At 36.1% G+C, this 230,686-nt stretch carries 202 protein-coding genes, 9 tRNA genes and 1 pseudogene (1 of these 212 cut by a window edge); 87 read left to right on the plus strand and 125 right to left on the minus strand.

Going from position 1 to position 230,686, the window contains the following annotated elements:
* Nucleotides 1–5: 5 nt before the first annotated feature.
* Nucleotides 6–88 (minus strand) — tRNA-Tyr (locus NQ163_RS02225).
* A 408-nt stretch (nt 89–496) separates the two neighbouring features.
* Between NQ163_RS02225 and NQ163_RS02230 the strand changes: the two genes are divergently transcribed.
* Complete coding sequence (locus tag NQ163_RS02230; RefSeq protein WP_268188676.1) at nt 497–1,363, plus strand: diacylglycerol/lipid kinase family protein; 867 nt, start codon at nt 497–499, stop codon at nt 1,361–1,363.
* 58 nt (nt 1,364–1,421) lie between these two features.
* On the opposite strand, the gene NQ163_RS02235 is transcribed toward NQ163_RS02230, so the two are convergent.
* Nucleotides 1,422–2,114 (minus strand): tetratricopeptide repeat protein, encoded by a 693-nt coding sequence (locus tag NQ163_RS02235; RefSeq protein WP_268188677.1) that lies wholly within the window; start codon nt 2,112–2,114, stop codon nt 1,422–1,424.
* Between the two features lie 176 nt (nt 2,115–2,290).
* Here NQ163_RS02235 and recF point away from each other — a divergent pair, with 176 nt between their 5' ends.
* Nucleotides 2,291–3,400, plus strand: coding sequence for a DNA replication/repair protein RecF (recF, locus tag NQ163_RS02240; protein ID WP_268188678.1), 1,110 nt, complete (start codon nt 2,291–2,293; stop codon nt 3,398–3,400).
* Nucleotides 3,397–3,687 (plus strand): DUF721 domain-containing protein, encoded by a 291-nt coding sequence (locus tag NQ163_RS02245; RefSeq protein ID WP_268188679.1) that lies wholly within the window; start codon nt 3,397–3,399, stop codon nt 3,685–3,687. Before recF ends, NQ163_RS02245 begins: the two co-directional genes overlap by 4 nt.
* 327 nt (nt 3,688–4,014) lie before the next feature.
* On the opposite strand, the gene NQ163_RS02250 is transcribed toward NQ163_RS02245, so the two are convergent.
* Nucleotides 4,015–4,434, minus strand: a complete 420-nt coding sequence (locus NQ163_RS02250; protein ID WP_268188680.1) for a nucleoside-diphosphate kinase — start codon at nt 4,432–4,434, stop codon at nt 4,015–4,017.
* Between the two features lie 221 nt (nt 4,435–4,655).
* Between NQ163_RS02250 and NQ163_RS02255 the strand changes: the two genes are divergently transcribed.
* Nucleotides 4,656–5,690, plus strand: coding sequence for a DHH family phosphoesterase (locus tag NQ163_RS02255; RefSeq protein WP_268188681.1), 1,035 nt, complete (start codon nt 4,656–4,658; stop codon nt 5,688–5,690).
* Between the two features lie 209 nt (nt 5,691–5,899).
* Here the strand turns inward: NQ163_RS02255 and NQ163_RS02260 are convergent, their stop codons facing one another.
* Entirely contained in the window at nt 5,900–6,607 is a 708-nt protein-coding gene (locus NQ163_RS02260) for an SAM-dependent methyltransferase (protein ID WP_120241395.1), read from the minus strand.
* Between the two features lie 415 nt (nt 6,608–7,022).
* Here NQ163_RS02260 and NQ163_RS02265 point away from each other — a divergent pair, with 415 nt between their 5' ends.
* Entirely contained in the window at nt 7,023–7,955 is a 933-nt protein-coding gene (locus NQ163_RS02265) for a bile acid:sodium symporter family protein (RefSeq protein ID WP_268188682.1), read from the plus strand.
* Between the two features lie 30 nt (nt 7,956–7,985).
* Nucleotides 7,986–8,750 (plus strand): MBL fold metallo-hydrolase, encoded by a 765-nt coding sequence (locus NQ163_RS02270; protein WP_268188684.1) that lies wholly within the window; start codon nt 7,986–7,988, stop codon nt 8,748–8,750.
* Nucleotides 8,751–8,858: 108 nt separating this feature from the next.
* Here NQ163_RS02270 and NQ163_RS02275 read toward each other — a convergent pair whose 3' ends face one another.
* A complete protein-coding gene (locus NQ163_RS02275) occupies nt 8,859–10,031 on the minus strand; it encodes an MFS transporter (protein ID WP_120241398.1) in 1,173 nt (390 codons plus the stop codon).
* Between the two features lie 279 nt (nt 10,032–10,310).
* Between NQ163_RS02275 and NQ163_RS02280 the strand changes: the two genes are divergently transcribed.
* From NQ163_RS02280 to bglX, 9 genes are all read left to right on the plus strand, one after another.
* A tRNA-Arg gene (locus tag NQ163_RS02280) sits at nt 10,311–10,385 on the plus strand.
* Nucleotides 10,386–10,429: 44 nt separating this feature from the next.
* Nucleotides 10,430–10,504 (plus strand) — tRNA-Arg (locus NQ163_RS02285).
* A gap of 426 nt (nt 10,505–10,930) precedes the next feature.
* A complete protein-coding gene (locus NQ163_RS02290; protein ID WP_268188685.1) occupies nt 10,931–11,671 on the plus strand; it encodes an NUDIX hydrolase in 741 nt (246 codons plus the stop codon).
* A gap of 5 nt (nt 11,672–11,676) precedes the next feature.
* A complete protein-coding gene (locus NQ163_RS02295) occupies nt 11,677–13,296 on the plus strand; it encodes an MFS transporter (protein ID WP_268188686.1) in 1,620 nt (539 codons plus the stop codon).
* 10 nt (nt 13,297–13,306) lie between these two features.
* Complete coding sequence (locus tag NQ163_RS02300; protein ID WP_268188687.1) at nt 13,307–15,736, plus strand: GH36-type glycosyl hydrolase domain-containing protein; 2,430 nt, start codon at nt 13,307–13,309, stop codon at nt 15,734–15,736.
* Between the two features lie 143 nt (nt 15,737–15,879).
* The gene (locus NQ163_RS02305) at nt 15,880–18,939 is read left to right on the plus strand and encodes a SusC/RagA family TonB-linked outer membrane protein (RefSeq protein WP_268188688.1); all 3,060 of its coding nucleotides are present in this window, start codon (nt 15,880–15,882) and stop codon (nt 18,937–18,939) included.
* A gap of 17 nt (nt 18,940–18,956) precedes the next feature.
* Nucleotides 18,957–20,492 (plus strand): RagB/SusD family nutrient uptake outer membrane protein, encoded by a 1,536-nt coding sequence (locus tag NQ163_RS02310; protein ID WP_268188689.1) that lies wholly within the window; start codon nt 18,957–18,959, stop codon nt 20,490–20,492.
* Between the two features lie 80 nt (nt 20,493–20,572).
* Nucleotides 20,573–22,033, plus strand: a complete 1,461-nt coding sequence (locus NQ163_RS02315) for a glycoside hydrolase family 30 protein (protein WP_268188690.1) — start codon at nt 20,573–20,575, stop codon at nt 22,031–22,033.
* Between the two features lie 30 nt (nt 22,034–22,063).
* The gene (gene bglX / locus NQ163_RS02320) at nt 22,064–24,337 is read left to right on the plus strand and encodes a beta-glucosidase BglX (RefSeq protein WP_268188691.1); all 2,274 of its coding nucleotides are present in this window, start codon (nt 22,064–22,066) and stop codon (nt 24,335–24,337) included.
* 225 nt (nt 24,338–24,562) lie between these two features.
* On the opposite strand, the gene NQ163_RS02325 is transcribed toward bglX, so the two are convergent.
* The 3 genes from NQ163_RS02325 to NQ163_RS02335 form a co-directional block, all read right to left on the minus strand.
* On the minus strand, nt 24,563–25,348 hold the full coding sequence (locus tag NQ163_RS02325; protein ID WP_268188692.1) for a hypothetical protein: 786 nt from the start codon (nt 25,346–25,348) through the stop codon (nt 24,563–24,565).
* A gap of 109 nt (nt 25,349–25,457) precedes the next feature.
* A complete protein-coding gene (locus NQ163_RS02330; protein WP_268188693.1) occupies nt 25,458–26,072 on the minus strand; it encodes a hypothetical protein in 615 nt (204 codons plus the stop codon).
* A gap of 378 nt (nt 26,073–26,450) precedes the next feature.
* The gene (locus tag NQ163_RS02335) at nt 26,451–27,914 is read right to left on the minus strand and encodes a hypothetical protein (protein ID WP_268188694.1); all 1,464 of its coding nucleotides are present in this window, start codon (nt 27,912–27,914) and stop codon (nt 26,451–26,453) included.
* Nucleotides 27,915–28,189: 275 nt separating this feature from the next.
* Between NQ163_RS02335 and NQ163_RS02340 the strand changes: the two genes are divergently transcribed.
* The 4 genes from NQ163_RS02340 to NQ163_RS02355 all read left to right on the plus strand — a co-directional run bounded on the left by NQ163_RS02340 (nt 28,190) and on the right by NQ163_RS02355 (nt 30,972).
* The gene (locus NQ163_RS02340) at nt 28,190–28,612 is read left to right on the plus strand and encodes a hypothetical protein (protein WP_268188695.1); all 423 of its coding nucleotides are present in this window, start codon (nt 28,190–28,192) and stop codon (nt 28,610–28,612) included.
* 64 nt (nt 28,613–28,676) lie between these two features.
* The gene (gene sigZ, locus NQ163_RS02345) at nt 28,677–29,321 is read left to right on the plus strand and encodes an RNA polymerase sigma factor SigZ (RefSeq protein ID WP_268188696.1); all 645 of its coding nucleotides are present in this window, start codon (nt 28,677–28,679) and stop codon (nt 29,319–29,321) included.
* 439 nt (nt 29,322–29,760) lie between these two features.
* Entirely contained in the window at nt 29,761–30,741 is a 981-nt protein-coding gene (locus NQ163_RS02350; protein ID WP_268188697.1) for a permease, read from the plus strand.
* A gap of 75 nt (nt 30,742–30,816) precedes the next feature.
* On the plus strand, nt 30,817–30,972 hold the full coding sequence (locus NQ163_RS02355) for a hypothetical protein (protein ID WP_268188698.1): 156 nt from the start codon (nt 30,817–30,819) through the stop codon (nt 30,970–30,972).
* A 47-nt stretch (nt 30,973–31,019) separates the two neighbouring features.
* Here NQ163_RS02355 and NQ163_RS02360 read toward each other — a convergent pair whose 3' ends face one another.
* Both NQ163_RS02360 and NQ163_RS02365 read right to left on the minus strand, forming a co-directional pair.
* The gene (locus tag NQ163_RS02360) at nt 31,020–31,649 is read right to left on the minus strand and encodes a LysE family translocator (protein ID WP_268188699.1); all 630 of its coding nucleotides are present in this window, start codon (nt 31,647–31,649) and stop codon (nt 31,020–31,022) included.
* 109 nt (nt 31,650–31,758) lie between these two features.
* A complete protein-coding gene (locus tag NQ163_RS02365; RefSeq protein WP_268188700.1) occupies nt 31,759–32,601 on the minus strand; it encodes a helix-turn-helix domain-containing protein in 843 nt (280 codons plus the stop codon).
* A gap of 359 nt (nt 32,602–32,960) precedes the next feature.
* Here NQ163_RS02365 and hpf (NQ163_RS02370) point away from each other — a divergent pair, with 359 nt between their 5' ends.
* Nucleotides 32,961–33,245, plus strand: coding sequence for a ribosome hibernation-promoting factor, HPF/YfiA family (gene hpf, locus NQ163_RS02370; RefSeq protein ID WP_268188701.1), 285 nt, complete (start codon nt 32,961–32,963; stop codon nt 33,243–33,245).
* Nucleotides 33,246–33,283: 38 nt separating this feature from the next.
* On the opposite strand, the gene NQ163_RS02375 is transcribed toward hpf (NQ163_RS02370), so the two are convergent.
* Entirely contained in the window at nt 33,284–33,727 is a 444-nt protein-coding gene (locus tag NQ163_RS02375; RefSeq protein ID WP_268188702.1) for a (4Fe-4S)-binding protein, read from the minus strand.
* A gap of 253 nt (nt 33,728–33,980) precedes the next feature.
* Between NQ163_RS02375 and NQ163_RS02380 the strand changes: the two genes are divergently transcribed.
* A tRNA-Trp gene (locus NQ163_RS02380) sits at nt 33,981–34,053 on the plus strand.
* A gap of 136 nt (nt 34,054–34,189) precedes the next feature.
* Here the strand turns inward: NQ163_RS02380 and NQ163_RS02385 are convergent.
* A complete protein-coding gene (locus NQ163_RS02385) occupies nt 34,190–34,336 on the minus strand; it encodes a hypothetical protein (protein ID WP_170150705.1) in 147 nt (48 codons plus the stop codon).
* Nucleotides 34,337–34,579: 243 nt separating this feature from the next.
* Between NQ163_RS02385 and NQ163_RS02390 the strand changes: the two genes are divergently transcribed.
* Nucleotides 34,580–34,855 carry a GIY-YIG nuclease family protein gene (locus NQ163_RS02390; protein WP_268188703.1) on the plus strand — a complete coding sequence of 92 codons (276 nt, stop codon included), beginning with the start codon at nt 34,580–34,582 and terminating at the stop codon, nt 34,853–34,855.
* Nucleotides 34,856–34,937: 82 nt separating this feature from the next.
* On the opposite strand, the gene NQ163_RS02395 is transcribed toward NQ163_RS02390, so the two are convergent.
* Nucleotides 34,938–36,767 (minus strand): ABC transporter ATP-binding protein, encoded by a 1,830-nt coding sequence (locus NQ163_RS02395; protein ID WP_268188704.1) that lies wholly within the window; start codon nt 36,765–36,767, stop codon nt 34,938–34,940.
* Nucleotides 36,768–36,887: 120 nt separating this feature from the next.
* A complete protein-coding gene (purB, locus tag NQ163_RS02400; RefSeq protein WP_268188705.1) occupies nt 36,888–38,225 on the minus strand; it encodes an adenylosuccinate lyase in 1,338 nt (445 codons plus the stop codon).
* Nucleotides 38,226–38,418: 193 nt separating this feature from the next.
* Here purB and NQ163_RS02405 point away from each other — a divergent pair, with 193 nt between their 5' ends.
* The 6 genes and pseudogenes from NQ163_RS02405 to NQ163_RS02425 all read left to right on the plus strand — a co-directional run bounded on the left by NQ163_RS02405 (nt 38,419) and on the right by NQ163_RS02425 (nt 42,749).
* Nucleotides 38,419–39,201, plus strand: a complete 783-nt coding sequence (locus tag NQ163_RS02405; RefSeq protein WP_268188706.1) for an EI24 domain-containing protein — start codon at nt 38,419–38,421, stop codon at nt 39,199–39,201.
* A 74-nt stretch (nt 39,202–39,275) separates the two neighbouring features.
* Nucleotides 39,276–39,971 (plus strand): annotated as a pseudogene (locus NQ163_RS20790) (NfeD family protein); the annotation flags it as partial.
* Nucleotides 39,972–40,022: 51 nt separating this feature from the next.
* The gene (locus NQ163_RS20795) at nt 40,023–40,703 is read left to right on the plus strand and encodes an NfeD family protein (RefSeq protein ID WP_442786017.1); all 681 of its coding nucleotides are present in this window, start codon (nt 40,023–40,025) and stop codon (nt 40,701–40,703) included.
* On the plus strand, nt 40,696–41,121 hold the full coding sequence (locus tag NQ163_RS02415; RefSeq protein WP_268188708.1) for a GNAT family N-acetyltransferase: 426 nt from the start codon (nt 40,696–40,698) through the stop codon (nt 41,119–41,121). The genes NQ163_RS20795 and NQ163_RS02415 overlap by 8 nt, the downstream gene beginning before the upstream one ends.
* Before the next feature lie 9 nt (nt 41,122–41,130).
* On the plus strand, nt 41,131–41,838 hold the full coding sequence (locus tag NQ163_RS02420; RefSeq protein WP_268188709.1) for an MgtC/SapB family protein: 708 nt from the start codon (nt 41,131–41,133) through the stop codon (nt 41,836–41,838).
* Between the two features lie 44 nt (nt 41,839–41,882).
* The gene (locus NQ163_RS02425; RefSeq protein ID WP_268188710.1) at nt 41,883–42,749 is read left to right on the plus strand and encodes a class I SAM-dependent methyltransferase; all 867 of its coding nucleotides are present in this window, start codon (nt 41,883–41,885) and stop codon (nt 42,747–42,749) included.
* A 53-nt stretch (nt 42,750–42,802) separates the two neighbouring features.
* Here the strand turns inward: NQ163_RS02425 and NQ163_RS02430 are convergent, their stop codons facing one another.
* From NQ163_RS02430 to gldF, 6 genes are all read right to left on the minus strand, one after another.
* Nucleotides 42,803–44,599, minus strand: coding sequence for an AMP-dependent synthetase/ligase (locus NQ163_RS02430; protein ID WP_268188711.1), 1,797 nt, complete (start codon nt 44,597–44,599; stop codon nt 42,803–42,805).
* 235 nt (nt 44,600–44,834) lie between these two features.
* On the minus strand, nt 44,835–45,446 hold the full coding sequence (locus NQ163_RS02435) for a fumarylacetoacetate hydrolase family protein (protein ID WP_268188712.1): 612 nt from the start codon (nt 45,444–45,446) through the stop codon (nt 44,835–44,837).
* A gap of 30 nt (nt 45,447–45,476) precedes the next feature.
* Nucleotides 45,477–46,244, minus strand: coding sequence for a 3'-5' exonuclease (locus NQ163_RS02440; protein WP_268188713.1), 768 nt, complete (start codon nt 46,242–46,244; stop codon nt 45,477–45,479).
* Between the two features lie 363 nt (nt 46,245–46,607).
* The gene (dnaN, locus tag NQ163_RS02445) at nt 46,608–47,738 is read right to left on the minus strand and encodes a DNA polymerase III subunit beta (protein WP_268188714.1); all 1,131 of its coding nucleotides are present in this window, start codon (nt 47,736–47,738) and stop codon (nt 46,608–46,610) included.
* Between the two features lie 248 nt (nt 47,739–47,986).
* Nucleotides 47,987–49,699: a gliding motility-associated ABC transporter substrate-binding protein GldG gene (gldG, locus tag NQ163_RS02450; protein WP_268188715.1), complete on the minus strand. Its 1,713-nt coding sequence runs from the start codon at nt 49,697–49,699 to the stop codon at nt 47,987–47,989.
* The gene (gene gldF / locus NQ163_RS02455; protein WP_268188716.1) at nt 49,693–50,424 is read right to left on the minus strand and encodes a gliding motility-associated ABC transporter permease subunit GldF; all 732 of its coding nucleotides are present in this window, start codon (nt 50,422–50,424) and stop codon (nt 49,693–49,695) included. The genes gldG and gldF overlap by 7 nt, the downstream gene beginning before the upstream one ends.
* A gap of 98 nt (nt 50,425–50,522) precedes the next feature.
* Here gldF and NQ163_RS02460 point away from each other — a divergent pair, with 98 nt between their 5' ends.
* The 4 genes from NQ163_RS02460 (at nt 50,523) to NQ163_RS02475 (ending at nt 54,384) form a co-directional block, all read left to right on the plus strand.
* Nucleotides 50,523–51,638: an acyloxyacyl hydrolase gene (locus NQ163_RS02460; protein WP_268188717.1), complete on the plus strand. Its 1,116-nt coding sequence runs from the start codon at nt 50,523–50,525 to the stop codon at nt 51,636–51,638.
* Nucleotides 51,625–52,371 (plus strand): GIN domain-containing protein, encoded by a 747-nt coding sequence (locus NQ163_RS02465; protein ID WP_268188718.1) that lies wholly within the window; start codon nt 51,625–51,627, stop codon nt 52,369–52,371. Before NQ163_RS02460 ends, NQ163_RS02465 begins: the two co-directional genes overlap by 14 nt.
* A 172-nt stretch (nt 52,372–52,543) precedes the next feature.
* The gene (locus NQ163_RS02470; protein ID WP_268188719.1) at nt 52,544–53,644 is read left to right on the plus strand and encodes an acyloxyacyl hydrolase; all 1,101 of its coding nucleotides are present in this window, start codon (nt 52,544–52,546) and stop codon (nt 53,642–53,644) included.
* Nucleotides 53,641–54,384: a GIN domain-containing protein gene (locus NQ163_RS02475; protein WP_268188720.1), complete on the plus strand. Its 744-nt coding sequence runs from the start codon at nt 53,641–53,643 to the stop codon at nt 54,382–54,384. Before NQ163_RS02470 ends, NQ163_RS02475 begins: the two co-directional genes overlap by 4 nt.
* Nucleotides 54,385–54,386: 2 nt before the next feature.
* On the opposite strand, the gene lpxB is transcribed toward NQ163_RS02475, so the two are convergent.
* The 3 genes from lpxB to surE all read right to left on the minus strand — a co-directional run bounded on the left by lpxB (nt 54,387) and on the right by surE (nt 56,698).
* Nucleotides 54,387–55,517, minus strand: a complete 1,131-nt coding sequence (gene lpxB / locus NQ163_RS02480; protein WP_268188721.1) for a lipid-A-disaccharide synthase — start codon at nt 55,515–55,517, stop codon at nt 54,387–54,389.
* Nucleotides 55,518–55,641: 124 nt separating this feature from the next.
* Nucleotides 55,642–55,941, minus strand: a complete 300-nt coding sequence (locus NQ163_RS02485; protein WP_268188722.1) for a hypothetical protein — start codon at nt 55,939–55,941, stop codon at nt 55,642–55,644.
* Complete coding sequence (surE, locus tag NQ163_RS02490; protein ID WP_268188723.1) at nt 55,925–56,698, minus strand: 5'/3'-nucleotidase SurE; 774 nt, start codon at nt 56,696–56,698, stop codon at nt 55,925–55,927. The genes NQ163_RS02485 and surE overlap by 17 nt, the downstream gene beginning before the upstream one ends.
* A 369-nt stretch (nt 56,699–57,067) precedes the next feature.
* Between surE and pheT the strand changes: the two genes are divergently transcribed.
* Complete coding sequence (gene pheT / locus NQ163_RS02495; RefSeq protein WP_268188724.1) at nt 57,068–59,515, plus strand: phenylalanine--tRNA ligase subunit beta; 2,448 nt, start codon at nt 57,068–57,070, stop codon at nt 59,513–59,515.
* A 239-nt stretch (nt 59,516–59,754) separates the two neighbouring features.
* A complete protein-coding gene (locus NQ163_RS02500) occupies nt 59,755–60,429 on the plus strand; it encodes a PrsW family glutamic-type intramembrane protease (RefSeq protein WP_268188725.1) in 675 nt (224 codons plus the stop codon).
* Between the two features lie 122 nt (nt 60,430–60,551).
* Here NQ163_RS02500 and NQ163_RS02505 read toward each other — a convergent pair whose 3' ends face one another.
* The 5 genes from NQ163_RS02505 to NQ163_RS02525 all read right to left on the minus strand — a co-directional run bounded on the left by NQ163_RS02505 (nt 60,552) and on the right by NQ163_RS02525 (nt 64,196).
* Nucleotides 60,552–62,369 carry an endonuclease/exonuclease/phosphatase family protein gene (locus NQ163_RS02505; RefSeq protein ID WP_268188726.1) on the minus strand — a complete coding sequence of 606 codons (1,818 nt, stop codon included), beginning with the start codon at nt 62,367–62,369 and terminating at the stop codon, nt 60,552–60,554.
* Nucleotides 62,370–62,444: 75 nt separating this feature from the next.
* On the minus strand, nt 62,445–62,663 hold the full coding sequence (locus NQ163_RS02510) for a hypothetical protein (protein ID WP_268188727.1): 219 nt from the start codon (nt 62,661–62,663) through the stop codon (nt 62,445–62,447).
* Nucleotides 62,664–62,693: 30 nt separating this feature from the next.
* Nucleotides 62,694–62,960, minus strand: a complete 267-nt coding sequence (locus NQ163_RS02515) for a hypothetical protein (protein WP_268188728.1) — start codon at nt 62,958–62,960, stop codon at nt 62,694–62,696.
* Nucleotides 62,961–63,040: 80 nt separating this feature from the next.
* Nucleotides 63,041–63,802 (minus strand): cyclase family protein, encoded by a 762-nt coding sequence (locus tag NQ163_RS02520; RefSeq protein ID WP_268188729.1) that lies wholly within the window; start codon nt 63,800–63,802, stop codon nt 63,041–63,043.
* Nucleotides 63,803–63,905: 103 nt separating this feature from the next.
* A complete protein-coding gene (locus NQ163_RS02525; RefSeq protein ID WP_268188730.1) occupies nt 63,906–64,196 on the minus strand; it encodes a hypothetical protein in 291 nt (96 codons plus the stop codon).
* Between the two features lie 637 nt (nt 64,197–64,833).
* Here NQ163_RS02525 and NQ163_RS02530 point away from each other — a divergent pair.
* From NQ163_RS02530 to NQ163_RS02540, 3 genes are all read left to right on the plus strand, one after another.
* The gene (locus NQ163_RS02530) at nt 64,834–65,196 is read left to right on the plus strand and encodes a hypothetical protein (RefSeq protein ID WP_268188731.1); all 363 of its coding nucleotides are present in this window, start codon (nt 64,834–64,836) and stop codon (nt 65,194–65,196) included.
* Between the two features lie 121 nt (nt 65,197–65,317).
* Nucleotides 65,318–65,764, plus strand: a complete 447-nt coding sequence (locus NQ163_RS02535; protein WP_268188732.1) for a hypothetical protein — start codon at nt 65,318–65,320, stop codon at nt 65,762–65,764.
* Between the two features lie 136 nt (nt 65,765–65,900).
* Nucleotides 65,901–66,356 carry a hypothetical protein gene (locus tag NQ163_RS02540; protein WP_268188733.1) on the plus strand — a complete coding sequence of 152 codons (456 nt, stop codon included), beginning with the start codon at nt 65,901–65,903 and terminating at the stop codon, nt 66,354–66,356.
* A gap of 60 nt (nt 66,357–66,416) precedes the next feature.
* On the opposite strand, the gene NQ163_RS02545 is transcribed toward NQ163_RS02540, so the two are convergent.
* On the minus strand, nt 66,417–66,875 hold the full coding sequence (locus NQ163_RS02545; RefSeq protein WP_268188734.1) for a hypothetical protein: 459 nt from the start codon (nt 66,873–66,875) through the stop codon (nt 66,417–66,419).
* Between the two features lie 237 nt (nt 66,876–67,112).
* On the opposite strand from NQ163_RS02545, the gene NQ163_RS02550 reads away from it, so the two are divergent.
* The 6 genes from NQ163_RS02550 to NQ163_RS02575 all read left to right on the plus strand — a co-directional run bounded on the left by NQ163_RS02550 (nt 67,113) and on the right by NQ163_RS02575 (nt 70,419).
* Nucleotides 67,113–67,412: an ArsR/SmtB family transcription factor gene (locus NQ163_RS02550; protein ID WP_268188735.1), complete on the plus strand. Its 300-nt coding sequence runs from the start codon at nt 67,113–67,115 to the stop codon at nt 67,410–67,412.
* Nucleotides 67,413–67,425: 13 nt separating this feature from the next.
* Nucleotides 67,426–67,662 carry a thioredoxin family protein gene (locus NQ163_RS02555; RefSeq protein WP_268188736.1) on the plus strand — a complete coding sequence of 79 codons (237 nt, stop codon included), beginning with the start codon at nt 67,426–67,428 and terminating at the stop codon, nt 67,660–67,662.
* A 71-nt stretch (nt 67,663–67,733) separates the two neighbouring features.
* Nucleotides 67,734–68,195, plus strand: a complete 462-nt coding sequence (locus tag NQ163_RS02560; protein WP_268188737.1) for a nitrophenyl compound nitroreductase subunit ArsF family protein — start codon at nt 67,734–67,736, stop codon at nt 68,193–68,195.
* A 7-nt stretch (nt 68,196–68,202) separates the two neighbouring features.
* Nucleotides 68,203–68,907, plus strand: a complete 705-nt coding sequence (locus NQ163_RS02565) for an aromatic aminobenezylarsenical efflux permease ArsG family transporter (protein WP_268188738.1) — start codon at nt 68,203–68,205, stop codon at nt 68,905–68,907.
* Nucleotides 68,908–68,930: 23 nt separating this feature from the next.
* Nucleotides 68,931–69,968 (plus strand): permease, encoded by a 1,038-nt coding sequence (locus tag NQ163_RS02570; protein WP_268188739.1) that lies wholly within the window; start codon nt 68,931–68,933, stop codon nt 69,966–69,968.
* Between the two features lie 25 nt (nt 69,969–69,993).
* The gene (locus NQ163_RS02575) at nt 69,994–70,419 is read left to right on the plus strand and encodes a thiol-disulfide oxidoreductase DCC family protein (protein ID WP_268188740.1); all 426 of its coding nucleotides are present in this window, start codon (nt 69,994–69,996) and stop codon (nt 70,417–70,419) included.
* A gap of 311 nt (nt 70,420–70,730) precedes the next feature.
* Here NQ163_RS02575 and NQ163_RS02580 read toward each other — a convergent pair whose 3' ends face one another.
* Nucleotides 70,731–71,825, minus strand: a complete 1,095-nt coding sequence (locus tag NQ163_RS02580) for a 6-phosphofructokinase (RefSeq protein WP_110360273.1) — start codon at nt 71,823–71,825, stop codon at nt 70,731–70,733.
* Between the two features lie 293 nt (nt 71,826–72,118).
* Between NQ163_RS02580 and NQ163_RS02585 the strand changes: the two genes are divergently transcribed.
* The gene (locus NQ163_RS02585; RefSeq protein ID WP_268188741.1) at nt 72,119–72,616 is read left to right on the plus strand and encodes an O-acetyl-ADP-ribose deacetylase; all 498 of its coding nucleotides are present in this window, start codon (nt 72,119–72,121) and stop codon (nt 72,614–72,616) included.
* Here NQ163_RS02585 and NQ163_RS02590 read toward each other — a convergent pair.
* From NQ163_RS02590 to NQ163_RS02600, 3 genes are all read right to left on the minus strand, one after another.
* Nucleotides 72,613–73,047, minus strand: coding sequence for a rhodanese-like domain-containing protein (locus tag NQ163_RS02590; protein ID WP_268188742.1), 435 nt, complete (start codon nt 73,045–73,047; stop codon nt 72,613–72,615). The genes NQ163_RS02585 and NQ163_RS02590 overlap by 4 nt on opposite strands.
* 113 nt (nt 73,048–73,160) lie before the next feature.
* Nucleotides 73,161–73,628: an HAD family hydrolase gene (locus tag NQ163_RS02595; protein WP_110360276.1), complete on the minus strand. Its 468-nt coding sequence runs from the start codon at nt 73,626–73,628 to the stop codon at nt 73,161–73,163.
* A gap of 122 nt (nt 73,629–73,750) precedes the next feature.
* On the minus strand, nt 73,751–75,388 hold the full coding sequence (locus NQ163_RS02600) for a DUF3078 domain-containing protein (protein WP_268188743.1): 1,638 nt from the start codon (nt 75,386–75,388) through the stop codon (nt 73,751–73,753).
* Nucleotides 75,389–75,974: 586 nt separating this feature from the next.
* On the opposite strand from NQ163_RS02600, the gene NQ163_RS02605 reads away from it, so the two are divergent.
* On the plus strand, nt 75,975–77,354 hold the full coding sequence (locus NQ163_RS02605) for a tryptophanase (RefSeq protein WP_268188744.1): 1,380 nt from the start codon (nt 75,975–75,977) through the stop codon (nt 77,352–77,354).
* A 215-nt stretch (nt 77,355–77,569) separates the two neighbouring features.
* Nucleotides 77,570–77,896, plus strand: a complete 327-nt coding sequence (locus tag NQ163_RS02610) for a hypothetical protein (protein WP_268188745.1) — start codon at nt 77,570–77,572, stop codon at nt 77,894–77,896.
* Nucleotides 77,897–77,968: 72 nt separating this feature from the next.
* Here the strand turns inward: NQ163_RS02610 and trhA are convergent, their stop codons facing one another.
* On the minus strand, nt 77,969–78,652 hold the full coding sequence (trhA, locus tag NQ163_RS02615) for a PAQR family membrane homeostasis protein TrhA (protein ID WP_268188746.1): 684 nt from the start codon (nt 78,650–78,652) through the stop codon (nt 77,969–77,971).
* A gap of 246 nt (nt 78,653–78,898) precedes the next feature.
* On the opposite strand from trhA, the gene NQ163_RS02620 reads away from it, so the two are divergent.
* The 4 genes from NQ163_RS02620 (at nt 78,899) to NQ163_RS02635 (ending at nt 81,668) form a co-directional block, all read left to right on the plus strand.
* Complete coding sequence (locus tag NQ163_RS02620; RefSeq protein WP_268188747.1) at nt 78,899–79,786, plus strand: hypothetical protein; 888 nt, start codon at nt 78,899–78,901, stop codon at nt 79,784–79,786.
* A gap of 126 nt (nt 79,787–79,912) precedes the next feature.
* On the plus strand, nt 79,913–80,668 hold the full coding sequence (locus NQ163_RS02625; RefSeq protein ID WP_268188748.1) for a DUF4197 domain-containing protein: 756 nt from the start codon (nt 79,913–79,915) through the stop codon (nt 80,666–80,668).
* 19 nt (nt 80,669–80,687) lie between these two features.
* Nucleotides 80,688–81,233, plus strand: coding sequence for a GNAT family N-acetyltransferase (locus tag NQ163_RS02630; protein WP_268188749.1), 546 nt, complete (start codon nt 80,688–80,690; stop codon nt 81,231–81,233).
* Between the two features lie 243 nt (nt 81,234–81,476).
* Nucleotides 81,477–81,668, plus strand: coding sequence for a cold-shock protein (locus NQ163_RS02635; protein ID WP_110360282.1), 192 nt, complete (start codon nt 81,477–81,479; stop codon nt 81,666–81,668).
* 192 nt (nt 81,669–81,860) lie between these two features.
* Here NQ163_RS02635 and NQ163_RS02640 read toward each other — a convergent pair whose 3' ends face one another.
* Complete coding sequence (locus NQ163_RS02640; protein WP_120241512.1) at nt 81,861–82,316, minus strand: cold-shock protein; 456 nt, start codon at nt 82,314–82,316, stop codon at nt 81,861–81,863.
* A 251-nt stretch (nt 82,317–82,567) separates the two neighbouring features.
* On the opposite strand from NQ163_RS02640, the gene NQ163_RS02645 reads away from it, so the two are divergent.
* From NQ163_RS02645 to NQ163_RS02690, 10 genes are all read left to right on the plus strand, one after another.
* Nucleotides 82,568–83,017, plus strand: coding sequence for a DUF5362 family protein (locus NQ163_RS02645; protein WP_268188750.1), 450 nt, complete (start codon nt 82,568–82,570; stop codon nt 83,015–83,017).
* Nucleotides 83,018–83,281: 264 nt separating this feature from the next.
* Complete coding sequence (locus tag NQ163_RS02650; RefSeq protein ID WP_268188751.1) at nt 83,282–84,814, plus strand: hypothetical protein; 1,533 nt, start codon at nt 83,282–83,284, stop codon at nt 84,812–84,814.
* Between the two features lie 31 nt (nt 84,815–84,845).
* Nucleotides 84,846–85,559, plus strand: a complete 714-nt coding sequence (locus NQ163_RS02655) for a 3-oxoacid CoA-transferase subunit A (protein ID WP_268188752.1) — start codon at nt 84,846–84,848, stop codon at nt 85,557–85,559.
* Nucleotides 85,553–86,206, plus strand: coding sequence for a 3-oxoacid CoA-transferase subunit B (locus NQ163_RS02660; protein ID WP_268188753.1), 654 nt, complete (start codon nt 85,553–85,555; stop codon nt 86,204–86,206). Before NQ163_RS02655 ends, NQ163_RS02660 begins: the two co-directional genes overlap by 7 nt.
* 19 nt (nt 86,207–86,225) lie before the next feature.
* Nucleotides 86,226–87,572, plus strand: a complete 1,347-nt coding sequence (locus tag NQ163_RS02665; protein ID WP_268188754.1) for an aspartate aminotransferase family protein — start codon at nt 86,226–86,228, stop codon at nt 87,570–87,572.
* A 45-nt stretch (nt 87,573–87,617) separates the two neighbouring features.
* Nucleotides 87,618–88,823, plus strand: coding sequence for a 3-oxoadipyl-CoA thiolase (gene pcaF / locus NQ163_RS02670; protein ID WP_326493312.1), 1,206 nt, complete (start codon nt 87,618–87,620; stop codon nt 88,821–88,823).
* 13 nt (nt 88,824–88,836) lie between these two features.
* Nucleotides 88,837–89,106 (plus strand): transporter suffix domain-containing protein, encoded by a 270-nt coding sequence (locus tag NQ163_RS02675; protein ID WP_268188755.1) that lies wholly within the window; start codon nt 88,837–88,839, stop codon nt 89,104–89,106.
* A gap of 145 nt (nt 89,107–89,251) precedes the next feature.
* The gene (locus NQ163_RS02680; protein ID WP_268188756.1) at nt 89,252–89,524 is read left to right on the plus strand and encodes a hypothetical protein; all 273 of its coding nucleotides are present in this window, start codon (nt 89,252–89,254) and stop codon (nt 89,522–89,524) included.
* Between the two features lie 88 nt (nt 89,525–89,612).
* The gene (locus tag NQ163_RS02685) at nt 89,613–90,815 is read left to right on the plus strand and encodes a multidrug effflux MFS transporter (RefSeq protein WP_120241519.1); all 1,203 of its coding nucleotides are present in this window, start codon (nt 89,613–89,615) and stop codon (nt 90,813–90,815) included.
* A 692-nt stretch (nt 90,816–91,507) separates the two neighbouring features.
* Entirely contained in the window at nt 91,508–92,080 is a 573-nt protein-coding gene (locus NQ163_RS02690) for a hypothetical protein (RefSeq protein WP_268188757.1), read from the plus strand.
* Nucleotides 92,081–92,294: 214 nt separating this feature from the next.
* Here the strand turns inward: NQ163_RS02690 and NQ163_RS02695 are convergent, their stop codons facing one another.
* Nucleotides 92,295–94,775 (minus strand): TonB-dependent receptor plug domain-containing protein, encoded by a 2,481-nt coding sequence (locus tag NQ163_RS02695; protein WP_268188758.1) that lies wholly within the window; start codon nt 94,773–94,775, stop codon nt 92,295–92,297.
* A 288-nt stretch (nt 94,776–95,063) separates the two neighbouring features.
* On the opposite strand from NQ163_RS02695, the gene NQ163_RS02700 reads away from it, so the two are divergent.
* The 3 genes from NQ163_RS02700 to NQ163_RS02710 all read left to right on the plus strand — a co-directional run bounded on the left by NQ163_RS02700 (nt 95,064) and on the right by NQ163_RS02710 (nt 97,313).
* A complete protein-coding gene (locus NQ163_RS02700; RefSeq protein ID WP_268188759.1) occupies nt 95,064–95,579 on the plus strand; it encodes a hypothetical protein in 516 nt (171 codons plus the stop codon).
* 594 nt (nt 95,580–96,173) lie between these two features.
* Complete coding sequence (locus tag NQ163_RS02705; RefSeq protein WP_268188760.1) at nt 96,174–96,509, plus strand: hypothetical protein; 336 nt, start codon at nt 96,174–96,176, stop codon at nt 96,507–96,509.
* 192 nt (nt 96,510–96,701) lie between these two features.
* Complete coding sequence (locus NQ163_RS02710; RefSeq protein WP_268188761.1) at nt 96,702–97,313, plus strand: hypothetical protein; 612 nt, start codon at nt 96,702–96,704, stop codon at nt 97,311–97,313.
* Between the two features lie 171 nt (nt 97,314–97,484).
* Here NQ163_RS02710 and NQ163_RS02715 read toward each other — a convergent pair whose 3' ends face one another.
* Nucleotides 97,485–98,108, minus strand: coding sequence for a class I SAM-dependent methyltransferase (locus NQ163_RS02715; RefSeq protein ID WP_268188762.1), 624 nt, complete (start codon nt 98,106–98,108; stop codon nt 97,485–97,487).
* Between the two features lie 85 nt (nt 98,109–98,193).
* Here NQ163_RS02715 and NQ163_RS02720 point away from each other — a divergent pair, with 85 nt between their 5' ends.
* Nucleotides 98,194–98,787, plus strand: a complete 594-nt coding sequence (locus NQ163_RS02720) for a FecR family protein (protein WP_268188763.1) — start codon at nt 98,194–98,196, stop codon at nt 98,785–98,787.
* 102 nt (nt 98,788–98,889) lie between these two features.
* Here the strand turns inward: NQ163_RS02720 and NQ163_RS02725 are convergent, their stop codons facing one another.
* Nucleotides 98,890–100,047 carry an ATP-grasp domain-containing protein gene (locus tag NQ163_RS02725; RefSeq protein WP_268188764.1) on the minus strand — a complete coding sequence of 386 codons (1,158 nt, stop codon included), beginning with the start codon at nt 100,045–100,047 and terminating at the stop codon, nt 98,890–98,892.
* A gap of 647 nt (nt 100,048–100,694) precedes the next feature.
* On the opposite strand from NQ163_RS02725, the gene NQ163_RS02730 reads away from it, so the two are divergent.
* From NQ163_RS02730 to NQ163_RS02740, 3 genes are read left to right on the plus strand one after another with little or no spacing between them, the layout of a single operon-like run.
* Nucleotides 100,695–101,636, plus strand: a complete 942-nt coding sequence (locus NQ163_RS02730; protein ID WP_268188765.1) for an NAD(P)-dependent oxidoreductase — start codon at nt 100,695–100,697, stop codon at nt 101,634–101,636.
* A 22-nt stretch (nt 101,637–101,658) separates the two neighbouring features.
* The gene (locus NQ163_RS02735) at nt 101,659–102,429 is read left to right on the plus strand and encodes a type III pantothenate kinase (RefSeq protein WP_120241530.1); all 771 of its coding nucleotides are present in this window, start codon (nt 101,659–101,661) and stop codon (nt 102,427–102,429) included.
* A gap of 40 nt (nt 102,430–102,469) precedes the next feature.
* A complete protein-coding gene (locus tag NQ163_RS02740) occupies nt 102,470–102,928 on the plus strand; it encodes a CYTH domain-containing protein (protein WP_268188766.1) in 459 nt (152 codons plus the stop codon).
* Here the strand turns inward: NQ163_RS02740 and NQ163_RS02745 are convergent.
* Nucleotides 102,899–106,009, minus strand: a complete 3,111-nt coding sequence (locus tag NQ163_RS02745; protein ID WP_268188767.1) for a glycoside hydrolase family 3 N-terminal domain-containing protein — start codon at nt 106,007–106,009, stop codon at nt 102,899–102,901. The genes NQ163_RS02740 and NQ163_RS02745 overlap by 30 nt on opposite strands.
* A gap of 896 nt (nt 106,010–106,905) precedes the next feature.
* Between NQ163_RS02745 and NQ163_RS02750 the strand changes: the two genes are divergently transcribed.
* A complete protein-coding gene (locus NQ163_RS02750; RefSeq protein ID WP_268188768.1) occupies nt 106,906–107,439 on the plus strand; it encodes a hypothetical protein in 534 nt (177 codons plus the stop codon).
* Nucleotides 107,440–107,539: 100 nt separating this feature from the next.
* Here NQ163_RS02750 and NQ163_RS02755 read toward each other — a convergent pair whose 3' ends face one another.
* The 6 genes from NQ163_RS02755 to NQ163_RS02780 all read right to left on the minus strand — a co-directional run bounded on the left by NQ163_RS02755 (nt 107,540) and on the right by NQ163_RS02780 (nt 116,380).
* Nucleotides 107,540–108,664 (minus strand): cysteine desulfurase family protein, encoded by a 1,125-nt coding sequence (locus NQ163_RS02755; RefSeq protein WP_268188769.1) that lies wholly within the window; start codon nt 108,662–108,664, stop codon nt 107,540–107,542.
* A gap of 57 nt (nt 108,665–108,721) precedes the next feature.
* The gene (locus NQ163_RS02760; protein WP_268188770.1) at nt 108,722–109,687 is read right to left on the minus strand and encodes a cation transporter; all 966 of its coding nucleotides are present in this window, start codon (nt 109,685–109,687) and stop codon (nt 108,722–108,724) included.
* 630 nt (nt 109,688–110,317) lie between these two features.
* The gene (locus NQ163_RS02765) at nt 110,318–112,252 is read right to left on the minus strand and encodes an OmpA family protein (protein ID WP_268188771.1); all 1,935 of its coding nucleotides are present in this window, start codon (nt 112,250–112,252) and stop codon (nt 110,318–110,320) included.
* 14 nt (nt 112,253–112,266) lie between these two features.
* Nucleotides 112,267–112,581: a hypothetical protein gene (locus NQ163_RS02770; RefSeq protein ID WP_147376046.1), complete on the minus strand. Its 315-nt coding sequence runs from the start codon at nt 112,579–112,581 to the stop codon at nt 112,267–112,269.
* A 259-nt stretch (nt 112,582–112,840) separates the two neighbouring features.
* Nucleotides 112,841–115,705: a PD-(D/E)XK nuclease family protein gene (locus NQ163_RS02775; protein ID WP_268188772.1), complete on the minus strand. Its 2,865-nt coding sequence runs from the start codon at nt 115,703–115,705 to the stop codon at nt 112,841–112,843.
* Between the two features lie 15 nt (nt 115,706–115,720).
* Nucleotides 115,721–116,380 (minus strand): YiiX/YebB-like N1pC/P60 family cysteine hydrolase, encoded by a 660-nt coding sequence (locus NQ163_RS02780; RefSeq protein WP_268188773.1) that lies wholly within the window; start codon nt 116,378–116,380, stop codon nt 115,721–115,723.
* Between the two features lie 249 nt (nt 116,381–116,629).
* Here NQ163_RS02780 and NQ163_RS02785 point away from each other — a divergent pair, with 249 nt between their 5' ends.
* Nucleotides 116,630–119,482: a 2-oxoglutarate dehydrogenase E1 component gene (locus tag NQ163_RS02785; protein ID WP_268188774.1), complete on the plus strand. Its 2,853-nt coding sequence runs from the start codon at nt 116,630–116,632 to the stop codon at nt 119,480–119,482.
* A gap of 25 nt (nt 119,483–119,507) precedes the next feature.
* Complete coding sequence (gene odhB, locus NQ163_RS02790; RefSeq protein ID WP_268188775.1) at nt 119,508–120,755, plus strand: 2-oxoglutarate dehydrogenase complex dihydrolipoyllysine-residue succinyltransferase; 1,248 nt, start codon at nt 119,508–119,510, stop codon at nt 120,753–120,755.
* A gap of 48 nt (nt 120,756–120,803) precedes the next feature.
* Here odhB and NQ163_RS02795 read toward each other — a convergent pair whose 3' ends face one another.
* On the minus strand, nt 120,804–120,941 hold the full coding sequence (locus NQ163_RS02795; RefSeq protein ID WP_268188776.1) for a hypothetical protein: 138 nt from the start codon (nt 120,939–120,941) through the stop codon (nt 120,804–120,806).
* Nucleotides 120,942–121,320: 379 nt separating this feature from the next.
* Here NQ163_RS02795 and NQ163_RS02800 point away from each other — a divergent pair, with 379 nt between their 5' ends.
* On the plus strand, nt 121,321–123,201 hold the full coding sequence (locus NQ163_RS02800; RefSeq protein ID WP_268188777.1) for a helix-turn-helix domain-containing protein: 1,881 nt from the start codon (nt 121,321–121,323) through the stop codon (nt 123,199–123,201).
* 210 nt (nt 123,202–123,411) lie between these two features.
* Entirely contained in the window at nt 123,412–124,152 is a 741-nt protein-coding gene (locus tag NQ163_RS02805) for an energy transducer TonB (protein WP_268188778.1), read from the plus strand.
* A 67-nt stretch (nt 124,153–124,219) separates the two neighbouring features.
* On the opposite strand, the gene hutI is transcribed toward NQ163_RS02805, so the two are convergent.
* Entirely contained in the window at nt 124,220–125,473 is a 1,254-nt protein-coding gene (hutI, locus tag NQ163_RS02810) for an imidazolonepropionase (RefSeq protein WP_268188779.1), read from the minus strand.
* Between the two features lie 349 nt (nt 125,474–125,822).
* On the opposite strand from hutI, the gene NQ163_RS02815 reads away from it, so the two are divergent.
* On the plus strand, nt 125,823–127,418 hold the full coding sequence (locus NQ163_RS02815; protein WP_268188780.1) for a YfcC family protein: 1,596 nt from the start codon (nt 125,823–125,825) through the stop codon (nt 127,416–127,418).
* Nucleotides 127,419–127,542: 124 nt separating this feature from the next.
* Here the strand turns inward: NQ163_RS02815 and NQ163_RS02820 are convergent, their stop codons facing one another.
* From NQ163_RS02820 to NQ163_RS02830, 3 genes are all read right to left on the minus strand, one after another.
* Nucleotides 127,543–129,036: a RagB/SusD family nutrient uptake outer membrane protein gene (locus NQ163_RS02820; RefSeq protein WP_268188781.1), complete on the minus strand. Its 1,494-nt coding sequence runs from the start codon at nt 129,034–129,036 to the stop codon at nt 127,543–127,545.
* A 10-nt stretch (nt 129,037–129,046) separates the two neighbouring features.
* Nucleotides 129,047–132,241: a SusC/RagA family TonB-linked outer membrane protein gene (locus NQ163_RS02825; protein WP_268188782.1), complete on the minus strand. Its 3,195-nt coding sequence runs from the start codon at nt 132,239–132,241 to the stop codon at nt 129,047–129,049.
* Between the two features lie 596 nt (nt 132,242–132,837).
* Entirely contained in the window at nt 132,838–133,008 is a 171-nt protein-coding gene (locus tag NQ163_RS02830) for a DUF362 domain-containing protein (protein WP_120241555.1), read from the minus strand.
* Between the two features lie 169 nt (nt 133,009–133,177).
* On the opposite strand from NQ163_RS02830, the gene zupT reads away from it, so the two are divergent.
* The gene (zupT, locus tag NQ163_RS02835; RefSeq protein ID WP_268188783.1) at nt 133,178–134,002 is read left to right on the plus strand and encodes a zinc transporter ZupT; all 825 of its coding nucleotides are present in this window, start codon (nt 133,178–133,180) and stop codon (nt 134,000–134,002) included.
* A 65-nt stretch (nt 134,003–134,067) separates the two neighbouring features.
* On the opposite strand, the gene nth is transcribed toward zupT, so the two are convergent.
* Nucleotides 134,068–134,727, minus strand: a complete 660-nt coding sequence (nth, locus tag NQ163_RS02840; RefSeq protein ID WP_268188784.1) for an endonuclease III — start codon at nt 134,725–134,727, stop codon at nt 134,068–134,070.
* Between the two features lie 390 nt (nt 134,728–135,117).
* On the opposite strand from nth, the gene NQ163_RS02845 reads away from it, so the two are divergent.
* From NQ163_RS02845 to nadD, 5 genes are all read left to right on the plus strand, one after another.
* Nucleotides 135,118–136,983, plus strand: coding sequence for an ABC-F family ATP-binding cassette domain-containing protein (locus NQ163_RS02845; RefSeq protein ID WP_268188785.1), 1,866 nt, complete (start codon nt 135,118–135,120; stop codon nt 136,981–136,983).
* 81 nt (nt 136,984–137,064) lie between these two features.
* Nucleotides 137,065–138,405 carry an MATE family efflux transporter gene (locus NQ163_RS02850; protein ID WP_268188786.1) on the plus strand — a complete coding sequence of 447 codons (1,341 nt, stop codon included), beginning with the start codon at nt 137,065–137,067 and terminating at the stop codon, nt 138,403–138,405.
* A gap of 69 nt (nt 138,406–138,474) precedes the next feature.
* The gene (locus NQ163_RS02855) at nt 138,475–139,353 is read left to right on the plus strand and encodes a YicC/YloC family endoribonuclease (protein WP_268188787.1); all 879 of its coding nucleotides are present in this window, start codon (nt 138,475–138,477) and stop codon (nt 139,351–139,353) included.
* An 80-nt stretch (nt 139,354–139,433) separates the two neighbouring features.
* Nucleotides 139,434–140,000 carry a guanylate kinase gene (gmk, locus tag NQ163_RS02860; RefSeq protein WP_268188788.1) on the plus strand — a complete coding sequence of 189 codons (567 nt, stop codon included), beginning with the start codon at nt 139,434–139,436 and terminating at the stop codon, nt 139,998–140,000.
* Between the two features lies 1 nt (nt 140,001).
* Nucleotides 140,002–140,583, plus strand: a complete 582-nt coding sequence (nadD, locus tag NQ163_RS02865) for a nicotinate (nicotinamide) nucleotide adenylyltransferase (protein WP_268188789.1) — start codon at nt 140,002–140,004, stop codon at nt 140,581–140,583.
* Between the two features lie 309 nt (nt 140,584–140,892).
* On the opposite strand, the gene NQ163_RS02870 is transcribed toward nadD, so the two are convergent.
* The 11 genes from NQ163_RS02870 to NQ163_RS02920 form a co-directional block, all read right to left on the minus strand.
* Nucleotides 140,893–142,956 carry a M16 family metallopeptidase gene (locus NQ163_RS02870; RefSeq protein WP_268188790.1) on the minus strand — a complete coding sequence of 688 codons (2,064 nt, stop codon included), beginning with the start codon at nt 142,954–142,956 and terminating at the stop codon, nt 140,893–140,895.
* 46 nt (nt 142,957–143,002) lie between these two features.
* A complete protein-coding gene (locus tag NQ163_RS02875) occupies nt 143,003–144,322 on the minus strand; it encodes a M16 family metallopeptidase (RefSeq protein ID WP_268188791.1) in 1,320 nt (439 codons plus the stop codon).
* 255 nt (nt 144,323–144,577) lie between these two features.
* On the minus strand, nt 144,578–145,129 hold the full coding sequence (locus tag NQ163_RS02880) for a 2-oxoacid:acceptor oxidoreductase family protein (protein ID WP_110360338.1): 552 nt from the start codon (nt 145,127–145,129) through the stop codon (nt 144,578–144,580).
* A gap of 34 nt (nt 145,130–145,163) precedes the next feature.
* Nucleotides 145,164–145,937 carry a thiamine pyrophosphate-dependent enzyme gene (locus tag NQ163_RS02885; RefSeq protein ID WP_268188792.1) on the minus strand — a complete coding sequence of 258 codons (774 nt, stop codon included), beginning with the start codon at nt 145,935–145,937 and terminating at the stop codon, nt 145,164–145,166.
* 3 nt (nt 145,938–145,940) lie between these two features.
* Nucleotides 145,941–147,026, minus strand: coding sequence for a 3-methyl-2-oxobutanoate dehydrogenase subunit VorB (locus NQ163_RS02890; RefSeq protein WP_268188793.1), 1,086 nt, complete (start codon nt 147,024–147,026; stop codon nt 145,941–145,943).
* Between the two features lie 52 nt (nt 147,027–147,078).
* Nucleotides 147,079–147,306, minus strand: a complete 228-nt coding sequence (locus NQ163_RS02895; protein ID WP_054716272.1) for a 4Fe-4S dicluster domain-containing protein — start codon at nt 147,304–147,306, stop codon at nt 147,079–147,081.
* A gap of 190 nt (nt 147,307–147,496) precedes the next feature.
* Nucleotides 147,497–148,828, minus strand: coding sequence for a pyridoxal phosphate-dependent aminotransferase (locus NQ163_RS02900; protein WP_268188794.1), 1,332 nt, complete (start codon nt 148,826–148,828; stop codon nt 147,497–147,499).
* Between the two features lie 288 nt (nt 148,829–149,116).
* The gene (locus NQ163_RS02905) at nt 149,117–149,638 is read right to left on the minus strand and encodes a flavodoxin (protein WP_268188795.1); all 522 of its coding nucleotides are present in this window, start codon (nt 149,636–149,638) and stop codon (nt 149,117–149,119) included.
* Between the two features lie 51 nt (nt 149,639–149,689).
* Entirely contained in the window at nt 149,690–150,382 is a 693-nt protein-coding gene (locus NQ163_RS02910; protein ID WP_268188796.1) for a hypothetical protein, read from the minus strand.
* Nucleotides 150,383–150,454: 72 nt separating this feature from the next.
* Complete coding sequence (locus tag NQ163_RS02915; RefSeq protein ID WP_268188797.1) at nt 150,455–150,601, minus strand: hypothetical protein; 147 nt, start codon at nt 150,599–150,601, stop codon at nt 150,455–150,457.
* Nucleotides 150,602–150,613: 12 nt separating this feature from the next.
* Nucleotides 150,614–152,674 carry an acetate--CoA ligase family protein gene (locus NQ163_RS02920; RefSeq protein ID WP_268188798.1) on the minus strand — a complete coding sequence of 687 codons (2,061 nt, stop codon included), beginning with the start codon at nt 152,672–152,674 and terminating at the stop codon, nt 150,614–150,616.
* Between the two features lie 272 nt (nt 152,675–152,946).
* On the opposite strand from NQ163_RS02920, the gene hydE reads away from it, so the two are divergent.
* Together hydE and NQ163_RS02930 are read left to right on the plus strand one after the other, a co-directional pair.
* Nucleotides 152,947–154,038, plus strand: coding sequence for a [FeFe] hydrogenase H-cluster radical SAM maturase HydE (gene hydE, locus NQ163_RS02925; RefSeq protein ID WP_268188799.1), 1,092 nt, complete (start codon nt 152,947–152,949; stop codon nt 154,036–154,038).
* A 279-nt stretch (nt 154,039–154,317) separates the two neighbouring features.
* Nucleotides 154,318–158,115, plus strand: a complete 3,798-nt coding sequence (locus NQ163_RS02930; protein ID WP_268188800.1) for a sensor histidine kinase — start codon at nt 154,318–154,320, stop codon at nt 158,113–158,115.
* A gap of 39 nt (nt 158,116–158,154) precedes the next feature.
* Here the strand turns inward: NQ163_RS02930 and NQ163_RS02935 are convergent, their stop codons facing one another.
* The 4 genes from NQ163_RS02935 to NQ163_RS02950 form a co-directional block, all read right to left on the minus strand.
* A complete protein-coding gene (locus tag NQ163_RS02935) occupies nt 158,155–158,418 on the minus strand; it encodes a hypothetical protein (protein ID WP_268188801.1) in 264 nt (87 codons plus the stop codon).
* Between the two features lie 87 nt (nt 158,419–158,505).
* Nucleotides 158,506–159,939, minus strand: coding sequence for a [FeFe] hydrogenase H-cluster radical SAM maturase HydG (gene hydG, locus NQ163_RS02940; protein ID WP_268188802.1), 1,434 nt, complete (start codon nt 159,937–159,939; stop codon nt 158,506–158,508).
* Between the two features lie 204 nt (nt 159,940–160,143).
* The gene (locus NQ163_RS02945; RefSeq protein WP_268188803.1) at nt 160,144–161,394 is read right to left on the minus strand and encodes a hypothetical protein; all 1,251 of its coding nucleotides are present in this window, start codon (nt 161,392–161,394) and stop codon (nt 160,144–160,146) included.
* A 45-nt stretch (nt 161,395–161,439) separates the two neighbouring features.
* Complete coding sequence (locus NQ163_RS02950; RefSeq protein ID WP_268188804.1) at nt 161,440–162,915, minus strand: DUF4270 family protein; 1,476 nt, start codon at nt 162,913–162,915, stop codon at nt 161,440–161,442.
* Between the two features lie 279 nt (nt 162,916–163,194).
* Here NQ163_RS02950 and NQ163_RS02955 point away from each other — a divergent pair, with 279 nt between their 5' ends.
* The gene (locus NQ163_RS02955; protein WP_268188805.1) at nt 163,195–164,205 is read left to right on the plus strand and encodes a Kelch repeat-containing protein; all 1,011 of its coding nucleotides are present in this window, start codon (nt 163,195–163,197) and stop codon (nt 164,203–164,205) included.
* Nucleotides 164,206–164,527: 322 nt separating this feature from the next.
* Here NQ163_RS02955 and NQ163_RS02960 read toward each other — a convergent pair whose 3' ends face one another.
* The 11 genes from NQ163_RS02960 to NQ163_RS03010 are packed head-to-tail and all read right to left on the minus strand — an operon-like array spanning nt 164,528 to nt 173,284.
* Nucleotides 164,528–165,007 carry an NADH-quinone oxidoreductase subunit NuoE family protein gene (locus NQ163_RS02960; RefSeq protein ID WP_268188806.1) on the minus strand — a complete coding sequence of 160 codons (480 nt, stop codon included), beginning with the start codon at nt 165,005–165,007 and terminating at the stop codon, nt 164,528–164,530.
* A 54-nt stretch (nt 165,008–165,061) separates the two neighbouring features.
* Nucleotides 165,062–166,825 (minus strand): NADH-dependent [FeFe] hydrogenase, group A6, encoded by a 1,764-nt coding sequence (locus NQ163_RS02965; RefSeq protein WP_326493313.1) that lies wholly within the window; start codon nt 166,823–166,825, stop codon nt 165,062–165,064.
* Between the two features lie 22 nt (nt 166,826–166,847).
* Nucleotides 166,848–168,641 carry an NADH-quinone oxidoreductase subunit NuoF gene (locus NQ163_RS02970; protein ID WP_268188807.1) on the minus strand — a complete coding sequence of 598 codons (1,794 nt, stop codon included), beginning with the start codon at nt 168,639–168,641 and terminating at the stop codon, nt 166,848–166,850.
* Nucleotides 168,642–168,658: 17 nt separating this feature from the next.
* On the minus strand, nt 168,659–169,057 hold the full coding sequence (locus tag NQ163_RS02975; protein ID WP_110360354.1) for a (2Fe-2S) ferredoxin domain-containing protein: 399 nt from the start codon (nt 169,055–169,057) through the stop codon (nt 168,659–168,661).
* A gap of 30 nt (nt 169,058–169,087) precedes the next feature.
* Nucleotides 169,088–169,633 carry an ATP-binding protein gene (locus NQ163_RS02980; RefSeq protein WP_268188808.1) on the minus strand — a complete coding sequence of 182 codons (546 nt, stop codon included), beginning with the start codon at nt 169,631–169,633 and terminating at the stop codon, nt 169,088–169,090.
* A gap of 19 nt (nt 169,634–169,652) precedes the next feature.
* Nucleotides 169,653–170,012 (minus strand): four helix bundle protein, encoded by a 360-nt coding sequence (locus tag NQ163_RS02985; protein WP_268188871.1) that lies wholly within the window; start codon nt 170,010–170,012, stop codon nt 169,653–169,655.
* 40 nt (nt 170,013–170,052) lie between these two features.
* A complete protein-coding gene (locus NQ163_RS02990) occupies nt 170,053–170,793 on the minus strand; it encodes a PHP domain-containing protein (protein WP_268188809.1) in 741 nt (246 codons plus the stop codon).
* A gap of 1 nt (nt 170,794) precedes the next feature.
* Nucleotides 170,795–171,136, minus strand: a complete 342-nt coding sequence (locus NQ163_RS02995; RefSeq protein WP_120241581.1) for a DRTGG domain-containing protein — start codon at nt 171,134–171,136, stop codon at nt 170,795–170,797.
* A 4-nt stretch (nt 171,137–171,140) separates the two neighbouring features.
* Entirely contained in the window at nt 171,141–172,508 is a 1,368-nt protein-coding gene (locus NQ163_RS03000) for a [Fe-Fe] hydrogenase large subunit C-terminal domain-containing protein (RefSeq protein ID WP_268188810.1), read from the minus strand.
* A gap of 4 nt (nt 172,509–172,512) precedes the next feature.
* A complete protein-coding gene (locus NQ163_RS03005; protein WP_268188811.1) occupies nt 172,513–172,926 on the minus strand; it encodes an ATP-binding protein in 414 nt (137 codons plus the stop codon).
* A 10-nt stretch (nt 172,927–172,936) separates the two neighbouring features.
* Nucleotides 172,937–173,284, minus strand: a complete 348-nt coding sequence (locus NQ163_RS03010; protein WP_268188812.1) for a hypothetical protein — start codon at nt 173,282–173,284, stop codon at nt 172,937–172,939.
* A 318-nt stretch (nt 173,285–173,602) separates the two neighbouring features.
* On the opposite strand from NQ163_RS03010, the gene NQ163_RS03015 reads away from it, so the two are divergent.
* Nucleotides 173,603–174,409 (plus strand): hypothetical protein, encoded by an 807-nt coding sequence (locus tag NQ163_RS03015; protein ID WP_268188813.1) that lies wholly within the window; start codon nt 173,603–173,605, stop codon nt 174,407–174,409.
* Nucleotides 174,410–174,624: 215 nt separating this feature from the next.
* Here the strand turns inward: NQ163_RS03015 and NQ163_RS03020 are convergent, their stop codons facing one another.
* The 13 genes from NQ163_RS03020 to NQ163_RS03080 form a co-directional block, all read right to left on the minus strand.
* Nucleotides 174,625–176,805 (minus strand): S46 family peptidase, encoded by a 2,181-nt coding sequence (locus tag NQ163_RS03020; RefSeq protein ID WP_268188814.1) that lies wholly within the window; start codon nt 176,803–176,805, stop codon nt 174,625–174,627.
* Nucleotides 176,806–176,848: 43 nt separating this feature from the next.
* On the minus strand, nt 176,849–177,427 hold the full coding sequence (locus NQ163_RS03025) for a Maf-like protein (protein WP_268188815.1): 579 nt from the start codon (nt 177,425–177,427) through the stop codon (nt 176,849–176,851).
* A gap of 51 nt (nt 177,428–177,478) precedes the next feature.
* Nucleotides 177,479–177,835 (minus strand): four helix bundle protein, encoded by a 357-nt coding sequence (locus NQ163_RS03030; protein WP_268188816.1) that lies wholly within the window; start codon nt 177,833–177,835, stop codon nt 177,479–177,481.
* A 17-nt stretch (nt 177,836–177,852) separates the two neighbouring features.
* Nucleotides 177,853–178,806, minus strand: a complete 954-nt coding sequence (locus tag NQ163_RS03035) for a UbiA family prenyltransferase (RefSeq protein WP_268188817.1) — start codon at nt 178,804–178,806, stop codon at nt 177,853–177,855.
* Nucleotides 178,807–178,902: 96 nt separating this feature from the next.
* Entirely contained in the window at nt 178,903–179,430 is a 528-nt protein-coding gene (locus tag NQ163_RS03040; protein WP_268188818.1) for a KdsC family phosphatase, read from the minus strand.
* Nucleotides 179,431–179,451: 21 nt separating this feature from the next.
* Nucleotides 179,452–180,237: a Rossmann-like and DUF2520 domain-containing protein gene (locus NQ163_RS03045; RefSeq protein ID WP_268188819.1), complete on the minus strand. Its 786-nt coding sequence runs from the start codon at nt 180,235–180,237 to the stop codon at nt 179,452–179,454.
* Nucleotides 180,238–180,241: 4 nt separating this feature from the next.
* Nucleotides 180,242–180,742 carry a hypothetical protein gene (locus tag NQ163_RS03050; RefSeq protein WP_268188820.1) on the minus strand — a complete coding sequence of 167 codons (501 nt, stop codon included), beginning with the start codon at nt 180,740–180,742 and terminating at the stop codon, nt 180,242–180,244.
* A 127-nt stretch (nt 180,743–180,869) separates the two neighbouring features.
* Complete coding sequence (locus NQ163_RS03055) at nt 180,870–182,105, minus strand: OprO/OprP family phosphate-selective porin (protein ID WP_268188821.1); 1,236 nt, start codon at nt 182,103–182,105, stop codon at nt 180,870–180,872.
* A 141-nt stretch (nt 182,106–182,246) separates the two neighbouring features.
* Nucleotides 182,247–183,440 carry an OprO/OprP family phosphate-selective porin gene (locus NQ163_RS03060; RefSeq protein ID WP_268188822.1) on the minus strand — a complete coding sequence of 398 codons (1,194 nt, stop codon included), beginning with the start codon at nt 183,438–183,440 and terminating at the stop codon, nt 182,247–182,249.
* A 464-nt stretch (nt 183,441–183,904) separates the two neighbouring features.
* Nucleotides 183,905–184,936 (minus strand): hypothetical protein, encoded by a 1,032-nt coding sequence (locus NQ163_RS03065; protein ID WP_268188823.1) that lies wholly within the window; start codon nt 184,934–184,936, stop codon nt 183,905–183,907.
* Between the two features lie 519 nt (nt 184,937–185,455).
* On the minus strand, nt 185,456–187,171 hold the full coding sequence (locus tag NQ163_RS03070) for an acyl-CoA dehydrogenase family protein (protein ID WP_268188824.1): 1,716 nt from the start codon (nt 187,169–187,171) through the stop codon (nt 185,456–185,458).
* Nucleotides 187,172–187,255: 84 nt separating this feature from the next.
* Nucleotides 187,256–188,275 (minus strand): electron transfer flavoprotein subunit alpha/FixB family protein, encoded by a 1,020-nt coding sequence (locus NQ163_RS03075; protein WP_268188825.1) that lies wholly within the window; start codon nt 188,273–188,275, stop codon nt 187,256–187,258.
* Nucleotides 188,276–188,373: 98 nt separating this feature from the next.
* A complete protein-coding gene (locus NQ163_RS03080; RefSeq protein ID WP_268188826.1) occupies nt 188,374–189,249 on the minus strand; it encodes an electron transfer flavoprotein subunit beta/FixA family protein in 876 nt (291 codons plus the stop codon).
* Between the two features lie 480 nt (nt 189,250–189,729).
* Between NQ163_RS03080 and NQ163_RS03085 the strand changes: the two genes are divergently transcribed.
* Nucleotides 189,730–191,205, plus strand: a complete 1,476-nt coding sequence (locus tag NQ163_RS03085; RefSeq protein WP_268188827.1) for a carbon starvation CstA family protein — start codon at nt 189,730–189,732, stop codon at nt 191,203–191,205.
* Between the two features lie 143 nt (nt 191,206–191,348).
* On the opposite strand, the gene NQ163_RS03090 is transcribed toward NQ163_RS03085, so the two are convergent.
* The 9 genes from NQ163_RS03090 to NQ163_RS03130 all read right to left on the minus strand — a co-directional run bounded on the left by NQ163_RS03090 (nt 191,349) and on the right by NQ163_RS03130 (nt 200,784).
* Complete coding sequence (locus tag NQ163_RS03090; RefSeq protein WP_268188828.1) at nt 191,349–193,520, minus strand: TonB-dependent receptor; 2,172 nt, start codon at nt 193,518–193,520, stop codon at nt 191,349–191,351.
* On the minus strand, nt 193,498–194,265 hold the full coding sequence (locus NQ163_RS03095) for a tetratricopeptide repeat protein (RefSeq protein ID WP_268188829.1): 768 nt from the start codon (nt 194,263–194,265) through the stop codon (nt 193,498–193,500). Before NQ163_RS03095 ends, NQ163_RS03090 begins: the two co-directional genes overlap by 23 nt.
* 519 nt (nt 194,266–194,784) lie before the next feature.
* Complete coding sequence (locus tag NQ163_RS03100) at nt 194,785–195,495, minus strand: ABC transporter permease (protein ID WP_268188830.1); 711 nt, start codon at nt 195,493–195,495, stop codon at nt 194,785–194,787.
* The gene (locus NQ163_RS03105; protein ID WP_268188831.1) at nt 195,492–196,346 is read right to left on the minus strand and encodes an ABC transporter ATP-binding protein; all 855 of its coding nucleotides are present in this window, start codon (nt 196,344–196,346) and stop codon (nt 195,492–195,494) included. Before NQ163_RS03105 ends, NQ163_RS03100 begins: the two co-directional genes overlap by 4 nt.
* A complete protein-coding gene (locus NQ163_RS03110) occupies nt 196,330–197,205 on the minus strand; it encodes a SagB/ThcOx family dehydrogenase (RefSeq protein ID WP_268188832.1) in 876 nt (291 codons plus the stop codon). Before NQ163_RS03110 ends, NQ163_RS03105 begins: the two co-directional genes overlap by 17 nt.
* A gap of 10 nt (nt 197,206–197,215) precedes the next feature.
* Nucleotides 197,216–198,520: a YcaO-like family protein gene (locus NQ163_RS03115; protein WP_268188833.1), complete on the minus strand. Its 1,305-nt coding sequence runs from the start codon at nt 198,518–198,520 to the stop codon at nt 197,216–197,218.
* A gap of 3 nt (nt 198,521–198,523) precedes the next feature.
* Nucleotides 198,524–199,513, minus strand: a complete 990-nt coding sequence (locus NQ163_RS03120; protein ID WP_268188834.1) for a TOMM precursor leader peptide-binding protein — start codon at nt 199,511–199,513, stop codon at nt 198,524–198,526.
* Between the two features lie 616 nt (nt 199,514–200,129).
* Nucleotides 200,130–200,621: a hypothetical protein gene (locus tag NQ163_RS03125; RefSeq protein ID WP_268188835.1), complete on the minus strand. Its 492-nt coding sequence runs from the start codon at nt 200,619–200,621 to the stop codon at nt 200,130–200,132.
* A gap of 16 nt (nt 200,622–200,637) precedes the next feature.
* Nucleotides 200,638–200,784: a hypothetical protein gene (locus tag NQ163_RS03130; protein ID WP_268188836.1), complete on the minus strand. Its 147-nt coding sequence runs from the start codon at nt 200,782–200,784 to the stop codon at nt 200,638–200,640.
* Nucleotides 200,785–201,139: 355 nt separating this feature from the next.
* Here NQ163_RS03130 and NQ163_RS03135 point away from each other — a divergent pair, with 355 nt between their 5' ends.
* Together NQ163_RS03135 and NQ163_RS03140 are read left to right on the plus strand one after the other, a co-directional pair.
* Nucleotides 201,140–202,549: a sensor histidine kinase gene (locus NQ163_RS03135; RefSeq protein WP_268188837.1), complete on the plus strand. Its 1,410-nt coding sequence runs from the start codon at nt 201,140–201,142 to the stop codon at nt 202,547–202,549.
* 14 nt (nt 202,550–202,563) lie between these two features.
* On the plus strand, nt 202,564–203,241 hold the full coding sequence (locus NQ163_RS03140; RefSeq protein WP_268188838.1) for a response regulator transcription factor: 678 nt from the start codon (nt 202,564–202,566) through the stop codon (nt 203,239–203,241).
* A 194-nt stretch (nt 203,242–203,435) separates the two neighbouring features.
* On the opposite strand, the gene NQ163_RS03145 is transcribed toward NQ163_RS03140, so the two are convergent.
* The 22 genes from NQ163_RS03145 to tamL form a co-directional block, all read right to left on the minus strand.
* Complete coding sequence (locus NQ163_RS03145; RefSeq protein WP_268188839.1) at nt 203,436–203,762, minus strand: DUF3467 domain-containing protein; 327 nt, start codon at nt 203,760–203,762, stop codon at nt 203,436–203,438.
* A 318-nt stretch (nt 203,763–204,080) separates the two neighbouring features.
* Complete coding sequence (gene rpoC, locus NQ163_RS03150) at nt 204,081–208,343, minus strand: DNA-directed RNA polymerase subunit beta' (RefSeq protein ID WP_268188840.1); 4,263 nt, start codon at nt 208,341–208,343, stop codon at nt 204,081–204,083.
* A gap of 83 nt (nt 208,344–208,426) precedes the next feature.
* Nucleotides 208,427–212,239 (minus strand): DNA-directed RNA polymerase subunit beta, encoded by a 3,813-nt coding sequence (gene rpoB, locus NQ163_RS03155; RefSeq protein ID WP_268188841.1) that lies wholly within the window; start codon nt 212,237–212,239, stop codon nt 208,427–208,429.
* A gap of 105 nt (nt 212,240–212,344) precedes the next feature.
* Nucleotides 212,345–212,719: a 50S ribosomal protein L7/L12 gene (gene rplL / locus NQ163_RS03160; protein ID WP_054716172.1), complete on the minus strand. Its 375-nt coding sequence runs from the start codon at nt 212,717–212,719 to the stop codon at nt 212,345–212,347.
* 39 nt (nt 212,720–212,758) lie between these two features.
* A complete protein-coding gene (gene rplJ, locus NQ163_RS03165) occupies nt 212,759–213,277 on the minus strand; it encodes a 50S ribosomal protein L10 (RefSeq protein ID WP_110360377.1) in 519 nt (172 codons plus the stop codon).
* Between the two features lie 29 nt (nt 213,278–213,306).
* On the minus strand, nt 213,307–213,999 hold the full coding sequence (rplA, locus tag NQ163_RS03170; RefSeq protein WP_268188842.1) for a 50S ribosomal protein L1: 693 nt from the start codon (nt 213,997–213,999) through the stop codon (nt 213,307–213,309).
* Nucleotides 214,000–214,019: 20 nt separating this feature from the next.
* Complete coding sequence (gene rplK / locus NQ163_RS03175; RefSeq protein ID WP_054716163.1) at nt 214,020–214,463, minus strand: 50S ribosomal protein L11; 444 nt, start codon at nt 214,461–214,463, stop codon at nt 214,020–214,022.
* 25 nt (nt 214,464–214,488) lie between these two features.
* Nucleotides 214,489–215,037: a transcription termination/antitermination protein NusG gene (gene nusG / locus NQ163_RS03180; protein ID WP_110360379.1), complete on the minus strand. Its 549-nt coding sequence runs from the start codon at nt 215,035–215,037 to the stop codon at nt 214,489–214,491.
* 20 nt (nt 215,038–215,057) lie between these two features.
* A complete protein-coding gene (secE, locus tag NQ163_RS03185) occupies nt 215,058–215,249 on the minus strand; it encodes a preprotein translocase subunit SecE (protein ID WP_054716421.1) in 192 nt (63 codons plus the stop codon).
* A gap of 18 nt (nt 215,250–215,267) precedes the next feature.
* Nucleotides 215,268–215,340 (minus strand) — tRNA-Trp (locus NQ163_RS03190).
* A 51-nt stretch (nt 215,341–215,391) separates the two neighbouring features.
* Complete coding sequence (tuf, locus tag NQ163_RS03195) at nt 215,392–216,579, minus strand: elongation factor Tu (RefSeq protein WP_268188843.1); 1,188 nt, start codon at nt 216,577–216,579, stop codon at nt 215,392–215,394.
* A 58-nt stretch (nt 216,580–216,637) separates the two neighbouring features.
* Nucleotides 216,638–216,709: transfer RNA gene (locus NQ163_RS03200), tRNA-Thr, on the minus strand.
* Between the two features lie 11 nt (nt 216,710–216,720).
* Nucleotides 216,721–216,793 (minus strand) — tRNA-Gly (locus NQ163_RS03205).
* Nucleotides 216,794–216,830: 37 nt separating this feature from the next.
* Nucleotides 216,831–216,913 (minus strand) — tRNA-Tyr (locus NQ163_RS03210).
* A gap of 121 nt (nt 216,914–217,034) precedes the next feature.
* Nucleotides 217,035–217,108: transfer RNA gene (locus NQ163_RS03215), tRNA-Thr, on the minus strand.
* Nucleotides 217,109–217,215: 107 nt separating this feature from the next.
* Nucleotides 217,216–217,512, minus strand: coding sequence for a ribosome hibernation-promoting factor, HPF/YfiA family (hpf, locus tag NQ163_RS03220; protein ID WP_268188844.1), 297 nt, complete (start codon nt 217,510–217,512; stop codon nt 217,216–217,218).
* Nucleotides 217,513–217,530: 18 nt separating this feature from the next.
* Nucleotides 217,531–218,409 (minus strand): tyrosine-type recombinase/integrase, encoded by an 879-nt coding sequence (locus tag NQ163_RS03225; RefSeq protein WP_268188845.1) that lies wholly within the window; start codon nt 218,407–218,409, stop codon nt 217,531–217,533.
* 77 nt (nt 218,410–218,486) lie between these two features.
* Nucleotides 218,487–218,678, minus strand: coding sequence for a 30S ribosomal protein S21 (gene rpsU, locus NQ163_RS03230; RefSeq protein WP_110360383.1), 192 nt, complete (start codon nt 218,676–218,678; stop codon nt 218,487–218,489).
* A gap of 183 nt (nt 218,679–218,861) precedes the next feature.
* The gene (locus NQ163_RS03235; protein WP_268188846.1) at nt 218,862–219,851 is read right to left on the minus strand and encodes a ComEA family DNA-binding protein; all 990 of its coding nucleotides are present in this window, start codon (nt 219,849–219,851) and stop codon (nt 218,862–218,864) included.
* A 150-nt stretch (nt 219,852–220,001) separates the two neighbouring features.
* Nucleotides 220,002–221,360, minus strand: a complete 1,359-nt coding sequence (locus NQ163_RS03240; protein WP_268188847.1) for a sodium-dependent transporter — start codon at nt 221,358–221,360, stop codon at nt 220,002–220,004.
* Nucleotides 221,361–221,516: 156 nt separating this feature from the next.
* Complete coding sequence (fbaA, locus tag NQ163_RS03245; protein ID WP_268188848.1) at nt 221,517–222,593, minus strand: class II fructose-bisphosphate aldolase; 1,077 nt, start codon at nt 222,591–222,593, stop codon at nt 221,517–221,519.
* Nucleotides 222,594–222,775: 182 nt separating this feature from the next.
* On the minus strand, nt 222,776–225,166 hold the full coding sequence (gene tamL / locus NQ163_RS03250; protein WP_268188849.1) for a translocation and assembly module lipoprotein TamL: 2,391 nt from the start codon (nt 225,164–225,166) through the stop codon (nt 222,776–222,778).
* 82 nt (nt 225,167–225,248) lie between these two features.
* Here tamL and NQ163_RS03255 point away from each other — a divergent pair, with 82 nt between their 5' ends.
* A complete protein-coding gene (locus tag NQ163_RS03255; protein ID WP_268188850.1) occupies nt 225,249–226,091 on the plus strand; it encodes a TrmH family RNA methyltransferase in 843 nt (280 codons plus the stop codon).
* A gap of 220 nt (nt 226,092–226,311) precedes the next feature.
* Here NQ163_RS03255 and NQ163_RS03260 read toward each other — a convergent pair whose 3' ends face one another.
* The 4 genes from NQ163_RS03260 to purL form a co-directional block, all read right to left on the minus strand.
* Nucleotides 226,312–227,883 (minus strand): NAD(P)/FAD-dependent oxidoreductase, encoded by a 1,572-nt coding sequence (locus NQ163_RS03260; RefSeq protein ID WP_268188851.1) that lies wholly within the window; start codon nt 227,881–227,883, stop codon nt 226,312–226,314.
* Nucleotides 227,884–227,931: 48 nt separating this feature from the next.
* Entirely contained in the window at nt 227,932–228,636 is a 705-nt protein-coding gene (gene porT, locus NQ163_RS03265; protein WP_268188852.1) for a type IX secretion/gliding motility protein PorT/SprT, read from the minus strand.
* 42 nt (nt 228,637–228,678) lie between these two features.
* Entirely contained in the window at nt 228,679–229,422 is a 744-nt protein-coding gene (gene ubiE / locus NQ163_RS03270; RefSeq protein WP_268188853.1) for a bifunctional demethylmenaquinone methyltransferase/2-methoxy-6-polyprenyl-1,4-benzoquinol methylase UbiE, read from the minus strand.
* Nucleotides 229,423–229,575: 153 nt separating this feature from the next.
* Nucleotides 229,576–230,686, minus strand: partial view of a phosphoribosylformylglycinamidine synthase subunit PurL gene (purL, locus tag NQ163_RS03275; RefSeq protein WP_268188854.1) — the 3' portion only. 1,046 nt of this gene lie beyond the right edge of the window; only the last 1,111 of its 2,157 coding nucleotides appear in the window; the start codon falls outside the window, past its right edge; the stop codon is at nt 229,576–229,578.

Here is a 230,686-nt window from a genome sequence, read left to right on the forward strand (position 1 = left end):
TTTTGTGGGGAGAGCAGGATTCGAACCTACGAAGACGAAAGTCAGCGGAGTTACAGTCCGCCCCAGTTGGCCACTTTGGTATCTCCCCAAAAGCAATCGCTATGTAAAAGAACTGTTGTTTGTTTCTCGATTGCGGTTGCAAATATAGGGGCTTTGGTAGAATATACAAGGGCTACCAAGCTTTTTTTTGAAAAAATATTCAGTTTTTTATGTAAGTGTTTGATTTCCTAGCGAATATTTTTGACATTTTTTTTTAATACTTTTTTCATGTCAATATTACACCACCTCAACTCTAGTTTATAGTCACAATATCAGCATATTATATTGAAATTTTTAAGTTTGGAATTATACTGGCAAGATTCTAAAGCATTGAATGCTAAGCATCGGAGCATTTAGAGTTCTTTTAATGATTATATTCGATGATGTAATTGTGAATCGATATTAAAAAAATATTGAAGCTGATTTAATAATTTCATTTCTGAGATATGAATGTGACATGAAGAAAATTCTATTCATTATAAATCCAATTGCAGGCAAAAAAGCAGGTAAAAATATCCATCAGGATATTATTCGATATTTGGATACCGATAATTTTAAACCTCATTTTAAGTATTCGGAATATGCCGGACACATTACTGAGATTGCAAAACAAGCTTCGGTTGGAGAATACAAAGCTATTATTGCTGTTGGCGGTGATGGTACAGTAAATGAAATCGGAAGGTTTTTGGTGCATTCTAATATCCCAATGGGTATAATTCCGCTAGGATCCGGAAATGGACTCGCCAGGCACCTTAAAATTCCCTTATCGGTAAAAAACGCGATAAAACTCATTAATAAAATGCATAGCCTGCAAATGGATGCTATTAGAATAAACGACATGTATTCCTTTTGTGTTGCAGGCATAGGTTTCGATGCCGAAGTCAGCCGAATGTTTCAAAATATGAAAGCCAGAGGACTTTTCTCATATATCATAGCCTGCTTACGCTGTTTTAATCAAAGTAAAAACCAAAATTTCATTGTACAGACCAAAGAGAAAGATTATCAATTAAATGGGTTTATGATGTGTTTTGCTAATGCCAGTCAGTTTGGCAACAATGCCTACATTGCCCCTGGTGCAGATGCTTCTGATGGAATTATAGACCTGGTATTGCTTAAAAAACCATCCTACCTACAAATTCCTTTGCTTGCCTTTAAAACTCTAACTGGTACTGTAGAAAATCACTCTTTGTATAGAAGAATAAAAGGAAAGGCATTTGAAATCACTCAAGAGAATAATTTCGCCCATTTAGATGGAGAACCAATAAAGGTGGGAACAAAATTTACAGTAAGCATTGAAGAGAAATCTCTACATGTAATTTGTTGAAGCAAAAAAAAACGGAAACCAATTAAGATTTCCGTTTTCAAATATCTTATAAAGATAATTACTTCATCATTGCTTTCGCTCTTGTAATGTATTTTTCAATATCACGAGCTTCTGCTGATTTGGCAAAATCTTTCTCAATTTTTTCGTAAGCAGTCAATGCTTTTTTGTAATCTCCCATCATTTCGTAAGCTAAACCAGCTTTTTGCAAGTAAATAGGAGTTGTAAAATCATTAGCGTTAATTGTGCTTGCATCCATATAGTTTGAAGCAGCTTTAGCATTTTCTCCTAATTCCATATAAGCATCACCTGCAGCAGCTTTAGCTAAAGAACTTAAAAGGAAATCATCCGAACTAAAAGATTTAAGTTTATCAATCGCATTTTGATACTCACCAATTCTTAAATATGAAATACCAGCATAGTACTTAGAAAGATTACCAGCTGCAGTTGAACCAAATTCGTCAACTATTTCCAAGAATCCAGGATAGTTTTCGTCACCATTTAAAGCCAATTTAAATGAATCTTGTTCGAAATATCTTTGAGCCTGGAACAATTGATTCTGAGCTTTTTCTTCCAGAGGAGTTTTGTAATACTTTTGATAAGCAAAAATTGCAACAGCAACCAAAATAACAGCAAAAGCAATGCTAGTCAATTTCTTTTGGTTCTTCTCTATATATTGTTCAGTTTTACTTAACGCCTCTTCTAGATTCTCGAAATTATCCGCAGTTTCCGGATTGTTTTTGTTCTTCGACATACTCAAATAATTAATAGGTTTATTTTTTCTAACGCAAATGTAATTTTTTTTACCAAATATTAAGCATGATTAATATAAAAAATGAGAATAAATTAGAACTTAATTATTGCAAAGCTTTCGCTGATTTGAATTGATTTTATTTCGTAATTTTGCAGCGTTACCTTAAAGTTTTGCACATGCATCTTGAAAAACTATCTCTTATAAACTACAAGAACATACTTGAGTTGGAATTAAATTTTTCTCCAAAAATCAATTGTTTTATCGGCAATAATGGAATGGGAAAAACCAATCTTCTCGATGCAGTTTACTATTTAAGCTTTTGTAAAAGCTTTTTTTCTTCTACCGATCAGCACAACATCAATCATGATGCTCAGTTCATGGTTTTAGAAGGAAATTATCATCGTAAGGACTTGGAAGAAGTAGTGTATTGCGGTGTAAAGCGTGGACAAAAGAAGAATTTCAAGCGAAACAAAAAGGAGTACAAAAAACTATCTGAACATATTGGCTTGCTTCCTATTGTTATGGTCTCTCCTGCCGATGGCAGATTAATTACTGATGGCAGCGAGGAACGCAGAAAGTACATGGACAGTGTAATATCGCAATACGACAGAAAATACCTGGATGATCTGATTCGCTACAATCGAGTTATTCAACAACGGAATAAATTATTGAAAGATTTTGCTGCAGGAACCAAATACGACGAAGACACCTTAAGCATTTGGGATGAGCAGCTAATAAATTTAGGTGCCGAAATCTATAAGAAGAGAAAAGATTTTCTGCACAAATTAATGCCAGTTTTCCAGGAATACTATTCTATTATTTCTCAGGGAAACGAAATTGTTAGCCTGGAGTACAAATCGCAATTGCACGAACATGGAATGCGTGAATTATTGGACAATGCACGTTGGAAAGATCAGGTAATGCAATATACAACAGTAGGAATTCACAAGGATGATTTGGTCCTAAACTTAGGAAAGTTTCCAATTAAGAAAATGGGTTCTCAGGGACAAAAAAAGACTTATTTAATTGCGCTAAAGCTGGCTCAGTTTGAATTTATAAAACAAATTGCAGGCTTTACCCCTATCCTTTTGTTAGATGATATTTTCGATAAACTAGATTCAAATCGCGTTGAGCAAATTGTTCGTTTGGTTTCAGAAGAACGATTTGGTCAGATTTTTATTTCTGATACCAATCGCGATCATTTGGATGAAATCCTATCAGGATCAGCTCTGGAGTATCAACTTTTTACCATTGCTAACGGTGCTATTGTAAATTCGGAATCATGAGAAGAAGCAACACTCAAAAAATAGATGAATTGATCAAGGAAGTTCTAAAAGAATCGAAACTTGATGTGAAATTAAAGGAATATGAGTTGGTAAACTCATGGGAAAAAGTAATTGGTAAAACAGTAGCCAATGCAACTACCGACATCTACATTCGCAACAGAAGATTGTTTGTTGCGGTTCGCTCATCTGTAATTCGAAATGAACTCATGATTATTCGTGATGGATTGACAAAAGCATTAAATCGAGAAGTTCAGGCGAATATTATCGATGAAATTGTGGTGAGATAATTATTAATGGAAATAAAAAAATACACACTAATAATATTTCTATTGGTAGTATCCTCTACTTTTAACCTCTTCTTTAGAGATGTTAGTATTAACATTGCATTGGGTGCAATTTTATTTCAATTTTTAGCTTCCTTAGTTCTAGGATATGTAATATCTATGATTATGGCCAAGTATAGAAATAATGATTGGGTAAAATATTGGAAAATAATGTACCTGGTGATGATTTCAATAAATATATTCACTCATTTCATTAATTTTAAGCCACCAAGTTAAATTGAAACCATTAGCAAAAGGCCAAAAGCCAATTGCTAACAGCTAATATCTTATTTAAATCACTTCAGTTGCAGAGAAATAAAATGCTCCTTCGATACAAGCATTCTCATCGCTATCTGAACCGTGTACAGCATTTTTCGACATCGACTCTGCAAATTCTTTACGAATTGTACCCTCTTCTGCTTCGGCAGGATTTGTAGCACCAATCAGCTTTCTAAACGCTGCTACAGCATCTTCCTTTTCCAAAATTGCAGCTACAATCGGACCAGAGCTCATAAAATCGGTCAATTCATCGTAAAACGGACGGTCCTTATGAACTTCGTAAAACTTCTTAGCTTGTTCTTTTGTTATTTGAGTGTATTTCATGGCTGCAATTCTAAATCCAGCTTCGTTAATTTTTGCAAGAATTGCTCCAATATGACCTGCTGATACTGCATCAGGCTTAATCATTGTAAAAGTTCTATCGCTTCTCATTCTTTAATTTGTGTGTATAAAATTTAATGTTCGTACACAAAAATAACATTTCCAATTAGGCATGCAATAGAATCCCAGTAAATTATTTGGAATAATTCTAATTAGCTTTTTTTTGTTTTTAAAATGACTTTACATTGTTATCTCAGCTGATATGATGAATATCTGCATCGCAATCTTTATCTTTACCCACTAATTTTTGAATCATCTTTACTCTTAAGAGAATGAATAATATAAAGAATAGAATTGATAGTGATTTGATTAAGAAAGCAGAGATCCTGTTAGAGGAATCAAAACAAATTGCGATAATCCCCCACTCTGGCCCTGATGGCGATGCCATAGGTTCATCCTTGGCATTATACCAGTATTTAAAGAAAAAAGGCAAAGCTCCTAAAATTATCAGTCCGAGTGCGTATCCTGTATTTTTGAATTGGTTGCCTCAAAATTCGGAGGTGATGATTTATACCAGTGGCAAAAAAGCTGCTGAGGATTATTTAAAATCATCCGATTTGGTATTTATTGTCGATCACAATTCATTTAAAAGATCGGGAGATTTAGAGAAAGTTCTGCAAAACTTGCCAGCAAAAAAGATCATGATTGATCACCATCCGGAACCTGAGCAAATTGTTGATTTGATGTTTTCGGATACAGCAATGTGTGCCACTTGCGAGTTAATGTATGAATTTATCGAAGCTCTTGGCGATGAAAACCTAATCGATACTCACATAGCAGAATGCTTATACACAGGAATCGTTACGGATACAGGAGGCCTAAGTTATAATTCCTCTAACCCAAGAACCTACCAAATTGTTGGAGATTTGTTGGCAAGAGGAATAGATAAGAGTAAAATCCATTCAAATGTTTACGATAATTTCTCTACCGATAGAATGAAATTATTAGGTCATTGTTTGGATCAAGGACTTGAGGTTTTAAGCGAATACCAAACTGCAATTATCACTTTAACCAAAGAGGATTTATTGAAATTCAATTACAAAGATGGCGATACCGAAGGCTTTGTAAACTACCCTTTATCAATTCAAGGCATGTTGGTTTCGGTTATTTTTATCGAAAAGGAAGACATGGTGAAGATTTCATTCCGATCGAAAGGCAATGTACCTATAAATGCTGTGGCTTCAGCTCATTTTAATGGTGGAGGTCACATGAATGCTGCAGGAGGAAGAACCACAGATAATCTTAAGGCTGCCATTGACAAATTTAAAGCTGTATTACCTACTTTTTATAAGAGTATAAACGTCTAATTTAGACAACAAAAAAGACTTGATGGTATGATATTTGCATTATTTCAGGCGACCAAAGTCTTGTCTTAAATAGTGGTTTTGTAAATTTTTAGAGATATTAAGACGAAGTCAAGAAATGATCCCGGTTTTAGGCGGTCGGGATTATGCCTAAATTTTTAACTATGATGTTCGCAGCGCAGGTTTTACAATCTGCGCTGTTTTTACAGATATTATTTTTCTCTGTGCATTAGGAAAATAGCTGGTTTCTTATGCAAATCGATATCCATTCCTTTCCATGCTTTTACCGGAAGAGTTTTAATAAACTCACTCTCCATGGTAATATCAACTGCAATACACAGTTTTGTGCCACCACTACAGTTTGCAATTAAATCTTCAACCAATTTATTGTTACGATATGGTGCCTCGATAAAAATTTGCGTTTGATTTTCGCTTAAAGATCTTGAATCTAACTGCTTTATTTTCTTGGCTCGTTCATTGGATTTTATTGGCAAATATCCGTTAAAGGCAAAATTTTGACCATTAAATCCTGATGCCATCAGCGACATTAAAATTGAAGATGGACCAACCAATGGTACTACTTGAATATTCTTTTCGTGAGCCAATTTTACAACGTCTGCTCCCGGATCGGCAACACCTGGACAACCTGCTTCCGAAATAATTCCGATATCAAAATCTTTAATCGCATTCAGATATCCTGAAATTTCGTTAGGCGAACTGTGTTTATTTAATTCGTAAAAGCGAAGTTCATCAATATCAATAGCTGAATTTACCTTTTTAAGATATCTGCGTGCTGTTCTTATATTTTCCACAATAAAATGCTTAATCGTAGGAATCAGTTCTTGAATATCCTGAGGAATTACCTGATTAATGGATGTGTCTCCCAAAGTTGTTGGGATAAGGTATAACTTGCCTTTCATGATGATTTAATTTTCGGCAAATGTACAAAATAATTGAATGTATGAGTAAAGAGGTGAAAAAGTGAGTACATGTCATCAACGTGAAACCTTTGGCTGTCTCTCCTTTTGATCTTAACAAAAAATCAACTCTATTTGAATTACTGTGGGCAAGTAGCTTGACCTTCCAATACCCCAAAAGACCGCTCGAATTGAGCAGTTTATTTTAGATCACCTCACGATGCCTTTTATCTCTAACATTTTCACTTTAAATACTGCAAGTATTCCAAGTATTTTAGGCACTTATGGTATTTACCCACTATAAATCATACAGAGCCATTTTTCATCACCACTTTCTATCTGGAATAATTCTAAATAATTTTGAAACCATTCAAAAAAGTTTCATCTTTACATCTAAATCATCGTTTATCATTACAAAATGAAAGAACTTGCTACAAAAATCATATTAAATAGAAACTTCATCTTGGTATTGGCAGTCATTTTAGGCTTAGCCATTGGCCAGCATGCATCCCTGTTTAAAAATTACACTTTTTACGTATTGGCCGTGGTTATGACCTTCTCTACAACAGGAATTTCAACCAAAGCCATGTTTCCATTAAAAAAAATGATCAAACCAATGATTATTGGTTCCCTTCTAAATTATGTGGTTTTTGGAGCAGTAGTTATTTCTCTTTCTTATTTCCTAATGCCTACCCCCGAATTGTTTTTAGGATTTGTAGTGATAGCCTCTACACCTCCTGGCGTTGCTGTTATTCCATTTTCTCATATTCTGGATGGTGATTTGAAATATGCCATTGTAGGAACTTTAGGTGCATTTATATCTTCATTATTTTTTGCACCGCTAATCGTAGGCCTATTCTCAAATGTTGACGGGGGCATAAACCCTGCAGATTTATTCATTGCAATGGTTCAGCTGGTAATAATTCCCTTATTGATTTCCAGACTTCTACTGTGGAAGCCTATAAAACCAACTGTAGAAAAAGTAAGAGGTAGAATTGTTGATTGGGGCTTTGCACTCATAATTTTTACCGCTGTAGGTTTAAACCGACAGGTATTTTTTTCTAATTTTGAAATACTCTTACTGGTTTCTTTGGTTTTATTTCTGGGGATATTTGGTTTAGGATGGACTTTTGAGAAAATAAGCAAAAAAATTGGAGTTGCTGCTCCTGTTGCAATGACTCAAAACTTATTGGTAACGGTAAAAAGCTCTGGTTTTGCTGTGGTTACAGCATTAACTTTATTTGGCGAAAAAGCTGCAATTCCATCTGCTGTTTTGGCAGTATTTGTATTGGCCTATTTACTATTTCTATCCATCCGAAAAGAACTCAGAGATTCAAAAAAATCAAATTAGGCAAGAGTTGAATTCTGATTAGAACAAAACATGGTAAAACTAACTTTTCTTGGAACTGGAACTTCTCAAGGCGTGCCAATTATTGCATGCAAATGCCCTGTTTGCTTATCTGAAAATAAAAAGGACAAGCGATTACGAACTTCTGTATTAATTCATGTTGACAATCAAAACATTGTGATTGACAGTGGTCCTGATTTCAGGTACCAGATGCTGCGCGCTGGTGTAGAAAATATTTCCGCCATACTATTTACCCACGAGCATAAGGATCATACTGCAGGTTTGGATGATATTAGAGCATTCAACTGGGTAAACAAAACTGCAGTAAATATTTATGCAGAGAGACGAGTTCAAGAATCTCTAAAAAAAGAATTTGCCTATGTTTTTGCAGAATTTAAGTATCCGGGCATTCCTCAAATGAATTTGATCGAGGTAACCAAGCAGGCATTCAGAATAAATGGAACAACGATTCAACCCATAAGAGCCATGCACTTAAAACTTCCGGTTTATGGATATCGAATAGGAGATTTGGCTTACATCACTGATGCAAATTATATCCCGCCAGAAGAAATGGAGAAGCTAAAAGGCATAAAAGTATTGGTAGTTAATGCTCTTAGAAAAGAAAAGCACATTTCACATTACAATTTGTCAGAAGCTCTTGATCTGGTAAATGAATTAAAACCAGAAAAGGCCTACTTTACTCACATCAGTCACCAAATGGGATTCTATGATGATGTTCAAGCCGAACTTCCTGCAAATGTTTATTTGGCTTACGATGAACTTACGATTGAAGTCTGACAGTCGAAAAGTAGAATGGTAAAATGCTTGTACCTAAAAACTTAAATCTGCAACCTAATTTCTCCCCTTTAAGGTAGATTAATTGGGGGTATCTGGAAGAAAAATCAATTATCTCTCAACTTTTCTCATAAAAATCACACTCATCCCACCCAGAACAAAGAAAATGCTTCCTGCTAACATTAAGGCCGATGAAATGCTGTAATGGTCGGTATACCAACCAAGGAATGGCCCTATTGCAGCAAAACAAATCCTGATAATAAAATTGCGCACCGATAAAACAGTTGCTCGCATATCAGACTCGGTAATTCTGTTGATATAATCTTTCAACACAGGAGTAGCAATTCCTCGCACAAAATAAAAGAAAAACAGAACGCCAACTCCAATTAAAGAGTGAAACCAACCCGTTAAAATAAAGCCACTTGAAATACCAATTACAATAAAAACTGAAGTTCCTATTTTTCCCAAATATCCTTCAACCCGATGAGCCAACAAAGCCACAAAACCAACCGTTAAATTCAATAGAGTCCAAATCACTCCAATGGTGCTCACTTCCATATCTAAATCTTTTAAATAGGGCTGTATAAACCAAGCCAAAGTTAATGTAGCACAACCTATTACGGATGAAAGCATAATATTCCAACGAAGTTTTGCACTATCCCAAAGGGAGAACTTAACAATTGATAGGATGTGCTTGAAGCCTGCTTTCGATTTTTTAGAATCCTGATTGGGATCTAAAAGTAAAAATGCTGCTGGTATTGCAATAAAGGCGATAAACGATTGCAATACAAAAGGAGTTCGCAAACTAATCAAAGCCAAGCTACCTCCTGCAATTCCGGCGATAGCTTCTGCAAAATTCCCAACTGACATTACTCTACTTTCCTGTTTTAGATATTCTTTTTCACGTTTCATTTTTAAAAGACTATCGTAAAGCATTGCCGAATCGGAACCAGAAATAAAACTACTCCCTATTCCAAGAATTAATTCAGCTGCAAGAAAACCTGTAAACCCATAACTAAACGAGTAAACAACAAATCCCAAACATCCCAATATCGCACCAAGAATCAGTGATTTTTTGCGACCCCAGACATCGGCCAAATATCCCGAAGGAATTTCAAGAATTACTACAGCAACAGAATAAATCCCTTTTAGGGTAAGTACATCTTGCATGCTTAAACCATTTTCCTGATAAAACAGAACAATGATGGGCATGGTTAGCATGAACCACTTTGCAATTTTAATAGCATATAGCTTGGGGATATTTCCTGCGTACGTTCTTGACATTTTTCTAAATTGAATTGCAAAGATAATTTCTCTATTCAAATCTTAAAACACCTTAAAAAAGAAGTTTTCTCTGAAAGAAAACCAAACTTCATCCAAACTTTGCTCCAGAATTCCACACTCCCATTAAAAAATCTTTGCCCACCATAAAAAATATTGAAAATTATTCTTTCTGAAACCTAAGCATTTAGTGCGTTTCAGCTATTCTTTTCAAAAAAAAATCACAAAAACATTTGCTTAAACGCGCAATTAATCCCTATATTTGCATCGCCTTTTAAGGATGGTCCAGTAGCTCAGTTGGATTAGAGCAACAGCCTTCTAAGCTGTGGGTCCCAGGTTCGAATCCTGGCTGGATCACAAAACTTTCTTAAAAGTTAAAATTTTAATGTTTCTATAAGGCCGGTCCAGTAGCTCAGTTGGATTAGAGCAACAGCCTTCTAAGCTGTGGGTCCCAGGTTCGAATCCTGGCTGGATCACGAAAGGGTAGCAATTTGCTACCCTTTTTTGTTTTACATCCTCTCAACTTAAAACACCTGACCTAAGCAATAAATAATAAAAGAACATCTGCTGTACCAATCTCTCAATGATTGCATACTCATTATCAAACACCCTAAAAATACAGCCAGACAAGTTCTCTTATTAGAGAACATTCAATTTTATTCGACACTATTTTTAATCATTATAAATAAAAAGCTTAAGAGCTGATTATTCATCCATCCTGTATCACTAGTAAATACAAATTACTTAGTGTACTTTTCACAATTAGATTATCGAATACGATTGCTGAAAATTGAAAAACACTTTTTGTCAATATCAAAAAAGGTTATACATTAGCATCATAATACACTTAGTGTAGTTTTTACACATATGAACTATAAGACTAATACACCGACAAATACAAAATGGCAAATCGAATCTTAAATGACTACATATCTGTAGACTGTGTAATATTTGGCTACAATGACAACGAACTTCAAGTGCTACTTGTAGAACGAACACTTAGCAATGAATCTACCAAAGAAATTGAATTTACTGATCTTACTTTAACAGGAAACCATATTTACGAAGACGAAACCATTGAAGATGCTGCTTACCGTGTTTTGTTTGATCGAACTGGTCTCGACAATGTTTACCTGGAACAATTCAAAGCATTTGCTCATCCCGACAGATTAAAAAAAGACAAGGACAGAAAATGGTTAATCCATGATGGTCGGGATCCGGATAAAAGAATCATTTCCATAGGATTCTTCTCTTTAATCTCCACTCGCGATATCATTGTTGAATCAAAATGTGGCATTGCAAAATGGATTCCTTTATCAGAGATTGGTGAATTGGCTTTCGATCACAATCAAATTGTTGATGAAGCACTGAAGGCACTTCGCAACAAAATAAAACACGAACCCATTGGCTTCGAACTTCTTCCTGAAAAATTCACACTTACAGAGTTACAAAATGTTTACGAGGTGGTTCTGGGCACAGAATTAGACAAGCGCAATTTCAGAAAGAAAATTGGTCGAATGAAATATCTAATTCCTTTAGATGAAAAACAAAAAGGAGTTGCTCACAAACCCGCTCGTTTGTACATGTTTAGTCGAGATGTTTACGAGAAAACCAAAAAAGAAATGTTTGATTTTACTGTCTAGATTCTATGAATACATCCCGGAAAATATCAATTCAAGAAAAAATAGCTTATGCCTTAGGTGATGGAGCTGCCAATATCGCCTGGCGCGGGGTAGCGACCTTTCTCTTTATTTTTTACACTGATGTATTTGGTATTGCCCCTGCTACGGTTGGTTTGCTTATGCTGGTAGCACGATCTTCTGATGGCATCAGTGATGTATTAATGGGAATTGCTGGTGACCGAACCAATACCAGATATGGAAAATTCAGACCCTGGGTGTTATTTACGGCTATACCACTTGCTGTTATTTTATCATTGCTATTTACAGCTCCAAATCTAAGCAATACTGGCAAAATTATATATGCCTACACCACATACATACTTTTCACTTTAATTTATACAGCCAACAATATTCCATATGGTGCATTAATGGCTGTAATGACTGGTGATGACAAGGAAAGAACAAGTATTGGATCATATCGAATGGTTGGCGCTTTTGCGGGTGGCATGTTGGTACAGGGAGCTTTGCTTTTTCTTGTTGCACATTTTGGAAACATCAATCCAAGAATCACAGTTGAAGAATTGACAAGCGAAAAGTATCATGTAATTATTTCCACCGAAAGCGATGTTGAAAATGTGAATATCAAGACCAAAGATGGAATTGCTCAATTCGCATGGGATACAAAACAGGTAAAAGATAACACTCCATCTCAAAGTATAAGTTTTAGCATTGAAGCAAATAAGGAATATTCATTTATTGCAACAGGCGAAAGCAATTTAAGTGAGGATAAAATTGTTGTAATTGATCAAAGAAGTGGTTACAGCAATTCCATTTACCTCATGTCTGGATTCCTGGCCATTTTCATGCTGATTACCTTTTTGAACACAAAAGAAAGAGTACAACCTCCCAAAGAACAACAGGATAATCTTTGGAAAGATTTAAAAGATTTGATCCACAATAAACCATGGCTGGTTTTACTAACTATTGGTTTACTTTTCAGCATTTACAATTCCATTAAACAAGGAATTGTAGTGATCTATTTCACTCATTATTTACACAATCAATTGCTGGCAGCATCCTTTATGGTAGCCTTAATGTTTGCATCAATTGCAGGTGCGATGATTACTGCTCCATTAAGCAAAAAAATTGGCAAGAAAAACTTATTTATTCAAGCCCTGATTTTCTCTGGAATTACCAATGCGGCCATATTTTTCTGTGGACCGAATGATACAACAGCCATTTTCACACTAGGTATTGTTTCTGAGTTTGCAGCAGCCATATTCCCTACTCTGTTCTTTGCCATGCTGGGAGATGCAGCCGACTATTCTGAATTTAAAAATGGACGCAGAGCCACTGGCTTAATATATTCAGCTGGTTCCTTTGCTACCAAGTTTGGGGGTGGAATTGCTGGTGCAATTATCGGTTTTATTCTCGCTGCTTTTCATTACAACGGACAAGATCATACAACAATAGAAGGAGCAATCCCAGGCATAAAAATGCTAATGAGCTGGGTACCTGCAACAATAGCCATACTCGGAGCTTTGTTTATGACAATATATCCATTGAATCAAAATAAGATGAACGAAATAACTACAGTGTTGGGCCAAAGAAGACTTGTAGAACAAAATAATAACGTAATTATTTAAACTTAGAATTATGAAGTACGGTTTCTTTGATGATACCAAGAGAGAGTATGTAATTAACTCGCCAAAAACACCATTCCCATGGATTAATTATCTTGGGAACAAGGACTTTTTTGGGTTAATTTCAAACACAGCGGGAGGATATACATTCTACAAAGATGCCAAATTCCGTAGATTAACAAGATATCGATATAACAACGTTCCAGTTGATACTGGTGGACGATATTATTACATCAAAGATGAAGATACAGTTTGGAATCCGGGATTTAAGCCCTGTCAGACCAAACTAGATCATTACGAATGTAGACATGGATTGGGTTATACCAGATTTACAAGTAGTAAAAATGAAATCTCATCAAATCTGTTATGCTTCATCCCTCTGGGATATCATGGAGAAGTACATCTTCTAAAACTAAAGAACAATTCAAATAAATCTAAAAAAATAAAACTGTTCTCTTTTACAGAATGGTGCCTTTGGAATGCCGAGGATGACATGAGTAATTTCCAGAGAAACCTATCGACAGGTGAGGTAGAAATTGAAGGTTCTGCCATCTACCACAAAACTGAATACAAAGAACGTCGCAATCACTTTGCATTCTTTTCTACCAACGCTAAAATTGATGGTTTTGATACCGACAGAGAGAGTTTCATTGGCATGCACAATGGATTCAACAATCCTGAGGCAGTTGAAAATGGAACTGCCAAAAACAGTCTTGCCCATGGTTGGTCGCCAATTGCGTCTCATTATTTCGATTTAGAATTAAAACCAGGAGAAGAAAAGGATTTTGTTTTCATCCTGGGATATGTTGAAAATGAGAAGAACGAAAAGTGGGAGTCCAAAGGAGTTATCAATAAAAACAAAGCAAAGACAATGATGAGTCAGTTTGATTCATCAGAAAAGGTTGAAACTGCATTCCATGAACTCCAAAAGTATTGGATGAACCTTTTGGACAGCTTTCAACTTGAGAGTCATGATCCAAAGTTAAACCGAATGGTAAACATCTGGAATCAATACCAGTGCATGGTTACCTTCAACATGTCGAGAAGCGCCAGTTTCTTTGAAAGTGGCATTGGACGAGGAATGGGATTCAGAGATTCCAATCAGGATTTGATTGGTTTCGTTCACCAGGTACCAGAGCTGGCAAGAGAGAGAATTCTGGATATTGCTGCTACCCAATTCGAAAACGGAGGATGCTACCACCAATATCAGCCCTTAACAAAAATGGGAAATCATGCCTTAGGTGGAGATTTTAATGACGATCCGCTATGGTTGATTCTATCGGTAACAACATACATCAAGGAAACGGGTGATTTTAGCATTCTTGATGAGCAAGTTCCTTTCGACAATGATGAAAGCAGAGCCAAAAGTTTGTTCCACCACCTGCATGTTTCTTTCTATCATGTGGTGAGTAACCTGGGTCCAAATCAATTGCCTTTAATCGGTCGTGCAGATTGGAATGATTGCTTAAACCTGAATTGCTTTTCGGAAGATCCAAATGAATCATTCCAAACCACAGGAAACAAAAAAGGCAATACTGCAGAATCGTTAATGATTGCAGGGCTATTTGTGATGTATGGCAAAGAGTATGTAAAGCTTTGTAATCAAATTAAAAAAGAGGAGGATGCAAATGCAGCCCAAATCCATATCGACAAGATGGCAGAGGCGGTGAAAATCAAAGGCTGGGATGGTGAATGGTATTTAAGAGCCTACGATTATTTTGGCAATAAAGTAGGATCAAAAGAAAATGAAGAAGGTAAAATATTCATTGAATCCCAAGGCTGGTGTAGTATGGCCGAAATTGGAGCAGATGAAGGAATGCCGGAAAAAGCATTGAACAGCGTTAAAAAAATGCTGGATACCCCCTATGGAATTGTATTAAACAATCCTGCTTTTACCGAATACCGCATTGAATATGGTGAAATCTCTACTTATCCTGCAGGATATAAAGAGAATGCCGGAATCTTCTGTCATAACAACCCTTGGATTATCATTGGTGAAAGCCTGTTGGGACGAGGAGATCAGGCATGGGATTATTTTAAAAAAATATGTCCGGCATACCTGGAAGAAATCAGCGAACTGCACAAAGTGGAACCCTATGTTTATTGCCAAATGATTGCAGGAAAAGATGCTTTTAAGCCAGGCGAAGGCAAAAACAGTTGGCTAACTGGTACTGCTGCCTGGAATTATTATGCGATCACACAGCATATTCTTGGCATACAGCCCGATTACAATGGCTTAAGAATTGATCCCTGTATTCCTTCTGAATGGAAAGAATTTAAGGTAATCAGAAAATTTAGAAACGCGACATACAATATCAACATTTACAATCCAAACGGGAATTGTAAAGGGATTACATCACTCTCAATTAATGGAATAAAATTGACTGGCAATCTTATTCCTGTTCATCCGGAAGGAAATTACCAGGTTGATGTTCACATGTAATATCGAATTAGCTAAGCCAAAATGATACCCCAATGAATGATCAAGCAAATTATCAAAATAAAAAATGCCGAAAGGATATGTTGGCCCAATCCAATCGGCAAATAATTCATAACAAATTAACGCTAATGAATCATTTCAAATTTATGAAAAAATCTAACAATTCCAGAGCTACTTTGTCTTTAACAGACAAAGGAAAGCAGACCAGAGGCAATTGGACCCTAAAACCAGCCCTCTTATTACTAACCGTTTTATTAAGCTCCGCTATGGTTTTTTCTCAGGAAAAAACAATTACCGGAAAAATAACCGACTCTAATGGACTTGCTTTACCAGGAGTAAATATCTCTTTAAAAGGCACCACGATTGGTACTGTATCCAATATCGATGGAGAGTACTCTATTGGTGCAAGTTCCGAAAACCTTATCGTATTCAGTTTTATTGGACACACAACTCAAGAAATATTGGTTGGAAACCAAAGCACAATCAATGTAATCATGATGGAGGATGCGCTTAGCGTTGACGAAGTTGTTGTAGTTGGATATGGTGTTAAAAAGAAAAGCCTGGTAACAGGTTCCATATCAAGCATTAAATCTGATGACATTCAAAACGTCCCTGTTTCAAGAGCAGATCAGGCTATTCAAGGTAAAACCGCTGGTGTATCCATCTTATCCACTTCCGGTTCGCCAGGTGCTGGTGCCAAAATCAGAATTAGAGGTGTAAACTCCAATGGAAATTCAAACCCACTGTTTATTGTTGATGGCATGAAAACCGGCGATATTAACAACATTGATCCGGGAGACATTGAATCTATGGAAGTACTAAAAGATGCAGCATCTGCAGCTATTTATGGTACCGAAGGAGCAAATGGTGTGATTATCATTACAACCAGAAGTGGTAAGGCTGGAGCATCTAAAATCTCTTACGACTTTCAATATGGTTTGCAATCATCAAGAAGTGATCTGGATCTGATGAATGCAGAGGAATACAAACAATGGATGGCAGAATCAGGTGCTGGCGAGGTAAGCTTGAATGGAAACGATACCGACTGGTTGGATGAACTTTTTGAAGTTGCCCCAATGCAAAAACATCACTTAAGTTTTTCAGGAGGGAATGACAAAACCACTTTCTTAATTTCCGGATCATACTATTCTCAAAATGGTATTGTAGGTGACGATAAAGCAAAGTATGAACGTTTTACAACCAGAGCAAACATTAAAAGTGAATTAAAAGATTGGATCGAAGTTGGTAACAACATCAGTTTCTCGCATTCAAAGCAAAAATACATTGGTGAAGATGATGAATACAGAAGTCCTGTAAATTCAGCTCTTTTGTTAGATCCATTAACTCCTGTAACCTACAATGGAACTCCAGAAAGAGTACAGTCCTTAATTGACGCAGGAAACACAATTCTTACCGATAAGAATGGAAGATATTATGGATTGCCAGAATATGTCACAGGTGAAATTTCAAATCCATTGGCTTTACTGGACACTTATAGAAACACAATTACCCAGGATAAAATTTTAGGCAATGTGTATGCAAAGCTTAAACCTATAAAAGGTTTGACTTTCACCTCTCGTATAGGTTTGGATTTAACTTATCAAACGGATCACCGATGGGCTCCATTATACTATTTCTCATCTGAAAGTCAGAATTCTGAAACTTACGTTGATGATAACATCAACAAATGGTACACATGGTTATGGGAAAATTTTGCTTCTTATAACAAAGCATTTGGAGATCATGACTTCACGGTTTTAGCTGGTTATTCTGCAGAAGAATCTCAAAGCCCTTTATATACCATGCACTCAGGTCCTCTTGTAAAAGAAGGAAGTCAGTATGCACACCAGGGATATGCAACAGGAAACGAAGCTGACAAAGTTGGCGGATCATATGAAGAACATGCTATGACATCCTTCTTTGGTCGTTTATCTTACAATTACCTGAACAAATACATGTTGGAATTTTCGATCAGACGCGATGCAGCAGATGTTTTCCCTAAAGATAATCAAGCTGCTGTTTTCTCTGCTGTTTCTGCAGGTTGGACAATTTCAGAGGAAGATTTCTTTGATGTAAAAGGTATAGATTTCTTGAAACTACGTGCCAGCTGGGGTGAAAATGGAAGTCGTGCCAATACCCCAGGTAACGAAGGTCAGGAGTTTTATGTATTCAACAGTCAATATCCCGGGGCGGATGATACCTACCAAACAGGTGCTGAAATTGACAAGTTGGTAAATCCGGATTTAAAATGGGAAACTACAGAACAATTAGACCTTGGTTTTGATTTGAGATCATTAAACGGAAAATTATCATTCTCAGCCGATTATTACCACAAGAAAACTAAAGATTTATTGGCGCAAGGTAGTGGTCCTTTATCAGCAGGAAACGATTTTCCAATCATGAACGTTGGGGATGTAACCAACAAAGGATTTGATTTTGAATTGGGCTATACCAACATGGATCATGAATTTAAATACAGCATCAATCTCAACCTGTCTACTCTTGATAATGAAGTAACCAGGTTAGATATTGACAATCCTGTAAAGGGCGATAACCTAAGAGGATACGATTTAACATGGTTTGAAGAAGGATATCCTATCTGGTACTTTAAAGGCTATAAAACCAATGGCATAAATCCAGCCAATGGCGAAGTAAATGTGGTCGATACAAATGGCGATGGAGAAATCACGGATGCCGACCAGACTTATATTGGTGATCCACATGCTGATATTTTATATGGAGCTACCTTCAATGCACAATACAAAGGATTCGATTTTAATTTATTCATACAGGGTTCTAAAGGGAATGATGTTTTTATGGGATGGTTCCGCTCCGACAGACAATTCTCAAACAAGCCTAAATTCATGTATGATGATCGATGGACATCGACAAATACGAATGCGAGTCGTCCGTCTGCTAACAACTCAAGCGACTATGTATACCGTAGTGATTTAATGGTTTCCGATGGATCTTACCTGAGAATCAAGCAAATTCAATTGGGCTATTCATTGCCACAATCCATACTTGAGAAATCAGGTATCGAACGCGCAAGAGTTTTTGTATCTCTTGATGACTTTTTCACTTTTACCGATTATGAAGGATTAGATCCTGAAGCAGGTAGTTCTAACAATACACGACAAGGTGTTGATAGAGGTTTATACCCAGTAGCAGGAAAAGTAATTTTTGGTGTATCTGTTAACTTCTAATATTAAAATCGTAAGACATGAAATTTTCAAAATACTATATATTCATCATAGGATTAGCCTTGACTTTTTCTATTACTTCGTGTAACGAAGATCGTTTCCTGGATAAAGAACCAATTGGTAAATTATCGAGCGAGACCTATTTAGAAACCGACGAAGAAGTAAAAACCGTTATTGTTGGAATCTACAACTCTATGCAAAACAACTTCTCCAGCGGAGCCTGGGCGAGTGTGTATTTTATTAAAAATTTACCTGCCGATGATTGTTTGGCCGGCTCATCACCTGGTGACCAAACAGGCTATCAGAATATTGATGACTTTGCAATTCAAACTACCAACGCAAAGATTGAAGCCATTTGGACCAACTTTTACAAGGCAATTAGTTCTGCCAATACCATTATTAACTTGGTTGAGCCTAATACCGATGCTAAACAAGAAATGATTGCTGAAGCCAAAGCACTAAGAGCATATCAGTATTTAGAACTAGTTACTATGTTTGGAGGAGTACCTTTAATGACGGTTAATCCGGTTAGTTCTGCAGACTATCATCTACCAAGAGCATCGGTAGTCGATGTTTATGCTCAAATTGAGAAGGATTTATCAGAAGCAATTCCTGATCTTCCAATGAAAAGTGAATACAGTGCTGCAGACCGATACAGAATGTCAAAAGGAGCAGCTCAAGCTTATTATGGCAAAGCACTTCTTTATCAGAAGAAATATGCTGATGCTGCCACTCAACTAGCAGCAGTAATTAGTAGAGGCGAGTATGACCTTGAACCTAATTTTGCGGATGTATGGACAAAAGAAACTGAATTTGGACAAGAGTCTTTATTTGAAATCTCTTATACCGCACAAGAGGGATACGACTGGGGTAACTTTCCCTGGGGTGGTGGAAATGAAAACAATATTGAAGTTCAGCTACAAGGTCCTCGAGGCAATTTATTTAATCTTTCCGGATCATCATTGGATATCGTGAATGGTTGGGGATTTAATATGCCATCTGCTAAGATTGGACAGGCATTCATTGATGCAGGTGATACCGAACGCGGAAATGCAACTGTAATATCGGCTGCCGATTTTGAAGCTACAGGAGGTGTAATCGAGGATGAAAACGCACACGATTATGAAGGCTTCATGAGGCTAAAATATGTGACCAGGGCATCAGAAACCAGTACCAATGGAGTTGCAGAATTGAACTATACTACCAACTGGCGTTTATTGCGTTATGCCGATGTGCTTTTAATGGCTGCCGAAGCTTATCACTTTTCGGACCAGGATGGTCTTGCTTTAGTTGAAATCAATAAAGTGAGAGATCGTGCAAGCCTGGCTGATATCGAAGCTTCTGATGATGTATTTCAGGCTATCGTAACCGAAAGACAATTGGAATTGGCTTTTGAAGGCAGCAGATATTGGGATTTGGTTCGTTGGGATCTTGCGGTACAAGAATTAGGCAGTTTAGGTTATTCAGCTAACAAACATGAATTGTTCCCGATTCCTCAGAATGAAATCATTGCAAACAATTCAATTAGTGAAACCGATCAGAACCCTGGATACTAAAATCATATTATTTAATTACCAAAGGCTACCTCATTGTGGGGTAGTCTTTACCTGTTTCGTAACTTAATAGATATATAAACATGAAACGATTTATTTCATTATTAGCGATTCCCCTGTTGGCTTGTATGCAAGCGGGAGAGAAAACAGACCTGACAAAGAAGAGAGATGAGATGGCAGAAGGCAAGAAAGCCAGTATTTATACTACGGCAAAGGATACTGATTTGCGATTGAATAAATCGGGCTCAGTCCAATTTAAGAAGGTGAAACAAGCATTGGAAACCGAAAATTCCATTTTTGTGAATCCCAACAAAACCTTCCAGACCTTTATTGGAATTGGCGGTGCCATTACCGATTCATCGGCCGAAGTATTCGCAGAATTATCCAAAGAAAAACAGGAAGAGTTGCTTCAGGCTTACTATGGTAAAAGTGGCATTGACTATAGCTTAATGCGAACTTCAATTCATTCTTGTGATTTTAGCAAGGGCAACTTCACCTATATCGAAGAAGGAGATAAAGAATTAAAAACATTCTCGATTGAGATTGACAAAGCCTATCGACTTCCAATGATCAAAAGAGCCATTGAAAAGGCTGGTGGTTCTATGCTATTTTATGCAAGTCCTTGGAGTCCTCCTGCATTTATGAAAGACAGCAAGAACATGTTACGAGGAGGTAAATTGCTTCCTGAATACTACGATGCATGGGCAAAATACTATGCCAAATTCATCAAAGCTTACGAGGCAGAAGGAATACCTGTTTGGGGCGTTACCATTCAGAATGAACCTATGGCAACTCAACGATGGGAATCGTGCATTTATACTGCAGAAGAAGAAAGAGATTTTCTTAAAAACCATCTTGGCCCTATCCTGGAAAAAGAAGGATTGGGAGATAAAAACATTGTGGTTTGGGATCACAACCGCGATTTGATTACCCACAGGGCAAATACCATTTTCGATGATCCGGAAGCAGCCAAATATGCCTGGGGAACCGGATTCCACTGGTACGAAACCTGGAGAAAAGGTGATCCAATGTTCGAAAATTTACAAAGAATACAGGAATCATATCCTGACAAGAAATTACTTTTTACCGAAGGCTGCAACGAAGCATTCGATCCTGGGAAATACCAATACTGGCCAAATGCAGAACGCTATGGACACTCTATGATTAATGACTTTAACCGTGGAACGGTAGGCTGGACTGACTGGAATATTCTTTTGGATGAAACCGGAGGACCAAATCATGTAAACAACCTGTGCTTTGCTCCCATTCATGCCGACACCAGAACAGATAGCCTGATTTACACCCCATCCTACTATTACATTGGTCATTTCTCGAAATTTATCAGACCAGGAGCCAAAAGAGTAAGTACAGTTTCGAGCATCAGTTTCCTGGAAAGCACAACATTTGTAAATCCCGATGGAAAAATGGTTACCGTAGTGATGAATTCAACCGATGAAGAAATAACTTATCAGCTATATGTTGGGAGTAGTACTGCAACTAGTATTACCATTCCGGCAAGGGCAATGCAAAGCATTATATACTAAATCATATTATAAACTCAACCAAAACAAAGAATGATCAAATTAGAGCAAATATTAGCAGGATGTCTTATCTTTTTTTCTGCTTGCACCAATAAGGGAGATATGAAGAGTAAGGAAGATCAGTTTGTTGAAGAACTAATGGCAAAAATGACACTGGAAGAAAAAATTGGGCAGATGAACCAATATACCAGTCATTGGGAGATGACCGGACCAGCGCCAAAAAATGCCTCATCGCAGAAACGTTTGGAAGAAATAAAAGCTGGCGGTGTAGGATCTATGCTAAATGTAGTTGGAGCCAAGGCTACTTATGAAGCGCAGAAACTGGCAGTAGAAAACAGCAGGTTAGGAATTCCCTTGATATTCGCTTACGATGTAATTCATGGATACAAAACCATGGCACCAATTCCCCTGGCCGAAGCCTGCGCCTGGGACCCGGAAATTTCCAGAATTTCATCCCAATTGGCAGCTCGGGAAGCTTCGGCTGCAGGATTACATTGGACATTTGCTCCCATGATGGATGTTGGTCGCGATGCCCGTTGGGGTCGCGTAATGGAAGGTTGTGGAGAAGATCCATACCTGGCAAGCGTACTATCTGTGGCAAGAGTTAAAGGTTTCCAGGGTGAAAATCTTTCTAAGGAAAATACAATTGCTGCATGTGCAAAACACTTTGCAGCTTATGCATTTGCCGAAGCAGGACGCGATTACAACACGGTCGACATTGGCACTTACACGCTGCACAACATCGCACTTCCACCTTTTAAAGCGGTTGCAGATGCTGGTGTTAGCACATTCATGAATGCCTTTAATATTATTAATGGTACACCAGCTACTGCAAGTCCTTATTTGCAAAGAGAGATTTTAAAAGGCAAATGGAATTTCGAAGGCTATGTGATTTCCGATTGGGGAAGCATTGAAGAGATCGTTTCCCATGGTGCTGCCGAAGATTTAAAACATGCAGCTGAGTTAGCAGTTAAAGCTGGCTCGGATATGGATATGGAATCGAGTGCTTACCTTCCCTACCTTAAGGAATTGGTAGAAGAAGGAAAAGTTGATGAAGCCTTAATTGATGATGCAGCCAGAAGAATCCTAAAATTAAAATATCGATTGGGATTGTTTGATGATCCATACAAATATTCGAATGAGGAACGTGAAAAAGAAATCATTTATAGCAAGGAAAGTCGTGAACAGGCCCGAGAAGTAGCTCGCCACTCCATGGTTTTATTGAAAAATAACGATCAGTTGTTGCCACTTTCCAAAGACATAAAATCTATTGCTCTAATTGGTCCATTGGCCAATGATAAGAACTCTCCTCTTGGAAGTTGGAGAGCGCAAACAGTAAAGAACTCAGCCGTATCGCTATTGGAAGGAATTCAGAACGCAGTAGGATCAACAAGCAAAATCAACTTTGCCAAAGGATGCGATCTGGCCTTGGGAGAAAGAAACTTCCTTGACGAATTGGTTTATGCTGAAGCTGATGTCCAAGAAATGGCAAAGGCTGTTGCTGCTGCAAAAAAATCAGATATCGTAATTCTTGCCTTGGGAGAAGACTGTTTTCAGTCGGGAGAAGGCCGCAGTCAGACCGACATTCGCTTAAAAGGAGTTCAAATGGACTTGTACAATAAAATCAGGAAACTGAATAAGAAGATCGTTGTTGTACTGATGAATGGTAGACCAATTGCCATTCCTGAGATTGCAGAAAGTGCCGATGCCATACTGGAAACCTGGTTTGCCGGTAGCGAAGCTGGAAATGCCATTGCTGATGTACTGTTTGGAGATTTTAATCCATCAGGAAAATTAACTACCTCCTTTCCATATGCAACAGGACAATGTCCAATTTATTACAATCATATGAATACAGGACGTCCAAACAATACAGGCAATGTATTTTGGTCGCACTACACCGATGCTCCCAACGAAGCCCTTTATCCGTTTGGCTATGGCTTAAGCTACACCTCTTTCGAATATGGGCAAGCAAATGTTGACAAGCAAACTTACAAAATGAATGAAGCGATCCAGTTAAAAGTAAAAGTGAAAAACACTGGCAAATTTACTGGCGAGGAAGTGGTTCAGGTTTACATTCAGGATCCTGCTGCAAGCTATGCGCGACCAGTGAAAGAATTAAAAGCATTTCAAAAAATCAGCTTTAAGCCTGGAGAAGAGAAAGAAATTGAATTCAGTTTAGATCAATCTGATTTGGGATATTATTCTCCTGATGGTGAATTTTTATTTGAAACCGGAACATACCATTTGTATGTAGGAACAAATTCAAGATATGTACAAAAACTTAGTGTTAAGTTCATAGATTAACTCGCTTGGTTAGAGTTTAAAAGCAAGGTTTAAAATAGACCTTGCTTTTTTTATGCTTTCGAATCCAATGCATATCTTTTTTCGTCCCCTTTCATCTTCTAATTCCATTGAAATCTATGCATTAACAAGAGATTTCACTTCAATAACAGTTGCAAATATTGCAATAAAAAACCCGCAGAATTTAATCAACGGGTTCTTTAATCTATATGGTCTGACTAATCAAAACTAAAACGGATACATGTTAAAATTCTGATTTTTAAAATAGGCTATTCTGTGTTTGTTACCAGCCTTAATCTTTTCCAGCACTTTATCATCAATACGATCGGCTTTGAACTCTACCATTAAAAACGTTACAAAGCTTTCTGCTATATCTTCACGATCAGGATAATCCTCGGCATATTTCGAAACGAAAGCTACATCATCACGCTGTGCAATTCGATATGCTTTATTATAATGATATGGATCTAAACTTACATGGCCGGCTTCATGAATCATTGCCTCTTCTAAAACTCCTTCTTTAATATACTCATCGGCCATTCCCGTGTGAACCAAAATATCACCATTGCCACCACCAAAATAATTATTGCCTTTATGGATGGTAATGGTACGAACTTTCTCTCTCAAACAATGCGGAATACGCCCAATTGCCGAAGAATATTTTTCTGCCTCAGCCAATGCCTTCTCTCTCGACCCAAACTCAGGATTAACCTGCGCCTCGCATTTTAATCCATCATCAAAGGTGATATCAAACACATAAGCATGTAACTTCACATCACGATCTACCCTTCTATCAAACATCCGACGATCAAATTGTCCTTTATAAAGAATTGTCTTAAATGCAGATGGATCTTTATCAGTTAGCATGCCTGGCTCCAAATACATGGTTCCCACTTCAAACAAAGGCGGATCTTTTTTCAAACTCGTATCATATCCATCATCATCTTGATCACAAGCTGTTAACATTGAAAAAGACAATAATAACAAAACAATTTTTACTCCTAATTTATTCATAAACAATTTTGACTTTTAGCCTTAAAAATAAATGTAAAATCAACACAAATAAGAAAATTCGTCACTGTCCTAAAACAGTAACGAATTATTCATTGATATAGCTAATATTTTATTCTGTAAACATTTTATATTTCTCGATTTCCTCTTTGCTCATCCAATGTACATCATCAGCATCAGCAGCCTTAATTGTGAAGAAATAGAAGTCTCGTGACCACTCTTTAGAGTAACCTAAATCTTCGTAATATTGAATATTGGGTCTGTGTTCTGAACTGTTTTCAGGAAAATCTATAGCCTGTTTTCCATCTCCATCAGACCAGGAGTGCACACCTAATTTTACAGTTCCTTCTTTTGTACGTTTTACTCCCGCCAAAAAGAAATCAACTCCACCCGATGCAATCCATCCTTTATCGACAATATGAGTGTTAATTCCTTTTTCTCTCAAAAGTTTTCCAACTTTAAAATTCGTTTCATCATCATTTGAACCTGGAACTTCAACCATCTTAATAATTTTAATATTCGGATGCCCTTCCAACATGTGTTTAAAATCGCCAAGTGTGCTCGATTTTATCTCACCCTTCATTAAAACGGTTTTATTATCAGCTTGTACTTCAAAAATATCAAACTTGGATTGTAGCGAATAATCAACATCATCATCTTTGCTACAGGATACAATACTTAAACCTAAAAAAAACAGTAAAATTGACTTTGAAATTATTTTCTTCATTTTGCTCATTGTTAAAAGATTACAGATTTTTTTTTTGAAGTTCATTGTAATCTTATATTGGTATATTGTTTCTTACTATACTTTAGAGACAAATGAAAATGATAATACACGTACAGGATATTCTAATCTTTTAAAGGATTGCATTGTTTTATTTTCTTTTTGCTTACAGACACAAAAAAGGATAAGTAGCTTACTAGTCATCCTTCAAAAATGGTTCTTATCATTTAATAATTCTTAAAGCCGCATAAGATGAATGAGAGCATCATATCCATATGCCTGAAGGTATCACTCCAGGTGATACTCTCAGTGTAGGCTTTCAAAGGCAATAAGAATACATACACTAAGGAATCAATTCTCATTTTGTAAAATGGATTAAGCTTACACCTTCTCCACCTTCTTAATGCCTCGACGGTTAAATATGATACGATAGCGACGATAGCTGGTCTGATCATCCATTTTGAAACGAATCACCATGTTCATGAAATAAACCTTTTCTCCCGCTGTTTTTTCAAACTGATCATCCTTTAGGTAGTAAAGAGGAATTTCAGGATTGTCCATTTTCTGGATAAAACGGGATACATTAAAACGAATGATATCCACAACTCCTGTAATATTGTAGTTGCCATAGGAATTGTCCAACGCCTTTTGATCCAGGCGAAGCAGCTTTCTGTAGAAGATGATTTTCTCGCCCACTCCACGGCTCTCCACGTCCACAATTCTCGATCGGTTTCTGTGTTTCATCACACGAAGTGGAACGGTATCTTCGCGAACAAAGTCGAAACTTTCCTTGCACCAACCAATTTTCTCATCTCCTTTTACACGAATGATAGTCTTGTGATCGAAAAATCGTTTGTTGATCTTTCCCACCAAATAATGGCGGCTAAGGTCTTTGATCCTATCCTTAAGCATATAGATAATTACCAAGGCAACAAACAAAGGAATGGTAAAAGTTCCCAGGCTCTGTTGAAACACAAAAGTAAGAGCTGCACCAATAATCATGGCCAATCCTGCGGCAATGCTATACAGAATCTGAATCATAAATACCCCTTCCTTTTTCTTTCGGGAAGAAAGCAGTAGCTGCCCTTCGAAATATTTCTTAAAGGCTCCTCTGCGATGTACGAACCATCGGTTTTTGTCGGTAGGCTTTTCCTCTACCACCAGGTAGTTTTTGCTTTTTTTGTAGGCAACTTCATCGCGCACCATGTTTAAAATTTCTTGCTTGCGTTTATCGATCTCCGGATCATTCACTTTGCGCAAACCACGGTGCAAATAGTAGGAGTGCTCATCGAATTGGTTGCTCATGAACTCATCTCCAAACAGAAAGTAGTCGAACATCTCCTTTCTTACCGTGGGAACATTAACAATTCTTCTCAGCTCTCGGTATCGCTCCCCAATCTTTCGAACATTGTTCAGGTAATCCTTAATGAGATATTGGCGATCTTCGGCCTGTTCATTTCTAAGGATATGCTGAATTTCACGGCGAAGCGCAGAACGAAGAATGGTATGAAACATGCGAATGTGATACTCGTAGTTTGCTTCATTCTTGGGAGTAGGATAATTGGCCACCTTTTGGAAAGAATCCTCCAAATATTTGAACACCGATTGATCGCCCAAGGCAATTTCCCTTAGCAGGTAAGGCGGGGTAATCAAACGAATATTGGAATTAAAATCGTTGTAAAAGTCTTCTTTCTTGTAGGTGGATGGATTGATATCCAGACTGCTTGGAACGAACAACCAGGTCTTAATCGAAAACTCATTTACCTTCCTATCCTTACTGGATTCGTAACCCATTTTAATCTCTACAGAAAACTTATCGTGTACTTTTACAACTTCATTTATCATTCGCCAGACTTCTTGTAATTTATTATTCGGTGTGCTTTCAATTGTTAAAGATACAGAATTCTCACCAATACCTCTCCCCTTAGAAGTCCCATTTTTAAAGGGATAGCACTTATATCGTTTGCGAAAATAAGATTTATGACATTTCTCCCAACAGGATATTAAAAACTTTACTTCACCAGTAATTTTGTTATCCACTTCACTTTTTTCAAAATTCCTGCATCTTTTCCACCCCCTTCCCGACTCCTATATATGTTACGAATTAAAATATATGGAATATGAAAAGTGATCGATCATCTTTTGCAGGAGCAGGTGCAGCCATTCTTGCTGCCCTGGGAAGTATTACCTGCTGCGGAGCTCCTGTAATTGCTGGCATTTTGGCCTCGGTGGGAATTGGAGCCAGTCAGCTGAATTATTTACATGCCCTGCAGCCTTATCTTATCTCAGTTGCCCTGATTTCCCTGGGTATTGGTTTCTACCGTCTTTACTTTAAGAAGAGAGGTAATTGTTGCAGCATCGAGTCTGCTGGTAAAATAAAAGGCAATGGGAGGTCTAAACTTTTTCTTTGGGTGGTAAGCTTTTTTACCATCGTACTTTTGGGACTGAGCCTTACAAATTCAAATACCAGGAAATCATACTGTTTCAGCCAGGTAAGCCCTGAAAACAGTAGTTGCAATGGCGGATGTTCACAAAATCATTGACTAAAAAAGGCAGGGAAGCAATAAATCATTATAAAATGGAACCTTCATTCTTTTCAATCCGAGAATGAAGGTTTTCATGCTTCTTGATAATGCAATCCCTTTTGCTTATTTTATCATTCACCAAAAAAGTACCAATATGAATTGCGATATTCACAACATATACCAACGATACAGCACCCACCTGCTGGCTTTTATTCGCCAACAGATAAAAGATTCATCAAGTGCCGACGATCTACTTCAGGAAGTTTTCCTAAAAACCATGGAGTCGTGCATCAGTGAGAAGGAGATTAAAAATTTAAAAAGCTGGCTGTTTCAGGTAACTCGCAATACCATTGCCGATTATTTCCGCCTGCAAAACAAAGATTTTCGGGAAGAGGACTACATTAACCTGAACCACATGAACTCGGCTGATTTTCAACAAATCCTATCCGATGATGTTTCTGATATGATTAGCCTGCTGCCCGAAGAGTATGCGCTTCCCCTGAAGTGGAGCGATATTGATGGCATCCCTCAAAAAGAGATTGCCCAAAAACTGGATATCTCACTCCCCGGGGCCAAGTCAAGAGTACAGCGCGCTCGCAAAAAGCTTCGCGATTTATTTTTTGAATGCTGCGATGTGGAACTCGATGCACAGGGTAACATCATCTCCTGCGAGATTAAGGATCATTGCACCCCTCTTCTTGAAAAGAGAAATCTTCGAAAGCGATAAAGGTTCTATCTGATTTTAGTGGGCAATGTTAGGCATAAAGCCAAGTAGCGTGAGGGAACCTAAAACCAGCTGCTTTATTCGAGCGGACTTTATGGGCATTGGAAGGTCAGGCTGATTAGACGCTGAAAACATTTAGAAATCCCGAAAGCTTTCGGGAGGGGAAGCTTTGTCCCGAAATAGAATTTGTAAGCATTCCTCCACATTTGAAATAGATCAAAAAAAAATCACCCCCTCCTGCATCTTTTACCATCCTTCTGCGACTCTATTGTGAAAAACAATATCAGTTTAGGATGATAATGAAAGAAAAGAACAAATCCATAGCCTGGTCAAAACAGGTTTACAGCAGAAGCGGAAAGACTTCTTGCTGTCCCGGTTAATGAATGAGACTTGAATCTAATTGTCAAATCAATTCATCATTAACAATCAACAAGTAGAAATTATGCAAGAAAATATAATACTAGCATTCAAAATTTTATTTTACCACACGCTGGGGGTGGTTCCCACACCTTTTTATGAGGCATTAACAAAATCGCTTGGAAACTTTGTTTTCATTACCCTGGAACTTTTTGTTCTGTTTATAGCCATCACGGCCATCATCGAATTTATCATGATACATGTAAACCAGAACAAACTGAAGAAGTTATTCGAAGGCAAAGGAATACTTGGTAACATTGCTGCAGCCACTTTTGGAGCGGTAACACCATTTTGTGCTTGTTCCACAATTCCAATGACCGTAGGATTTTTAAACGCCAAGCTTCCCTTTGGTTCAGTAATGTCATTCTTAATTTCATCTCCCTTGCTAAATCCAATTATCGTAGCCATGTTAGCCGCTACGGTAGGAGTAAAAAATGCGGCCATTTACTTCTCCCTCTCCTTTGTACTGGCTGTTGCCTTTGGATACCTGCTCCAGAAATTTGGCTTTGCCAAACATGTAAAAACCGTAAAGATAAGTGGCGGAGGACATAGCATTAGCAATGGAATCGACACCAGAAAATCCCTGCCACTGGGACAGAAGGTTTCCATTTCGCTAAAAGCAGGTTGGGATTCTTTGCGCCCCATTCTGCCCTACCTCTTTGTTGGGGTTGCCATAGGAGCTGGCATATACGGATACCTGCCCAAGGGAGAAACCATAGCTCAGTATGCAGGTGAGGGAAATATCTTCGCCGTGCCAATTGCATCGGTAGTGGGAATTCCTTTGTATATACGCGCTGAAACTGCTATCCCCATTGCCATGTCGCTCATCTCAAAAGGTGTAGGCATGGGAACATCAATCGCTCTCATCATTGGTGGAGCAGGAATGGCGATTCCTGAAATGACCATGCTGGCAAAGATTTTCAAGAGAAAGCTACTGATCACCTTCATTGGAGTAATCTTTTTGGTAGCGGTTATCACAGGTTATGCATTCAATATTATCATGTAAGAAATAGCGATTAGCCATTGGCTGCTAGCTGACCGCTAAAAGCTGATTGCTTAGTAGCGTTTAAAATTTAAGATTATGGGATTATTTGGAAAAAAGAAGAAGTCAAGTTGTTGTACCGTTCAGATTGAAGAGGTAAAAGACAACAAGAAAGCAACATCAAACTGTTGCGACATTAAAATTGAAGAGGTGAAAAAGGATACTAAAAAAACTGAGGGCAATTGCTGCCATTAAAACCAATTGTACTGAGGGCATCACTTGAAGTGATTTCCTCAGTACAATTATTTCTCCGACAGAAGAAGCAAACTGGCCAAAACCGACAGTACACCAAACTTGCTCCATTGGGTAATCTTCCAAAATTCCTGACTGTTTAGGTAGCGATTCAAACGCCCCGAAAGAATAGCAATCAAGCTAAAAACAATTAAGGCCTGTATCATGAAAATGATTCCCAAAACAATCATTTGAACACTAATGGCAATACCCGATTTACTAATAAACTGAGGCAAGAATGCAATAAAAAACAAGGAAACCTTGGGGTTTAGCACATTCATCAAGAAACCTTTTCGTACCAGCTTGAATGCATCCATTGGCACTTTTTGCTTTATCGATTCATTCAGGTTTCCGTCGCCTTTACTTCTTAAAGCGGAAATGGCCAGATAGAACAAATAGGCAGCTCCCATATATTTAATTACAGAAAAAACCAGGGCCGATTGCTGTATGATAATAGACAATCCCAAAGCAGCTGCCAAGGTATGAACCAAAACTCCAAGCGATAATCCCAAGGAGATGGCCAGGCCAGTTCTCTGTCCGCTGCCTACACTCTCGGTCAATACAAAAATATTATCGGGACCAGGCATGATTGATAACACCACCGATGCCGTTAAAAAAGAAAGTATCATTTCTAATTCCATTCTACACAATTCTTTCGTTAGTTCTTACCAGCAAATTAAGTAAAAATGGAGCTATTTCGCCTTAGCAATTTTCACATCAAATTGTGCCATTTGCATTTTGGCTCAATACTTATGGATGAATGATTAGCAATTGCTCCTTTAAATCGGAAGGCTTACATCCCAAATGTTTCTGAACAAATCGACTGTAGGAACTCTGGCTATCGAAATTCAACTGGTAAGTGATTTCCTTATGAGTCAGATCTTCAGCCAAGAGCAGACTTTTGATTTCCAGTGCGAGCAACTCATGAATGATTTGCAAAGGTGTTTTGCCCGTTTTCTCCTTCAACTCACCATTGAGCTTACTCAGTGATACATTTAGCATTTTGGCGTAATCGGCTATCAAACGCATTTGCTTAAAATTATTCTCTGCCAAATCGATAAAGCGATCTACCAATGCATCATGTTTCGAACTTTCAGCCTTTTGTGGGAGAATGTCTAAAATCTGAAAAAACACGTAGGCAAACAGATGCCTGATTTGATGCATTTTGTACTCCCCTTCAGAAAAGTACAGCTCCTTTAATTGAGTAAAGCCATTGTAAAGCAGATCGAAATTCTCCGAATTGAGCTGAGTAGAAGGATTCTTTCGAAGCATTTTCATAAAATCGTTTTGAACAGGCAACAAACTGGTTTGCAAAAATTCCCTGGTAAACTGAATGATGATACCATTCTCATCCCTCTTGCGCTTCATCAGGTGCACTTGGTTGGGCATTACCATATACAACGATTTTTCACTAATGGGATATTTTTTAAAGTCGATCAACTGCGATCCGGTTCCACCATTCTCAAACAAAATCATCTCAAAATAGTCGTGCCTGTGAATGCTGGTAAAATCGTACACGGGCTTGTGATCGATTTCTATCATTTGAAAAGACAAATGGTCGTGATTCGCATTTTGTAAGTCCTGTATCTCCATTCGCTCAATTGTATTAAGAAAGGAAATGCAATCTAATTTATTTTTATTAATAATCCTTAAAACCCACGCTAAACAGTATACCGGAGTGTTAAAATTCCTTATCAATTTTAACATTTAAAAAAATATTTTTTTTAGATTGCTTATTTTGAACACTTTGAAAATTAATATTTGTTAAACTTCAATAAAATCGCAAGTTTCGTTTCGTAAGCTTATTTTTTTTGCTTAATTTCAGGGTAGAAAGATTAATCAAAAAGGCTTAACGAAGCCGAATATACGCGCAGAATAAAACCGGTTTACACTTATCAGAATATTAACTTATCCACTTGTGGATATTAAATATAGGAGGAATTGTGATGAACATGAAAATGCAATCCGTAGGTTTTAAAGCAGATAGCAAATTAGAAGCTTTCATTAACCAAAAACTTAAAAAGCTTGAGAAGTTGGAAAACAGTATTACCGCTTACGATGTAATACTAAACGTAGACAAAGCTAGTAATAGGGAGAATAAGGTTGTTGAGGTGAAAATGCAGGTTCCAGGATCGGAACTATTTGCGAAAAAACAAAGCAAAACATTTGAAGAAGCAACAGATTTGGTAGCAGATGCACTTCGAAGCCAAATTCTACGATATAAAGAAAAGAGATAAGCCTAGAACAGAAACGGAGCCAATCGGCTCCGTTTTTTTTATTCTTTAAAACCAATATCCTGATGCGAGCCATCACAGAATGGCTTATTTTTCGAAGCTCCACACCTGCAAAAATAGCAAGCATCTTCCATAACTTCCCGTTTTCCATTCGATCTAACCAATGTGATTGGCCCTTCAATCATCAACGGCCCATTGGTCATTACCTCTACTTTTTTACCTGTTTCCAAAGCTTTAATTGGTCCTTTATCCGCATCATCCTCTTCAGGGGAATTCATGTAAAAGGACAAGGCACGTGATGGACATTTTTGCACCTGCTTAATAATTGATTCCGTATCCGCTCCTTGCATTTTGATCCATGGACGAGTTCCAGGTTGAAAAACTGTTGGCAAACCTTTAAAACAGGCTCCGGCATGAATACAAATAGCCGAATCATAAACCACAGTTACCTCTCCGTTTGAATATTCTTTTTTTGTATTCTTCATGATTTCTTATTTTGATGTTAGATTGTCACCACTTAATTTACCACATTTTTAAAAAATTTGCAGATTTTTATTTCAAAGCATAAAAAAAGTTTTTACAACAATCTCCTCATCCTGAACCACCTGCAAAAACAAGCAAAATTAAGCTGAATAAATTCCTAATTTTAGCATGAAAAAGCTCTTGCAGATCTAAAAAAATGTTCTACTTTTGTCGCAGACTTTTGAGAAACGATAGTCTTGAAGTCTACAAAAACACACGGGTGTAGCTCAGTTGGTAGAGCACTGGTCTCCAAAACCAGGTGTCGGGAGTTCGAGTCTCTCCTCCCGTGCAAGACCTTCCGAATTTTCGGAAGGTTTTTTTGTATCTGGTAAAAAACAAAACCGCCCGAAGGCGGTTCGCTGTTTTTAATTGTTCCTAACACTAATATTGCTAACTCTGGTATGAAGAGTCACCTATCGGTGATTTCACACACGCTCTTTCAATAAATAATTGTCTGCTATTTCCTGATGACTTTCTCGGTTTAAATTGTTTTTAAATCCTCTTTTTGATTTCTTCGATTGAGGTCGTCTTCTCTTTTCCCTGGTCTGTTCAGCTCTAAAAGTTTTAGACATAACATCAAGTTTTTAGTTCTTCAAAAATCATATTGTCAGATATTTTTACGGAATATTTGCCTGGGACGTTACAAAAAAATGTATTTGATATTCAATAACCTTTCTATTTCACTCAAAGACCTACAATCCTACTTCAACTTCCAATGGTTCCTGATCGAAGTCGAAGGGCCGAAAAAAAATAAAAGAGTTATCTTTAGTAAAACCAAGCTCATATAATATGCTCTGCTATACCTACATATTACAATGCAATGGTGGTTCTTACTATACTGTAGTACCAAGAACTTAGATAAACGATTAGAAGAACACATGCTTGGCTTAGGTTCTAAATTCACTAAAAAACACTTATCAGTAAAGTTGGTTTATTTCGAAGAATTTGACAGAGTAGATGATGCTTTCTACAGAGAGAAACAAATAAAAGGTTGGAGTAGAATAAAGAAAGAAGCATTGATTAATAATCAAAAGGAAGAACTAAAATTACTCTCAGCATGTAAAAACAAAACGCACTACAAAAAATTGTAATGCGTTTGATATTGTAATGGCCCTTCGACTTCGCTCAGGGACCTGCTATCCTAATTAATCCAGTAGCTGATCGTAGTCAAAGCTACAGCAGCTGCATATCATACAGCTTCTTATAAGCTCCATCTTTCTCAATTAATTCATCGTGCTTGCCTCTTTCCACAATTTCTCCTTCGTGGAATACACAAATTAAATCGGCATTTTTAACAGTTGACAAACGGTGTGCAATCACCAATGAAGTTCTGTTCTCCATTAACTTATCCAAGGCATCCTGCACCAATCTTTCCGACTCTGTATCCAAAGCTGAGGTTGCCTCATCCAAAATCATAATTGGAGGGTTTTTAAGAACCGCACGTGCAATACTCAATCGCTGACGTTGACCTCCCGAAAGCTTACTACCACGATCTCCAATATTGGTATCGTAAGCATTCTCTGTAGCACTGATAAAGTCGTGAGCATTGGCAATTTTCGCAGCAGCAATTACATCATCCATTGTTGCGTTCTCGACTCCAAAGGCAATGTTATTAAAAATGGTATCGTTAAAAAGAATTGATTCCTGGTTCACATTCCCCATCAGGTTACGCAAATCTTTCATTTTGTAATCACGAATATCAACACCATCAACCGAAATACTACCATCATTTATATCGTAAAATCTTGGTAACAAATCCACGAAAGTAGTTTTACCCGAACCTGATTGGCCAACCAATGCTACTGTCTTTCCTTTCGGAATTTCCAGATCAACATTCTTCAATACATTCCTCTCTCCATTGTATGAGAAAGTAACATTCTTATAATGGATAGAATTGCCAAATTCACTTACTGATTCTGCATTTTCTTTATCGGTAATGGTTGATTTTGCCTCTAACAGTTGATCGATACGATCCATAGCTGCCAATCCTTTTTGAATTGTATATGCTGCTTTTGAAAAAGCTTTTGCTGGAGCAATAATCATATAAAACATCCCTAAATAGGCAATAAATGTAGAACCAGTTAAATTTCCAGTACCATTAAGAATTAACATTCCACCATAGCACATTATCGTTAACATTACCAATGTTCCCATGAATTCGCTCACTGGATGTGCCAACACATAACGGCGCATCATACTATTCATGATTCTTCTATAAGAATTACTTTCTTCTGCAAAACGAACATGCATTTTTTCTTCAGCATTAAAAGCCTTAATAATTCTCAATCCAGATAAACTCTCTTCAATAGTAGATAAGATATCCCCCATTTTATTTTGTCCATCTCTCGAAGATTTCTTCAACGTTTTACCAGTTAAACCAATAATATAACCCGCAATTGGCAACATGATAAATACAAATAGTGTTAGCTGAGCACTAATTGATAACAATCCAATTAAATAAACCAGTATCATTATCGGATTTTTGAAGATCATATCAATTGAGCTCATCACAGAAATCTCAACCTCTTGAACATCTCCTGTTGAACGAGCAATAATATCTCCTTTCTTTTCTGCCGAGAAAAATGGAAGAGGCAATGAAATCATTTTATTATAGATCTGTAAACGCAAATCCCTTACAACTCCATTTCGAATGTTAACAGAATGGTATGAACCCAAAAAAGTAAATAACACTTTAAAGAACACCATAGTTAATGCAACTCCTGCTATAAAAAACAAGGTATACTCTGCACCATACTCATTTTTTACTAAGGTAATGTAGTAATTAAAATTGTGCGCTAGTACATCTGTCTTCAACTCCCAAGGCATTTTTTCAATCACTGAAACATCTACACTTTTATTAAAAAATGTATCTAATACAGGTACAATTGCACCCAGTGAAAAAACACCAAAAACAGCCCCCAACAGGTTGTAAACAAACATCATAATTGTATCTCCTTTGTAAGGAGGTAAGAATCGCTGAAGAACCTTAATAAAATCTTTCATTAATGATTAAATATGTGAAACAAAATCATTGAGAAAACCACAGTTCTCTCAATAAAAATAGGCTGTAAAAGTACAACTCTTACAGCCTAAAAACAAAGTATTAACAAATATTAATGCTTTCTAGATTCCTGTATAATTATCAGGACTAATTGTCTTCAATTGAGCTTTCAAATCATCACCAATCTCAAGTGTATCGATAAATTCAGCAATACTTTCCTGAGTAACGTGAGTATTTGTTCTGGTTAAAGCTTTTAATGCTTCGTATGGATTTGGATATCCTTCGCGACGCAAAATGGTTTGAACCGCTTCAGCAACCACAGCCCAGTTTGCTTCCAAGTCAGCTTCAAAAGCTTCTTTTGAAATTAATAGCTTATCTAAACCTTTCAATAAAGATTTAAATGCAATGATTGTATGAGCAAATGGAACTCCAATATTTCTCAATACAGTTGAATCCGTTAGGTCACGCTGTAAACGAGAAACTGGCAATTTTGTAGCCAGGTGCTCGAATGTTGCATTCGCCAAACCTAGGTTTCCTTCCGAGTTTTCAAAATCGATAGGATTAACTTTGTGAGGCATTGCTGATGATCCAACTTCACCTTTCTTGATCTTCTGCTTGAAATAGTTCATGGAAATATATGTCCAGAAGTCACGGTTCAAGTCAACCAAGATGGTATTGATGCGCTTTAAGTTATCGAAAATCGCACCCATATTATCGTAATTCGAAATCTGAGTTGTTAACTCTTCTCTCTCTAATTTTAAAATATCATTCACAAAGTGATTACCGAACTCTGCCCAATCAACCTCAGGATATGCTACATGGTGAGCATTGAAGTTACCTGTTGCACCACCAAATTTAGCAGAACAAGGAACACTCTTCAATAAATCCAATTGCTTCTTCAAACGGTAAACGTACACTTGAATTTCTTTACCCAAACGAGTTGGAGATGCAGGCTGACCATGAGTACGAGCCAACATTGCAATTTCTTTCCAATCTTCAGAAAGACTTTCCAATTTTGCAATCAACTGATCCAATAAAGGATAATACACATCATACACTGCATCTTTCAAAGAATAAGGCGTTGCGGTATTGTTAATATCCTGAGATGTTAGCCCAAAGTGAATGAACTCTTTGTATTGCTCCAATTTTAAAGCGTCGAATTTTTCTTTAATGAAGTACTCAACTGCCTTTACATCGTGATTGGTTACACTCTCAATATCCTTTACTTTTTGTGCATCCTCAACGGTAAAGTCAAGGTAAATGCTACGCAAATCAGTATATAAATCTTTGTTAAAATCTTTCAACTGTGGAAGAGGAACCTCGCAAAGAGCAATAAAATATTCTACTTCAACCAACACTCTGTATCGTACCAAAGCGTACTCTGAAAAATACTCACCCAATACGTCTACTTTGTCACGGTAACGCCCGTCAACCGGCGAAATTGCTGTCAAACTTTGCATTTCTAAAATATTAAATGTCAATAATGGTTATTTAGAGTCACAAAGGTAATTAAAAGCAATGAAATGAGAGGAGCCTAATGCAATATATTAACCTGTGCCTGATTAAAGATTTTGGATTTAGGTTCTTTTGGGATTACACATTTAATCTTATTTTTGTTAAAGCACACAATTGTTATCATACATCTATAAAAACATGAAACTAATTAAAGATTTTGGATTTGGTTTACGTACTTATTCGGAAGCCCTAAACTACATATTTAGAAAAAGACTGGCTTGGTTCTTTATTTTTCCATTATTACTCAACATTCTTCTATTCTGGGTTGGATGGGATTTTATTAGTTCATTATCGGATCAAACTCAAACCTACTTACAAAATTGGCTGGATCTTGAAAATGCTGATTTTTGGGGTTCAGGATTTTTAAAGGCTACAATTGGAGGATTTATCTGGATTGTATTCAAGGTTCTCTTTTTCTTAATTTTTGCATACTTCGGAGGGTATATCATCATTATCATCATGTCGCCAGTATTTTCTTACCTATCGGAACGAACCGAGAAAATTAAAACTGGTAACGATTATCCTTTTGAATTCAGGCAATTGGTTAGGGATATCATTCGCGGTGTTTTCATTGCCGTCAGAAACCTTTGCATCGAGTTGCTATTGACTGTATTAATGTTTTTTCTAAGCTTTATTCCAATCATTGGTTGGGCGTCAGCCATAATGTTATTCTTCATTTCGGCTTACTTTTATGGATTTTCCTTTTTAGATTATGCCATTGAAAGAAAAAGGCTTAGCATTAAGGAAAGTGTGCAGTTTATGAGAGAAAACAAGGGAATTGTAATTGCCAATGGATTTGTATTTTCTTTATGTCTTATTGTTCCATTCTGTGGTGTATCCATCTCTAGTTTTGCCGCAATAATTTCTGTTGTTGCTGGAACTTTGGCTGTTAATGAGATTTGGGAAAAAGAAAAACATTAAATCTTCTCAGCCACAAAAGAATTATTGCAACTTAATTGTTATCTTATATACAATAAACAACTAAAAGTACTCATATGAATCTTTTCAGAAATATTATTCTCTCTCTGTTAGCATTGCTTATAGGTCTGTCCTCTCAGGCTAAAAGTGCTTCTGATTCCATAGCTGAATCAACGGATAAATTGGTTTACAAATTTGATATCAAAAGAGAAATTGGCCCAGCAGCCTGGCGTCAAACCAAAGATGCATTTCAGGAAGCTGATGAATTAAATGCCGATTTGATTTTAATTCACATGAACACCTACGGAGGCATGGTAATTCATGCAGATTCAATTCGTACTGCAATATTAAATAGTGAAAAACCTGTTTATGTATTTATCGACAATAATGCAGCTTCGGCGGGAGCATTAATTTCCATTGCCTGCGATAGCATTTACATGAGAACTGGCGCCAATATTGGTGCTGCAACGGTTGTAAACCAGACTGGAGAGGCAATGCCTGATAAATATCAATCATACATGAGATCAACCATGCGTGCTACTGCCGAGTCACATGGAAAAGACACCATTATTCAAGCTGGTGACACCATTTACAGATGGAAGCGCGACCCTTTAATTGCTGAAGCAATGGTTGATCCCAGAACCTATATCGAAAATGTAATTGATACAGGAAAAGTGTTGACCTTTACTCCGGATGAAGCCATTAAAAATGGATATTGCGAAGGAATTGCCAACAGTGTTTCTGAAGTATTAGAGAAAGCGGGTGTAAAAGAGTATACCATAAAATCCTACGAACCTTCTGGAATCGAAAAAGTGGTCGATTTCATGATAAATCCTGTTCTTCAAGGAATTCTAATCATGATCATCATAGGAGGAATTTATTTCGAATTGCAAACTCCGGGCATTGGTTTCCCGATTCTAGCTTCTGCAATTGCAGCAGTATTGTACTTCTCTCCTCTCTATTTGGAAGGAATGGCTGAAAACTGGGAGATTATTCTTTTTGGCGCCGGAGTGGTTCTGCTCGCCGTGGAGATATTTGTGATTCCTGGTTTTGGGGTTGCAGGCGTTTCAGGGATCATATTCATCATTACAGGCTTGACTTTAAGTTTGGTCGATAATGTAGCATTCGAATTTGAACCTCGACATATCAAAACCATTGTAGCTTCCCTACTTTTGGTGATTTTTTCGATGCTGGTAGCCATTGTGGGATCTATATACCTGAGTAAGAAATTATTTTCCTCTAACTCCTTCCTTGGACATTTGGCTTTAAGTACAGTTGAAAATACGGAAGAAGGTTATGTAGGTGTTGATATGAGTGCAAAAACCATGGTTGGAAAAATGGGTGTAGCCATGAGTGTGTTACGTCCATCTGGAAAAGTAATTATTGACAACCAGATATATGATGCCAAATCGGAAGATGGTTTTATCGATAAAGAAACCGAAGTAGAAGTGATTCGATTCGAAACAGGTCAGGTATATGTAATTAAGAAAGAAGGTGATGAGTAAAATCAAGATTCGGGAATATGAGACTCATGATTTTGCAGCTGTCCTCGGTTTATGGGAATTGACTGGTTTAGCTGACGAAAAACGTGCTGATTCAGCTCTTACCATAGAAAAGAGTCTGCAGTTTGGAGGTAAATTTTGGATTCTTGAAGATTTAACCAGTGACGAGTGCATCGGAACCATTTGGCTTACCAATGATTCAAGAAGATTGTACCTGCATCACTTGGGTGTACATCCAAACTATCAGCAAAAAGGATACGGAAGATTATTGAGCGAAAAAGCATTACAATTCGCCAAGAAAACGAATATGCAAATTAAACTTGAGGTACATGAGGAGAACAAGTATGCGATAAAGCTTTATCAAAAGCTCGGTTTTAAGTATCTCGACAAATACGATGTAATGATCAAGCGCAAACACTAAAATCAATAAATGGATTATATCAATCAACTCATATCAACTACCGAAATAACAACTGAAACCATTTTTTGGAGATTGTTATTTAGTTTTTTTATTGGAGCAATAATTGGATTAGAACGTGAAGCTCACAGACAGCCAGCAGGATTGCGCACGCATATATTAATATGCATGGGTGCTAGCTTAATCATGTTATTGTCGATTTATATTCCACAAACATTTCAAAATTTTCAAAATGGTGATCCAGGTAGAATAGCCGCCCAGGTAGTATCGGGAATCGGTTTTTTAGGTGCAGGAGCCATTATGAAATTTGGTGTAAATGTAAAAGGCTTAACTACAGCTGCCTCAATTTGGGTAATCGCTGCACTTGGTTTAACAATCGGTGCCGGAATGTATATGGGAGCAATTATTGGAACCGCTATTTTACTGATTTCATTAATTGCAATGGATGTAATTGAAAAGAAATTGTTCCCAGGAAAATTTATTAAACGCCTTCACATCCATGTTAAAAACAAAGAAGTATCGCCAGATGATTTTAAAGATATTTTAAAAAATCATCAGGTTGCCATTCGAACCATTGATGTGGAGCAGTATTACGACGAGAATAAAATTAGCTACTACCTAACCGTTCAAATTTCGGAAAGAGTCAAACTAAATGAACTAACCTCTGAATTGGGTAGTATTCCAGGAATAAAAAGAGTAAAATTGCAACAAATTCTATAAGCATCAGTTTTCATGACTGATTCCTTTTACAAACTATTTGTTTTATGAAGCTATTAAGCGCAGAAGGTCTTCTTAATTTTAATGATCTGGAAAAGATTACAAAGAAACCTAAGCTATTTGCCAAAGATGATGGGAACTTTTGGCAAGATCCATACATATCAGAACATCTTCTTTATGCTCATCTTGACGATGATTCTGATCAAGGATCGAGAAAATACGACAATATTATTCAGGCAGTTAACTGGCTTTGTGCTTACATGAAATTGCCTGAGGATAGCAAATATCTTGATCTTGGTTGCGGACCTGGTTTGTATAGCGAAAATTTCTTTGGACAAGGATTCGATGTAACAGGAATCGACTTTTCTGAAAACTCTATCAATTACGCAAAAGAGCAGGCAGCAGAATTTGGCTATCCGATTAAATACTTGTGTACGGATTATCTTGAGATCGATTATGAGAATGAATTCGATGTAGTAAGCCTTATCTATGGAGATTTGTGTGTGTTATCACACCAAGATCGCGACAAGCTTTTGAAAAAAGTTTACAAAGCGCTTAAACCGGGTGGCTTCCTAGTATTCGATGTATTTACCAAATATTATTTTGAAACAAGAGAACCAGATCAATCTTGGTACATTAGCGAAGAAGACGGATTTTGGAGCGAAAAAGAGCATTTGCTTTTGCAATCGCACTACAAATACAAAAAAGAAAAAGTTCGTCTTGACAAATACACCCTAATTTTCAGAGATGGTGAAATGAGAACTCATCACATTTGGAAACATTATTTTTCGGTAAAGCGAGCCATTACCATGGCCGAAGAGCATGGTTTTACAGTGAAGGATTACTGGGCTAACCTAAGAGGAAAGCCTTATGAAGATGGTAGTCCATGGATTGGCATGATTGTTCAAAAATAAAACAAAACCCGAAGGAAATCCTTCGGGTTTTTATATACAATTCACTGGTAAGTCTATTCTTTGTACATCTTTTCGATAAGATGTTTGTATTTTTCCTGAATTACTTTCCTTTTCAATTTAAGAGTAGAAGTAATCTCTCCCGCTTCAATAGTAAATTCTTTAGGCAATAGCGTAAATTTCTTCACCTTCTCAAATCTCGAAAGTTCTTTCTGTAACTCTTCGAATCGTTTTTCAAAAAACTCAATAATCTGAGAATTTGCTAACAACTCTTCAATTGAATCGAAAACAATATTTTGCTGAATTGCATATGCCTGTAAAGGACCAAACGCAGGAACAGCTAATGCAGTCACATAGTTTCTACAATCCCCAATCACAGCAATTTGCTCAATAAACTGATCGTTAACCAATGTAGTTTCAATCTTTTGTGGAGCAACATATTTTCCACCAGAAGTCTTCATCAGATCCTTAATTCGATCCGTAATCACCAGACGACCATTTTCATCTATTCTACCAGCATCGCCAGTACAGAACCAGCCATCTTTCATTACTTCGGCTGTAGCTTCAGGTTTTTTGTAATAACCGCGCATTACACCCGGGCCTTTCACCATGATCTCGTCATTTTCACCGATTTTAATTTCAGTTCCAATAATGGTATTACCAGCAGTCCCAAAATCGATATTCTTATCGCCATACAAACTAACGGTAGCCATGGTTTCGGTCAATCCATAACCAACTTTCACATTGATCCCCAAAGAATGGAAAAACTCCAATATTTCCCTGGAAACAGGTGCTCCACCACAAGGTGTAAAGTTGATTCTACCTCCCATAATTCCACGAAGTTTACTCAGAACCAATTTATCAGCTATTCTATGCTTAAGCTTCAATCCCAATGGAACTTTCTGCTCAAACATCTGATATTGATTGTAGTATTTTTCGCCAACTTTTACCGACCAGTTTAACAGTGCTCGTTTGGTTGGCGAAGCTTCTGCGGTTTTATCCTTTATGCCAGAGTAGATCTTTTCATACAAACGAGGAACCGTACACATTAATGTTGGTCTTACCTCTTTCATAACCTCAGCAATTTGTTTTGGATCACGATTGAAGTATACCTCTATTCCTCGATGGAAACAAAAGAAACACCATCCACGTTCGTAAACATGACTTAATGGTAAGAAACTAAGAGAAATGTCGTTCTCTGATACATTCAACTCCTTATCGTGAGAAACCAATACACTCGAGATGTTCTTGTGGTCGATCATTACTCCCTTAGGCTCACCAGTAGTTCCTGATGTGTAAATCAAGGTAGCCAAATCATCGAATTGTCCACTGTAAAAACGTTCATCAAATGCTTTTCCTAAGCCAGAGTTTTTCCCCATGATGATAAACTCATCCCAATACATGGATCTGTCATGATCCGTAAGTTTTGTTTTTTTGTCGAAAACAACAACCATTTTCACGTGAGGAACCTCTTTAATCAATTCCATTGTACGATCGTACTGTTCTTGCTCGCCAACAAAAATAACCTGAACTTCAGAATCTTGAACGATGTATTTTGCTTCGCTTGTAGAGTTTGTAGGATATATTGGAACAGAAATGCCGCGAACACTCATAATAGCCAAGTCTGCGGTAATCCATTCAGGCATGTTTTGAGAGAAAATGGCAACAGATTGCTTCTCCTTAACACCCAATTTCATAAGAGCTTTTGATACTTGTCGAATTTGCAAACCAAATTCATTCCAGCTTACACCTATCCACTTATTGCTCTCTTCATCTTTATAGCGCATTGCAATTCGATCGCCGAATTTTTCAATTCTGTCACGAATTAACTTGCCCCAATGTTGATACTCCATAAAAGTATTTTAGTTGTAAATCGCTACAAATATAATCATGTTTGAACGATTTAAAAGGTTTTCACTGTATTGTAACGACTTATAATTTGTTAAACTTTACCATTTTACATCATAATGAAAACCTATCAATTCAACAAACAATCTACTTTTCAACTCCTTACAAAAAAACGACCATCAACATAAGCTAATGGTCGTTAGAAGTATCTTAAATACAGAAATTATACTGTATTGTGCCTTATTTCACATGAAAATCCAATAATTTTTCACCTTCCAAATCTGCAACTAAATGATCTCCAATTTTTACAGGACCAACTCCCTCTGGTGTTCCTGTGTAAATCATATCACCAATTTTTAAGGTAAAAAACTGTGATAAATATGAAATCAGGTAATCAATTGAGAAAATCATATTTGCTGTATTTCCAGCCTGAACTCTCTCTCCATTGATATCCAAATTAAAATTCAAATTATCAACCGATTTAAACTTGTTTTTAGGAATAAACTTACTAATTGGAGCTGCACCATCAAAAGCTTTGGCCTTTTCCCAAGGCAATCCCTTTTTCTTACATTCAGCCTGAATATCACGAGCTGTAAAATCGATTCCCAGACCAATTTCCTCGTAGTAACGATGTGCAAATTCAATAGGAATATTCTTCCCTACTCTATTAATTTTCACCACCACTTCCAACTCATGATGAATATCCTTGGAAAAATCGGGATAGTAAAAATCATTATTATTTTTTAACAATGCAGAATCAGGCATAGAGAATACAACTGGCTCCTTAGGTACCGGATTGTTTAATTCCTTTGCGTGATTTACGTAGTTCCTTCCAATGGCTAATATTTTCATTGCAGTAAATCTGATCAGTTATACAATGGATTATTTATTGAATCCACGAAGTTTAATTTCAGTTAGTATTTTCTTCGTATACAAAGGAAAATCGCTATTCATAACCCAACCATAATAACCAGGCTGTTGCTCCAACACTTCTTCCACAGTTTTTCCTTTGTTCTTGCCAAAATTAAATCTTTCAACTCCTTTCTCATCAATGATAATAAAACCGGCAAAATCAGCATTTTTATTTTGCGATGAGAATTTCGCCAAAAAGTCGATATCATTTTCCAATGAATCGTATTTATCCAATTGCGATTTAAGAACCTCGTAAGTTGCTTTGGTATCAGCCTCAGCACCATGAGCTCCTTCCAATTCCTTATTGCAATAAAAACGGTAAGCAGCTGTTAAAGTACGTTGCTCCATTTTGTGGAATATGGTTTGAACATCAACAAACTTTCTTTTGCGCATATCAAAATCGATATCAGCACGCAAAAACTCCTCTGCCAATAAAGGGAAGTCGAAACGATTCGAATTGTAGCCTGCCAAATCGCAACCTTCCAAACATTTAGCAATGGTTTTACCCAATTCCTTGAATGTTGGCTCATCTTTAACATCCTCATCTTTAATACCGTGAACAGCCGAAGCATGAGCAGGAATATGCATTTCAGGATTAACGCGATAAGTTTTTACCTCTTCATCGCCATTGGGATTAACTTTTACGATACATATTTCAACAATACGATCTTTTGCAACATTAATACCTGTCGTTTCTAAATCGATAAAGGCAATTGGATTCTTTAAATTAAGATTCATCTATATATTTATTCTATTTTATTTAGGATATAAAAACCTGAGCTCGATGTAAAATTCGTCCACAGTTTGATCTGGTTTTGTGTAGAAATTTTCACAAAATCGAGCAGAAATATCGGGATATCTCAAACGATTTTGGGGCAATTTATACCAAAAGCAGGCAAATTAATAAAGGAAAGCTCTCTTCACAACATCTTCACATTAAAAATTCCTTAAAATAGCCCGCTATTATTTCAGAATTTTTAATGCGAATCTATTGCAAATATATCTTTCTGTGGATAGAATTTTACTTCGAAATCAGGTTTAACCTAACAGAAATATACTCTCTGTTAGGTTTTTAATATCATTATTTGGAATTAATACTGTTTATGCATTAATCATCATTGGCATTAACAACATCAACACATCTTCGTCAGCATTTTCGTTATCGTATGGTAAGAAAATACCTGCCCTTGTTGGATCAGACAATTCAACCATCACATTCGATGATGAAATATTTGCAAGGATTTCCAATAAGAATACTGATTTAAATCCGATTTCCAATTCTTGTCCTTCGTATTGACAAAGCAATCTTTCTCTTGCCGAGATCGAGAAATCGATATCCTGAGCAGAAACCACCAATTCATTTGCTTTCAATTCGAACTTAATCAAGTTACTTGCAGGATTCGAGAATACAGAAACACGCTTTAAAGTGTTGTACAACTCTACTCTGTCAATTGTAAGAACATTAGGATTGTTCTTTGGAATTACTGAATTGTAACTTGGATAATTTCCTTCAACCAAACGACAAATCAACTTGTAATTCGATAGTGTAAAGAATGCATTCTTATCATCGAATTCCACTTTTACAGGATTTTCCTCTTTTGGCAAGATATTGCGTAATAAAGAAGCTGGTTTCTTAGGTAAAATGAATGACGACTCCACGTCAGATCTTCCATCCAAACGTTTATAGCGAACCAACTTGTGCGCATCTGATGCTACAAAAGTCAAGTCATTATTACCCAACTCAACAAAAATACCATTCATAACCGGACGAAGTTCATCGTCAGCAGTAGCGAATAAAGTTTTGTTTACACCTGTTAAAAGAACATCACTCTCAACGGTAATATTTACCAAACTACTTTCTTCTTTTTCAGGAAGCTTTGGAAAATCTTCACCATTCTGTCCAACGATACTAAACACTCCATTTTCTGATGTAATTTTCACAGCCAAAGAGGTACTGTCGATATCGAAAGTTAGTGGTTGTTCCGGAAATTCTTTTAAAGTATCAGTCAAAATTTTAGCAGGAAAAGCAATCACCCCTTCACCTTCTGAAGTTTCAAGAGGAATGGTGGTAATTAAAGTAGATTCCAAATCAGATGCAGTTGCTATCAATTCACCATCTTTAAGCTCAAAAAGGAAGTTATCCAAAATTGGTAAAGTGTTTTTACTACTGATAACTCTACTTATGGCCTGTAAGTGACTTAACAATTCTGTACTTGATACTACAAATTTCATTTGCATAATATTTAAAAGTTAACCTAAAATTCTATATTTCAACGCTTAAACAAGTTCAAAACCGAAGCTTATTTTAGCACAGTATTAAGGGGTGAATATACAAATTTATTAAGGATTGACGATATCCTAAAGACAAAAAAGATTTGCCACTTTACTAAATAAAATCAGAATTTTATTTAAAAAGAGGATATTACCAATAATATTTAAGATACGAAGTTATTTTGAAATCATAAATATCTCTCTCATATTTATGATCTTGCAAATTTTCGTTTCCTCATAAAATATCTTAACACTCCAAAAATCAAAAGTAAAAACAAAGGTAAAACCACATTCACTACTTGCCAAAATAATCTTTCCGATCTGATTTTGGTTTTATCAAGCATTCTGAGTTTTACCTCACGTGCTCTTAATTCCATCCAACCTTCGTTATCGCACAAATAATCAATACAATTCAAAAGAAAACTTCTATTTCCATATGTTTTTCTTGAATATCTATCGTATCCCAAAGCTTCAATCTGCCTGTTTTTTCCAACTCCACGAACCCTGTTTTTAATGATATCTCCATCAGAAATCACAATCATTTTACTTGGAGAGCTTTCTGATTTAAATGATTTGCGATCGATTCCTTTCCAGGCTCTGTTCTTAAATGCCGATTGAAATTTCCCTTCAAGCAAAACCGCAATTTTCTTTCTACTCACTGCAAAATCTTCCGGCCTGGGTTGCTGATTCACAATCTCCAAACTTACAATACTTGGCACCTTTTCCAATCGCGTATAATCAGAACTTGTAAGCAGAGTTGTTTTCTTCACATTAGCATTCTCTCCTACCCAATCAATGGAATTGGCAAATTCAGCTTTTACCACATTCAATTTTCGCGTAATCGGATGATGATCCGGTGCGTTTAACAAAGGCGAATAATACCATGGAGCAGGCGTAAATTTCGGTTTTTCTCCGGGCAAAGCAGTTTGAACGGGAATCAGTTGTCCTTGAATATCCATCACCAAATCAGGATTAATCCTAACCCCATAAGTAAATAACTGGTCTTCGATATTTAATGGTTTATAAAAAGCTACTGTACTTTCTTTTACCTGCAGACTATCCATACTCGCCGACACTTCATCCACAAGCCACAGAATTCGTCCTCCATTCATCAAGTATTGATCAATCTGATATTTGGCCTCTCTGGAAAATTCATTTCGTGGCTGTGCAATTACCAGTGCTGAATATTTCTTTTTAGAATGATTCAGTTTTTGTGCTGAAACTCTATCGACCTCATATTTTTGTAGTAAAGAAGCTGTAAAATCGGCAACTTCAAATTCGTTCAATTCTCCTTGCCCAGTTAAGAAAGCAATATTTTTTGGTTGTTTACTTTGCAACATTCGAATGGCTTTTGTTAGCTCAAATTCGATGGTTTCAATGGAATGGTTCAAATTTTCTTCGGCAGATAAACCAGTCACATTTTTCAACAAATGAACCGAAGTTTCCTTTTCCGTATCATGAACTATTATTCCAGGAACAATAATCTTTTGCTTTAAGCTTCCATCGGTAGTTCTTTCCTGCAAACTGGTGGGTTTTAATCCTCGTGCAGCCAACTGTTCGTACATTTGGTTCCTTTGCTTGGGATTGGGAATATCACTGATGTTAATTAAGGCATAGTTGATATTCACATTTGCATAAGCCTCCAATTCGTCAAGCATTTCAATACTTGCTTTCTGAAGCTTTTTAAATCCATGTGGCAAATCTCCTGCAAGGTAAATTTCAAAGTATAAATCTTTATCAAGAGAACTCACCAGTTGTTTGGTATTATCTGATAATGTATATCTTTTCTCGGCTGTAAAATCAATACGAAAAAAATAAACCTGAAGAATAAGAACCAGAACTCCTAATCCAATTAATGAAATCAATAAATTGAGAATATCCTGCTTCCTTCTGTTTTTAATCATAGCTTTCTCTTTTACCATTTTCTACTCTTTAAAACTGTTTTTGTAATCAACAAAAAAGCCACAATTACACTTGTAAAATAAACCAGGTCTCTTGAATCCACTACTCCTCGAGAAATTGATTTATAATGTTCCTGGATTCCTAAATTGTAAATATCTGATTGTATATTCTGAAAAATGATCAAATCGGCTAAATAATCGAAACCGGTATAAAATAAAAAGCACAGAATTAAAGCAAGTAGAAATGCTACAATTTGATTATCGGTAACCGAACTGGAAAAAACACCAATTGCAATGTATACAGCTGCCAGCAAAAACAGACCAATGAACGATCCCCAGAAAGCACCTGAGTCAATGCTCCCAACAGGATTTCCCAAATAATAAATCGAGAAATAATAAATAAGGCAGAACAAAAGAGAAACTGAAATAACCAAAAGGGCAGCAAAGTATTTTGCCACTACAATATCCATCTCCTTTAAAGGTCTGGTATAAACCAGTTCTATGGTACCTTGTTTTTTCTCATCTGCAAACAGTCGCATACAAACCGCAGGAATCAAAAACAGATAAATCCATGGAGACATCCCGAACAGAACATCAAGGTTTGCATATCCTGTATCCAATGGGTTTGTTGATCCGGGAAATACCCATACAAATAATCCTGTTGCAACCAAATAAACTGATAATATCAGGTAACCTGTAAGAGAACTGAAAAAGGTTCGGAACTCCTTTATTAGAAGTGCTAGCATAAAATGTGTGTTGTTTTACTATACTACCACAAATTTGCAAAATTATTTTAGTAGAAAAAATTTGTTTTTCAATTCATTTAATTTACATAAATTTGAACATGAAAAATTGCCTGCTGCTTTTACTCTCTTTATTAATTTTCAAGTGCGGTGCTGCACAAGAAAATGATAATAATGATATATTAATAACAAGTATAAGATATCATTATGGCGTGGTTTTACCTCATCATAAATCAATCCGTTATTTGGTTAATGATCAAGTTAGTGCCATTGAGCTGAATTTTGGTTTTCTTCCATCAAGAAATCGATCATGGTCCAGATTGTACAATCAACCAGAAATAGGTTTGGGATTTTATCATGGAAGTTTGGGAAATGATAAAGTATTGGGAAATACGAATGCAATATTTCCATATATCAATTTTAATCTGAAAGACTACCAGAAAGGGAGTTTACGTTTTCAAACAGGTTTTGGAATTGCACATACAAAAAAACACTTTCACCCTACAGAAAATTATACAAATGTAGCAATAGGATCAGAATTCAATGCTTTCTTCAAAATTCTATTGAATGGTTCATATCATTTCACAAATAAGTGGTCTGCCAATGCAGGAGTAGGTTTTCAACACCTTTCCAATGGTTCCATAAAAGTACCCAACAAAGGACTTAATATGGCGACTGCAAGTATTGGTATTCAATATCATTTTAATGATTTTCACAGTCCTATTAGGAGGCATTCAAATTTAATCCATCCAAAATTAAATGATGAAATTGTAATCATTTGGAACAATGGCATAAAGCAAACAGCAGAAAAAGATGATCATAAATATTACAAAACAGGTTTAAGCCTGGGATATTTAAAAGGCATAAATGCCAAACAGAAAATTGGATTAGGAATCGATCTCTTCTACGATAAATCAGCAAACAGAGGAAAATGGGATTTTGATCCTCAAACCAAATTTAAAGATCGTTTTAGCCAGGCTATTTTTATATCTCATGAACTAGTTGTACAAAAATTTAGCATTATTGCAAATGTAGGAGCTTATACATTTTTCGAAACAAAACCAGAAAAACCTGTATATACCAGAATTGGTTTAAAATATGAGATAAATAAACATTTTTTAGCCAGCTTAGGTTTAAAAGCTCACTTGGGAAAGGCCGATTATATTGAATGGGGAATTGGTTATAAATTAAAAACAAATAATAATGAGAAACCATAGACTACTAGTTATTTTAATAACATTCTGCCTTTCATCATGCAGTTCTTTTAATCCTTTCGAAAGAGAAGGAGAATATATTGAAAAGAGAGTAGATATAAACGGAGTAAGTGCAATTAAAAACTTAAATACATTTCAGATTCAAATCATTCAGGATGATGAAGAATTTATTTTACTGAAAGGCGGAGAAAACCTGGTTTCAAAAACAAATGTTAGTGTTGCAGATCAACAATTGACAATAGACCATTCATACAACAATAATGCTCGTAATTTTGATTTAATTACTGCAGAAATTCATTTAAAAGAAGTAACTAAAATCACTTGTTCAGCTCCGGCAAACATTTCAAGTATAAATAAACTTAGTGGAAATCACCTCGACATTATTGTATATTCGGAATCACAACTAGTTGAAATGAATTTGAATTTAGAATATGACAGCATGAAATTTCACTCATTGGGCTCAGCAACTGGGGGGTATATTTTTTCAGGAATTTGTCGCGACACTCACTATACTCTTAATGGCGTAATTAATATTAAAGCAGGAGATTTACAGAGTGACAACATAAGTCTGGCTCAAAATGGTATTGGAGATGCTCATGTTTGGGCAAAAGATAAACTCAGTGTAACCATATACTCTAGTGGTAACATATACTACAAAGGAACTCCTGAAATTTCCGTAAAAAGAGTTCAGGTAAACAATCAGAATCCAACCGGAGAAGTATTACAAGAAAAATAATATTTTGTTGTTTCACTATTTTGAAGTAATTTAAATAGTGCTACTAACCCGTCCCATGATTAATCCATGAGAAGATTTCCAAAGTAATCTCTCAAATTTCAGGATTAACATTTCACATGTAATGTAATGAGTAATATTTCAACCCGCTTGGAATATTTAATAAATGGACGGTATGAGGTGGATTCTGCTGGTTACACTAATCTATTATTGGAATTGTGGCTTTACTCAGAAAATTCTTGAACAAAGAACTTTAAGTACAAGCTTTATATGTCATCATGGGTTAAGTGTTCCTAAAACTCCGGAACTCAACTACCTCATACAAGACAAGCTCAGCGCCAAAGAATTTAGAATTGGAATTCATCCCAATCCAAATAAAAGTTGGATCAATCAATACTCAGTAAGTGAGATAGGCATAGCCTATTATCAAGGTCCTCTGGGAAATGATGAAGTACTTGGTGAAATAAATTCAATCTACCCATACATTACTTTTCGCTTGAGCAACTGGAGAAACCTAAACCTATTTACAAGCATAGGTACAGGAATGGGTATAGTTTCCAAATCATTTCATCCTGTAGAAAATTATTCAAATAAACTAATTGGATCAAAATACAATGTTCATGTGAATTTAAATTTCCAACTAAAATATAAACTAGATCCTTTTAATCTAATTGGAGGCATCTACTTTAGCCATATTTCAAATGGTTCAACCAAACAACCTAATAGTGGCTTCAACTATATCACAAGTAACATAGGTATTTCAATAGATTGGGGAAAAAGAAAAAAAATCAGAAAGGTTGATGTTTTATTTCCCAAATTAAACAATGAATTCTTCTTGATTTCAAACCATGCTTTTAAGGAAAAAAGTGCTAACGATCCTCACACCTATTATGTAAGCAATCTTTCATCAGGATACTTATGGAGTATTAATTCAATGCAGCGTTTAGGCTTTGGGATTGATATATTCTATGATGAATCCATTAATCGTGGAGATTGGAATCTTTCTCCTGAAACTGATTTTGAAAATAGGATTTACCAAGGAGTATTTATTGGACATGATTTCGTATTTAACCGACTGACATTTTCAGCTCAATTGGGAGTTTACACATATTACCAATCTAAACCAGCTTCCTCTTCTCTTTATAATCGACTTGCTTTTAGGTATAAAATCGATAAACATCTGCTAATTAATATTGGATTGAAAGCATATTTAGATCAATCGGATTATATAGAATTTGGTATTGGATATTATTTTAATAAAACCAAAAAATCATGAAAATCAGCCATTACTTACTCTTTTTATTCTACTTACTTGTTTCATCCTGTTCATTTATCAATCCTTTTGAAGACAGTGGAACAGAAACTGATGTACTATTCGAAACCAAAACATTTAATACAATAGTTCTTGAGGGCATTTTCTCTGTTACCATCATTCAGGACAATAGTCATTCCATTTATTTTAAAGGAGGTGAAAACATTCTTGATAAATTTTCATTTACTGATCAGGAAAACACACTTATTTTAAGGCATAGTTATAGCAATTGGCTGCACAATTTAGAAATTCCAATACTTGAAATTCATTGTTCAAAACTAAATGAAATCAAATTTCATACATCATGCAATCTTCATAGCAAGGGAACACTTTCAGGTGATAAACTAGCAATATACCTGACAGAAGAAGCTGACATTGTAGAAATGAATTTAAACTTGAATTTTGAAACTTTTAACTTTGACAGTAGAGGATCAAGTTCCGGAAAACATACATTTAAAGGCATATGCAACAACGCACATTTTACACTAAATAGCAGTAACAACATACTCGCTAATAAATTGGAAACTGATAAAATGAGAATTGGTCACAACGGACTTGGCAATGCTCACATTTGGGTAAATGATAGTCTGAATGTAACATTCTACAATTCAGGTAATGTATATTATAAAGGAAGTCCTCACATTACTGTTTACAGAGTTCAAGTCAATAACCAAAAAGCTTCCGGCCAAGTATTATCACAGTAATGCTATTGGGCTTTTAAATCCTCAACAATCATCTTGGCAAATCGAGCCGAAGCACCTGCTCCTCCCAATTTTTCATTTAGCTTTTGATAATTCGTAAGCATTTCGGAGCGGTAGTTTCCTTCCTCTAAAATGTTCTTTAATTCGCTTGCAATACTCTTTTTATTACAATAATGTTGGATCAATTCTTTCACAATCAATTGATCCATCACCAAATTAACCAAGGAAATGTATTTTACCTTTAGCAATCGCTTGCCAATTGCAAAAAGAATTTTGCCACCACCTGTGATATAGCAAACAACCTGAGGGATTCTCAAGAGAGCTGTTTCCAAAGTAGCAGTTCCCGAAGTTACCAATGCCGCTTTCGACTGCTGCAATAAATCGTAGGTTTGTCCGTAAACAAATTTCACATCTCTATCGCCCACTACTTGTGAGTAAAATTCCTTTGTAATTGAAGGAGCTGCAGCCACAACGAACTGATGATCCGGAAAATCACCAACAACATCTAACATTACAGGAAGTATTCTTTCTATTTCCTGCTTTCTGCTTCCTGCCAATAAGGCTACAATTGGTTTATTTGAAAGATTGTTTTTAGCCGTGAAATCTTCAAATGATTCATCTTTATTTGGACGATTTTCAATGGCATCCAACAAAGGGTTTCCACCAAAACTCACCTCATAATTGTGCTTTTTGTAGAATTCCGTTTCGAAAGGAAAAATGGTGAACATGCGATCAACATGTGCTTTAATCTTCTTTACTCTTCCCTCTTTCCAAGCCCAAATTTTAGGTGAAATATAATAATGAACTCGAATTCCATTTTCCTTTGCAAACTTTGCCATTCGCAAATTGAATCCAGGATAATCCACAAGAATCAAAACATCGGGTTTGTACTCCAAAAGATCCTTCTCGCACAATGAAAAGTTCGCTCGAATCTTTCCCAAATTCTTTAGCACAGTTAAGAATCCCATAAAAGCAGTTTCTCGATAATGCTTTACCAATTCACCGCCTTGTGCTTGCATAAGGTCGCCACCCCAGAATCGAAATTCGGTTGCCGAATCCTCATTTTTTATTTCTTTCATCAAGTTCGAAGCATGAAGATCACCGGATGCTTCTCCTGCTATAATATAATATCTCATGGAATTCTGAATTATGATCCCGACAGTTATCGGGAATGAGTTGAGAATTAAATCCTCACAATTCAATACTTACTTGTTGATTTGGATTCAATCACCAAATCTTATTTTTCTTCTTTATCAGCGTCTAAAATCCAAAACGGAAAACCATTATGGCAAAAGAATACAATATGGTAGCCAAAAGCACTCCTCTTGCTGCTCTTAACAAATCGGTTTTAATAAACAAAAAGAAAAAAACAATATTACCAAAGTATACTCCCAAAGCCATTACCTTGGTATACACCCTGTAAATTAGCAAACTGTCTATAAACTCCTTAATGGTCAATTCATCCTGGAAACGTACCACATAAGCCAACAAAATTGATAGTACTGGTACAAGCAAACCAATAATGAGTCCTAAAATAGTAGAATTAATCTTCGACTTCATAATCCCAGGTTTTAAGGTCTTCCACCAATTGGTGAGCTGTCATATCAATTTTTGTAGGAACAACAGATGCATAACCATTATTAATTGCCCATTCATCTGTTTCTTCAGCATTCGGTTCTGCATTCTTAAAGTAGCCTGTCAACCAATAATAATCTCCCCCGAAAGGATCTTGTCTGTGATCAAATTCCTCTTTCCAGCGACCATCTGCCTGACGACAAACTCGAATGCCATTTATATCTCCTTTAGGGAAATTCACATTCAAACAAACACTTCTTTCCAGTCCTTTTTCAAGCAAATTGGCAAAAATCTTACGGCCGTATTTAATACATTGTGAAAAATCAGCATCTGCACTAAAATCGTTAAGCGAATACCCTATGGAAGGTATTCCGTTCAAACAACCTTCGATAGTTGCACCCATGGTTCCCGAGTACAAAACACTAACCGATGTATTTGCACCATGATTGATACCTGAAACCAAAAAATCAGGAGTTCGAGGTAAAATCTTGTTCAAAGCCAGTTTTACACAATCAACAGGAGTTCCTTTACAAGAATAAATGTGCAGATTTTCCTCATCGCGAACTTTTTTAATTCGGATAGGCACTTCTACTGTTATAGAGTTTGATTTTCCTGAATTAGAACGGTTTGGAGCAACGACATAAATATCGCCAAATCCTTTAACCATTGCCACCAAAGCTTTAATTCCTTTGGCATTTAATCCATCATCGTTAGTAACAAGTATTATTGGTTTATCGCTCATATTTCAATTTTGATAATTGTACAAATATATCCGAATTTGGGGCAATAAGCAATATTAAATTTAACCACTAAGTACAACTAAGCTAATCTCCAGCTTGCACAAAGAATAATTTCTTTGATTCTCATTAATTCCTAACATTTCGTTTGAGATAAATACCATAAACTTCGTGCTACTTTGTGATGTACTTTGCGCTAAATGAGTAAAACGAATGCCTTGGTGGTAAAATCACAAAAACTTAAACACTTTATCCTTAGATGTTCTTTGGTACTTGAGTCTAAAATTTCTACTTTTGTAAGCTTGTAAACAGTAGACAAACTGCATCTGTTTACAAGTATAATTTGATAATTATCTGATAAAATATACATACAAATGAAGGTATCGTACAAATGGCTGAAAGATTATATTGACATTGATCTTTCTCCTGCAGAAATGGATGAGATTCTAACTCAAATTGGATTGGAAGTTGGCGGAATTGAAAAATTCCAATCAATTAAAGGAGGTTTAGAAGGATTGGTTATTGGTGAAGTAAAGACTTGCGAACCTCATACCAACTCAGATCATTTGAGCATTACAAGCGTTGATGTTAACGGCGACGAACTTTTACCTATTGTTTGCGGTGCACCTAATGTGGCTGCAGGACAAAAAGTAGTGGTTGCCACAGTTGGAACTGTTTTGTACGATGGCGACGATAGCTTTACCATAAAGAAATCGAAAATTAGAGGTGAGCTTTCAATGGGTATGATTTGTGCTGAGGACGAAATTGGTCTTGGACAAGGTCACGATGGAATTATGGTTCTTCCTGAAGATGCTGTTGTGGGAACTCCTGCTGCAGAATACTTCAACATTGAAGATGACTTGACCATTGAAATTGACTTGACTCCTAACCGTATTGACGGAGCATCCCACATTGGTGTAGCTCGCGATATGGCTGCATACCTTAAGCAACAAAAAGAAATTGATTACAAACTTCCTTCGGTAGAAGATTTCAAAGTTGACAACCACAACTTGCCTATCGATGTGAAGGTAGAAAATAACGAGGCTTGCCACCGTTACTCAGGGGTTTGTATCAACGGTGTTAAAGTTGCTGAATCACCAGAGTGGTTACAAAATCGCCTTAAGGCAATTGGTTTGAGCCCAATCAACAATGTAGTGGATATTACCAACTACGTTTTGTTTGAAACTGGTCAGCCATTGCACGCATTCGACTATGCAAAAACAAATGGCAAAGTAGTTGTAAAAACTCTTGCTGACGGAACCTTATTCAAAACCTTGGATGAAGTTGAAAGAGAATTGAACGTGAAAGATTTGATGATCTGTAACGACGAAGCTCCAATGTGTATTGCCGGTGTATTCGGTGGAATTGAATCGGGTGTAAGCGAAACAACTACTGATATTTTCCTGGAAAGTGCATATTTCGATTCAGTATTTGTTCGTAAAACTGCACGTCGTCACGGTTTAAATACCGATGCGTCTTTCCGTTTCGAACGTGGAACTGATCCTAACAACACCATCTATGCAATGAAACGCGCTGCTCTTTTAATCAAAGAGATTGCAGGTGGCGAAATTGCATCAGATGTTATCGATATTTATCCTAATCCTGTTGAAGATTTCAAGGTAGAGGTAAGCGTTGAGCGCATCGAAAACCTGATTGGAAAACAGATTGGAAAAGAAACCATCAAAAACATTCTTACCGCTTTAGAAATTAAAGTTGAGAAAGAAGATGGTGACACATTGAATCTATTGGTTCCTCCATACAGAGTGGACGTGAAGCGTGAAGCTGATATCGTAGAGGAAGTATTGCGTATTTATGGTTTCAACAATATTGAAGTAGCTTCAAAAGTGAATGCTTCATTAAGCTATGCTCCAAAAATTGACGAGCACAAGCTAAGAAATACCATTGCTGATATGTTGACAGCTGCTGGTTTCAACGAAATCATGAACAACTCGTTGACCAAAGCTTCTTACTACGAAGGATTGGAAAGCTTTAAACAAGAGAACACAGTTCGCATCTTCAACCCATTGAGTTCTGATTTGAATGCAATGCGTCAAGGATTGTTGTTTGGTGGTTTGGAGTGTGTAGCTTACAACATCAACCGTAGAAACTCAGATTTGAAATTCTACGAGTTTGGTAAATCATACCAGCACTTCGTGAATCCTGAAAACGAAAACCCAGTTGATAACTATTTCGAGAAAGAACGTTTGGGTGTTTTCATGTGTGGTAACAAAACTGCAACTAGCTGGAACTTGAAAGAAGAGCCAACAAGCTTCTACCACATGAAAGCTTACGTTGAAAATATCTTAAGACGTCTTGGTTTCAATATCGAGAAATTAAGAATCAGAGAAACCGAAAACGATCAGTTTACCGAAGGATTAAGCTACGGTATTAAGAAAAAAGTATTGGTTGAAATGGGTATGGTTAGTGGAAAAATCTTGAAGGCAATGGATATTGACACACAGGTTTACTACGCTGATTTCGACTGGGCTTTATTGATTCAGGAAGCTATGAAAAACAAGGTAAGCTATACTGAATTGCCTAAGTACCCGGCTGTGAAACGTGATCTTGCTTTGTTAATCAACAAATCGGTAAGTTTTGCTGAAATCAAAACCATTGCTTTCAACTGTGAGAAGAAGTTATTGAAATCTGTTTCATTATTCGACGTTTACGAAGGAGAAAAACTAGGTGCAGATAAAAAATCATACGCAGTTAGTTTCATTCTTCAGGATACTGAAAAAACTTTGAACGACAAGCAGATTGACAAGATCATGCAAAAGCTAATTAAGAGCTACGAAAAACAATTGGGTGCAGAATTGCGTTAATTGTTAATAAATAAAACTAAGAAGCCGGTTCCATTGGGAATCGGCTTTTTTTTATGAGTAATTGCTCCTTAAATTCATAGTTCACATAGCTTCCTCAGATTTGCAATCTGATATTTGTGGAACATGAAATTTACAGGAGCATGAGGATTTAAGTTTTTTTTTCTGATTTGGTTTTTGAGACTTGGGGATTGATTGTTCTTTTTCTAAATTTGGTAACTTCATACTGAAATACACAAAACATGAACCTTCTGCTAATCTCTGTAGCTCCCATTGCCATTATTCTATTCTACGTTTACTATCGCGACAAATACGAAAAAGAACCACTTTCTTTATTGGGGAAAGGGCTTCTGGCTGGAATGATCATTACCATACCAATCATATTTGCCGAGAAAGCTGTATCCACTTTTCTTCCGTATATTTTTAATGGAAAAATTGGTTATGCCTTTGGCGATGCTTTTTTAGTAGCTGCGCTTTGCGAAGAGGCCTTTAAACTATTGGCGGTTTACATTTTGGTATGGAAAAACCCAAACTTTAATGAACGATTCGATGGGATTGTATATGCGGTTTTTGTATCGCTGGGATTTGCCTTGGTAGAAAACATCATGTATGTATTTTCGAACGGAATGAGCACCGGAATTGCAAGAGCTTTCACGGCAGTTCCTGCCCATGCCATGTTTGGCATCATGATGGGCTATTACCTCGGATTGGCCAAGTTTTCGAAAGGCAGTAGACTTCCGCTCTTTGTAATGGCATTCTTTATTCCATTCCTGGTACATGGCATCTACGACTTTATACTAATGGTACAAATCAACTGGGTACTTATCCTATTCTTCCCATTCCTAATTTATTTGATGTACAAAACAAATGGGAAAATGACCGAATTAAATAACAAATCAATATTTCGATACAGGTAATTAAAATCAGCCAAAGCTTGCAGCCCAGATTCGGCAGGAATCAAAACAAACACTCCTGCCTAAATATTATTGCTTTATATCTAATCTGTATTACAATCGTAAAAAGCTCGTACAAACAGCGTTCAATAATTCAATTCGAACTTTGATAATATCATAAAATGATCTGAAGGAAAGCCTCCAAATGCAGTAGATACTACCTTCGAACTAATAATAGTAAGCCCCTGCCCTTTGTAATAAAGCTGGTCAATTCTTTCGCCCCATTGATGCGTGAAACCCGGAAATGTATTAACATCCTTGTGCATGGAACGAAAGGCATCTTCAAAGCCATTGTTCAAAAGCTTAACTGAAGCCTTGTTATCTCCACCATCGGTATGAGGAATAGCATTAAAATCTCCACCAAACAAGATAGGCGTCTTGTTGGCATCATTAAATTTTTCTTCATGAAATTCATAAACCTTAGGAAAGGAAGACATGCCATACCAATTCGACATTGCATAAACCTCTTGATTTTTGCTTAAGCTAATTTTTACTGAAACATTCATGAATTCCGTTTTATCCAAAACCTCTAGTTTCTTAATAGGATAACGACTCAATACAGAAATGTTTGATCCTTGAGAACAATAATCCCAATCTGATGTGGTCGCAAAATAATAGCCCAATTCAGCAGCGATAAAATCGCCCGACGAATAAGTTTCTTGCATGAGAACAATATCTGCATTGTACTTTTTTAATAGTTCTGCAATCCGTAACCTGGAATCCCATCCATCCTTTTTCTGAGTAAAATGAGTGCCCCCATGCCATATATTCCAAACAGCAACTGTTAGTGTGTCTATTTTCTCCACTACCGTTTTAGCTTTTGTTTTCCGGTATTTACTATAGTTATCTCTAATGGCTTCCGGGCCTAAAGCTTGCTGATAAAATGCGAGCATGTCGATAGAAAAATCGGAAGGATAAAATTGTTCTTCCCTACCAAATTGCTTTACATAAAAATCATTGATACACAGCTTGCCATTTTGTAAGTAATAAATTTTACTTACCGGCTTTAATGCTGTTAATTCAGGATTTTGACTTACAGTATAGGGGTTGTAATATAAGGAACGATGAATGGAATTTACTTTCTCAAGTATTGCCAGCTTTTTCTCTCTCAAACTACTCCTTTCAGCCTCGTCAACATTGAGTTTGCTCAGATATAACTCTTTCGGATCAACAACCAAACTAAAAAACTCATCCTCGGCAACTTCCCCCACCTTTAATTTGTTGAATTCACAAACCAATTCCTGAAGCTTCTCCTGTCCTTTTTTGATTTCTGCCAACACTTCATTCCCGTAATCAAAGTCGTACTCTTTACTACCAACTACTATTGGGGTGTTACTAAAAAAATCGAACGAAAGCTTGTAAATGGCTATGTTTTCCCCATCAAAATAAAGTCTCACTTCCGATAAAATATCATCATACGTCATCGTAACCTGATGCCACAAGCCATCAGATAATGGTAACTTATCGCCATTATCTCTTTCGTAATTCAATCGGCGTTTGCCAGAGCCAACAGACCAGCCAATGGTTCCTCCCGAGCTATACAAAGCCCATCCTTTATTTTTTTGCGAGCTGATTCCTTTGTTTAGAAATTCCTTTTGAGAAATTAATACCGTAGGTTTTGTAGATTCGCTCCTGACCCAAAACTGAACCGTAAAGCTCGTTTTTTCATCAAAAGGCAGGTTCTTTACTACCAAATGATTAAAATCATTGTCGGTGGGACATATAGATAAACAATGACCGTCTATTCCTTTTTCATACGAAAAACCATCTCCAACAAGATCTAATTCTCTCCTTTTGGTATTATCTTCAAAATCTAATCTCAACCTGCTATACTGACCATAGATTTCCGCATGTACCAGATTGGCAACTATTATTAACAGAGCATAAATTCCGATTCGTTTCATTTGGTATTAAATATTTTGCTTATTGTATTTGTGGGTGATGCGCAAGCTACAAGCTCGCTCTATCTGAAGGAGCTGCTATAACTTATTTTTCTTAATTGATTTTATAAAACTGATAATTTCTTTGCCATTAAAAGCTTCCATTCCTTCACCAATTTTAATGTGCCTTTTTCCATAATCAAAATCAACCGTTACAGGATTCAAATCATATTCTCTCCATTTTTCCGGATGATGTTTGATACCCAAAACTGACACCTCTCCAGATGCTCGATAAGTTTCGGCCTTTTCATTTTTCATGCTTTTATGATTGCTGATTTTACTCAATTCTTATTGTTCACATTTGAAATCAATAAACAGGTTTGAAACCACAGATAAATGATTAGAATCAATCGTAACTCTTTTGTTTCCCACTAGCTTGTTCAGCCATGGAAAGAAATAGATACTCGCAAATACCCCTCCAAATATCCCAAAAAGAATTTCTACATATCCATGATCTGAAAAAAGTGGAGTACATGCAAATGCAAGCAAAACAGGAAAGACCATTACCTCAGAAAGTTTCTTCTTATACTTTATTCCTTCCGAATAAATATTCATTTAATGGTGTTTGTATCATTAATTAAATTGCTTGGCAACCAGGCATGTTCATTTGCTCAAGCCATGGGAACTCCTTACTCTTATTCAAAAATTGCAACAACCCTGGCTGGCGCTGCCGATGCCCCTTCAATTTTAAGTGGGAAAACTGCAACTTTAAAACCCGTGTATGGAAGACTTCCCAAATTCACAAGCTGTTCCATATGGCAATACTCTTTCCTTTGTCCAACTACATGAGCTTCCCAAAACAACTCCGAATTCTTGGTTTCTTTTGCTTTTTTTATCAAATGTTTCAACGGCAAGTCCCAACCCCAGGAGTCAATCCCCATCACTTTTATCCCTTGGTCAATTAACCATTCGGTAGCGTCTGCACTCATACCTGTCCCTTTATCCGGGAAATCTTTTGTGCCATTATAAATGTCTCTGCCGGTATAAATCAAAACAATCATACCTTCCTTGATCGATAGCTTTTCTTTTTCAAGAAAAACCTGAATATCCTCCACACTTATCGCATCAAAATCTTCCTTATGGCTCATATCAATCACAATACCATCGCCATAACACCATTCCAAAGGTATTTCATCTACGGTCTTTGCACGCTCTCCATTTACGGTAGGTGTATAATGCCAGGGGGCATCAATATGTGTTGTAGAATGCACCCCCATATGCTTTATGGTATCATCTGCCCAACCCTTAAATCCTTTAGGGAACAAGCGTTTTGGCAAGCCCAAAAAACGCAATAACAAACCTGCCTTTTTATGTGCCTTGTGTTTAATCTTAACCTTCATAAACCAAGGATCTGACTTATTGTATCGTATGGGTTTTGATAAATCTACTATTTTCATTGTCTCCGTTTTTTTTTACTCCTGTCAAAGTTTATTGCTTAATCTTTATTCTTTTTTGCATTCGCAAAAGACGAGCTGTAGGTTCTCTTTATCAGGGGATTTATTAGCCAATATTGGACATATTCTTTTCTAAAATAAGTCTAATAATCGCTTTTTCCATTGATTTCGCAAAATACTCTTGTTTATCTATAATATCATAGGCTAACCAAAGCTCATTTTTCCTGTTCAAAATTAAATAGATATAACCATTGTCATACATCCCTAGATTAAGATAATCTGGTTCCTTCTTATATTCGGAAGCATGTCTGACAAACTGTTTAACTTCATTAGTCCAGTTAATTTCAATTTCTTTACTTGTCCAAAGCTGAGTGAACTTTGTCTTTCTATTCTTCAAATTCCGGAAGGCTCACTTTGCCATCCAAAAACATGTTAACTTCTTCAAGTTTCATGATTACTAGCCTTGGTTCAGATTATACCCAACTTGTAAATAAATCACATCTATACACTTTACAAAACCATAGTAAAGGTATAAAATGCAGTATTTTATTTTCGTCACTGAAAGTACAAAACAATAATTCCTCAGCAAAGTAAAGCAATAAATATTCTACACTGCATTATAGCCTAACGAAACAAAGGATAATATTGTCATAAATACTTTAATCTCACCTCGAAACATTTCAAAGTGAACTTGAAGGGCTAACTTCTAAACAAGACCTAATAAACTTTAATTAAATGCTGTAACCACACATTTACAATAGCAAAGAAATCATTCAACAAAAATATTCCAAACACCAATCAAACTAACACACAGGGCTTACTAAAAAAGGATATGTAAATTTTAATTTAACTTCAACACCTAGTCTCAACACCTAGCTTACTAGGAATTACACTCAACTTATGACTAACTTTCAAATATCATATTAAATTTTTATGATTATTTTTCAATAATTTTTACGGTTAATTAAAAAATTATTTTTAATTTCGAATCAACCACCAGACCAACCAATCATAAATATTTAAAACCTATTAAAATGAGAAAGACATTCATATTGAAAACAATTCTATTGATGATGCTATTTGCATCAGTAACACTAAGCTCATGTAGTGATGACAATATGGATCTTACCGGTGACTTAACCATCACACTAGATGGTGATTATTACAAGGGAGGAACTTATGAAATTTACACAGAAGAGGCTGCATTAGCGGACAGATCAGGCTCAACAGAGGTCTCTCCTCGTCCTATACACGATGGTTTACTGTATGGAGTACATACGATTACAGACTTAAATCACGGAACATATTACATTAAGTATTTTCCAAAAGACAGTTACAATGATCAAAGTATGTCATTCCAAATTTCGGGAGGCAAAACCACCAAAATATCAATCTAGATTATTTGGTATTAAACTGGAAGAATAAAACTAAACAATTTTTCTCATATCATTTTAGTTAGAACACCTGCACTATCGAAAGACAGTGTGGGTGTTTTTTACGAAATTAAATCTTAAAACATTGAATAAACAACAAAAATTACTTCTCAGACTTTCCTTTTGTGCTTTGTTTTTTTCCAGCATGCTTGGTTTTCGGTACCAAATCACACCAAATATAGAAGCAGTAGATTATTGGTTCAGATTAATACCACTACCCATTCTAGATTACAATGGCATTTCCGATTTAAAACATCTCGACACTAAAATACTGGGATATGTATTTTTTCTTATCAATGCATTAATCCTGTTTTTTAAAGTAAAATACGATAGAATACTATTGCCTGCTTTAATTATTTTCGTTTTCAGTACAGGCTTTGCCATCTTTTTCGAAATTTGGTCTCTATCACAATATTTGTATGGTAGCTACTCAGGACAATCATTGTACATTGGTCCTTTCCTGTTCCTGTTCAACCTATCGATAATAAAAAGCTACCCAAGAAGATTGGAACTTAGAAAATATTCATTGTAAAATAAAGTAAGCGAGCAGGATTCAAAACAAAGAGCATCAACACAACCAGACTAAAGTGACAAATTATATTAATACATAATTGATGTAACAATTACTGGTATGAGTTCGTCACAATCAAATACCAAACAAATCACACATGAAACAAATTAAAATTATCCTTATCGTACTGGTATGTCTTTTTATAAGCATGAACCTTGGTGCACAGACAACAGCAAGCACTCCAAAGAAGCTGACCAAAAAAGAGATGATGAGTGAATTGAAGAAAATTTACGATCAGAGCTTATATCACAACTATGTAATCAGGAAAATTGGCAGACAAGCCTTCAAAACCAAGGCAAATTATTCGAACTTTATTGAATATGCCAAAATTGCTACAAAATCGCGCAGAACCAAACTGCTGATAAAAATTGCAAAGAAAACATCTCGCTTAAAAAGAGAAACCCTCTTGCCGGTTGAAGCTGCTAAACTTGTTGATGACACCTATGTAACAACCAAAGAAGTAAAACGAGCCATACGAAAATCTCATAGAGCTAAAAGCAACAAGCAAAAGAAAAAATTTGACGAATACATTGCCTCACTTGGCAAATGGTAATATAAAATAAGGAGGGCTGAATCTTTTGAATTCAGCCCTTATTGTTACTTTAAATAAAAATCAAGAAGTGAACGATACACTTTTATCCTTTCTAAATCCTAACATTAAGTACAATATCACCCCAAAAAGAAAGGCTGCCCCATGGGCAATTGTAGTAATAAGCGGAAAGGTGAAACCAAAATAAACATCTGCTAATATGACTACTGCTATTGAAACCACAATCATCCATTTTGTTTTCATCAATAAAGACAACCTATGTCTGAATACCACAAGCACCAACATCCCTGCAATAGCATTCCAAATAATCGAAATTCCTTGAGCCCTTAATACAAACCAGAAAGTTGCTTGAACTACAACGGCAACAATCAAAACAATTCCCCAACGTTTCGCAATTGACTGTAACATCGGAAGAAAAAAAGGCAACACGGCCACGACTAACAAGGCATAATTAAGAACAGAAAGTTTCAGATCTCCGCCATAGGTGAATCCATTGAAAAGGGTAGTAATAATATCATTCATACCTATTGAGTTTATAGTTTTGATTTATTTTACTTTGATTAAAAGATTTAGCGAGACCTAATTTAATCAAAAAGAAAATTCCATCAAACCAAGCTAAACTTGAATGATCAAAACACCAAATAAACATCTAAATATCAACCCAAATCTTCCGTAACCAAAACTAAAAACAAGCATATATTTGGAGAATAAAAAAAAAGCCCACACCTTTGTTTCGTAATTTTACGAAATACGAAACGCATGGAAGAAGTAAAACAATTTTATTCCGTTGAAGAAAAAAAACTAGCCAGGTATGCCAAGGCCTTATCACATCCTGTACGTGTTTACATCTGCGGTATTTTATCGAAACAAGCATGTTGCTACAGTGGCGATTTAGCCGAAGAGGTACCCATTGCACGATCAACCCTATCGCAGCATTTGAAAGAATTAAAAAACTCAGGTTTGGTACAAGGAGAAATCAATCCTCCTAAAATCAAATACTGTTTAAATAAAGAGAACTGGGCAGAAGCTCAACAATTATTCAAAGAATTTTTTAAATAATAAACTATTAATCATGGACATTAAAGTATTAGGACCAGGCTGTAAAAAATGCAACACACTTGCAGAAGCTACAAACAAAGCAATTAGCGAATTATCAATCGAAGCAAATGTTGAAAAAGTAGACGATATGGTTAAAATTCTATCGTACGGTGTAATGTCAACCCCTGCTTTGGTAATCAACGAAAAAGTAGTTGTAAGCGGCAAAGTTCCTTCGGTAGCTGAAATTAAGGAATTTATCCAAAAAGCATAAAAAACGCTAAGGCTGTTGGCTATCTGCCAGCAGCTTTTAACCCAATACAATAACACTAAAACACAAACAAAATGAAGAAAACAATAACATTAGGCATACTGGTTTTAGGTTTAAGTTTTGGCGCTTGCCAATCGAACACAAAAAAAGAAACCGCAAAAGCAGAAACAGCTTGCAAAGGAGAATGTACAAAATGTGAAAAATCGGATGAACACAAAGTAGCATCTAACAATGCTGAAGCGGGAGTATATTACTTCCATGGCGACAGAAAATGTAAAACTTGCAAAGCTGTTGGTGCAAAAGCAAAAGAAGTAGCTGCAAGCTTAAATGCTAATTTCTTCGATATCAATTTCGATCAGGAAGAAAACAAAGAGTTGGCTAAAACATTCCAGGCAAGTAGCTCAGGATTGTTCATTAAAAGTGCTAAGTCAGGAGAAATTCAGGATTTAACAACATTTGCTTTCCGCAATGCCATTAACGACACTCCTGCATACATCGAAAAACTGGAAACTGTAATCAAAGCTGAGCTACAATAAGACTATAATGGAATATTTAGATCAACTATTATCGCAAAGTAGCTTTCCAATATTATCGGCATTTTTACTGGGAATTATGACAGCGATTAGTCCTTGCCCCTTGGCAACAAACATCACTGCCACAGCCTACATTAGTAAAAACCTTAGCGATAAAAAAAGAATCTTTTTTAACGGATTGGTTTATACATTGGGAAGAGCAATAAGCTACACTGTTTTGGGAGTAATTCTGTTTCTTGGTGCAAGTAAATTCGATATTTCAAGTTTTTTCAACACCTATGGAGAAAGGCTGTTGGGACCATTGCTAATCATTATCGGAGTTTTTATGCTCGATATTATTTCCATTAATTTCCCAGGTATTAGTTCCCTTACCGATAAGTTGAATGGGGAGAAAATGAGAGGAAAGTATTGGGGTGCCCTACTAATGGGTATGATTTTCGCACTGGCTTTTTGCCCATACAGCGGCGTTTTATATTTCGGCATGTTGATTCCATTAACCGTTTCGCAAGCCGATGGATTATTACTTCCTATTGTTTTCGCAATTGCAACCGGACTGCCTGTAATTATTATTGCCTATTTGTTGGCATTTACCTTATCGGGTGTTGGCAGTTTTTACAATAAAATTAAAAGTTTCGAGTACTGGTTTAGAAAAGTAGCAGCGGTAATATTTATAGTCGCAGGATTGTATTTCTCTTACATTTTCTTTATCCAATAAACGAATAGTTTTTATAGACAATCATGATCAAATCAATTCAAATCACAAACAGAAATCAGATAATATTGGTTCTATTATCATTACCAATTTGGTATTTTTTATATGTGAACCTTCAGAATATTGTTGATTTTCTAACCTATACGGTTTTCGGAATGAACAAAGAGGCTCACTTAACTGAAGCTGTTAACTTTTTCATATTCGAAACCCCTAAAGTTTTTATGCTATTGGTTTTGGTTATTTTTGGTGTAGGAATTATTCGCAGTTATTTCTCACCAGAAAAAACGAAAAACTTTCTTGCTGGAAAATCAACATTTTTTGGCAACGTAATGGCTGCTTTACTTGGTGTTTTAACTCCTTTTTGTTCTTGTTCTGCCATTCCTTTATTCTTAGGTTTTGTTGAAGCAGGAGTACCTTTAGGTGTAACTTTCAGCTTCCTGATTGCAGCTCCTTTGGTAAACGAAATTGCTTTAGGAATGCTGGCAGAAGCTTTCGGATGGCAAACTGCACTTCTTTATACATTTACAGGTTTATCAATTGCCATTTTTGCAGGTTGGTTAATTGGAGCTTTAAAACTTGAAAAGTATGTACATGAGTGGGTTTACGAAGTTAAAACAGGACATACTGAAATTGATACGACCAAACTTTCTTTTTCGGAACGTATTCAATCAGGCTTAAACTCGGTAAAAGAAATTGTTGGTAGAATTTGGATATACATTGTTGCCGGAGTAGCAATTGGCGCCGGAGCTCATGGTTATGTACCTGAAGATTTCATGGCCAATCTAATGGGAAAATCAGCATGGTATTCAGTTCCATTGTCCATTTTTATTGGAGTTCCAATGTATTCTAATGCTGCAGGGATTATTCCAATCGTAGAAGTATTGGTTGCAAAAGGAGCTGCTTTAGGAACCACTTTGGCCTTTATGATGTCGGTTATCGGATTATCATTGCCTGAGGTTATTATCCTGAAAAAAGTACTTAAAATGCCGTTAATATTGGCATTTGTAAGTATTGTTGCTATCGGAATTCTTATAGTTGGATTTATTTTTAACTTTATCTACTAAGATTTGGTATGAGATAAAGAAAGCAATGCATAGTCATTCAAAAAATATAAGTAACTCAAACCCTATCGTACTGTTCGATGGGGTTTGTAATTTTTGCAACACCTCTATTCGTTTCGTGCTTGCATACAACCGGGCAGAAAACATTCACTTCTCTCCTCTACAATCTGATTTTGCGAAACAATTGCTTGCTGAACACAATCTATCTTTCGATGAGATGAATACCGTAGTCTTCATCGAAAACAACGAAGTTTACACCAAAAGCTCTGCAGCTTTTAAAATTGCAAAACATCTAGTCTACCCTTGGAGAATACTCTATTACTTCAAATACCTACCTAATGCTATTACCGATTGGGTTTACGATCTGATTGCCAGAAACAGATATTCCTGGTTTGGTAAAAAGAACCAATGCATGGTTCCTAAGCCTGAATGGAGGAAAAGGTTTTATGAGTAAAATTTGGAGTACTCAATATTGAAATAGTCTCTCGCTGATCTTCGCAGGTTAAGTAACGAAGGTATTAAATTATATCATCAAACAGCTTAATTTATTAATAGAATTTGACTGCTCAAGCCGCAAGGCTCTTACTTTCTGCACATAAGCAGCTTGTCCTTCCAATGCCACTCAAACCAAATAGTACATTAAATAAAGTATACATTCACACTTTCTAATCTGCGATAATCATATCCTTCATAAAAATCAGTATCTGAAAACAAAAAAAGCCGGAATCCCTATGAACTCCGGCTTGTAGTATCTTTTGACTTAAATTAGTCTCCAAATGCAATACCAACACCTTTTGCAGTAGCAACAAGGTTCGATTTTGGATCAACCAAGTTTTGCTGGCCAATAGCCTCAGGAAGAGGAACACCAACAACTTCTGGGTGACGGTAAGCTACCATCTGACCAAATTTACCTTCCAAAACCATTTCGAATGCCTTAACCCCGAATTGAGTTGCTAAAACACGGTCGTAGGCTACAGGAATACCTCCACGTTGAAGGTGACCCAATACAGTAGTACGAATATCAGCTTCAACACCAGCGGCTTTTAATTCAGCTGCCAAACGATCAGCAGCACCACTCAACTTCAAGTTAGGGTTTCCAACTTCAGTACTTTCTTCAGCTAAAGCTTCACCACCTTTTGGCATAGCACCTTCAGCAACTACGATAATACCGAATCCTTTACCTTTCAAGAAACGAGTATCCAATTTCTCTTTTACTTTCTTGATATCGTAAGGAATTTCAGGAATCAAACAAGCTTCTGCACCACCTGCAATAGCAGCACTTAATGCAATCCAACCCGCATCACGTCCCATAGCTTCCAAAATGAAAACACGGTTGTGAGAAGCAGCAGTAGTTTTCAACTTGTCAACAGCTTCAGTACAAATTTGTACAGCAGTTTGGTAACCGAAAGTAAAATCGGTAGCCGAAAGGTCATTATCGATAGTCTTAGGCACACCAATAATGTTTAATCCTTTTTCGTAAAGAGCTTGTGAAATTTTCTGAGAACCATCACCACCAATGCTAATAACTGCATCGATTCCCAAATATTGTAATTTACGGATCATTTCATCCGAACGGTCAGCTGATCCCCAAGAACCATCTTTGTTTTTCACTGGCCAGGCAAAAGGACCTCCTTTTGTAGTTGTTCCGATAATTGTACCCCCTTGGTAGTGGATACCTTTAACCGCAGCATCATCTAATATCTTAATTTCAGTAGGTTCCTTCAAAATACCGTCGAACGACTGAATACTTCCTACAACTTCCCAATCTTTTTCTTGAGCTGCACGTTTCACAACGGCGCGAATCACAGCATTCAAACCAGGGCAATCACCACCTCCGGTCGCAACTAATACTCTTTTCATAATTGTCAATTTAATATTTCAATCAATTTGCTTGGCTAGCGCGGCTAAAATAAAAATATTTTTCCAAACCGAAACAAACAATTTCACTGTCAATGAATTGCAATCGATTTCGAAATTGTTTTTTATAATGAATTTGAATTATTAATTTTAAAATACACAAAATTGATATTTAGTATAAATCGAATATCTGTGTAAAGATTAAAATAAAATAATCATTTGGTTCAGAGGTGAAAGATCACCACACAATTTAGGATAATTAACAGGGATAGAAAAGTAAAATTAAACTAGCAATCATGAAAATTAAAATATTTAAGGGAAATATTACCAAACTGAAGACAGATGCCATTGTAAATGCAGCAAACAGAAGTCTACTGGGAGGTGGTGGAGTTGACGGCGCAATACACAGAGCTGCCGGTCCTGAACTATTGAAAGAGTGTCGCACACTTAATGGGTGTTCAACAGGAGAGGCCAAAATCACGAAAGCATATAATTTGCCTTGTAAGTACGTTATACATACCGTTGGCCCAGTTTGGAGCGGAGGCAAATATGACGAAGATCAATTGCTAAAAAGTTGCTACAAAGAAAGCATCAAGCTTGCTGAGAAGTATAAATTGCAAAGTATTGCTTTCCCAAATATCAGCACAGGTGTTTATCGCTATCCTAAAAAGGAAGCTGCCGAAATTGCCATTAAAACCGTTCGGAAACACTTGGAAAAATGCAAGTACCTAAAAGAACTTGTGTTTTGCGTATTCGATGATGAAAACTTAAAACTTTACAATGAGTTGCTTTAAATGGAAATGGTTTCTTCTACTGTTTCTTTATGATTCCATCGCTTGTATTTGCCCCAGTTCAACATTTTTGCATATCCTTTTTCTTCTAAAAAGATGATTACATTTTGTGTTTTAATGGTTAAATCACAATACAATATCAATGCCTTGTCTTTAGGAATTTTGTGGTACCATTTTTCTACATCATGATGCGGAAAACTTTTGGCATTGGGAATATGTCCCATTAAGAAGTATTCCTCTTCCCTTACATCCAATATCCATATATCATCTTGTTCTTCCTGCGTAAGTTCCAAAAGTTTATCCGGATTCAAAAACTCTTTCAAACCCTCTCCTTCTGAAGATGCATAAGCGAAATAATTTGGCACATGAATAAAATACCAATACACGCCAAACCCAAGAGCAACAACTGATACAATTAATAAAATTAAATTCATAGGCAGTAAATCAACACCGAAAAAATAGTCTGTTCTAATGTGATTTGCAAAAAAAAATCCCCTTTAAGGAGATTTTAATTTTATTCTGTTTAATAAATTGACATCGTATACAATTATCTTTTCATTGTAGCAATAAAGGTATCACTATCAAGGAAAAAGTCAAGTGCATCATTGATTGATGGCAAAATTACATCAACATGATCGATAATATCTTTATGAATTCCTTCTGCCTGAAGCGTAGCTACAGAAATTAATGATTGAACGAACAATCCTATATCTATACGAGCATTACCAATAGCTGCAACATTTTGACTTCCCAAAGAAAGCAGTACATCTTCTTTTTCTCTGGAGTTGCTTGCTTCATAATAAGCTATACCACTCGACAAAGCCAGATCTCTTGCATTTCCGCGTTGGTCTGATGAAATCATAACCACGTTAACTCCCAACATTTGTAAACGATGAATTCTTTCCACCACACCAGGAACCATCTCCCCTTTAACGGTTAATGTTCCATTCGAATCTACCACCAAGGTATCGATAGTAATCGTTCCAACACCTGGAACCGCATAATTTAAACTCATAGATTAATGTTTTAATTTCAATTACAAAATAATGTTTTTTAAACAAATTTCACAAGTTTAAAAACACAATAGATTGCCCCCAACTCCTGCAAAATGGGTATTTATACCATTTTTATATTGATTTAAAATCGGTAACTAAGACCAATTGAAAAGTTCTCTTTAAACTGAACTTTCGACCCAGTATCATCATCAGAAATTAAATGGGTTGAAAATTTCGATAGCAAATACTGATTTATTGGCATAGTTAGACTCACTTCCCAATCTATATCAACATTCTTAGGCTTTTCACTATAATTTGAATAAAGTGTAAGCTTATTGATTAATTCCAAATCATCCCAAAATTTCAATTTATGAGAAAGGTTTACATACGACCCCACCTCTTTTTTAACTTTCTTATCTTTATCCACACCATAAGCCGTTTGATCGATAATTGCCGTATCCTTTACGATAGTATATTTGGCTGAAAGTGGTGAAAGAAGAACTGAAAAATTCTTATTGGGTTTGTAATCCATACCGACAGAAGCAATGATGTAAGCTGGAGCAAAAAAGTTTGATTTTAACACTCGTGGTCCATCACTTGGATACGAATAACCTTTCACCATTTGAGTTTTTAAATTGAACTGAGCTGAGTAATACCAATTCTTCACCGCTTTTTGTCCATATTTGGTATTAAACTCAATTCTATCTTCATTCTTTCTAAACCCATCTTCACCTGATTTTAACAAACCATATTTTACTTTCAGGCTGTTATCCCAGGTATGCTTCCCTCTTTTGTAGTTTGCAAATGCCTCAAGTGTTGAAGTAGTAGCCATGGAACTTTCTCCACCTCGCGACCAACTATCACTTACATGACCTTGATTAAAAGCCATACCAACAGTTGCTCCAACTTTCCAGATTTGAGAATAGCGTTTGTATTTACCCAGTTTGGCTAATGCATATTGATCTGCTCTTTCTTTTTTCTCTAACAATACTCTTGTCCCCCGAACTTTTGAACGCTGCACCGATTGTTGATAAACATCATCATCAACCAAAATTCTCACCGAACGATCCGAGGTATTCTGTATCCAGATACCGATAGAATCTCGTTTATTCTTTTTCAGCCAAAATCTCTTGTAGTCCTGTTTTCCATTGTTGATCCAAAACTTTACAGAGTCATTCATAAAGTTACGAACCCCCAGGAATACAGAGTCTCGGCTAATCTCTCTTATCCATTGGTGTACCGGATCATGTTCCACGTAATTATAAAGTTCATCCAAAGCTTGAGTTTTCCAGGTCTCATGACTTTCATTTTCGTCTATAACTGGCAAATCAGGCTGATAGCTTAATACCTTTTCAAGTTCTATTTGCTTTTTAACTTCTCTTAAAGCCTCTTCTGTTTTTCTCTTTTCTATATAATCCTTAAGGTAAAAAACCATATTTCGGATGCTATCATTCCCCACATACTGAAGCAATGTATTTACCGCATTACGAACAGAATCTGTTTGATGTTGATTTGGAGCATAGTCCACTGCCAGTTCACGAACAATAAACCTGAAGCCAACATTTTCAATATGATTTAAAGGATCTTTTATAGGATGTAAAACAGAATCGTGCGTAAAGTGTTTTAGCGAATCGGTTCTATTGTGTTTTATTTTATAAACCGACTCTTCAAACCGAATGGTATCCAGAAGCAAAGAGTCTTTTTGCAACTGTGTTGTACTTTGAGATAACAAAACAAATGGCTGAATTACAATCAGCAATACAAGAAAATATCGAATCATTGGGCTTAGCTCTGTTCGGATTAATAATATGGGCTTTTGGAACATACACTAACCAAATACAATTCTATCATATTTGGTTTGTGCAAAAATGTCAAATTTATTTTGTTCTTAAAAGCATTTGTGCGGGCAATCTATTCAAAAAATGGACCAAAATATCGTTTGTATATAAAGGCTCCCCCAATTCAATCGTTTGCATATTTTTGGCTTGTAATTTTTGTTTCAAACCAAAAAGTTTTAATTTTGACCAACAGTAGAAAAATCAGAAAGCATGGAAATTCAATATCAACTTCCTAAACTGACACACAAAGTCTACCTTAACATCAAAAACAGAGACGAATTTCACTTCTAATCCGTCTCGGGACACTCCTGTCCCATTTTTTTTTAATACGATAGCAATTTTTTGATCAGATTACTACAACTGGTCTGTTCTTGTTGCATATCTGTATTTCATTTTTTGGCTAACTCAATATCACAACAATGTAATTGACTGATTTGCAGTATACACAAATATTTCGGGTACCATAAATCGAACCAAAGCCAATACTAGTAACGAACAAAACATTAAGCAATTAAATAAAAAATTATCATGGAAATTCCATTTGCAGAATCATACAAAATCAAGATGGTTGAAACCATCAGAAGAAGTACTCGTGAAGAAAGAGAACAATGGTTAAAAGATGCCAACTACAACTTATTTAATCTTAAAAGTGATCAGGTTTTTATTGACTTATTGACTGATTCAGGTACAGGTGCAATGAGTGACAAACAATGGTCAGCTATGATGTTAGGTGACGAAAGTTACGCAGGTGCTCGTTCATACTACAACATGAAAGAAGCATTAAAAAACATCTTGGGTTTCGATCACTTCCTGCCTACTCACCAAGGACGTGCTGCTGAGAATGTATTGTTCTCTGTTTTGGTAAAAGATGGTGATGTGGTTCCTGGAAACTCTCATTTCGACACAACAAAAGGTCACATCGAATTTAGAAAAGCAAAAGCAATCGACTGTACTATTGATGAAGCTTTCGATACTGAAATTGATCACCCATTTAAAGGAAACCTTGATCTTGTTAAATTAGAGTCTGTTCTTTCAACTTATCCAAAGGAGCAAATTCCTATGATCATTGTTACTGTAACTTGTAACACTTCAGGAGGCCAGCCTGTTTCTATGGCCAATATTAAAGCGGTTAAAGAATTGGCAGACAAATATGAAGTTCCGGTATGTTTCGACTCAGCACGTTTTGCTGAGAATGCATACTTCATTAAAACTCGTGAAGAAGGTTATGCTGACAAAACAATTAAAGAGATTGTATTGGAAATGTACTCGTATGCTGATATGGCAACCATGAGTTCTAAAAAAGATGCAATTGTGAACATGGGTGGTTTCATTGGTATGAAGAGTGAAGAACTTTGGAAAAAAGCTTCTACTTATAACATCATGTTCGAAGGATATGTTACTTATGGTGGTATGTCAGGTCGCGACATGAATGCATTGGCTCAAGGTTTGGATGAAGGTACCGAATTTGATTACCTTGAAACCCGTATCAAACAGGTTGAATACCTTGGAGGAAAATTGGAAGAGTATGGCATTCCATTCCAAAAGCCAATTGGTGGTCATGCTATTTTCGTGGATGCTAAGAAAATCTTATCTCACATTCCAAAAGAAGAATACCAGGCACAAACTTTAGGTTGCGAATTATATTTGGAAGCTGGTATTCGAGGTGTTGAAATTGGAACCATTTTAGCAGATAGAGATCCTGAGACCAGGGAAAATCGTTACCCGGATTTGGAATTGTTGCGTTTGGCTATTCCTAGAAGAACCTATACCAACAATCATATGGATGTAATTGCTGCAGCTCTAAAAAATGTTTACGATCGCAGACATGAAATCAAGCATGGTTTCAAAATTGTTGACGAAGCTCCAATCATGAGACATTTTACTGTGCAGTTGGAAAAGATCGACTAAGACAAAATCACAACTACATATATGATCAAGGCTCCCTTCGGGGGGCTTTTTTTATGCGTTCGAATAAAGAAATCATTCTTTAATAATTTTTATTTTTTCAGAACTTCAAAATTGCTTAATTTTAAGAAAGATCAATATATCAATAAAATAAGAATACTAATCCTTATTTTGAATAAAGAAAAAAAGAAGCAAACTCTAACCTAAATTAACGAACTATGACTACAATTGATCTTAAAGTAACTTTACAATTAAACGAAGAGGATTACTTTAAAGTTGGTGATCACATCTTCACGAAAAATGACAAATTAAAATCTATCGAAGAAAGATTACACTTCTGTGGATCATCCGCAATTAAAGCCTTCAAAGAGTACGAAAGTTTATTGACTATGGAAATCATGGACAATTGGTCAAAGCTAATCAAAGCTTTAAATCAAACCACTTCGTGCTGTGCCGTATGGGATAATCGAAAAATTATCCAGGAATTGGTTGAAAAGAGAGACCACTCTGTATCGTGGTATGTTGAAAATTGTAGAATCTGCTAACTGCCCAAAAACTAACAATTGAAAAGACTTTCCTTAAGGAAGGTCTTTTTAATTTAAACAACTCCTAAAGCTTTATGATACTGCATAATAAACTGCAACAAAATGCGATAAACTCCCACCAAACACAAACAAATGCCAAATGAAATGATTAAAAGGCAATCTCTTCCACACATAAAAAATCACACCTAAGGTATAGAATACACCTCCAATAATGATCCATTGCAAACTTAGAATAGGAAGAACCGCACTAAATGCATCAAAATTAAAAACAAGAATATAGCCCATAAACAAATACATCAGCAGGGAAATCCATTTGTATCTTCCCAATAGGAATAGTTTATATACAATGCCGAATCCAACCAAAACCCACAAAGTTGCCAGGTAAATTTTACCTACCATATTATCCAGGTAAATTACCAAAAAAGGCGTGTATGTTCCTGCAATCATCACAAATATACTAATGTGATCCATTTTTCTAAACATGCTCCTTTTAGGATGATCAATCATATAATGATACAATGCAGAAGAAAAATATAGCAGAAGAAAACCTAGCAGAAAAATAAAAACAGCCAACAGTCCTTTCCAGCTTTGGGTTTCCCATGCATGATACATCAACCAGGTCCCAGCAGGAATGATAAAGAAAACTCCGGCCAAATGAGAAATCCAGTTCCATAGTTCATGAAGAGATTCCTTACTGTTTAAAAACCTCTTCTTATCCTCCTTAATTCGACTTGTTATTAGTAGCAACCACTTCATTTGTCAACTCCATTTTGATTGGAAGACTAAATTTCCGAAAAATAGATGAAGACACAAAGTATTCCCAATACAATTTAATTTTAATTCAAATAACTCTACACCCTAATATTTACAGCACATCTGTCACAAATTAAATTCAATACAATTGCTAAAAATATAAAATATTCAACATGACACATTCTAGATGTTTTCATATTTATATATTGCAAACTCTAAACATCTTTATAACTACAAATAACTAATCAAATGAGAAACATACTATTATTATTAAGCTTTTTTGCAGCAGTTCAAACTGGAGCTGCACAAAAATCAACACTTTCGCCTTTCCTAAGAGTTGGAAAATCAACAGAAAATATAGCTATATTAACTGAAGATATTAAAAACCAACTAAAGGCTAGTGATTTTGAAATTGTAGGTGAATATGCACCAGAATCAAACAACAACCTACATGTTGTTTGTTTTACAAGAAATGATTTACAGGAGCTTTGCTTAGAATCAAAAGACAGAGGTGCCCTGGCAAGTGTATTAAAACTTGGCTTGGTGAAAAAAGGAGAGCAAACTACAATAAGTATGCTAAATCCTGACTATATGTTTTGTGCTTACCTTAGCAATTACGAAACAGACAAGAGTGCCTATAATAAAGTTACAACAGATGTAAAAAATGCTCTTAAAAATTTCGGAAACGAGTTTACAGCTTTTGGTGGGGAAGTAAAAACTGTTGCTTTAAAAAAATATCATTATAAAATAATGATGCCTTATTTTAAAGATCCGGTAGAACTTAACGAGTTTGAAAGTTTTGAAGCTGGAGTCGCAAAAATTCGTAAAAACCTAAATGCAGAAAAAGGTAATACCAAGTTGATTTATGAACAGGTATTCACAAATGAAAACGTTGCTGTTTTTGGTGTAGGATTGCTTGATCAGGAAAGTGGAGAAAAACACTTCCTGCCAATTATTGGTGAAGACCACATTGCTGCTATGCCATATGAAATCATCCTTCAGAACAAGGAAGTTACCATGCTACATGGAAAATACCGTTTCGCATTGTACTGGCCTGAACTTACCATGGGTACTTTCATGAAAATTATGAGCACCCCAGGTGATGTTGAAGATTTTATGGAAGCTTTAACTGAATAATCCATGTTTTATAAATCTCTCCCCTAGAGATTTACATCCCTTGTTCACACAAGGGATTTTTTATTGTTTCAATTTTTGATACCTTGGAGCTTCAATTATTACCAGGAACCAAAATTTAATCACAGAATGAAAAAATACTTTTATCTAATTATAATTTCTACAATGCTTTGGTCTTGCGCCGAAATGCAAGCCGTAATGGATCAGTATAATTTGGAACAGTACCGACCTCTAACCGACGGTGAAGTATCCACTGGTTTAAAAGAAGCCTTAAGAGTAGGAAGTGTGAATGCGGCCAATATTTTGTCGGTTGAAGATGGCTTTTACAAAGATGAATTGGTAAAGATTCTTCTTCCTCCCGAAGCACAAAAAATATCGAAGAATATTAGCATGATTCCTGGAGGCAAGGATTTAATTGAAAAAGTAGAAATAAGATTAAACCGTGCTGCCGAAGATGCAGTAAAAGAAGCAGCACCTATTTTTGCTTCGGCCATTACAGAAATGACCATTGCAGATGCTTTTGGTATTTTAAAAGGCAGTGATGATGCAGCAACCCAATATCTAAAAGGCAAAACATCCGATAAGCTAAAAGATTTATTCATGCCAAAAGTTAAGGCTTCACTCGATAAAAAACTGGTAGCAAACATTTCTACCAACGAATCGTGGAACCTGCTTACCAGCAATTACAATAAGGTGGCAGGTAGTTTTGCCGGTAAATTGGCAAATCTGCAACCTGTGAATACAAAATTAGATGATTACGTTACCCAAAAAGCTTTGGATGCCCTGTTTTTAAAAGTTGCAGAAGAAGAAAAACAGATTAGGAAAGATCCTTTAAAACGTGTCAGCAATATTCTGAAAAGGGTATTTGGAGAGTTAGATAAGTAACAGTAAAACCTAATCTGAAATGAAACTTGAAACAAAACGTCTTGTGCTCGAAAAACTGGAGATGAAACATGCCGAAGCATTCTACTCCTACCGATCGGATGCGGAAACCAATAAATACCAAGGCTGGATTCCATATGCATTGGAAGATTGCCAGCACTTCATAAAAAACAGGATTGCCGAAGAGTATAACGAAACAGGAACCTGGTATCAATTTGCAATTATACTTAAAGAATCGAATGAAATGATCGGCGATTTTGGTGTTCACTTTCTGGATGGCGACAATCACCAGGTAGAAATTGGATGTACCATAAATAAAAAATACCACCGAAAAGCTTATGCAAGAGAAGCTGTAAGTGCTATAATCAACCATTTAATTTGCAATTTGAAGAAGCATAGAATTTCCGCTTCGGTTGATCCGCTAAATACAGCCTCAATTCGACTAATGGAAAGACTTGGTTTTAGAAAAGAAGCCCATTTTAAGGAAAGTATTTTAATCAATGAAAAGTGGGTAGATGATGTAATTTATGCCATTTTAGACAAAGAATGGTTGGCTATAAACGGTTAATTCTTTCAACCTTCTCATTATCTAATCTTTATAAAATTAATCAATTTAAAAGTTTTTTCTTTTAAGTATCATTTTTTTACCTACCTTTGGCTCGATATAAAGTCATAGGTCGAATTTATAATCGACTCTTTTAATTTCAATATTATTTGTTGCTATTCCATTCCAGGAATTAAATTAACAGGAGTATACGGGAGTTATTAAGAACTAAGACTTATTTCAAATTATTATTTTAATTTAATTACAATGGAAGGAACAGTAAAATTCTTTAACGAATCAAAAGGTTTTGGTTTTATCAAACCAGCTGATCAAGGTGATGATGTTTTCGTACACGTATCAGGTCTTGTTGACGAGATCAGAGAAAACGACAAAGTTGAATACGATGTTGAAAACGGAAGAAAAGGTTTAAACGCAGTAAATGTAAGAGTGATTGAATAATCGCTACACCTTTATAAGAAATTGAAAAAGCACCTCTAGAGGTGCTTTTTTTTATTGTCTAAATTTTAAACCGATTATTTGGTGACATTGATTATACAATCACTTTAAGATTACAAATATCTTAAAGCCACATCAAGACATCGGCATTATACCACGCACTAATGACGCGGTATAAATAGTATTATTTGATAGTTACTTTTTTAAAGTAACATTTACGGCATTCATTCCTTTAGGGCCACGCTCAGTGTCGAACTCTACCTTATCGTTCTCCTTAATGGTGTCAACCAATCCGTTTACGTGTACAAAAATACTATCTCCAGTATTTAGATCCTTAATAAAACCGTAGCCTTTGCTATCATTAAAGAAATTAACAACTCCTTGCCTTTTTCCTTCTTCCTCTGCAAAATCGCCACTATTACGTGCTCCTAATACAATGTCTTCGGCTTTAATCTCTTCTTTTTTCTTCTGTGGATCTGGCGGCGTTGATGTAATGTTTCCAAACTCATCCACATAAGCAATCATGTCATCCAGACTACTTTTTCCACCTGCTTCTTTACGAGCTTCTTTACGAGCTTCTTTCTCTTTTCTCTTCTGGAGTTTTCTTTTCTCTTTTTCTTTTTTGTTATAAGTCTCTTGCGATCTTCCCATACAATTTTTTAGTGATACATTAATTATTAAAACAGCCTTAATGAATCGATTCAGATAATAGATTGGCCTACTTCACTCAAGACAGAAAGGTGCTGCAAGGTAAGCATTTATTTACACTCCTTACTCATTTTTACACAAAGCTTTTTAAATGATCTCAATTTTATTGAAACAGCCCCTCATATTATCATCAAAAATTAAAAAGAAATAATTATTTTAAGCTGATTATTTTTTTTAAACAAAACCCTTGAAACATGCAAAATAACGAAGGAAGAGAAGCCAAGCCAATAGAGCTAACGGCACAATCGGTAATTTACTTAAATGAAACCCGAAAATGGACCATGTTTTTTTCCATACTTGGATTTGTTTTTCTGGGAATACTACTAATTGCCGCAGTTTTTATGGCAAGCATGTTTGGTGCCATGGCAGGCAACCTACCATTTAAGGGAAGTGGAATTGTAATGGGAGTATTTTACTTGCTTTTGGGCGTATTGTACTTCTTCCCTATTTTTTACCTTTACAAATTCTCAAAACACTCAAAAACTGCCATTTACGGCGAAGACAGTGAACAGTTAAGCCTGGCATTTAAGTATTTGAAAAAACACTATAAGTTTATTGGTATTTTAAGCATTATACTTTTATCCTTCTATGTTCTGGCATTTCTGATCATGTCAATTGCAGGTGGAATAGGAGCTTTCATGTAAGGTATTGACATCAATATAATTTGAACCTTCTCTGAAAAACAGAGAAGGTTTTTTATTTGCAAAAAAATGCATTTAATAATATCAGTTTTTGTTGTAACTTGATTACATGTAACCCATTAAAGGCTATACAAATCAGCAAACCTTGTAAGCTAATTTGATATGTATTGTAAATACAAATAAAGCCTACAAACAATGGGACTAAAAATAAGCAAGAGTCCTTACTCCTGCTGCTAAACCTGACTATTCATCGTAAAATAGTTATACATGTTACATTCAGAAAAAATTGATTTTACCAAACAATTTGCTCATCACGGAATTGGTGAAAATGCAGTCCAAATCATCGAAAAAGAAGAGCTATTGCCTGCAAGCCTCATCAATAAATTACATCACTGCTTTCCACAATACTCTATCTTAAAAGAGGAAAGTGCACCAATGTTTACCACCAGTAAAAATCGTTACACAGGCATTGATGGTTTTAGAGAAATCATATCTGTTCTAAATGCCAATGGTATTGATATTGGCTACATCGAGGAACGAGAGCTGTTCATTAACGTATATCGATTTATGGCCACCAAGCACATTTTAAATACCATCAACTGGAAGGATTACGTAAATGATTCAGTTTTTCAATTGGTATTTCCTCAGCCCGGAATGATGAAAGCTGAACTGCTGGAAAGATACAGGAATGCCAAATCGGAAGAGGAAAAGCAACAAATTTGTGAGGATTACATTCACGATACCAATCCGCACGATGGTAAACAATTGCTGAATAAGGCATGTTTCGAAAATGAACATGGCGATTTTGAAATACTGGATGGCAGCCAGCACAAATATCCACAATGCTTTCTTGTATTTGATAAAAGCACACAAAGCTGTTTTGCATTCTGTAATTACTGTTTCCGCCATGCACAGGTAAGAGGCGACGAAGACATGTTTATACAGAAAGATATCGATCAGGTTCATAGCTACCTAAGAGAGCACAAAGAGGTAACCGATATTTTGCTGACTGGTGGCGATGGTGGCTTAATGCCATATTCCCGTTTGAAAGAATATTTATTGCCATTTACCACCGATCCTGAATTGTCGCATATCAGAAACATACGCATGGCTTCCAGGGGTTTGACCTTCGACCCTCAAATGATCATCAAACCAAGTTTTGATAACACATTAGCACTCTACAAAGAATTAATCGACCATGGCATTCAAGTAATTTGGATGGGACATTTCTCTGGCCCAAAAGAATTGATGAACCTGACCACCATTGCGGCTGTTCGGCGATTAAGAACTACAGGAATAACGGTTAAAAGTCAGAGTCCAATCATGAAACACATCAGCTTGTTCCCGGATGAAAATGGAGGTATTGACATCGATAAATCGGCTCAAAACTGGATAGACCTGGGACATGTGCTCATGATGCTGGGAGTTGGTTTCCACTCGATGTACTATGCCCGTCCAACAGGAGAGCACCATTATTTCACTGCACCATTGGCAGATATCAATAAGGTATTTAGTCAAATCTACAGAAGCCTTCCATCGGTTGGTCGACCTTCCAGATATATCTCCATGACCTCGTCAGCTGGAAAAGCCTCGATGCTGGGAACTGTAGAGGTAAACGGAAAAACAGCTTTTGCACTTAAATTCAACGAAGCCAGAAATATGGAATGGATGGATAGAGTGTATTTGGCAGAATTCGACGACAAGCAAAACACCATTGAAAAACTAAAACCATTTGAAGGAGATAAATATTTCTATACAGATGAATTAGAAGCCATAGAAAAACAATTAGAGAGAAAATAGAATATTGTTCAAACAAAAGCATTTCTGTTCTATGATTAACAAGACAGTACAATCCTTAGCCGAAGCCGTACAAAACATTCACGATGGAGCTACCATAATGATTAGCGGCTTTGGTGAAGCAGGCAGTCCCATTGAATTGATTCATGCCTTAATCGATCAGGGGGCAAAAGATTTGACCGTAGTGAGCAACAATACAGGAAGTGGAAATGTAGGACTGGCAGCCTTAATCGAACAAAGAAGAGTGAAAAAGATGATCTGTTCATTTCCTCGAACTGCCAACTCAACCGTATTTCCGGAACTCTACAATGCGGGAGAAATAGAATTGGAGCTGGTACCACAAGGCACCTTAGCAGAAAGAATCAGAGCTGGCGGGGCCGGCATTCCTGCATTCTACACCCCTGCTTCGGTAAATACACCTTTGGCTAAAGGCAAGGAATGCAGAGTGTTTGATGGAATTGAATATGTGTTGGAAAAAGGCATAAAAGCCGATTTCTCACTGGTAAAATGCGAACTGGCTGATCGGTATGGCAATTTAACCTATCATGCCACTGCACGTAATTTCGGGCCTATCATGTGTACTGCTGCCAAAACAAGTATTGTTCAGGCCAGAAAAATTGTGGAAGCAGGTGCAATAGATCCTGAAATCGTGGTAACACCTGGAATTTTCGTGAATCACATTATCGAAGTTTCCAAGCCTGCCAATGAATCGGAATTGGTGTCACAAAAACTTACATACCCATGGTAGAAAAGCAGATAAATATCGGCTGGAGCAAAACGGAAATGGCACAAAATGTAGCAATGGACATTCCCGATGGCTCCTATGTAAACCTCGGAATTGGCATGCCCGAAATGGTGGCCGACTTTGTTCCCGAAGGTCGTGAACTGATCTATCAGACTGAAAATGGATTGTTGGGAATGGGCGCAGTACCTATGGCCGGACAAGAAGATCCTGAATTGATAAACGCAGGCAAAAAACCTGTAACCACCATACCTGGTGCTTGCTTCTTTCATCATGCCGATAGCTTTACCATGATTAGAGGCGGCCATATTGATGTGTGTGTGTTAGGTGCCATGCAAATCTCTAAAAATGGGGATTTGGCCAACTGGTCAACAGGTGCTGCCAATGCAATTCCTGCAGTAGGCGGAGCAATGGATTTGGTAGCAGGTGTAAAAAGAATACTGGTAATTACACAGCACAATACCAAAGATGGCAAAGCCAAAATCCTGAATCAATGCAGCTATCCACTTACCGGTAAGGGGGTTGTGGAAAGCATTTATACAAACCTGGCCATAATCGATGTGAAAGACGAGGGACTTTATGTAAGAAAATTAGGGCCCAATGTTGATTTTGAATATTTACAGAAACATACCGAAGCCAAACTATATCAATAAACTAAACTCTGCAATCATCATGGAAAATGCTGATAATGTAAATTATAAATCAAGCCTAAAACTCTACAAGAGAGCCAAAAAAGTAATTACCGGAGGCGTAAGCAGAAACACCATTTTCCGCCGTCCTCATCCTTTCTATGTGGCCCAGGCAAAAGGCAGCTATGTAACCGATATCGATGGCAATACCCGAATTGATTTTGCCAACAATATGGCATCCTTGATTCATGGGCACTCCCATCCTGTAATTGTAGATGCCGTTACCGAACAAATGCAAAACGGAACCGCCTATACACTGGGAAGTGAGGTAGAAGTAGAGTTTGGTGAGTTGTTGGTGGAAAGAAACAAGGAGTTCGAAAAAATTAGGTTTGTGAACTCAGGCACCGAGGCAGTAATGTCAATGATAAAAGCAGCCCGAGCTTATACAGGCCGACCTAAAATTGCCAAGGCCGAAGGAGCCTACCATGGCACCTACGATTTTGCAGAAATCAGCCAAATAGCAGAACCTCAAAACTGGGGAGATATCGATAAACCAAATTCGGTTCCGGTAACCTATGGCACACCCGACAGTGTAAAAAAAGATGTCATTGTATTCCCATACAATGACATTGAACGCACGATCAATTTACTGGAAGCCAATAAAAATGAACTGGCCTGCGTGTTGATCGATCCGGTTTCTCATCGGGTTGGAATGTACCCAATTGAGGAAAAGTTTTTGCTGGCTATTTACAATTGGACCCGAAAAAACAAAGTGCTTTTGGTATTCGACGAGGTGGTAACCTATCGTGTAAGCTATAGTGGCGCACAGTATTTATATCCTGTAAAGCCCGACATGACTGCTCTTGGAAAAATTATAGGCGGTGGATTCCCCGTTGGTGCCATTGCAGGAGCAGCAAAAATCATGTCGGTATTCGATCCCTCTCGAAAAGTAATTAAACAGCCTCATTCGGGCACTTTCTCGGCCAATCCGGTTACCATGATTGCAGGAAAAACAGCCATGCAATTGTACGATAGGAAGGCAGTGGATGACATCAATAAAATGGCAGCAATTGCTAAAGAGCAAATACAGGAAGCCATTCAATTGGCCGATGTGCCTGTTGTAATAACGGGAGCAGGATCGATGTTCCGTTTACATTTTCGCCACAAACAGCCACGCAATTACCGTGAAACCTATCAGGCTCCGGAAGAAAGAAAAGTAATTGTAGACCTTCTCGACTATCTTTTCCTTCACGAAAACCTGATTTTGATCAACACCTTCGCTTGTATGTTTGCCACCACCATCACACAGGCAGAAGTAGATCGTCTATCTCAATCCTTATACAATGGATTAAAAAAATACAAAGCTGAAATTCATCAGTTTGCCAAATAAGTAAAATAAGTTTCTGATACCTAACCAAGCTCCAAACACAAGCGAATGATGAAAAATGTTTATATCTGCGATGCCATAAGAACACCTGTAGGAAAATATGCAGGCTCACTAGCCTCTGTTCGAACCGATGATTTAGCAGCCATTCCTTTAAAAGCATTAATGAATAGAAATCCGGAAATGGATTGGTCTGCCATTGATGACGTTTTAATGGGCTGTGCCAACCAGGCGGGAGAAGACAATCGAAATGTAGCAAGAATGGCTACCCTTTTGGCTGGTTTTCCTGAAACCGTTTCGGCAGCTACCATCAATCGCCTGTGCGGATCGGGAATGGATGCCATTGGAAGTGCAGCCAGGGCCATAAAAGCAGGGGAAGCAAATTTGATGATTGCAGGAGGTGTGGAAAGCATGTCGAGAGCACCTTTTGTAATGGGAAAAGCAGAAACAGCTTTCGGACGAAGCCACAAACTGGAAGATACCACCATTGGCTGGCGATTTGTGAATAAAAAACTAGACCAGATGTATGGTACCGAAGGTATGATTCAAACGGCACAAAACATTGCCGACGATTTTTCAATCTCCCGCGAAGATCAGGACAAGTTTGCACGATGGAGCCAGGAAAAAGCACGCAATGCACAAAAAAATGGGAGTTTGGCTCACGAGATTGTCCCCGTGGAAATCCCACAACGAAAAGCAGATCCCATCCTCTTTTCCGCCGACGAACACCCAAGACTTTCTTCTTTGGAAAAACTGGCAAGCCTAAAATCTATTTCTGGCCCCAATGGATGCGTAAGCGCAGGAAATGCTTCAGGAGTAAACGATGGAGCGGCTGCCATGCTACTGGCTTCAGAACAGGCCGTAAAGAAATATCATCTCGCTCCTAAAGTGAAGATATTGGGCATGGCTACTGCTGGTGTTCTGCCAAGAATTATGGGCATGGGACCGGTAAGCGCTACCCAAAAAGTGCTACAACTTACCGGACTGCATCTTGATGATATGGATATTATTGAATTGAACGAGGCCTTTGCAGCTCAATCTCTTGCTTGTACCCGTGAATTGGGTCTGGCAGATGATGACCCACGCATTAATCCTTTGGGAGGTGCCATTGCCTTAGGTCATCCGCTGGGCATGAGCGGAGCCCGCATCACCACATCAGCCTATTACCAATTGATTCACTCCGATGCCAAATATGCACTTTGCACCATGTGTATTGGCGTTGGACAAGGAATTGCTTTGGTGTTGGAGAAAATATAAGAACACAAACAGCATGAAAAAAAAGAACTGGCAAATCAAATTGGGAATATTTTTAATGGTTCTTTGTATACCATTCTTTTTAATCTTACCTGTAATTCCGTTTATGGAATTGGAAGCCAAAACCAAGATTACCCTTTCAACCATTTCTTTAATTATTGGAGAAGTATTGTTTTGGGGGGGAGGCGTATTGGTTGGGAAAGAGCTTTTCATAAAATACAAATCCTACTTTAATCCTAAGAATTGGTTCAAGAAAAAACAAGAGGATGAGCAAATAAACAAGTAGTCTGTCCCCTCCTATTTACCCCAGAACAAAGCAAAACAGAATATTTCAGTCATAAATTTCTATCTTCGTGTCCCAATTTTAATGGTGTTTCAGCCAAAAACATCCACTGCAACATCTATTGATTTCAATCCAATCATCCTCAAAAATGAAAAAGACACTTGCCTATAGAATTTTACAAGTAGTAAGCTTATTGCCAATATTGGCCTGGCCGCTTGTTTTTTACGTGAGCTTATATTTATTTGATGATCCCAATGGCAATGCATCTGCTTTGTTTATTGCCATTAATGCCTATCCTTTGTATTTAATTGCCAACCTGATTTTAAGCAAAAAACTATACGAAAACCAAAGAAACCTATCTGTTCTTTTGCTGATTTGGCCCATACTGCTTGTGGCACTTGTGGCCTTATTCCTTTCATAGAAAGGCAAATCATTCGCTATTCACAAAACAGGTTTCAGTATCGAAATAATAAGTAGCTTTGCACGCTTGTTCGAAATGTAATATCCCTATGCAAATCAAAAGAAAATCAGATACCGAATTTATCATCATCATGGCCTCTTTGATGTCCCTGGCATCCCTATCGATAGATGCCTTGCTTCCCGGCTTGCCCGAAATTGCCAAAACCATTGGCATAAGCGATCCGAAGAACAATCAGTTGCTGATTACGATGATATTTTTAGGAATGGGTTTCGGACAATTGCTTTCAGGTCCCTTATCGGATAGTATTGGTCGAAAAAACACCATTTATATTGGCTTTTCCTTGTTTGCATTATCCAGCATGCTATGCATTTACGCTTCGAGCATGGAGATGATGATTGCAGGACGTTTTCTTCAGGGAATTGGCTTATCGGCACCCCGAACCGTTGCCACCGCCATGGTGCGCGACCGATTTGTGGGAGATTATATGGCCAAAATCATGTCCTTTGTTACGGTAATCTTTATTCTGGCACCCATTGTAGCCCCATCATTTGGCAAGATCATGCTCGACTCCTTTGGATGGGAATCCATCTTTTCGAGCCAGCTGCTATTCGGTCTGTTTGTAATTTTGTGGTTGTGGCAACGACAGCAGGAAACCCTAAAGCTTGAAAACCGAAGGAAGCTCACTCTATCGCTTTTCTCAAACGGAATTAAGGAGTTTACCAAGCACAAACAATCCTTAATTTTCACCTTTATGTCTGGCCTAATTCTATCGGCCTTTATGGTGTATCTGAGCTCTAGCCAGCAGATATTCCAGGAGCAATACGGATTGGTTGAAGAGTTTCCATTTATTTTCTCAGGAATCGCCGTTGTAATTGGTCTATCCACCTTTTTAAACGGAAGTTTTGTAATTCGTTTTGGCATGTTAAAGCTGGCACAAAGCTTTACCACACTCCTTTTCTGTATTTCTTCATGCTACGTACTCTTGTTTTTCGGCAAGCCCAATCCTGATATTGGCATTCTCCTATTATTTTTTGTGGGCATGCTATTTTGTGTTGGTTTCATTTTCGGAAACATCAACGCACTGGCCATGCAACCCATGGGACACATAGCCGGCATTGGAGCCGCCCTGTTTGGTTTTATCGGAACGGTAATGGCAGTACCCATTGCTACCTTTATTGGCCGATTTATTGATGCAACTGCCCTACCTGTTTTTGCAGGATATGCTGTTTGTAGTGGCATTTCCTTGTTGCTGATTCAGTATTTTAAGTTTTTGGGGAGAAGGGAAAGTTAAAGGATTAACGTAAAAACATGAAGATTTAATGTTAAAAGGTGACATTTCAACCTTTAAAGTTCAGTTTGCATCATTAAAATTGAGTTTTTGATATTAAAAGCTAAGGCTTTAATGTTGAAAGCTTAAGTTTTAATGGTTTATACTGCTATTTTTATATCTAAAGGACATGTTTTTTGATTAAAAAGTCAGCTTCTTAGGTTGAAAGTCGAACTTTTAATATTGAAACTTCAGCTAACAATGTTGCAGGCTCAGCTTTCAACGTTGAATACACAGGTTTTAACGTAAAAAACTCAATAAATAACGTTAAAACTTTTAATGTCAAAAGTTTAGACTTAAATAACAATATAAAAGCCTTTGTAAAAGGATGATTGTTTTGTAAATTGATGAGCGGAAACAAAACTAGTTGTGCATTACATACCTAAATGGGATATAAACACACATTTTAATTAAGATATAATCGAAATAAACGCACTTGTGTTTATTTAGAGATTATGTGCAAATATTAATAAGCAACGAGCAGACAACAAATTATGATTTTAAAACCATTACATGGAGTCAAGATTAGAATTAAAAACCACTTCTGGTGTTTAATTTAATCGCGTTCCATCGCCAAAATAAAACCAAATGATAGAACTCATACGGTATCAGAGTTTTAATCCTTTTGAAAAAGCAAAACCAAAAAGATCCCTAAAATGAATGCCATTGTTCCCCTAAGAATAAGCAAAGATTTAAAAGAGAGCCAGATTGATTGGAAAATCATCATATTATTTTTGCCAATCGCTTTTTTTACATTCTTTTTTCACGAGTTCGGACACTGGACTTTTGGAGAAATATTAGGTAATGATATGACCTTAAGTTTAAACAATTCGACAACCAGTAATGGCAATTTTAAGGATGCTTCCCATGCTTTGTGGTCTGCAATAGGAGGTCCATTGTTTACTATTATTCAGGCATTGCTTTTTTCTTTTGTTGTTTGGAAAACAAAATCAATCCTTGCTTATTCATTTGTGTTTGTAGCAGTGTTTTCACGTTTTTACTCAATTGTTTTTGGCGGTATTGTTTTATTGCAAGATGAAACAAGGATTGCTCTAAAATTAGGCGTAAATAAATATCTAATTTCAGGCATTGTATTGGCAATCCTGTTTTCAATTTTATGGAAATGCCATAAGATTCTTAAATTAAATTTAAAGGCATTAGGATATTTTATCGTGTTAGGAGTTTTTGCCATATTAATCGTAATAGGATTAAATGAGTTAATCAAATGAAGAAATAGGGCAAAGCTCCTGCTGGTGTGCGATTCTATCGCGTTCCATTGCCACAAAAACCACACTAGAGGATTGACTTCATCGAACTTCGTTTCGTGCAGCAGCTGAGAATAACAAGGAAAACCAGATAGAACAACAACCATAAAAAAAACCTCACCCGAAATGTTCGGGTGAGGTTTTTTTTATGATTTTGCCTTGAATGATTGTTTCTCACCTAAAAATCCAACTGAAAACCCAGGGCCACTGATCTTGCTTGTGCTAGTGTTTGAGCATCTATCCCATATGCTGTATCCAGCTTTAAGCCATCGTAGCCTGTAATGGTAAATACATTTCTGGCTGTAGCATAAATGCGTGTCTTGATATCCTTGCCAAAAAGTTTCGGAATGGAATAGCCAATGCTAATGTTCTCCATACGAACAAAAGAGGCATTATTCAGGTAATAATCAGAGCTGGCATGTTGCCTGGTAAAATCAGTTTCCAACACACTTTTGTGCATATTGAATGGAGCATTTCCATAATAGCCTCTTTGTGCTGCAACCGCATCATAGGTGTAATTCCCAATATTCCCTCTTAGGGTGAATGCAGCATCCCATTGTTTATAAGTGAACTGTGATGAGAAACCAAACATTACTTTTGGTGCCGCAGATTTATACATTCTAAGCTCTCCCGAATTTTCAAGTGGCTTTCCATTGGGACCATAAACCTGAGGATACAAGTAAAAGGAGTATAGCTCTTCCCCAACTTTAAAGAATCTACCCTGCTGATTGTAATACGTATTCCGTGCACCATTCTCATCAAGCTGAATCAACTTGTTTTTATTGCAGGCAATGTTGCATTGCAGATTCCAATTTATTTTATCGTTTACAACAGGAGTTGCTTGTAAGCTCAACTCAAATCCTTTGTTTTCAATCTGAGCTGAATTCATAATTATTGCCTGATCGCCAAGCATTGAATGATAATTTTCTTCGAAAAATACATTTTTATGCTTCAGGATATACCCTTCTATGCTGGCACTTAATCTGTTGTTTAAAAATGAAAGATCTATCCCAAAGTTTGTTGTATGCTCACGACCCACTTGTTTTCTTATCATCTCATCTCCAGTCTTACCAAGTATGGCATAGCCCATCCTTAGCTCTAAAGTATTTAAAACAGAGCTCTTGTCTTTTTTCAATACCTGATAGTTCACATCAAAGGAGGCCGACTTGACATTCTGATCCCACTTCTCACCTGCATCCAACCTATAATTTCCTCCAAGTGTAAGTCGTTCCCACAACTCCAAGGATACCAAGCCATACAATGATTTAATCTTTCGATCCACATTGTAAGAATAATTTTGGTGTGAGTTTGTGTTTGGATCCTGGATCACATCAGAAGCAGAACCCATCGATTCATAAGATACTTTTCCAGTTCTAAGTTTATCTTTCTCTTTAATATATCCTATGCCAATATTTAATCCTGACAGGACATCATTAATTCGGGTATGATAATCGATACCTGCCTTAATAATGGTGGTATTCATTTCGTATGATTCACCATTAGCAGAGGTCCATTGGTTACCACTTGAATAATGATTACTGATGGCATAGCGATTCCAATTGTCATCCGATTTGTTTTTCCCAATCAGGAAAGATGCCTTCATCCCTTTTAAAAATGGCAAGTTGTAATCTGCTTTAAAATTCAGGTTCCAATTTCTTTGGTCTGTCCCATTACCCGACATCTGAAGCATTTTTACTGGATTATAAATGGTATTGTATTCATTCCTGTAGATATCCTCTCTGGAAGAGGATGCTTGCGTAGGATCAAAAAGAACAGCAGCCTCATAAGCTTTTTGATTACCAAATTCGTGATCGATTTTTGCTGTTTGATATCCCAAACTTAAGGCAAGCTGATCATCCAATAGTTTTCGGTTTAACTGCAGGCTGGCAGTCCAACGGCTATAATCCGAATTCTTTAAAATCCCCTCCTGTTTGTTGTGCCCACCAGCTATTCTGTAGGAGGTTTTGCCCAACAAACCAGATAGGCTAAGGTGCTGATGGTGTCCAAAAGCATTTTGAAGGACTTCATCCTGCCAGTTTGTATTTGAATTGCCAAGTTGACTTTTGTAATCGGAATTAGCTGGCAGATGTTCTGACAAAGCTTTTTTGTACTGAGTAGCGTTTAAAACATCCACAATATTGGTATTGCTTAAAATGGAAGCGGTGTTGCTAAAGCGAATGGAAATAGGCTTTTTGCTATTGGAATGCTTGGTGGAAATCAACAACACCCCATTACCTGCACTATAGCCATAGGGCACAATCTCATTCCCATTTTTTAAAAACTGAATACTCTCCACATTCTGAGGGTCGATGACATTTAAGAAATTCCCAAATCCATCAGGCTCAACATACATGGGTATACCATCAACATAAACCAATGGATGATCCAATTCATAAAGACGTGAGTAACCTCTTGATATGATGCTAAAAGATGCCCCCGGATCAGCACTGTTGGAAATTACCCTAACACCAGAAAATTTACCATTGATTAAATCCTGAATGGAATGATTGTTCCCCGGCAGAAAATCCTTACTGCTTAATTTATCGTTTTCAATGGTACTGATCGTATCTTTCTCGTTGTTTTTAACCTGAATAGAATTAGGCTTTCCCATTTGCTGAAAAAAGAGCAAAACCAAGAGGAGTAGACTTATTTTTTTCATTTAAGATAATATTGATTACAAGCAAAAAAACAAATGTAAAAAACATTAAAATTCTAAACAGTAAGAATTAATATAAATTATACATTAAAAACTATATGGAAATCAAAATATCGTATATATCTTTCCCGTGCGATTATTCTGTTTAAACAGAATTTGAAATGCGCGATGGCTTTATTCCATCTTTCATTTTCATGGGTATTGATTCATCGGAATTCTTCCATTCATTTTAATCAATACCCATGACAAAAAAAACTGAACTACATAAAGCATAAGAAAGAAACACTTTAAATGTTTAAATGGTATCAAAAAATAATTGAAAAAGTACTGAATGAAAAACCAGTTTTTGGTTTTGGTTACCGAGAAGAAAAGTTGAAAGCAGTGGTTTTTCTCCCACCCTTGGTTTTACTCTTTATTCTCATATTGGGGCTTGCAGTTTTCTTTTCCAATTTCAAATCTTATCAGAGAAATTGGAAAGCAAAATGGAATACCAACGAAATACATGTAGTGAGCGATTCACTAATTCAAAGGGATAGCATTAAGATTGAATGGCAAAATTCCTTTCCGCCATCAAAAATTGCATTCTATAATGGAGAACAGCTTACCAACAAGATTAATGAAAGAGGACACAATTACTTTATCGTTTCGTATTTGGGTCAAAGAGTTAATACCTACAAGCAGTTTAAAAGTGATTATTGGTCGTATCATAAATATCTATTCACAATAAAAATGGACAGTAACAATACCCTACAATCAACACTGCAAATTGAAGGAAAGTATCGTAATTTCAAGGATCATGTGGATTAGTGATGTTATGGAATTGCAATCTATCACCAACTACACACCAACTCAATGAATGATTAATACAAATTAAACCTATGAAAATATTCTTATTCACTCTTTATAGTGTATTCATATTTATAGCTTTTCTTGGTCTAACAATTTTCCTTTGGGATAGTTTGGAAAGTACAATTGGGAAAGTCCTTCTTATATCTGGTAACTTATTCTGTGTATACTACATTTTCTTTATCCTAAACAGCTATTCTACAATAAAACTGAATAAAAACATTGTAGTAGTTTCTAAGCTATTTTCTAAGAGAACTTATGATCTAAACGATCTAGAATATTGGCATGATACCCTAAATACCTATCGAGTTCGTGTCAGGAAATTGAATTTAGTTTTTAAAAATAAAAAGCTTAAGATTGTAGATACCTACGATAAAAATATTGAAACTCTTTATCATTATCTTAGAACACATTATAGTGAAAAAGATAAGATGAACATTCACATGTAATATCTCTTCGGTGAGCGATTCTATCCCCCAAGCTGCTGCACGAAACGAAGGGGATCTGTCCTTAATAGAATTTCTTAGTTTTTTGAACCAGTAAGTATTTACCACTATGGATTTTGACACTACAATAAACAAGATCATTGACAATGGAGAAAGTTTTGAACTGGATGGAATGATTGCTTATGAAAGAATAATCTATCTAATTTCAGAGGCAGAAGTTTATTGTGATATGGAAGCTATCGATAGTTCTGTAAATCATTATAAGGAGGATAGCATTAAAGAACTTATTGAAGGTTATCGTAAAATTGGAGCAAATGAATTATCCGAAACATTCAGCAATTTAATTAATGCTGAAGTCCATGAGAAAGGTGCAATCCCTGATGAATTGAATGAAATAATAGCATCTCAAAAAGGATACAATTTGGATGCAATAAAAAACTGGTGAAAACGAGAGTTTGGCGTACAATAGGCGCACTTATCGAATTTCTTATTACCTCTCCCCAATCTAACTTAAAATTCTTTGCAAAAGGACTATTGTTTTGTACATTCACAAGCAGATACGTGTACATTACATCCCAAAATGAGGGTATAAATACATATTTGTAGATTGAACAAAAACATCAAAAAACAATAAGCCATGGAAGAACGAAGTGCATTTGATATATTGGTAGACTATCCTAAAAAACATGGATTGGATTATGACACTCACACGAATGACAGACGGTTTCATTTCTTTCCTTCTGATCCGGTTTTAAATACCAAATTCGTAATATTTAAAAAGGACAATTTGTTCTTTTGCGCTTACGATTCCTTTGGAACCAAAGCTTATATGAATTGTACCTATACAGGTTTGTATGGCCTTATTGACATACCAGAACCTCTTGAGCTTAAAATGACAAAGAAAGACTGGCTGGATAAGTTTCTAACATCCAACAAGCGCAAAACAGGAAATCATTACATTGATGAAAATGTTACCATTTCATCCAAATCGAGCGATATCCCTTTACGAATCGTAAATGCAACAGCCGTTAAGCATTTTTTAAAAATGACTGAAAGAACGAATCCGCTAAAAGTGATCATTGAGAACGATTACCTTCAGTTCGTGAAAGAGTTAAAAGGAAAAATGGTTGTAGGTGTAGAAACCAATAAATGGTTATATGAAGAATCAGATGTTGAAAACTTTCTAGAACATGGTAGCAAATTGCTACACAGTATGCAAAGAAAAAAAGATATCCTGCACAAACTATAATGCATAAGCCTATAGCGCAATTTAACTTCCCCTACTGCTGAGAGATTTAATCCTGTCCCATATTAAAGATTGAATCAAACGAGAGAACTCGGCAGTAGCGGAAGTTTTTCCATTGCTTTGTTGCAATTTCACACTAGCAACTTATCCAAGTTTCTTACCTATAAATTCCAACTAGTCAATATTGAATCTTTTCTTCCCAATAAATCGAATTAAGGAACTCTCCCCCACATGTCCGAATCCTTCATTCAGATGTACCATCTCCTTCTTTAGCTCGATGACATCGTAATTGCTAAAATCGCGTTCAATTTCCTCTATAGAATACATCATATCGATGTCTTTGGGTCCACCCGCATCAGGATTTACTTTGTTTATTTCACGATGCTCTTTGCTAAATGCTTCGAAAATAATATGCCCGCCTGGTTTTAGATAACTGTCCAGTCGTTTGTGCATTTCCGTTTTAATCTTCGGATCGAAATGTACAAAGGTCATACAAATGGCATGGAATTCTTCCTTTTCGTAGCTTTCCTCTAAAAAACCACTTAAGCTATAATCAATCTTCACATTTTTTTTACTGGCCAACTCTTCGGCTTTTTCTTTTCCCTTCGCACTATAATCGAATGCCGATACTTGCCAACCCAACTGAGCTGCAAATACAGCATTTCTTCCCTCACCTTCTGCCGGAAACAATACTTTGCCAGCCTTTAAATGAGGCAATTTCTCTCTCAGGTATGCATTTGGTTCTTCACCATAGGCAAATTGATCCTGACTATATCTTTCGTCCCAAAATTCTTTCATGTCGGTGAATTTAATAATTAATGCAATTATTAAAAAAGTATGCTTTAATCCATTTTGCTATTTTTGTAAGCTAAAATTTTACACTATGAAAAACATTAAACCAAATCTACAAGTATTATTGATACTAGCCTTATTATTTAGCTCTTGCTCAAAAGTTAAAATATCAACAGATGATAATTATGAAACCGTGAATTTTCCTGATGGTTCGTTTGCATACTTGAATAAAAACAGCTCTGTGGAATTTAATCAGAATTTTACGGAGAGAATCGTAAAACAAAAGGGTGAAGTTTTCTACGAAGTTAAAAAGGGGAGCAATCCTTTTATTGTAAAAACTGAAACAGGTGAGGTAAAAGTTCTTGGAACAAAATTCAATGCCAAATCAACCGAAAACGATCTTGAAGTTGATGTTGAATCCGGTTCTGTGGAAGTAAAAGTTAACAAACTTGTTGAGAGTATTAAAAAAGGTCAGAAGGCAGTTTTTAAAGAGACCGAGAATCGTATTAAGCTTGCGAAGTCGGAGCTTAAACATAAACAATGGATCAGGAACCTAAAAAAAGATTTTAAAAAATTAGGAAAAGAGATCGGGAATGAATCAAAACAGTTGAAAAAAGAGTCGAAAGAGATTGGCAAAGAGGTTACAAAAGGATTCAACAAGCTAAAAAAGAAGATAAACAATTAATTACAAGTCTTATCTCCAAACAAATATGAAGCCAAACCTGAAGCATTAGCATTTCTGTTAACATCTTCAAGTTTGGCTTCACTTATAATCCTTATAAATCTATTATTCTACAAACTCCTTTAAATCTGAAGTTAGAATTTCTTCGATTTCCAAAAATTGATTCTTCGGAGTTTTGGTATACAACATTCCAAAAATAGAATACATTTTGTAATCCACCTTTCTCAGTTCCAATGGTTGAACAAATTTACCCAACAAAGCATCGTAATTGAAACTTGCAATTTCTTTTGAAGGAATACCTGTTGAATTGTCTAAAATAACCAAGGAGTAAATTTCATCATCCATCTCCTCCAATACCTGCTTCCAATCTGGTTTGATATTTTTTAAGAAACAGTGATAAGGATTCAGTTTGGCTGCAAAATAAGTTAGGTCAGCAGTAGTACACCATCCACCAAAACGCATTGGGTTGACTTCAATCGGAATCAATACTCCATTTTTGTCTACACGCACTTCAACATGCACCGGGAAGTTTTTCAAATTGGCTTCCTTACCAAGCTGCTGAACAAATTGGGTAAAAGGTTCAAGATATTGCTTGATGGTTTCCTTGGATGTGTAATAAACCCTGTCGCTTACATCGGTATCCGAAGAAAATAAGTGTTTCGAAATCCCTAACAATGTAGCCTCTCCCACTTCATCGAAATAGGCATCAAAAGCAAACTCTTCCCCTTCAATAATTTCTTCAATCAGAAAACTGGAAGCATTTACCACCTCAATTGGAAACAAGCTTTGAGCCTCGGTAAACTCATCTTTAATCAGTTGTTTTACTCGCGCCCAATCTTCCTGATTCAATACTTTGTGAACTCCCAAACTTAAGAAACCAACTGCAGGCTTAATAATAAATGGCATTGGCAATTCTTCCAGTTTAATTGCATCCAACTCTTTCAGACCCACTTCGCGAAAGAAAAAATTGGGATACATTTTCTGAATCAGCTTGCGAAACTCAACCTTATTTTTGAAAACATTAATGTACTCTGGCAATTTGGTAAAGCCCAAATTCTTCACCACCCAGTTGATTGAATTTTCAGAATTGGTATACAATCTGCTATTCGAATCATTCTGAAAATTCTTAATAATTTCTTCAGGGCTTATCAGACTTAGTTCTCCATGCTCCGTGATATTTCCGGTATCTAAGGCAGGAAAGTCATATTTTACTATTGTTTCCTTTAAGAATTTGGAAACGTAAGGTTTATCCAATAGTATCATGTAGTATGTAGTGTTTATTTTGTCGATATGATAATATCGCAAAGCTACGAAGAAAGCATTAATAATCGAATTTTAATGATTCCATATCAGCAAACTCATTTAAAAATATTTCACTATCTCTGATAGCTATTGACTTCGCAGAATATCAAAAACAATCATTACGGTCCGAAAAAAATCAGAAAAGCTAAAACCTAATATCGTACCTCTGGTACTTTATATTGTATTCAATTCACAACTACCATAATAACATCCTTACGGGATTTATCGGAGCCTTGTTAAAGGCGATAATATGGCAGAATGTGGCATAGATAAAAATTAAGCCCCGGAGGTGGCGACATTAAGGATAAAGCAAGTAAAAAGAGAGATTCAAGAGTTGTTACCAATTTTATCGGATAGCAATGAAAAACAATCTTTATCTGCATAAATCTGAGGATATTAATTTGCGAGAATCTGCGAGAAAAGTAATACCGATTACTATTCAATCCCAATAGCTATCAGAATCGCCTTTATGATATAATTTGCGGTTACTCTATACTATGGAATACTATGAGTATTAATCAGAAATTGCAGTTTTTTCAGTCGCAGCAGTGTTTATATGCAATGATTCATTAAATTTCAGAATTGAAATCATCACTAAAAATTACATTGTGAAAGACAAAATCCTCATCGCTTATTCTATTCCTCCTCAAGGACTTTTGGAGCTTGAAAAAGATTTTGATTTAATATATCCTGACAAAGAATTTTTCTCAACGGAAGAATTAATTGAACGAATCCCGGGCTGTATCGCACTCTTGTCGATATTCAACAAGGAAATTCCCAAAGAGGTAATTGAAGCTGGCAAGCAATTGAAAATTATCAGCAATTACGGAGTAGGTTTTAACAATATCGATATTGAAACGGCTGGCAAAAAAGGAATTGTGGTTTGTAATACGCCAGAAGCAGTTTGTGAGCCTACAGCTGAACTTTGCCTGGCCTTGATCTTATCTCTTTCCAGAGGCATTGCCAAATGTCATTATGGATTAAAGACCAATCCTGATTTTGAATGGGGCGTAATGAAGAACCTGGGAAGCGGATTGCACGGGAAAACACTAGGCATTGTAGGCATGGGTAAAATTGGAAAGTCTGTTGCCAAAAAAGCCGAAGCTTTTGGCATGAAGGTAGTGTACTACAATCGTAACAAAATAGACAATTCAAGCTATCAGTATCTTAATTTTACTGATTTGTTGGAACAGTCGGATGTGGTTTCCCTGAATTGCCCATTAACCGATGAAACCCATCATCTAATTGGGGAAAAAGAATTGGAGCTGATGAAAGAAACAGCATTGCTCATTAATACTGCACGAGGACCAGTGGTAAACGAACAGGAACTTGTGGATGCACTAAAAAGAAACACAATAGCGGGAGCTGCTTTGGATGTGTTTGAACACGAACCCAAAATCCATCCTGAACTATTGCAAATGGAGAATGTAGTTGTAGTTCCGCATATTGGAACAGCAACAATTGAAACCAGAATAGAAATGGGCAAAGAGGCCAGTGAGAATATCATTTCCTTTTTAATTGACGGAAAAGAAAAAAACAGAGTAAATTAGAATTAAAATCATTTACAAACAGATGTTATTAGCCATTGATATAGGAAACTCGAATGTGGTTTGTGGTTTATCGGACAACAACCATTGGACAGAACAATTTAGAATTCATACGGTTGCCAATAAAACTGCCGATGAGTACGAAGTAATCTATCGTACCTTACTTTCAAGCCGAAACATTAAACTCGAAGAGGTTGATAAAATCGTAGTGAGTAGTGTGGTTCCTTCACTGATTCTGCCAATTCGGGAGATGATTAAAAAGCTTTTCGGAAAAGAACCATTGGTGGTTGGACCTGAGCTTTATCCGAAACTAAATATCGGAATTAAAAATCCTTACGAGATAGGAACCGATTTGGTGGCAAATGCAGTTGCAGCTCACAACAAATACAAAGGCAATTGTATTGTGGTTGATTTTGGTACAGCACTTACTTTTACTGCCATTAAAGCAGATGGAAACCTACTTGGCGTAAGCATTGCGCCTGGTTTAAAAACTGCCATGGCATCTTTATCGCAGAATACTGCAAAGCTGCCCAATGTTGACATCGCAGTTCCTCCGTCATGCATTGGTAAAAATACCACACACGCACTACAAGCAGGAATTGTAATGGGATACAAAGGTTTGGTTGAATATCTTTTGAAGGAAATCAAATCTGAATTAGAAGGCGATACAAGAGTGATTGCAACTGGTGGTTTATCGAAAGTTATGCTTCCGGTAATTGATTGTTTTGATCACCATGAACCTGATTTGACTCTTGATGGCTTAAAAATAATCGGAAATCAATTTTATAAACAATGAACAGTGAACAGTAAACAATGATAACCGACAACTGTAAAACATGGCAATAGAAATAGAAAGAAAATTCCTGGTAAATAAAGATTTGCTCCCTCTTCCCAATGATGGAAAAAAGTTGATTCAAGGGTACATCTGGAGCGATCCACAGAAGAGTTTACGAATTAGAATTGCTGGCGAAAAAGCTTTTCTTACGATTAAATCGGGAAATGACATTTTAAAGAGAAGCGAATTTGAATATGAAATTCCCATGACGGATGCTCATGAATTGCTTGAACTATGTGATGCTAAAATAGAAAAAACCCGATACCTGATTCCTATGGCTCAATACACCTGGGAAGTAGATGTATTTCATGGTGATAACCAAGGGCTAATTGTTGCTGAAATTGAACTGGCATCTTCCGAAGAACAAATCCAACTTCCCGAATGGATAGATCAGGAAGTCAGCAATGATCCAAAATATTTGAACGTCTCCTTAATTGAAAATCCTTTCATCAAGTGGTGACACCAACAAGTCGGAAAAATTTCTTGCAGGAGTAATTTCGGGTCTTACAGCCTTGTAAATGCACTCCTGTATTTTGGTTCTAACATCCATTTCCATCAGTTTTGCATTGGATTCATCCGGACAAATTCGGTTCGATAAAAAGATGTATACCAAGTCATAATCAGGATCAATCCAAATCATGGTTCCCGTAAAACCTGTGTGTCCGTAACTTGACAATGAAGCCAAATTACTGGTTGGTCCATTCTCATCGGTAGGATCTAGAAAGGGTTTATCAAAGCCTATCCCTCTTCGGTTCTCTCCTTCAGGATATGCTCGCGAAGTAAAATTCTCCATGGTTTCCGATCCAATGTACATTTCGCTTCCATATGCTCCTTTTTGCAAATACATTTGCGCCAACTTGGCCAAGTCGCTGGCATTTCCAAACATGCCGGCATGACCTGCCACACCTCCAAGCATTGCTGATGTAGGGTCGTGCACATATCCTTTTATCCACTGCCTTCTAAAGAACTTGTCATTTTGGGTTGGTACAATTCGGTTTAAGCTAAACCTTTTTTGGGGATGGTAGCCCAAAGTTCCCGCTCCCAACTGGCGATAGAAGTGACGACTCACATAGCTATCTACAGGCTCTCCCGATCTTTCCTGTATCATTTCTCCCATCAGGATAAAGCCCAAATCACTGTACTTGTAACCATTCTTTTCGCGATAATCAGAATCTAAAATTCCTTTCAGTATGGTATCCTTGTAATTCTTGTTGATGTAAAGATTTTTGGCTACCTCAATCGGATAGGCTTCCGACTTTACTTTGGACAAAATTCCTTTCTTGAATTTGTAATTTCTGTCAATGTAAAGACTCCTATCCAGCTTTAGACTGTACCTTCTGGAGTACCTTCTGCTAAAAAGTTTATCCTTAAAACTTGCAGAATCAACAGCTTCCCAATGAAATGGTTTCCAGCTTAACAAACGAGCTTCATGTGCCAGAATCTTTCTTAAAATCAGGCTGTCTTTGTTTGATTCCTTGGCCTTTGAATAGTATTTGCCAATATTGGCATCAACATCAATCCAACCTTCATCGGTCATTTGCATTAATGCCGGCAAGGTTGCTGTAATTTTGGTTAGAGAGGCCAAATCGTATATATCAGGATTTCGAACCGGTCTTTTCCTTGCGTAAGTATGGTGTCCATAGGACTTATTGAATACAACTTTCCCAGAGCGAGCAATCAAAATCTGGCAACCAGGAGTTGCCTTTTGTTTGATGGCATCTTCTGCAATCGAATCAATTACATTCAATTTTAAAGTACTCAGTCCAACCTGTTCAGGCAATGAATATCCCAAACGGTTATGAGCTGTTTCAATTCCTGTACCTACCGGAAAATCATCATTTATGGTAACCGGAAGCTTTCCTTTTGCAGCCAAACCTCCAAAAACAACCTGGGCAGAAGCCATTTGCGACTCCCTGCTATCCTGGTAGGACACCAAAATGGCATCCAAATCATTTAAATTTCGATATCGATCCAAAGCATATGGATTACCAAAGAGGTCGAAAATCACTTTCTTGCTGGCAGATATTTCTGACAAGAGTTGCACGCTTTGATCAGTGATTCCAAAATTTCTGGAAGGTCGTTGATCTGTATCGTGCATACTTACGATTAACAGATTGTATTTGTCGAGTTTCTCTTTCAAAATCGCGAAATGTTCTTTGGTAGCATCCTTCTCAATCTGATAAAAATCGATATCGGTATACCTTCCCAAATACTCCTGGTATCTATTTCGAATAGAAGCGCCCATGGCAATGGAGGCCACCCTTAAGGTATCCAATCGCTTTAATGGCAATAGGTTTTTATCATTCTTTAAAAGGGTAATGGACTGTTCGGCCAATTGTCTGCGCAGTATAAATCCCTCCTGTGTATTTAGGCCAGACCAAAGTCTTTCAGTGTCAACTGGCTTGTAATTGTTAAGTCCTAACCAATACTTGGCCTTCAGAATTTTCTTACATTTCTCATTGATTTCGTCCCAGCTTAACTCTCTTTTTTCAATTGCTGCCTTAATTTCCTTCAACGAAATTTCTACATCCTCGGTAAACAGCAAAACATCATTCCCAGCTTTTAAAGCTTTAACATCAACTTTTCCTTTGTCGTAATATTTGCGAACTCCCTTCATGTTTAAGGCATCGGTAAAAACCAAACCTTTAAAGCCCAACTCATCCTTAAGCAAATCGGAAACAATAGGCCGCGATAAAGTTGCCACCTTCTGATCCGGATCCAAAGCAGGAACGTTCAAATGTGAAATCATCACACCTCCCAATCCCTGTGCAATCACTTTTTTAAAGGGATAAAGTTCAATGGAATCCAATCTTGCACGATTGTGATTCAGGATCGGAAGGTCAACATGTGAATCGGTATCCGTATCGCCATGACCTGGAAAGTGTTTTCCAACTGCAATTACACCTGAGCTTTGCATTCCATTGGCAAATGCATAGGATTTGTTGGCCACATTGTATCGATCTTCACCAAAAGATCTGCTGTTAATTACCGGATTTGCAGGATTATTATTCACATCCATCACTGGTGCAAAATTCACATGTACCCCCAATCGCTTGCACTCCTTTCCAATTTGCTTTCCCAATCGGTATATCAATTCATTATCCTGAACAGCACCTAACATTAGCTGTCTAGGGTAACTTATGGTTTGTTTCAGCCTCATCCCCAAGCCATTCTCGGCATCCATACCAAGCCACATGGGCACTTTCGATAAGCTTTGATACCAATTGCTCAGTTCGGCCTGCTTGCCTGGTTCTCCATGAAAAAAGATGATTCCACCAATCTGATACTTGTCTACCAATGCAGCAATGCGCTCCGTTTCCTTTTTGTTTTTGTTGGAATAAGCAGCAATCATGAACAATTGGGAGATTTTTTCATCCTCACTCATTGTGGAAAAGATGGAATCTGCCCACTGATTAGACCTATTCAACTGATCGACCAACAGGTACTGATCTTGCACATAGTTTTGAGCCGCTAAAGAGAAAGCAAGCAAATAGAAAGAAAGTAGTACTAATATCCTTTTCGGAGAAAATATATAAAGCATAAAAAAATCGTTAATCCAGTTCACCACGAGGTATAACAAAATTATAAAACGCCCATGAATAAAGAGAATGATTGATCACTAAAAAAACTGAATTTGTAAATTTTTTGAATGCAAAAAAGATGCCAATAGAAAAAGGGGCACTGCCCCTTCTCAATTACTTACAACTAAAATCATATTAAAAACTTGAATCTAGGATTGAACCAAGTGCAATATGCGAAACTATAACAGGGTGTTTTTCCCTGATTCAGAAGTAAATTTATCTTACTCACTTTAGAAAAACAAGTGTCAAGTTTGCCAAGTTTAACAAATTGAGCATAATATTATCCTTGCTCCACAAAAGCTATCGAGCTATAAATCAAGAAGAATCAAGCAATAACGAGCTTTATCCAATGGTTTCCATTTTGATTTGTCTTGCAAAATGACTACTTTAAGACTAGCCATTGTAAGTAATGGTTCTGTTAAAATTATTGTGGGAGATCCTTTTAATTATCTAATGTTCGTGAGGTAACATATAAATGATTTTTAATTTGTTCAAGCGGACTCTATGGGCATTGGAAGGACAAGCTGCTTATCCGCAGAAAACATTTAGAGAGACGGGGAAGCTGATCCCGAAATAGATTTTGTAAGCATTTGAGAAGCAAATACAACAAAAATCATAATCGGGAGAAGATCACCCCGCCGAACTTAGTGTTTTCAAGTAGAAGAAGTTTGGGCTTACGCGCCCTAGATTTTTTGCCTACTTTTTCATCAATGGAAAAAGTAGGAGCCATGCGGCTTGAGCAAAATAAATCTAACTTAAGGAATCTTTGAGTGATTCATTTTATTTGTTTATTGATTTAATTACCAACTGTATTTCATAAAAAACCTAAATAATTAACCCCTAAAAAACAATCACCATGAAAAAGATATTCTGCACTTTTATTTTGCTTTCCACCGTAATCATTTCGATTGCCCAAAATCATGCGGAAAAAGAACTTAGCATTGATGATCAAACCGCATTAAAGTTGACAGCTACTGTTCAATTATCTCCTGACAATTACAATCAACTTAAGAATTGGGTACTTTCAACCGAAGCTGTTGAGTTGGAAATGCTCAATGAAAAATCGGGAGAAGCCAGGCTTAAAGGAAATAGTCTGATATACTTGAGCCAGACCCCATCAACTTTTCAAACCAGGATGTACTACACGCTAAGTTTGAAAGAACAAAACAACCAGTTGCAAATTGAAATTAAAGATGTGTACTACCTTTCCTTGCCTGTATATGGAAAACAAGGAACCGCTTCAATCATTTCTTACCCTTCTGATTGGTTCTCCAAAGAGAAACTCTATAAGAAATCAGGCAAAGAGCGTTATTTGAATTCAATTGTAAAACAGAATACCATTTCGAAAATGAATGAGCTAATGGATTCAGCTTTGGCTTTTATGAATTAGAAGTTTCACGCAAAGACAGATAAAGAAAAAACGCAAAGGTGAATTGTTCATCTTTGCGTTCTTTTTTCCAACTTATTCTTTGCGTCCTTTGCGTGAAATTTTATTTCCTTAATAATCTTACCGCTGCACTTATCTCCTCAATCGCACTACCAATCTCCTCCTCGCGGGTATATTTCCCAACCGACAAGCGTAGTGTTCCCATGGCATATTCGAATGGAACATTCATGGCATCAAGCGTTGCTGAAATTTTTACGGCATCGGAATGACAGGCAGCTCCTGCCGAAGCCGCAATATTTGGCATATTGGCAAGAATGTCCACTGCTCTCAGGTTCTTAAAAGAGATACTCAAGGTATTTGGCAAAGAGAATGCTGTGTTTCCATTGATTCTAAAATCCCCTAATGGCTCCAAACCTTCTCTCAAAAATCGTATTAAATTTCTCTCTCTTTCCATTCTCCTTTCCGGATCTATCATTGCCAATTCGGCTGCTTTGCCCAAACCTACAACCTCCAGAATGTTCTCTGTTCCGGCTCTGCGATTCATTTCATGATCGGCACCATGAATTAGCTTTTGCAGCTCCACGCCTTCACTAACATACAAAGCCCCAATCCCCTTGGGACCATAGAACTTATGCCCTGCTACTGTAAGCAAATCAACACCCAATTCTTTCACATCCACAGGTACTTTTCCAACTGCCTGGGCACAATCGCTATGTACTGCAATATTGTGCTTTTTCGCTAAAGCGGATATTTCTTTCAGTGGCTGCAAAGTTCCCACCTCGTTATTGGCATACATTACCGATATTAAGATTGTATCAGGACGAATGGCTTCTTCCACATCCTTAAGTCTTAACCTTCCTGTTTCGTCAACAGGCAAATAGCTCAGCTCGAATCCCTCCTGTTCCAGGAATTTACAAACCTCTATAATGGCAGGATGCTCAATCATCGTTGTGATAATATGCCTTCCCCTATCCTTGTTCTGGAAAGCATATCCCTTTAATGCATAATTGTTCGATTCGCTCCCTCCACTGGTAAACACAATCTCCTCAGTCTTGCAGTTCAACAGCTTCGCCATATTCTTACGAGCCTGCTCCACTGCCTTCTTGGTTTGCTGTCCATACCAATGTGAACTTGATGGATTTCCAAAATATTCGAATAAATAAGGCTGCATGGCTTCTGCAACCTCTTTGGCTACCGGTGTGGTGGCGTTGTAATCTAGGTATATCATTTTTGTTGGGGTATTTTGTATTATTGGTAAACTTTGTTTGAAATTGATACAGGCATACTAGTCCTCCCAATCATCAACGCTTTTACTTGAAAAAATAACATCTGTAAAACTGAAAGGGGCCTCACTTTGTACAATATTTTTAATGGAGTCCTGAATATTCTCAATCTCAGCAAGTGGTAAATTTATTTTCAATGGATTTATTAAAAAGAGAAAATAGTAAGTTCGTCCAAGTCTGTTTATAGATACATGATTTAAATTGTAACCATGAGGTAGTATCGGTAGTACCTTTTGGGTAATTTTTTCACGCATTGCATTGTGAATGTCTTTTATTATTAATTCATTAAACGCATTTTTCAGAATTTTTACGGGATCGTTAAAAAGAAAAACACATAAAACGAGAACAATTATTGAATCGGCAATTGGAACAATGAATGCCAAAGAAGTATTTTCAAGGAAAGCTACAAGTAAAAACACTACACCAATAGCTCCCGAAATAATTGCATTTTGAAATACCGCAATTTTTTCGGTTTGTAACATTATACTCTGGTTATTCACTTTTTTACATTGTGCTGCAATGTATAGGTATACAAGAGAACATATTATTACCATCAAAATAGAATAATAAATAATAGATCCTCCATTCACTTGTTCTACACTACCTGTAACAATATAGTCGTATATCTTAAAACTATTTGAAACTCCTGCCAAAACAAGAACTCCAAAAATCAAAAGCCCTTTAAAAAGTGTATACAGTGTTTCGTACATTGCAAATCCGAATGGTAGAGATTTAGTAGGCTTTTTTGCGACAAGTTTTGAGATTTTGATTCCTATAATCATCGAAAATGCCGATATGAAATTAAATACTCCATCTATTAAAACAGCTTCCGAATTCGAAAAGGCAAATGTTCCAATCCCAACCGCTGCCATTAACACATAAGCCCATAAAATATAGCTCATTGCTTTTGTCTCTATCCCTGACATATTCATAATTCTCTCTTGTTTAAATGATATTTTAAAATACAAGTTCAATAATCGCAAAATTACTTTATTATATGAAACATCTGCATGATTTGTTTTAGCCATTGAAAGTACAAAACAATACCCCCCAGACAAAGTAATCTTCTTGATATTCTACACACAATTATTGTATCGTAAAAATTGAACCTATAAAAATCGATTTTATCAATACCCATTGACGAGAGCTCATTTTTGTCTCAAAATTGGCTTTGCACATTGACGAGAGATCTTTTTTGTGACAAATTTGCCATTGCACATTGACGAGAGCATTTTTTTGCATCAAAATTGCCTTTACCCATTGACGAGAGCTCATTTTTGTCTCAAAATTGGCTTTGCCCACTGACGAGAGATCTTTTTTGTGGCAAATTTGCCATTGCACATTGACGAGAGCATATTTTTTCGCCAAAATTGCCTTTACCCATTGACGAGAGCTCATTTTTGTCTCAAAACTGGTATTATATTCTATCGGCTTTATTCTCTAGCTTATGCCCATACAGGGCTAACATAACAAACACCAACACCCAAAGGGCGATGCCCTTTGCTATTGCTTTGAGCCTTTCAGGCTCAATCCTTGTGTTCTTTGTGAAACACCTTTGTGCCCTTCGTGGTTAACCCGTCCCGCAGAAGTCAACATCACTACTTCACCACCCTAAATTCAGTTCGTCGGTTCAAGGCCTTGCCCTCTTCGGTATTGTTGTCGGCTATTGCTTTGCTCGAACCAAATCCTTTGTACAGCAAGCGCTCTTTTTCAATTCCTTTGGCAATCAAGTAATCGCACACAGCCTTTGCCCTGTTTTCCGATAAGCTCAGGTTGTGTTCTTCCGATCCGGTATTGTCGGTATGTCCCGATATCTCAACAATCAAATCCTGGTTCTGATTCATCAGCTTGAACAGGATGGACAATTCGCTCTCCGATTTTGGCAGAATTTCCCACGAATCGGTATCGAAAAATACATTTCGAAGTACAATTTCACTACCTGTAACCAGTTTCTGAAGACCAATATTCAATTCTTGCGGCTGATTCTTTTCCTGATTCTCCAAAAGCGAAAAATGATCCGAATAATACAAATAGCCCTCACTTTCGGCAGCAAACAAATACTCTTTTCCTGCAGGCAAACACAGCAGGTATTTCCCATTTACCCGATCCGAATGAATTCGGGCAGGTGTATCTTTCGAACTCAAATCAATCAATTGCAAAGAAGCATACAGGTTTTCCCTGGTATCCACATCGTATATCTTCCCTTTCAGCCACGAAACCATAGGCGGTTGATGTTCCTTGGGCAAATCAAACACAAAAATATCCTTTCCTTTTCCCTCCATCCTGTTGGATGCAAAGTAGGCCTTATCGCTTTTTGCATTAATCACCAATCCCAATTCCTCTCCATACGTGTTTATCGGATACCCCAGGTTCTCCGGCTTAGACCACTTCCCATCTTCCTGAAGACTTAGTTTATACAGATCGTAAGATCCCATTCCCGGTAGTCCATCCGAGGCAATTACCAAATACTGGTTGCTGGCATGAATAAAAGGCGACATCTCATTGTTTGCCGTATTAAAATCCATATTTACAGGTTTCGACCACCTTTGTCTGCCATCGGCTAAGTTCTCCATCAGCTCCGATCGCCAAATGTCCATTTTTCCTTTGCCACTTTTGCGATTACTCACAAAATAAAGTACTCTACCATCGGCCGAAATGCTTGGTTGCGCCTCCCATGCTGCAGAATTTATGGTAGGTCCTAAATTTCGAGGCTTCGACCATCTGTCTCCCTCTCGAACCGAATAGTACAGGTCGCATCTGCCTAGCCCATCCTTTCTGCCACAAGCTGTGAAATACATGAATCTTCCATCGGCAGTAATGGATTGTGCCCCTTCGTTGCTTGTGGTATTAATGATTTCCGATAATCCTTTTGCCGGTCTCCAGGCATCTTCCTCTTTTAAGGATATCCAAAAATCCTCTTGCATCTCCAATTTTACTTGCGTAGATTTTTCGGCCGGACTCAATCGGGTAAACACCAACACTTCCTCATCGGCAGTTAAGCTGGGCCAGTATTCATCATACTTGGTGTTGATTGCATCCCCAATGTTTATGGGCTTAAAATCTACTGGATTCGCAATCATATTCATCGCAAAATCACAATTCTTAATTAGCTTTTGTGCCTTTGCCTTATTCCTCGATGAGATTTTTGAGAAGGATAAAAAGTCTTGAAACTTGCCTTTGGCCTTTTGATACTCTCCCTGCTTTAGGTATGCATTCCCCAGGTTGAAATGCACCCGTGGAAAATAAGATTCATCTATTTCTATTGCTTTCTGATAGGCTTCAATTTCAGCCTTACTGTCCTTTAAAGTATAATATACATCTGCCTGAAAAAGGTAAGCCTCAATAAATTTGTCGTTCACCTCCAAGGCTTTGCTTAAACTTTCCAAAGCTTTCTGATTGTCCCTGTTTCGATAATACTGCCCAGCCTCTTCGTAAAAGTGTATGGCCCTTCGCGATTTGATACTGTATTTCTTCTGCGAAGAAAGAGGAAGTACAAAAAACAATAGCAATAAGGTTAAAACTGAATATTTCATTCTTAATAATCAACTTAAATAAATAACTTCCACAATCTCAAATAGACCACAACTATCGAAAAAATTGCCAATAATGCACCCAAGATAATTAATGATCTCTTCTCGGATTTTCGTATTGATATGATAAGCAATACCAAGGACAATACACCAAAAATAGAATAATCGTATTGATATCCATATTCCAATAACTCTGTCAATCCATACAAAGCTTTCGTCTTGCCACTAGTAAGAGATACATATCGATTCCAAAGGTCATAATTTACCTTTAAGGTACAACAAATGCTTATTCCACTTAGAACTATTGATAATATTGCGAATTTATTTTTCATCATTCTTATAAATATACATTTGTTATTAAACCTACTGCACCATTCAGTCCTGCTTTTCGGGCATTGGAAGGACAAGCTGCTTATACGAAGAAAAGTTTTAGTAAGACGGGGAAGCTGAGAACTTGTTCGAAGATCACCCCGCCGCACTTAAAGTTTTCGAGTATATGTAGTTTGGGCTTACGCGCCCTAGATTCTTTGCTTCCTTTCTCATCAATGGAGAAAGGAAGAGCCCCTGCGGCTAGAGCAGAAAAATCATTCTTTATCTATGACAAATCTCCGCATACAAACAAGTCCTGCAAGCATCCTGATTTTCCACCTGGTCAAATGGAATCTTCGGATCAAATATCTCCTCGAACATTTCCTGCAAAGCATTGGTAAATTCTTCCTTATATACTCGGTAATCATCAACAGGTTCCGGTTTGGCACGACCTTCTTTTCGGGCCAACATGCAAGCAAACTTGTTGTTAAAGAATTCTTTCAGACTATACACACCAGGCGAAATTGCCTCAGCAGCTTTCGTTTTGTCCTCGTAAAACAAGCAATACAATAAGGTTTGAAAAGCTGCTTTGTTTCTGTTCTTTCCCTCTTTCTCGAATAAAGATTCTATGTCCTTAAAGAACAAATCTGCCTTACCCGTTTTGTAGTCCAGGATTCGAATGGTACCATTTGCCCTGTCAACACGGTCAATCAATCCCTTAATGTTTACCTTTCGATCTCCCGATATCGGCACCTGAATTCTATATTCATCTTCAAGCGACAGAATCTGGAATGGCGCAAACTGCTGATCCAGGATCAATATCCTATCGATGTACTTTTTCAGGATATCAAAAATCAACAAGTTCCTTCCTGATATCTGAACCTCTTTATTCTTGGGCGTTTTAAAATAAGTATCGCGAAAAGCAGTCTTCAGTTTCGTTTCAATCAGGTCTTTGTCTTTCCTGATGATTTCCAGATCTTCCCTTTCCAATATTTTGCCAACAAATGGCTTGTACAAATCTTCCAACGTATTGTGAAACAGGTTCCCGAAAGTAGGCGGATCAATCTCTTCCAATACCTGATCGGATTCCTTTAAGCCAGCAATGTATTTAAAGTAAAAGCTCAATGGGCAAGCCAGGTAAGTATTCAAAGCCGAAGGAGAAAAACTCCTGAATTGATCTCCGCAATACTCTGCCAGGCGATTTAAAATTCGCTCATTCTTCTCAACGCTTATGGGTTTGGCCTCTTTTAACGAGATATCATATCCCGGACTCGATTCTTCAATATCAAAATCCGATTCATATTTCAATTGATACAAAAATCGGCTCATCTCCCCAGTTCTGATTCCATCACTTTGGGTACTGTATAGCAGTTTGATGTCATCGGCACGCTGTATCAATCGGTAAAAATAGTAGGCAAAAATGGCATCCTGATGATCGATGGTTGGCATTCCAAATCCCTTTCTTAAGTGATATGGAATGAATGAATTTGCGGCTCCTGTTTTTGGCAACTTCCCTTCGTTCATAGAGAGAACTACCAACTTTTTAAAATCCAGCAAACGTGTTTCCAAAATCCCCATTACCTGCAATCCCGCCAAAGGTTCTCCTTCAAACGGAATGCTCAAAGTTTGAATCATTTTCTCCAAAATCTTATAGAAAGTATCTTGCTTTACCTCTATTTCGTGCTGATCCAACAATGCTTTTAATCGCTTAATTGCCAAAAACAGGTGGTAAATGTACTCCTGTTCAATCTTGTCGACCAATGATTTTTCTTCCTCTTTGGTTTCCAATCTTTGGTAAACATTCTGCAGCAAATTCAACAGGTAGATGGCAAATTGATTCACATCCTTCACGGGTGTAAACAGCTTTTCGATTACCTCATCGCCTGTTAAAAGCTTTTGCGGAACCTTTATTTTATTGGTGGTAAGAATATTTTGGGTTAGCTCATGGGCCAATTCAGGATTTACCGAATTCAAATACTGATGATTCAGCAAAGCCAACACCTCTTTGTGATGAAACTCTATCTCTCCTGCAACTTTTCTGGAGCTCTTTTGCATGTCGATTACCAAACGCAACAAACTGGCCACAGGTGTATTCTTTGCAGGATATCCCATGGTAACATTTACATTCTCTACCACCTCTGGAATGGAATGCAAAACAGGCAACAATAGTTCCTCATCGGCCAAAACAATGGCTGTTTCTTCCGGCGCTACATCCTCATCCTTGCAAAAAGCTTGTACCACGGAGTGTGCATATTTGGCCTGCCCAACCTCTGATGACAGAGACACAAACTCCACCTTGGCTTTGTTCTCCTTGATATTCGAAAAGCTCAATTCAGTTTTAGGCGCAGGAAATCTTCTGATATTGTCTCGCAAAAACAGACCTGCTTCATGGTATGGATTCTTCAGGTAAGATTCATCGTAATCCCAATAGAATTCGGCAAGCTCTTTCTTCTTCAGGAACTCAAACAAATCAATCTCGCATTTGTTTAATGCATTAAATCCAACAAAAATTACCTTTTTGGCATCGATTTGAATTCCTCCCGATTCCAATCCATCTATCAAATTCCTCGAAGCCATTCCTTCGTAGGCCAGTTTTTCCGATTTCAGCTCCTCTCTCAAATCGGTATAAATCCCAAACAGATTCTCCCACAGGTTTACAAACTCTTTTTGGTGCTCAGAATATTTCTCTGGTTTAAAGCTGCTCCAAAATGCCTGTATTGCTTCAAGCTGTTCATCCGTTAAATAGTCGAACAGGTTCTCGATCTCTTTCTCGTCGGCCAGGTTCTGAAACAAATGCTCGGCATTTACCCTGTACTTGTCCAAATCATCAAAATCGCCCAACAACATCTCACCCCAGTGATAGAATTCATCGAAGCTTTCGCTTACCTTCATTCTTTTCACATAGATTTTGTACAAACGAAACAGCAATCCCAGGTTATCTTCTATCTGCAAATCGGACAGAGAACGGAAAAACTCACTAATGGTAAATACTCTTGGTGCCCAAAGCGCTTGTTCAACCAATTCGTTCAGGTATTTTGAAAAGAACAGTCCAGCTCTTCGGTTCGGAAAAACCAAAATACAATCCGATAAATCATTGGTATATTTTGAGTAAAGCTCTTTGGTTATTTGTTGTAAGAATGAGTTCATATATAGTGTAAGAGATTAATTAAATTGATGATTTCCGTATGGCAACACAATTTCAATATTTTGCGATTGAAACATGCCATTGGGATTTAACCCCGGTTTTCCTTCCGGGATATCTACCCCCAGGTTCTTGTAGTATTCTACCCAAAACGGCAAATACTCACCTGATTCATTGTCCTTAAATGTCATGGGATTCAATTGAAACACCTCCGCTGAATCGCCAGTATTTACAAACATTTCATAAATCAACTCGGAACAGTAATAGGTCGAATCACCCATTACATAAATATTATCATAGGGAAAATTCAATAAGGCTTTCCCATAAGTCATGGCTGCATCAATCCTGGCATTCAACTTGGTATTTAATCTACCAATGGCAACTTTATTGCTCCTTAGCAAAAAACTATCCAATTGGGTTAAAGATACCCCTTTCGATATGGCTTCCAGCACATAAATTTTCCCTTTTGAATCAATATCTACAATGCCAACATGAGAAAAATTCAGCTTCTTCTCTCCTCCTGTAACCGATTCTATGGCTTCTGAAATGGAATCGGTATTCAAATCCTGAAAAATTAGGTCGCCTTTACGGAATTCAAACTGCGTTTTTTTTTGTAAATTATCACAGCTTAAAAAATGTAGAAATACCAGCACTGTTAATATCGTGCGAAGAAATGTCATACTATTAAATATTGATGTTTTTGAATGCAAAACTAAATTAATTGGAAAATGCAACAAACGAAAAAATAGCTCTGTATTTTTTCTGCAAATGTTAAACAATATCAGCTCATAGAAAATGTCTATAAGCTCATTAGAAAAAAAGATGACCTTTTGGTCTTTTATTCGTGTTTATCCTTACTTGTTCCATTTCAAAATTAATACATTTGTTTAAGCGACAACAAAAATCAGACAAGTACAACAAACAAATCTATGGATAAATTCAGTTTTTTGGGCAATAGTGAAATCGACTATATAGACGAGCTATACCAATCCTATAAAAAAGATCCCAATTCGGTGGAAGAAACATGGAGAACGTTTTTCCAGGGATTCGATTTCGCATCGGCTAATTTTCCGATAAAACAAGAAAGTAGCGAAAACTTGCCTGCCAGCGAATCAATGAGCAAGGAGTTTAATGTAATGAACTTGATTCAGGCCTATCGCCAAAGGGGGCATTTATTTACCAAAACCAATCCGGTTAGAACCAGAAGAAAATACTTCCCTACCCTGGATATTGAAAATTTCGATCTGGCAGAATCTGACTTGGAAACTCCATTTCATGCCGGGAAAGAAATCGGTATCGGCATAGCAAAATTAAAAGATATTGTATCTCACCTGCAAGAGACTTATTGTAAGTCTGTGGGTGCAGAATATGTTTTTGTTCGTCATCCGCAAATGTTGCGATGGCTGCAAAAGAAAATGGAGAGTTCGAAGAATACTCCACAGTTTACCGATGAACAGCGCAAGCACATCTACTACCATTTAAAAATGGCAGTTGGTTTCGAGAATTACATTCACAAGAAGTTCGTAGGGCAAAAAAGATTCTCATTGGAAGGTGCAGAAACACTAATCCCTGCTTTGGATGCCATGATTGAACGTGGTGCCGAGTTAGGAGTTCAGGAGTTTATTTTTGGTATGGCTCACCGAGGCCGACTGAATGTTCTGGCCAATATTTTAGAGAAACCTTACGAAAATATTTTCAAGGAATTCGTTGGTGAAGAATATGAAGAAGACATTGCGCTGGGAGATGTAAAATATCACCTGGGATATGGCAATACTGTAAAAACGGACGATGGCAGCGAGGTAAAATTGCATTTGGCTCCAAATCCATCTCACCTGGAAACGGTAGGTGCTGTAGTACAAGGAATTTCACGATCAAAAATTGACAATGATTACGAAGGCAACCAAGACCGATTGGTTCCTGTTGTGATACATGGTGATGCGGCTATTGCCGGCCAGGGAATTGTATACGAAATCATTCAAATGTCTCAATTGAAGGGATACAAAACAGGAGGTACCATCCATTTGGTAATCAACAACCAGGTTGGATTTACAACCAATTACCTGGATGCAAGATCGAGTACATACTGTACCGATGTGGCCAAGGTAACTCGCTGTCCTGTTTTTCATGTGAATGGTGATGATGTTGAAGCATTGATTTTTACCATTAAGATGGCAATGGAATACCGTCAGGAATTTAATACTGATGTCTTCATTGATATTCTATCGTACCGAAAGTATGGGCATAACGAAGGTGATGAACCTCGTTTTACCCAGCCAATATTATACAAGGAGATTGCCAAGCATAAAAATCCACGAGACATTTATGCAGCTCACTTGATTGAGAAAGGCATTTATTCTCAAGCGGATGTCAAGACAATCAATTCGGATTACAACAAACTGTTGGATGACAAGTTTGAACTTTCGAAAACATTCGATAAGGTTATTATTCAGCCATTCCTGGATAATTATTACAAAGGCATTCGATATTCAGTTGAATCTGATTTCGAATCTTCTCCTGAAACCGGTGTAAACAAAAAGACATTGTTATCATTGGCAGATAACTTTACCTCTCTACCTGGAGACTTAAAATTCTTTAAGAAGATTGGAAAGTTAATGGGCGATAGAAAGAAAATGGTGGAAAACGATCAGCTCGACTGGGCAATGGGTGAAATGTTGGCCTACTCAAGTTTGTTAACCGAAGGAAATTCTGTTCGAATTAGTGGTCAGGATTCTGAACGCGGAACCTTCTCACACCGACATGCTGCCTTGGTGATTGAGGATTCCGACAAGAAATATTTCCCGCTTAAAAATCTTTCTGAAGATCAAGCTCCATTCCATGTTTTCAATTCATCATTAAGCGAATATGGTGTATTGGGTTATGAATATGGTTATGCTTTAGCACATCCATCGGGACTAACCGTTTGGGAAGCCCAGTTTGGAGATTTCCACAATGTAGCGCAGGCGGTAATCGATCAGTACATTAGTGCTGCCGAAGACAAATGGGGAATTAAGAATGGTTTGGTAATGTATTTGCCACATGGATACGAAGGACAGGGTGCCGAGCACTCAAGTGCAAGAATGGAACGCTTCCTAACGCTTTGTGCGCACAACAACATGCAAATCACCAATCCAACTACTCCTGCCAACTTGTTCCATATGTTGCGCCGACAGGTAAAAAGAGACATCAGAGTACCATTGATTTGCTTCTCTCCTAAGAGTTTGCTTCGTCACCCTGCTTGTGTTTCCAGCATGGACGAAATGGCAAAAGGAAAATTCCAGGAGCTTATTGATGACAAGAACGTAATCTCGGAAGAAGTAAGAAGAGTTGTGTTCTGTACAGGAAAAGTTTACTTTGATTTATTGGCTCAGAAAGAAAAGCTAAATGCCCAGGATATTGCTTTGGTAAGAATGGAACAATTGTATCCTTTCCCGCATCAGCAAGTTGATAAAGTTTTGGAAAGATATCCGAATGCTATCCTCCATTTATGGGTTCAGGAAGAACCTGAGAATATGGGCGCATGGACTTTTATCAATTACAACTTCCGCAATAAGGATGTGAGATTGGTTCCTGTAGCTCGTCAGGCTAGTGGTAGTCCGGCAACAGGCTTGGCCAAAATTCATATGCTTGGCCAAAGCGAGATCATCAACAAAGTATTTCGAAAATGTGACTGCGACAGAAAATTAAAATATTGCGGATTACAATGTGTTGAAGGAAGTTCTCATGAAGAAATTCTGCAAACTCATGAATACTTTGAGGAGAAGAAGAGCAAATTATTAATGTAGAAAACTATCAAGAAAACATACCCCAATGATTGAAATAAAAATACCAAGTCCTGGAGAATCCATTTCAGAAGTTGAAATAGCCAATTGGTTTGTTGCCGATGGCGATATTGTTGAAAAAGATCAAGACATTGCTGAAATTGAATCGGACAAAGCAACGCTAACTTTAGTAGCCGACGAAGGCGGAAAAATTGAAATTCTTGCGCAAGAAGGCGATACAGTAGAAGTGGGTTCGGTAGCTTGTAAAATTGACACAAGTTTTGCTGGTGAAGCTCCAAGTCCAAAGGCCGAATCTGTAAAAGAAGAAGTTGTTGAAGAGAAAGCAAAAGAAGCTGCAAGTTCAGCTCCTGTAGCCAATATCGAATCGGAGAATTACAAGGATGTAAAAATTTCTCCTGTTGCCAAAAAGTTGATGGAAGAGAATCAGCTTTCGGTTGATGATGTAATTGCAGGCTTACAAAGATTATCGAAAAAGGATATTCAGGCAGTTGTTGACAACAAAAACAAGCAACCTGTTGCTGTGTCGGCAGAACCAAAAGCCATTTCGCGCGAAGAGAAGCGTACCAAGATGACCAATCTTCGTAAGAAACTAAGTGCTCGTTTGGTATCCGTAAAGAACGAAACTGCCATGTTAACCACCTTTAACGAGGTTGACATGAGTGCAGTAATGGAGCTGAGAAAAAAGTATCAGAAGAAATTTGTAGAGACTCATGATATCAAATTGGGTTTCATGTCGTTCTTTACCAAAGCGGTTACCGAGGCTTTAAAGGCTCACCCAATGGTGAACTCGATGATTGATGGAGAAGAAATTGTAACGCCTGATTTTGCGGATGTTGCCATTGCCGTACAAACACCGAAAGGATTAATGGTTCCTGTTATCAGAAATGCAGAATCATTAGGCTTGGCTGATATCGAAAAGAAATTAATGGAGCTGGCAACCAAAGCTCGTGCTGGTAAAATTAGCCTGGATGAAATGACTAGAGGAACATTTACCATTACCAATGGAGGTGTGTTTGGATCTCTTTTGAGTACACCAATTATCAACCCTCCACAATCGGGAATTTTAGGAATGCACAATATTGTTGAGCGACCTGTTGCTGTAAATGGAAAAGTAGAAATTCGCCCAATGATGTACATTGCTCTTTCATACGACCACCGCGTAATTGATGGTAAGGATTCAGTAGGATTTCTGGTGAAAATTAAAGAAATGATTGAAAACCCACACAAGATGTTGTTCGACGGAAAAGATCCGGATAGCATGTTGTTGGGATTGTAAGAAAATATTAAGTGAAACCTGTCGGATTTAAAATCCTGACAGGTTTATTTATTCCCTCCATGTCGACTTGTTTTTCCTTCTCATCAACTCCTTGCCGTAAGAAGCAATTAACTTATTTAAATGCTTGCTCAACACCATCGCCTTCTTATCTTCGAGCAGGCAATAGGCCTCTAACTTTTTTATCAAATTATATATTTGTTTATGATGTAAGACTGGGAAAGTCATCCTAAATTTAATTTGAGCTTCCCCAAGCTGGGGATGGAAATAAATAATCTGATTTAAACCTTCCCAAGTGGGAAAGCAAACAAATCTTATCAGTTATAGAATTCATGATTAATTACCGTATTGAAATAAAACGGATTAATGATATCATTTTGTAGTGTAATCCTCCTCTAATTTACATCAATATTTAATTCAATTTTAATCTAAAATAATCATCTCATTTCCACTTTTTTTTAATCAAAATCCCTTATTAAGTATGATCATAATTTTGTATCTTTGCAGTTAAGGCTGACAACTATTATTTTTTATACTAATTTAGTTAAGGGACGATTATCCATACAGTATGAAAGATCTGTCTTCCATTGATGATCAGTTTCTTAGAAAAATCCACCAAAACATTGAAGCAAACTTTGCTGACGAGGATTTTTCGGTAAACGAATTGGCTCAAAACGTAGGTCTTAGCAGATCTATGCTCCATAGAAAGTTGACTAAAACCTGTGGCAAATCTGCAAGTGAATTGATTAAAGAGATCAGGTTAGCCCACGCTAAAACCATGCTCGAAAACAATGTAGCCACGGTTTCCGAAATAGCATACCAGGTTGGATTCCGAAATCCAAGCTATTTTAACAAGGTATTTAAGTCGCATTACAAAGTTTCACCAGGCGATATTAAAAAAGGAATTAATATTAGCTCGAAAGGTCAATTAAAGTTATTTTCAAGACTTCAACCAGCTAATCCCAACAAGTATGTTAGTAAGTTTGTTTTTCCGGTTTTAATTCTTTGCATCATCGTTTTTGCAGGTGCCTACATCTCCGGACTCTTTAATTCAAAAGAATCATCAATAGCTGTTCTTCCTCTACATAACTTAACTGGTAGTGCTGACAACAATTACTTTGTTGATGGCATGCACGATGCACTCATCGGCAAACTAGGGCAATTTTCCTCCCTTCGGGTAATTTCACGTACATCAACACTAAGGTATCGTGATGATCAAAAGCTATTGAGTGATATTGCCAATGAATTGGAAGTGAATTGCATTGTTGAAGGATCGGTAATTAATGTTGATGACAGTATCCGCATCTTAATTCAGTTAATTGATGTTTTCCCAGAGGAACGACACCTGTTAGCCAAAGAGTACAAGGACGAAGTTAAAAATGTTTTTGCAGTTCAAACTTCGGTGATTAAAGACATTGCTGATGAAATTAAATTAGAATTATCCGATAAAGAGAAAATTAAGCTATCCAAAACTCGCAAGGTAAATCCTGAAACTTATAAAGCCTATTTGCAAGGTATGCATTATTTAAATCAAGGAACACATGAGGCTTTCGAAAAGGGAATTCAATATTTACACGGTGCAATTAAAAATGATCCCGGAGATCCATTGGCTTATGCTGGTTTGGCAATTGGATATGGTTTTAGAGGTCATGGAGAACTAAATTCGAAAGATGCCTTTCGTTTGGCTTTATCCTCAGCCAATAAAGCATTAAAACTAGATCCAACCATTGATGAAGCCTATAATGCTTTGGCATTACTTTACTTGTATAAAGCCTGGAACTGGCCAAAAGCCAAAGAGACTTTTGAGAATGCGATTAGGAACAACCCTAACAATTCGGTTATTCATGCTCACTTTGCCTGGTATCACGTCTTATTCGGCGATAAAAAAAAGTCGATTCATCATGGCCGACAAGCTACAATACTTGAACCATTCTCTGCTGCATATGCCTCATGGCTTGGATTGTTATATTATCACAATAGGCAATACGATAAGGCGGAAGAATGGGCAAATAAAGCTTTAAAATTAAAAGAGAATGTTCCTTATGGACTTGCCACTTTGGGATGGATCTGCATACAACGAAAGGAGTATCAAAAAGCCATTGATTATTTCGAAAAACTTCCGGCTAATAATTGTCATTGGAACACCATTTTGGGTTATGCTTATGTGAAAGCAGGTCAAAGAGACAAGGCTGTGGCTTTGTGGAACAAACTAAACAAAAATCCTAATGTGCAAAACCCATATCACATGGGCATAATGGCATCTTATCTTGGTTTTATCGACAAAGCTTTTGAGCTAATTGATGAAGCTTGTGCCAATAAAATCTACCCTACAAGTTACATTGTTTTTAATCCTTGTGGAGAATATATCAGGCGCGATTCTCGCTACAATGATTTATTACGAAAATTAAACCTTCCAAATAATAAAACAGTACTTTCCTCCAAGAATTAACACAACAATTAAAAGACACTTCCAGCTATTATAAACCACTAAATTATAACTTTTTGTGCAGTGCAACCTCTTTGTAATAATTCAACCTGTGCACCTTTTTAATTGCAAGAAATTGCAACCTTACTGCTAAGTACCTCAGAGCATTATGTCGTTACTTTACATTATCTGAAAAAGTAAATTTTAAGTTACAAAATCGAAAAAACTAAAGCCATGAAAACAACAGTATTTTTAGCAGTTTTACTATTTCTTGGCCTTTTTACATTTGGGCAAGATCTTAGAACAAACACCTTAGAAGGTGTGAATGTAACTCCACCAACTTTTATTGGGAGTGAAGCAGTTGAGTTATTAAAAATGAGGAACTATACCACTCTAAATGATTTTTTCACTGACAAAATAAGATATCCTGAAGAGTCAGAGAAAAGATTACGAGAAGGTACAGAAATTATTCAATTCACTGTATTACCAAACGGAAGTTTAGATGATTTTGAAGTTATTAATAGCATATCTAAAGAAATAGACGATGAAGTTTTACGAGTTTTAAAGAAAACTGATGGAATGTGGAAACCTGGTTATAATAATACTATTCCTGTTGCTATGACCAAGGAAGTTGCAATTGCTTTTAGAATTGAGAACTCCGATCATTTATATGTAGCACGACGCTTGTTTAAAAGAGGCATGAAAAGTCATACCATCAAGAACAAAAACAAAAGAGCCTTAAGATTGTTAAATCGAGCAATGGTATATAAGCCATACAGCGAACCATTAATTTTCCAGAGATCAATAGTGCATCAAAAAATGGGAAACACCCATGATGCTTGTAAAGATTGGAATCGTTTAAAAGCTTTGGGAAGCTCACTTTCCGATGTTTACTTGAGCAAGTTTTGCGAAGCTGAATATGCTGTTAATATCCCGGCAGACACCGAATATATCACCTTTGATATTAGAAAATAATTGGATGCTATTAAAAACAAAACCTGTCAGCATGCTGACAGGTTTCTTTTATTATAGTTTTTAGAGCTTACAATCTTTGTCCTCTCAAAATTACCGCATCAATTAAATTGCTTCCATAAGCATATGGCATAAACTCAATAGAAGGAATTTCTTTAGTAATGAAAACATTGGCAATTTTTCCACGAGCGATACTTCCCAACTCTTCCTGAACACCCATTGCGTAAGCCGAGTTGATGGTTGTAGCATTCACTGCTTCCTGTGGCAACATTTTGTAGTTGATACACGCCAAAGACATAATGAATTTCATATTTCCTGATGGAGATGAACCTGGGTTAAAATCAGAAGCCAATGCTACTGGTAATCCTGCATTCATCATATCGCGCACAGGTGAACAAACCATGTTCAAAAAGAAAGCTGCACCTGGCAATACGGTTGGCATGGTTTCAGAATCTTTCAAACACTTTATTTCTTCCTCACCTACAAACTCAAGGTGGTCAACCGAAAGGGCATTGTACTTCACTCCTACCTGAATACCTCCAGAGTAATCCAACTCATTGGCATGGATTTTAGGACGCATTCCATACTTCATTCCTGCGTTCAAAATACGATCAGTCTCTTCTACAGTAAAGAATCCCTCATCACAAAACACATCAATGTAATCTGCCAATTCTTCTGCTGCAACCAGAGGAATCATTTCGTTGATTACCAAATCAACATACTCTCCCTGGCGACCTCTGTATTCAGCAGGTACAGCATGTGCACCCAAAAAGCTCGATTTAACGGTTAGCGGAGTTGTTTCTTTAATTCGCTTGATTACTCGAAGCATTTTCAACTCATCTTCAACGGTCAAACCATACCCACTCTTAATTTCAACTGCACCGGTTCCCATACTGATGATTTCGTGAATGCGTTCCATAGCAGCTACGTACAGCTCATCTTCGGTAGCATCGTGCATGCGCTTGGCCGAATTCAAAATTCCACCTCCACGCTTTGCAATCTCTTCATAAGAAAGACCTTTAATCTTATCGGTATATTCAATCTCACGACTACCGGCGTACACCAAGTGTGTATGCGAATCGCAGAAAGATGGGAATACCATACGACCTGTAGCATCGATCTCCTCTACATGATCGAATCCTTCCATTTCATCGTAATTGGGCATATCTTCCATCTTGCCAAAATCAGAGATCTTCTCATCTTCAATAAGCAAATACGCATTATCAATGCAATTTAAATTTGCCATGTCGGTTCCGGCAACCCACTTGCGAGGAGTTTCTTCAACCTGAACAAGAGTCTTTATATTACTTATTAACAACTTCATATCTATATCGATTAATAATTAGTAATGAATAATGAGTAATCGGGTAGCGGACAAATAGAAATGAATAATAATAAGTAGATAATTAAAAGATGTATAAGCATAACTCTCAACTTATCTCCTAATAACCAATACATTTAATCATTTACTAATTCACGCATTCACACTCCCGATAGATATCGGGACACTCATACACTTTAACATGCAAATATTATCTAATTCTGAACAAATTGCAAACCTTTTCGATCTGCTCTTTAAAATTATTTTATATCGCTGATTCTGTACATATTTTTCTATTTTTACGCATTCAATTTTAAGGGGTAAAAACCAAACACAAACTAAATCAACCTATATGTTTAAAAAGATACCACATACTTATGTAATTGTATTTGCAATAGTTGTATTATCTGCAATATTAACCTGGATTATTCCAGGAGGAGAATTTGAGCGTACCACAGTAAATGTAAATGGTACCGACCGTGAAGTGATCGTTCAGGGATCATATCATCAGATAGAAAGTCAGGGACAAAGCTGGGAAATATTCTCTTCTTTCTTTAAAGGATTTGTTGACAAGGCCGATATTATCATGTTTATTTTGGTAATTGGTGGTGCATTCTGGATTATGAATGCCAGTAAATCTATTGATGTAGGAATCTATTCCTTCTTGAAGTTTACTCAAAAACTCGAGAAGAATAAAACCATACGGAAAATTGGGGTCAACAATATTATACTGACCTTAATCATGCTGGTGTTTAGTGCCTTTGGCGCTACATTTGGGATGAGTGAGGAAACCATTGCCTTTGTAATCATTTTTGTTCCGATGTCCATTAAAATGGGATATGATTCCATTGTTGGGGTCTGTATCTGCTTTGTTGCTGCAGGTTTAGGATTTGCAGGAGCTCTTCTAAATCCTTTTACCATTGGTATTGCACAAGGATTATCTAATCTACCTTTATTTTCAGGTATTGAGTATCGTTTATTTTGCTGGGTGGTAATTAATGTTATCGGATTTGCATTCATTTTAAGATATGCCGCTAAAATTCGCAAAAACCCACAAGCATCTTTGGTTTACACCGATGATGAATACTGGAGAAAACACAACGATACAGATATGGAAGAGTTGGAATTTTATACTCCAAAATCGGCATGGGTAACCTATTTTATTCTCTTAATTACCATGGTAGTGTTCTCTTTCCATTATCCAATGAGTACCTTGAAAGTTGGAAATTCGGAAATGACAACTTACGTCCTTCCAATTGTTACAGGATTATTCGCTATTCTAGGTTTTATATCTCTTCGTAAATCGGTACATTTCTATATTCTAAATCTTTTACTTTTCACAATCATTTACCTGATTGTTGGTGTAATGGGATATGGATGGTACATCATGGAGATTGCAACCTTGTTCTTCGCCATGGGAATTTTCTCGGGTATTGCATTCAACAACACTGCCAACGAAATCACAAACCTATTCCTTGAAGGCTCACGAGACATTCTTTCTGCTGCAATGATTGTTGGTTTAGCAGGTGGTATTCTAATTGTATTGGAAGAAGGAAATGTGATCGATTCTATTTTGTACTACATTTCACAATCGATGAACGATTTTGGGAAGATGGCTTCGGTATCTATCATGTATCTGATTCAAAATATCATTAATGTAATCATCCCTTCAGGATCGGCAAAAGCAGCTTTAACCATGCCTATGATGTCTCAGTTCTCCGATTTAATTGGAGTATCGCGCCAGGCAACAGTAATGGCATTCCAGTTTGGTGATGGTTTTACCAACATGATTACTCCAACTTCGGGCGTATTAATCGGCGTTCTTGGCGTTGCAAAAATTCCATACGACAAGTGGGTAAAATGGATTGGCGGATTTATGGCAATCTTACTCTTGTTAGGACTTTTATTGCTAATCCCAACCGTAACCATGGAGTTGAACGGATTCTAAAAAAAATACAAACAAAGGGGCTCGAATGAGCCCCTTTTCAATTCTACTAACCACACGGGAAATTAATATCCGGGATTTTGGAAAAATTTTGTTTTAACATCGATTTCTCGCTGTGGAATTGAGATTAATCATCAAAATTTGGATTAGCATCAACTTCTCTCTGAGGAATTTGATAAATCATTTTTTCATCCATAGCTGGTATTACCAGGTCGGCACCTGGCATTACAAGGTTTAATCTACCATCTTTTCTATTTAATCCAATTCCATTTCTAGCCATATCAAAAGAAGCAACACCTTCACCCCACAATTCAATTCTTCTATATAGTAGAATTTCATCAATTAGATCTTGACCTGTTTTTGTTGATTTCACATAAGAAGGATCCCTAACCGTATTTAAATCAAATAATACTTGTTGAGCCTCACCATCTTTGCCTTGTTTAGCCAAAGCTTCAGCTTTAGTTAAATAAAACTCGGTATTCCTTAAGTATATATAATCTCCAATAAACTCACCAGGTCCTGGTTGGGCAATAAATTTTAAACTTGTATACTTTGGTGTTTTATTATAATGCCCCCATGTACCTGGAACTAATATTGTTCCCGGAGGATATTCTTGATCAGCAAACCAGGCTAGTCTTTTATCGCTTGCTGGAATCATATCATATAAATTTGAATTTACTGTCTTAAAATGATTCCAACCACTATACCCATCATTTATTTGGCTTATGTGAGAAAAGAATGAATTATATACACCTGATGTTGCAGGTGTAACTACAGAACCCCAAATCGCTTCCGATAATGAAAGCTCATCAAAACCATGAAGAACATCATCGCTAATACTTCCTACATTCATTGCAATATCTGCAAATTTTTCTGCTTCCGACCAGTTCTCATAAGTTAAATAATACCTGGCCAAATATGCTGCTACTACAGTAGCATCAATTTCTTCTTTTGATGATCTACTGTAATTTTCCAACCCGTTATAAGCCAATGTCAAATCATCAAGTATCAGTTTTTTAACCTCACTTACAGTAGATTTTGGTTGTCCTACAAAATCACCAAAATCGATAGGTATGGCCTCTTCTGAGTCATTCGCTCTGGTATGCTGATAAATTCTAACCAAATAAAAATAAGCTATAGCTCTATATGTGTGAGACTTATACTTAAAAACCAATACTTCTTCAGGAGCATCATCTGATATCGTATTAATTATTCCATTGGCATTATTAATTACTTTATAAAAGAATTCCCAAATAAAATCATTATCAAAATATGTTAATCCTATATTTTCATAATTACTGTAAGCCCCAAACCAAGTATTTCTACTCATGTCCATGTCATTACTTCTTAAATCCATACCAAGCTCTACAGCCTTCAAACCAAATTCAGCATCTCTATCATCAGTTTCTCCATCTCTTAGGTACGATAAAATAGCTCCATCTAATGCCGTAAGACCTTGAGTACCTCCAGCATCAGAAATTGCAGAAGCATGTGATGCAGTATGATATCTTTCCTCAGCAAAATCTTGATCTAAATCAGCACAAGAAACCAAAAGTGTTATTGAAAAGATAAAGACAAAATATTTGCTTAAATGTATATATAAAGATCTATTATATTTCATAACTAGTTATTTAATTTAAATTTACACTTACACCAAAAGCTATAGTTCTATTGGCACCATATTCAGCAGAAGATCTTCCTACCGAATTCAAACGAGGATCATACCCTTGTCTTGCACTGTATAATAAGAATGCATTATTTACAGTTCCATAAACTCGGATGTTATCAATATGGTATTTTTTTAAAGTTTTATTTTTAAATACATAAGCTACGTTAATGTTACTTAAACTCAAATAACTTAAGTCTGTTAAAAAAAGATCTGAAATATCATATTGATTTGGGCTTAGAGGATCAACTCTAGGTAAACTAGCTGTTGGGTTATCTACTGTCCACGTTTTGTCATAATCTGCAAAATTGGTTACATTTTGCGTAGCACCCAGCAATCCATAATACTCACTATCGATACCATAACCTCCTACTTGATAAGAAAATTGTAGGTCTAATGAAAAATTACCAGCTTGAACTTGAGCTCCAAACCCTCCTGTTATTTTTGGTATTGCCTGTTTACCAAGGTAATATCTATCGGCCTTAGAGTAGTCTTCTGTAATTACATCTTCACCAGTTGCTTCGTCTTCCATATACCATTGGGCATTTCCGTTTTCAGGATTTACTCCCGCTGATTTTCTCATATAGTAATCAAAAATACTTTTACCTACTTCTCTTCGGAAACTACCAAATGGTATTGGCTCATCATTAGGCAGTTCGGTTATTTCATTATGATATGTAGTAAGGTTTGCATTAAAATGAACATTAATCTTTTCCTTTTTTATAGCATTCCATGAAATTTCCGTTTCAAATCCACTATTTACCATAGAGCCTGCATTTTCTGGTCTGGAAGCTTGCCCTGTCGATATAGGTATAGGAGTATTAAATAGCAAATCATCAGATTTTTTTCTGTAATACCCAATGGAAAGATTTATCTTATTAAGCAAACTCATTTCATAAGCAATATCCAAACTAGCCGATTTCTCCCAAGTCAGTTTTTCATTACCTAAATACCTTAATTTTTGTGTTAAAGCGCCATTATTTTCATCAATTTCATACTGATTTTCGTAAGCTACTAAATTTCGAGTATCAACATCTTCATAAAAAATTCTATCGTTACCAGTAGTACCATAATTTATGGCAAACTTTGCATAATCGATGCTTTCGATATCTTTCATGAAATCTTCGTTACTCATAACCCATGACGCACCAACAGACCAAAATGCCCCCCAACGCTCGTCTGGATGAAAAACAGAAGAAGCATCATATCTACCAGTTACATTCAAGAAATAGGTATTATCTAAACCATAAATAAATCTAGAGAAATAACCTTCGGTTGTATATTTAGTATTGTAATTGCTAGCTGATGCATAAACAGCAGTATTATCTAATATTGGGCTAAAATCTCCAATAATATTTCTTTTCGAAAGAGATAAGGTAGTAAATTTTTCTACATACGTTTCATGTCCTAAAAGTACATCAAAGCTATGTTTTCCATTATCTTTTTTCCAGGTTAACAACTGTTGATTCGTAAATGCAGAAAAATTTCCTCTAGCATTAGTTAAAAGTCCATTTTGAGCTTTAGCGAAAGCACCAGCACCAGGCTTAGTGAAATCAGTTTCTTGAGTTGTTTGAGTTAAGTAGTTCATAACATACTCAAACTTAAAACCTAATGGCAAATCGAATTTTGCTCTTAAACCTCCATTAAAATTGTCTCTTTCATTGGTTTCTTCCGTATTTTCAATTACCGCAAGAGGATGTTCTCCAACCGCATAAATTCTAGCACCTCTGCTACTTCCATCAGGAAAAAATTGAGGAACACCAAAGTCATAAGCTAATCCACCAGGGTTATTAGGGTTTTTAATAGGATTCCAATTTTCATCATATTGATAAACAGGGTAAATTGGAGCTATTCTTCTATTCCAAAAGAATGCGTTAGCAAAACTTGTTGTAGGAACACCATCAGCATCAACAGTTGAAGGAACAGCTTGACTTTTAGATTTTGCATAAGACACATCTCCACTTAATGTCAGCACATCAAATATTTTAGCTGAACTAGCTTTTAAACGAGCTGTATGTCTTTTAAAACTACTTCGAACAGTATATCCCTTATTCGTTTCTGTTCCTAATGATAAATAGTAAGTTATATCATCAGAACCTCCTGAAATACTAAAATTGTGAGATTGAAAAGTAGCGTTATCTCTAAATAAAGCATCCTCCCATTTGTCTTTAACCAAAAGGTTTGCCGAACTATTTAGCTTTCCCGTTAAAGGATCAACTAACTGATTATCCGGAACATCATATAAGTTGTAATTTCCCAGCCTATCAATTAAATTATCAGATGCAAATTGTCTGGCTTCCTGCATAGTAATAGGAGTTCCGGCAGCCTTTTGCTTGTAAAATTCGGAATTAGCTAATACACTATGATAAGATTCATAAAATTCGCCAGGATTTTCTATAATATCGTACTCTTTTGCACCTCTTTGTGTAAATCCAAACCTACTATCTACATTTATCTGTAATTTGTTTTTAATACCCTTTTTGGTAGTAATTAATAAAACTCCGTTTGAAGCTTTATTACCATATAAAGAAGTTGAAGATGCATCTTTTAAAACTGAAGTTGACTCAATATCTTTTGGGTTTATACTACTTAAACTTCCAGAATAAGGAACACCATCTAAAACAATAAGTGGCTCACTATCTGCATTTATGGAACCAAACCCTCTAATTCTAATTATAGGATCAGAACCAGGTTGACCATCAGCCTGAATAACTCTCATTCCAGAAACTAAACCTTCTAAGCTTTTTACAGGGTTTGAGAAAGTTGCATTTTCTATTTGCTCTTTTTTAATAACACTCACAGATCCAGTAACTGAATTTCTAGATTGTGATCCATAAGCAACAACTACAACTTCATCCATTCCTATTGATTCGGTTTCTAAAGTCACATCGATAACAGTTTGGCTACCTACAGGTATTTCCTGAGCAACCATACCAACAAAACTAAATACCAAAATGTCAGATGCCCCGACCTCAATTGAATATTTCCCATCTATATCAGTACTGGTTCCTGATGTTGTACCTTTAATAACAACCGAAACACCGGGCATTCCCATGCCATCATCCGAACTTTTTACAGTACCTGAAATCAGTTTTGTTTGTGCATTTATTAGTTGTAATGACATAATAAATATGCAAACAGTAAATATCAGTCTTTTCATACAATTAAATTTTTAATAAGTTTCATTATAAAATCTTGAGATACATCAACTCAAGACACATAGTAAAGCTTTTACATTGGTCTTAGAATCCATAACTAAACTTTTAGGTGATTTATTTCACACCTAAAGCAGTCTCTATATTTGTGCGAATTATTATCGGTGATTCTATCTTAATACAAATCGAGCCGAAAATATATTTCTACACTCCGAAAAATTATTGGTGATTTTGGGTTTTGAGCTTGAAGAGAAAATAATAACAATCGTTACTCTCCATAACAGTCGACATGAAATGAATAGTATAACGATACTTAGATTACAACTAAATGTATTCTACATGTTTTTTTTAGTTAAATCCTTTTAGGATGTTTCGAGTAGTAATTCCATATTAAAAGTTTTTAGGTTAGTAAAATTGTTTTTGGCACTCCAAATATATTCTATAGAATTTGGCATGATTTAACATCATAATAAAGAGCCCTATATTTATTAGATGATTTATAAACATTTTACCCTATCTAATTTATCCCTTTTTTTTTTAATATTAAAAAAAAAGAGAAATCTTTTCAGATTTCTCTCAAATATTCAATGATTTAACGAAATCAATCAGCTTCTGAAATAGCCTCTACAGGGCATACTTCTGCGCAAGCAGCACAATCAATACAAGCATCTGGATCGATAACATAAATATCCCCCTCTGATATTGCATCAACCGGACATTCATTAATACATGAACCACAAGCGGTACATTCATCTGATATAAGGTAAGCCATAACAATTCGTTTTTAATTGATAAATTACTTATAATGAACTGAATTAAAATTACGACTTGGTTTCAATCAAAACAAGATGTTAATATCCTAAACTCTTATTTAGAATTATTCCAATTAATCATTATATTTACTCCAACAAAAAAATTAAACAGACTAAAAAAAACAATACATGGAATTCGAATATTCTACCACAACGGTATTAATAGCTTTTGGCTTGACCTTATTTGCTGGTCTATCTACAGGAATAGGAAGTGCCATAGCCTTTTTTGCTAAACGAACCAACACCAAATTTTTATCTCTATCTCTGGGATTTTCAGCAGGTGTAATGATTTATGTATCTCTTGTTGAGATTTTTCAGAAGGCAAAAGATGCTTTGATTACCGACCATGGCGAAGTTGCAGGAACTTGGTATACGGTAATTTCATTCTTCTGTGGTATTTTATTTATTGCAGTAATTGATAAATTAATTCCTTCTTTTGAAAACCCACATGAGGTTAAAAAGATTGAAGACATAGACGAGGCCAATATCAAAAACAAAAAATTGATGAGGATGGGTATATTTTCAGCACTAGCTATTGCCATTCATAACTTCCCGGAAGGCCTGGCAACATTTGCCGCAGCTCTTGCCGATCCAACAATTGCAATTCCAATTGCTGTGGCTATTGCAATTCACAATGTTCCGGAAGGAATTGCAGTTTCGGTACCAATTTATTATGCTACTGGTAGTAAGAAAAAAGCATTCCTATTATCATTTCTGTCTGGTTTGGCCGAACCTGTTGGAGCTTTAATCGGTTTTATTCTTATCTATTCTGTGTTAGGTTTAAGCAATACAATTTTTGGAGTATTATTTGGAGGTGTTGCAGGTATTATGGTATTCATTTCATTGGACGAACTATTACCAACTGCAGAAGAATATGGAGAACATCACAATGCTATTTATGGATTGATTGCCGGAATGGCAGTAATGGCTGTGAGCCTTTTGTTATTCTTGTAAAATATTGGGATTTAAAATCCTTTACTCTATAAGCCCTGATTACAAATCAGGGCTAGCTAAACTTTCTATTTTGCCTTAGCATTTTTCTTTTCTTCTCTTTGGAAGTATCTACAATACTCTTTCAATCCGCATGGTTTACATTTGGGTTTGCGAGCCAAACAAACATATCTTCCATGAAGAATTATCCAATGATGAGCGGTAGCAATCAATTCCTCTGGAATATAACTCACCAAAACCTTTTCTGTTTCCAATGGAGTTTTTGACTTGGTTGTTAAACCTAGTCTTTCAGAAACTCTAAAAACATGAGTATCCACGGCCATTGCAGGTTTATCGTAAACAACAGAAGCAATTACATTTGCCGTTTTCCTACCAACTCCAGGAAGCTTTTGTAGCTCTTTTACATCATCAGGAACCACTTCCTTAAAATCCTCAACCAGCATCTTTGCCATTCCCAACAAGTGCTTTGCCTTATTATTTGGGTATGAACATGATCTGATCAAATCAAAAATATCATCCTGACTTGCATGAGACAAATCGAATGCTGTTGGATACTTATCAAATAATGGAGGTGTAATCTGGTTAACCCTTTTATCGGTGCATTGTGCCGATAAAATAACGGCAACCAATAACTCGTAAGGATTAGTATAGTTTAATTCTGTTTCAGCAATTGGCATGTTCTCCTGAAACCAAGCTATTATTTTTTCAAACCTTTCTTTTTTACGCATAGTTAGTTTTGTTTTACAATTGCGAGCTAACGAAATTAATAAACTTTGCGAGAAAAAGTGAATGACTGAATAAGTGAATGAGCGGTGCACAGAAGAAAGTAGAAGTATGAATCCCTATGAACCGGGATCAGCAGAGCTGGAAAACAAAAAAATAAAAAGGTAAAGAAATAATAAAGTAAAAGGGTAAATAAGTGAATCCCGAAAGTTTGGTATTGGAAATCTGGGAAGGTTAATTCCCGATCGAGAGTGGCTTGAAGCTGAATGCTGAGATCTGAACGCTAACAAAAAACAAGGTGCAGCGCACCACAATATTTTTAATCGACTCAGGTTATTATTAAGATATTTAGCCGTAATTCTTAAATTTGCATCACAATTTTAGAGAATAACACAATGATATCATATTTACAGGTTGAAAACCTAAGCAAAAGTTACGGAGATCTAACACTATTTGAAGGCATTAGTTTTGGAGTTGGCCAAGGTCAAAAAATTGCATTGATCGCAAAAAATGGTACCGGAAAAACTTCCCTTCTAAATATTATTGCAGGAATCGACTCTCAAGATTATGGAGATGTAATTTTTCGTAATGATATCAAAGTTGCTTACTTACAGCAAAATCCCAATCTGGAAAACAGCAACACAGTTCTTAACGAAGTTTTTAACTCCGATGATCCTGTACTTTCTGTAATCAGGGAATACGAAAAAGTAATCAGCTCGAATGATCAGGAAAAAATGACTGATATTCTTGAGAAAATGGATCAATACAAAGCCTGGGATTACGAGAATAAAGTCAAACAAATTCTGTCTAAACTTAAAATTACCAATTTCGATCAGGTAATAGGACAACTTTCGGGTGGACAAAAAAAGAGAGTTGGATTGGCAAAAGTATTGATTACAGATCCTGACTTTTTGATTCTGGATGAGCCAACCAACCATTTGGACTTGGAGATGATTGAATGGTTGGAGGAATATTTGAACAAGTCGAAAGGAACCTTGCTAATGGTTACTCACGATCGTTATTTCTTAGATCGAGTTTGTAATGAAATCATTGAAATGGATGCGAACTCCATTTATACTTATAAAGGCAATTATTCCTATTATCTTGAAAAAAGAGCCGAAAGAATTGAAAATATAAATGCTGAAGTTGGCAAAGCTCAAAAGCTCTTAAAAACTGAACAAGAGTGGATGAGAAGAATGCCTCAGGCACGCGGAACAAAAGCAAAGTACCGCATTGATGCTTTTTACGAACTGAAGAAAAAAGCAGCAGCGGGTTTTAAGGAAGACGGTATGGAGTTGGATATCAAATCAGCTCGACTGGGAAAGAAAATTCTGGAACTGGAAGGTTTATACAAAAATTTTGGTGACCTAAAAATCCTTGAAGATTTCAGTTATAAATTTCAGCGTGGCGAGAAAATTGGAATTGTGGGTAAAAATGGAACCGGAAAATCTACTTTCCTAAACATCATTACCCGCAATCTTGAACCGGATTCAGGATCAATTGAAATTGGAGAAACCGTTGTTTACGGTTATTACAAGCAGGATGGAATTACAATTAATGAAAATGAGAGAATTATTGATGTAATTAAAGATATTGCTGAGTCAATTGATCTAGGTAATGGCAAGGTGATGTCGGCATCTCAGTTTTTGGAGTATTTTCTATTTCCACCAAAAACACAATACAACTATGTATCAAAATTAAGTGGTGGAGAAAAACGTCGCTTGTATTTGATGACGGTTTTAATGAAAAATCCAAACTTCCTAATTTTGGATGAGCCTACAAATGATTTGGATATCATGACTCTAAATGTTTTGGAAGAATATCTGATGAACTTTAAAGGTTGTTTAATCATTGTTTCTCACGACCGTTACTTTATGGATAAAGTGGTTGACCAGATGTTTGCTTTCGAAGGAATGGGAAAAATCAGAAACTTCCCTGGCAACTACACAATATACCGTGATACAATTGCTGAAGAGGAAAAGGAGCTTAAGAAAATTGAAAAGCCTGCAAAACCTAAAAAAGAAAAACCAAAATCAAACAACACGCTTAAAAAGCTTTCATTTAACGAGAAGCGCGAATTTGAGCAATTAGAAGTTGACCTGGAAGCATTAAATGCCGAAAAAGAAGAGTTGGAAACTGCAATGAGCTCTGGTACATTAGCTAACGATGAGTTGATGCAAAAAGCAAGCAGAATTGAAGAAGTAATCAACCTGATTGATGAGAAAGAGTTACGTTGGCTGGAATTAAGTGAACGAGCTTAATTGTTACTACTGTGAAACATTTCTGTTTTTTTTGAGAATGATGATAAAATTAAGAGCTTTGTATTTCTACAAAAAAGCTGAATGAAAGATTTTACAAGCGGAAACGTAAGCAAACTAATTTTTAATTTTACACTACCAATGCTATTGGGAAATGTATTTCAACAACTTTACAATGTTGTTGATAGCATTATCGTTGGTAAAGTTTTAGGTAAAGAGGCCTTAGCTTCTGTAGGTGCCTCATTTCCGATTATTTTTACACTTATTGCACTGCTTATTGGAATTGGTTCCGGTTTCTCTATTGTTATATCGCAATTTTATGGTGCAAAGGATATTAACAGCGTAAAAAAATCCATCGATACAATGTATATATTCCTGTTTGTAGCAGGTTTGTTTGCATCAATATTTGGCATTTATTATAGCGAAGAGCTTTTTCTTCTTTTGCAATTGCCTTTGGAATTAATTCCTCAGGCTACTACTTATCTAAACATTTATATGGCAGGAATGATCCTGTTCTTTGGATTTAATGGTACAAGTTCTGTTCTACGAGGTTTGGGAGACTCTAAAACTCCTCTATTTTTTTTAATTCTTGCATCGCTTTTTAATATCCTGTTTGATGTTCTTTTTGTAATGGTATTTAAATGGGGAATTGCAGGAGCAGCCTGGGCAACGGTAATCGCTCAAGGAGGAGCATTTGTAACCGGAATATTATACCTTAATCGCACTCATAAAATCATGAAATTTTCATTCTCGAAACTCAGTTTTGATAAAGATCTTTTCATCAAGAGTTTAAAGATTGGTTTGCCTTCGGGGATTCAGCACACATTTGTTGCCATTGGAATGATGGCGTTGCTTGGAATTGTAAATACTTTTGGTACTGATGTTATTGCGGCCTATACCGCCGCTGGTAGAATAGATTCACTAGCCATGATGCCTGCAATGAACTTTTCTCAGGCCGTAGCCGCATTCGTAGGGCAAAACCTGGGAGCCAATAAAATAGAAAGGGTACGAAAAGGATTTAAGGCAACATTTTTAATGTCGAACCTGTTCTGCATTTTAATGACTGCCATCATTGTGATATTCGGAAGTCAACTCATGAAAATGTTTACCACTGATCCCAACGTAATTGCGATTGGCGAAAAGTACTTAATCATTGTAAGTTCCTTTTACCTTTTGTTTTCTACTCTATTTACAACCAATGGTGTATTACGTGGAGCTGGAGACACACTAATACCAATGTTTATCACCCTATTTTCTTTATGGATTATAAGAATTCCCGGTGCATATTTTCTTTCTTCTGAAATTGGTGAAACAGGCATTTGGTGGTCTATTCCAATTGGATGGTCAATGGGAGCACTTCTTTCCTATTTATATTATTTGACAGGAAAATGGAAAAGCAAATCGGTAGTTGCTCACAAAGCTTGATTCCTACAATCCAATTAGTTTGTAATTCCACTTCAATCTCTTACCTTTGCGGAAATAAATATTTCGTATATGTTAATATCGATGACCGGCTTTGGTAAAGCCACTCTAGAATTGGAAAACAAAAAGGTTTCCATCGAAATTAAGTCTCTAAACAGCAAACAGCTGGATATAAATACCAGAATACCGAACCTTTATAAAGAAAAGGATTTGGTTCTTAGGAACGAAATCAAAAATCAACTTGAGCGTGGTAAAGTTGAACTATCTGTATTTATAGAGAGTGTTGGTACCGATAAAGAAACTAAAATAAACAAACCAATTGTTGAAGCTTACTATCAACAGCTTACCGAACTTTCTTCAGAACTAGGTATTCCTATGGAAAAAGAGCCTATTCTTCAAACCATCGTTAAACTTCCAGATGCACTAAAAACAGAGCATCAAGAGCTAGACGAAGAAGAATGGAATCAAATTTTTGCAGGATTTAAGTCAGCTGTTGCTGATTTAAACTCATTTAGAAAGCAAGAAGGAGCCGCTTTGCAAGTGGATATATTCGAACGAATTGCCAATATTGAAAAACTTTTGGAAGAAGTTCCTCAATACGAAGCAAAGCGTATCGAAACTGTTAAAACAAGAATTAACGATAATCTGAAAGAGTTTGTTGAAAAGCAAAATGTAGATAAAAACAGATTCGAACAGGAGATTATCTATTATCTTGAAAAATTAGATATTACTGAAGAGAAAGTTCGTTTGGCAAACCACTGCAAATACTTTATTGAAACGGCTAACAATGGCAATTCAATCGGTAAAAAATTAGGTTTTATCGCTCAGGAAATTGGTCGAGAGATAAACACTTTAGGATCGAAAGCAAACGATTCTGATATTCAAAAAATAGTGATTCAGATGAAGGACGAGTTGGAGAAGATAAAAGAACAGCTCCTAAACGTCTTGTAAGATAAAAACGAATTTCAACAGAAGCGTAGGGTCAAAACTCTGCGCTTTTTTATAATTTTAAAACAACACACAAATTAAATATGTCAGGAAAATTATTCATTTTTTCAGCTCCAAGTGGTTCAGGTAAAACAACTATTGTTCGTCATTTACTTGGACAGGATTTTAAACTTGAATTTTCTGTTTCAGCAACCAGTCGTGCCAGCAGAGGCAACGAAGTGCATGGTAAAGATTATTATTTCTTAAGCACAGAAGAGTTCAAACAAAAAATTGAAAATGATGAGTTTTTGGAGTGGGAAGAAGTGTACGAAGGATGTTTTTACGGCACACTAAAAAGTGAAATTGAGCGCATAAGAAATAAAGGCAACAATGTAATTTTTGATGTTGATGTTGTAGGTGGTGTAAACATCAAAAAATACTATAAAGATGATGCTTTGGCTGTTTTTATTCAACCACCTTCAATTGAAGAGTTAGAACAAAGGTTAAGAGGAAGAAATACCGATAGCGAAGAAGTGATTGCTGAACGAATTAAAAAATTCCAATTTGAATTGGGATTTGCAGATCAGTTTGATAAGGTGATTATTAACGACAAGCTTGAGGATGCTTTTCAAGAAGCTGAAAACACTTTAAGCGAATTCATAAAAAAATAACATGAAGCTTAAAATTGGATTATATTTTGGATCATTCAATCCAATTCATATTGGACATTTGGCCATTGCAAATTATATGGCCGAATACTCCGATTTGGATCAAATTTGGTTTGTAGTAAGTCCACAAAACCCATTTAAGCAAAAATCAAGCTTACTTAGCGATTATCACAGGTTAGAGTTGGTAAATCGATCAATTGAAGCATATTCTAAATTAAAAGCCTCTAGCATTGAGTTTGGTTTACCCAAACCTTCCTATACAATCGATACGCTTACTTATTTAAAAGAGAAATACTCCGAATATGAGTTTTCTTTAATTATGGGTTCAGATAATCTGAAAAATTTTGAGAAATGGAAAAATTACGAATTAATTCTTCAAGAACATGATTTGTATGTGTACCCAAGACCAGGATTTAAGGATAAAGAAGTTGAGCTGAATGGTACTGTTCATTTGGTAAATGCACCACTTATGGAAATATCATCAAGCTTTATTAGGGAGGCCATAAAGGAAAAGAAAGACATTCCCTATTTCATGCCAGAAGCGGCATACAACTACTTAAAAGAGATGCATTTCTACGAAAAATAATAAAAACAAAAAGGCAGGTCCCCACCTGCCTTTTTCTAACCCAAAATGATTTCCAATACGAAACTTTAACCCTAAAACCTTATACAATTCATATTGAAATGTTGATTCGTTCAACGTGCCTAACCACTACACTCCCGAATCGGAGTGCAAAGGTAGATATTATTTTTAATCTGCAAAGGAAATTTAAATTATTTTTCTAAAAATTGATTCTAAATAAATTTCACATCACCTTAAACCCTTATTCCAAAAGTATTCAAACAAAAAAAGAGGCTACAATTGTAGCCTCTCTTCATATATTATCTAATTCTATTAGTTAAAAATTGCATCATCTACACCTTTGTTCACAAGCAATTCTTTAATGGTTAAAGGCATTTCCTGTGGTCCCATTTTGGTAATGGTTTGGAATGGATACTTCACACCATCAACTTCTTTGTAATCCTTGTACAACATGATCATGCTCATACCTTGTTGCTGAGCAACGGTCTTAACTTTTAATCCTGTATTTGCATTAAAGAAATCAAATCTTGAATTTCCTTGCGGATCTTTAATTTCAAGCTTATAAGCTTTTTCACCATCAACTTTTTCAGCACCAACTAGCTTCATCTCATAACCTAGCTTTTCCATAGAAAGTTCAGGGCACATTTGTGCTTGTTGTTTAAACCCTGCCAATTGTGCTTCATTTGCAACCATTTCCTGTCCTTGTGCAACTACTCTACCGGCAGTTCCATTGTAATACATTGCCTGCATTACCTGTCCATTCATGGTCATTTTCATACAGAATTTCTCATTGTTTTTCTGTGCTGTCTCAACATTAATACTCATTGGACCCATTTTCATTTCGCCTTTAATACTGATGTCTTTTACAGCTTCCCACTTATCACGACCTCCAATTGCAGCAACATAATTATCAATTACTGATTTGCAAGTCAAACCTTCTGGAATTGCATTAGGATCTTCTTTTACGATATCACCTTTGTAGTCATATTCTTCAACTTCACCATCTGAATCTAATTTCGCCAATTGCTTTTTGTATTTCTTATCACCAACCACCAGGTAAACCGCATGATTAGGATCTACATACTTTTGAGCCATTGCCTGAATATCTTCCAAGCTAACTTTATCTAATTTTTCAAGGTAAGTTGCATAATAATCAGCTGGCAAGTTGTAACGCTCAATAGCCATTGCAAATCTGGCAATGGTACCTGGATCTTCAAGAGATCTTGCAAAGTCGCCGGCCATAGTTGCTTTGGTCATATTCAAATGATCTTGAGTCAATTTCGCATCTCTGATTCGATTCATTTCAACAACCATTTCCATTAATGCACTATCGGTTACTTCAGCTTTTACTTCTGAGCTAGTGTAAAATCCACCAACCAATTTATCTGAATATAATCTGGAACCTGCACCATAGGTATATGCTTTATCTTCACGCAAGTTTTTGGTTAATAATCCTGAAAAACCGCGACCTAACATTGCATTCATAACTGATGCCGGAATTACATCTGGATTACCTTTCTTCAATTCAAATGTGTTGTAGATTCTCACCAAAGACTGAGGAGCAGCATCTTTATTCGCCAATACTACACGCTTGCCTTCCATTTTTACAGGCATTTCATAAGAATGATTTGGAACATCAGCAGCTTCCCACACTCCAAAATACTTTTTAACCAACTTTTTAGCCTCTTTGGTAGTAATATCACCAACAATTGCCATTAATGCCTTATTTGGCTTAAAATAGGCTTCATAGTACTTCTTACAATCTTCTATGGTAATGCTCTTAACCGTTTCTTCAGTCACAACATCTCCGTAAGGATGATTTGCCGGATACAATACTTTGCTTCTCATATTACCTGCCATTGACTTAGGATCTGTTTTATTTGCTTCCAAACCTGATAAAGTTTGCTTTACAATTTTATCAAATTCTTCTTGTGGAAAAGTTGGATTCAACAACACATCTGCCATCAATTCAAGAATTTGTTCCTTATATCTTGACAAACCACCAGCATCCACTCCTGATGAAGAAACACCTAATTCAGCACCAATAAAATCGATTTCATCAGCAATTTGCTTTGAAGATCTTGTTGCTGTACCACGATCAAGCAATTGTCCCGTAATCGACAAGTAACCAGCTTTATCGCCTTCAACGATAGGATCATTTAACAAAGAGATTGCAAAACCAACTTGAGGTAACTTGTGGTTTTCAACCACTAAAACTTTCATTCCATTTTTAAGGGTAAAGCTATCGTAATCACCCAACTGTACTTTTGGAGCCGGACCTGCTTTAGGAGCTTTTGTTCGGTCAACCTGAGCACTAGCTGTAAATACGTAACAAACAACAACAGCAAGTGCTAAAAATCTATATAAGTTTTTCATTTTCATATATTTTCTATTCTGGAAATTTCAAATAAGAACTTCTATATTATTTCTGCTTTGGCAAGTAATACAAAACAACTCTGTTCTCAGGTACGAAATACTTTTTGGCAACATTTCTAATATCTTCTTTTGTTACGGCAAAGTATTTTTCAAGCTCCTTATTTACTCTTTCAGTATCTTTAAAGTAAGTATAAGCAGTAGCAAGGTTTTCTGCACGATCAGCAATCGTTGCATTCGAACTTACAAGCTCGTTCTCAATTTTATTTCTTAGTTTCTGAAATTCTCTATCAGAAATTAATTCGTCTCTTACCACAGAAAACTGTTTGTCCATTTCATCCTCTAAAGCTTTAGGATCTACCCCCATGTTTGGAATACCAAAGGCAAGAGTCAAACCTGGGTCTTCATAAGGCATTGGGAAAGCCATCAACTGAATTGCTTTTTGTTGGTTATCAACCAATTCTTTGTAAAGGCGAGAACTCTTTCCATCAGTCATCAATTTTGATAACATATCTACAGCATAAAAATCAGGAGTTCCTACTGCTGGAATATGATATGCTTGAATAACTGCTGGCAATTGAATATTATCAAATACTGTATCTCTTACCTCAGTTGTCTTTTTAGGCTCCACAATATTTGGACGATAAATCTCTTTGGTTCCTTTAGGGATTTCAGCGAAATAATCGTTTATTAATTTTTTCGCTTCTGCTTTGTCAAAATCACCACAGATGGTCAATACAGCATTATTTGGCACATAAAATTCTTTGTAAAAGTTCATGAAATCCTCATCCTTTGCATTACGGATGTGTTCTTCATCTCCAATTGGAGTCCAACGGTATGGATGCTTTTCGTAAGCATGAGCCATTGTTTGAGGCAGAATTGTACCATAAGGAGGGTTATCGTATCGCTGCTTCTTCTCCTGAATTACAACTCCTTTTTGAGTTTTAATGCCAATTTCTTCAACTTTTGCATGTAACATTCTTTCCGACTCTAACCATAAGCCTAATGCCAATTGGTTTGATGGAAGCATTTCAAAATAATAAGTTCTGTCTGTAGAAGTATTTGCATTCAACTCACCACCTGCTCTTGACACATACTTGTCGTATTGGTGACGAGGAATGTTCTTGGTTCCTTCAAACATTAGATGTTCGAAGAAGTGTGCAAAACCAGTAAGTTCAGGACTCTCATTCTTAGAACCAACATGGTACATTACAGAAACTACAATGTTTGGTGTAGTATGATCTTGCTGCAAAATAACATGCAAGCCATTGTCCAAATCATACTCTTCGAACTCAATTTTTCCATTTTGGGAAAAGCCACTTGCCAGTCCGAATACAACTAGCAGTGAAAGTAGTAGAAGCTTTTTCATCATCATTTTATATTGTTTAACATTATTAATTGGATTCAATTCGAATCTAAAACTGCTAAACAATATTAGATGATTATATCGCCAATTTCAATTTTTTTGGATAAACTCAAATTTAACTCGATAAAACGAGGTATTAAACTGTTAAACCTCTCTGACTGAACAAAACAGTTAAAATTTGTTAATTATACGACATAAAAAAGAGGAGCTCCAATGAACTCCTCTTTACTTATTGTATGTATGTTATGTCTGTTGTAATTACAGCACTTGAACATTTTCAACACTATCAATTCCTTTCTGAATTGCTTCAATATTTAATGGAATCAATTTATGATGACGTTCTGGTAAAGATTTTTCCAAACCTTTTTTAACATTTTCAATTTTAACAATAGGCTTCACATTTAAAAATCCACCTAAAATAATCATGTTAAAAGTTTTAGGATTCCCCATTTCAGCAGCCAAAGCAGCTCCAGGAATCTTAAAAATGTTAATATCTTCTCTTTCCGGATGACGAGTAATACCGTTTGGATCATATAGTAAAGTTCCTCCTGGTTTAATATCAGCTTCGAACTTGTCCATTGATTGTTGATTAAGAATGATCGCAGTATCAAACTTCTTCAAAACAGGTGAACTAATTCTGTCATCACTTAAGATTACTGTCACGTTAGCAGTACCTCCACGCATCTCAGGACCATATGATGGCATCCATGATACTTCCTGATCTTGCATAATACCTGAGTAAGCTAAGATTTTACCCATTGAAAGTACACCTTGACCACCAAATCCTGCAATGATAATTTCTTCTGTCATTTTTTTACAGTTTTTATTGATTTAAAATGGAGTTCTATTCATCTTTTAATGTACCCAATGGATAGTAAGGGAACATATTTTCTTTCATCCACTCGTTTGATTGAGTTGGAGACAATTTCCAACCTGAAGAACAAGTTCCTACAATTTCGATGAAAGAAAGACCTTTTTTCTCTCTAGTATTTTCAAATCCTTTACGAATAGCTTTTTTCAACTTTCTTACTGCACCTGCAGTTTCAGCTGATTGACGAGTTACAAAGCGTGTACCAGGTAACAAGCTAACTATTTCACTCATTTTCATTGGAAAACCTGTTGTCGCACAATCACGTCCGTAAGGAGATGTTGCAGTTACCTGACCTTCCAAAGTTGTTGGTGCCATTTGGCCTCCTGTCATACCGTAAATAGCATTATTTACGAATACAACTACAATATTTTCTCCACGATTACAAGCATGCATGATCTCAGCACATCCAATAGATGCCAAATCACCATCACCTTGATAAGTGAATACATATTTGTCTGGCATTAAACGAGAAGTAGCTGTAGCTAGTGCAGGAGCACGACCGTGAGCTGCTTGTTGCCAGTCAATATCCAAATAATTATAGGCTAATACAGAACAACCTACTGGTGAAACACCAATTGTTTTATCCTGAATATCCATTTCTTCGATAACCTCAGCAATTACCTTATGAATTACACCATGTGTACAACCTGGGCAATAGTGCATTTCGTTATCTAAAAGAACATCGGTTTTCTTGTAAACCAAGTTCTCTTCGCTAATAATATTATTGATTTCAGTTGTTGCTGTCATAACTTATTTTCCTAAAATTTTTTCTTCCAATGCTTCCACAACCTCTTCTGGTGTTGGAATAATTCCACCATAGCGTCCGAAGTGTTCTACTGGAACTTTACCTTCAACTGCTAGTCTAACATCTTCTACCATTTGACCAGCACTCATTTCTACAGATAGGATACCCTTAACCTGTCCCAACATTTCTTGAATTTGTATTGTTGGATAAGGGAATAGAGTTATTGGACGTAACAAACCAACTTTAATACCTTTCTCTCTTGCAAGCTCAACTGATTTCTGGCAAATTCTTGCACTTGAACCATAAGCTACGAATAAGTAATCTGCATCGTCACAAGCAATTTTTTCGAAACGAACATCGTTCTCTTCCATTGCTCTGTATTTAGCTTGAAGTTTGTGATTGAATACTTCTTGCTTTGCAGAATCCAAATCCAAAGAAGTTGAAATATTACGTTCGCTACCAGCTTTTTTACCGTTAGTTGCCCATGATCCTGAAATCTTTTCAATTTCCTCATCAGTCCAACGTGGTTTGTAATCAGACAATTCTACTTTTTCCATCATCTGACCGATAACACCATCAGATAGAATCATTGCTGGATTTAAGTATTTAAATGAAAGCTCAAACCCAAGGTCTACAAAATCGTTCATTTCCTGAACTGATGCTGGTGCCAAAACGATCAATTTATAGTCACCATGACCACCACCTTTTACTGCCTGGAAATAATCCGACTGAGCAGGCTGAATAGTTCCCAAACCTGGGCCTCCTCGTACAATATTTACAATTAATGCAGGAAGTTCAGCACCTGCCAAATAAGTAATACCTTCTGCTTTCAAACTAATCCCTGGACTAGATGAAGAAGTCATTACTTTCTTACCGCAAGAAGCACCACCATAAACCATATTAATAGCAGCAACCTCACTCTCAGCTTGTAGAACCACCATACCAGTTTCATCTTCTGGTTTGCGGATCATTAGGGTCTCCATAATTTCGGATTGAGGAGTAATTGGATATCCGAAATATCCATCGCACCCACAGCGAATCGCTGCTTCCGCAATTACCTCATTTCCTTTCATTAAACGAACGTCTCCCATTACGAATATTTTTTATAAATTTTTCAGATTTTAGTAATAAGTACTTATTGTACTAGCTAGCCTTGGCTCTGTAAACTGTAATTACAGTATCAGGACAAACCAAGCCACAGCTTGAACAACCAATACAAGCATCTGGATTGGCCATATGAGCATAATGATAACCTTTACCATTTACTCCTCTTGCCAGTTCGATAACCGCTGTAGGACAAGACACTACACAAAGTCCACATCCTTTACATTTTTCGGTATCAACTACAATAGCACCTTTAAATTTTGCCATAGCATTTATAATTAAAAATTAAATGTTTTTACACTCTAAAGGTAACAAATTAAAAGCAATATTAATGATTCAGCTTTCAATTTATCATCTCATTAAATCAACTGAATTTCAATTCCTTACACCTAAACACCAGAATTTACAATCAGTCTAAATAATATAATCCATTAAGGATTAAAACATTATATCTTTTTTAGCTTAATTTACTTTCAAATTGATGATGTTTTTCAAACTCTTTTAATCTGAATTCAAGATCCTTGAATTGATCACGAGAAATTTGAGAAACACATGCTCTTAGTCCTTCTTTCAAGCTACCAGTTTCGTTCAAACAAATTGCTGAAATTCCATAATACAATAACTCTTTATTCAACTCAGCACCTGTCATACCAGGATATGAAACCGTAAAATAAAATCCGTCAGCAAGCGGTACATTCACATCCGTATCATAAACCAGCTCGAAACCATTTTCGAGAAACATCTTTTTCATGATCTGAGCTCTTTCACCATACTCTTTCACATCATTGATAAAATCAAAACTTCCTTCATTCGCAGCCTTCAACATCGCACACAAAGCATATTGTGCCGAGTGTGAAGTACCCGATGATAAAGTATAAATAATTCTATAGATGATTGTATATCCTAATTCACCAGTTCCACCAAATCTTTTCTCAAGGTTTTCGAACTTGCGACTATACAGTTTATCTGAAATACAAAGCAAACCAATACGTTGACCAGCATAGCTAAAGGCTTTTGAACTCGAAATCATCAACACATAGTTATCTGTATAATTTGCAACACTTGGTTGGTAAGGTGCAACACCTGGTTTACCTAAATCCGAACGGAAATCCATAGCAAAATATGCCAGGTCTTCCATCACGATCGTATCATATTTATTGGCTAGTTCACCAATAATTTTAAGTTCTTCTTCATTAAAGCAAATCCATGCCGGATTGTTAGGGTTTGAATAAATCATTCCAGCGATATTACCTTTCGAAAGAAATTCTTCTAATTTTTCTCTTATCTTTTCTCCTCTGTAATTGTAAACATCGAATGATTCATATTTCTGTCCCATTACCTCCAACTGTGTTTTCTGTACAGGAAAACCTGGATCGATAAACAATATGGTATCTTTTTTAGGATCACAATTTCCTATAGCCATAAAAGCTGCATATCCACCCTGCATTGAACCAACAGTTGGAACAATACCATCAGCTTTGACATCGATATTCATGAAATTCTTTACGAAACGAGAACCTTCTTCTTTTAAAGCTTTAACACCTTCTAACATTGGATATGCCGAAGCAGCTCCTTCCTCTAAAGCTTTTTTCTCTGCTTCAATCCCCACTTTTGCAGGTTTTAATCCAGGAACTCCCATCTCCATTCTAATGAACTTCTCTCCACTTTCCTCCTGAATTAAATTTACAACACGAACAATATCACGAATTGTTGCATCAGCCATATCACTAATTCCGCAATACGCTAATTGTTTATCAACAACTTCTTTATTTATGGGGGTGTTTTTCATCTCACTTTATTTTTGTGGTAAAGGTTAATAGCTGGTGAGATTTTTCGCTTTTCCATCTCAAAATCTTTCAATGCTTAAGCATCACTATTACTCACCTTACTAATTTTATGCAATTTTACGAATTTTAATAACAAATTAAAACATCAAACTCTTATTTGATTGCAATCTAAACAAAGTAATCGTTTTAAATGTTTCAATTCGTCACATTAAAGCTTCATTATCTTACAAATTAAAAGAGGCTGATCGGAATACCGTCAGCCTCTTATATTTTTTATACTCGATAAAATATTATTCAAATTCAGGAAGAATAACTTCTAACCATTTCTCTACCCTTTCTTCGGTAAGGTCTGACTCAAAGTCTTCATCCAATGGCAGGCCAACAAATTTGCCATCAACAAATGCTCTTGATTCGTTAAACTCATAGCCATCGTCACTAACCTGACCAATCATTTCGGCTCCTGTAGGTTTAATTGCTTCTGCCAAATCTCCCATTGAATCAACAAAGAAATCTGCGTAAGCAATATGATCTCCTAAACCAAAGAGAGCAATTTTTTTACCTTTTAGATCTAGACCATTCAATTTTGGTAAAAAATCGTCCCAATCATTTCCCGAATTATCAGATGACCAGGTATGTTTTCCAAGAGTTGAAATTCCCATGATGATATTTGAATACTCAGTCAATTTTTCAGCGTCGGTTTCTTTAACCAAATGAACTTCAACTTTTTTAGTAGTTATCTTCTCAGCTACAATTTTAGCGACCTTATCCACATTTCCGCCTTCAGGTCCGTAAAACAATCCAATCTTACTCATAGGACAATATTTTATGTTAGTGTGTTTCTTGTTTCTTCTACAAAGTTAAAACTATTTGGCACTTTTCAAACTCGCAATAGCAAGCAATACGCCTAATACAATACCTAAAACCGCTGCAAATAAAACCTGGAAATCTGGTGGCAACAAAAAGGTAATTGTATGGGCTGGAATCCAGAAAAATGGAATTGTCTTTTTAAATACAAAGTTCCATTGAACATCCCAGTTTAAATTCACAAAAATATTTGAAAACTTTATTGGACGTAGTAATCCTACGACAGTACCTCCATTATCAACAATGTGAGTATCGGTAATCTTATGCAGGGTCATCATAACTGGTGCATAAATAAGGTTCATAAAAGCACTTATACAGAAAGCCACCAATAGTTTTGTTACTGTAAAAGGCTGTTTCATTGCCTCAATAGCACCTTCAACTCCAAGGTATGATAAAAAGATCGGAGTACCGGTTGCAAAAATTACAAATGCCAGCTTAATGGTTAAACCTAAGAATCCCCAAACGATAGCACGAGGAATTATACCAAAACCTTTTTGATAGTAATTCCCTGTTCGAATACGCAAGCCGATTACCTCACCGATGGTTGCTAAAATGGCAAACTTGATGAAACTGGTTATCATACCATGTTCCTTATTAAAATCGATATAAAAATCGAAAACAGTTTGAGATACAAAAAATGGCAAGAACAACAATACGAATCCCAACCAAAAGATAATATCCTGCTTTTTCATTATTTTATATTTAGATGTTATTTGTTTTTTGAACACAAATAGCATGAGAATTCTCCCATGCTATTGTATTTATTATTCTGATTGTTCTGTGTAGTTGTCCAGACCTTGAAAGAATCCTGTTTTCACTTCTTTCCATTTTATCGCTATCCCTATTAAAAGGATAATTACAAAACTGATCAACATTTTTTCGTTCTTATTCAGATCTTTCCACTTTCTCATCACAAATCGTTTTTATTCTTTTTCTATTCTGATACGAGCATCAACAGCCGTAACCGCATCTTTGTTACCCAATAGTGGATTCAAGTCCATTTCGAAGATTTCGGGAGCAACTTTCATTAATGCTGCTACACGAGTTACCGCTTCAGCAAAACGATCTTCATTCACAGGTTCCTGACCTCTTACACCTTTAATGATTCCATATGAATTTAATCCTTGAATCATTTCGTGTGCTTCCTCTGTTGAAATTGGAGCAAGAGATGCTTTTACATCTTTTAATACCTCGATAAAGATCCCTCCTAAACCACACAATACCATGTGACCGAATTTCTCTTCACGTTTCGCACCAATGAATACCTCAGTACCGCTAAGCATTTGAGCCAACATTACAGCATATGTATCTTTAATCTGCATCATTCTCTTGAATTCAGAACGAACAGTTTCTTCATCTTTCACATTCAAGGTTACACCACCCACATCTGATTTGTGAACTGGCCCAACAACTTTCATCACCAATGGGAAGCCTATTTTCTTAGCCAAAGCAACGATTTCATCTTCAGTATCAGCAACACCTTCTTGTGCACGTGCAATTCCTGCAGCGTCTAACAAGTTGTGAATTTGCTCAGGACTTAAATATCCGTTATCAGCCTCGTCAACAATCTTACGAATTCCTGCTACATCAACATCTGGCAGAGCAATCTCTTCAGGCTGTGGTTTTGGTGTATTGTATACTTTCGCCAATGCGTTACCAAATACAACCTCATCAGGGAAGTTGATTCTACCCTTAGCCAGGAAGTGTTCAATCTCGTCCTTCACATTAATTACCGATGGAAGAATTGGATAGATTGGCTTCTTGCACTCTTTCATTTTCTCGTGAAGAAGATCGTATACATCATATACTGGGAATAATCCAGGACTACCGAAAATTACAGCCATTGCATCGATGTTATCAAAATCATTTTCACAAGCATCAATAATATCACCCAATTGCTGAGCAGTACCTGTTGCCAGGAAATCGATTGGATTTGCCACAGAAGAACCTGGATATAGTTTCTCTAACAATGCATCTGCTTTGGGACCATCAATATGAGGAACATCTAAACCATTGTTTGAAAGAGAGTCTGTCAACATTACTGCAGGACCACCTGCGTGAGTGATTACAGCAACATTCTTGCCTTGCAATTCAGGATGCATGAAAATTGACGCAACAGTTGCCAATTCTTCACGACCGCTACAACGAACGATACCAGCTTTCTTGAACAATGCATCAACAGCAACATCAGAGCTAGCCAAAGCACCTGTGTGCGATGAAGCAGCACGGCTACCAGCTTCTGAACTACCTGATTTAATCGCAGCAATCTTACATCCTTTGCGAATTAAAGATGAAGCGTGCTTCAATAGCATTTCAGGCTTATCAATATTTTCAATGTATAAAAGCTTTACCTTCGAACTTGTTTCCGGATCGAAGCTTTCATCCATGTATTTTAATATTTCTTCAACACCCATTTGTGCCGAGTTACCTACAGAGTAAACACTGGAGAATGACAATCCCTTAGGAACACCAGACTCCATAATGAATACAGCAGTAGCACCAGAACCTGAAATGAAATCACATCCTTTAGGATCTAAAGAAGGAATTGGAGTGGTGAAAACACCATTGTAGTTTGAGTTTAATACACCAACACAGTTAGGGCCAATTAATGAACCTCCAACAGAATTTACTGTATCAACAATCTCTTGTTCCAGCTTAGCACCTTCTTCATTCTCCTCGCTAAATCCAGCCGATAGAATAATAAATGCACGAGTATTTCTCTCTTCTGCTAAGAATTTAATTGTAGAAGGACAAAATTTAGCTGCAATAGCCAAAATCGCAAGATCTACATTAGGCAGATCCTTTGGATCTTTAAATGATTTAACACCTTGTACTTCATCCAATTTTGGATTAGCTACATACAAATCGCCTTTAAAATCTCCATCGATAAGATTTTTCAAAACCTTTCCACCAGGTTTTTGTACATCATCGGAACCACCAACTACAACTATACTTTGGGGGTTAAGTAACTGTTCGTTTATCATGTTTTGTTGTTAATAGTTTTTCAACTTTCCGACAAATATAGTAATAATCTGCTCCTATTAAGCTGATTTATCAAACAATCCGTAAGTAAAATTTAGATTTTCGCTTATCAATATTGTTATTTAGAAGCATTACTATCTCATTCCTACTCAAACGTTTTCGAAAAGTACAATATTAAGATTTAAGAGTGTTTTATTCCAAAATGTATCCAATGGTACAAAAAGCTAGAATTTTATAATTATTTTTGTCGGAGAAACAACAGATACAAAATCAGATGTCAAAAAGTATTCAACAGGTCCTGGAGCAAGACTCATTAACAAAAGAAAATATAATCCAATTGTTAAAATCAGCCGGAGAAGATGAGAAGGCATTATTTGCCAAATCATCTGAAATTAAGCTTAATTACATTGGAAAAAATGTTCATTTCAGAGGTTTGGTTGAATTCTCGAACATATGTAAAAAGGATTGTTTGTACTGTGGAATTAGAGCAGGCAACAAAAATGTTGACCGATATGACATTGCTGACCAAGAGATACTAAAGGCAGCTAAATTTGCTTACGATAACAACTACGGATCGGTAGTTCTGCAGTCTGGGGAAAGATCGGACAAAGAATTTGTTGACAGAATTGAGAATCTGCTAAAAGAAATAAAAATACTTAGCAACAACGAACTTGGGATAACCATTTCCCTGGGTGAACAAACGAAAGAAACTTACCAGCGTTGGTTCAATGCAGGAGCTCACAGATACTTACTAAGAATTGAATCGAGTAATCGTGAATTGTATGAAAAAATTCATCCCAAGAATGACAATCATGCTCATGCAACAAGATTAAAATGCTTGAAAGATTTACAGGATATCGGATATCAAACGGGAACAGGTGTAATGATTGGTATTCCATTTCAGACGTATGAAGACTTGGCCAACGATTTGCTATTCATGAAAGAGTTTGACATTGACATGGTAGGAATGGGACCATTTATTGAGCATGATGAAACTCCATTATATGAATACCGCGATCAATTGATGAGTTTAAATGACAGATTCAGATTAACTCTTAAAATGATTGCCGTTTTACGCATTTTAATGAAAGACATTAACATTGCATCAGCTACAGCCCTGCAAGCTATCGATCCTCTGGGACGAGAAAAGGCCTTAAGAATTGGCGCCAACATCATCATGCCAAATATTACTCCAACCAACGAAAGAGCTAACTATTTGCTTTATCAGAACAAACCTTGTATTGATGAAGGTGCTGATGATTGTACAAACTGCATGGAAGCCAGAATTAACATGGCCGATGGAGTGATTGGTTATGGAGAATGGGGAGATTCGAGACACTATGCAAACAGAAGGAAAAATTCTTAATCAAGAAAGCACAATTCAATAAATTCAATTTGTCTTTACTAAGTGGCATTAACTTTCGAACCATGACTCTAAAAATTACCAGGACAATTTTCATGCGACAATGAGTGAAATCATTATTTTCAGATTCACATGGCAAAATATTAGCTAAGTCTGAAATAAAATATTAACAGGTAAATAACAAAAAACTACCCCATTCGTCCATACAAACACTTTCAATTCCTTTAAAAAAATTGTACCTTAAAATGCATTAGCAAATTTAGTTACATTTAAAGGAGTATTATGAGATATTTTGTGGTGTTTTGTATGGTTCTTTGTTTGATTTTACTCCCCAATCATCATTCCAAAGCGCAACAGTATAGCTTCCAAAACTATTCCCTCGAGGAGGGTTTACCTCAATCGGAAGTTTTTAGTTTAATTCAGGACAAAAAAGGAAATTTATGGCTCGGAACCAATGGTGGTGGTATTTCTCGCTTCAATGGCAAAGAGTTCATTTCTTACGATCGTCGACATGGTTTGGCCGATAATAACATCAGGGCCCTACATCAGGATTCCAAAGAAAACTTATGGATTGGAACAAGTGTAGGTATCAGCAGTTTTAACGGCGTATCGTTTAAAAACTATGGAATTGATGATAATGTTCCAAATGCCGTTTACTTTACTGTTTTCGAAGATAAAAAAGGACGAATATGGGCCTTGGGAAACGATTTGAATGATAGACAAATCATATACAGGGAAAAAGGCCAGTTTAAGGACTTTATTAAAAAGCACGAAAATGTTTTAAACAGAACTCAAGTGAGAACCATTTTAATGGATAATGAAGGAACAATTTACATCATTACCATAGATGGCTTATTTGAATTTAAAGATGAAACCCTCTCCAGATCACCACTTAACGATCTTCCTGAATTTACAGGACAAGTTGTAGTTCCAGCTTTAATGGATGAGAAGAATCAATTGTGGTTTTCGAATTTCATTCCGAATTACGGATTTGTTTTCTACAAAATGGTAAATGGAAAACCACAAAAAATTGATCTGCCAAGCAATATTAGACCTCAAAATATCGGCTCAGTAACACTCGACTCGAATGAGCGATTGTGGATTAGTGTTTTTGGAACCGGAGTTTTGGTCATTAATGAAAAGCATAGCAAAATAATAGATGCCAGTAGAGGTTTGATTAATCCATTTATTAACAACATTGTTGAGGATAGGGAAGGAAATATATGGATGACCACAAGTGGGAATGGTTTGATCAAGTATGGCAATAACAAATTCCAATCCATCGATTTTACCAATGATGTAGGAGGCAATATTGTTCGAGCAATTATGCAGGATTCTAAAAACAATTATTGGTTTAGCATATCAGGAAAAGGAATCGTTCAGTACAAACGAAACGAACGAAAATCCTATACTCCCACTGACCATCCCGGTCTTTTAAACATTCGTGATTTTCACGAGCTGCCAAATGGAAATATTTTAATGGCTGGCTTCAATGGTTTAATCGAATTTAATGGCTCAAGATTTCGAGAGGTATCGCAACGTTATGGATTGCCAGTTGGAACAGGTATTATTGATATTCTCGAAAAAAATGGAGAAATGTGGTTTACTACTCAAGGTTTTGGAGTGATACATTACAATAAAGCTGGCAATAGAACTCAAATTACAACAGAAAGTCATGGTTTAAAAACCGATCAAATCACCAATGTTTTCGTAGATTCAAAAAATCGTGCCTGGTTCTCTCACTTCCAGGGATTAAGCATGTTCGATAAGGATACCGTAATCAACTTTGATGAAACCAATGGTTTAAATTACAAATGGGTAATGCAGGTAACCGAAGATACAAATGGTAACATTTGGGCGGCTACTTTTAGTGGTGGAATTAACAAATGGAATGGAAACAAATGGAGCTATATCACCACAGAGGACGGTTTGAGTTCGGACATTGCATACTCTATTCTTACCGATAGAAACGGAACCATTTGGGTTGGAGCGCAAAATGGTGTAGACAGAATAAACTACAATGATAGCAGTGCTGTTGAAAGCATCAGGCATTATAACAAATTTGATGGCTTTGTTGGAGTAGAAAACAACGGTTCATGTAATTATATCGACAAAAAGGGAAACCTATGGTTTGGAACCATTAATGGCGCCATGATGTTTAGCCCAACCAAAGATGTTGTTAACCCAAACCCTCCAATTATTCAATTAACTGATATTAAATTATTCTTCCGAAAAGTAAATTGGAGAGATGAAAAGTACAGCAAATGCATGTGTGGTGTTAATCCTTGGTTTCCCTTACCACAGGATCTCAACCTAACACATGATATGCATCATCTTACCTTTAAATTTGAGGCATTGAGTTATAAAGCCCCCGAGAAAGTAAAATACAAATGGAAATTGGAAGGCCTGGATCAGGAATGGTCGCCAGTAAGTGATAAGAGTGAAGCTATCTACTCCAGAATTCCGCCCGGAGAATACACTTTTAAAATAATGGCTTCGAATAGTGATGGCAAATGGACTTCATCTCCTTATGAATATCATTTTAAGATTAGGCCTCCATGGTATCAGACCTGGTGGGCAATTGCTCTTGAAATTTTAGTTTTAGCTCTTGTAGTTTACTTGATTATGATGGCTCGAATTCGAAACATTCAACAAAAAAGAATCGAGCTAGAAAAATTAGTTACTGAAAAAACAAAAGAAGTTCGTGAGCAAAAATTTGAAATTGAATCTCAAAACAAAATTCTGGCCAAGCAAAAAGATGAAATTAGCGAACAAGCACACAACCTTCAGAAATCCTATATCAACCTGATTCACTTGAATGATATTGGTAAAGTGATAACAGCTAATTTATCTGTTGAAAGTATCATTGATACAGTATACGAATCGGTAAATGAATTAATGGATGCGGCCATTTTTGGAATCGGAATCTATCAGAAAGAGAGCAATAACTTGGTATTTCCTAGAATTAAAGAAGATGGAACAAATCTGGACTCGGTTGAATTTGCTATGGAAGATGATACCAGGTTGGCAATTTACTGCTATAAAGAACAAAAAGATGTATTCATTAAAGATTTACAGAAAGAGTATCGTAAATACATCACCAAAATTATTCCTATTGAGAAATCCGGAACTCCAAAATCTGTAATCTACCTTCCGCTTAAGGTGAAAAATAAAACAATTGGGGTAATTACAGTACAAAGTTTCAAGACCAATGCTTACCAAAACTATCATTTGTCTTTATTACAAAACATTGCAGTATATGCAAGTATAGCAGTGGAAAATGCACAATCGTATCGAAAGATTGAAGCTCAAAGTAAAACATTACAAAAGGCCAACAAGGATATTAGAAGGAAAAAAGAAGAAATACAAATTAAGAATGCAGAACTAACAGAATTAAATCATGAAAAGAATCATCTCATTGGGATTATTGCTCATGATTTAAAAAATCCACTAACATCAACCATATCCATTACAGAATATTTAAAAGACAAACTATCTGCTGATAATAATTCTGAGGATTTAGAAAATGTTTCATTCATGTTAAAAGCCCTTCAAAGAATGAATCAAATGATTTCTAAAATTCTGGATATAGGTGTAATTGAATCGAAGTCTATCAATATGCAACTCGAAAAAACGAACTTAAAGAAGTTGATCGAAATGGTGAATTTGAATTTTAAAGATCACTTGCTACAAAAACAATTAAATTTGCAGCTTGATGTGAATGACACCTATGCAATGGTAGACCCTAATTACATGACACAAGTTTATGAGAATTTGGTTTCCAATGCCATTAAGTTTTCTCCAAACAACAAAAATATTCATATTAAAATCTGGGAAGAAGGCGATAAAATCAGATCCTTGGTTAGCGATGAAGGACCAGGTATTTCGGCCGAAGATCAAGGGAAACTATTTGGTAAATTTCAAGTACTAAGCTCAAAACCAACTGGTGGCGAAAAATCTACCGGGCTAGGATTATCCATCGTTAAGAAATATGTAGAAGCAATGAGAGGTAAAGTTTGGTGCGAAAGCGAACCTGGAAAAGGAGCCAACTTCTATATTGATTTAGAAAAAGCCATCTAAAAGAAAATGTCCGACAATAGTCGGACATTTTCTTTTAGATTAAGGTTGAAAAAACATATGCTGAATCTCAACACCTTCGATTGCATATATTTCTTTTTCGAACCGATCCATATCTTCTTCTGAACCAATAACCTGAATTAACATCAGGCCAAAAGGGTGACTTTCTGAATGCTCAACCTCATAAATACCTAACCTGGTTTTTATGGAATTAACGTATCGAGCCAGAATTTCTTGAACACAGCCATTTTCTTTATCCTTATCGCGGATAAGAATCCCAAAAATTCGAATTGTTGATCTTATCATCCTTACTGAATTTTGAATTAGATAATAGGGCATTAATAAGTTACAAAAAAATGCACTATTTTATAAACTCAAAATCCAATGAAATGATTAGAAATAAAGGTCGCGTTCACCTTTCTTAACCAGTTCTAAACGTTCTTCAAGCTGCTCAACCTTTTGAGTATCTTTTAGTTCTTTTTTCTTTAGTTCAATTAATTTATATCCTTTTTCTTTCATTTCCGGAGTACCGTAATCTTCAAGATATTCTGCAAGAGTAAGAATTGCGTTCTGTGTACAATATCTCTTGATAAAGCCAGGTACAGAAAATTCCATAAAATGCTCCCCTGTTCTTCCTTTACGATAACAAGCTGTACAGAATGAAGGCAAGTATTGTTTATCCAAAAGCTCATCAATTACCTCTCCAAGACTTCTGGTATCACCTATCTCAAATTGTTCATGATCTAATTTCTGTTCTTCTCTAGATTCTTCGCTATACCCTCCCAACTGGATATTGGTACCTGCATCAATTTGTGAAACTCCTAATCGAATTACTTCTTCACGAATCTCTTGAGTTTCTCTAGCTGTTAGGATTAATCCTGTGTATGGTACTGCTAATCTTAGAATAGCCACCAAACGAATAAACTCTTCGTCGCTAACTTCGTATTTTGGATCGATTGTAGAGTCTGAAGCTGCCTTAATTCTGGGGAATGAGATGGTGTGTGGACCAACATTATAACACGCCTCGAAATGATTTACATGACGCACCAGGCCCATTACATCAAATTTCCAATCAAAAAGTCCAAACAAGGCACCAATTCCAACATCATCGATTAATGCTTCCTGTGCTCGGTCTAAACCTGTCAGTCGCCAATCAAAATCAGATTTTTTTCCACTGATGTGATATTTCGCGTAAGCTTCACGATTGTAAGTTTCCTGAAAAATTTGATAAGTCCCAATTCCTGCATCTTTCACTTTCTTATATCCTTCTATATCCAAAGGTGCAGCATTAATATTCACACGACGGATTTCTCCATTACCTGATTTTACCGTATAGACCGTTTTTACGGAATCTGCAATAAAACCGGCATCATACATTGGATGTTCACCATACACCAATATCAAACGCTTCTGGCCATTATCCTCTAAGGCTTTTACATCACTTATAATCTGATCGTGTGAAAGAGTGGTTCTTTTTTGTTTTTTATTAGATGCCCTAAACCCACAATAAGTACAATTATTGGTACACTTGTTTCCGATGTATAAAGGAGCAAAAATTACAATTCTATCACCATATACTCTCTCTTTTAATGTACGAGCTCCTTCTTTAATTTCCTCAATCAATTCAGGGTCTTCAGTTTTTAAAAGTGCAGCAGTCTCCTGTAAACTCAGTCGATTCTTATCAAGTGATTTTTTAATAATTCGACGAACATTTTCCTTCGATGCGTCAGCTTCTTCAAGCATTTCCCAAATTTCAGATTCATCGATAAAAGGTTTCATCCTTTCATCCTTAATCCGATACTCTTGAGGTTTGTAGATCATTTTCATGTTATTCGCTGTATATCTTCAACTCAAGTGCTAAACAACATTTGAGTTGTATAGTATTTTGTTAGTTTTCAGCACAAAATTAATCATTATTATTTTGAAATGATTACAAATTGGAGTTTGAGGTCCAAATTTTCTATTTAAATTTTTAACACAAAAAAAACCCTTGGGTTTTTCCAAGGGTTTCGATTTAAGCATATATATTTTTTAATGATATTTTCTCTTAATAAACCAGTTTTCAAACAAGTTTAGTTCTATATTAATTTTTCCATAATCCTCTCTTACCAGATTATTGGCAGTTAAGCCCATTTGACCAAATTCAAATGACATATTAATCATTCCTTTTCCTCTTGCCAATGGCATCCCTACCCCAAAACTAAAGCCTCTTGTCGTAATCCTCTCGTCTCTAACCTCCATGTAGCCAGTATCATAAAACGCTCCAAAACGATAGGTCAACTTCTTAAAAAACTTGGTTGCATAACCATCATTTGCTTTATATATGGTTGCAAATGAAAACTTATTACGATCAACCAACTGATTCTCCTTTTCAAATTTTTTAGTTTCGCTCCATTTTTCTAATAAATAATCGGCTCCAAACCAAAGCTGCTTTCCTTTGTTAACCCCTAAAGAAAGGCCTAATATTTCTGGTACTTCATATCTTCCATGACGCGTGTCTTTATAACTAATCGTCCCCAAGTTCACTACCTCAACCTCTCTCTTGGCTCTAATTCCAATTTTGGGTTGATACTTCATCCCAAGAACAATAGAGTTATCCTTAAAGTTGAATTGATATTGCGCACCGACATTAAAATTTAATCCCGATGAAATTAACTTTGAAGTATTTAGGTAAGTTGAAGCAGTTCCACCTTGCGGTAGAATTGACTCGTCTCTGCTATTATTTCCAAATATATAAATCCCATTTACACCCAAAGATAAATTCTTCGTAAGTTGAAAACCATTTGATAACACCAATTGATTTAGTCCTCCAGTTCCTTTTAAAGAACGAACAACATAGTCTGTTCCTCCTTCAATAAACTCAACATTAGTGATATCGTAGCCTAAACTTGTATAGGGAACTAAAGAAACTGCCACACCATAACCAGGAGCTGCCTTAAAACCAAATGCTAATTTAGAAAAGTTTAAATCATTAAAGGTATCATCGTCATTCCCTTGCTTTAACCTACTAAATTTAGCACTCATTCCAAATTGGAATATAAACTTCAAGCTATCTAATTGAGAAAGCGCAGCTGGATTATTTATATTTAAAACACTACCATCACTATATGACAAACTTGCCATACCAGTAGAGTTTACAATATCGTGAGTCATCAACTCTCCATAGCCATAATAAGAATATGGGGAACTTGTATTATTTTGTGCTTTAAGATCAGAAGAGATCAAAATTATTCCCATTACTGACAAAAAGCAGAATTTACCAACAGATTTTAAGCTTTTCATTAATCTAGCCATATATTTTGTAAATATTTTTCTTAACTCTCACTATTATCGCTGAATTACGTAGGTTACCTTCAATTTCATCCTATAATCAGAATCCGGATCATCTTCAATAATCAAACGATCATATGTATTTCCTACAGCCTCCTTCTGAATCCCAATCAAAATAGCATCCTCGTATTCCTTACCGCCTACAACAACATTATTCACATAAGAAGTTACATCAACGGAATAAAATGTTTCGTCCTTATTCTGAAGGTTATCATTTACCTTAAAGGCTAAAGCCGAATTGTTAACACCAGGAATAACCGATTTAAATTCATTATCTTCATTTGTGTTATACAAGATCAAACTTGTTATTCTAGAATCTTTGTCAGCTGTAGGCAAAGGGAATAATTCATCATCAAAACTATCATTTCCGGGATACATTATTAATTCTGCCTTTAAAACGCCTCCAGCTATTCCTAATTTTTTTAGGTTTTCTATGTAAGGAATGTTTATTTTGGTATACAAACCAATACCACCTTGAATAAATGTTAAATGATCAGTCTGCTCAGACTCCAATTCATTCTCTTGTTTGATTAAGCGATCTAAGCCCTGCGGTGTACTTGAACGATCAGAGGAATAATTTGTAAAACTCATTTGTTCGTCTGGTCCGTTTGTTACAATTTGAAAATCATGAAACTTTTGCTTCCCTGCATCTTCATAATCTGTTTCATGATAATACAGTCTTAATTTCAACTTCCCATCACCAATTGGAGCTTGCCACATCACCGTATTTTCATCTCCCGGTCTAATAATCAAACCCTTAACAAACTTATGCCATTGGTTCTCATTATTAAATATCTCACTTTCTGTATTAACAGAATCTACAATTTCTTTACCCAATGCAATTGCATCTGCATTTTCCATTTTTATGAAGATACCTTTGCCATAGTATTTTTCACTATAATCAATATCCCCATTTGTTCCATGACTATCTATAATCTGGTCAAATTTTGATTGTTTAACTGGTTTTAGAACAAACTCTGTATCCAGAAGTGGGTTTTCATTGTAATCAAATTTAGAATGAGCATAATAAGAAAATTCATTATCCGGCAATTCAATTTCCTCTGACAATTGATTAATTATTATTCTCTGCGGTTGTAATGTATCTCCAAAATATTCTTTATTTGGATATGCCATAAACACCAATGAATCGAACTCTATGTTAATATTAGCCCCTTCGCTACTTACTGGCTTTTTAAATCCACCGCCATAATCAAGCACACCATAATACTCTGTTTTTACATCTCCTAAGAATTCATCCTGGTATCTTCCCAAAATAGCTTTTTTAAACCCCGAAGTAACCAAGGAATCTAAGATTACAGTTGAACTTTTTATCGTGAGCGAATCGATAAGAACAACTTCCGAGTTTTCATCAATCAAATTGTCTCCGATTTTATGTTCTTCAAATTTGTTTGAGTTACAACTAACAAATAAACTTAGTGTTAACAGCAATAAAAGTACATGGTTTGTTCTCATTCTCATAATTTAAAATACGAATCATATAACCCAAGGAGCTAACACCAACTTATGATTAATTACCAACCTTTGTCATATTTTTGGATAACGCACAAATATAAATAAAATATTGACACTATCGAATTTATTCTTTAATTGGTAAAATTTGTTAAATACAGCTTATTTTTACTGTCTAAAAATGAACTTATGGATTTTTATTTTATATTTGTCGTCTACATAATTTTAGGATGTTTTAAACACTAGTAAGAAATTAAAAATTAATTGATAAAATCATAACAAATGAAACAACGACTATTAATAGTATTATTTGCATTATCTCTATTTTTTACCAGCTGTGGTAGCGATAATGATTTAGTGGGTAACTGGATTAAAAGTTCTTCATTTGAAGGACGTGCTAGAAGCGGTGCCGTAAGCTTTGTAATTGGTGATTACGCTTATGTTGGTACAGGTTATGATGGAAAGGACGTATTAAAGACGTTTTACAAGTACAGTCTTCAAGATGGTTGGAGCAAAATTCAGAATGATTTCCCTGGTGTAGCAAGAAGAGAAGCTGTAGCTTTCGAAGCTAACGGAAAAGTATACGTTGGTCTTGGAGTAGATGATGATGATGAAAGATTGGGTGATTTCTTCGAATTTGACCCAACTACAGATACTTGGAATTCAACTGCAATTGATATGACAGGAGGCCCATCAGCAAGACAAGGTGCCATTGCTTTTTCAATTAATGGTGTTGGATACGTTGGTACTGGTTATGGTTTCCAGGAAGGTGAAGACCGTACGCGTTTGAAAGATTTCTACAAATACGATGGAAATTGGACAAAAATAGCATTTGATGGTGAAAAATCGAGAAACTCTACAGCATTTGTAATTGAAGACAAAGCATACGTTGTTTCAGGAGAAAACAGCATGAAATATGTATGGGAGTATGATCCTGCAAAAGTGACCAATACATTTAATGGATGGACAAGAAAAGAAGATCTTGATGATGATAACCGTTGGGAAGATGTACAACGCTCACAAGCTGTTTCTTTTGTAATCAATGGTAAAGGCTATATCGCAACTGGTGTAAGTTCTGGTTTAAAAAGAGACGTTTGGGAGTATAATCCAAGCAGAGATGAGTGGGATGAAAAGACAGAGCTTGAAAGTCCGGAAGTTCAAGCAAGACAGGATGCTGTTGCATTTACCTTAAACAACAGAGGTTTTGTTACTACAGGTAGTACATCAGGTTTTTACTTTGATGACATGTGGGAATTCAACCCAACAATGGATGAAGACGATAAGGATAACTAGAAATTAATCTTATAATCTCAAAAGCCGTTTCAAATTTGAAACGGCTTTTTTTATACCTTAAATTCTAAATAAACCTTTAAAAGGAATAATCAAAGCATTTTCTCATTTAGAAATAAATAACAGCAATTGCATCGTTATAAAACTTCCTTCAATAGCTACTATTCCAGTCTCTTAAGGCAACAAAAATCATCAAAATATCCTATAAATTAGTATCACATTATTATTTATTTAACAAGTTTTAACATTTACTTGTTAATAAACGTTAACAAAAAACCCTCCGACAAAACTGCCAGAGGGTTTAATTTTATATCAAATCAGGTATTTACGATTGATACTCTTTGATGATATCTGCTACATCACCAGCAGCAACACGTCCATAAACACGCTCGCCGATAGTAACAACTGGCGCTAAACCACAAGCTCCTACACAACGCAAGCAACTAATAGAGAATTTACCATCCTCTGTGGTTTCTCCTACTGGCACATCAAGTTGACGCTTGAATTCTTCCAGTACTTTTTCAGCACCTCTTACATAACAAGCAGTTCCCATACAGATTGAGATTGGGAATTCTCCTTTAGGTACCATTGAAAAGAATGAGTAAAATGTTACAACACCATAAACATGAGCAACAGCTACATTCAATTCACGAGCAATGATTTCCTGAACTTCCGCAGGCAGGTAACCAAAAGTCTCCTGAGCCTTATGAAGCACATTAATCAACTCGCTTCCTTCATTATTAAATGATTTGCAAATCTCCACAAGTGTATCCACTTTGGATTTTGCTAATTTAATTTTTGCCATAATATAAACTCCTTATATTAATTGGATTTAATAATCCAGACGGTTCAAAATAATTTATTCAATCTCGATTTCGTTACTCTTATCAAAATAATGAGTATGCAACAATTTATGAGATAATTCGCTACATGGCTTACCCAAGAATTCTTCATACAATTTAATAATGTATGGATTCTCATGTGACTTACGGATTGCTTTTCCTTCATCTTCACGATAAAGAGCTGCCGCACGCTTCTTCAAAATTGAAGAGTCGCCATGGTGCAATGGCTGACCACCACCACCAATACAACCACCAGGACAAGCCATGATTTCAATTGCATGATATTGTGATTTACCATCTCTGATATCTTCAAGAAGTTTACGTGCATTACCTAAACCATGAGCAATACCAATATTAATTGGAAGACCATCGAAATCTACAGTTGCGCTACGGATACCTTCCATACCACGCAATGCATCGAAATCAACCTTTTCAAGAGTTTTTCCTGTATAAACTTCGTAAGCAGTACGAGCAGCAGCTTCGATTACACCACCTGTAGCACCAAAGATTACACCTGCACCAGTTGATTCACCAAGTGGATTATCAAAATCTTCTTCTGGAAGAGTTGTTAAATCCATATTAGCTTGCTTAATCAAATTCGCCAACTCACGAGTAGAAATTGAATAGTTTACATCAGGATCACCATCTACTTTAAACTCGTCACGCTGACACTCATACTTTTTAGCCAAACAAGGCATAATTGATACAACAATCATATCCTCACGCTTCACACCCATCTTATCTGCAAGATAAGTTTTAGCAATAGGGCCAAACATTTGCTGAGGAGAACGAGCCGTTGAAGGAATATCCTTCATATCTGGGAAGTGGTGCTCGAAAAAGTTCACCCAACCTGGACAACATGAAGTTAAGATAGGAAGTTTAACATCCTTATCTCCATCAAGGTGTTTCTGCAAGCGTTCAAGCAACTCAGTACCTTCCTCCATAATTGTAAGATCGGCAGCAAAATCAGTATCGAATACGCTATTGAAACCTAATCTGCGTAATGCAGAAACCATTTTACCGGTAACCAAAGTACCAGCTTCCATTCCAAACTCTTCACCCAAAGCAGCACGTACAGCAGGAGCTGTTTGCACAACAACAGTTTTCTTAGGATCAGCAAGATCTCTAATCAATTGATTCGTGTGATCTTTCTCAGTTAATGCACCTGTAGGACATACAGCTACACACTGACCGCAATAAGTACAAGTTGATTTCTCTAAATCCATTTCGAAAGCTGGAGCTACAACAGATTCAAAACCTCTGTTTACTGCAGAAAGAGCTCCTACAGTTTGTACATCATTACACATTGTTTCACAACGACGACACATGATACACTTATCCATATCACGGATAATAGATGGAGAGTAATCCACTTTATAAGTTGACTGTTCACCTTTGTAGTGTAATTCGCGTACGCCAAACTGGTGCGCCATGGTTTGCAAATCACAATTTCCTGATTTTGCACAAACCAAACAATCAAATGGGTGATCAGAAAGCATCAACTCCATTACAGTTTTACGAGCATTTAACACTCTCATGTTGTGAGTATGAATAACCATTCCTTCCTCACATTTTGAGTTACAAGAAGGTGCCAAGTTACGACGGCCTTCTACCTCAACAACACAAATTCGACATCCGCCAGGCTTGTGTTCAATGCCCATATCTCCCAAGTGCATATAACAAAGCGTTGGAATTTCGATTCCTAACTCCTTTGCTGCTTCATAAATAGTAGTTCCATGAGGTACTTCTATTTGTTTATTATCAATGGTTAATTTGATCATTTTTTCCATTTTAAGATCCTCCTTACTGAATGCTAATCGCATTAAACTTACATTTCTCCATACAAGCACCACACTTGATACACTTAGCTGTATCGATAATGTGAGCTTCCTTACGATCTCCGGCAATACAATCAACCGGACAGTTGCGAGCACAAAGCGTACATCCAACACAAAGCTCAGGATCAATCACATACTGCATTAATGCCTTACACTGACCAGATGGACATTTGTGTTCCTCAACGTGAGCGATATATTCATCGTAGAAGTTTTCAATTGTAGAAAGAACAGGATTTGGTGATGTCTGTCCTAACCCACAAAGAGAAGTATCTTTAATTACAGTACTTAAATTTCTCAATAAATCAAGATCTTCCTTAGTACCTTTTCCTTCAGTAATTTTATCCAATAATTCGTATAAACGCTTGTTACCTACACGACATGGAGTACACTTACCACATGATTCCTCAACAGTAAAATCAAGGTAGAATTTTGCAACAGAAACCATACAGTCATCTTCATCCATTACAATCATACCACCTGATCCCATCATAGAACCAACAGCCAGAAGGTTATCAAAATCAATTGGAGTATCCAAGTGTTTTTCAGTCAAACATCCACCTGATGGACCACCTGTTTGAACAGCCTTGAATTTCTTACCATCTTTGATACCACCACCAATTTCGTAAATTACTTCACGAAGAGTGGTTCCCATTGGAACCTCGATCAAACCAACGTTATTGATCTTACCTGCCAAAGCAAATACTTTAGTACCAGTCGATTTTTCTGTACCAATTTTATTGAACCAACCAGCACCCTTATTAATGATAACAGGAATATTGGCGAAAGTTTCAACGTTGTTTACGTTTGTAGGCTTTCCATTATAACCTGATTCCGCTGGGAATGGAGGTTTAACAGTAGGCTCTCCACGAAGACCTTCCATAGAGTGAATCAATGCAGTCTCCTCACCACATACGAAAGCACCAGCTCCATAACGCATTTCAACATCAAAGTTAAAACCAGAACCAAGAATATCATTTCCTAACAAACCATATTCTCTAGCTTGAGCGATAGCCACTTTCAAACGTTCAATTGCCAGTGGATACTCAGCACGGATATAGATCACACCTTTATCAGCACCCATTGTATAACCACAAATAGCCATTGCCTCTAGTACTGAGTGTGGATCTCCCTCAAGGATAGAACGGTCCATAAATGCTCCTGGATCTCCCTCATCAGCATTACAAACCACATATTTCTGATCAGCATCGTTTTTAGAAGCAAATTCCCACTTCAAACCTGTTGGGAATCCCCCACCTCCTCGTCCACGAAGACCAGATTCCTTAATTTCATCGATTACAGCCTGTGGAGTCATCTCTGTCAAACACTTTCCAAGAGCTGCGTATCCTTCAGTAGCAATATATTCATCGATATTTTCAGGATTAATAAAACCACAGTTACGCAATGCAATACGAATCTGCTTTTTATAAAATCCCATATGCTTAGAGTCACTAACAACTTCCTTCTTTTCAGGATCGGTGTAAAGCAAACGCATTACTTTACGTCCTTTAATGATATGCTCTTCGATAATTTCTTCTGCATCTTCAGGCTTAACTTCAATATAGAAGGTATTATCAGGAAGAATTTTTACAATTGGCCCTTTTTCACAAAATCCAAAGCAACCTGTCATTACTACCTGAACCTCTTCCTCAAGCCCTTTAGCTTTTAGAGCATCCTGTAGATTATTTTGAATAGCCTCACTTGCAGATGCACGACATCCTGTACCTCCACAAATAAGAATATGCATTTTGTACTTTTCCATAATTGCGTTTTCTTTTGTTAGTTGTTGTCAATAGTTTTGTAGTTAACAGGAATAATGCCGTCTACTAATTCACCTTGCTTGATGTATTTTTCAATAACTTCATCAGCTTTCTTAAGATCAACATCTCCAAAAACAACAGGCTCTTTACCTGGCATTGTTACTTCAATTGTTGGTTCTGCATAGCAGTATCCCATACAACCTGTTTGAGTAACAATAGAATTAATACCTCTTTTGGCTGTAGCTTCAATTAGAAACTCCATTACCTCTTTTGCTCCTGATGCAATTCCGCAAGTTGCCATACCAACTTTAATTTGCACCTGAGCTTCCGGATCGTTGCTTTTCTCCCTAAGATCCATCTTTGCATGCAGCTCTTCTTTTATCTTCTTCAGATCTGCAAGGGATTTAACTTTTGCCATAATCTCAAATTATTAAAGGTTAGAATTTAATTATCTATATAATATTGTGTTTAGGTTCTCTTTAATCATTTCCTTCAGGTATTTCATGATATTCGCATCCGAAATCGGCATACCATCCAAAACTTCCTTCACTTCTTTTGTATCAAAAACATATTCCCCTTCATCGGTAACATGCGTGTAAATAAAATCCATTTCCGGATTCGCTCCTACCAACAAAACCATTGTTCCCGCAATATCTCCTAATGTAGGGCGATCAAGGTGCTTGTGCGAAAAAATTGCTTCCAATTCAGTCCCAACACCTTCTTTCGAACTGATTTCCATCCTTCCTCCTGTCATTTCCGCATTTTGCTTTAGCAAAGACAGGCCCAACCCAACCTTTCGTGTGGTTCTGGTTGTAAAAAATGGATCAATCGCCTTCGCCAGCATCTCTTCAGACATTCCAAAGCCATTGTCTTTAATTGAGATTGAAAACAAGTCCTCTTTCATACTTTCTGTAATTTTCAATTCAACCAAAGATGCTTCAGCTCTCACTGAATTCTGGATGATATCCATAATATGCATCGACAAATCTTTCAATTTTATCAGCTTTTAGCTATTAGCCATTGGCTTTTAGCTTTGTTATTAAACTATTGACCATTTTTTCTTCTTTTTGAATCAGATCAATTATTTCTTTTATTTCATCCTCTTTTACAAATTTAAGCTCTTCACTTATAATCAATTGTGTCTCTAATTCGAAAAGAGATCCCAAAGCAATATCTAAATATCGCCTAAAGTCAGAATCACTGTTTCTACTGCATCCTTCAGCAATGTTAGAAGGCACTGAAACTGCTGCTCTACACATCTGACTTCTCAATCCATATTTTTCAGTTTCAGGGAGCAAATCAACAATTCGATAAGTCATTTTCACTATCGTAACTCCTTGTTGCCAAATATTTAACTTCCTAAAATCCTTCATCACTTTCTAATAGCTAAAGGCTAAAAGCCAACAGCATATTTTATTCTATTTCAACTCTTCTTCCCCCTTCACCTCTCAACGCCTTCTTTACCTCTTCAAAATTCAATTGTTCTAGATAAAAATTAGTCCACGTATTGCCTATATTTTCAACATAATGCGCATCCGAACTTTTAATAAAGTTGTATTCGCTCAAATACTTATTTTTTTTTAAGAACTCTTCTTTTGTTATATGATGAGAGAGTTCCAATGCATCCACGTTCAAATCGGGAGGTAAAAACCCTAATTGACTGATGATACTATTCATCATTTTATTGATGTGAGCAGGAATAAATAATCCTTCCAAATCATGAACTTTTCTTTCAATTTCTTCAATACTCTGACTCAATCCTGAAATCAGGAGGCATTCTACTTCATCAACAATTTCTTCCTTTTCATTAACCACTACCTGGTATCCGAATTTATTTTCGTCATTAGGTATTTTTGGCAAATGTTGATCCAGGTATTTCTGAAAATCCGAAAGTTTGTCCTCATCCTTAAAAAAGCACAAGCAGTGTACCTCCTCCTTGGTGGTTACCTCTGCTCCCATCAGAACCATAATTCCTTCCTTTACAGCCAATTCTTTAATTAGCGGTGCATGCAATGTTGAATTGTGGTCCGTTATTCCCAATATGTCAATTCCACGTTCTCTGGCTTTTTGAACAATATTAACCGGGCTCATCTCCAAGTCTCCGCAGGGAGATAAAACAGTATGCGTATGCAAATCTGCCCGGTACTTTCTCATTCTATTTTGCCTGATTTATGATTTCATATAGTTTTCCTGTCAGCTCAAAAGCTTCCTCCTCTGAAGAAAGAATTGGAATTCCTTCCTCATTGCTTTGTTCTGCAGCATCAGCTTCTGGTTCATAACCTTTTACCAAAACAATGGCTGCCAATTCTTTTAAAGAAGCAATTGCCATGATATTCTTATGAGTTTGCAATGTCACCCAAACATGGTTTTCATCAGCATTTCCCATAACATCGCTTAACAAATCCGAAGTATAACCTCCTTCAATTTCACGATTCAATCCATTTGCACCTGAGCAAACTTTCAGACCTAACTTTTCAACTATATCTTGTACTATCATGGTATTAATGATCGTTTAAATTCTTTTTTTCAAATCTGCTTTTTCCCCAAGTATCTTCTGAAATATCGAATGACTCCTGAGGAGATATTAAACCTTCTTTGGTTAACATTTTTTGAAGAAAAACACATTGTGTCATTTTAGCTTTTCCCTGAACCACATCTTCTGCCAAAGCTTGGCAGCGTGGTGCACCACAAGCTCCACAATCGATTCCGGGAAGGACTTTCATAATACGATTGATTTTCTTCATCTTCTTCATGGCAACCATCATATCCGAATCCAAACTTAAAATCGATCGTGGTTCCACTTTATCTATTCCTATATTCTCCTGAAGGTATGTTTTATACAAATCAATTTCTCTTTCCGGCATAATCATAGGCTTGTTCCTATGATACCATGCAGCACGTTTCCTCAAGCGTTCAATTGCAAGAAAACGATTTTCTGTAGCTAATACACCTCCAGCACAAGAGTGATCACATGCTCGAAGTTCTAAAAAGTCAACATCAGTTATTTCTTCGTTCTCCAACTTTTCCAAAACTTCAATTACATTATGAATTTCATCAATTGCCAAACACCTTCCTGAATATCTCGAAGCCTCACCTGTTGTAAGTGTCCAACCAATACTTCTTCGAGACATATGTATATTTTCTGGGTATTTTTTAGTTTCCTTCTTACTATTCTTAATACTAAGCAGAACCTTATTGTAAATGAAATCCATATTAATAACTCCATCTATTAAGGATTTCTCCTCTCCCACAGGGCTTTTTACTGCAGCAATTTTTGCAGCACAAGGAGTCACGTAAAAAATCCCTATTTCGTTTTGTGCATATCCTTTATCTTGCAGTTTCTTGCGATAAAACTGCGCCGAAATATCAATTACAGGTTTTAGCCGAATGATATTATCTACTAAAGCTGGAAATTTAACCTGTATCAAACGAACTATTGCCGGACAAAAACTAGAAATAAAAGGTCTCTCCTGATGATGCTTGTGCATGAATTTTTTAGTAGAATCAATCAAGGCATCAACAGCACCATCTACCTCATAAACATGCGTAAATCCAAGGTCTTTAATTTCATTATAGATTTGAACTTCGGAAACGTCATCTGGAAATTGTCCCAATAGAACAGTAGGTAAAAGAGCTACTCTCTGTTTATAGTTAAAAATTTGAGTAAAGTCATCCTGCTCCACAATAATCGCATTAACAGGACAAGCTTTCAAACATTCACCACAATCAACACAAGCATTTTTATTAATATCAGCAATACCATTTTTTACACGAATTGCAGCAGTTGGGCATACGTTCATACAGTGTGTACATCCGATACACACTTCATCAACTACCTTTAATGCGTGATAAAAATGAATCTGCTCCATTATTCTATCCGAAATAATTTATGATTTCAAGCTCTGTACCAACATCAACTTTGCTAGTGATGTTCATTTTATCGGAATTACGTTTGATGTTTGGCAAGCCCATTCCAGCACCGAATCCCATTTCTCTTACCTGCGGAGTAGCTGTAGAGTATCCCTCTTGCATCGCCTGATCAATATCAGGAATCCCCGGGCCTCTATCTTCAATCTTCACGACAATCTTGTCAGTGTCGATATCCACATTCATATTGCCTTCAAATGCATGAGCCACAACATTAACTTCTGCCTCATACAATGAAACCACTGTTCTTTTTATAATTTTAGGGTTTACATTTAACTGTTTAAGTATCTTTTTCACTTCACTTGAAGCTGATCCTGCTTTAGAAAAATTACCGCCCTCAATTTCAAACTTAAATTCCATTCTCGTCTATTTAATATACAGGTTGTAAACCTATCTCATTTAAAATTGAACAAGCTCTGAACATTGAATGACTACATTCGATTAAGGTAATCTCATTCTCACATGCCAATTCTTTCATTTCCACTGTAGCTTTCTTATCTCGTACAAATAAAATAAAAGATATATCAGACATTTCCGATGTTCGAATGGTCTGCAGATTATTTAAACCTGTTATTAAAAGAAGATTTTCTGTATCTATTGTTAGTACATCACTCATTAAATCCGAAGCAAATCCAAATTGAATTTCTTGATTCATATCACCGCTTCCACAAATAACACGTGCATTAAGTTTATCAACCACATCTACCACTTTCACCATTATCGCAGTATTAAGTTATGTTTATCTTTTTAGTCTTTCTTAATGGCACTAAGATAAGAATTTGAGGTATATTAATAAATGATATTTAAAGGAATAGATCTATTTTAATCAAATACATAATTAGTCTAAATAATACCGTATAAACTATCAATTCTAAATAAAAATACGATCCTGATTTTAAGCCTTAACTTTCGGAACATATTTAGAAATTAAGATTAAACTACATGCTTGTTGTTATTAGGAAGGAGAGTTTTTTTAAGTATATTCGTCATATACCAGAATACATTTGGCTTATTTAGCAAATTATTTCTTTAATTAATGGGGAGAAAAACACAACATATACTGGTCTTAATTCAAGATCAAAATTACATCAGAAAAGCCATAGTGCATGCATTTAAGCTAGCAACTATATTTAAAGCGGAGGTAGCATTTGCCCAAATTTCTAAAAATGCTTCCAATCATCAATTGCCATCAGGTTTAATTGATGAACTGAATACAGAAAACATAGCCTACAAAGGGATATCACTGGGAAACTTGGCAATTGAACCCAATAACACAATAAAACAACTTGAAGCCATTTTTATTGTTACTGAGTTTGCAAAAGGTAATCTTTCTACTTTTAAAAAGAGTGAAGTTTTTAAATATCTATACAAGGCTAAAATTCCAAGTATACTACTAGGCGAAAAAAGCGAGGAAAATTGCAAGTATCAAAACATTACAGTTCCGGTTGACTTTAAAAGGGAAACAAAAGAAAAAATGATTTGGGCTAGCTATTTTGGTAGGTTCAATAAAGCTGTAATTCATTTGTTTGTTGCAAAACACAAAGCCAAAGCGACACAAAGGCAAATCAAGGCAACTTTAATATTTACCAAAAGAATGTATGAGCAATTCAATTTTGATTATAAGATTGTAAAATCAGAAAGAAGCAGTAACTGGTTAAGGCGAGATGCTTATTTATTTTCTGAACAATTCCATTCTGATTTAATGGTTCTTCTATCTCAAAAAAATGATGGTTTGCTAAACAAATATTTTGGTCCTGCTGAGATAAAAAAATTTCTGCGGAATACAAGAAACCCAATTCTTTTTATCAATCCATTAAAAGATTACTATCTGCCATGCAACTAGTTAGAAAATCAATATAAAGAAGATAAAATTTGTAAACTAATAATATACAAACAAGATTCGTAATTTCTAAAATAGAATATTAACTTTATAGATAATTATTACAAACAGACAAACAACATCAACTTTAGTTTTCTTTTCATGTCTGTTTAATTATCAAACAAAAAAAAGGAATTACCGATTGAGGTAATTCCTTTTTTTATACTTTAAATCTTCCTTTATTTTACAATGTTCATTTCATCAAGCAAATAACCTGCTCCGGCAAACTTATCTACAATAAACAGAACATATCTGATATCAAGAGATACATTTCTACAAATCTCAGGATCGTACATTAAATCGGACATTACACCTTCCCATGCACGGTCGAAATTCAATCCGATTAACTCACCATTTGCATTCAGAACCGGACTACCTGAGTTACCTCCTGTAGTGTGATTGGTAGCTGCAAAACAAACAGGCATTTCACCTTTGGCATTCGCATAATCACCAAAATCTTTTGAATCATAAAGATCTCTTAATTTCTGAGGTACATCGTAATCAAAAATTTCAGGATTATCTTTCTCGATGATTCCTTCCAATGTTGTGTAGTGAGAATAGCTTACGGCATTTCTTGGCTTGTAACCAGAAACTTTACCATAGTGAACTCTGAAAGTTGAATTGGCGTCAGCATAGAATACCTTTTCAGGTTGCATTTTCATTAAACCCGCCATATAAGTACGCTGTAGCTTATCAATCTGATCCATGATTTTATTGTAATCAGGTGCTATTTTTGAGCCATAGAAAAACGAGATGCTATTTGATAATACAAACAATGGATCTTTGCTTAATTTTTTAGCCTTAGAAACTTTATAATTCTCAATAAACTGATCTAACTTAGTTTGACTAGCGAATATCGATTTTGCAAATGCCTTTTCTGCATAAGCCTTAAAATCACCTTTGTATTTTTTCTTGATATTCTTTATCTCCTCAGGTAAAAACTCATCAGATAAATTATCGCTATACATCTTTAAAGTTGCTGCCAATAATTTCTTCTCTGTTGGCAGGTTAAAGTTCTTAAAGAATTTTGCGCTTTCTTTTTTCAGTTTATCCAATTCAGGTTGAGCTTTAGCAGCATCTTCTTTCTTAAGAGTTGATAATGTTTTGAATTTACCAGCCAAACCAACAGTTTCAGCTCCTCTAAATCCTGCTTCAATTGCATAATCTCTGGCCAAACTAAGTGGAGTTACTTCGCTATAATAAGCTTTCATTTTAGCCAGGATGCCTGCATATTTCTTCTTCAATTCAGGAGTAGAGTTTGCCCACTCTTCAAATTTCTTCTCAAGAGCCTCTTTCTTCTCAATTGCATTCAATCGCTTTAATCCTTTAATCTCGCCTTGCCATCTTTTCCAAGAGTTAGCAACACCAGCATACTTAGCCGAATATTGAATTCTAACCATCGGCGAAGCATCCATATCTGCACGCATCAAATCCAATTTCTTGGTTCTGATTTTAATTTTATGAGGATTATCAACCTCTGTCATCATTTTTAAGGCATAAGATGTCAGGTATTCTGTCGTTGTTCCCGGGTATCCAAAAACCATAGTAAAATCATCCTGATTCACTCCTTTTAATGAAATTTTGAATGACTGCTTAGGTTGTAAAGGCACATTATCTTTCGAAAATGAAGCAGGCATATTGTCTTTTCCTGCATAGATTCTAAACATTGAAAAATCACCAGTATGACGAGGCCACATCCAGTTGTCAGTATCACCACCAAACTTACCAATTGCTGAAGGAGGAGCTCCTACCAAGCGTACATCTTTAAAGATTTCGTATACTGCCATAAAATACTGATTACCGTTGAAATAAGCTTTCACACTTGCTCTGTAGTGAGTATCTTTTTCAGCCTCTTCCACAATAGTTTTAATGTGTTTTTTAATTAGCTTTTGACGATCAGATTCTTTCATGCTATCAGTTACACCATCCAATACCTTTGCTGTAACATCAGCCATGCGAATTAAAAACGAAGCTGTAATTCCTTCATTAGCCAATTCCTCTTCACGACTCATGGCCCAGAAACCATCTTTCAAATAGTCATGCTCAAGAGTTGAGTGCGATTGGATTGCACCATATCCACAGTGGTGGTTGGTGATCATCAAACCTTGGTCTGAAACCAATTCACCAGTACAGAAGTGACGAAAAGGTCTTCCCTCTCTACCAAGGCCAACCACAGCATCTTTTAAACAAGCCTGGTTAATGTCATAAATATCTTCAGCAGTTAGCTTGAAACCAGCTTTCTGCATATCTTCAATATTATACTTCTTTAAAAGCATAGGAATCCACATTCCCTCATCTGCTTTTACAGTGCTTCCTATAAGCAATAACGCTGATAATAGAAGCAAACTAATTTTTCTCATAATGGTCTATGTTTTAGTATAGTTGTTTTATAATAATTATGCTTTAGAATCTATTCAGTTCTTCATATAATCGTTGAATTGGCAAGCCAACAACATTAAAATATGATCCTTCGATCCCATCAATGCCAATAAAACCAATCCATTCCTGAATGCCATAAGCTCCAGCTTTATCGAAAGGTTTATAATTATCGATGTAATAATCTATTTCCTGTTTTGACAACTCTTTAAAATGAACATTGGTGGTAGTGGCAAAACTTACTTTTTTATCTTTACTTTTTAAGCAAACTCCACTAATCACCTGGTGCGATCTGCCTGATAATGAACTCAACATCTTAAATGCATCTTCTCTATCTTTAGGTTTTCCCAGAATCCAATCATCAATACAAACAATCGTGTCGGCCGTAATTACCAATTCTTTGTTTGTAAAATCAGACTCGAATGCAGAGGCCTTCAATTCCGCCAGGTAAACAGGAATTTCTTCAGGAGACAATGCTTCAGGATACACCTCATCAACATCTTTTGTCCTGATTTCAAATTCTAATCCCAACTCCTTCAACATTTGATGTCTACGGGGAGATTGAGAAGCTAATATTAAATGATAATCTTTAAGATTATTCAACATGGTTTTATTAATTATAAATTATGAGTGATGAATTATGAATTGTGCTCATAACTAACCTTTATTATTCTTACTTGAAATAATAATACTTCTAAGTATTTTCAATATCTCTTCAGCATCATAATTTAATGACTGAAATAATTTTTCTTCAATATAATCCGTAGCTACTAATAATTCTAGCCAATAGAGGGTTTCATCCGTTTCCTTTTGGGCTATTCCAAGTTTATGGATAAAATCAGCTTTACTTTCTGCATTTTGACTTTCTCTTACATTAGCTCCTATGGATGTGCCAGACCTTAATATTTTTTTACTTAGAACAAACTCCTTTTTCTCATCGCAGAGATATTTATACAAATGAACAGTTCGTATGGCAAATTTAAATGACTTAGTCTTTACTGTGTTTTCATTCATCATTCATAACTTATAATTCATAATTTATTCACGATATAGTTGACAACAAAGGCATAAGATATCCCTGCCAGAAATGCGAATCGAAGTAAAAATTTGCCCAGTTTGAAAAGTTCACCTTCTTTAAATTTAGCAACTCGATATGCTAATAAAATCAGTGGTAAAATGATCAGTATCCCAAAATACCATGGTGTAATTTTATCCACAGGAGCATTTAGAAATTGATACCAAACACCGAAAACTGACACTGATAAGAATAATATCAATACTACAATAATCACTTTTGTCCATTTTAAACCAATTACTGCAGGCAAACTTTTTCTTTTTATTTCCTGATCTCCTTTTAAGGAAAGCATATCTCGAATAAATTGACCAATCAACACTCCAAAAAAGGCAAAAAATGAAAATGCTCCAACCCAATACATCAGGTAATTAAAGTTGGTTTTAGAAGCCAGCAAAACATCAGCATAAGTTTTATTCAAAGGTGGTATTTCATAAATTACAACCAGTAAAGGTACCGTTGCAACAACCATTGCCATAAGGATACTTCCCAACAAAAAGTAATACTTGTACGAAGTTGAATAAAACCAAAGCAAGCCCCCGGCCATAAAAAATATGAACACGAACTGCCAATGTCCTACACTGTAAGATACATATCCGCCAAGCAAAATTGAAATGCCAGTTAATACCTGATGCATTGCCAAAGCAACTCTTCTGGTAATCTTTCTTCCTACGATTACATCTTTCTTGTTAAAACGATCAGCCTTTGTATCGAAATAATCGTTAATAATATAACCGGCCGCCGCCATAGTAACAGTTGCCAAAACCAAAATGGCAAAATCAACATCGGAAAACTGTAGCTTAATTCTATTGATCCCCAAAATTGGTTCTATAATAAAATATCGCATTACATACTGAACCAATGCTATAATCAATAGGTTTGGAAAACGAATTAGTTTCAAAAAATTACTCATGGTTTTAGCTATTTACCGAATCATTATCTCATATTGTAACTATCCATTAATATACTCAAGGTATTATTCATTGATAATTACTAGTTCTTAATTGTTTTAGATGCTTTGTATGTTTGTATCAGATTCGTACCACTTTGAATGAGCTCTTAACACCTGCTCAATTACATCACGCACACATCCATATCCTCCATCTTTATCTGAAATGTAATTTGATATCGCTTTTATTTGCTCAACCGCATTTGCAGGACATGTAGGAACCCCTATTCTCTTCATCACTTCAAAATCAGGCAAATCATCGCCCATATACATGATGTGGTCCGGATCTAAATCATGTTTTGAAATGAAATCTTCGAAATCTTTCATTTTGTTCTTCGAAGCCATATAAATATCGGTCATTCCCAAACCTTGGTAACGCTTTTCAACAGCATTGGAAAAACCACCGGTAATAATGGCTACAGGATAGCCTTTCTTAATTGCATACTGAATGGCATAACCATCCTTAGTGTTTGCTGTACGCAACATTTCACCATTGGAATCAATCACAATCGATTCGGTTGAAAGTACTCCATCAACATCAAAAATGAAAGCCTTTACTTTCATTAAATCTTCCTTAAAAAAAGCCATATTTTATGTGTGTAAATTGTTCTATTTCTTTTCTGAATGCATCGTAAAAATGCTTTCACTGACAAATCTATATATTTTTTGAAAATCAGGTAAATCTTTTAGCTCATTCTCGTGTTTTGTCATGATTTCTTTGTCAAATCGGATGGCAGGTCCGGTTTGTGCAGATACCGGATCAAGCTCCTGTACCTTTTCTGCAGTTTCCTTGATGAGTGGTTTCAACAAATCAAAATCCACATCCTTCTCTGCCAACAACTTTTGCCCAATACTGTACATGTGATTGGCAAAATTGCAGGTAAATACTGCCGACAAGTGCAATTGCTTTCTTTGCTCAGAGTCAATCAGGTGAATATTAGTCGAAATTCTTGCTGCCAGCTCCATCAAATCCTCCTGTAAACCCAAATTATTGGATTCTATGCAAATGGGAATATTTGAAAAATCGACCTTTCTATTTTTTGAGAAAGTTTGCAGTGGATAAAACACACCATAACATTCGGTGTAATCATCAAAGATATCCATAGGAATGCTTCCTGCAGTATGTACAACATCACCAATTGGTATTGGCATTTGATCTAATACAGGCTGTAAAGCTTTATCGCTTAAAGCAAAAATGTACAAGTCGGCATCTTTAGCCAGATTCTGTATATCGCTTAGGGCAGTAGAGTTCACTTTCTCGGCCAAAACGGAAGCCGATTTCAAGGTTCTGCTATAAACCTGCATAATATTTACCCCAGCATCATGTAATGCAATGGCCAATTGTGTAGCCAAATTTCCTGCTCCCAGAATTACAACTTTGTTAATCTTACTCATAGTATTATTTAAGGCCCAATTCCTCAGGCGATGCAGCAATTTTCTTTAAAGGCACTTTTCCTTTGTCAATCATTCCAAACAATTTATGGCAACCTCTCACCAAATCTTCATACATATCCTCAGCCACCAATACCAATCTATCCTCTAAAAAATCGAGATGATTTGCTTCTTCAGGCTGATTGGTTCTTGAGCAAAGCAATAGGGATTTACTTGGGACAAAGGAATGCGTTAGTTGATTTCTCAACTTATCGTACAACCAATGATCTTTATTTACAGCTCTATAATCATTCCCCATAAGGATATTTAATGATTTTGAGAATCGTTTTGACGATTGGGCACGAGCTTTTAATGGCTTGTTATCCATAAAGCATCCCAGCGCTTCAATAGCCTGGCCCATAACAATAAACGAAAAGAAATAGAATCCTTCCTTCTGAAGTCGTCCTATTTCATCAATAAAAATCCGTTTAATAAATTCTTTTTCTTCTTCGGCTTGCGATTTATCCATTTAGCAAATATACAGATATTATCGAATTGCATTTACTCCGATGTTGAGGCTTTGAGCTCCGATTTTTGCCAACAAAAAATGCTGCCTATTAAAGACAGCATTATATTCTTACATCCATAGCTTATTCTTAGAACGAAAACTGCAAACGAGTTTGAATCATGTTGAAATTTTCTTCTCCGTTTATTGCATATTTATCCAAATCCACATTGGTATAATTAAATTTTGCCATCATATTCTGAGTAATATACCAATTGCATCCTACCGTATAGTCACGTTGTCTTCCTCCCATACCCTTCAAATAGTAATTACTCGTATCAAATAAATCTGTTTCATTATAGCGAAATGTTATTTCTATAGCCCCTTTGTTAGGTTGAGACAACCTGGCAGTTTGATTACTATACTTGTAATTACCGCCCTTAATCATCCATCCTAATTGTGCATACCAACCTTCGGCGATGTAATCATTAAATTCGGAGTCGCGATTCACCCGAGTCTTTATAAATTCTGATTGGAATGAATAATTCTGGCTGGCATATATCACTTCCAATCCATACATCAGTTGCGATTTGGCATTATCTATAACAACATTAAGAAATCTTTCATTTTCAACATGTGTAGCTGCTCTGGATTGATAGCGAAGCTTTTTATCTTCCTTATCAACAATCCAATAATTTCCTGATACACCAAGATGTAATATGTTCCAATTGTTTTGAATAGGTGTTATTGAAAATCTTGAGCTGACACCATACCCATTGAAGGATAATTTTTTTTCATCTTGACTATGATATGGATAATATCCATAATAGTAGTAAGATCGGCCTTTCTCTTCTTCAATTTCAATATCACCAAATATTCCTAATCCTAAATTATAAGATTTATTCCACCAATTGTATTCAACACCGATATTCCGTCCGGGCCTAAAGGCTTCAATAGTACTGGCAACGTGCATAAACATTGTTGAATTGGTACTTTCAGTTTGTTCAATACCAAATGGCTCCAGAAAATAACCAGCTCTAAGAAAACGATTGGAATCGATACTATATTTTACGTAAGCATCCTTCATATCAATTTCCATTTCCGAAAAATCAACATTAATACTTGCACTCCATTTTTTTGCATAGGCCAAATCAAATCGCAGCCTCAAATCTCTTATTTCTCCTCCACTCTCTAATTCTGTTTTGTCCTCAAAATAATATGCAGCATCTGCAAATATTCTTCCTCCAAATCGCAATTTGAATTTTTGATTCTTGGTTTGAAAATGACTGGTATCATTTTGAAATATCCAATTTAGGGTAGAATTCTTCTGAGCCATTGAATTTCCTACTATCAAAAGGAATAGCAAAGAGAGTGTAAAATTCTTCATGTTAAATTATACATTTATTATACAAGGCATCAAATATAACAATACATAAAATAAGATTCAGAATAAATTATAACATAAAAAAGGTGCTATTAAATAAATAGCACCTCATAAAATATAACTCGATATTCACTTTTAATTGAATTAGAACGAAAACTGTAAACGAGTTTGAATCATGTTAAAGTTTTCTTCTCCATTTAGGGAGTTCTCATCCAAATCAACATTTGTAAAGTGGAATTTTACCAATATGTTGTGATTCACATACCAGGTACCACCAACAGTAATGTCCTTTTGCTTACCGCCCATAATCAAAGCATCGCTATCGTTTAAATCAGTTTGATTGTAACGCGCCAAAAGTTCCACCGAACCTGGACCTGGTTTTGCCAAACGAGCTGATTTCATTTTGTATTTGTAGTTGCCACCTTTTACAAGCCAGCCTACTTGTGTGTAGAAACCTTTTGCTGAATAATCTTCGAAGCTCGACTTTCGATTCACTTTAGCCGAAATATATTCTCCTTGAATTGAAATTGGACCTGTAGCTGCAATCATTTCAATCCCTATTTTACACTGGCTTTCTGCATTCCCAACTTTTGCATCAATAAATCTGCGTTTCTCAATATGTGTAGCAGCTCTTGAACGATAACGAATCGATTTTGGATTTTCTTCACCTAATTCATTGAATCCTGTTGAATTGGCAGTTCTATAAATTCCGGACATACCAATATGAAACAATCCACCATCTGTTTGAACAGGTGCAAATGCAAATCGAGAGGTTAAGCCATATCCTTCATCACCTTCAGTTTTGTTATTGGTATCGCTACCAAACAAACCAGCTTCCCAAAATATCTTCTTACTCCAGATGGCATAAGAGAATCCTAAATTTCTTCCCGGACGAAAGGCTTCAATTGTACTGGCAGCATGCATAAACTTTGTTGTTTTCGAACTTTCGGTTTGCTCAATTCCAAAAGGTTCCAAAAAATGTCCTGCTCTAACAAAACTGTTTTTATTGATTTTATACATCAACCAAACATCCTTAAGCGAAACCGCTCCATCGGCAAAGCCAATATTAATTTTTGCATTCCATTTCTTCCAAAGGTCGGCTTTCACCAATAAACGAATATCTCTTACTTCCGATCCTGATCCCAAATCAGTTTTATCGTCGAAGTAAGCTGCAGCATCCATGTAAACACGTCCGCCAACTCCAAACGAAAACTGCCCATCGTCAGTTGCCATTTTTATGGAACCTTTGTTTACACTTAACTTTAAATCATTAGAATTTTGTGCGAATAGACTTCCTGTAAGAAATAAACAGAAAGCAATTAGGTAGTACTTTTTCATTGTTGGTTGTTTAGGATTATTTAATTGTAATTCACAATGTAACAATTTGTAATGTTAGATTAAGAATAAATTATACCAATTATCACACCAAATGAGCCTAAAAGAAATTAATAGATTTTCTTTTGTAGCGAAATCTAAAAATTAAGACATAGCAAGATTACGTTGTATTTTTTAGTACAGCTACAGAAGAAAAGATGTGATTTATTGGCGCATTTGGTATGATAATTGGCATTATACTTCAAACCAAGCAAAAATACAAACAAAAAAAGGACAGGCCATAGCCTGTCCATCAAATATTACAACCTGAGTTCAATTAAAAATATTGTCACAGTTTACATGTTTTGGGTAAATTTTCCCTCACTTTTTTTTGCAGAAATATTAAGATATTTCGAAGGGATTTTTGTGAATTTATGCCAAATTCGGTCATGTTCTTTAAAAATTCAGGTTAATCCTATCAAAAATTCTTAAAACTTAAACTCAAGATTTACATATAGTAATGAGTTGGTATCGATACCCTCTTGCTTAAAGTTAAAACCTTGGTAGTTGAATGCCATTTTTACATTCTTTACCGGAGCATACTGAACACCTGCCGTAATCGCACTACCGTTCTTAGCGTTCCATTTTTCGGTTTCACCTTCCAAAGTATTTGATGTTAGGTAATCGTATCTTCCGAATACTTCCCACTTTTTGTCGAATGTATAAGTAGAGTAAACAGACAAACCTTCCATATCATGATCTTCAGCAACTTTAGAGTACTTCGTACCATTGGTTAACATGTTGTATTCTGCTGCTAATCTGAATTTATCTGAGAATTTATATCCTGCAAAGAAAGCCAAAGCCGAAGTGGTTACATCATCTTCGCTACCATCTTCTTTTACAAGCTTACCTGAATTGGCATCAACATATGCTTTAGCAATGAAACCTTTGTTTTTATAAACCAAGCTTGCCCCCACTCTTTGCTTACCATCTTCATCTTGCACTTTCTTATATCCTTCTCCATTAATCACAAAAGCGTTTGCAGAAAAAGCATCGCTTAATTTAATGTTGGCTTTGATCCCTAAATCTGCACTTGATCCGAAACCATACTGGTCGTTAAACGATTTCATGATATAACGATATCCCCAAAATTTTTCCTGCTCTTTAAATTGCACGGTTCCAATCATACCCAAAGAAAGCTTAACTGCCGATGAAGCTTTCCATTCCAATTGTGCTTTTTTAAGATAAGCAGTGTAATCGCTACCACCCTCGTTTTTGCCAACATCTAATGTAATACTAGCCTTTAAGCCTTTCGCGATATTGTAATCGTAGCCAAAATAAGCTCTTTTAATTTCGAAGCTACTTTCCTGATCTTCACCATCTGTCATATCGTAATGGTAGTTAAAAAACACTTTACCATTTACTTTACCCGATGGAGTAAAGTCTGATTTTTCTTGTGCTACAGCAGCAAATCCTAAAAATAGTGCAATGGCACTAACAAATAATTTCTTTCCTTTCATATGGTTTGTTTTAGTAGTATGTAATCTTAATGTAATTAAGCAGACATATTATCTTAATAACTGCCGTCAAAACTAGTTTCTTTCACTAGAGTTGCATGAAAAATTATTTTAAGGAATCGTTAATTTGAGTTAACGGAGAATTAACATTAGCCATTCCCTAATGTTTTTTGGGAGAGAGAATAATACCGATTATTAATTAATATGCACCATTTGCTCGTATTACTCCAATTGCCTAATTAATAATACATCAGCATTTCACTTTAACAATACCCAGTTTCGATTACGCTTCACTATGAAATGTAAATGATATAAAAACTTTCATGATAAAATCTGAATCACCAACAGAAATGAAAGTTTTCGTGTCCGATAGCTATAGGGAGTGGAATTTTGTTATGGTGTGAATGTGGAATTAGAACTATGCGTCAGTGCATCATTGTATTGTTCATAGAATTTCAAGGCTTTCACAAAAAAAGAGGTTCCCACTAATGAGAACCTCTTTACATTAAGTCTTAGACTGTATTATTTTTTGAAAATACCCAGATCTTTCAATTCTGAAGACATGATGTATTCAAGGTAAGAAGCAACTTTTGCTTTACCCATTTTAACGAATACTTCACATGATGCATGGTATTTATCATTTCTTGTAGTATCAGTCAACAACAAGTATCCCATGATGATGTAACCAGCCATTTCTACCAAACGACGAGCATGGAAATCAAGGAAATCGTTGTGATCAGCAGTAGCATTTATTTCATTCACTTTAGCTACAGCCTCTTCGTACTTAGCTGTCATTGCTTTTAAAGTAGTTCTTAGGTACTCGTACTGAGGGTTCAAATCAGAAGCTTCGTACTCTTTGATTTGACCTAAATATGCACCTGTAGTTACCCCACGAATAGCAGCAACAACCTGCAACTGAGTAGTTCCTTCGTAAATATTGGTAATACGAGCATCACGAACCAAACGCTCAATTGGGTAATCTTTCATGTACCCCGAACCAGCGTGAACTTGCAATGAATCGTAAGCAATTTCGTTACAGAATTCAGAAGCAAACAACTTCAACAATGGAGTAAATACATCAGCTAATTTCTGATATTTTTTCATATCCATTCTCTCATCCTTATCTAAAGAGCGATCTTGAGAAATGTGGAAATATGATTTGTAAACATCAACAAAACGAGATGTTTCATACAATACTGAACGAGAAGCATTCAATTTCGCTTCCATATTAGTAAGCATTTCGTAAACCGCAGGGAATTCGATAATTGCTTTACCAAACTGACGACGTTCCTTAGCGTAAGCCAAACCTTCGCGGTATGCAGCTTCAGCAATACCTACCGACTGAGCACCTACACCTAAACGTGCACCGTTCATCAACGACATTACATACTTGATTAATCCCATTTTACGAGAACCAACCAATTCAGCAGGAGCATTGGTGAATACCAACTCACAAGTTGGAGAACCAATGATACCCATTTTATGCTCGATACGACGAACTTTAACAGCCATGTGCTTCTTGTCGTAAATGAACATAGAAAGACCACGACCATCGGTAGTTCCTTCTTCAGAACGAGCAAGAACCAATGAAACATCCCCATCACCGTTGGTAATGAAACGCTTCACACCGTTCAAATACCACTGATCTTCTTCTTTGTTATAAGTTGCTTTCAACTGTACAGCCTGAAGGTCAGAACCTGCATCTGGCTCAGTTAAATCCATTGCAGCAGTAGCACCTTTAGCAAAACGAGGAAGGTATTCAGCTTTTTGTTCTTTCGATGCAAATTCGTGAATGGTTTCAGCACAATCCTGAAGTCCCCAGATGTTAGCAAAACCACCATCCGCACGAGATACCAATTCAGCAGCCATTACGTAAGGTACAATTGGGAAGTTCAACCCATCGTACTCACGTGGAAGAGACATACCAATTAAACCCGCTTTGGTTAAAGCTTCGTGGTTTTCAGCAGTACCTTTTGCATAAATTACACGGTCGTTTACAACCTGTGGACCTTCCTGGTCAACACCTTCAGCGTTTGGACCAATAATATCACCACAAATTTCACCTACAATTTCTAAAGTACGATCGTAAGAATCCATTGCATCCTCAAAATCAAGAGGAGCATAATCGTACTTGTCTTTATCTTCGAAGTTGCGCTCTTTAAGTGCAACAATTTTTTTCATTAAAGGATGTTCCAGGTGGAACTTCATATCCTCGTTATCTCTATAGAAATTAGCCATTTTCTTAATGTTTAATGGTTAACGATTAATGATTACTTTGATTGTTTAATGATTCATTGATCATTATACATTCATCATTAAACATTACTTTGTGTTTTCTTTGTATTGCTTAATCATCTTAGGTAATACTTCTGCAATATCACCAGTAATTACGTAATCAGCGAAAGCGTTGATTGGCGCATTTTTATCGGTATTGATCGCAATTACCATTGCTGATTCTTCCATACCTGCAGTGTGCTGAATCTGACCTGAGATACCGCAAGCGATATACAACTTAGGACGTACAGTAACACCTGTTTGACCAATTTGACGCTCATGAGAAGCAAAACCAGCATCAACTGCAGCACGCGAAGCACCTACTTCACCACCAATAACTTCTGCCAATTCAGTTAACAAATCGAAGTTCGCTTTTGAACCTACACCGTAACCACCAGCTACAATAATACCAGCGTTTTTGATGTTAACTTTCGACTTCTCCATGTGACGCTCGATTACTTTAATTACAAAGTCTTCCGGCTTCACATATTTTTCTACATCGATATTTTTAACTTTTCCTTTGTATGCGTCAGAAACAATTTCCTTCTTCATTACACCCTCACGAACAGTTGCCATCTGTGGGCGACAATCAGGATTGATAATGGTTGCAACAATGTTACCACCAAATGCAGGACGAATCTGATACAACAAATCTTTGTATTCTTTCTTGTTTTTCTTGTCTTCGTGATCACCAATTACAAGACTTGTACAGTCTGCAGTAAGACCAGAGTGAAGAGCCGAAGAAACACGAGGCCCCAAATCACGACCGATGCTTGTTGCACCCATCAAAGCGATTTGTGGTTTTTCTTCTTCGAATAGTTTTACCAGGATTGAAGTGTGAGGAAGAGTTGTGTATGGATACAAACGCTTATCATCAGCAATCCATACCTTATCTACACCGAAAGGCATAACTTGCTTTTCCACACCTTTTAATTCATGTCCGATTACGATAGCTTCTAACTCACATTTTAAATCGTCAGCTAGTTTTCTACCTTTTGTAAGAAGTTCAAGACTTACATCTGCAACCTGACCTTCTTCTATTTCGCAATATACAAATACGTTATTCACGGTATAATCTTTTTTAAATTTCACTTTTTCAGTGAGCAGTAATCAGTAAACAGTCAACAAAGATGATAACTGGTAACCGATAACTGATAACTGATTTGTTATCCAATAGTGTGGTTAGCAATTAATTCTTTCATTAACTCACCCATATCAGCATCGGTTGGCTCAAGAACCTTTGCCTCTTTAGCTTGGAAAACTACGTTTTCGATAGATTTCACTTTTGTAGGAGATCCTGTTAAACCAAGTTCTTCTGCATTTGTATCGATATCGTTTACACTCCACTCACCAATATTTAGGTAAGGACGATTGCTGTGTAATGCAATATAATCTTCTGTTGCATTTTGCATTTCAGAAACCGCTCTTGCATGCTTGTATTTCATTACAAACTTAGCGTTACGAGGACGACATTCAGGAGCAGAAGCATTAACGGTAACAACCATTGGCATTTTACCTTCAACGGTTTCAACACCACGCTCTAAACGACGTTTTACAACAACATTACCTTTTTCTGCAGATACAATATCTTCTGCATAAGTAATTTGTGGAAATCCTAGTTTTTCAGCAACCTGAGGACCTACCTGAGCAGTATCACCATCAATTGCCTGACGACCAGCAATAATAATATCAATTTTACCCATTTTCTTAAGGGTACATGACAAAGCGTATGAAGTAGCCAATGTGTCAGAACCAGCAAATGCGCGGTCAGACAAAAGGATACCATTGTCGGCTCCACGGTATAGACCTTCACGAATAATTTCCGCAGCTCTACCTGGTCCCATGGTTAAAAGAGTAACTTCTGTGCCTTCGTACTTATCTTTCAAACGTAATGCTTGTTCCAATGCATTCAAATCTTCAGGGTTGAAGATTGCCGGCAAAGCCGCTCTGTTCACAGTTCCATCCGCTTTCATAGCATCCTTCCCAACATTTCTGGTGTCAGGAACCTGCTTCGCAAGAACAACAATTTTTAAACCTTTCATTCTATATGTGTTTTTACATCAGTTTTGACGTTAATTTATTGAGATACCCCAAAATAAAATAATCACTCCTTATTCTGTATCTAAGTAAATCAACTAATCACTAATTATTATTTCTATATTCAGGTTTGCTCATTTCACAATTGAATTTGCAAATTTTAGAGCTTAGCAAATATAAAGATTAGAGTACTTAAAACAAATCTTAATTGCACTTGGAAATCAGTTCAAAAAAGACTTATTAATCCTTTTTTATTTTCCATGATAACAGTCTCTTAGAATACCACTATTTATCAATGGTTCTCCATATAATTTCCCAGTAGGATAAATGATAAATTCAAAATAATCAAGTCATTAATAAAGAAATAAATCGTTTATTCTTCATCCATGCAAGTCTATAACTACTCTTGCTTCCTACTTAAAGTAGATTCCCAATGATTCGATTTGGTAAAAATCGCTAATTTTGACTTCAAATTGAATTGAGCTATGATTACATTCTTAACTGCAATTGCTGCATTGGTAATTGGATACTTTATTTATGGGAAATTTATAGAACGCTTCTTTGGAGCCAATGATAAAATAAAAACTCCAGCAGTTCGACTGGAAGATGGTGTAGACTTCATTCCTATGCCAAGCTGGAAAATGTTTACCATCCAGTTTTTAAACATAGCAGGTTTAGGTCCTATTTTTGGTGCAATACTAGGTGCTATGTATGGTCCTGTTGCCTACATTTGGATTGTTTTCGGCTGTATTTTTATGGGAGCAGTTCATGATTACTTTTCCGGAATGTTGTCCATTAGAAACGATGGAGCTAGTTTACCAGAGATTGTTGGAAAGTACCTGGGTCTTCCTGCAAAAGTAATTCTAGCCATCATCACCTTTGCATTACTAATTATGGTTGGTGTTGCCTTTGTTACCGGTCCTGCCGGTTTGCTTAAAGATTTAAGTGGTGGAGGTTTACAATACTGGTTGTATGGAATTTTTGCATATTATTTAATTGCAACCCTACTTCCTATCAATAAAATTATTGGTAAGATTTATCCTGTTTTTGGAGCTGCATTATTAATTATGGCCTTTAGCATTGCAGGTGTAATGATATACAATGGATTTAACGGAAGTTTTCACCTGAATGAATTATCCATTGATCAGGTGAAAAACATGCATTCCAATCCTATGCAAAACATCTTGTACCCTATGATGTTTATTGTAATATCTTGTGGTGCAATATCTGGTTTTCATTCTACACAATCGCCTATGATGGCACGCTGCATGCGTAAAGAAAGCTATGGTCGTCCTGTGTTTTTTGGTGCCATGATAGCAGAAGGAATTGTAGCAATTATTTGGGCTACTGCTGCAATGAACTATTTTGGAACGGCAACAGACTTAAATAATACAATTGTATCGGGTCATAATCCGGCATGGGTTGTGAACGAAATTTGCAACACCTGGCTTGGACAAGTGGGAGCTATTTTCGCCATTGTTGGTGTGATTGCCTGTCCGATTACCACCGGAGACACTGCTTTTAGAAGTGCTCGATTGATGATTGCAGATTTCTTTAAGTTAGAGCAAAAATCTTTGAAGAGTAGATTGCTCGTATCCATTCCGCTTTTTGTATTGGGATTTATCCTTTCTCAGCTAAGCTTTGGTACCATCTGGAAATTCCTTGGTCTTTTTAATCAATTGTTATCCGTGGTAATGCTTTGGACAGCGGCCATGTATTTGGTAGAGAAAAAGAAAAATCATTTCATCATTAGTTTACCTGCAACATTCATGACAGCCATTTGTGCTACGTTTATATTGGTTGCTCCTAATAAAAACGGAGGCTTGGCGATTGATACAAATATAGGTTATGCTGTAGGCATTATTATCGCATTGCTAGTTTTTTCATGGTTTCTTGTTGCAGCTAAAAGAAGAGGAACTTCAACTGGTAATGTAGAACTTACACCTAATTATAAGATGTAGTAAATTCTACATCTTCTACCTGTTCAGCACAAAATCAATCTACGACTATTTCATTATACCTATCTCATTTCTAAAATTTTAATTAGAACATTTCTTATTTACCCAATAGAACTGACTATCTTCTCAAAATGAACTACATCGTCTCAAATTGTTAAAACACAACCAAAATAGAACAATCTTTTTTGATAATTCCAGTAACCATTTACAGAATAATCTTTTGTATACATTCTTTTTTGTTGATTAGATTTATTAAGTAAATTTGAGATCGTTGAATATACAAGAATATTAATATGCCTATATTTTATTATTTTATTCATCGTTATATCAATTGAGCCGTAAGAATTATACTGATTTACATTATACTCCCCATAAACTGGCTTATAATTATCAACATTATCAACATATTCAGAATTTATAATTGGTGTATAATATAAACCAGGATGAAAAGTAAAATTCAAGGATGCATTAAGAATATCTTTATTTTGATAACTAATTGAGTTTCTTAGAAAATAATCCATATCATTACTCGATTTATACCATCCGCTACCCTCATTAAATCTAGATCTTAATAAAACACATGAACCTGAGAATTTAAATTTGGAGATGGAATAATCAAAAGAAGTTTCAAATCCATAAATCTTAATATCAGTTTGACTAACTTCGCCTTTTTCATTGTAATATATGGGGCGTTTTTCTCTTTTTACATAGGCTGAAAAATTCACATTTAGATTATCTGCACTAAAAAGATAATCAGCTGCTATTTGTTTTGAACTAATATGATTAAAACTCTCAATTATATAATCAGGAATTGAATAGCCATTATATTTCCCAAGTGAAAACAATAAGGAATGATTCAGGTTAAAATTAAATTTTATATTTCCTTGATATGATAAATAATTACATTGTGAACCTTCAGGTATATTCTTCCTTAATCCTAATCCTAAAATAAATGTATTTGAAATAAATCTAATGTATGAATATGCCTCAAGATTGTGATTATCGACATCATTCTTAAAACTAAATGTTGGTGATTGGGGATATATATCAAAACTCAACACAGGTAAGGTATTTCGAAATACCTCTTTAGTATAGTCGTGAGCTAAACCTATTTGTAAAGATAAACTGGAAGAAAATAAAATTTTTGAATCTATTGATGTATATATTTGTGCTTCTTTTTGAGCATTATTAAAATTCCCAAATCTAAATTTTGTCTTCCTAAAATTCATTCCATTATTGAGCATAAGTGTATAAGATTTGCTTTGATATCCTAAATTGAAAACATTAAAAACTCTTCTATTTTTTGAATTCATACTCCCTAAGTAGTTGTACATGAAATTAGTGGAATTAAATCCTTCATCGATAAAATAGGAATATACATTTGTAAAAATTTTTTTTGTGAAATTATAATGATAATTTACTCCAAAATCAGAAGATCTGAAATCTTTAATAAAAGACGAATTTTTATTATTTACTTTTAAATAGGCCGAAGAAAATTGATAATTACCATATGTTTGCAGAAAAGAGTTTTTATTAATTTTTGTAGAATACAACCCGCCGATACTTGCAAGAGAAATGGACAACCTTAACTTCTTAGATGTCTCCAATTCTCCAATTGTATTAATTTCAATCAAACCAGCTATAGAATTCCCAAATTTGAGAGGAGGATTTCCAGCATATACCAATTGGCTTTTAATTAATTCGGTATTAAATAAACTGAAATTACCTAGTCCATCAAGTCTTGTATTTCTTATAGGATTGTAAATAGGAACATTATTTAAAACAACACGTGAAACATCACCTGAACTCCCTCTTATTTCTGGGTTTGCTGTTTCTGAAGTATTCGTACTATATGGCAAAAAACTTATTGCTTTTAGTGGGTCTCCATTTGAAATGGGCGACATATATATACTTATTTTATCCATTTCTTTAATTGAAAACTCTTTAGTAAAAGATGTTCGGGCTTGCACTTTTACTTCATTTAAAGATATGTTTTGCTCAATAAGTTGTATATCAAAAAAATCTTTTTTAAAAATTTCTTTTAATGGTATTTTTTTTATTTGGTAGCCAATCCTAGAAAAAATAATAGTATCTGTTTCCATTATCTCTCTGTTCATATTTACTAACAGTTTAAACAGCCCCTCAAAATTACTTGTTGTGCCAATACTTTGCTTACTTTGTAAAAAAATATTGGCCGCAAAAATTGGTTTCTTTTCTGAATCAAATATTCGTCCGTTAATTACCTGAGAATAAAGAATAGAAGAAGAAAATAGTAAGCAAAAAAGTAAAATAAATTTATTTTTTGAGTTGCTTTGCATATTGATTCAACATATAGTCATTAGGATATAATATAAGGGCTTTATCCAGATATTCTATGGCCTTTGGGTAGTCCTCTTTCCTTATATAATATGCCACAAGTAATGAAAAAGCATCATTTTTTCCCCAACTAGGCATATAGGAATTTTTAATTTTCTGTTCATTTAGGGAAATTGATTTTAAAAGGAGCTCTTCACATTTTTTTCCTCCGCCATAAATTTCTGGCGTATAAAAATCATTGGATCCCAAAACATACCAAGCCCTTAAATTTTCTTCATCGAGTTTTATTGCTTTTTCTGCATTGTTTTTTACTTTCTGAGAAATAGTACCAATTAACATTCCATCTGCAAATTGTGTTGAAAAACTATATAAATTGGCCAATAATGCGTATGATTCAGAATTCTTATTATCAATCAGTTCAACTATTTCAATAGCCTCATTTATTACCTTCTTTGCACTTTTTTTATTTCTCATTTTTAGGTAAAAAATTGATTCATAATATTTTGAATATGCAATCCAATAAGAGGTAATTTGATCATTAGTTTTGATTTTTATTAATTCATTTTCAATCTCCATCAGATCATTAGTGTTTCCCTCTTCAAAAGAATTCATAAAAGCAGTATAAATCTTATTTTGGATATTTTCTAAAATAGAATCTCCTTTGTTTATCTCTGATGATGCTTGTAACACAAATGGAAATAAAAAAACAACCGAGATTACTAAGAGTCTTAAAACATTTTTTTTCATAACTTCAATTAATTAAACTAATGAGAAAATAAAATTACAATTAAAATACCCCATGCAATAAAATGAGAGTACCAAATTAGACTAAACATATAATTTTCTTTAAATCTATCTGGATTCATTTTTTCAGTATTACTTCCCCTATATTTCGTCACGGTGTAATACTTTCTATATTCATCCCGATATAAATAAGAAATTATCGCAACAACATAATCTGAATATATAGGATTTGTTTCTATAATTATCTGAAAAGCAAATAAGTAATATAAAATTTGACAATTAACATTTAACACTATAAAAACGATAAAGAGACTTACAGTTACAATATTCCCGCTCAATAAAAATATGATCCTTTGAGTTAAAGTCATTTTATGAGCAATAATAGCAACGTAAAACCTGGGAAATGGTCTAAACTCAAAACCAATTTTTTCGATACTCAGCTTGAAAAGTTTGGCAGTTATAATATGACCAATTTCATGCATTGCTACAATTGGAAAAAATAGTAAAATAGACCAATACATATTATCCTGTAATTTTAGTTTTCACAAAAAATACATACTGAATAACAGCAAGTACAATTATCCATGATAAAAGAGATACTAAATCGATATTCCCGCGAGTCAACTTTAAAATAGGAGTTATCGGATTTATCATTATTACTTTTGTAAAAGCTTTGTTTATCTCACCTAAGGGATAAAAAGTTTCACTCAAAAAAATTATAGAAAAAAATAAAACATTTGTAATACTTAGGCTCTGAGTGTTTTCTTTTGTTAATGCTGCTATTATAATCCCAAGAAAAGAAAACATTATGATTCCAGATATAACACCTATTGAAACATACAGAAATTCCAAATAGGAAAATATTATATGATCAAAAACAAATGCTATAATTAAAACTAATATAACAGAGAAAATTATTATTATTATTCTACTCAAAAAGAGTGCAATAAGGTGTTTATTAAAACTATACGGTATTACTTTAAAGAATTTTATCAGACCATTCTGATAATATTCTACCATAACACTTCCAATAGAAAATAATGAATCACTTACCACAGTTAATGTAATAATTCCAGTTAGTAAAAATTCTTTATAATCCGGATTATCAAATCCCCAAACCATAGAAAAAATAACATAAGAAAATGAGGGAAAAAAAAAGGAAAAAAATAATGCCTTTTTAATACGTAAAAAAGTTTTTAACTGATAGTATGTTCCAATAAATATTGTTTTCATATCTTATCCGATATTAAATAATAATATACATCTTCTAAATCAACTGGTAAAACCGAAAAACTCATAGTTTGCTGCTTAATCAAATTAAGCGAATCGACATCATCAGGTTTTAATAGAAATACAATATTTGATTTTGTTTTGTAGGAAAAAGATGTTACTCCTTTAATCTCCTCGCTAGCATGAATAATTATCTTTTTAGAAAATTGGGTCGAGTTAATTAATTCTCTAACAGCACATGGTTTATTAATTATTTTTCCTTTATAAATGAACACTATTTTTGTTGCATAATGGACCGCTTCTTCCCATGTGTGCGTTGAAAATAGTATCGTTCTATTATTCATACAAAAGATATTTTCCCAAATATGCTTTCTTACTAATGGATCCAGTTCTGATGTAGGCTCATCTAATAGCAAAAGGTTAGGATTGTGCAAAGTACTAATAAGAACAGCAACTCTCTTTTTTTCCCCTTTAGATAGCGTATGCATAAAATTATTTTCAATACGATTCAAGTCTAAAGTTTCATATATAATTTTAGGAATTTCTGCTATTTTATAAATGGACATCACATAATTAATAAGCTCTTTTACTTTGAGCCAAGGAAATAGAGTTATATTATCCCATAATACTCCAGTATCTTTTTTTATTAAATTAAACGATTTTGAATTATCAAAAACAACATTTCCAGAACTTGGATTTATCAAATTCGTTATAATTTCAAATAATGTTGTTTTTCCTGCTCCATTATCTCCTAATAAAGCTAAGATATCTCCATCGTTTAATTCAAATGACACATCATTAAGAATCTGTTTTCCTGCGATATTAAGATTGATATGATCAATTTTCAGTTTCATCTTTTGTATTTTTTCCAATGACTATAACACCCTGTATGCTCTCCAATACTCCATCGGCTCTAATTAACTTATTAAGTTCATTATCTATAAAACTTCCAATCATACATGATGATAATCCTATGGCTTCACTAATTAAGGAGATATTTTGTGAAACAAAACCAACTTCCTGTAAAATAAACCTATACCCTCTTTCTCCATATTTCATTAAAATTCTTTGAACAACAGAAGATATCAAGATTATACAACTACAATTTTGTAAATCTACATTAGGCTCTGCATATATAATCCTTCTAAGATCTTCCAAATGATCCTTTTCATCTAATGACTCCAATATATTTATATCTGGTCGGTAATGGTAAAATCCTTTAGACAACTGACCTTTGTTTACATAAACATATAATTCCAAAGGATATAAAGCTCCCCCTGATGGCACTGCCCTATAAGACCAAATCCCATCTTCTCCCTTTATGTTTCTCTCTTTCGTAATTCCATAACTGTAAAACAGAAGTTGATATAATTCATTAACCGATATAGGATAATCATCATATTCTCGCCCACTCCTCCTATTTTTGATTACTTCAAAAATGTCTTTTGAAAATGCGAAAGTATTTTCGTAATCTTTTAACGAAATCGTTTTACTTGTTGGAAAGCATTTATAAGGTTGAGCAGCTCTTTTTAAGATATAAGGATTTGAAAATTTACCAATTTCTTCCCCTTGTTTTATCAAGGAAAACCTAGATAATTTAGAATTTTCATGATAAAGCAAAGCACATAAATTTTCAATACTTCTTAGGTTTTGAAAAGAACCATCAATTTGATTGACTACTTCTCTATAATTTTTACTTTTAGATGTTTTCATATATAGACTTTTAAGGAAATGGGTGAGGAAATTTATTTAAATCATCATATGAATTACTTTTATATCCCATAATTTCAGGAACCTCATACAATCTTTTCCCTCCGAGAAAATATAATGGATAAGCACCTCCCATTTGTAATAACTGAGGAATAATAACCCTTATGCAATAATAACCTACCTGGTTTGCATCCGGAGTAGTTATATCTTTCACAAGAACATTATAGTTCTTCTGCTTCATACTATGTACAATGCTTGTAATAATCTTAATATCACTTCTAGTTTCTTTTTCTTGAAAATCAATTGTAATAGATGGTTTTGCACTCCTCCAATTATCTAAAACTGATTGTAATTCTGGACGCTTTAAGTATATTATTGAATGATCTTCAAAACTTAACAGTTCGTTGAAATCCTCACTTGGTTTCCAATCTTTACGTTCCCCCAACATATACCTGAAGTAAGGTACAGACTGACTTATTTCCAGTATTACTTTCTTTAGAGCTTCGTTATGAGTACTACGACTAGCAGTACCAATAGCAACAAATTTACCATATTCTGATTCTCCAAAACAAAAACCTAAAACAGTAGGCACCTTTAAATCATAGGTTATATCAAAAAAATGAAATTCATATTTTGAGGGAAAAGTTTCATCCAAAAAACTTTGAATTGCATCATCAATAATTATTTTGGGTGTAACTAATTTTTGATGCCAAGTTATTACAAAAGCATCCCTTTCTATAATTTCATATAAAGCAGTTAATATTGCTTTATAAAAATTCGTATGAGCTGCTAATCCGGTTGAAGTGCCAGACAATATCCATTTATCTTCAATAGTCCAAGGAAGATATATAAATGCGGCAGGACAATAGGTATCATCTCCATTGGTTAAGTCATAACATTTATCCCAATACAAATTAATTTTTTCATCAAAGGGATATATCTTATATTTTTTCTCTCTGAAAGAAGAATACTGTTTTTGGTGAAATAAACTAAACTCTGAAGGAGCAATAGCTTTACAAGTAAGATCTTTATAATTTGATCTGACCATTTTTGATAAGTTATAAAAAGCAGGGCAGTATCTTTCTATAGTTTCTCCTATTGTACCCATAAAAGATTCATAGACATTAAAATTACATCCACTACTCCTACCTTCATACTTCTCTCCATTCAACTTTGTTGAATCACATGGAAAAACACCATAATTAATCGACATAGGATCACTAGCTTGCCTTGGGAGTTTTAGTAAACTGTGTAAAATGCCCATGCGAGGAGAAATAACTTTTTGAGATTTCATAAATGAACCACTAATGTTAGCCATATTCTATGATTTTAGAGTTATAGATTCTAACCATGGAGACGTATTATAGTCCAAAATTGGATTACACTTGTAGCATATTGGAGCTTTCAAAAAATTGTGCTTTGAGAATTGATAATTTTGAGAATTAAAAATCAAACTTGCTCGCCATGTTTCTGGAGGATACCACCCGCCTAAATATTTAGATATATCCATTACAACTATATTGGCTATTATGTCTTTTATAGGTTCTGAAACAACATCTGGTTTCGCCATTTTTCTATTTTCTCTAAGATAGTTTTCATACACCTTTGTATAGGAAAAAAACTCATCATTACTTCTAACTCTATTCCTGTAGCATTCATAACAACCAGAATCCTGTCCATGAAAAATAGGACCTATACTATAATTAACCGGATCAATCAAGCCATCAATAAGTAACCAAGGGCAATTTAAGCTAAGGGCAATGTCATTAACTTGCTCCATTAAATAAGGATCCCATACTGAAGAGTCAACGATCAAAAAATCATTCTCAGATATTATTTTTTTTATCTCACTTTCATCCACTTTTCCATCTAAATTTCTTATCGAAACTTCTTTATATTTAGATAGCAAAGCCTTTTCTTTAATTTTTACTCCTAATTCCTTCTCTCCAATAAATCCAATTTTTATTTCAGATAACGATTTATACTCTTCATTAAGCCAAGGCAAAAAGTCAGTTTCATTTTTTAATATTTCTGAACTTTCTTCAAGATTATCTGAATTCAAAATTGAAACTGCATACAACTCTTGTATTACATCAAGAATTTTGGAATAGGGAAATTTTGAAATTAATTTTCGTTGAATTTGTTGAAATGTATAAAAATCTTTTTTCTCATATAGATCAATAATATTCTTGAAAATTAATTCTTTTTCATCATCTATAAAGCTTATTGTTATAGCATCACTCTTGGTTCTTACTTGATAAACATTATTTTCGTTATCATAAAAAATATCATACCCCCCTTTTAATGACATAATATGTGTTATAAATGAAATAAAATTGATATAAGTTTATATTGTATTTACATGAAATATCCTATTGGCAATACTCTGAAATTATGAAAAAAAGAAGTCAAAAAACTCTAATTAAAGAACATATAGTCACAATCTCTAAGGAAAAACTTTTGACTTCTTCTAAATAAACTCTATGATGCACAGCAACAACAGCAGGTATTGCAATTGCAACAACAACATAAAGAAATAGCTGAAGCTGCAGCTGCGGCAAGCATAGAATTTGCAACTAATCTTTCTACTTTCATAACGCCATAAGATTAAATTAATATATTTGCAAGCGCTGACTCCTTGCTTGCTTAAGGATACTTCCTTCTGAGTAATTTTGATTTTTAATTATTAACATTATAATTCGTTTTAGGTTTCCAATTATTCTATTTAGGCATTTTAAGATTCCCTTTGGGTTCGGAATAAAAAATATGAGCTTTCAAAAAAACAATTTGGGTTTGCAATCGTATATTTTGCCTTGTCCGAACTAAACACTTCTATAAATAAGCTTACTATTTCTATTCAGAACCTAAACGCTTCTATTGGCTATCCTTCTACTTCTATCAAAAACCCAATAACACAATTTGAGAACTTATTCCTGCTCACCAGTTTGTTCTTCTCCAACCTTTTTTGTTCGGCTAAAAAATTGTTTCAATTCATTGCGCTTGGATTCAAAACCAGAAGCCGAAGTACCAACTTTATAGTTAGTGTAAGCATAATCATCCAAAGATGCCTGGTAGTTGTCGTAATCATGCAAAGTTTTTGCATTCCTTACACCTGTTAATAAGTTTTCTAATCGAGCAATAATTCCCTCCAAAACAGTACGACTATTAAAGTCTTTTGTAAACTCATCCCAATCTACATCAGGGCTTTTTAAGGCTGGTTGGTTTATTGCATAATCGTTCACCTTATTTACAAGCAATTTATTTTGCTCACTTATGCTACCATACTTTCTACGTTCATCACTTGATAAATTACTTAATATGGCTACCAATGTGGTTTCCAAACTTCCCAAATTTGTATTTATAGTCTCTATTTGCTCTGCACTTAAATGAGTGCTATTCAAATTTTTTAACGTACTCATATTTTTAGGCTTATAATTAAATGTAAAGAACTCTTATATATACTTTGGTAGGTTTTCCAAGAATTATAACTACAATATAATTTCTTTCGTCTCCACCTTTTAATAAGGATAATTCGTTTTTACCAAGCTTCTCAATTGCTCTACTATTGTTTAAGGTTTTCATCGTTTTGCATTTTAAGTGAACTAAAAACAAATGGTTTTCCCTCTTTAAAATTAAAACATAAAAACCTATAAAAACGAATAGCTTTCTAATCAAAACGCTTACTTTCGATGAGAAACCTCACCTGTTTTTGATGAGAAAACTTTCAAAAATTCAGAGAAAAAACAGTGTAGGTAAGAGAAGCATCACTTTTGACAGGCAGTAGTTATACTCTACCAATTCTAATCAGTTGATGAGAATAACATGTAGAATTTGATGAGAAAAGTATTGAATTTTTTTTTGTAAATTATGTAATTTAGAATGAATCTAACAAAAAAAACATTTCTTTTTACAAAAAAAGAGGCATACCTTTACTTTAATGAAAATTAAACTGTTTCATAGGATAGGTGTGGTAATGATATTTGCTCTTGCAATGCTTGTTTTCTCGCAAGTTATTTGGTTACAGCAGCAAATAGAACAGGAAAAACAAGCTTTCAGGTTAACACTGGAAAATAGTTTGGAAAGTATGTTAAACTTCCATGCGCTGCAAGGCTATATTATACCTGATCCTCAAAAGCCCAATACTACCACAATTGTCATTGAAGTGACAACAACAGAAGAAATAGATAAAGATACTACACACCAATTGGGACGCTATGAAATCAGCACAAAAAAATACACTGCAAATCTTTCTTTACATAAGGTTCTTGAAGCAGCTTACTCAGACATCAGTTTAGCAAAGAAAAAAATACAATTAAAAGTTATCGATTCTTTGTTTCGAAATAATTTTACAGAGCTGGAATACATCAAATTTTACGACATGCAGCTTTCGGAGAATGATGTAATGATTGATGCCTTGTACCAAACAAAAAATGCAATTCCGAAAAATGCTGCAAATACAATTCACATTAGCATTCCATTGGGAACAAAAGGAGTTTATGTATTTACGGCCAATTTCCAACTACAAATAATACCTTTTCTGCGTTTAATGTTCTACTCTTTAAGTATTTCCGTATTAGCTATTATCCTGGTTTCCTTTTTTATGCTATGGTTGCTACTAAAATTGCAACAAAAGGCAAAGCAAGTGCAATGGCGCGAACAAGCTGTTAGCGGCGTTGTACACGATTTAAAATCACCCATATCGTTCACATATACTTTTTTGGATTACCTGAGCAGTAAAGAAGAATTGGCGCCAATGCAAAGCCTATTGAGCAATGCGAGTGCTAACATCTCGAAACTAAATGGTAAAATAGAATTGATTTTAACCTTATTCCGTGGAAAGCATCAAAAAATAGTCATGAAGGCTGAGAACTATCCTCTTGCCTTAAAATGTAAAGAAATACTATCAGAATTGAATGTAATCTATCAAGAGAAACAAGCAAAATTTGATGTAAATATTTCTCAAGACCTAAATTTAATGGTAGATCCTTTGTATTTTGAAATGGCATTACGCAACCTAATAGACAATGCTTTTAAATATTCGGATACACCAGCTAAAATTGATATTTCAACAAAAACTGATAAAAAGAAATTTCACATTTACATTAAAGATTCTGGTAATGGTATTCCTAAAAACGAGCAGAAAAAAATCTTTAGTGAATTTTACCGTTCCGATAATATTACAAAAGGGCATGGCATTGGTTTATCCTTTAGCAAGAAAGTTATTAAAGCCCACAAGGGAAAAATTTCATTGCAAAGTAAAATTGACGAGGGCAGCACTTTTTGTATTGAATTACCAATAAAAATAATAAAGAAAATTACTAAAATTCAATATTCAAGGCATAACTGATAACTGACAATATCATGGAACAATTGAAAGTAATATTTGTTGATGACGATATTCATTTGGGTGATTTTGTAAGTAATATACTCGAAAGTGAGTACAATTACAAAGTACACTTTCAAAACACCACGATAGGAATCAAGCCTATTATTGAAGATTTTGCTCCTGATGTTATTATTCTAGATGTGGAAATTGGAGATCAAAACGGTATTGAAACCGCAAAAGATATTCTTACCAGGCATCCACAAATTCCAATACTTTTTGTATCGTCTCACAGCGAGGAAGAATTGATAACCCGAGGAATTGATGTTGGAGGAAATGCTTACATCCCTAAACCATTGTCTATTCCCATTCTTGTTTCCTATATAAAACGCTTTACCTCAAATATTCCAGTTGAACAGTCATTAATAATATCTGATTATAGACTAGAGCTTGAAAGCAACAATTTATATTATAAAAACAGACTCCTAAAGAAGCTAAGCTATTTCGAAAAAAATGCACTGGAGATATTGATACAAAACCCGAATCAAATAGTTAGTAAAGAACAACTAGCTGAAAAACTTTGGGGCCATTCCCTGGAAAAAAGGAACATAGCTAGCATACAAAATACCCTATCTAAATTAAGAAATTTAATAAACCAAAATAAATCCATTAAAATTGATACCGTGAGAGGAGTTGGATATCTACTTGTTGTTTAGTTAGACTGTTTGAATAGAACACGAATGACCCGAATCATACGAAAAACACAAATCTATTTTTTATCTGTGTGTATTGGTTAAATCCGTAATATCAGTATTCTGTTAACCTGACATTTACAGCTTTGAACTCGTCAAAAGGTGACTAATGAATATCCTGTAAATTAGTCACCCCTTGACTAGTTAAAAATAAAAAATTAAGCCTGTCCGGTAGGTCCAAAGTTCATTGGAATCACAGGTCCTTGTGGTCCACTGTTTTCTTCTACATTCTTAATTGGTCCATGCATGCTTTCAAACTTGTGAATATTATCTTGCAAGGCCAATAGAAGACGTTTTGCATGTTCTGGTGTCAATATAATTCTTGATTTTACATCGGCTTTAGGAACCCCTGGCATTACTCTTACAAAGTCTACCACAAATTCGGAGCTCGAATGTGTAATTACCGCTAAATTAGAATAAGTTCCCTGTGCTACTTCTTCGGTTAATTGAATATCTATTTGTCCTGAAGGCTTTTTATCACTCATAATGTATCTATTTTTATTGATTTCTTATCTACTCTGGTAAAATTAGGAAATATAATGGAAGTGAATGAGTAAATATGTGAAAAAGTGAATGTGTCTTCCATACTGCTGGCGCTACAAATAGGATTCATCTACAATGTGAGATTCTTAGTGCTTTCTCCAAAGGGAAGATATCAATTATATAAAATTTGGAATGCCCCGAATGAAGCATTAACAAAATTGCTCAAATCATGTTTTTCTTGTATAACCTGCTTCTAATTTTTTCCATTAAAAAAGGGTGTTCCCAATGGAAACACCCTTTACTATTTAGAGTCCTATATTTTAGAATTCTGATTTATTGTCAAGAAGCTTTTCGTACTCTTCTTTCGCTCCTACTACAACATCTTTGTATTCTCTTAAACCTGTACCTGCAGGAATCAAGTGACCACAAATAACGTTCTCTTTCAGACCTTCTAATTTGTCCATTTTACCGCTAATAGCAGCTTCATTCAACACTTTAGTAGTCTCCTGGAACGATGCAGCAGAAATGAAACTCTTAGTTTGAAGAGCCGCTCTTGTGATACCTTGCAAGATCTGAGTAGAAGTTGCAGCGATAGCTTCACGAGCTTCAACAAGCTTCATATCACGACGCTTTAAGATAGAATTGATATCTCTTAGTTTTCTAGCTGTTACAATCTGTCCAGCTTTCAACTCTTCAGAATCACCAGCATCAACGATAACTTTCTTACCGAAAATCTCATCGTTTTCACGCATGAATTCCATCTTGTCGATAATTTGTTTCTCCAAGAACTTGGTATCTCCCGGATCATCGATAACTACCTTACGCATCATCTGACGAACGATAATTTCAAAGTGCTTATCGTTAATCTTCACACCCTGCATACGGTATACATCCTGTACTTCGTTCACGATATATTCCTGAACTTTTGTAGGACCTTTAATCGATAGGATATCAGCTGGAGTTGTAGCACCTTCTGATAATGGAGTACCCGCTCTTACGTAGTCGTTCTCCTGAACAAGGATTTGTTTTGAAAGAGGTACCAGGTACTTCTTAACATCTCCTGTTTTGGTTGTAACAACAATCTCACGGTTACCACGCTTGATCTTACCAAATGTAACCTCTCCATCGATCTCAGAAACAACAGCTGGATTAGATGGGTTACGAGCCTCGAACAACTCAGTAACACGTGGAAGACCCCCGGTGATATCACCTGCCTTACCAAGAGCTCTAGGAATCTTAACTACAGACTGACCGGCAATAACCATCTCACCTTCATTCACAGAAATGTGAGCACCTACTGGTAAGTTGTAAGATTTCAATACCTCACCGCTAGAGTTCAAAATCTTAACACTTGGGTTCTTGGTCTTATCCTTAGATTCTACAACTACTTTCTCAGCAAAACCAGTTGCTTCATCCGATTCCTCTTTAAATGTAACACCTTCAATTAAGTTGTCGAAAGTAACCTTACCTGAGAATTCAGTAACGATCATAGCATTGTATGGATCCCACTCACAAATCAAGTCACCTTTCTTAACATCCTGACCATCCTTGATATACAATTTAGATCCGTAAGGAATTGTATGAGTAGTCAAGGTAATGTTGGTGTTTTTATCAATGATACGTAACTCAGCCAAACGACCAATTACAACATCATGCTTATCTCCTTCTTCAGGAGTATGTTCTACAGTTCTTAATTCTTCGAATTCTGCATAACCATCGTATTTCGATTCAACAGAGTTTTCTGCAGAAACGTTACCCGCGGTACCCCCTACGTGGAAGGTACGAAGCGTAAGCTGTGTACCCGGCTCACCAATTGACTGAGCTGCAATAACACCAACTGCTTCACCTTTCTGAACAGCCTTACCTGTTGCAAGGTTACGTCCGTAACATTTCGCGCAAACCCCTTGTTTAGACTCACAAGTAAGTACCGAACGAATCTCAACACGTTCAATGGGAGAATTTTCAATTGTTTGAGCGATCTCTTCAGTAATCTCAACTCCTGACTTCACAATTAATTCACCTGAAATTGGGTGATATACATCATGTACAGTAGTTCTACCAAGAATTCTTTCACTTAGAGATGCAACAACTTCCTCCTGATTCTTAATCGCTGTAGCAGTTAAACCTCTTAATGTTCCACAGTCTCTCTCATTAATGATAACATCCTGGGCAACATCAACCAAACGACGAGTAAGGTAACCCGCATCTGCAGTTTTCAATGCTGTATCCGCAAGACCTTTACGCGCACCGTGAGTAGAAATAAAGTACTCCAATACCGAAAGACCTTCCTTAAAGTTCGAAAGAATCGGGTTCTCAATAATTTGACCACCGGTAGCACCTGATTTCTGAGGTTTTGCCATCAGACCACGCATACCACCCAACTGACGAATCTGCTCTCTAGAACCACGAGCTCCAGAATCAAGCATCATGTAAACCGAGTTAAAACCTTGATTATCGGAAATCAACTGGTTCATCAATGTTTGGGTCAAATTAGCGTTAACATGTGTCCAAATATCAATAATCTGATTGTAACGTTCATTATTGGTAATGAAACCCATGTTATAGTTAGTCAACACTTCTTCAACTTGTGCGTAACCTTCAGCTACAAGATCTTCTTTCTCAGCCGGAACAATAACGTCTGACAAGTTAAACGAAAGACCACCTTCGAATGCTTTACGGTACCCTAAGTCTTTGATATCATCCAGGAATTTCGCACAGGCATCAACCCCACATTTCTTGAATACATATCCAATAATATCACGAAGTGCTTTTTTGGTAATCAACTGATTAATAAATCCAGCTCCTTCAGGTGTAAATTGATTCAAAATGATACGACCAATGGTAGTTTCAATAATTGTATCTACCAATTCATCATTTTCATTCAAATCTTTAACTTTTACTTTAATCACAGAGTGAAGATCTACTGCTTTCTCGTTGAATGCAATCATAGCTTCTTCTGCAGAGTAGAAAGTTAAACCTTCCCCTTTACTTCCTTTTCTAGGCTTGGTAATGTAGTAAAGACCCAATACCATATCCTGAGAAGGAACTGTAACTGGTGCACCATTAGCAGGGTTCAAAATATTGTGAGAACACAACATTAACATTTGAGCCTCTAATACTGCTTCGTTACCAAGTGGCAAGTGAACTGCCATCTGGTCACCGTCAAAGTCGGCGTTAAACCCAGTACATGCAAGTGGGTGTAGACGAATTGCTTTACCCTCGATTAGTTTAGGTTGGAAAGCCTGAATACCCAAACGGTGAAGAGTAGGAGCACGGTTAAGAAGAACCGGATGTCCTTTCAGTACATTTTCCAAGATATCCCAAACAACAGGATCTTTTCTATCTACAATTTTCTTAGCTGATTTTACAGTTTTTACAATACCTCTCTCAATCAGTTTACGGATTACGAAAGGCTTGTACAATTCCGCTGCCATGTCTTTTGGAAGACCACATTCATGCATTTGCAAGTCTGGTCCAACAACAATTACCGAACGAGCAGAATAGTCAACACGCTTACCCAACAAGTTTTGACGGAAACGACCTTGCTTACCTTTCAGTGAGTCTGAAAGAGATTTTAAAGGACGGTTATTTTCTGTCTTAACCGCGTTTGATTTACGTGAGTTATCGAATAATGAATCAACCGCTTCCTGAAGCATACGCTTCTCGTTACGTAAGATTACTTCCGGAGCTTTGATTTCAATTAATCTTTTCAGACGATTGTTACGAATAATTACTCTTCGGTACAAATCGTTCAAGTCTGAAGTTGCAAAACGTCCACCATCCAATGGTACCAATGGACGTAGTTCTGGTGGAATCACAGGAACAACTTTAACAATCATCCATTCCGGATTGTTTACTCCTTGTGACTCACGGAAAGCTTCCACTACCTGCAAACGCTTCAATGCTTCATTTTTACGTTGCTGCGAAGTTTCTGTATTTGCTTTGTGACGTAAATCGTATGATAATGAATCAAGATCTAAACGACCTAACAAGCTATACAAAGCTTCCGCTCCCATTTGAGCGATAAACTTATTTGGATCATCATCATCCAAAAATTGATTTTCCATTGGAAGTTCATCAAGAATATCCAAGTATTCTTCTTCTGTTAGAAAATCTAAATATTTAATACCATCAGCTGATTTAACACCTGGATTAATTACCACGTATCTTTCGTAATAAATAATTGTGTCAAGCTTTTTGGTAGGTAATCCTAAAAGATAACCAATTTTGTTTGGTAATGATTTGAAGTACCAGATGTGCGCAACAGGAACAACCAACTGAATGTGTCCCATTCTTTCGCGTCTAACCTTTTTTTCTGTTACTTCAACACCACAACGGTCACAAACAATACCACGATAACGGATACGCTTGTACTTACCACAATGACACTCATAATCTTTAACGGGACCGAAAATTCTTTCACAGAATAATCCATCACGTTCCGGCTTATAAGTACGATAATTGATGGTTTCAGGCTTTAAAACCTCTCCACTTGATCTTTCAAGAATTTCTTCTGGAGAAGCAAGACTGATAGAGATTTTTGTAAAATTGCTCTTTACTTGTTTATCTCTTCTGAATGCCATATGTTGAAAATTAGGAAATTAACAATATTATTCTATAAAAGTGAATGATCGAAAATTCGAACATTCACTTTATAATATAAGGCTTAAATTAACTTTACGCTCAAGCCAAGACCTCTTAATTCGTGTAGTAACACGTTTAGAGATTCCGGAATACCCGGATTTGGCATTGGATCACCTTTAACGATAGATTCGTAAGCTTTAGCACGACCTACAACGTCATCCGACTTAACGGTAAGGATTTCCTGAAGAATATGAGCAGCACCAAATGCCTCAAGAGCCCAAACCTCCATCTCTCCAAAACGCTGACCACCAAACTGAGCCTTACCACCAAGTGGTTGCTGAGTAATAAGTGAGTATGGTCCAATAGAACGCGCGTGCATCTTATCATCAACCATGTGACCAAGTTTCAGCATATAGATCACACCTACTGTTGCAGGCTGGTCGAAACGTTCACCTGTTCCACCATCGTGAAGATATGCTTTACCGAATGCAGGCACACCTGCTTTATCAGTATAACTTGTAATTTCATCCAATGACGCACCATCAAAAATAGGAGTAGCAAATTTCAATCCTAACTCCATACCTGCCCAACCTAGTACAGTTTCAAATACCTGTCCCAAGTTCATACGTGAAGGTACACCCAGTGGGTTCAAACAGATATCAACAGTAGTTCCATCTTCAAGGAATGGCATATCCTCGTCTCTTACAACACGAGAAACAATACCTTTATTACCGTGACGACCTGCCATCTTATCACCAATCTGAAGCTTACGTTTCTTAGCTACATATACTTTCGCCATTTGAATAATACCTGCTGGCATTTCATCACCAATGGTTACATTGTATTTTTTACGCTTATTAATACTTTCAAGCTCTTTAAACTTGATAATATAATTGTGTAAAAGCTTTTTGATTGTTTCGTTCTTATCCTTATCAGTTGTCCACTTGTTAGGATTAATTTCCAAGAAATTAATATCAGCTAACAATTTCTGAGTGAACTTAACACCTTTAGGAATAACATCTACACTTAAGTAATCTTTAACTCCTTGCGAAGTTTTACCATTTACAAGAGTGAATAGTTTTTCCACCAATCGAGCTTGCAAAGCAGTGATTTGTGATGCCAATTCTTCATCCAATTTTTGGATTAATGGCTTATCTGATTGTTTCGATTTACGATCGCGAACAGAACGAGAGAATAATTTCTTATCGATAATCACACCACGCAATGATGGAGAAGCTTTCAATGAAGCATCTTTAACATCACCCGCTTTATCACCGAAGATAGCTCTCAATAACTTCTCTTCCGGTGATGGATCCGATTCTCCTTTTGGTGTAATCTTACCAATTAGGATATCACCAGGTTCAACATTCGCACCAATACGAATCAAACCATTTTCATCAAGATTACGAGTTGCTTCTTCACTAACATTAGGGATATCAGAAGTTAATTCTTCCATACCACGTTTCGTGTCACGAACTTCAAGAGTGTACTCATCAACATGAACTGATGTAAATACATCATCTTTAACGATACGTTCTGAAATTACAATCGCATCCTCGTAGTTGTAACCTTTCCAAGGCATAAATGCCACTTTCAAGTTACGTCCAAGAGCCAACTCACCATCTTGAGTTGCATAACCATGAGTAAGAATTTGTCCTTCTTCAACCTTTTGTCCTTTTGTAACAATTGGTTTCAGGTCAATCGTAGTACCCTGGTTGGTTTTTCCATATTTTGGAATATTGTAAGTCTTGGTATCTCCTTCGAAACTAACAAATGCTTCTTCCTCGGTTTGATCGTATTTGATAACAATTTTATTTGCATCAACAAACTCAACAACACCAGTACCTTCGGCACTAATTTGAGTTCTTGAATCACGAACAAGATCTCCTTCCAAACCAGTACCAACAATAGGTGATTCAGGTTTGATAACAGGAACAGCCTGACGCATCATGTTAGATCCCATCAAAGCACGGTTCGCATCATCATGCTCCAAGAAAGGAATCAAAGATGCAGCAATAGAAGCGATCTGGTTAGGAGCAACGTCCATCAAATCGATATTCTCAACTTCCTCGAATGGGAAGTCGCCGTCTTTACGAGATTTTGCTTTAGGATTTACAAAACTACCATCATCATTTAAAGGAGCATTAGCTTGGGCAATTGTCAATCCTTCTTCCTCTTCAGCTGATAGATATTCAACACCTGCAGAAGATAAATCAACACCACCGTCGGCCACCTTACGATAAGGAGTTTCGATGAAACCTAAATTATTAATTTTAGCAAACACACAAAGAGAAGAAATCAAACCAATGTTTGGTCCCTCAGGTGTCTCAATAGGACATAAGCGTCCATAGTGAGTGTAGTGTACATCTCGAACCTCGAAACCTGCTCTTTCACGAGAAAGACCTCCAGGACCTAAGGCCGACATTCTACGTTTGTGTGTAATCTCAGCCAATGGGTTGGTTTGATCCATGAACTGAGACAATGCATTTGTTCCAAAGAATGAGTTGATAACAGAAGATAGAGTCTTCGAGTTAATCAAATCAATTGGAGTAAATACCTCATTATCTCTAACGTTCATTCTCTCACGAATAGTTCTGGCCATACGTGCCAAACCTACTCCAAACTGAGTATAAAGTTGTTCACCTACTGTACGAACACGACGGTTACTCAAGTGGTCAATATCATCCACATCAGTACGGGCATTCAACAGCTTGATTAGGTACTTGATAATTTCAATAATGTCTTCTTTGGTCAACACTTTGGTATCCCCATCAGTGTTCAAACCTAATTTTTTATTTAGGCGGTAACGACCAACATCACCTAAATCATATCTCTTATCAGAGAAGAATAACTTATCGATCACGTCACGAGCTGTAGCCTCATCAGGTGGCTCAGAGTTACGCAACTGACGATAAATGTGAAGAACTGCTTCTTTCTCGGAGTTACAAGGGTCTTTCTGAAGCGTATTATAAATAATAGCATAATCAGCAAGATTTTGTTCCTCTTTGTGCAATAAGATAGTTTTTGCACCCGATTCAAGAATTTCTTCTATATGTTCTGGTTCGATTATTGTCTCACGATCAATAACCACCTCATTACGCTCAATAGATACTACCTCGCCAGTATCCTCGTCTACGAAGTCTTCAATCCATGACTTAAGAACACGAGCGGCAAGTTTTCTTCCAACGATTTTTTTCAAACCGGTTTTAGAAACCTTGATTTCATCAGCAAGGTTAAAAATCTCTAGGATTTCTTTATCACTTTCGTAACCAATTGCACGAAGCAAAGTTGTTACAGGAAGCTTTTTCTTACGATCGATATATGCATACATCACATTATTGATGTCGGTAGCAAACTCGATCCAGGAACCTTTGAAAGGAATAATTCTGGCAGAATACAACTTGGTTCCATTTGCGTGTACACTTTGTCCAAAGAATACACCAGGTGAACGGTGAAGCTGAGATACAACTACACGTTCTGCTCCGTTAACTACGAATGTACCTTTTTCAGTCATGTAAGGAACAGTTCCTAGGTATACATCCTGAATTACTGTATCGAAATCCTCATGTTCAGGATCGGTACAGTAAAGTTTTAACTTAGCTTTTAGCGGTACGCTATAAGTTAAGCCTCTTTCGATACATTCTTCGATTGTGTAACGGGGCGGATCAACAAAATAGTCGAGAAACTCCAATACGAAATTATTTCTGGTATCGGTAATTGGGAAATTCTCGCTAAATACCTTAAATAATCCTTCGTTCGTTCTTTTCTCTGGAGTCGTTTCCAGTTGAAAAAAGTCTTGAAAAGATTTTAATTGTACCTCTAGAAAATCAGGATATGAAAGCTGATTTTTATTCGAAGCAAAACTAATTCTTTGACTAATAGTATTTGAAGACATTTACTTAAAATTAATTGAACCTAAACGATAATAAACAACAAAAAGGCTTAGAGTCCCGGTTAGGAACTCTAAACCAAATAACCTTATATATAGGTTTTAGTGCTTCTATTTAAGCTCAACTTCAGCTCCAGCTTCTTCTAATTGTGCTTTAAGTGCTTCAGCTTCTTCTTTAGAAACTTTTTCTTTCAATGGAGCTGGTGCAGCATCAACTGCAGCCTTAGCTTCTTTAAGACCTAAACCAGTTAATTCTTTAACCAATTTCACTACCGCTAGTTTAGAACCACCAGCAGAAGTTAGAATTACGTCAAACTCAGTTTGCTCAGCAGCACCACCTTCAGCGCCAGCAGCAGGTCCAGCAACAACTGCAGCAGCAGCAGCTGGTTCAATTCCGTATTCTTCTTTTAAGATTTCAGCTAATTCATTTACTTCCTTAACAGTCAAATTAACTAATTCTTCTGCAAACTTTTTTAAATCTGCCATTTTTCCTTCAGTTTTTAAAATTTAATTACTCTAAATATATTACTCTTTTTCTGAAAGTGTTTTCACAACACCAGCTAGGATATTCTTTCCTGATTCCAAAGAAGACACAACATTCTTGATTGGTGATTGAAGCAATGCAACGATATCTCCAATAAGTTCTTCTTTAGACTTGATGGTAGTAAGAGCTTCAAGCTCGTTATCACCGATATAAAGCGATTCTTCAACGTAAGCCGCTTTCAGGATAGGTTTATCATGTTCCTTACGGAACTCTTTGATAAGCTTCGCAGGAAGGTTACCAGTCTCTGTAAGCATAAGAGAAGTAGATCCCTTAAGTACATTGTCTAGTCCTTCAAACTCACCTTCTGCCTTTTCTAAAGCGATTTTAAGAAGGGTGTTTTTTACAACAACCAACTTAATATCCTTCTCGAAACATGCTCTACGAAGTGCCGAAGTATCTTCAGCATTCATTTCCGAGATGTCAGTAAGATAGAAGTGGTTTGACGCATTGATTTCTTCCGTCAAGCTATCAATAATCTGAATTTTTTGTTCCTTTTTCATGATTACTAAGATCTTGATTAAATTTTTAATTAGTCAAGTGTTCTTGGATCAATTTGAATTCCAAGACTCATTGTGCTTGACAGGTAAACACTCTTGATATAAGTTCCTTTTGCTGCAGATGGTTTCAATTTATTGATAATACCAACAAATTCTTTAGCATTATCCATGATTTTATCTGCATCGAAAGATACTTTACCTATTGAAGAGTGAATGATACCGTACTTATCGACCTTAAAATCAATCTTACCAGCTTTCACTTCTGCAACTGCTTTAGCGATATCCATTGTCACTGTACCTGATTTAGGATTCGGCATCAAGCCGCGAGGTCCTAAAACACGTCCAAGCGCACCAACTTTCGCCATTACAGTAGGCATGGTGATGATTACGTCAACGTCAGTCCAACCACCTTTGATCTTAGCAACATAGTCGTCAAGGCCAACATAGTCAGCACCTGCAGCTTTTGCTTCTTCTTCCTTATCAGGAGTACAAAGAACCAAAACACGAACTTCTTTACCAGTACCGTGAGGTAGTGTAACAACACCACGTACCATTTGATTAGCTTTTCTCGGGTCAACTCCTAAGCGAACATCCATATCCACTGAGGCATCAAATTTGGTTGATGTAATCTCCTTAACCAATTTCGCTGCTTCGTCGATAGAATATAGCTTATCAGTATCCACTTTTTCTGAAGCTAACTTTCTATTTTTCGTTAGTTTACCCATTTTAATTGCAGTGTTTAAAATTATTGATTAAGAGGATTATCACCTGAAATTGTGATACCCATACTTCTTGCTGTACCAGCAACCATACTCATGGCGCTTTCCACTTTAAAAGCATTCAAATCTTTCATTTTCCCCTCTGCGATCTCGCGAACTTGATCCCAAGAAATTGAACCTACCTTTTTACGGTTTGGTTCAGAAGAACCTGATTTTAATTTAGCAGCCTCTAAAATTTGTACAGCAACAGGAGGAGTTTTTGTAATAAATTCGAAAGAACTATCAGAATAAACAGTAATCACAACAGGGATTACTTTTCCAGCCTGATCTTGAGTTCTTGCATTGAATTGCTTACAAAAATCCATGATATTAACCCCTTTAGCACCCAACGCAGGTCCTACTGGGGGTGAAGGATTTGCAGCACCACCTTTGATCTGCAATTTGATTAATCCTGCAACTTCTTTAGCCATAGCTTTACTTTTCTAAAGGATTTAATTATTCTTTTTCTACCTGCATGAAACTTAATTCAAGAGGAGTTTTACGTCCGAAGATCTTAACCATTACTTTCAGTTTTTTCTTCTCTGCATTCACCTCTTCAATCACACCGGTAAAACCATTAAATGGTCCATCAGTCACTTTAACCATTTCGCCAACATAGTAAGGAATGTTAATTTCCTCTTCTTTGCCAGCTAATTCATCAACCTTACCCAGTATGCGGTTCACTTCTGACATACGCATAGGAGTAGGATCGCCGCCTTTTGTATCCCCCAGGAAGCCAATCACGTTCGTAATATTACGAAGGATGTGAGGAATCTCTCCAACGAGTGCTGCTTCGATTAGAACATAGCCTGGTAAGAAAATTCTTTCCTTGCTAATCTTCTTCCCGTTTCGCACCTGAAAAACTTTTTCGGTAGGAATGAGAACCTGTGACACATATTCCGTTAGACCTAGATTGGAAATTTCGCTATCAATATATTCTTTGACTTTCTTTTCTTTTCCTCCAACAGTCCTAAGAACATACCATTTTTTTTGAATTTCAGCCATCTTTTTCTAAAAAGGAATTATTAGTGTAACATATTGTATATAAAATCCATCAAATTCTTAAACCCCATATCCATTAAGAATATCACAAGAGCAATAATAGTGGAAGCAATCATAACTACTATAGCACTGCTTTGGAGTTCAGACCATGATGGCCAAGATACTTTCTGAACCAGTTCTTTATAAACTTCTTCAATATAAATTTTTAGTTTCATAAGGCAATTTTGTCTTTGCACGGGAGGAGAGACTCGAACTCCCGACACCTGGTTTTGGAGACCAGTGCTCTACCAACTGAGCTACACCCGTCTATAAGAAGATTGATCTAGTTTTACCCAGATCAATCTTTATATGTTCTAATTACTCAACAATTTCAGTAATCTGACCAGCACCTACAGTTCTACCACCTTCACGGATAGCGAAACGTAGACCTAAATCACAAGCTACTGGCGTAATCAACTCAACGTTGATAGTTACGTTGTCACCTGGCATTACCATTTCAACTCCTTCTGGAAGAGTAATCTCACCAGTTACATCAAGAGTTCTGATGTAGAATTGAGGACGGTATTTGTTGTGGAATGGAGTGTGACGTCCACCTTCTTCTTTCTTCAATACGTAAACCTCAGCTTTAATCTTAGTGTGAGGAGTAATTGTGTTAGGGTGACAGATAACCATACCACGCTTGATAGCAGCTTTGTCAACACCTCTCAACAATAGACCTACGTTATCACCAGCTTGACCTTCGTCCAAAATCTTACGGAACATCTCAACACCAGTAATTACAGACTTCATACCTTCAGCACCAAGACCAATGATTTGAACTTCTTCACCAGTTTTTACGATACCAGTTTCGATACGACCTGTAGCAACAGTACCACGACCAGTAATAGAGAATACATCCTCAACTGGCATCAAGAAAGCCTTATCTACATCACGTGGAGGAAGTGGAATCCAAGTATCAACTGCATCCATCAACTCCATGATTTTATCTTCCCACTCAGCTTCACCGTTCAATCCACCTAGAGCAGATCCAGCAATGATAGGAGTGTTATCACCGTCAAATTCGTAGAAATCCAACAATTCACGAACTTCCATTTCTACTAACTCAAGCATCTCTGCATCGTCAACCATGTCAACTTTGTTCAAGAAAACAACGATTTTAGGTACATTTACCTGACGAGCTAAAAGGATATGCTCGCGAGTCTGTGGCATAGGACCATCAGTTGCAGCACAAACCAAAATAGCACCATCCATCTGAGCAGCACCAGTTACCATGTTCTTTACGTAATCCGCGTGACCTGGACAGTCAACGTGAGCGTAGTGACGGTTAGCAGTTTGGTATTCTACGTGAGCAGTATTAATAGTAATACCTCTCTCCTTCTCTTCAGGAGCGTTATCGATAGAATCGAATGATTTCACTTCAGACAAACCTTTTTTTGCTAATACAGTTGTAATAGCGGCAGTCAAAGTAGTTTTACCGTGGTCAACGTGACCAATGGTACCAATATTTACGTGTGGTTTTGACCTGTCAAAATGTTCTTTAGCCATAACTCCAAATATTAATTAATATTAGACAACAATTAAAAACAATACTTTAAATTTCTTGAGCCATTGACGAGATTTGAACTCGTGACCTCTTCCTTACCAAGGAAGCGCTCTACCCCTGAGCTACAACGGCAAACGTATTTGAGCGGGAAACGGGACTCAAACCCGCGACCCTCAGCTTGGAAGGCTGATGCTCTATCAACTGAGCTATTCCCGCAAAAAAAGAAACAGAAATGTTCCTTTTCGTTTACCAGTGGGGAGAGCAGGATTCGAACCTACGAAGACGAAAGTCAGCGGAGTTACAGTCCGCCCCAGTTGGCCACTTTGGTATCTCCCCAGTATGTAATATTTTTTTTGAGCCGATGGAGGGACTCGAACCCATCCCGAAGCCTCGGGACTGATTACAAATCAGCTTTGATTTGTAGTGATTCAAATCGCAACAACGATTCTTTTTTTTGAGCCGATGGAGGGACTCGAACCCACGACCTGCTGATTACAAATCAGCTGCTCTAGCCAGCTGAGCTACATCGGCAAAAAAATGCAAACCATCTATTTAACAGGCGTACTTTTCCCTAAAAATGGTTTGCAAATGTAAAAATATTTTAAATTTATCACAAAATAATCAGGTGTTTTTTCTAATTATTTTGCTCTTAGTTTTTCTTTGTGTTTCACAACTTGCTTTCGCAATGCATCGGCAGCAAGATCTGCGGCCTCTTCAAATGTTTTACTTTGCTTTTTAGCAAACACATTTGCGCCTTTTACATCAAGGTTAATTTCAACTACCTTATTTTCGGTAACATCAGATTTCTCAACCCTAAGAAAAACTTCAGCTCCAGCAACATCGCTATTGAGCTTCATTATTTTTCCAAGCTTATTTTCTATGAAATTTTCCAATTTCACATCAGCAACAAAACCGATCGATTGAATGTTAATCATATTCTAATCCTCCAAAATTTATGCTCGCGGATGAGCTTGTTTATATATATTATTTAAACGCTCAAAAGTAGTATGAGTATAAATTTGTGTTGCCGATAAATTCGAATGCCCCAACAGTTCTTTAACCGCATTTAATTCCGCACCATTATTTAACAGATGCGTTGCAAATGTATGTCTCAGAACGTGTGGGCTTCGCTTGGTCATTGTTGTAATCTTCGACAAATGCTTTGTAACGATTCGATACAACAACTTTTCGTAAACAGGCACCCCCTTTTTAGTTACAAAAAGAAAACCATCCAAGTTTCCGAAAGTTTTAAATCTAAGATCTAAATAACGATCAAGAAGTTTTATCAAACTCTCACTTACTGGAATGATTCTTTCTCTATTTCTTTTTCCTAATACTTTAACTAAAGATGCTGATCGATCAAAATCCGGTTCTTTAAGGTTCATCAACTCTGACAATCTCATGCCAGTTTGATAAAACATTTCTATTACCAATTGATCTCGAACACCTTCAAAACCCTCTCCAAAATCAACTTCTCTTAATACCTGCATTGCATGCTCTGCAACAAAGCCAGGTAATTTCTTTCCTTGCTTAGGCCCAACAACTCTATCCATCGGATTCGAATCAATCACTGATTCTCTAAGCAAATATTTAAAAAATGACTTTAAAGAGGACAATTTCCTATTTACAGTTCGCGAAGTCTTACCTTCGTTCATTAAAAAAACGATCCATCTACGCACATCTTTAAATGTTATATCTTCAACCTGTACTTCTTCAGCACTTGAATAAAATTCAAAAAACTGAGTCAAATCGCAGTCATAAGATAAAATCGTATGTGCAGAATATCGTTTTTCGTATTGTAAATAAGATAGAAAAGATTCCTTAAAACTCATACATCCAGGATATTTATCCAATAGGATAACCCAAGATACGAAAAATTAAGATATCAAGGAATTAATCCAACAGAAAATCAATCTTCAGCTTGTTGCATTTGCTGAACGTAGATCGCGTGTAATTTCTCTTCTCTTCTTTTTACAGATGGTTTTTTATAAACCTGTCTTCCTCTAAGCTCTTTAATTACACCAGTCTTTTCAAATTTTCTTTTGAATTTTTTTAAGGCTCTTTCAATGTTTTCGCCTTCTTTCATAGGAATAACAATCATAATTTTCTCCTTTAATATTTATGTTTTTCTAAGTGAGCCGCAAATTTATTAATTCAATCAGTATAATTCAAATTTATTTTGAAAAAAGTAATGAAATTATCTCCATTCTAATATTTTAGGACCTTTTGCGGAAATATAAAGTTAAGAAAATAAGGAATTATTCTCAAGCTAATTCTAATACTACTATTCAATACTTAAATAAGGTTGTATTTTCTGAAAGACACTATCGCTCAACAAATGTTTGTTTTTTAGATCCTCCACCGAGCTAAATTTACCTACTCGCTCTCTGTATTTTACGATATCAGAAGACATCCTTCTGCTGACATATGGATGCTTCTCCAATGATTTAGCACTACAGTCATTAATTGATATTTTTTGCAATACGACAGGTGATACAAATACTCGATTCTCTATGGTTTGGAAAGTTTCTCTTGAAATACCATACACTTCCAATAACTGAGATTTAGAAATATAGCCACCAAGCATCTCTTTATATTTTATAATTCTATTTGAAAGTATTTTTCCTATCCCTGGAAGAGTTTTTAAAATCGTAGTATCTGCAAAATTTAAATCAATCAATTCTATTTTAACACTTTTCTCTTTTAGAGGTTTTATTTGCACAAATGGTTTTAGTCGTAGCAAAAGCAAAGAATCAAAGCCATAAATCTTTCCGATATCATCAGCACTTTTAAACCTAGCTCCGGTAGACAGATACTTTATTATACGATTTGACATCCTGGCATCCACTCCTAATTTTCCCCATTCGGTTTTGGTAATTGTGTTGGGATCAAAATCGAACAACTCTAATTGAACACTTTTTCCAGCTATACTTTTGACTCGTTCTTTCTTTATTACAACAGCAATACTTATATAATCTTTCAATCGATTATAATCGTCATCTTTGATCCCATAAATTTTTCGAAAATCAGATTTAGATCTAAACACACCTCCCTTATCTCTATATTTTAAAATATTCCTGGTTTGATACTCTCTCAAACCAAGTCTTTTAAATTCATCAGCCGAAGCCTTATTCGGGTCAAACAAAAATAATTCGGCCTTTTTCAATTTGCTCTTATTAGTCAACACAGCCATTATGCTATCAAGCTCTACACTTTTCTTAGGTATAAAAGTTGGTTTAGAATCTGAATTAAAAATTTCAGGCAATACAAACACAACTATTAGCATTAGGGCCAATACCAATAATCCTCTTTTCTCCGATGTAGAATAAGAAAAGTATTCTCGTATGATCTTTTTTAATGACATATTAAAAAAGCGTTATTTTAAAACAAACAACGCTTAACAATATTATAAAAAAGATTAATCTTAACCAAGTTTTAAAAATCCAATTCCATTTAAAAACACAGCTGCTATGGCTATAGGAGCCAACCACCTCACAATAAAAAAGAATATTTTAAAATATTTCACTCTTAAAGAATTCTCATTCGATAACTCTTCATGCACCAATACATGCTTTAACTTCCATCCAACAAAAATTACAATTAACAATGCTCCTAATGGCAATAATACATTAGCAGCAGTATATTCCATTAAACCAAATATGCTCTGTCCTAAAATATTTATACCCGATAAATCACTAAAAGATAAAGTGGCAAACACTCCCAATACAGAAATAGAAGCCGCTCCAACTATAGTAGCTTTCTTTCTGGAGATATTTAATTCTTCGGAAAAGTAGGCAACCACTACTTCGAGTACCGATATGGTAGAAGTTAATGCAGCAACAGATAACAGGAAGAAAAATAAAATTGAGAAAAAGTAACCTCCCGGCATTTCCAGGAATAACTTTGGAAGCACTTCGAAAACCAATCCTGCTCCAGAATCAGGCTGAAAGCCTAATGCAAAAACAGCTGGAAATATCATAACTCCAGATAAAATTGCAATTAATGTATCTGCAACTGTAACTTGAACCGCGGTTTTTCCCAAGTTATTTTGTTTTTGGATATAAGAGCCATAAGTAATTAGAGCCCCCATACCAATACTTAACGAAAAGGCAGCCTGACCTAATGCTTCGAGAATAACTCCCATTGATATTTTTGAGAAATCAGGTTTAAATAAAAAGTCCAATCCAGCAGAAGATCCTGGCAATGATAATGAACGCACACACATTGCAAGTATCAAAACAAATAGTAAAGGCATTAGTATTTTTGCATACTTTTCAATTCCATTTTTAACACCTGAGAAAACAATCCATGCCGTTAAAAGCATAAAAATCATTTGCCACATTAAAGGACGAAAAGTTCCTTGCTTAAAATTATCAAACATCGTCTTGGTATCACCGTGGGCAAATCCGTTACTTATTGCTTGATACAAATATTCCAAAGTCCAACCAGAAATGGTAGAATAAAATGCAAGAATTAAAAAAGCAGCAACAACTCCCATTAAACCAACAAGTGACCACATCGACCCAGGGGCAAGTTTACGAAAAGAGCCAAATGCATTTTGTTGTGCTTTTCGACCAATTAACAACTCGGATAACATTACAGGTAAACCGATAGCAATTATAAAGGCCAAATATATTAATAGGAATGCACCTCCACCATTTTCTCCAGCTACATATGGAAATCGCCAAATATTACCAAGGCCAACTGCCGATCCTGCTGCAGCTGCAATTACACCAAATTTACTTGAGAAAACATCGCGTCCCGAAGGATTACTAATAGACATGTGATAAATTTTAAGGTTATTGATATACAAATAAGGGCAAGTTCAAATTTGCAAAATATTAGGTCTAATTCCTAAATGCTTTTGTTTTTTATATCAAGTACAAACAAAAAAGCCCGGATAAATTATCCGAGCTTTACTTATTAAATATCTTGAAGACTAGTTACGTCCTACAGCATTTAGGTCTTCGAAAGCCATAACTAAACGATCTTTCATAGCAACCTCACCTTCGCGCAACCATTTTCTTGGATCGTAGAATTTCTTGTTTGGTTTATCGTCACCATCCGGGTTACCGATCTGACCTTGCAAGTAATCGTGATTTGAAGCTTCGAATTCACGTACTCCGTTCCAGAATGCCCACTGAGTATCTGTATCAATATTCATTTTAATTACACCATAAGAAATTGCCTCACGAATTTCTTCTAAAGTTGAACCTGATCCACCGTGGAATACAAAATCAACAGTGTTATCAGCTACAGCATATTTTTCAGAGATAAACTTCTGTGAGTTATCTAGAATCTTAGGAGTCAATACAACATTACCTGGCTTGTAAACACCGTGTACATTACCAAATGATGCAGCAATTGTAAAACGAGAAGATACTTTAGACAATGCTTCGTAAGCTAAAGCAACATCTTCAGGTTGAGTATACAACAATGAGTTATCCATATCTGTATTGTCAACACCATCTTCTTCACCACCAGTACAACCTAATTCAATTTCGATAGTCATACCCATTTTGTTCATGCGCTCGAAATAGTTTACACAAGTTTCGATGTTTTCTTCAAGAGTTTCCTCTGATAAATCTAGCATGTGTGAGCTAAACAATGGTTTTCCAGTTTGAGCAAAAAACTCTTCCCCTGCAGTCAACAAGCCGTCGATCCAAGGTAATAATTTTTTTGCAGCGTGGTCAGTATGTAGAATCACTGGAATACCATAGTGCTCAGCAATAGCATGAACATATTTAGCTCCAGCAACAGCTCCAATAATTGCAGCGCTTTGTCCTTCTGCATTAATTCCTTTACCTGAAAAGAAAGATGCACCACCATTCGAGAACTGAATGATAATTGGTGAATTTACTTGTTTGGCAGCTTCTAATGCAGCATTAATTGAGTTAGTTCCAACTACGTTTACAGCTGGAATTGCAAAACCTTCTTCCTTAGCAACCTGAAATAATTTTTGCACATCATCACCGGTTACTACACCCGGTTTAACAACATCTAATACTCGTTTCATAATAATATAATTTATCGGATAGTTCTTAATAAAATCGTCGGAAAGTCGAATTTTACCACGAAGTTAAAAAGAAATAATATATTTTGCACCGTTTTGGCTATAAGAAAATTATGCAAACGAATGCAATTGGATATTTTTAAAGAATGTAAATAAAGTTCACTTTTATTTAGGCAAAAATCAACTTAAAATGGATACCCGATACCAATATTGAATGTCAACTGATTGAATTTAAAGGGACGTTTGGCAATAATCCAACGCTCATTGCTCCCTCTTGAGGGATCTCTCAACTTTAAACCTAAATCCAAACGGAAAAGGATAAAGTTTAAATCTACCCTCGTACCAAAACCTGTGCCTAATGCAATTTCCTCATAAAAGCGGTCAAATTTAAAATCGGCTCCCTTTCTATCATCCTTTTTTGAGATTGCCCATATGTTTCCTGCATCAAGAAAAAGCGCTCCTTCCAATGCCCAAAAAAGTTTAAAGCGATATTCAAGATTCGCTTCAATTTTAAGGTCGGCAGTATTGTTTGGATAAGTAGCTCCCTCATCTATATATGAACCAGGACCTAAAGATCGTGCCTGCCAGGCACGGATACCATTTGCTCCGCCCGAGAAATAACTTTTCTCGAATGGCAATACCTCTAAATTTCCATAAGGATAACCAATGCCAAAGAAAACACGATATACCATATTGTTTGCTCGGTTGATATATTGATTAAATCGATATTCAATATCACCTTTTACATACTGTGCATATCTAATTCCCAAAAAGTCATGGTAAGTTCCCTCAATATTTCCATCGGAGTCATAATCGTTTCTTTTCGATCGACCCAATATATTATCAATGGTTTTCAAAGTATTACCAGCCACCTCTGCACTAAATCTCAGGTAATTGTAATTTCTCGGGATATTAATATTCTGATCGTTATAAGTTACCGAATATCTTGAAGTGGCAATAACGTGATCGGTAAAAGAGTTCTGAATGTACAAATTGTCGATATCATTCAAAAAATCCTCACTTAAATCTTTCACATCCACAAAATTTAACTCAACCAAGTTAAAAGTGTGGCGCAAATACTTCGACGATTTCCAAAAATACCCAAAGCTTGCATCTGCAATGGTTCTGGTATAGTCAGGACGTTTCTGGAAATTATAGGAAAGTGAAAATATGGTTCTAGGATTGTATGACTTTCTGAATTTTTCAGCATCGAAAAATGGAAGTATAAACTTAGGAATACTCAATTTTGAAACGATACCATACTCAGAAGAACTAAAATTTGTTTGCTCACTTGATTTCACATTTTCCCTGGCTGTAGAAAGCTGAACGTCTAACACCTCGGCACCGCCAAACAAATTTTTGTGCTGATAATTCAAATTTCCTGCAAATCCAATATTTCCAGAGGAATTGGTTCCTTCCAACTCGAATGAATAGAATTGTAGGTTGTGTGGACTTAATTGAATCACACAATTCAAACTACCGTATCCATCATCATTTGCTTTTGTGTCCTCATCAAAGTTTATATTCACAAACTTAAACTGATTCAATTGCTGTAATCTACTATATGATTGAGATACAGAATTCAAATTGTACAAACTCCCTTTTTTTATAAGAATTGAGGATAGAATTACATCAGGCTTTATTTTAAGCTTTTTTCTATAAATAAACTCAACATTTTTATGCTCCAAAGTATCCAATTCCGATAAATAAATTGAATCATTCATCAGCATTAACTTTGGATCATATTCGGTAAGGATTTTAATTTTATTAATTCGATACTTCTTGGTTGCCTTTTCATTCAAAGGTTTTTTCAAACCAACAAAAACATCCATTTGATGGTCTTTCTTTGTGCTATCCATCATAAAATGAATGTACTCTCTTGAAAAGTTAAAATACCCCTGATTCTTAAGCATCTTAAATATTCTCATTCTCTCTTCTCCAAGCACATCAGAGTCCACCTTTTTTCCCTGCTTAAGCTTCGCATTTTTTTTATCCTCATTCACAAAGCCACGAATCAAAGTAGAATCAGGCATCTCACTTAATTTTTGCGATGGAGATAAAAAATTATAAGGCAATTCATCAAGTTGGTGATATAACTTACGATATCGATAAGGTTTATTAGCTATTATGGTGTAATACACCTTTGCTTTTTTCTTTTTAAAAACAACTGAATCTTTTATCACAGCATTGTAATAACCTTTTTTCTTCATGTATAACTGTAACTGGGCTACAGATCTTTTCGTCTGAAAATCTTCATAAATTACAGGCTCTTCTCCAATTCGTCTAAGCCATTTGTTAAAGCCTTTCGATTTATCCTTACCAGACAAATTATAAAGTCCTAAATGAAAACGCCAGGTACCTAGGATCTTTAGGTTAGACTTTTGTTTGATATTCTTTTTAAGATCACTTACTGGTACTGACCTGTCGTCAGTCTTAACAATAACTTTATTTAAAAGGTATTCATCATCCCCAACATACTTGGTGGTTGAACACGAACTTACACCAAGTAAGAGACTCAGAAAGAAAAGTAAAATCGGGAAATAATAACTACTTTTGTATTTTAGAATAGCTTTCAAGAATGAATTGAATATTTATCGGTTTAAATTACAACAAAGATACTTATATCAATTAAAAATTTGTAATGCATCTGTAACATTTATGAGCATTGCTTTTATTCTTGAAAAACGCCAACACAAACAATCTGATTTACTAACTCTTAAGCTTTTAGCAGTGCTTTCAAAAAATCAAATTAAACTTATATCCAGCTTACAAAAGAAAAAATATAGAGATTCTCATCAACTTTTTGTTGCCGAAGGCGATAAGTTGGTAATGGACCTGCTACAAACCAACATAAAAGTGGCTTACCTTGTGCACACTCCAGATTGGAAAAACGCACCAACTACAGAACATCTTAATCAGATTGAAAATCGTATTGAAACAGATCTTAAACTAATGAAAAAGGTGAGTAGTTTAAAAACACCATCGCCTGTGCTTGCGGTTTTCAGGATTCCAGCTAGCGATATTGATGAACACACCATAAAAAACTCCTTATCGATATTACTTGATGATGTTCAGGACCCAGGCAACCTGGGTACCATTATCCGCATTGCCGATTGGTTTGGCATTAAGAATATCTTTTGCTCACAAAACACTGTAGATGTATACAATCCTAAGGTGATACAGGCAAGTATGGGAGCTATAGCACGAGTTAAAGTTAGCTACTCTTCTTTAAGTGATTTGATTTCCCATTACCATACAGAGGACTTCCCGGTATATGGAACTTTTTTGGAAGGTGAAACCATTTACAAATGCGAATTGCAGAACAAGGGGTTTATTGTAATGGGCAACGAAGGTCAGGGAATATCCGAAGAAATTGGGCAAATGGTGAGCGATAAATTATTCATTCCAAACTTCCCTGCCGATCAGGAAACGTCAGAATCATTGAATGTATCGGTTGCAACCTCTATTATTTGTTCGGAGTTTAGAAGAGGAGAGTATTAAGCCCACTATACCTATTGTGTTAGGGTTGAGCTTCTGAAATAAATACATCAGAAGTTGCCTCCTTGCCAATAGTGAAGCACTCCCAACGCATGAATAGTATATACATGACATGCTTGGCCTGAGGTCCGGGAAAGCATCACCTGATGTGTGGTGAGATATACAGATAGTAATTATTGTCTTCAAAAATGTGAGTACACACATTCAAAGATCAACATCTTAACTAACGTGAGTTCGACGTAAAATACCTATCAAACGCATCGGCGCATTGCTCACCATCCATGGCAGCGGATACAATACCGCCAGCGTAACCTGCCCCTTCGCCACAAGGAAATAGTCCTACGATTTTGGTATGCTGAAAAGTTTCACGATCTCTTGGTATTCTTACCGGCGAAGATGTGCGCGATTCTACTCCTAGGATTACAGCTTTATTGGTAAGAAATCCTCTTGATTTTCTGCCAAATGCCTTAAAGCCTTCTTGCAATCGATAAGAAATGTGCTCGGGCAACCACTTGTGCATTTGGGAAGACACCACACCCGGATGATAGGAGGTTTTTGGCAGGCTTTCGCTTTTTCTTCCTTCAACAAAATCTTTCATTCGCTGGGCAGGAGCTGTTAGGTTCTCCCCTCCTTCTACAAATGATTGTGCCTCCAAATCTTCCTGAAAATGCAATCCAGCCAAGGGTCCAAATTGCTCATATTCCGCTAAATCTTCGGTGCGAATTTCAACGGCCATTCCAGAATTGGCAAAGGCAGTATTTCTTCCCGATGATGACATTCCGTTTACCACTTGCTGATTTTCGCCTGTTGCAGCCGGAACAATTACTCCACCCGGACACATGCAGAAGGAATACACCCCGCGTCCTTCAACCTGATGTACAAAACTGTAAGTGGCCGCTGGTAAATACTTGCCTCTTCCGTTTGGATTGTGATATTGAATTTGGTCGATTAATTCCTGTGGATGTTCGATACGAACTCCCATTGCAAAAGATTTTGCTTCAATATCGATATCAGATTCATTTAATTTTCGGTATACATCGCGAGCCGAATGACCTGTTGCCAAAATCACTGCTTCACCCTTAAACGTTTTGCCATCCTGAGTTTTCACACCTGTAATTTTATTGGCATCCAGCAAGTAATCGGTCACCTTACATGAAAAGTGAACTTCTCCACCTGCAGCAATAATACTCTTACGGATATTAACAATTACCTTAGGCAAAACATCGGTTCCAATATGCGGATGAGCTTCGTACAGAATCTCATCCTGAGCACCATGAAAATGTAGCACATTTAAAATTTTCTTCAGATTTCCGCGCTTTTTAGATCGGGTATACAACTTACCATCCGAGAAAGTTCCTGCACCACCCTCTCCAAAAGAGTAGTTTGAGTCTGGATCTACATTTCTGGTTCTATGCAACTGACCCAAATCTTTCTTTCGATCTTCAACACTTTTTCCTCGCTCTAAAACAATAGGGCAATATCCCAATTCTACCAATCGTAAAGCCGCAAATAAACCTGCAGGACCAGCCCCCACAACAATTGCCTTTTTCTTATCTTTTACATTCGGATAATCAAATATCAATTCTTTCGCCACAGGAAGCTTTTCATCCACTGCAACACGAAACTTCATATTTATTTTGATATCTCTTCTTCGAGCATCAATAGATTTTCTTAGAATTTGAATTCCATTAATTCTACCAACTTTTATATTTATTTTTTGAGCCAGAATAGGCTTATAAAAGGATTCATCAGAAGCTTGTTTGGGATTCAGAACAATATCAATATCAGTAATCATGTAAAAAAGTAAAAAGGTGAAATGGTAAAAAAGTGCAAGAGTAGTAAATTACTCGAAATGAAAGGATAATGTAACTATTTTAGAGTTCATACCACGAATGGCATCTGTGTATGCCTCATAACCGGGATTCTCAATATCATAGCTATGATTAATGATATCGCGCAAACCTATTGCAAATTTCAATTCGGTAGCCAACTTAAAGTATGGCAAATAAAAATCGATACCAGCACCTAACTCCAAATACACATCAGTAGAATTTAAACGAATCAGCATATTATTTTCCGGATCGAGCTTATCTTGCGATTGCACATCAATTTTATAACTAGCTCCTCCAATCAAATATGGTCGATAGTTATTCAATCGCTTTGCGCGATATTTGAGCATTAAAGGAAGGTTTACCAAAACTGATTCAACAGTTACATCTTCCTGTGGCAAGTTGGAATACTTTATGGTTCGTTCTCCAAACTCCAGCCCCGGCAAAAATCTTAAGGACCAATTCTCATGCAAACGCAAATCAGAAACAATTCCTACCGAAAATCCAGGGGAAAAAACAACTTGTTCAGCTCTGGCATCATTTACCCCTGAGTTGTATAAGGCAAAATCCATATTATTTACAGCCAATGTAAAACCAAAGTGCAACCATTTTTGGTCAACTTTTTGGTAATTCAGTATGCTTTCAGGCTTATATCTACTTTGCGAAAAAGCAGAGGAATAAAGGGAAAGACAGAGCAGTATTAATAGTAATCGTTTCAATCTGGATCGTTTATTTTTAGTAATAACCCCTAAAATATAAAATTATTGTATTGATTTGGTTCCAATATATATCGAGGCAATACCAAAACTTAGTTTGATCTGTTTTGTTTCAGTAAAACCGCAAGCTTCATAAATCTTTAGAAAAGCGTCACCATCAGGGAAAGCATCAACAGATTCGGGCAAGTAAGTGTATGCCGAAGCATCTTTTGACACCATTCTTCCCCAGAATGGAAGAATCCTAAAAAAGTAAAAATTATAAATCTGCTTAATTGGAAATCTTCTTGGTTTTGAAAATTCTAGAACCACCACTTTACCTCCAGGTCGAACCACACGGTTCATTTCTGACAATCCTTTTTCAAGGTTTTCAAAATTCCTAACACCAAAGGCCACCGTTATTGCATCAAAAGTGTTATCCTCGAATTGAATATTTTCAGAATCTCCTTCCAACAATTCAATTTTATGCGATAAGTTTTTCTTTGAAATTTTTTCTCTCCCTACAGCCAACATTTCGGTAGAGATATCAATTCCTACAACCTTATCGGGATTCAATTTTAGGTTAGCCAAAGCAAAGTCTCCAGTTCCTGTAGCAATATCCAAAACCATTTTCGGCTGCAAAGGTTTCAATAACTTTACCGCCTTCTTTCTCCACAACTTATCAATTCCCATTGACAAAACATGATTTAAAAAATCATATTTCTTTGCAATATTATTGAACATCAGGGCAACTTGTGCCTTCTTCCCTTTATCTAAATCTTTGTATGGATTTACCACGAACTTTCTTTTCAAATTAATAGTGAGGAAATCTAGTAACAGATCTTATAGATTTCAAAAACAATGCGATCGTTATCAATTTACGATCGCACAAATATAGTGAATGAAAAACAAAGAACCATTATCTGATTCTTTGTTATCTGTAATCTTAATATTTTCAGCAAATATCTATCCGATAATATTATTTTTCATGTAAATTTTCTTGTATTCATCAATATAACCGTATGAGAGATCATCAATTCTTAGTTCTCCTTTTGTGATGTGTCCTAAAGTAGAAAATGGCAAACCACTTTCCATCATCATGTCAACAAATTCGTTTTCATTTTCCATTGATACTGAAACTACAACCCTACCCTGAGCTTCGCCAAATAAGAAGGCATCCATACGCACCTCGGCAGGCGAAGTAATGTCAAAGCCTAAACCAAGTGGCATCGATGACTCGATCAGGTTAAAGAACAATCCTCCACGCTCAACGCTGTGAGCAGAACAAATCAGTTTAGCTTCTATTAATTTGGTTACCGTTTCATTAATTGCTTTTTCATCCTCAATATTGAAATATGGAATTCCCACCTGACACTTTTGGTGATAAGAACACAAATACTCTGAACCCGATATGTCATTTCTGGATTTACCGATTAAGAAAATCATTTCACCTTTGTTTCTAAAAATGTACGACATATGATTCTCCTTATTTGGCAAAGCTCCCATCATGGCAATAACAGGTGTTGGATTTATGGCTTTTCGCTTTCCTAAAACAGAACTTTCATTGTAAAAGCTCACATTTCCTCCAACTACCGGAGTTTCAAAATAAGAACTTGCTTTGGCGACTCCTTTTATTGTTGCCACAAATTGAGAATAGACATTTTCTTCAAGCGGACTTCCAAAGTTCAAACAATCATTTATTGCTAATGGCTTACCTCCCGAACAAACAATTCTTCTGGCGGCTCGAGCAATATTAATTTGTGCTCCTACATATGCATTATTAAGAGAATACACCGAATTACCTGATACAGTAAAGCAAACTGCTTTCTTATCATTTCCAAAAAATGTGATTTGAGCATCGGATGGAGAATTGTCTCTGTCTTCTATATTTCTTTGAAGATGCTCCTTGATTACAAGATTAGGATTGTTCACCATCTTATTAATCACTTTCCAATAATTATCAGGTTCTGGAATGGTTTCAAGGTAATCTATGGTATCAACCTGAGCCAAATCATGAAATTTGCGGTCTGCTTGTGGAGCTCCATATCCCATTACCAAATCCTTAGCAATTACTTCG

Origin of the sequence: Marinifilum sp. D737, assembly GCF_026672275.1 — a bacterium.
GTDB lineage: Bacteria > Bacteroidota > Bacteroidia > Bacteroidales > Marinifilaceae > Marinifilum.

Coding starts and splice junctions, on each gene's coding strand:
- NQ163_RS03090 (WP_268188828.1), bottom strand. CDS start 193,520: ATGCAAAGCAACTCAAAAAATAAATTTATTTTACTTTTTTGCTTACTA.
- NQ163_RS02245 (WP_268188679.1), top strand. CDS start 3,397: ATGAGAAGAAGCAACACTCAAAAAATAGATGAATTGATCAAGGAAGTT.
- NQ163_RS02330 (WP_268188693.1), bottom strand. CDS start 26,072: ATGAAGAAAATAATTTCAAAGTCAATTTTACTGTTTTTTTTAGGTTTA.
- NQ163_RS02325 (WP_268188692.1), bottom strand. CDS start 25,348: ATGAATAAATTAGGAGTAAAAATTGTTTTGTTATTATTGTCTTTTTCA.
- trhA (WP_268188746.1), bottom strand. CDS start 78,652: ATGAAGTGGTTGCTACTAATAACAAGTCGAATTAAGGAGGATAAGAAG.
- NQ163_RS02405 (WP_268188706.1), top strand. CDS start 38,419: ATGAAACTAATTAAAGATTTTGGATTTGGTTTACGTACTTATTCGGAA.
- NQ163_RS03140 (WP_268188838.1), top strand. CDS start 202,564: ATGGAACAATTGAAAGTAATATTTGTTGATGACGATATTCATTTGGGT.
- secE (WP_054716421.1), bottom strand. CDS start 215,249: ATGAAACTAAAAATTTATATTGAAGAAGTTTATAAAGAACTGGTTCAG.
- NQ163_RS02585 (WP_268188741.1), top strand. CDS start 72,119: ATGAAAATTAAAATATTTAAGGGAAATATTACCAAACTGAAGACAGAT.
- NQ163_RS02825 (WP_268188782.1), bottom strand. CDS start 132,241: ATGAAAAGACTGATATTTACTGTTTGCATATTTATTATGTCATTACAA.
- NQ163_RS03010 (WP_268188812.1), bottom strand. CDS start 173,284: ATGGTGAAAGTGGTAGATGTGGTTGATAAACTTAATGCACGTGTTATT.
- NQ163_RS02340 (WP_268188695.1), top strand. CDS start 28,190: ATGAAAAGTGATCGATCATCTTTTGCAGGAGCAGGTGCAGCCATTCTT.
- NQ163_RS03125 (WP_268188835.1), bottom strand. CDS start 200,621: ATGAGTACGTTAAAAAATTTGAATAGCACTCATTTAAGTGCAGAGCAA.
- NQ163_RS03135 (WP_268188837.1), top strand. CDS start 201,140: ATGAAAATTAAACTGTTTCATAGGATAGGTGTGGTAATGATATTTGCT.
- NQ163_RS02735 (WP_120241530.1), top strand. CDS start 101,659: ATGTTATTAGCCATTGATATAGGAAACTCGAATGTGGTTTGTGGTTTA.
- gmk (WP_268188788.1), top strand. CDS start 139,434: ATGTCAGGAAAATTATTCATTTTTTCAGCTCCAAGTGGTTCAGGTAAA.
- NQ163_RS02250 (WP_268188680.1), bottom strand. CDS start 4,434: ATGAGAAGCGATAGAACTTTTACAATGATTAAGCCTGATGCAGTATCA.
- rpoC (WP_268188840.1), bottom strand. CDS start 208,343: ATGGCATTCAGAAGAGATAAACAAGTAAAGAGCAATTTTACAAAAATC.
- NQ163_RS02685 (WP_120241519.1), top strand. CDS start 89,613: ATGCAAATCAAAAGAAAATCAGATACCGAATTTATCATCATCATGGCC.
- NQ163_RS02440 (WP_268188713.1), bottom strand. CDS start 46,244: ATGAATCTTAATTTAAAGAATCCAATTGCCTTTATCGATTTAGAAACG.
- sigZ (WP_268188696.1), top strand. CDS start 28,677: ATGAAGGTTTTCATGCTTCTTGATAATGCAATCCCTTTTGCTTATTTT.
- NQ163_RS02655 (WP_268188752.1), top strand. CDS start 84,846: ATGATTAACAAGACAGTACAATCCTTAGCCGAAGCCGTACAAAACATT.
- NQ163_RS03240 (WP_268188847.1), bottom strand. CDS start 221,360: ATGTCTATTAGTAATCCTTCGGGACGCGATGTTTTCTCAAGTAAATTT.
- NQ163_RS03045 (WP_268188819.1), bottom strand. CDS start 180,237: ATGAGTAAGATTAACAAAGTTGTAATTCTGGGAGCAGGAAATTTGGCT.
- NQ163_RS03065 (WP_268188823.1), bottom strand. CDS start 184,936: ATGAAAGGAAAGAAATTATTTGTTAGTGCCATTGCACTATTTTTAGGA.
- tuf (WP_268188843.1), bottom strand. CDS start 216,579: ATGGCTAAAGAACATTTTGACAGGTCAAAACCACACGTAAATATTGGT.
- pheT (WP_268188724.1), top strand. CDS start 57,068: ATGAAGGTATCGTACAAATGGCTGAAAGATTATATTGACATTGATCTT.
- NQ163_RS03005 (WP_268188811.1), bottom strand. CDS start 172,926: ATGGAATTTAAGTTTGAAATTGAGGGCGGTAATTTTTCTAAAGCAGGA.
- NQ163_RS02570 (WP_268188739.1), top strand. CDS start 68,931: ATGATCAAATCAATTCAAATCACAAACAGAAATCAGATAATATTGGTT.
- NQ163_RS02545 (WP_268188734.1), bottom strand. CDS start 66,875: ATGAATGATATTATTACTACCCTTTTCAATGGATTCACCTATGGCGGA.
- NQ163_RS02720 (WP_268188763.1), top strand. CDS start 98,194: ATGAAAAACATTAAACCAAATCTACAAGTATTATTGATACTAGCCTTA.
- NQ163_RS02695 (WP_268188758.1), bottom strand. CDS start 94,775: ATGAAAAAAATAAGTCTACTCCTCTTGGTTTTGCTCTTTTTTCAGCAA.
- NQ163_RS02885 (WP_268188792.1), bottom strand. CDS start 145,937: ATGACAGCAACAACTGAAATCAATAATATTATTAGCGAAGAGAACTTG.
- bglX (WP_268188691.1), top strand. CDS start 22,064: ATGATCAAATTAGAGCAAATATTAGCAGGATGTCTTATCTTTTTTTCT.
- NQ163_RS02815 (WP_268188780.1), top strand. CDS start 125,823: ATGTTTAAAAAGATACCACATACTTATGTAATTGTATTTGCAATAGTT.
- hpf (WP_268188701.1), top strand. CDS start 32,961: ATGAAAATGCAATCCGTAGGTTTTAAAGCAGATAGCAAATTAGAAGCT.
- NQ163_RS02805 (WP_268188778.1), top strand. CDS start 123,412: ATGAAAACAACAGTATTTTTAGCAGTTTTACTATTTCTTGGCCTTTTT.
- NQ163_RS02975 (WP_110360354.1), bottom strand. CDS start 169,057: ATGGCAAAAGTTAAATCCCTTGCAGATCTGAAGAAGATAAAAGAAGAG.
- NQ163_RS03060 (WP_268188822.1), bottom strand. CDS start 183,440: ATGAAAAAGTACTACCTAATTGCTTTCTGTTTATTTCTTACAGGAAGT.
- NQ163_RS02765 (WP_268188771.1), bottom strand. CDS start 112,252: ATGAAATATTCAGTTTTAACCTTATTGCTATTGTTTTTTGTACTTCCT.
- NQ163_RS02550 (WP_268188735.1), top strand. CDS start 67,113: ATGGAAGAAGTAAAACAATTTTATTCCGTTGAAGAAAAAAAACTAGCC.
- NQ163_RS03015 (WP_268188813.1), top strand. CDS start 173,603: ATGGGGAGAAAAACACAACATATACTGGTCTTAATTCAAGATCAAAAT.
- NQ163_RS02660 (WP_268188753.1), top strand. CDS start 85,553: ATGGTAGAAAAGCAGATAAATATCGGCTGGAGCAAAACGGAAATGGCA.
- NQ163_RS02235 (WP_268188677.1), bottom strand. CDS start 2,114: ATGTCGAAGAACAAAAACAATCCGGAAACTGCGGATAATTTCGAGAAT.
- rpsU (WP_110360383.1), bottom strand. CDS start 218,678: ATGATTGTTATTCCTATGAAAGAAGGCGAAAACATTGAAAGAGCCTTA.
- hpf (WP_268188844.1), bottom strand. CDS start 217,512: ATGATTAACATTCAATCGATCGGTTTTGTTGCTGATGTGAAATTGGAA.
- NQ163_RS02575 (WP_268188740.1), top strand. CDS start 69,994: ATGCATAGTCATTCAAAAAATATAAGTAACTCAAACCCTATCGTACTG.
- NQ163_RS03110 (WP_268188832.1), bottom strand. CDS start 197,205: ATGAAAACATCTAAAAGTAAAAATTATAGAGAAGTAGTCAATCAAATT.
- gldF (WP_268188716.1), bottom strand. CDS start 50,424: ATGCTAGCACTTCTAATAAAGGAGTTCCGAACCTTTTTCAGTTCTCTT.
- NQ163_RS02935 (WP_268188801.1), bottom strand. CDS start 158,418: ATGATAAGATCAACAATTCGAATTTTTGGGATTCTTATCCGCGATAAG.
- NQ163_RS02375 (WP_268188702.1), bottom strand. CDS start 33,727: ATGAAGAATACAAAAAAAGAATATTCAAACGGAGAGGTAACTGTGGTT.
- NQ163_RS03130 (WP_268188836.1), bottom strand. CDS start 200,784: ATGAAAACCTTAAACAATAGTAGAGCAATTGAGAAGCTTGGTAAAAAC.
- gldG (WP_268188715.1), bottom strand. CDS start 49,699: ATGGTAAAAGAGAAAGCTATGATTAAAAACAGAAGGAAGCAGGATATT.
- NQ163_RS03120 (WP_268188834.1), bottom strand. CDS start 199,513: ATGTCATTAAAAGGGGGGTATGATATTTTTTATGATAACGAAAATAAT.
- NQ163_RS02465 (WP_268188718.1), top strand. CDS start 51,625: ATGAGAAACCATAGACTACTAGTTATTTTAATAACATTCTGCCTTTCA.
- surE (WP_268188723.1), bottom strand. CDS start 56,698: ATGAGCGATAAACCAATAATACTTGTTACTAACGATGATGGATTAAAT.
- NQ163_RS02700 (WP_268188759.1), top strand. CDS start 95,064: ATGTTTAAATGGTATCAAAAAATAATTGAAAAAGTACTGAATGAAAAA.
- NQ163_RS02675 (WP_268188755.1), top strand. CDS start 88,837: ATGAAAAAAAAGAACTGGCAAATCAAATTGGGAATATTTTTAATGGTT.
- NQ163_RS02915 (WP_268188797.1), bottom strand. CDS start 150,601: ATGAGAAAGTGGAAAGATCTGAATAAGAACGAAAAAATGTTGATCAGT.
- hydE (WP_268188799.1), top strand. CDS start 152,947: ATGTCAAAAAGTATTCAACAGGTCCTGGAGCAAGACTCATTAACAAAA.
- NQ163_RS02740 (WP_268188766.1), top strand. CDS start 102,470: ATGGCAATAGAAATAGAAAGAAAATTCCTGGTAAATAAAGATTTGCTC.
- pcaF (WP_326493312.1), top strand. CDS start 87,618: ATGATGAAAAATGTTTATATCTGCGATGCCATAAGAACACCTGTAGGA.
- NQ163_RS02710 (WP_268188761.1), top strand. CDS start 96,702: ATGGAAGAACGAAGTGCATTTGATATATTGGTAGACTATCCTAAAAAA.
- NQ163_RS02895 (WP_054716272.1), bottom strand. CDS start 147,306: ATGGCAAAATTTAAAGGTGCTATTGTAGTTGATACCGAAAAATGTAAA.
- rplK (WP_054716163.1), bottom strand. CDS start 214,463: ATGGCTAAAGAAGTTGCAGGATTAATCAAATTGCAGATCAAAGGTGGT.
- NQ163_RS02665 (WP_268188754.1), top strand. CDS start 86,226: ATGGAAAATGCTGATAATGTAAATTATAAATCAAGCCTAAAACTCTAC.
- NQ163_RS02950 (WP_268188804.1), bottom strand. CDS start 162,915: ATGAGAACAAACCATGTACTTTTATTGCTGTTAACACTAAGTTTATTT.
- NQ163_RS02900 (WP_268188794.1), bottom strand. CDS start 148,828: ATGAAAAACACCCCCATAAATAAAGAAGTTGTTGATAAACAATTAGCG.
- NQ163_RS02355 (WP_268188698.1), top strand. CDS start 30,817: ATGGGATTATTTGGAAAAAAGAAGAAGTCAAGTTGTTGTACCGTTCAG.
- NQ163_RS02515 (WP_268188728.1), bottom strand. CDS start 62,960: ATGAATATTTATTCGGAAGGAATAAAGTATAAGAAGAAACTTTCTGAG.
- NQ163_RS02635 (WP_110360282.1), top strand. CDS start 81,477: ATGGAAGGAACAGTAAAATTCTTTAACGAATCAAAAGGTTTTGGTTTT.
- NQ163_RS02460 (WP_268188717.1), top strand. CDS start 50,523: ATGAAAAATTGCCTGCTGCTTTTACTCTCTTTATTAATTTTCAAGTGC.
- nadD (WP_268188789.1), top strand. CDS start 140,002: ATGAAGCTTAAAATTGGATTATATTTTGGATCATTCAATCCAATTCAT.
- NQ163_RS02705 (WP_268188760.1), top strand. CDS start 96,174: ATGGATTTTGACACTACAATAAACAAGATCATTGACAATGGAGAAAGT.
- lpxB (WP_268188721.1), bottom strand. CDS start 55,517: ATGAGATATTATATTATAGCAGGAGAAGCATCCGGTGATCTTCATGCT.
- NQ163_RS02680 (WP_268188756.1), top strand. CDS start 89,252: ATGAAAAAGACACTTGCCTATAGAATTTTACAAGTAGTAAGCTTATTG.
- NQ163_RS02890 (WP_268188793.1), bottom strand. CDS start 147,026: ATGGGAGACGTTCGTTTAATGAAAGGAAATGAGGTAATTGCGGAAGCA.
- NQ163_RS03020 (WP_268188814.1), bottom strand. CDS start 176,805: ATGAGAAAAATTAGTTTGCTTCTATTATCAGCGTTATTGCTTATAGGA.
- odhB (WP_268188775.1), top strand. CDS start 119,508: ATGATTGAAATAAAAATACCAAGTCCTGGAGAATCCATTTCAGAAGTT.
- NQ163_RS02360 (WP_268188699.1), bottom strand. CDS start 31,649: ATGGAATTAGAAATGATACTTTCTTTTTTAACGGCATCGGTGGTGTTA.
- NQ163_RS02645 (WP_268188750.1), top strand. CDS start 82,568: ATGCAAAATAACGAAGGAAGAGAAGCCAAGCCAATAGAGCTAACGGCA.
- NQ163_RS02960 (WP_268188806.1), bottom strand. CDS start 165,007: ATGGCAAAAATTAAATTAGCAAAATCCAAAGTGGATACACTTGTGGAG.
- NQ163_RS02775 (WP_268188772.1), bottom strand. CDS start 115,705: ATGAACTCATTCTTACAACAAATAACCAAAGAGCTTTACTCAAAATAT.
- NQ163_RS02500 (WP_268188725.1), top strand. CDS start 59,755: ATGAACCTTCTGCTAATCTCTGTAGCTCCCATTGCCATTATTCTATTC.
- NQ163_RS02560 (WP_268188737.1), top strand. CDS start 67,734: ATGAAGAAAACAATAACATTAGGCATACTGGTTTTAGGTTTAAGTTTT.
- hutI (WP_268188779.1), bottom strand. CDS start 125,473: ATGAAGTTGTTAATAAGTAATATAAAGACTCTTGTTCAGGTTGAAGAA.
- NQ163_RS02920 (WP_268188798.1), bottom strand. CDS start 152,674: ATGATAAACGAACAGTTACTTAACCCCCAAAGTATAGTTGTAGTTGGT.
- NQ163_RS02605 (WP_268188744.1), top strand. CDS start 75,975: ATGGAAATTCCATTTGCAGAATCATACAAAATCAAGATGGTTGAAACC.
- rplL (WP_054716172.1), bottom strand. CDS start 212,719: ATGGCAGATTTAAAAAAGTTTGCAGAAGAATTAGTTAATTTGACTGTT.
- NQ163_RS02470 (WP_268188719.1), top strand. CDS start 52,544: ATGAGGTGGATTCTGCTGGTTACACTAATCTATTATTGGAATTGTGGC.
- NQ163_RS03225 (WP_268188845.1), bottom strand. CDS start 218,409: ATGAGTTTTAAGGAATCTTTTCTATCTTATTTACAATACGAAAAACGA.
- NQ163_RS02255 (WP_268188681.1), top strand. CDS start 4,656: ATGAATAATATAAAGAATAGAATTGATAGTGATTTGATTAAGAAAGCA.
- purB (WP_268188705.1), bottom strand. CDS start 38,225: ATGCAAAGTTTGACAGCAATTTCGCCGGTTGACGGGCGTTACCGTGAC.
- NQ163_RS02540 (WP_268188733.1), top strand. CDS start 65,901: ATGAAACAAATTAAAATTATCCTTATCGTACTGGTATGTCTTTTTATA.
- NQ163_RS03000 (WP_268188810.1), bottom strand. CDS start 172,508: ATGGAGCAGATTCATTTTTATCACGCATTAAAGGTAGTTGATGAAGTG.
- NQ163_RS02415 (WP_268188708.1), top strand. CDS start 40,696: ATGAGTAAAATCAAGATTCGGGAATATGAGACTCATGATTTTGCAGCT.
- NQ163_RS03050 (WP_268188820.1), bottom strand. CDS start 180,742: ATGGATAAATCGCAAGCCGAAGAAGAAAAAGAATTTATTAAACGGATT.
- fbaA (WP_268188848.1), bottom strand. CDS start 222,593: ATGAAACGAGTATTAGATGTTGTTAAACCGGGTGTAGTAACCGGTGAT.
- NQ163_RS02910 (WP_268188796.1), bottom strand. CDS start 150,382: ATGAAAAAGCAGGATATTATCTTTTGGTTGGGATTCGTATTGTTGTTC.
- NQ163_RS02690 (WP_268188757.1), top strand. CDS start 91,508: ATGAATGCCATTGTTCCCCTAAGAATAAGCAAAGATTTAAAAGAGAGC.
- NQ163_RS03115 (WP_268188833.1), bottom strand. CDS start 198,520: ATGGCTAACATTAGTGGTTCATTTATGAAATCTCAAAAAGTTATTTCT.
- NQ163_RS02385 (WP_170150705.1), bottom strand. CDS start 34,336: ATGTCTAAAACTTTTAGAGCTGAACAGACCAGGGAAAAGAGAAGACGA.
- NQ163_RS02505 (WP_268188726.1), bottom strand. CDS start 62,369: ATGAAACGAATCGGAATTTATGCTCTGTTAATAATAGTTGCCAATCTG.
- NQ163_RS02300 (WP_268188687.1), top strand. CDS start 13,307: ATGAAGTACGGTTTCTTTGATGATACCAAGAGAGAGTATGTAATTAAC.
- rpoB (WP_268188841.1), bottom strand. CDS start 212,239: ATGTCTTCAAATACTATTAGTCAAAGAATTAGTTTTGCTTCGAATAAA.
- NQ163_RS03260 (WP_268188851.1), bottom strand. CDS start 227,883: ATGATTACTGATATTGATATTGTTCTGAATCCCAAACAAGCTTCTGAT.
- NQ163_RS02625 (WP_268188748.1), top strand. CDS start 79,913: ATGAAAAAATACTTTTATCTAATTATAATTTCTACAATGCTTTGGTCT.
- NQ163_RS02780 (WP_268188773.1), bottom strand. CDS start 116,380: ATGACATTTCTTCGCACGATATTAACAGTGCTGGTATTTCTACATTTT.
- NQ163_RS02350 (WP_268188697.1), top strand. CDS start 29,761: ATGCAAGAAAATATAATACTAGCATTCAAAATTTTATTTTACCACACG.
- NQ163_RS02390 (WP_268188703.1), top strand. CDS start 34,580: ATGCAATGGTGGTTCTTACTATACTGTAGTACCAAGAACTTAGATAAA.
- NQ163_RS02855 (WP_268188787.1), top strand. CDS start 138,475: ATGTTAATATCGATGACCGGCTTTGGTAAAGCCACTCTAGAATTGGAA.
- NQ163_RS02510 (WP_268188727.1), bottom strand. CDS start 62,663: ATGAAAAATGAAAAGGCCGAAACTTATCGAGCATCTGGAGAGGTGTCA.
- NQ163_RS02295 (WP_268188686.1), top strand. CDS start 11,677: ATGAATACATCCCGGAAAATATCAATTCAAGAAAAAATAGCTTATGCC.
- zupT (WP_268188783.1), top strand. CDS start 133,178: ATGGAATTCGAATATTCTACCACAACGGTATTAATAGCTTTTGGCTTG.
- NQ163_RS03085 (WP_268188827.1), top strand. CDS start 189,730: ATGATTACATTCTTAACTGCAATTGCTGCATTGGTAATTGGATACTTT.
- NQ163_RS02395 (WP_268188704.1), bottom strand. CDS start 36,767: ATGAAAGATTTTATTAAGGTTCTTCAGCGATTCTTACCTCCTTACAAA.
- NQ163_RS03025 (WP_268188815.1), bottom strand. CDS start 177,427: ATGTTGAATAATCTTAAAGATTATCATTTAATATTAGCTTCTCAATCT.
- NQ163_RS02365 (WP_268188700.1), bottom strand. CDS start 32,601: ATGGAGATACAGGACTTACAAAATGCGAATCACGACCATTTGTCTTTT.
- NQ163_RS02820 (WP_268188781.1), bottom strand. CDS start 129,036: ATGAAATATAATAGATCTTTATATATACATTTAAGCAAATATTTTGTC.
- NQ163_RS02620 (WP_268188747.1), top strand. CDS start 78,899: ATGAGAAACATACTATTATTATTAAGCTTTTTTGCAGCAGTTCAAACT.
- NQ163_RS02305 (WP_268188688.1), top strand. CDS start 15,880: ATGAAAAAATCTAACAATTCCAGAGCTACTTTGTCTTTAACAGACAAA.
- NQ163_RS03035 (WP_268188817.1), bottom strand. CDS start 178,806: ATGAGTAATTTTTTGAAACTAATTCGTTTTCCAAACCTATTGATTATA.
- NQ163_RS02230 (WP_268188676.1), top strand. CDS start 497: ATGAAGAAAATTCTATTCATTATAAATCCAATTGCAGGCAAAAAAGCA.
- NQ163_RS02610 (WP_268188745.1), top strand. CDS start 77,570: ATGACTACAATTGATCTTAAAGTAACTTTACAATTAAACGAAGAGGAT.
- NQ163_RS02725 (WP_268188764.1), bottom strand. CDS start 100,047: ATGATACTATTGGATAAACCTTACGTTTCCAAATTCTTAAAGGAAACA.
- NQ163_RS02830 (WP_120241555.1), bottom strand. CDS start 133,008: ATGGCTTACCTTATATCAGATGAATGTACCGCTTGTGGTTCATGTATT.
- NQ163_RS03030 (WP_268188816.1), bottom strand. CDS start 177,835: ATGAATGAAAACACAGTAAAGACTAAGTCATTTAAATTTGCCATACGA.
- NQ163_RS02985 (WP_268188871.1), bottom strand. CDS start 170,012: ATGAAGGATTTTAGGAAGTTAAATATTTGGCAACAAGGAGTTACGATA.
- NQ163_RS02475 (WP_268188720.1), top strand. CDS start 53,641: ATGAAAATCAGCCATTACTTACTCTTTTTATTCTACTTACTTGTTTCA.
- NQ163_RS02275 (WP_120241398.1), bottom strand. CDS start 10,031: ATGTCAAGAACGTACGCAGGAAATATCCCCAAGCTATATGCTATTAAA.
- NQ163_RS03105 (WP_268188831.1), bottom strand. CDS start 196,346: ATGAAACTGAAAATTGATCATATCAATCTTAATATCGCAGGAAAACAG.
- NQ163_RS02425 (WP_268188710.1), top strand. CDS start 41,883: ATGAAGCTATTAAGCGCAGAAGGTCTTCTTAATTTTAATGATCTGGAA.
- NQ163_RS02800 (WP_268188777.1), top strand. CDS start 121,321: ATGAAAGATCTGTCTTCCATTGATGATCAGTTTCTTAGAAAAATCCAC.
- NQ163_RS03100 (WP_268188830.1), bottom strand. CDS start 195,495: ATGAAAACAATATTTATTGGAACATACTATCAGTTAAAAACTTTTTTA.
- NQ163_RS02990 (WP_268188809.1), bottom strand. CDS start 170,793: ATGAGAAAGTACCGGGCAGATTTGCATACGCATACTGTTTTATCTCCC.
- NQ163_RS02640 (WP_120241512.1), bottom strand. CDS start 82,316: ATGGGAAGATCGCAAGAGACTTATAACAAAAAAGAAAAAGAGAAAAGA.
- NQ163_RS02290 (WP_268188685.1), top strand. CDS start 10,931: ATGGCAAATCGAATCTTAAATGACTACATATCTGTAGACTGTGTAATA.
- NQ163_RS02270 (WP_268188684.1), top strand. CDS start 7,986: ATGGTAAAACTAACTTTTCTTGGAACTGGAACTTCTCAAGGCGTGCCA.
- NQ163_RS20795 (WP_442786017.1), top strand. CDS start 40,023: ATGATAAATCCTGTTCTTCAAGGAATTCTAATCATGATCATCATAGGA.
- NQ163_RS02530 (WP_268188731.1), top strand. CDS start 64,834: ATGAGAAAGACATTCATATTGAAAACAATTCTATTGATGATGCTATTT.
- hydG (WP_268188802.1), bottom strand. CDS start 159,939: ATGAAAATGATCTACAAACCTCAAGAGTATCGGATTAAGGATGAAAGG.
- NQ163_RS02970 (WP_268188807.1), bottom strand. CDS start 168,641: ATGGAAAAGTACAAAATGCATATTCTTATTTGTGGAGGTACAGGATGT.
- NQ163_RS02580 (WP_110360273.1), bottom strand. CDS start 71,825: ATGAAAAGAGTATTAGTTGCGACCGGAGGTGGTGATTGCCCTGGTTTG.
- NQ163_RS02265 (WP_268188682.1), top strand. CDS start 7,023: ATGAAAGAACTTGCTACAAAAATCATATTAAATAGAAACTTCATCTTG.
- NQ163_RS03255 (WP_268188850.1), top strand. CDS start 225,249: ATGAGCATTGCTTTTATTCTTGAAAAACGCCAACACAAACAATCTGAT.
- NQ163_RS02595 (WP_110360276.1), bottom strand. CDS start 73,628: ATGAGTTTAAATTATGCGGTTCCAGGTGTTGGAACGATTACTATCGAT.
- NQ163_RS03040 (WP_268188818.1), bottom strand. CDS start 179,430: ATGGCTTTTTTTAAGGAAGATTTAATGAAAGTAAAGGCTTTCATTTTT.
- rplJ (WP_110360377.1), bottom strand. CDS start 213,277: ATGAAAAAGGAACAAAAAATTCAGATTATTGATAGCTTGACGGAAGAA.
- nth (WP_268188784.1), bottom strand. CDS start 134,727: ATGCGTAAAAAAGAAAGGTTTGAAAAAATAATAGCTTGGTTTCAGGAG.
- NQ163_RS02755 (WP_268188769.1), bottom strand. CDS start 108,664: ATGATATACCTAGATTACAACGCCACCACACCGGTAGCCAAAGAGGTT.
- NQ163_RS02750 (WP_268188768.1), top strand. CDS start 106,906: ATGAAAAAGATATTCTGCACTTTTATTTTGCTTTCCACCGTAATCATT.
- NQ163_RS03070 (WP_268188824.1), bottom strand. CDS start 187,171: ATGGCTAATTTCTATAGAGATAACGAGGATATGAAGTTCCACCTGGAA.
- NQ163_RS02965 (WP_326493313.1), bottom strand. CDS start 166,825: ATGATCAAATTAACCATTGATAATAAACAAATAGAAGTACCTCATGGA.
- dnaN (WP_268188714.1), bottom strand. CDS start 47,738: ATGAAATTTGTAGTATCAAGTACAGAATTGTTAAGTCACTTACAGGCC.
- NQ163_RS02650 (WP_268188751.1), top strand. CDS start 83,282: ATGTTACATTCAGAAAAAATTGATTTTACCAAACAATTTGCTCATCAC.
- NQ163_RS02630 (WP_268188749.1), top strand. CDS start 80,688: ATGAAACTTGAAACAAAACGTCTTGTGCTCGAAAAACTGGAGATGAAA.
- NQ163_RS03145 (WP_268188839.1), bottom strand. CDS start 203,762: ATGAGTGATAAAAAGCCTTCAGGACAAATAGATATTCAATTAACCGAA.
- NQ163_RS02930 (WP_268188800.1), top strand. CDS start 154,318: ATGAGATATTTTGTGGTGTTTTGTATGGTTCTTTGTTTGATTTTACTC.
- NQ163_RS02770 (WP_147376046.1), bottom strand. CDS start 112,581: ATGAAAAATAAATTCGCAATATTATCAATAGTTCTAAGTGGAATAAGC.
- NQ163_RS02335 (WP_268188694.1), bottom strand. CDS start 27,914: ATGATAAATGAAGTTGTAAAAGTACACGATAAGTTTTCTGTAGAGATT.
- rplA (WP_268188842.1), bottom strand. CDS start 213,999: ATGGGTAAACTAACGAAAAATAGAAAGTTAGCTTCAGAAAAAGTGGAT.
- NQ163_RS02745 (WP_268188767.1), bottom strand. CDS start 106,009: ATGCTTTATATATTTTCTCCGAAAAGGATATTAGTACTACTTTCTTTC.
- NQ163_RS02590 (WP_268188742.1), bottom strand. CDS start 73,047: ATGAATTTAATTTTATTAATTGTATCAGTTGTTGCTCTTGGGTTTGGC.
- NQ163_RS02430 (WP_268188711.1), bottom strand. CDS start 44,599: ATGGAGTATCAACATTGGGGCAAGTTAATTCGTGACAGAATTGAAAAA.
- NQ163_RS02850 (WP_268188786.1), top strand. CDS start 137,065: ATGAAAGATTTTACAAGCGGAAACGTAAGCAAACTAATTTTTAATTTT.
- NQ163_RS02875 (WP_268188791.1), bottom strand. CDS start 144,322: ATGAAAAAGCTTCTACTACTTTCACTGCTAGTTGTATTCGGACTGGCA.
- NQ163_RS02485 (WP_268188722.1), bottom strand. CDS start 55,941: ATGAAGTCGAAGATTAATTCTACTATTTTAGGACTCATTATTGGTTTG.
- NQ163_RS02845 (WP_268188785.1), top strand. CDS start 135,118: ATGATATCATATTTACAGGTTGAAAACCTAAGCAAAAGTTACGGAGAT.
- NQ163_RS02420 (WP_268188709.1), top strand. CDS start 41,131: ATGGATTATATCAATCAACTCATATCAACTACCGAAATAACAACTGAA.
- NQ163_RS02260 (WP_120241395.1), bottom strand. CDS start 6,607: ATGAAAGGCAAGTTATACCTTATCCCAACAACTTTGGGAGACACATCC.
- NQ163_RS02880 (WP_110360338.1), bottom strand. CDS start 145,129: ATGACAGAAGAAATTATCATTGCAGGATTTGGTGGTCAAGGTGTACTT.
- recF (WP_268188678.1), top strand. CDS start 2,291: ATGCATCTTGAAAAACTATCTCTTATAAACTACAAGAACATACTTGAG.
- NQ163_RS02310 (WP_268188689.1), top strand. CDS start 18,957: ATGAAATTTTCAAAATACTATATATTCATCATAGGATTAGCCTTGACT.
- NQ163_RS02715 (WP_268188762.1), bottom strand. CDS start 98,108: ATGAAAGAATTTTGGGACGAAAGATATAGTCAGGATCAATTTGCCTAT.
- NQ163_RS02315 (WP_268188690.1), top strand. CDS start 20,573: ATGAAACGATTTATTTCATTATTAGCGATTCCCCTGTTGGCTTGTATG.
- NQ163_RS02555 (WP_268188736.1), top strand. CDS start 67,426: ATGGACATTAAAGTATTAGGACCAGGCTGTAAAAAATGCAACACACTT.
- NQ163_RS02600 (WP_268188743.1), bottom strand. CDS start 75,388: ATGATTCGATATTTTCTTGTATTGCTGATTGTAATTCAGCCATTTGTT.
- NQ163_RS02945 (WP_268188803.1), bottom strand. CDS start 161,394: ATGAAAAGCTTAAAATCTGTTGGTAAATTCTGCTTTTTGTCAGTAATG.
- NQ163_RS03095 (WP_268188829.1), bottom strand. CDS start 194,265: ATGAAAAAAAATGTTTTAAGACTCTTAGTAATCTCGGTTGTTTTTTTA.
- NQ163_RS02565 (WP_268188738.1), top strand. CDS start 68,203: ATGGAATATTTAGATCAACTATTATCGCAAAGTAGCTTTCCAATATTA.
- NQ163_RS03055 (WP_268188821.1), bottom strand. CDS start 182,105: ATGAAGAATTTTACACTCTCTTTGCTATTCCTTTTGATAGTAGGAAAT.
- NQ163_RS02435 (WP_268188712.1), bottom strand. CDS start 45,446: ATGAAAATATTAGCCATTGGAAGGAACTACGTAAATCACGCAAAGGAA.
- NQ163_RS02995 (WP_120241581.1), bottom strand. CDS start 171,136: ATGATAGTACAAGATATAGTTGAAAAGTTAGGTCTGAAAGTTTGCTCA.
- NQ163_RS03080 (WP_268188826.1), bottom strand. CDS start 189,249: ATGAAAGGTTTAAAAATTGTTGTTCTTGCGAAGCAGGTTCCTGACACC.
- NQ163_RS02520 (WP_268188729.1), bottom strand. CDS start 63,802: ATGAAAATAGTAGATTTATCAAAACCCATACGATACAATAAGTCAGAT.
- NQ163_RS02870 (WP_268188790.1), bottom strand. CDS start 142,956: ATGAAAAACTTATATAGATTTTTAGCACTTGCTGTTGTTGTTTGTTAC.
- nusG (WP_110360379.1), bottom strand. CDS start 215,037: ATGGCTGAAATTCAAAAAAAATGGTATGTTCTTAGGACTGTTGGAGGA.
- NQ163_RS02905 (WP_268188795.1), bottom strand. CDS start 149,638: ATGAGTAAGATTGGATTGTTTTACGGACCTGAAGGCGGAAATGTGGAT.
- NQ163_RS02955 (WP_268188805.1), top strand. CDS start 163,195: ATGAAACAACGACTATTAATAGTATTATTTGCATTATCTCTATTTTTT.
- NQ163_RS02785 (WP_268188774.1), top strand. CDS start 116,630: ATGGATAAATTCAGTTTTTTGGGCAATAGTGAAATCGACTATATAGAC.